Annotated in this window: 188 protein-coding genes, 1 tRNA gene and 3 pseudogenes (1 of these 192 cut by a window edge); 97 read left to right on the top strand and 95 right to left on the bottom strand. The window is 61.7% G+C overall.

Features of this window, described 5'->3' with window-relative positions; genetic code table 11:
- The 4 genes from YUO_RS0108540 to fhuB all read left to right on the top strand — a co-directional run.
- Positions 1-6,267, top strand: the 3' end of a protein-coding gene (locus YUO_RS0108540; protein WP_028346870.1) for a non-ribosomal peptide synthase/polyketide synthase. Its footprint begins 10,167 nt before the window's first position; 6,267 of the gene's 16,434 nt are visible here — the last part of the coding sequence; the start codon falls outside the window, past its left edge; its stop codon occupies positions 6,265-6,267.
- Between the two features lie 8 nt (positions 6,268-6,275).
- Positions 6,276-7,280: an alpha/beta hydrolase gene (locus tag YUO_RS0108535; RefSeq protein ID WP_028346869.1), complete on the top strand. Its 1,005-nt coding sequence runs from the start codon at positions 6,276-6,278 to the stop codon at positions 7,278-7,280.
- 76 nt (positions 7,281-7,356) lie between these two features.
- Positions 7,357-8,292, top strand: coding sequence for an ABC transporter substrate-binding protein (locus YUO_RS40235; RefSeq protein ID WP_051379329.1), 936 nt, complete (start codon positions 7,357-7,359; stop codon positions 8,290-8,292).
- Positions 8,279-10,285: a Fe(3+)-hydroxamate ABC transporter permease FhuB gene (gene fhuB / locus YUO_RS0108525; protein WP_051379328.1), complete on the top strand. Its 2,007-nt coding sequence runs from the start codon at positions 8,279-8,281 to the stop codon at positions 10,283-10,285. The genes YUO_RS40235 and fhuB overlap by 14 nt, the downstream gene beginning before the upstream one ends.
- A 7-nt stretch (positions 10,286-10,292) precedes the next feature.
- Here the strand turns inward: fhuB and YUO_RS0108520 are convergent, their stop codons facing one another.
- Entirely contained in the window at positions 10,293-11,117 is an 825-nt protein-coding gene (locus tag YUO_RS0108520) for an ATP-binding cassette domain-containing protein (protein ID WP_051379327.1), read from the bottom strand.
- Positions 11,118-11,187: 70 nt separating this feature from the next.
- A complete protein-coding gene (locus YUO_RS0108515) occupies positions 11,188-12,249 on the bottom strand; it encodes a siderophore-interacting protein (RefSeq protein ID WP_198028009.1) in 1,062 nt (353 codons plus the stop codon).
- A gap of 214 nt (positions 12,250-12,463) precedes the next feature.
- On the opposite strand from YUO_RS0108515, the gene YUO_RS0108510 reads away from it, so the two are divergent.
- From YUO_RS0108510 to YUO_RS40230, 3 genes are all read left to right on the top strand, one after another.
- Positions 12,464-14,269, top strand: coding sequence for a cyclic peptide export ABC transporter (locus YUO_RS0108510; protein ID WP_347335915.1), 1,806 nt, complete (start codon positions 12,464-12,466; stop codon positions 14,267-14,269).
- Between the two features lie 291 nt (positions 14,270-14,560).
- The gene (locus YUO_RS0108505) at positions 14,561-15,559 is read left to right on the top strand and encodes a GNAT family N-acetyltransferase (RefSeq protein ID WP_028346864.1); all 999 of its coding nucleotides are present in this window, start codon (positions 14,561-14,563) and stop codon (positions 15,557-15,559) included.
- 21 nt (positions 15,560-15,580) lie between these two features.
- The gene (locus YUO_RS40230) at positions 15,581-16,879 is read left to right on the top strand and encodes a lysine N(6)-hydroxylase/L-ornithine N(5)-oxygenase family protein (RefSeq protein ID WP_035726315.1); all 1,299 of its coding nucleotides are present in this window, start codon (positions 15,581-15,583) and stop codon (positions 16,877-16,879) included.
- A 4-nt stretch (positions 16,880-16,883) separates the two neighbouring features.
- On the opposite strand, the gene YUO_RS43725 is transcribed toward YUO_RS40230, so the two are convergent.
- The gene (locus YUO_RS43725) at positions 16,884-17,570 is read right to left on the bottom strand and encodes a 4'-phosphopantetheinyl transferase family protein (protein WP_198028008.1); all 687 of its coding nucleotides are present in this window, start codon (positions 17,568-17,570) and stop codon (positions 16,884-16,886) included.
- 300 nt (positions 17,571-17,870) lie between these two features.
- Here YUO_RS43725 and YUO_RS43720 point away from each other — a divergent pair, with 300 nt between their 5' ends.
- A complete protein-coding gene (locus tag YUO_RS43720; RefSeq protein ID WP_051379324.1) occupies positions 17,871-18,317 on the top strand; it encodes a hypothetical protein in 447 nt (148 codons plus the stop codon).
- A gap of 35 nt (positions 18,318-18,352) precedes the next feature.
- On the opposite strand, the gene YUO_RS0108485 is transcribed toward YUO_RS43720, so the two are convergent.
- Entirely contained in the window at positions 18,353-18,805 is a 453-nt protein-coding gene (locus YUO_RS0108485) for a VOC family protein (protein WP_028346863.1), read from the bottom strand.
- Positions 18,806-18,913: 108 nt separating this feature from the next.
- Entirely contained in the window at positions 18,914-19,852 is a 939-nt protein-coding gene (locus YUO_RS40215; RefSeq protein ID WP_083754527.1) for a LysR substrate-binding domain-containing protein, read from the bottom strand.
- Positions 19,853-20,035: 183 nt separating this feature from the next.
- Between YUO_RS40215 and YUO_RS0108475 the strand changes: the two genes are divergently transcribed.
- Positions 20,036-21,787, top strand: a complete 1,752-nt coding sequence (locus YUO_RS0108475; RefSeq protein WP_051379322.1) for an acyl-CoA dehydrogenase family protein — start codon at positions 20,036-20,038, stop codon at positions 21,785-21,787.
- 3 nt (positions 21,788-21,790) lie between these two features.
- On the top strand, positions 21,791-22,573 hold the full coding sequence (locus YUO_RS0108470; protein WP_028346861.1) for a 2-keto-4-pentenoate hydratase: 783 nt from the start codon (positions 21,791-21,793) through the stop codon (positions 22,571-22,573).
- Positions 22,574-22,594: 21 nt separating this feature from the next.
- Here the strand turns inward: YUO_RS0108470 and YUO_RS0108465 are convergent, their stop codons facing one another.
- The gene (locus YUO_RS0108465; protein ID WP_028346860.1) at positions 22,595-22,909 is read right to left on the bottom strand and encodes a hypothetical protein; all 315 of its coding nucleotides are present in this window, start codon (positions 22,907-22,909) and stop codon (positions 22,595-22,597) included.
- Positions 22,910-23,137: 228 nt separating this feature from the next.
- On the opposite strand from YUO_RS0108465, the gene YUO_RS40210 reads away from it, so the two are divergent.
- On the top strand, positions 23,138-23,338 hold the full coding sequence (locus tag YUO_RS40210; RefSeq protein WP_035726311.1) for a hypothetical protein: 201 nt from the start codon (positions 23,138-23,140) through the stop codon (positions 23,336-23,338).
- Between the two features lie 820 nt (positions 23,339-24,158).
- The gene (locus tag YUO_RS0108450) at positions 24,159-24,404 is read left to right on the top strand and encodes a hypothetical protein (protein ID WP_028346859.1); all 246 of its coding nucleotides are present in this window, start codon (positions 24,159-24,161) and stop codon (positions 24,402-24,404) included.
- Between the two features lie 147 nt (positions 24,405-24,551).
- Here the strand turns inward: YUO_RS0108450 and YUO_RS0108445 are convergent, their stop codons facing one another.
- The 7 genes from YUO_RS0108445 to YUO_RS0108415 form a co-directional block, all read right to left on the bottom strand.
- Entirely contained in the window at positions 24,552-25,520 is a 969-nt protein-coding gene (locus YUO_RS0108445) for an ABC transporter ATP-binding protein (protein WP_028346858.1), read from the bottom strand.
- Complete coding sequence (locus tag YUO_RS0108440; protein WP_028346857.1) at positions 25,517-26,509, bottom strand: ABC transporter ATP-binding protein; 993 nt, start codon at positions 26,507-26,509, stop codon at positions 25,517-25,519. The genes YUO_RS0108445 and YUO_RS0108440 overlap by 4 nt, the downstream gene beginning before the upstream one ends.
- Entirely contained in the window at positions 26,509-27,429 is a 921-nt protein-coding gene (locus YUO_RS0108435; RefSeq protein ID WP_028346856.1) for an ABC transporter permease, read from the bottom strand. Before YUO_RS0108435 ends, YUO_RS0108440 begins: the two co-directional genes overlap by 1 nt.
- Complete coding sequence (locus YUO_RS0108430) at positions 27,395-28,354, bottom strand: ABC transporter permease (RefSeq protein WP_028346855.1); 960 nt, start codon at positions 28,352-28,354, stop codon at positions 27,395-27,397. Before YUO_RS0108430 ends, YUO_RS0108435 begins: the two co-directional genes overlap by 35 nt.
- Positions 28,355-28,381: 27 nt before the next feature.
- Positions 28,382-30,172 carry a peptide ABC transporter substrate-binding protein gene (locus YUO_RS0108425; protein ID WP_028346854.1) on the bottom strand — a complete coding sequence of 597 codons (1,791 nt, stop codon included), beginning with the start codon at positions 30,170-30,172 and terminating at the stop codon, positions 28,382-28,384.
- Positions 30,173-30,442: 270 nt separating this feature from the next.
- Entirely contained in the window at positions 30,443-31,861 is a 1,419-nt protein-coding gene (locus YUO_RS0108420) for a M20 family metallopeptidase (RefSeq protein ID WP_028346853.1), read from the bottom strand.
- 90 nt (positions 31,862-31,951) lie between these two features.
- Positions 31,952-33,199 carry a multidrug effflux MFS transporter gene (locus YUO_RS0108415; protein WP_028346852.1) on the bottom strand — a complete coding sequence of 416 codons (1,248 nt, stop codon included), beginning with the start codon at positions 33,197-33,199 and terminating at the stop codon, positions 31,952-31,954.
- Positions 33,200-33,436: 237 nt separating this feature from the next.
- Here YUO_RS0108415 and hemC point away from each other — a divergent pair, with 237 nt between their 5' ends.
- Positions 33,437-34,423 carry a hydroxymethylbilane synthase gene (hemC, locus tag YUO_RS0108410; RefSeq protein WP_035726467.1) on the top strand — a complete coding sequence of 329 codons (987 nt, stop codon included), beginning with the start codon at positions 33,437-33,439 and terminating at the stop codon, positions 34,421-34,423.
- 154 nt (positions 34,424-34,577) lie between these two features.
- Here the strand turns inward: hemC and YUO_RS0108405 are convergent, their stop codons facing one another.
- The 4 genes from YUO_RS0108405 to YUO_RS0108390 all read right to left on the bottom strand — a co-directional run bounded on the left by YUO_RS0108405 (position 34,578) and on the right by YUO_RS0108390 (position 40,547).
- Positions 34,578-37,112 (bottom strand): branched-chain amino acid ABC transporter ATP-binding protein/permease, encoded by a 2,535-nt coding sequence (locus YUO_RS0108405; RefSeq protein WP_235782659.1) that lies wholly within the window; start codon positions 37,110-37,112, stop codon positions 34,578-34,580.
- Complete coding sequence (locus YUO_RS0108400; protein ID WP_028346849.1) at positions 37,109-37,984, bottom strand: branched-chain amino acid ABC transporter permease; 876 nt, start codon at positions 37,982-37,984, stop codon at positions 37,109-37,111. The genes YUO_RS0108405 and YUO_RS0108400 overlap by 4 nt, the downstream gene beginning before the upstream one ends.
- Before the next feature lie 247 nt (positions 37,985-38,231).
- Complete coding sequence (locus tag YUO_RS40205; RefSeq protein ID WP_035726307.1) at positions 38,232-39,476, bottom strand: ABC transporter substrate-binding protein; 1,245 nt, start codon at positions 39,474-39,476, stop codon at positions 38,232-38,234.
- Between the two features lie 177 nt (positions 39,477-39,653).
- On the bottom strand, positions 39,654-40,547 hold the full coding sequence (locus tag YUO_RS0108390; RefSeq protein WP_028346848.1) for an IclR family transcriptional regulator: 894 nt from the start codon (positions 40,545-40,547) through the stop codon (positions 39,654-39,656).
- A 186-nt stretch (positions 40,548-40,733) separates the two neighbouring features.
- Between YUO_RS0108390 and YUO_RS0108385 the strand changes: the two genes are divergently transcribed.
- The 3 genes from YUO_RS0108385 to YUO_RS0108375 are packed head-to-tail and all read left to right on the top strand — an operon-like array spanning position 40,734 to position 43,660.
- On the top strand, positions 40,734-42,533 hold the full coding sequence (locus tag YUO_RS0108385) for a thiamine pyrophosphate-binding protein (protein WP_028346847.1): 1,800 nt from the start codon (positions 40,734-40,736) through the stop codon (positions 42,531-42,533).
- Positions 42,534-42,553: 20 nt separating this feature from the next.
- Complete coding sequence (locus YUO_RS0108380; RefSeq protein WP_028346846.1) at positions 42,554-43,258, top strand: SDR family oxidoreductase; 705 nt, start codon at positions 42,554-42,556, stop codon at positions 43,256-43,258.
- Between the two features lie 18 nt (positions 43,259-43,276).
- Positions 43,277-43,660, top strand: a complete 384-nt coding sequence (locus YUO_RS0108375; RefSeq protein ID WP_051379321.1) for a cupin domain-containing protein — start codon at positions 43,277-43,279, stop codon at positions 43,658-43,660.
- A 227-nt stretch (positions 43,661-43,887) separates the two neighbouring features.
- Here YUO_RS0108375 and YUO_RS0108370 read toward each other — a convergent pair whose 3' ends face one another.
- The 3 genes from YUO_RS0108370 to YUO_RS0108360 form a co-directional block, all read right to left on the bottom strand.
- Entirely contained in the window at positions 43,888-44,112 is a 225-nt protein-coding gene (locus YUO_RS0108370; protein ID WP_028346844.1) for a hypothetical protein, read from the bottom strand.
- Between the two features lie 372 nt (positions 44,113-44,484).
- Complete coding sequence (locus tag YUO_RS0108365; RefSeq protein ID WP_028346843.1) at positions 44,485-45,285, bottom strand: SDR family NAD(P)-dependent oxidoreductase; 801 nt, start codon at positions 45,283-45,285, stop codon at positions 44,485-44,487.
- A gap of 74 nt (positions 45,286-45,359) precedes the next feature.
- The gene (locus tag YUO_RS0108360) at positions 45,360-46,301 is read right to left on the bottom strand and encodes a hypothetical protein (protein WP_028346842.1); all 942 of its coding nucleotides are present in this window, start codon (positions 46,299-46,301) and stop codon (positions 45,360-45,362) included.
- Between the two features lie 196 nt (positions 46,302-46,497).
- Between YUO_RS0108360 and YUO_RS0108355 the strand changes: the two genes are divergently transcribed.
- The 8 genes from YUO_RS0108355 (at position 46,498) to YUO_RS0108315 (ending at position 58,342) form a co-directional block, all read left to right on the top strand.
- Complete coding sequence (locus YUO_RS0108355) at positions 46,498-49,971, top strand: indolepyruvate ferredoxin oxidoreductase family protein (RefSeq protein WP_028346841.1); 3,474 nt, start codon at positions 46,498-46,500, stop codon at positions 49,969-49,971.
- A 144-nt stretch (positions 49,972-50,115) separates the two neighbouring features.
- Complete coding sequence (locus YUO_RS0108350; protein ID WP_028346840.1) at positions 50,116-50,589, top strand: hypothetical protein; 474 nt, start codon at positions 50,116-50,118, stop codon at positions 50,587-50,589.
- A gap of 264 nt (positions 50,590-50,853) precedes the next feature.
- Entirely contained in the window at positions 50,854-52,428 is a 1,575-nt protein-coding gene (locus YUO_RS0108345) for an alkaline phosphatase D family protein (protein WP_028346839.1), read from the top strand.
- 176 nt (positions 52,429-52,604) lie between these two features.
- The gene (locus YUO_RS0108340) at positions 52,605-53,045 is read left to right on the top strand and encodes a GlcG/HbpS family heme-binding protein (protein WP_028346838.1); all 441 of its coding nucleotides are present in this window, start codon (positions 52,605-52,607) and stop codon (positions 53,043-53,045) included.
- Positions 53,046-53,132: 87 nt separating this feature from the next.
- Positions 53,133-54,146: a Gfo/Idh/MocA family protein gene (locus YUO_RS43715; RefSeq protein ID WP_051379320.1), complete on the top strand. Its 1,014-nt coding sequence runs from the start codon at positions 53,133-53,135 to the stop codon at positions 54,144-54,146.
- Positions 54,147-54,178: 32 nt separating this feature from the next.
- On the top strand, positions 54,179-55,165 hold the full coding sequence (locus YUO_RS0108330; RefSeq protein ID WP_051379367.1) for a tripartite tricarboxylate transporter substrate-binding protein: 987 nt from the start codon (positions 54,179-54,181) through the stop codon (positions 55,163-55,165).
- 369 nt (positions 55,166-55,534) lie between these two features.
- Positions 55,535-56,707: a thiolase family protein gene (locus tag YUO_RS0108325; protein WP_028346836.1), complete on the top strand. Its 1,173-nt coding sequence runs from the start codon at positions 55,535-55,537 to the stop codon at positions 56,705-56,707.
- Between the two features lie 354 nt (positions 56,708-57,061).
- Positions 57,062-58,342, top strand: a complete 1,281-nt coding sequence (locus tag YUO_RS0108315; RefSeq protein WP_028346835.1) for an amidohydrolase family protein — start codon at positions 57,062-57,064, stop codon at positions 58,340-58,342.
- Positions 58,343-58,356: 14 nt separating this feature from the next.
- Here YUO_RS0108315 and YUO_RS47100 read toward each other — a convergent pair whose 3' ends face one another.
- Entirely contained in the window at positions 58,357-58,617 is a 261-nt protein-coding gene (locus tag YUO_RS47100; RefSeq protein ID WP_198028007.1) for a hypothetical protein, read from the bottom strand.
- A gap of 105 nt (positions 58,618-58,722) precedes the next feature.
- Between YUO_RS47100 and YUO_RS0108310 the strand changes: the two genes are divergently transcribed.
- The 3 genes from YUO_RS0108310 to YUO_RS0108295 all read left to right on the top strand — a co-directional run bounded on the left by YUO_RS0108310 (position 58,723) and on the right by YUO_RS0108295 (position 61,600).
- Entirely contained in the window at positions 58,723-59,499 is a 777-nt protein-coding gene (locus tag YUO_RS0108310; RefSeq protein WP_028346834.1) for a bestrophin-like domain, read from the top strand.
- Between the two features lie 500 nt (positions 59,500-59,999).
- On the top strand, positions 60,000-60,722 hold the full coding sequence (locus YUO_RS40195) for a mechanosensitive ion channel family protein (RefSeq protein ID WP_198028006.1): 723 nt from the start codon (positions 60,000-60,002) through the stop codon (positions 60,720-60,722).
- A gap of 602 nt (positions 60,723-61,324) precedes the next feature.
- Positions 61,325-61,600, top strand: coding sequence for a hypothetical protein (locus YUO_RS0108295; protein WP_156908546.1), 276 nt, complete (start codon positions 61,325-61,327; stop codon positions 61,598-61,600).
- Positions 61,601-61,802: 202 nt separating this feature from the next.
- On the opposite strand, the gene YUO_RS0108285 is transcribed toward YUO_RS0108295, so the two are convergent.
- Entirely contained in the window at positions 61,803-62,681 is an 879-nt protein-coding gene (locus tag YUO_RS0108285; protein ID WP_028346832.1) for a DMT family transporter, read from the bottom strand.
- Positions 62,682-62,688: 7 nt separating this feature from the next.
- Positions 62,689-64,386: an FAD-dependent oxidoreductase gene (locus YUO_RS0108280; RefSeq protein ID WP_051379318.1), complete on the bottom strand. Its 1,698-nt coding sequence runs from the start codon at positions 64,384-64,386 to the stop codon at positions 62,689-62,691.
- Between the two features lie 34 nt (positions 64,387-64,420).
- On the opposite strand from YUO_RS0108280, the gene YUO_RS0108275 reads away from it, so the two are divergent.
- Positions 64,421-65,407, top strand: coding sequence for a Bug family tripartite tricarboxylate transporter substrate binding protein (locus YUO_RS0108275; protein ID WP_028346830.1), 987 nt, complete (start codon positions 64,421-64,423; stop codon positions 65,405-65,407).
- A 23-nt stretch (positions 65,408-65,430) separates the two neighbouring features.
- Here the strand turns inward: YUO_RS0108275 and YUO_RS0108270 are convergent, their stop codons facing one another.
- Positions 65,431-66,672 carry an aminotransferase-like domain-containing protein gene (locus YUO_RS0108270; RefSeq protein WP_028346829.1) on the bottom strand — a complete coding sequence of 414 codons (1,242 nt, stop codon included), beginning with the start codon at positions 66,670-66,672 and terminating at the stop codon, positions 65,431-65,433.
- A 66-nt stretch (positions 66,673-66,738) separates the two neighbouring features.
- Positions 66,739-67,125 carry a DUF3124 domain-containing protein gene (locus YUO_RS40185; protein WP_063830280.1) on the bottom strand — a complete coding sequence of 129 codons (387 nt, stop codon included), beginning with the start codon at positions 67,123-67,125 and terminating at the stop codon, positions 66,739-66,741.
- Positions 67,126-67,201: 76 nt separating this feature from the next.
- On the opposite strand from YUO_RS40185, the gene YUO_RS0108260 reads away from it, so the two are divergent.
- The 4 genes from YUO_RS0108260 to YUO_RS0108245 all read left to right on the top strand — a co-directional run bounded on the left by YUO_RS0108260 (position 67,202) and on the right by YUO_RS0108245 (position 72,928).
- Positions 67,202-68,929 carry a cation:proton antiporter gene (locus YUO_RS0108260; RefSeq protein ID WP_028346827.1) on the top strand — a complete coding sequence of 576 codons (1,728 nt, stop codon included), beginning with the start codon at positions 67,202-67,204 and terminating at the stop codon, positions 68,927-68,929.
- A gap of 498 nt (positions 68,930-69,427) precedes the next feature.
- The gene (gene ribB / locus YUO_RS0108255; protein ID WP_028346826.1) at positions 69,428-70,501 is read left to right on the top strand and encodes a 3,4-dihydroxy-2-butanone-4-phosphate synthase; all 1,074 of its coding nucleotides are present in this window, start codon (positions 69,428-69,430) and stop codon (positions 70,499-70,501) included.
- A 164-nt stretch (positions 70,502-70,665) separates the two neighbouring features.
- Positions 70,666-71,880: an acyl-CoA dehydrogenase gene (locus YUO_RS0108250; RefSeq protein ID WP_028346825.1), complete on the top strand. Its 1,215-nt coding sequence runs from the start codon at positions 70,666-70,668 to the stop codon at positions 71,878-71,880.
- Positions 71,881-72,010: 130 nt separating this feature from the next.
- Positions 72,011-72,928 (top strand): MBL fold metallo-hydrolase, encoded by a 918-nt coding sequence (locus YUO_RS0108245; RefSeq protein ID WP_028346824.1) that lies wholly within the window; start codon positions 72,011-72,013, stop codon positions 72,926-72,928.
- Positions 72,929-72,998: 70 nt separating this feature from the next.
- Here the strand turns inward: YUO_RS0108245 and YUO_RS0108240 are convergent, their stop codons facing one another.
- Positions 72,999-73,850: a DUF1499 domain-containing protein gene (locus YUO_RS0108240; protein ID WP_028346823.1), complete on the bottom strand. Its 852-nt coding sequence runs from the start codon at positions 73,848-73,850 to the stop codon at positions 72,999-73,001.
- A gap of 659 nt (positions 73,851-74,509) precedes the next feature.
- On the opposite strand from YUO_RS0108240, the gene YUO_RS43710 reads away from it, so the two are divergent.
- A complete protein-coding gene (locus YUO_RS43710) occupies positions 74,510-75,535 on the top strand; it encodes an SEL1-like repeat protein (protein ID WP_235782658.1) in 1,026 nt (341 codons plus the stop codon).
- A 51-nt stretch (positions 75,536-75,586) separates the two neighbouring features.
- Here YUO_RS43710 and YUO_RS0108230 read toward each other — a convergent pair whose 3' ends face one another.
- Complete coding sequence (locus YUO_RS0108230) at positions 75,587-76,285, bottom strand: formylglycine-generating enzyme family protein (protein WP_051379316.1); 699 nt, start codon at positions 76,283-76,285, stop codon at positions 75,587-75,589.
- Between the two features lie 172 nt (positions 76,286-76,457).
- Positions 76,458-77,576: an aldo/keto reductase gene (locus tag YUO_RS0108225; protein ID WP_028346820.1), complete on the bottom strand. Its 1,119-nt coding sequence runs from the start codon at positions 77,574-77,576 to the stop codon at positions 76,458-76,460.
- A 206-nt stretch (positions 77,577-77,782) separates the two neighbouring features.
- Between YUO_RS0108225 and YUO_RS0108220 the strand changes: the two genes are divergently transcribed.
- Entirely contained in the window at positions 77,783-78,661 is an 879-nt protein-coding gene (locus YUO_RS0108220) for an AraC family transcriptional regulator (RefSeq protein ID WP_028346819.1), read from the top strand.
- A gap of 91 nt (positions 78,662-78,752) precedes the next feature.
- Here YUO_RS0108220 and YUO_RS0108215 read toward each other — a convergent pair whose 3' ends face one another.
- Positions 78,753-80,381 (bottom strand): fatty-acid--CoA ligase, encoded by a 1,629-nt coding sequence (locus tag YUO_RS0108215; protein ID WP_028346818.1) that lies wholly within the window; start codon positions 80,379-80,381, stop codon positions 78,753-78,755.
- Between the two features lie 84 nt (positions 80,382-80,465).
- On the opposite strand from YUO_RS0108215, the gene YUO_RS0108210 reads away from it, so the two are divergent.
- Entirely contained in the window at positions 80,466-81,620 is a 1,155-nt protein-coding gene (locus tag YUO_RS0108210; protein WP_028346817.1) for an extensin family protein, read from the top strand.
- Between the two features lie 27 nt (positions 81,621-81,647).
- Here YUO_RS0108210 and YUO_RS0108205 read toward each other — a convergent pair whose 3' ends face one another.
- Complete coding sequence (locus YUO_RS0108205) at positions 81,648-82,337, bottom strand: L,D-transpeptidase (protein WP_028346816.1); 690 nt, start codon at positions 82,335-82,337, stop codon at positions 81,648-81,650.
- Between the two features lie 340 nt (positions 82,338-82,677).
- Between YUO_RS0108205 and YUO_RS0108200 the strand changes: the two genes are divergently transcribed.
- Positions 82,678-83,655, top strand: a complete 978-nt coding sequence (locus tag YUO_RS0108200) for a magnesium transporter CorA family protein (RefSeq protein WP_028346815.1) — start codon at positions 82,678-82,680, stop codon at positions 83,653-83,655.
- A gap of 128 nt (positions 83,656-83,783) precedes the next feature.
- Positions 83,784-84,005 (top strand): hypothetical protein, encoded by a 222-nt coding sequence (locus YUO_RS0108195; protein WP_028346814.1) that lies wholly within the window; start codon positions 83,784-83,786, stop codon positions 84,003-84,005.
- Between the two features lie 143 nt (positions 84,006-84,148).
- On the opposite strand, the gene YUO_RS0108190 is transcribed toward YUO_RS0108195, so the two are convergent.
- On the bottom strand, positions 84,149-84,901 hold the full coding sequence (locus YUO_RS0108190) for an SDR family NAD(P)-dependent oxidoreductase (protein ID WP_028346813.1): 753 nt from the start codon (positions 84,899-84,901) through the stop codon (positions 84,149-84,151).
- A 174-nt stretch (positions 84,902-85,075) separates the two neighbouring features.
- Positions 85,076-85,717 carry a pyridoxamine 5'-phosphate oxidase gene (gene pdxH / locus YUO_RS0108185; protein WP_028346812.1) on the bottom strand — a complete coding sequence of 214 codons (642 nt, stop codon included), beginning with the start codon at positions 85,715-85,717 and terminating at the stop codon, positions 85,076-85,078.
- 122 nt (positions 85,718-85,839) lie between these two features.
- On the opposite strand from pdxH, the gene YUO_RS0108180 reads away from it, so the two are divergent.
- Entirely contained in the window at positions 85,840-86,247 is a 408-nt protein-coding gene (locus YUO_RS0108180) for an RT0821/Lpp0805 family surface protein (protein WP_028346811.1), read from the top strand.
- A 125-nt stretch (positions 86,248-86,372) separates the two neighbouring features.
- A complete protein-coding gene (locus tag YUO_RS0108175) occupies positions 86,373-87,341 on the top strand; it encodes a DnaJ C-terminal domain-containing protein (protein WP_028346810.1) in 969 nt (322 codons plus the stop codon).
- 403 nt (positions 87,342-87,744) lie between these two features.
- Here YUO_RS0108175 and YUO_RS0108170 read toward each other — a convergent pair whose 3' ends face one another.
- The gene (locus tag YUO_RS0108170) at positions 87,745-88,515 is read right to left on the bottom strand and encodes an anti-sigma factor family protein (protein WP_028346809.1); all 771 of its coding nucleotides are present in this window, start codon (positions 88,513-88,515) and stop codon (positions 87,745-87,747) included.
- A 52-nt stretch (positions 88,516-88,567) separates the two neighbouring features.
- The gene (locus YUO_RS0108165; protein ID WP_027537716.1) at positions 88,568-89,056 is read right to left on the bottom strand and encodes an RNA polymerase sigma factor; all 489 of its coding nucleotides are present in this window, start codon (positions 89,054-89,056) and stop codon (positions 88,568-88,570) included.
- A gap of 199 nt (positions 89,057-89,255) precedes the next feature.
- On the opposite strand from YUO_RS0108165, the gene fabI reads away from it, so the two are divergent.
- The 4 genes from fabI (at position 89,256) to YUO_RS0108145 (ending at position 93,234) form a co-directional block, all read left to right on the top strand.
- On the top strand, positions 89,256-90,086 hold the full coding sequence (gene fabI / locus YUO_RS0108160) for an enoyl-ACP reductase FabI (RefSeq protein WP_028346808.1): 831 nt from the start codon (positions 89,256-89,258) through the stop codon (positions 90,084-90,086).
- Between the two features lie 12 nt (positions 90,087-90,098).
- Complete coding sequence (locus YUO_RS0108155) at positions 90,099-90,698, top strand: histidine phosphatase family protein (RefSeq protein ID WP_028346807.1); 600 nt, start codon at positions 90,099-90,101, stop codon at positions 90,696-90,698.
- A 187-nt stretch (positions 90,699-90,885) separates the two neighbouring features.
- On the top strand, positions 90,886-91,971 hold the full coding sequence (aroC, locus tag YUO_RS0108150) for a chorismate synthase (protein WP_028346806.1): 1,086 nt from the start codon (positions 90,886-90,888) through the stop codon (positions 91,969-91,971).
- 75 nt (positions 91,972-92,046) lie between these two features.
- A complete protein-coding gene (locus tag YUO_RS0108145; RefSeq protein ID WP_028346805.1) occupies positions 92,047-93,234 on the top strand; it encodes an adenylate/guanylate cyclase domain-containing protein in 1,188 nt (395 codons plus the stop codon).
- Between the two features lie 557 nt (positions 93,235-93,791).
- On the opposite strand, the gene YUO_RS0108135 is transcribed toward YUO_RS0108145, so the two are convergent.
- From YUO_RS0108135 to YUO_RS0108125, 3 genes are all read right to left on the bottom strand, one after another.
- The gene (locus YUO_RS0108135; RefSeq protein ID WP_083754523.1) at positions 93,792-94,130 is read right to left on the bottom strand and encodes a c-type cytochrome; all 339 of its coding nucleotides are present in this window, start codon (positions 94,128-94,130) and stop codon (positions 93,792-93,794) included.
- 63 nt (positions 94,131-94,193) lie between these two features.
- Positions 94,194-95,858, bottom strand: coding sequence for a pyrroloquinoline quinone-dependent dehydrogenase (locus tag YUO_RS0108130; protein WP_028346803.1), 1,665 nt, complete (start codon positions 95,856-95,858; stop codon positions 94,194-94,196).
- A 92-nt stretch (positions 95,859-95,950) separates the two neighbouring features.
- Entirely contained in the window at positions 95,951-97,288 is a 1,338-nt protein-coding gene (locus YUO_RS0108125; RefSeq protein ID WP_028346802.1) for an adenylate/guanylate cyclase domain-containing protein, read from the bottom strand.
- A gap of 153 nt (positions 97,289-97,441) precedes the next feature.
- Here YUO_RS0108125 and YUO_RS46080 point away from each other — a divergent pair, with 153 nt between their 5' ends.
- Entirely contained in the window at positions 97,442-97,729 is a 288-nt protein-coding gene (locus YUO_RS46080) for a hypothetical protein (RefSeq protein WP_156908545.1), read from the top strand.
- Between the two features lie 67 nt (positions 97,730-97,796).
- Here the strand turns inward: YUO_RS46080 and clpS are convergent, their stop codons facing one another.
- Positions 97,797-98,102, bottom strand: a complete 306-nt coding sequence (gene clpS / locus YUO_RS0108120) for an ATP-dependent Clp protease adapter ClpS (RefSeq protein ID WP_028346801.1) — start codon at positions 98,100-98,102, stop codon at positions 97,797-97,799.
- A 342-nt stretch (positions 98,103-98,444) separates the two neighbouring features.
- Between clpS and YUO_RS0108115 the strand changes: the two genes are divergently transcribed.
- The gene (locus YUO_RS0108115) at positions 98,445-99,296 is read left to right on the top strand and encodes a DUF1194 domain-containing protein (protein WP_028346800.1); all 852 of its coding nucleotides are present in this window, start codon (positions 98,445-98,447) and stop codon (positions 99,294-99,296) included.
- Positions 99,297-99,481: 185 nt separating this feature from the next.
- Here the strand turns inward: YUO_RS0108115 and YUO_RS0108110 are convergent, their stop codons facing one another.
- From YUO_RS0108110 to YUO_RS0108075, 8 genes are all read right to left on the bottom strand, one after another.
- Positions 99,482-100,729, bottom strand: coding sequence for a class I SAM-dependent RNA methyltransferase (locus tag YUO_RS0108110; RefSeq protein ID WP_028346799.1), 1,248 nt, complete (start codon positions 100,727-100,729; stop codon positions 99,482-99,484).
- Positions 100,722-101,477 (bottom strand): TlyA family RNA methyltransferase, encoded by a 756-nt coding sequence (locus tag YUO_RS0108105; protein WP_028346798.1) that lies wholly within the window; start codon positions 101,475-101,477, stop codon positions 100,722-100,724. Before YUO_RS0108105 ends, YUO_RS0108110 begins: the two co-directional genes overlap by 8 nt.
- The gene (locus YUO_RS0108100) at positions 101,470-102,042 is read right to left on the bottom strand and encodes a nucleoside 2-deoxyribosyltransferase (RefSeq protein ID WP_028346797.1); all 573 of its coding nucleotides are present in this window, start codon (positions 102,040-102,042) and stop codon (positions 101,470-101,472) included. Before YUO_RS0108100 ends, YUO_RS0108105 begins: the two co-directional genes overlap by 8 nt.
- Positions 102,043-102,158: 116 nt before the next feature.
- Positions 102,159-104,105 carry a 1-deoxy-D-xylulose-5-phosphate synthase gene (gene dxs / locus YUO_RS0108095; protein WP_035726300.1) on the bottom strand — a complete coding sequence of 649 codons (1,947 nt, stop codon included), beginning with the start codon at positions 104,103-104,105 and terminating at the stop codon, positions 102,159-102,161.
- Between the two features lie 329 nt (positions 104,106-104,434).
- Positions 104,435-105,733 (bottom strand): hypothetical protein, encoded by a 1,299-nt coding sequence (locus tag YUO_RS0108090; protein WP_028346795.1) that lies wholly within the window; start codon positions 105,731-105,733, stop codon positions 104,435-104,437.
- Positions 105,734-105,880: 147 nt separating this feature from the next.
- Complete coding sequence (locus YUO_RS0108085; RefSeq protein WP_028346794.1) at positions 105,881-106,132, bottom strand: exodeoxyribonuclease VII small subunit; 252 nt, start codon at positions 106,130-106,132, stop codon at positions 105,881-105,883.
- A gap of 129 nt (positions 106,133-106,261) precedes the next feature.
- Positions 106,262-107,188, bottom strand: a complete 927-nt coding sequence (locus tag YUO_RS0108080; RefSeq protein ID WP_028346793.1) for a histone deacetylase family protein — start codon at positions 107,186-107,188, stop codon at positions 106,262-106,264.
- Positions 107,189-107,513: 325 nt separating this feature from the next.
- Positions 107,514-109,178, bottom strand: coding sequence for a bifunctional metallophosphatase/5'-nucleotidase (locus tag YUO_RS0108075; RefSeq protein WP_028346792.1), 1,665 nt, complete (start codon positions 109,176-109,178; stop codon positions 107,514-107,516).
- 158 nt (positions 109,179-109,336) lie between these two features.
- On the opposite strand from YUO_RS0108075, the gene YUO_RS0108070 reads away from it, so the two are divergent.
- Positions 109,337-110,278 carry a ring-cleaving dioxygenase gene (locus YUO_RS0108070; RefSeq protein WP_028346791.1) on the top strand — a complete coding sequence of 314 codons (942 nt, stop codon included), beginning with the start codon at positions 109,337-109,339 and terminating at the stop codon, positions 110,276-110,278.
- Between the two features lie 238 nt (positions 110,279-110,516).
- Here YUO_RS0108070 and YUO_RS43705 read toward each other — a convergent pair whose 3' ends face one another.
- From YUO_RS43705 to YUO_RS0108060, 3 genes are all read right to left on the bottom strand, one after another.
- The gene (locus YUO_RS43705) at positions 110,517-113,630 is read right to left on the bottom strand and encodes a hypothetical protein (protein WP_051379314.1); all 3,114 of its coding nucleotides are present in this window, start codon (positions 113,628-113,630) and stop codon (positions 110,517-110,519) included.
- Between the two features lie 22 nt (positions 113,631-113,652).
- Entirely contained in the window at positions 113,653-114,783 is a 1,131-nt protein-coding gene (locus YUO_RS40180) for an NACHT domain-containing protein (protein WP_051379313.1), read from the bottom strand.
- An 864-nt stretch (positions 114,784-115,647) separates the two neighbouring features.
- A complete protein-coding gene (locus YUO_RS0108060) occupies positions 115,648-115,863 on the bottom strand; it encodes a hypothetical protein (protein WP_028346790.1) in 216 nt (71 codons plus the stop codon).
- A 624-nt stretch (positions 115,864-116,487) separates the two neighbouring features.
- Here YUO_RS0108060 and YUO_RS43700 point away from each other — a divergent pair.
- Positions 116,488-117,624, top strand: a complete 1,137-nt coding sequence (locus tag YUO_RS43700) for a hypothetical protein (RefSeq protein ID WP_051379312.1) — start codon at positions 116,488-116,490, stop codon at positions 117,622-117,624.
- 53 nt (positions 117,625-117,677) lie between these two features.
- On the opposite strand, the gene YUO_RS40170 is transcribed toward YUO_RS43700, so the two are convergent.
- Both YUO_RS40170 and YUO_RS0108045 read right to left on the bottom strand, forming a co-directional pair.
- Positions 117,678-118,955 (bottom strand): D-alanyl-D-alanine carboxypeptidase family protein, encoded by a 1,278-nt coding sequence (locus YUO_RS40170; protein WP_051379311.1) that lies wholly within the window; start codon positions 118,953-118,955, stop codon positions 117,678-117,680.
- A 201-nt stretch (positions 118,956-119,156) separates the two neighbouring features.
- The gene (locus tag YUO_RS0108045) at positions 119,157-120,938 is read right to left on the bottom strand and encodes an acyl-CoA dehydrogenase family protein (protein WP_028346789.1); all 1,782 of its coding nucleotides are present in this window, start codon (positions 120,936-120,938) and stop codon (positions 119,157-119,159) included.
- Between the two features lie 287 nt (positions 120,939-121,225).
- On the opposite strand from YUO_RS0108045, the gene YUO_RS0108040 reads away from it, so the two are divergent.
- Positions 121,226-121,300, top strand: a tRNA-Gln gene (locus YUO_RS0108040).
- 284 nt (positions 121,301-121,584) lie between these two features.
- Here YUO_RS0108040 and YUO_RS0108035 read toward each other — a convergent pair.
- From YUO_RS0108035 to YUO_RS0108010, 4 genes are all read right to left on the bottom strand, one after another.
- Positions 121,585-122,385: a hypothetical protein gene (locus YUO_RS0108035; protein WP_028346788.1), complete on the bottom strand. Its 801-nt coding sequence runs from the start codon at positions 122,383-122,385 to the stop codon at positions 121,585-121,587.
- Between the two features lie 84 nt (positions 122,386-122,469).
- Positions 122,470-122,913 (bottom strand): hypothetical protein, encoded by a 444-nt coding sequence (locus YUO_RS0108030; protein ID WP_035726296.1) that lies wholly within the window; start codon positions 122,911-122,913, stop codon positions 122,470-122,472.
- A gap of 573 nt (positions 122,914-123,486) precedes the next feature.
- Entirely contained in the window at positions 123,487-124,956 is a 1,470-nt protein-coding gene (locus tag YUO_RS40160; RefSeq protein ID WP_235782657.1) for an MATE family efflux transporter, read from the bottom strand.
- Positions 124,953-127,268, bottom strand: a complete 2,316-nt coding sequence (locus tag YUO_RS0108010; protein ID WP_235782682.1) for a condensation domain-containing protein — start codon at positions 127,266-127,268, stop codon at positions 124,953-124,955. The genes YUO_RS40160 and YUO_RS0108010 overlap by 4 nt, the downstream gene beginning before the upstream one ends.
- Before the next feature lie 229 nt (positions 127,269-127,497).
- On the opposite strand from YUO_RS0108010, the gene YUO_RS40155 reads away from it, so the two are divergent.
- The 9 genes from YUO_RS40155 (at position 127,498) to YUO_RS48885 (ending at position 148,035) form a co-directional block, all read left to right on the top strand.
- A complete protein-coding gene (locus YUO_RS40155; protein ID WP_035726294.1) occupies positions 127,498-136,956 on the top strand; it encodes a choice-of-anchor I family protein in 9,459 nt (3,152 codons plus the stop codon).
- Between the two features lie 128 nt (positions 136,957-137,084).
- A complete protein-coding gene (locus YUO_RS0107995; protein ID WP_028346784.1) occupies positions 137,085-138,830 on the top strand; it encodes a type I secretion system permease/ATPase in 1,746 nt (581 codons plus the stop codon).
- 3 nt (positions 138,831-138,833) lie between these two features.
- Positions 138,834-140,144 carry an HlyD family type I secretion periplasmic adaptor subunit gene (locus YUO_RS0107990; protein ID WP_028346783.1) on the top strand — a complete coding sequence of 437 codons (1,311 nt, stop codon included), beginning with the start codon at positions 138,834-138,836 and terminating at the stop codon, positions 140,142-140,144.
- A gap of 435 nt (positions 140,145-140,579) precedes the next feature.
- A complete protein-coding gene (locus YUO_RS40150) occupies positions 140,580-142,256 on the top strand; it encodes an ATP-binding protein (RefSeq protein WP_051379310.1) in 1,677 nt (558 codons plus the stop codon).
- A gap of 227 nt (positions 142,257-142,483) precedes the next feature.
- A complete protein-coding gene (locus YUO_RS0107980) occupies positions 142,484-143,218 on the top strand; it encodes a response regulator transcription factor (RefSeq protein WP_028346782.1) in 735 nt (244 codons plus the stop codon).
- Positions 143,219-143,609: 391 nt separating this feature from the next.
- Complete coding sequence (locus YUO_RS40145; RefSeq protein WP_051379309.1) at positions 143,610-144,953, top strand: type II and III secretion system protein family protein; 1,344 nt, start codon at positions 143,610-143,612, stop codon at positions 144,951-144,953.
- Between the two features lie 14 nt (positions 144,954-144,967).
- The gene (locus tag YUO_RS43690) at positions 144,968-145,654 is read left to right on the top strand and encodes a CpaD family pilus assembly lipoprotein (RefSeq protein WP_051379308.1); all 687 of its coding nucleotides are present in this window, start codon (positions 144,968-144,970) and stop codon (positions 145,652-145,654) included.
- A 614-nt stretch (positions 145,655-146,268) separates the two neighbouring features.
- Positions 146,269-147,384, top strand: a complete 1,116-nt coding sequence (locus YUO_RS40135; protein ID WP_198028004.1) for a serine hydrolase domain-containing protein — start codon at positions 146,269-146,271, stop codon at positions 147,382-147,384.
- Positions 147,385-147,597: 213 nt separating this feature from the next.
- On the top strand, positions 147,598-148,035 hold the full coding sequence (locus YUO_RS48885; RefSeq protein WP_083754519.1) for an energy transducer TonB: 438 nt from the start codon (positions 147,598-147,600) through the stop codon (positions 148,033-148,035).
- 138 nt (positions 148,036-148,173) lie between these two features.
- Here the strand turns inward: YUO_RS48885 and YUO_RS0107960 are convergent, their stop codons facing one another.
- From YUO_RS0107960 to sctL, 8 genes are all read right to left on the bottom strand, one after another.
- On the bottom strand, positions 148,174-149,214 hold the full coding sequence (locus YUO_RS0107960) for an EscU/YscU/HrcU family type III secretion system export apparatus switch protein (protein ID WP_028346781.1): 1,041 nt from the start codon (positions 149,212-149,214) through the stop codon (positions 148,174-148,176).
- Positions 149,211-150,029 (bottom strand): type III secretion system export apparatus subunit SctT, encoded by an 819-nt coding sequence (gene sctT / locus YUO_RS0107955; RefSeq protein ID WP_028346780.1) that lies wholly within the window; start codon positions 150,027-150,029, stop codon positions 149,211-149,213. The genes YUO_RS0107960 and sctT overlap by 4 nt, the downstream gene beginning before the upstream one ends.
- A gap of 16 nt (positions 150,030-150,045) precedes the next feature.
- Positions 150,046-150,321 (bottom strand): EscS/YscS/HrcS family type III secretion system export apparatus protein, encoded by a 276-nt coding sequence (locus YUO_RS0107950; protein WP_028346779.1) that lies wholly within the window; start codon positions 150,319-150,321, stop codon positions 150,046-150,048.
- 12 nt (positions 150,322-150,333) lie between these two features.
- Positions 150,334-150,990, bottom strand: coding sequence for a type III secretion system export apparatus subunit SctR (gene sctR, locus YUO_RS0107945; protein ID WP_028346778.1), 657 nt, complete (start codon positions 150,988-150,990; stop codon positions 150,334-150,336).
- Complete coding sequence (gene sctQ / locus YUO_RS0107940; protein WP_198028003.1) at positions 150,983-152,014, bottom strand: type III secretion system cytoplasmic ring protein SctQ; 1,032 nt, start codon at positions 152,012-152,014, stop codon at positions 150,983-150,985. The genes sctR and sctQ overlap by 8 nt, the downstream gene beginning before the upstream one ends.
- 74 nt (positions 152,015-152,088) lie before the next feature.
- Positions 152,089-152,580: a hypothetical protein gene (locus YUO_RS0107935; RefSeq protein WP_028346776.1), complete on the bottom strand. Its 492-nt coding sequence runs from the start codon at positions 152,578-152,580 to the stop codon at positions 152,089-152,091.
- A 5-nt stretch (positions 152,581-152,585) separates the two neighbouring features.
- A complete protein-coding gene (gene sctN, locus YUO_RS0107930; protein WP_028346775.1) occupies positions 152,586-153,926 on the bottom strand; it encodes a type III secretion system ATPase SctN in 1,341 nt (446 codons plus the stop codon).
- On the bottom strand, positions 153,923-154,561 hold the full coding sequence (gene sctL / locus YUO_RS0107925) for a type III secretion system stator protein SctL (protein WP_083754518.1): 639 nt from the start codon (positions 154,559-154,561) through the stop codon (positions 153,923-153,925). Before sctL ends, sctN begins: the two co-directional genes overlap by 4 nt.
- Positions 154,562-154,676: 115 nt before the next feature.
- On the opposite strand from sctL, the gene YUO_RS46075 reads away from it, so the two are divergent.
- Complete coding sequence (locus tag YUO_RS46075) at positions 154,677-155,195, top strand: hypothetical protein (RefSeq protein WP_156908544.1); 519 nt, start codon at positions 154,677-154,679, stop codon at positions 155,193-155,195.
- Between the two features lie 44 nt (positions 155,196-155,239).
- Here YUO_RS46075 and sctJ read toward each other — a convergent pair whose 3' ends face one another.
- Both sctJ and YUO_RS0107910 read right to left on the bottom strand, forming a co-directional pair.
- On the bottom strand, positions 155,240-156,112 hold the full coding sequence (gene sctJ, locus YUO_RS40130) for a type III secretion system inner membrane ring lipoprotein SctJ (RefSeq protein ID WP_051379307.1): 873 nt from the start codon (positions 156,110-156,112) through the stop codon (positions 155,240-155,242).
- A 40-nt stretch (positions 156,113-156,152) separates the two neighbouring features.
- Positions 156,153-156,698, bottom strand: a complete 546-nt coding sequence (locus YUO_RS0107910) for a nodulation protein NolB (RefSeq protein WP_028346772.1) — start codon at positions 156,696-156,698, stop codon at positions 156,153-156,155.
- 164 nt (positions 156,699-156,862) lie between these two features.
- On the opposite strand from YUO_RS0107910, the gene YUO_RS40125 reads away from it, so the two are divergent.
- The 19 genes from YUO_RS40125 (at position 156,863) to YUO_RS43665 (ending at position 178,962) form a co-directional block, all read left to right on the top strand.
- On the top strand, positions 156,863-157,675 hold the full coding sequence (locus YUO_RS40125; RefSeq protein ID WP_198028002.1) for a secretin N-terminal domain-containing protein: 813 nt from the start codon (positions 156,863-156,865) through the stop codon (positions 157,673-157,675).
- A 240-nt stretch (positions 157,676-157,915) separates the two neighbouring features.
- Positions 157,916-158,143, top strand: coding sequence for a hypothetical protein (locus tag YUO_RS0107900; RefSeq protein ID WP_156908543.1), 228 nt, complete (start codon positions 157,916-157,918; stop codon positions 158,141-158,143).
- A 180-nt stretch (positions 158,144-158,323) separates the two neighbouring features.
- Positions 158,324-158,548: a hypothetical protein gene (locus tag YUO_RS40120; protein WP_035726292.1), complete on the top strand. Its 225-nt coding sequence runs from the start codon at positions 158,324-158,326 to the stop codon at positions 158,546-158,548.
- A gap of 126 nt (positions 158,549-158,674) precedes the next feature.
- A complete protein-coding gene (locus tag YUO_RS43685) occupies positions 158,675-159,661 on the top strand; it encodes a SctD/MshK family protein (protein ID WP_156908542.1) in 987 nt (328 codons plus the stop codon).
- 33 nt (positions 159,662-159,694) lie between these two features.
- Positions 159,695-160,081: a hypothetical protein gene (locus YUO_RS43680; protein ID WP_051379305.1), complete on the top strand. Its 387-nt coding sequence runs from the start codon at positions 159,695-159,697 to the stop codon at positions 160,079-160,081.
- A 6-nt stretch (positions 160,082-160,087) separates the two neighbouring features.
- The gene (gene sctY / locus YUO_RS0107880; RefSeq protein WP_063830278.1) at positions 160,088-160,495 is read left to right on the top strand and encodes a type III secretion apparatus assembly chaperone SctY; all 408 of its coding nucleotides are present in this window, start codon (positions 160,088-160,090) and stop codon (positions 160,493-160,495) included.
- The gene (gene sctV / locus YUO_RS0107875) at positions 160,492-162,654 is read left to right on the top strand and encodes a type III secretion system export apparatus subunit SctV (RefSeq protein WP_028346769.1); all 2,163 of its coding nucleotides are present in this window, start codon (positions 160,492-160,494) and stop codon (positions 162,652-162,654) included. Before sctY ends, sctV begins: the two co-directional genes overlap by 4 nt.
- Positions 162,655-162,732: 78 nt before the next feature.
- Positions 162,733-163,320: a tetratricopeptide repeat protein gene (locus YUO_RS43675; protein ID WP_051379304.1), complete on the top strand. Its 588-nt coding sequence runs from the start codon at positions 162,733-162,735 to the stop codon at positions 163,318-163,320.
- A gap of 145 nt (positions 163,321-163,465) precedes the next feature.
- The gene (locus YUO_RS43670; protein WP_051379303.1) at positions 163,466-166,657 is read left to right on the top strand and encodes a DUF4781 domain-containing protein; all 3,192 of its coding nucleotides are present in this window, start codon (positions 163,466-163,468) and stop codon (positions 166,655-166,657) included.
- Between the two features lie 29 nt (positions 166,658-166,686).
- A complete protein-coding gene (locus YUO_RS0107860) occupies positions 166,687-167,058 on the top strand; it encodes an immunity protein YezG family protein (RefSeq protein ID WP_028346768.1) in 372 nt (123 codons plus the stop codon).
- A gap of 363 nt (positions 167,059-167,421) precedes the next feature.
- Positions 167,422-168,705 carry a DUF1521 domain-containing protein gene (locus YUO_RS0107855; protein WP_083754516.1) on the top strand — a complete coding sequence of 428 codons (1,284 nt, stop codon included), beginning with the start codon at positions 167,422-167,424 and terminating at the stop codon, positions 168,703-168,705.
- Positions 168,674-169,360, top strand: a complete 687-nt coding sequence (locus YUO_RS0107850; protein ID WP_156908541.1) for a hypothetical protein — start codon at positions 168,674-168,676, stop codon at positions 169,358-169,360. Before YUO_RS0107855 ends, YUO_RS0107850 begins: the two co-directional genes overlap by 32 nt.
- 203 nt (positions 169,361-169,563) lie before the next feature.
- A complete protein-coding gene (locus tag YUO_RS0107845; RefSeq protein ID WP_083754515.1) occupies positions 169,564-173,088 on the top strand; it encodes a LysM peptidoglycan-binding domain-containing protein in 3,525 nt (1,174 codons plus the stop codon).
- A 190-nt stretch (positions 173,089-173,278) separates the two neighbouring features.
- The gene (locus YUO_RS0107840) at positions 173,279-174,883 is read left to right on the top strand and encodes a LysM peptidoglycan-binding domain-containing protein (RefSeq protein ID WP_028346764.1); all 1,605 of its coding nucleotides are present in this window, start codon (positions 173,279-173,281) and stop codon (positions 174,881-174,883) included.
- The gene (locus YUO_RS0107835; RefSeq protein WP_028346763.1) at positions 174,877-175,377 is read left to right on the top strand and encodes a THUMP domain-containing protein; all 501 of its coding nucleotides are present in this window, start codon (positions 174,877-174,879) and stop codon (positions 175,375-175,377) included. Before YUO_RS0107840 ends, YUO_RS0107835 begins: the two co-directional genes overlap by 7 nt.
- Before the next feature lie 18 nt (positions 175,378-175,395).
- The gene (locus tag YUO_RS0107830) at positions 175,396-177,117 is read left to right on the top strand and encodes a radical SAM/SPASM domain-containing protein (protein ID WP_028346762.1); all 1,722 of its coding nucleotides are present in this window, start codon (positions 175,396-175,398) and stop codon (positions 177,115-177,117) included.
- Positions 177,118-177,212: 95 nt separating this feature from the next.
- Entirely contained in the window at positions 177,213-178,025 is an 813-nt protein-coding gene (locus YUO_RS0107825; RefSeq protein WP_156908540.1) for a hypothetical protein, read from the top strand.
- Between the two features lie 17 nt (positions 178,026-178,042).
- The gene (locus YUO_RS0107820) at positions 178,043-178,396 is read left to right on the top strand and encodes a YybH family protein (protein ID WP_028346760.1); all 354 of its coding nucleotides are present in this window, start codon (positions 178,043-178,045) and stop codon (positions 178,394-178,396) included.
- A gap of 62 nt (positions 178,397-178,458) precedes the next feature.
- Positions 178,459-178,962 (top strand): zinc-ribbon domain-containing protein, encoded by a 504-nt coding sequence (locus tag YUO_RS43665; RefSeq protein ID WP_156908539.1) that lies wholly within the window; start codon positions 178,459-178,461, stop codon positions 178,960-178,962.
- A gap of 93 nt (positions 178,963-179,055) precedes the next feature.
- Here the strand turns inward: YUO_RS43665 and YUO_RS0107810 are convergent, their stop codons facing one another.
- The 11 genes from YUO_RS0107810 to YUO_RS0107760 form a co-directional block, all read right to left on the bottom strand.
- On the bottom strand, positions 179,056-180,033 hold the full coding sequence (locus YUO_RS0107810) for a tripartite tricarboxylate transporter substrate-binding protein (RefSeq protein WP_028346759.1): 978 nt from the start codon (positions 180,031-180,033) through the stop codon (positions 179,056-179,058).
- A gap of 51 nt (positions 180,034-180,084) precedes the next feature.
- Entirely contained in the window at positions 180,085-180,801 is a 717-nt protein-coding gene (locus YUO_RS0107805) for a GntR family transcriptional regulator (protein ID WP_028346758.1), read from the bottom strand.
- An 80-nt stretch (positions 180,802-180,881) separates the two neighbouring features.
- Positions 180,882-181,652: an SDR family oxidoreductase gene (locus tag YUO_RS0107800; protein WP_235782656.1), complete on the bottom strand. Its 771-nt coding sequence runs from the start codon at positions 181,650-181,652 to the stop codon at positions 180,882-180,884.
- Between the two features lie 17 nt (positions 181,653-181,669).
- Positions 181,670-182,053: a carboxymuconolactone decarboxylase family protein gene (locus YUO_RS0107795; RefSeq protein ID WP_028346756.1), complete on the bottom strand. Its 384-nt coding sequence runs from the start codon at positions 182,051-182,053 to the stop codon at positions 181,670-181,672.
- Positions 182,054-182,087: 34 nt separating this feature from the next.
- Entirely contained in the window at positions 182,088-183,308 is a 1,221-nt protein-coding gene (locus YUO_RS0107790) for an ABC transporter substrate-binding protein (protein ID WP_028346755.1), read from the bottom strand.
- A gap of 41 nt (positions 183,309-183,349) precedes the next feature.
- Positions 183,350-184,609, bottom strand: a complete 1,260-nt coding sequence (locus tag YUO_RS0107785) for an ABC transporter substrate-binding protein (protein WP_028346754.1) — start codon at positions 184,607-184,609, stop codon at positions 183,350-183,352.
- Between the two features lie 33 nt (positions 184,610-184,642).
- Positions 184,643-185,350 carry an ABC transporter ATP-binding protein gene (locus YUO_RS0107780; protein ID WP_028346753.1) on the bottom strand — a complete coding sequence of 236 codons (708 nt, stop codon included), beginning with the start codon at positions 185,348-185,350 and terminating at the stop codon, positions 184,643-184,645.
- Positions 185,337-187,109 (bottom strand): branched-chain amino acid ABC transporter ATP-binding protein/permease, encoded by a 1,773-nt coding sequence (locus YUO_RS0107775; RefSeq protein ID WP_028346752.1) that lies wholly within the window; start codon positions 187,107-187,109, stop codon positions 185,337-185,339. Before YUO_RS0107775 ends, YUO_RS0107780 begins: the two co-directional genes overlap by 14 nt.
- Before the next feature lie 2 nt (positions 187,110-187,111).
- A complete protein-coding gene (locus YUO_RS0107770) occupies positions 187,112-188,050 on the bottom strand; it encodes a branched-chain amino acid ABC transporter permease (protein ID WP_028346751.1) in 939 nt (312 codons plus the stop codon).
- A gap of 8 nt (positions 188,051-188,058) precedes the next feature.
- Positions 188,059-189,564: an MmgE/PrpD family protein gene (locus YUO_RS40090; protein ID WP_083754513.1), complete on the bottom strand. Its 1,506-nt coding sequence runs from the start codon at positions 189,562-189,564 to the stop codon at positions 188,059-188,061.
- 32 nt (positions 189,565-189,596) lie between these two features.
- Positions 189,597-190,490 carry an NAD(P)-dependent oxidoreductase gene (locus YUO_RS0107760; protein WP_028346750.1) on the bottom strand — a complete coding sequence of 298 codons (894 nt, stop codon included), beginning with the start codon at positions 190,488-190,490 and terminating at the stop codon, positions 189,597-189,599.
- A 183-nt stretch (positions 190,491-190,673) separates the two neighbouring features.
- Between YUO_RS0107760 and YUO_RS0107755 the strand changes: the two genes are divergently transcribed.
- Genes YUO_RS0107755 through YUO_RS0107745 form a run of 3 tightly spaced genes read left to right on the top strand, consistent with a single transcriptional unit; the run spans position 190,674 to position 193,281 of the window.
- Complete coding sequence (locus YUO_RS0107755) at positions 190,674-192,017, top strand: MmgE/PrpD family protein (RefSeq protein WP_028346749.1); 1,344 nt, start codon at positions 190,674-190,676, stop codon at positions 192,015-192,017.
- Positions 192,018-192,061: 44 nt separating this feature from the next.
- The gene (locus tag YUO_RS0107750) at positions 192,062-192,445 is read left to right on the top strand and encodes a carboxymuconolactone decarboxylase family protein (protein ID WP_028346748.1); all 384 of its coding nucleotides are present in this window, start codon (positions 192,062-192,064) and stop codon (positions 192,443-192,445) included.
- A gap of 2 nt (positions 192,446-192,447) precedes the next feature.
- Positions 192,448-193,281, top strand: a complete 834-nt coding sequence (locus YUO_RS0107745) for an N-acyl homoserine lactonase family protein (RefSeq protein WP_035726281.1) — start codon at positions 192,448-192,450, stop codon at positions 193,279-193,281.
- Positions 193,282-193,456: 175 nt separating this feature from the next.
- Here the strand turns inward: YUO_RS0107745 and YUO_RS0107740 are convergent, their stop codons facing one another.
- From YUO_RS0107740 to YUO_RS0107735, 3 genes and pseudogenes are all read right to left on the bottom strand, one after another.
- Positions 193,457-193,732: a hypothetical protein gene (locus YUO_RS0107740; RefSeq protein ID WP_028346746.1), complete on the bottom strand. Its 276-nt coding sequence runs from the start codon at positions 193,730-193,732 to the stop codon at positions 193,457-193,459.
- 175 nt (positions 193,733-193,907) lie between these two features.
- Positions 193,908-193,998, bottom strand: a pseudogene (locus YUO_RS46070) (transcription elongation factor GreA); the annotation flags it as partial.
- Positions 193,999-194,095: 97 nt separating this feature from the next.
- Positions 194,096-195,604 carry a helicase HerA domain-containing protein gene (locus YUO_RS0107735; protein WP_028346745.1) on the bottom strand — a complete coding sequence of 503 codons (1,509 nt, stop codon included), beginning with the start codon at positions 195,602-195,604 and terminating at the stop codon, positions 194,096-194,098.
- 549 nt (positions 195,605-196,153) lie between these two features.
- On the opposite strand from YUO_RS0107735, the pseudogene YUO_RS48635 reads away from it, so the two are divergent.
- Positions 196,154-196,309: pseudogene (locus tag YUO_RS48635) on the top strand (CbbQ/NirQ/NorQ domain-containing protein); the annotation flags it as partial.
- 401 nt (positions 196,310-196,710) lie between these two features.
- On the opposite strand, the gene YUO_RS46060 reads toward YUO_RS48635, so the two are convergent.
- The gene (locus tag YUO_RS46060; RefSeq protein WP_156908537.1) at positions 196,711-196,896 is read right to left on the bottom strand and encodes a hypothetical protein; all 186 of its coding nucleotides are present in this window, start codon (positions 196,894-196,896) and stop codon (positions 196,711-196,713) included.
- A 1,500-nt stretch (positions 196,897-198,396) separates the two neighbouring features.
- On the opposite strand from YUO_RS46060, the gene YUO_RS0107710 reads away from it, so the two are divergent.
- Positions 198,397-198,705, top strand: a complete 309-nt coding sequence (locus YUO_RS0107710) for an H-NS histone family protein (protein ID WP_051379364.1) — start codon at positions 198,397-198,399, stop codon at positions 198,703-198,705.
- Positions 198,706-198,867: 162 nt separating this feature from the next.
- On the opposite strand, the gene YUO_RS46055 is transcribed toward YUO_RS0107710, so the two are convergent.
- Positions 198,868-199,071 (bottom strand): hypothetical protein, encoded by a 204-nt coding sequence (locus YUO_RS46055; protein ID WP_156908536.1) that lies wholly within the window; start codon positions 199,069-199,071, stop codon positions 198,868-198,870.
- A 1,168-nt stretch (positions 199,072-200,239) separates the two neighbouring features.
- On the opposite strand from YUO_RS46055, the gene YUO_RS0107690 reads away from it, so the two are divergent.
- The 5 genes from YUO_RS0107690 to YUO_RS0107670 all read left to right on the top strand — a co-directional run bounded on the left by YUO_RS0107690 (position 200,240) and on the right by YUO_RS0107670 (position 204,328).
- Positions 200,240-200,509 carry a hypothetical protein gene (locus tag YUO_RS0107690; protein ID WP_028346742.1) on the top strand — a complete coding sequence of 90 codons (270 nt, stop codon included), beginning with the start codon at positions 200,240-200,242 and terminating at the stop codon, positions 200,507-200,509.
- Between the two features lie 41 nt (positions 200,510-200,550).
- Positions 200,551-200,979, top strand: a complete 429-nt coding sequence (locus YUO_RS0107685) for a hypothetical protein (protein WP_028346741.1) — start codon at positions 200,551-200,553, stop codon at positions 200,977-200,979.
- Entirely contained in the window at positions 200,979-201,131 is a 153-nt protein-coding gene (locus YUO_RS46050) for a DUF5989 family protein (RefSeq protein WP_156908535.1), read from the top strand. The genes YUO_RS0107685 and YUO_RS46050 overlap by 1 nt, the downstream gene beginning before the upstream one ends.
- A gap of 8 nt (positions 201,132-201,139) precedes the next feature.
- Positions 201,140-202,969: a carbamoyltransferase family protein gene (locus tag YUO_RS0107675; protein ID WP_028346740.1), complete on the top strand. Its 1,830-nt coding sequence runs from the start codon at positions 201,140-201,142 to the stop codon at positions 202,967-202,969.
- A 144-nt stretch (positions 202,970-203,113) separates the two neighbouring features.
- Positions 203,114-204,328, top strand: coding sequence for an SGNH/GDSL hydrolase family protein (locus tag YUO_RS0107670; protein WP_028346739.1), 1,215 nt, complete (start codon positions 203,114-203,116; stop codon positions 204,326-204,328).
- Between the two features lie 948 nt (positions 204,329-205,276).
- Here YUO_RS0107670 and YUO_RS0107660 read toward each other — a convergent pair.
- The 3 genes from YUO_RS0107660 to rfbA all read right to left on the bottom strand — a co-directional run bounded on the left by YUO_RS0107660 (position 205,277) and on the right by rfbA (position 208,537).
- On the bottom strand, positions 205,277-205,471 hold the full coding sequence (locus tag YUO_RS0107660) for a hypothetical protein (protein WP_028346738.1): 195 nt from the start codon (positions 205,469-205,471) through the stop codon (positions 205,277-205,279).
- 1,096 nt (positions 205,472-206,567) lie between these two features.
- Positions 206,568-207,635, bottom strand: coding sequence for a dTDP-glucose 4,6-dehydratase (gene rfbB, locus YUO_RS0107655; protein ID WP_028346737.1), 1,068 nt, complete (start codon positions 207,633-207,635; stop codon positions 206,568-206,570).
- 26 nt (positions 207,636-207,661) lie between these two features.
- A complete protein-coding gene (rfbA, locus tag YUO_RS0107650) occupies positions 207,662-208,537 on the bottom strand; it encodes a glucose-1-phosphate thymidylyltransferase RfbA (protein WP_028346736.1) in 876 nt (291 codons plus the stop codon).
- A 125-nt stretch (positions 208,538-208,662) separates the two neighbouring features.
- On the opposite strand from rfbA, the gene rfbC reads away from it, so the two are divergent.
- Together rfbC and rfbD are read left to right on the top strand one after the other, a co-directional pair.
- Entirely contained in the window at positions 208,663-209,217 is a 555-nt protein-coding gene (gene rfbC / locus YUO_RS0107645) for a dTDP-4-dehydrorhamnose 3,5-epimerase (protein WP_028346735.1), read from the top strand.
- Positions 209,217-210,131 (top strand): dTDP-4-dehydrorhamnose reductase, encoded by a 915-nt coding sequence (gene rfbD, locus YUO_RS0107640; protein WP_028346734.1) that lies wholly within the window; start codon positions 209,217-209,219, stop codon positions 210,129-210,131. The genes rfbC and rfbD overlap by 1 nt, the downstream gene beginning before the upstream one ends.
- Before the next feature lie 77 nt (positions 210,132-210,208).
- On the opposite strand, the gene YUO_RS40080 is transcribed toward rfbD, so the two are convergent.
- Complete coding sequence (locus YUO_RS40080; RefSeq protein WP_051379301.1) at positions 210,209-211,285, bottom strand: nucleotidyltransferase family protein; 1,077 nt, start codon at positions 211,283-211,285, stop codon at positions 210,209-210,211.
- A complete protein-coding gene (locus YUO_RS0107630; RefSeq protein ID WP_156908534.1) occupies positions 211,272-212,411 on the bottom strand; it encodes a PqqD family peptide modification chaperone in 1,140 nt (379 codons plus the stop codon). Before YUO_RS0107630 ends, YUO_RS40080 begins: the two co-directional genes overlap by 14 nt.
- Positions 212,412-212,549: 138 nt before the next feature.
- Between YUO_RS0107630 and YUO_RS47665 the strand changes: the two are divergent.
- The 3 genes and pseudogenes from YUO_RS47665 to YUO_RS43655 all read left to right on the top strand — a co-directional run.
- A pseudogene (locus YUO_RS47665) lies at positions 212,550-212,729 on the top strand (hypothetical protein); the annotation flags it as partial.
- Between the two features lie 1,624 nt (positions 212,730-214,353).
- Positions 214,354-214,776, top strand: a complete 423-nt coding sequence (locus tag YUO_RS0107620) for a hypothetical protein (RefSeq protein ID WP_028346731.1) — start codon at positions 214,354-214,356, stop codon at positions 214,774-214,776.
- A 338-nt stretch (positions 214,777-215,114) separates the two neighbouring features.
- Positions 215,115-215,546: an NUDIX domain-containing protein gene (locus YUO_RS43655; protein WP_051379299.1), complete on the top strand. Its 432-nt coding sequence runs from the start codon at positions 215,115-215,117 to the stop codon at positions 215,544-215,546.
- 1,028 nt (positions 215,547-216,574) lie between these two features.
- Here YUO_RS43655 and YUO_RS46045 read toward each other — a convergent pair.
- Positions 216,575-216,745 (bottom strand): hypothetical protein, encoded by a 171-nt coding sequence (locus tag YUO_RS46045; RefSeq protein WP_156908533.1) that lies wholly within the window; start codon positions 216,743-216,745, stop codon positions 216,575-216,577.
- A gap of 349 nt (positions 216,746-217,094) precedes the next feature.
- Between YUO_RS46045 and YUO_RS46040 the strand changes: the two genes are divergently transcribed.
- A complete protein-coding gene (locus YUO_RS46040; protein ID WP_156908532.1) occupies positions 217,095-217,295 on the top strand; it encodes a hypothetical protein in 201 nt (66 codons plus the stop codon).
- A 295-nt stretch (positions 217,296-217,590) separates the two neighbouring features.
- Entirely contained in the window at positions 217,591-217,983 is a 393-nt protein-coding gene (locus tag YUO_RS0107605) for a hypothetical protein (protein WP_028346730.1), read from the top strand.
- Positions 217,984-218,076: 93 nt separating this feature from the next.
- On the opposite strand, the gene YUO_RS46035 is transcribed toward YUO_RS0107605, so the two are convergent.
- The 6 genes from YUO_RS46035 to YUO_RS0107575 all read right to left on the bottom strand — a co-directional run bounded on the left by YUO_RS46035 (position 218,077) and on the right by YUO_RS0107575 (position 224,424).
- Positions 218,077-218,514, bottom strand: a complete 438-nt coding sequence (locus YUO_RS46035) for a hypothetical protein (protein ID WP_156908531.1) — start codon at positions 218,512-218,514, stop codon at positions 218,077-218,079.
- A 326-nt stretch (positions 218,515-218,840) separates the two neighbouring features.
- Positions 218,841-219,365: a DsrE family protein gene (locus YUO_RS0107595; protein WP_028346728.1), complete on the bottom strand. Its 525-nt coding sequence runs from the start codon at positions 219,363-219,365 to the stop codon at positions 218,841-218,843.
- 26 nt (positions 219,366-219,391) lie between these two features.
- On the bottom strand, positions 219,392-219,874 hold the full coding sequence (locus YUO_RS0107590) for a hypothetical protein (protein WP_235782653.1): 483 nt from the start codon (positions 219,872-219,874) through the stop codon (positions 219,392-219,394).
- A 140-nt stretch (positions 219,875-220,014) separates the two neighbouring features.
- The gene (locus YUO_RS0107585) at positions 220,015-221,043 is read right to left on the bottom strand and encodes a TAXI family TRAP transporter solute-binding subunit (protein WP_156908530.1); all 1,029 of its coding nucleotides are present in this window, start codon (positions 221,041-221,043) and stop codon (positions 220,015-220,017) included.
- 41 nt (positions 221,044-221,084) lie between these two features.
- Positions 221,085-223,922 carry a hypothetical protein gene (locus YUO_RS0107580; RefSeq protein ID WP_156908529.1) on the bottom strand — a complete coding sequence of 946 codons (2,838 nt, stop codon included), beginning with the start codon at positions 223,920-223,922 and terminating at the stop codon, positions 221,085-221,087.
- Between the two features lie 280 nt (positions 223,923-224,202).
- Entirely contained in the window at positions 224,203-224,424 is a 222-nt protein-coding gene (locus YUO_RS0107575; protein ID WP_156908528.1) for a PilZ domain-containing protein, read from the bottom strand.
- A 696-nt stretch (positions 224,425-225,120) separates the two neighbouring features.
- On the opposite strand from YUO_RS0107575, the gene YUO_RS0107570 reads away from it, so the two are divergent.
- A complete protein-coding gene (locus YUO_RS0107570) occupies positions 225,121-225,534 on the top strand; it encodes a hypothetical protein (protein WP_028346723.1) in 414 nt (137 codons plus the stop codon).
- 928 nt (positions 225,535-226,462) lie between these two features.
- Here the strand turns inward: YUO_RS0107570 and YUO_RS46030 are convergent.
- Positions 226,463-227,005, bottom strand: a complete 543-nt coding sequence (locus YUO_RS46030) for a hypothetical protein (RefSeq protein ID WP_156908527.1) — start codon at positions 227,003-227,005, stop codon at positions 226,463-226,465.
- A 228-nt stretch (positions 227,006-227,233) separates the two neighbouring features.
- Positions 227,234-228,841 (bottom strand): calcium-binding protein, encoded by a 1,608-nt coding sequence (locus tag YUO_RS0107555; RefSeq protein ID WP_198028000.1) that lies wholly within the window; start codon positions 228,839-228,841, stop codon positions 227,234-227,236.
- A 437-nt stretch (positions 228,842-229,278) separates the two neighbouring features.
- Between YUO_RS0107555 and YUO_RS46025 the strand changes: the two genes are divergently transcribed.
- Both YUO_RS46025 and YUO_RS40065 read left to right on the top strand, forming a co-directional pair.
- A complete protein-coding gene (locus tag YUO_RS46025; protein ID WP_156908526.1) occupies positions 229,279-229,494 on the top strand; it encodes a hypothetical protein in 216 nt (71 codons plus the stop codon).
- Positions 229,495-229,831: 337 nt separating this feature from the next.
- Positions 229,832-230,686, top strand: an 855-nt coding sequence (locus YUO_RS40065; RefSeq protein WP_035726276.1) for an Ig-like domain-containing protein, incomplete at its 3' end; no start/stop codon positions are given.

The raw sequence follows: 230,686 nt of genomic DNA, 5'->3' as shown, positions 1-230,686 counted from the left end.
TGGCTGCGTCACTTACAGGATCGCAATCTGACCTTGCGCGAATACGGCTGGACGCCGCTCTACGAGATCCAGCGCCTGGCGGGACGTCCTGGGCGGCCACTGTTCGACAGCATCCTGGTGTTTGAGAATTACCCGGTCGACCGCGCGCTGATGGGGAAGAATCGGCAGATCAGGATTGGCGAGACCAGGATCGTCGAAACCAGCAACTATCCGCTGTTCGCGAGCATCGGCCTCGATGAGCGGCTGCGGCTGGTCTTCAACTATCAGCGCAGGCATTTTGATGAGGCGCAGATCGCGCGGCTACAGCGCGCCTTTGTGCGGCTAATGGAGGCGTTGAGCGTCGATGCCGATCGACCCGTCGGCATGATCGCGGCCAGCGATCCCGCTGATGATGCGCTGCTTGCCCGGGCGAACGACACGCGCCGCGATGCGCCGCGTCGGGGAATTGTCGAGCAGTTCGAGGCGCAGGTCGATCAATCTCCGGACGCTGTTGCGCTGGTGTTTGGCGATAAGGGGCTGAGTTATCGCGCGTTGAACGCTCGCGCCAACCGGCTGGCGCGGCGGCTGCGCGATCGCGGTGTTGGAACGGACGTGGTGGTGGGGCTGGCGCTGGAGCGCGGCGTCGAGATGATGGTCGCGCTGCTGGCGGTGTTGAAGGCGGGCGGGGCCTATCTGCCGCTCGATCCGGATTACCCGGCGGAGCGGCTGGCGCACATGCTGCGCGACAGCGGCGCTGCGCTGGTGCTGACGCAACGGACGCTGCTGGAGCAGTTTGCGTCGGTGCTGAAGGAGACCGGCGCCGAGGCGTGGCTGCTCGACGGGAAGGAAGACGGCGAGGGCGGTGATGCGGCCAATCTCGACGTCGCCGTCCACCCCGAAAGCCTGGCCTATGTGATCTACACCTCCGGCTCGACCGGCCTGCCCAAGGGCGTGATGGTCCGCCACGATGCGGTGACGAACTTTCTGGCGACGATGGCGGAGCGGCCGGGCCTTACGCGCGAGGATCGCGTGCTCGGCCTGACCTCGCTGTCGTTCGACATCGCGGTGCTGGAACTGTGGCTGCCGCTCACGCGCGGGGCGTGCGTGGTGCTGGCGGATCGCGCCGCCGCGCATGATCCGTCGCGGCTCAAGGCGATAGTGGTGAAGCACGGCGTCACCATGATCCAGGCGACGCCCTCGACCTGGCGGATGCTGCTCGACCATGACGGCCCGTCGCTCCCCGCAAGCTGCCGCGTGCTGTGCGGCGGCGAGGCCTTGCCGCCGGACCTGGCGCGGCGGCTGGTGGCGCAGGCCGGCGAAGTCTGGAACCTGTACGGCCCGACCGAGACCACGGTGTGGTCGGCCCGCCACTGCCTGGATGCCGAGGACGACCGTCCGCTTCTGGGCGGCCCGATCGGCAACACCACGTTGCATATCCTCGACAACGACCTCAATCTCGCGCCGGTCGGCGTTGCGGGCGAGCTCTATATCGGCGGCGCAGGGCTTGCGCGCGGCTACTGGCGACGCGGCGCGCTGACGGCTGAACGCTTCATCCCCGATCCGTTTGGCCCGCCGGGATCACGGCTCTACCGCACCGGCGACGTGGCGCGGTGGCGCGCCGATGGCGTGATCGAATATATCGGCCGCGCCGATCACCAGGTGAAGATCCGCGGTTTTCGGATCGAGCTCGGCGAGATCGAGGCGCGGCTTCTCCAACAGGATGGTGTACGGTCGGCAGTGCTGATGGCGCGCGAGATTGGCGTTGCCTGTCAACTCGTCGGCTATGTCAACGGCGCGGCGTCGCTGGACGCGACGACGCTCAAGGCGGCGCTGTCGTCGGCGCTGCCGGACTACATGGTGCCGGCACGGATCGTGGTGCTGGACCGGCTGCCGCTGACGCCGAACGGCAAGATCGACCGCAAGGCGCTGCCGGCGCCGGACCAGCTCGCGACATCAGTCGAGCGCGTCGCACCGCGCACGCCGACCGAGGCGGCGCTGGCCGCGATCTGGGCCGACCTGCTGCGCCAGTCCAACATCAGCGTCACCGACAATTTCTTCGAGCTCGGCGGCGACTCGATCATCTCGCTGCAGATGGTGAGCCGCGCGCGCCGCGAAGGCGTATCTATCGAGCCGCGCGATGTCTTCCGGCACCAGACGATCGAAGCGCTGGCCGCGTTGTCCCGCGACGTCAGACCGAACAATGACACTCCGGCATCAGCGCGCGGCTCACTCTCAGGTTTGACCAGCGAACAGCTCGAACGGCTCGATCTGGACTGGAGCCGCATCGAGGACATCTACCCGCTGTCGCCGATGCAGCAGGGCATGCTGTTCCACAGCCTGCGCGATGCCGGCAGCGGCGTTTACGTCAACCAGGTCAGCGTCGAAATCCGCGGGCTTGATGCGGAGCGTCTCGGAAGGGCATGGCGCGAGGTGGCCGCACGCCATCAGATGCTTCGGACCGGATTCTTGTGGCGCGAGCTTGCCGGCTCTCCGCTGCAAGCCGTCTATCGCGACGCCGTCGCGCCGGTCGAACAGGAGGACTGGCGCGGGCAAACCATCGATGAGGATCGGATTGCGGCGGCGCTTGCTGACGAACGCGCCGCCGAGTTCGATCTCTCGACGCCGCCGCTGCAGCGGGTGCGGCTGCTGCGTCTCGAGGACGATCTCTATCGGCTGATTTGGACCTATCATCACATCCTGATGGATGGGTGGAGCTCGGCAAGGTTCGTCGGGGAAGTTCTGGAATGCTATTATGGCGGCGCGCCCGCGGCGAACCCGACGCGTTACCGCGACTACATCGCCTGGCTGCTGGCGCAGGACGCCAAGGCTGCCGAACGTTTCTGGCGCGAACAGCTCAAGAGCTTCGAAGAGCCGACGCAACTGGCGGACACTTTCGGCGCCCGCCGTCATCAGGCATCCGGCCACGAGCGCTGTTACACGCGGCTCGGAGAGACGGCGACCGCGGAGCTGAAAGCATTCGCGCGCCGTGAGCGGATCACGCTCAATACCGTCGTTCAAGGCGTATGGGCGTTGCTGCTGCAACGCTATACCGGCCAGCAGACCGTGACATTCGGCGTTACGGTTGCCGGCCGCCCGGCGAATCTCGACGGATCGCAGCAGATGCTCGGGCTCTTCATCAACACGCTGCCCGTGATCGAAACGCCGCCGTTCGCGAGCACGGTGGGAGAATGGTTGCGGGCGCTTCAGGATTGCAATTCGGCGATCCGCGATTACGAGCATACGCCGCTTTACGATATCCAGAGCTGGGCCGGCCGTGCCGGTCAGGCCATGTTCGACAGCATCATCGTGTTCGAAAACTATCCGATCGAGCGCAGCATGCACCGGGGCGATGGCTCGCTGCAGTTCGGCGGCCTCAGGAATGTCGACGTGACGAACTATCCGATGGACCTGTCGGTGCTCGTCGAGGACACGCTTCAGGTCGAGTACACCTATATGCCGAGCCATTTCACCGCGGCGCAGGCGGGGCAGATCAAGGCGCAGTTCGAGTGTCTGCTTGAAGTGCTGACGCGCGACGCGTCGGCGTTGCTCGGCAGTATCGATCCGGTCACGGCGTTTGACGCCGCGCTCGCCGAAAACTGCAATCGTCATGCGACGTCGGCGGCCGCATTGCCGCTGGTTCACGAGTCGATCGGCATCCACGCGCGGCGTCATCCGGAACGGACGGCGCTTACCATCGGCGGCAAAACGCTCTCGTTCGGTGCGCTCGACGCCAGGTCCAACCGCCTTGCCCATCACTTGATCGGCCGGGGGCTGAAGCCCGAGCAGCGCGTTGGCGTTGTGGTCGAGCGAACCGAAGCCACGATGGTCGCGCTGCTAGCCGTCCTGAAGGCCGGCGGTGCCTACGTTCCGCTCGATCCGGAGATTCCGGCCGAGCGGCGCGCCTTTGTCATGCGCGATGCCGGGATTTTGTTCCTGCTGACGGGACAGCTTGATGTCCAGGAAGGCATCGAGCGTGTCGAGAGAATCTCCCTTGCGACATTCGATTTCGATGCCGGGCCGGACTATGCGCCGCAACCGGAGCTGCATCCCGAGAATCTCGCTTATCTGATCTACACGTCCGGCTCGACGGGAACGCCAAAGGGCGTGGCCGTCGCCCATGGGCCGCTCGCGATGCACTGTCATGTCACGGGCCGGCTTTACGAGATCGACGAGAGCTCGTGCGAACTGCACTTCCTGTCGCTGGCCTTCGACGGTGCCCATGAACGCTGGCTGACGGTCTTGTCGCATGGCGCGCGTCTCTTGATGCGGGACGCCGAATTGTGGACGCCGGAGCAGACGGCTGAGAACCTGCACGCGCATCGTGTCAGCCATATCGGATTGCCGCCGGCCTATCTGCAGCAGGTCGCGGAGGCGGTCGAGCAGGCGGGCAATCCGCCGCCGGTCAAGCTCTACTCGTTCGGTGGCGAGGCGATGCCGAAGGCTGGCTTCGACAAGGTCAGGCGCGTGCTGAAGCCGCGGATACTGATCAACGGTTACGGTCCGACCGAAACCGTCGTCACGCCGCTGGTCTGGAAGGTCGATGGCACTGGCGAATGCGAGACACCTTATGCACCGATCGGTTTGCCGGTCGGTGACCGCCGCGCCTACATCCTCGATAGTTCGCTCAATATCATTCCCGCCGGTGTCGCCGGCGAGCTCTATCTTGGCGGCTTCGGACTGGCGCGCGGCTATCAGGGCAAGGCCAGCATGACTGCCGAGCGTTTCGTGCCCGATCCATTCTCGGCGGTGCCGGGCGGGCGGCTATACCGGACCGGCGACCTCGCGCGCTGGCGCGAGGACGGTACCGTCGAATATCTCAGCCGCAGCGACGACCAGGTCAAAGTCAACGGCTTCCGGATCGAGCTTGGAGAGATCCAGACCTCTCTGCTTCGTCACGAGGAGATCGAACAGGCCGCCGTAGTGGCGCTAGCGGGCGCAGCCGGAAACCAACTCGTGGCCTATGTCGCGCCGAAGGCGGCAAAGAACGCGGCGGGAGACGCTGCCGAGGCTCTGGTCGGCAGATTGACCTCCTTCCTGAAGCAGACCTTGCCTGCTTACATGGTGCCGGCGCGTATCATGGTGCTTGAGCGGCTGCCGGTGTTGTCCAGCGGCAAGGTTGACCGGCGCGCGCTGCCGGCCCCCGATTCGGCTGGGCGAAGTTTTGTGGCTCCGCAAGGGCCGGCGGAGACCGCGATGGCGCGGCTGTGGGCCGACATTCTCAAGCTGCCGCAGGTCGGCGTCACCGATAATTTCTTCGAGCTCGGCGGCAATTCGATTCTCAGCCTGAAGGTCGTGGCCCGGCTTCGGCAGGACAAGGCGTTTGGCATTGAGATCAAGCTGCGCGATCTCCTGCAGAAGCCCACGATCCGCGCGCTGCTCGCGGACAACGCTTCCCCGGCGCCTGCCGCTGCGCCGCCGACAGCGCTGCTGCCGCTGAATGCCGCGGTCCATGGCGCGCATCCGGTATTCTCTGTACACGGCGGCTTCGGCACTGTTTTCGATTATGGGCCGCTGGCGCGCCGCCTCGAAGGACGCCGGCAAGTGATCGGTCTGCAGTCCAGGATGCTGGTCGACAGCTCGTGGAGCGATCGGTCGCTCGAAGCGATGGCGGCGGACTATGCGAACGAGATCAGGCAGGTTCAGCCAAACGGTCCCTATAGTTTGATCGGCTGGTCGCTCGGAGGGCTACTCGTCACGCTTGTTGCAGCCGAACTCGAACGGTGCGGTGAACGCGTCGACTGTCTCCTGATGGTCGACAGTTTTGTGCTGCGGCAGCACGGCGGACCGGAGCGGCAGGAAACGGCCGCCCACTGGATCGATGATCTCGCGGGATTGCTGTCGGCCGTGCTTCCGCACGCGGCAGCCGTTCGTATCAGCTCGCATGTGGAGGAAGCGAAGGCCGCAGGCATGCCGGAGACATCCGAGAGCGTCCGGCATCTGGTCGCACAGATATTGGGGGAGGAAGCATCGACGGACGACACACTGCTTGGTGTCGACGACCTGTCAGCAGCCTTCGCAGTCGGCCGGCACCTGAAGTCCCTGACGCAGAATGCCGCGCCGCCGCGGCGTCTTGCGACAAAGCCATTGTGTTGGTGGACGTCGGGCCGCCTGACGCAGCGCGATCGGTTGGAGATGCAACTACCTGATGCCATTGACCGCGGCGTCGTCGGAGGCAGCCACTTCACGATCCTGAAGGATGCCGGCTTGCTCGATGAGATCTGTGGGCTGCTCGTGCCGGAGACGGCATCGGCGGCTTCGCAGGACACGGTGCCGGAACCGGCGGAGTGAACATTGGCATGAGCCTTGATCCCGATATCGCCGCACTGCTCGAGATGGTGCAGGCTGGCACCGAAAGCGGATCACGCATTCCGTTTCCGCAACTGACGGCCGCACAGGCGCGCGCTGATTTCGATGCATCCTCACCGTTGCTCGATGTCGATCCGCCGGCGCTCGGGTATGAGCGCCATCTCGCGCTGCCGACGCGCGATGGGGCCACGATCGACGCGCGGCTCTACGCCAAGCAGGAGCCGAGCCGTGGCAATCCGGCGCCGGTCTTCCTCTATATGCACGGCGGCGGCTTTGTTGTCGGAAGCCTGGACTCACATCAGCCATTGTGCCGTGGTCTTGCCGAAGACAGCGGCGCCGCCGTGGTGTCGGTTGGCTATCGGCTTGCTCCGGAGCACAAGTTTCCGACCGCGTTCGAGGATGCGGTCGATGCGCTGGCCTGGGTCGGCCGTGAGGGGCCGGCTGCGGGGTTGGATGCCCATCGCGTCGCCGTTGGCGGCGATAGCGCGGGCGGCACGCTCGCCGCGGCGCTCGCCATCGAAGCAAGGGCGAACCGAAACCTGCCGCAGCCTGTCCTTCAGGTGCTCGCATATCCCGGTCTGAGTTCTCGGCAAACGTCTAATTCCTACGAACGATATGGTTCCGGCTATCTCCTGGAGCGCAGCACCGTCGACTGGTTCTTCCGGCAATATCTCCGCGACGATTCAGACCGTGACGACTGGCGGTTTGCGCCGCTGGCCGCGGAAGATCTCTCAGGGCTGCCCCCGGCGCTCATCGTGCTTGCCGAATATGATCCCCTGGTGGACGAAGGGCGCGACTACGCAGCAAGGCTCCGCGCCGCCGGCGTTCCCGTCGACCTGCAGATCTATCCGGGCATGATCCACGAGTTTTTGCGGATGGGCAATGTCGTGGCCGATGCCCTGCAGGCGCGGGCGGCGATCGGGCAGGCGCTGGCCGGCGCCTTTCGCGCCGTAGACGAAAGGCGGCGGCCGGGCATCGAAAGACAGAGCATATGAAGGTATGGCATATGAAGGTATGTCATAACTCTCGTCTCTCGCAGCCTCGCCGCAAGCCGTTCCCGAGCCGCACCCCATGAGCAAGAATTCACTCTCCGATTACAGGCTGTCTCGCCGCGCGCTTCTCACTGTGGGCGCGGGCATCGGCGGAGGGGTGCTTGCAGGTGGCTGGCCGATGGCGCTTGCTCAAGCCGCCGCACCGCAAGGAGGCCCCCGCATCGCCGCGCTCGGCTGGGCCTGCGCGCAGACGATACTGGCACTCGGCGTCGTGCCGCTGGTTGTGCCGGAGATCGAGCGTTACAGCCGCCTCGTCGTCGAGCCGGCTGTCCCGTCAAGCGTTCAGGAGATCGGCCTGCGTTCGGAGCCAAATCTCGAACTGCTGCAGAGTTTTGCGCCTGACATTATCATCATCGATCCCAGCATCACGGCGGCAATACCCCGGCTCAGGCTGATTGCCCCGGTCGAAGTCTTCACGATTTTCAGGCCCGGCCGGCCTCCGCTTGAAACAGCACACAGTTCGACGATGGAGCTGGCGCAGCGTCTCGGTGTGCAGGCCGCATGCGAGGCCTATCTGGCACGCTTCGATGCCGCCATGACCGGCTACCGCGATCAGCTTCGCGGTCGCAACGACAAGCCGCTGTATCTCGTCAGCGAAATCGCGCGCAACCGCGCGCTCGTATTCGGGCCGAACAGCCTTTACCAGGAAGTCCTCAGTCAATTCGGATTGAAGAATGCCTGGACCGGACAGAGCGGTCCGTGGGGACATACCAGCGTTGGCCTTGAAGTGCTCGCTGCGGTTCCGGATGCGCGGCTGGTTCTGATGAGTTCGCGGGTTGCCGATATCGAAGCCCTGCTCAACGCAAGCCCGGTGCTGCGAACCTTGCCGTTCCTCCGCTCGGGGCGGCTGACCGTGCTGGGAAATCAATTCTTCTATGGCGGCGTGCCGGCGGCGGAACGCTTCGCACGCCTTCTCGCCGAACGTTTGCCGCAGGAAAACAATGAGCAAGGTTGACGCGCTGCCCGCCCGATCCGCGATCGAGATGCATCCTGCGATACTGATCGGCTTATTGTTTGCGGCGGCGGCTGCGCTGACCTTTCGGCATCTGTCGGGATACCTGCCTGTTAGCGCATGGTTGCCTGTGCTGTGGCGTCCTGAAATCAACGATCCGCAGCAGATGCTCGTGCATTATACCGTCTTTCCGCGAATTGCGGTGGCGCTGCTGGCCGGGGCAGCATTGGGCCTTGCCGGCGCCGTCTGTCAGCAGGTGCTGCGCAATCCGCTGGCCGAACCGACCACGCTCGGCGTCTCGAACGGCGCCTATCTCGCGCTGGCGGTGACGACGTTGTGGGCGCCGTCGCTGCTTGCTTTGGGCCGCGAGTGGATTGCGCTGGTCGGCGGATTCGCTGCGTTCCTGTGCGTGTTCGGCCTCACCTGGAAACGTGCGCTATCGCCGGTCGTGCTGGTGCTGGCCGGCTTGATCGTTGGCTACTACTGCGCCGTGACGACCCAGGCCCTGGTGTTGCTCAACCATGACTACCTGATCGGCCTGTTCATCTGGGGCGCGGGCTATCTCAATCAGCAGGACTGGAGCAATGCGGCGTTCCTGGCGCCGCGGTTTCTGATTTCGTTCGTGCTGATCGCGGCGATGGTCCGCCCGCTGACCTTGCTAGGATTCGACGACGAGACCGCGCGCAACCTCGGCCTCGGATTGACGGGCGCGCGGGTCTGCGCGCTTGGCGTTGCGATCGCTCTCAGCGCTTCGGTGGTCAGCGTGGTCGGCGTATTGGGCTTTGTCGGTTTGACCGGGCCGGCGCTCGCCATGCTTGCCGGTGCACGGCGTTTCCGCGATCGGCTGATTTGGGCGCCGCTCTGCGGCGCTGGCTTGCTGTGGCTGGCAGACGAACTTGTGCTGCTGATTCCGCCGGGCTATCGCGAGATGCCGGCCGGCGCAGCCACGGCATTGATCGGCGCGCCCATGTTGCTGGTGCTGTTGCCGCGGTTACGGTCCGCAGCTCCGGTCGGAAACCTCACACCATCCGTTCCACCACGTCTTGATCATCCCTGGCGGGTGATCCTGTTTGGTCTGGCCTTGCTGTTGTTCGTGGTCTGGGTCGCGCTCGCAGTCGGGGTCGGCGCCGAGGGCTGGAGCTGGAGTGGTCTCGCCGGCATCCAGGAATTCCTGCCGTGGCGCTGGCCGCGCGTGGTGTCGGCGTTGGCCGCGGGGGCCACGTTGGCGGTGGCGGGCACGCTGCTACAGCGCATGACCGGAAATCCAATGGCGGCTCCAGAGGTGATGGGGATCAGCTACGGCGCCGCGATGGGAGTGATCGTGCTTCTCTATCTCTTTCCCTCCCACACGCGGGTGGCGCAGATTGCAGGCGGCGGGATCGGAGCCTTTATCGTGCTCGGGCTGGTTCTGCTGTTCAGCCGGCGGTCCGAATTCAGTCCGGAGCGTGTGCTGCTGGCTGGTGTCGCCATGAGCGCGGCTTTTGCCGCGATCGTCGCCATGGCGCTGGCAACCGGCGATCCGCGCATCGGCATGCTGCTGTCGTTGCTGACCGGATCGCTCTATCAGATCAGTCCGACCGAGGCCTCGGTGTTTGCCGCGGCGGCGGCCCTTTTGTTGATCATGGTGCCGATGCTGTCTCGCTGGCTCGACATTCTGCCGCTAGGCTCGGCGGCGTCGCGTTCGGTAGGCGTATCGATGGCGAGAAGCCGCATCGTCATCATGCTGCTGACCGCATTGTTGACGGCGACCGCGACGCTGATGGTTGGGCTGCTGAGCCTGGTCGGTTTCATCGCGCCGCATATGGCGCGGATGATGGGGGCGCAGCGCGCGCTTCACCAGACGGCGCTGGCCGCGCTGATTGGAGCCATCCTGATGGTAACAGCCGATTGGGCCGGGCGAATGGTGATATTTCCGTTCCAGATGCCGGCCGGCATCTTCGCGATGATGCTCGCCGGGCCCTATCTGCTCTGGCTGTTGCGACCGCAGTGCGGATGACGCGAGCTCACCGTGCGAAGCTGATGAGATGGCTGTGATCCGGAGACGGCATCACCGCCATCGGAATGCCGTAGATGGTTTCGAGTTCGGTAGGCGTCATGATCTTGTCCGGCGCGCCGCGCGAAATCAGCTTGCCCGAATGCAGGGCGATGATCTCGTTGCAGAAGCGCGCCGCCATGTTGACGTCATGGAGCACGACGACCACGCCGAGATTGCGCTCCCGTGCGAGCCGTTTCACAAGCGACAGCACTTCGATCTGATGGGCAATGTCGAGCGCCGAAGTCGGCTCGTCGAGCAGCAGGCATTCGGCATCCTGCGCGACCAGCATGGCGATCCAGACCCGCTGGCGCTCGCCGCCTGATAATGTATCGACCAGCCGGTCCGCAAACGGCTCGATGTGGGTCAGTGCCATGGCTTCCGCGACCTTGTCGCGGTCAGTGTCGCCAAACCGGCCGAGCGCGCCATGCCAGGGATAGCGGCCGAGCGCCACCAGTTCCTTCACCAGCATGCCGGCGACGGGCGGCGTCTGCTGGGGCAGATAGGCGACCTTGCGGGCGTATTCCCGATCGCTCCATTCGCGTAAAGCGCGGTCCTCGAAACGGATCGTGCCGGATGAGCTTGGCTGTTGCCGCGCCAGCAATTTCAGCAACGTCGATTTGCCGGAGCCATTGTGCCCGATCAGGCCGACGACGCTGCGCGCAGGAAGCGACAGGGTGAGCGGTTCGAGCAGCGCGCGCCCCGCCACAGCGAACGCCACCTGGTCCAGCTCGAACAAGGGCGCGGCCGCATCGGGCGAGGCTAGCGCGATTTCGGTTGGCCGAACTACGTGCATAGGAAGTTACCTGCAGGGACAATGCGGTCCGAGGTGAAGGTCGTCCCGTCGGTCTGCGGATATGGGGACGTCATGGCTGCCGCAGGCTCCAATACGCGACCGCAAGATGCTGCTCGCGGGCGAGCTTCCGCTCGTCGCGCAGATGGTTTCGCAGCGCCTTCAGCGCCTGCGCTTCGCACGCGACCCACGCAAAGATCTCGCGATGATCCGGCCATCGCACGGCCTTGACGGCATCGACCAAAAGCTGCGTCGTCCCGGCCGGACGGTCGCCGCGATGCAGCCATTGGATCGATACGCCGGTTGGCGCGATCAGCGGAACCTCTTCAAGCCGGTCAGCGACTTCGATGAAGACTTCACCGGTTGCCGTCGCCGGCAGCGTTTCGAGAATTCGCGCAATGGCGGGAAGGGCGGTCTCGTCGCCCGCCAGCAGCAACCAGCGCGCCGGCCGAATGCCACGTCCGAGCGGACCGGCCATGCCGCAAATGGCACCGGTTTGCGCATTGAGAGCAAAGGCCGAGCCCGGTCCGGCGTGATCGTGGACCACGAAATCGATATCGATCTCGCAAGCCCGCAGATCGATGCGGCGGATCGTGTAGTAGCGGGTGATGGGCCTGCGGTCCGGTTCGGGCCACAGGATACGCCCGTCGAGGGCGGGCCACGGCCATTCAGGCTTGGCGAGCCCTTCCGGCGGAAAATACAGGCGGACATGCAGGTCATCGTCGTTCACGAAGCGGGCAATGTCGTCGCCGGTGAAAGTCAGCCGGCGCATGCGGGGCGTGAGGTCGATTGCTGCCTTCAGCCGCACCTCGCGGAAATTGGCCAGCGTGCCGCCGTTGGATTCGTGGCCGGACCAGACGATGGTCGGCGGCTCATCGCCGGCGAACTCGATGACGTGGGAAGCGACGACCGAGCGCAGCATTTCCAGATTGCCCTTGTCGTTGGCCTCGACGCGGATCTTGAGCGCCTCGGCCTCGACGGCGAGCGAGCTGGTTCCAAACGGCAGCTTCGCCACCATCAGGCCACCTTGGTCCTCGAAGGCGATATCATGCTCGGCAAGATGATCGATCATTCGGGCAGCAAGGCCGGCGGCATCAGCAATCGGGATGCGGGTTTCGGAAACAAGCGAATCCAAAGTCATTTCTCCAGTCGGGCCTGCCCGATGCTGGCCTGCGCACGCTTCGATTTCCGGATATCGCAGCCCGACACCGGATCCACGTCCACCTAATGGATCTTTGTCCTACTCGCTCGCCGGCTGCGACGCAAAGGTTCTACTACTCGCATTTTATTAAACGCGTTGCCGATCACAAATTAGAATCAATCGAAAGAGGCCGAAAAATAAGCTCTGGATGAGCGATGCTGCCATCATGTATTCGCATCACTCCCGCAAGGCTATTCGTACTACGACGGGCCGTGTAGGTTCGCTTCAGCTCTACTCCAGCGCGGCACTCATGATGAATCCACGAAGCGGCCTGACGGCGCAGATTCTGCATCTCCTGCGGCCCTACTGGCCGATCGTGCTGGGCGGCACCGGTCTCGGCGTTGTCGGCGGCGCCAGCGTTGCGGGGCTGCTCGCGGTCGTCAATCGCGGACTTTACGCGTCGCAAGACGACGTCGCGACGCTGCTGTTCGCGTTTGCGGGCCTGTGCCTCTTGATCCTGATCGGCTCGATCGGCGCCGATATCAGCGCCAACTATATTGGGCAGCGGATCATCGCCGAGCTGCGCAAGTCGCTCGCCGCGAAAATTTTGGCGGCCCCGATCGACCAGCTCGAAATCTACCGGACGCATCGATTGATTCCGGTCCTCACTCATGACGTCGACACCATCAGCGATTTCGCGTTCTTCTTTTCCTCCTTCTTCGTCTCCGTCGTCATCACGCTCGGCTGCATGGTTTATCTGGCGGTGCTGTCGTGGCCGCTTTTTCTGATCACGGGGCTGGTCATCGTTCTCGGCTCGCTCGCGCATGCCTATGCGCGAACGCGCGGCGTTCAGGGCTTCAACGTCGCCCGCGATTCCGAAGACCAATTGCAGAAGCACTACCGCGCGATCGCCGAGGGCGCGAAGGAGCTGCGCCTGAACCGCGCCCGCCGTCAGCGCGTCTATGTCGACCAGCTTCAGCGCACCGTCGACCGGATCAGCGCGGTGCAGATCAAATCGATCAACCTCTTTGTGACCGCGCGGGCGTTGGGTACGATGTTGTTCTTCGTCGTGATCGGCGTCGCGCTGACGTTGCGTCCGTTCCTCTGGCCCGACAGCCCGGCCGCCGTCTCCAGCGGCTTCGTCCTGGTGCTGCTCTATATGCGGGGACCCATCGATCAGGTGATCGGCATCCTGCCGGCATTGGGTCGCGCGCAGGTGGCGATGAAGCGGATCGCCGAGCTTTCCGAGCAGTTCGCGACGCCCGAGCAGGGCTTGCTGGCCGCGCCCTCGGCCGCGCCGGATGGATCAGGCAGGATCGAATCGATCGAACTCCGTGGCGTATCGTACGGCTTCCGCGCGGTGCCCGGCAGCAATCCCTTCGTGCTCGGACCGATTGACCTGCACGTCCGGCAAGGCGACATCGTTTTCATTGTCGGCGAAAACGGCAGCGGAAAAACCACGCTGATCAAGTTGCTGCTAGGTCTCTACGCACCACAGAGCGGTACGCTGCTTCGCGACGGTATGCCCGTCGTGACCGAAACGCGGGATGATTACCGGCAGCTCTTCACGACCATCTTTTCCGACTATTACCTGTTCGAAGATCTTCTGCAGGGAGCGGGAATGGTGCCCGACGTCGCGGAGCGCTATCTGAAGCGATTGGAGGTCGCGCATAAGGTCTCGGTCGAGAACGGCGTGTTTACGACGACGGACCTGTCGACCGGTCAACGCAAGCGGCTGGCATTGATGAATGCCTGGCTCGAGGAGAGGCCGGTACTCGTGTTCGACGAGTGGGCCGCGGATCAGGACCCTGCGTTCCGGCATATCTTTTACACGGAACTGCTGCCGGACCTGAAACGTATGGGCAAGACGATCATCGTGATCTCACATGATGACCGTTATTTCGGCGTGGCAGATCATCTAGTGCGACTGCGGCACGGCAAGATTGTCGCGGGCGATGCGAAGACCCATGACATCATCAAGTCGTCATCGGTTCCAACGGGTGCCTCTCTTTAGAGCTATTTTATTCTTTCGGAGATTTGCGTCGAAGTTCAGGCTGTTTCGAGACGCGCGCCGGGGAACGCGTGCGACGTCTTCGGTGACGCCGCTTTGTCAGATTTGTAAGAAATCTAAACTGCGTGTGTCTGCATTTCTTGTCATCCTGTACGCGAGTGCTTTACATCGCAGGCGCGCGTCAAGATCGCGTGCTGTTTCAAGCAACCACGTTTGCGATGCGAGGGCCGGATGAGCAAAGCTTCGAGCTCCGCGACAGGGCCTCGCGCATTCCCGATCGGACCGGATTTTTCCATGACCGTCGTTCAAGACGGTGGGGGAGATCTCCGCATCGCTGTAGGCATCACGACGGTGATGCGCCTGCGTCTCGATGAACAGCTCGATCATCTAAGAATATTGACCACTCCTGACGATTCGCAACTGGCGATCTCGGCTGTTTCGGCGGCGGCGGAAGCCATTTTTGGATGGCGGCCGACACTTGACCGGCTTGTGCTGGAGAGAGCCAGTGTGGAGCTTGCGCGCGAGTTGATGAACCACGGTCTCGCTCTCATGGCGGGGGCAGACCTCGTGTTGCTTCCCGAAGTGATCATGCAACGGCGGGACAATTGGCTGGTCAATGCCAAACGGCCACCATTGCCGCAACTCCACGTCATGACGGACGGCAAGCGCCATCCGCGACGCTCGCCAAAGCCGGCCGGAAAGGTCTATGCCCGCTTCATACCCTGGCTCGCCGAAGTGATCTCCTTTCGAGTCGCCAATTTGGATGGTGACCTGCATCTGCTGCACCGGTGGATGAACGATCCCCGCGTCGACGCGTTCTGGAACGAAGCGGGCGATCTCGAGAAGCATCGGCGTTATCTCTCCGGCATCCTGGCCGATCCGCACATGCTACCGCTCATCGGCTGCTTCGACGACGAGCCGTTTGGCTATTTCGAGCTCTACTGGGCCAAGGAGAATCGTATCGCGCCGTTCTACGATGCCGACGATTACGATCGCGGCTGGCATGTCGTCGTCGGCGAGGACGCCTATCGCGGGCGCCGCTATATCAGCGCCTGGCTGCCATCGCTGATGCACTACATGTTCCTGGACGACTGTCGAACACAACGGATCGTCGGCGAGCCGGCGGCGGCGCATGCGCAGCAGCTCCGCAATCTGGAAGTCTCGGGATTCGCAAAGATCAAGAACTTCGATTTTCCGCACAAGCGGGCCACGCTCGTGATGCTGTTGCGCGAACGCTTCTTTGGTGACCGGCTATGGCTGCCGGCAGCTACCAGCCCGGCGACCACGTCCTAACGCCCGAACGGAGCGCAGCTCATGTCTCACCAGTTTGCGATCGAGCACGACGTTATCGGCGTCGGATTCGGGCCGTCCAATCTTGCGCTTGCGATCGCATTGGATGAATGCGCCAGAAGATCACGTCTGAAATGCGCCGCTCTGTTCGTGGAGAAGCAGCCGCAATTCACCTGGCACGGCGGAATGCTGCTTCCAGGCAGCGACATGCAGATATCGTTTCTCAAGGACCTCGTTTCGTTGCGTGATCCGACCAGTCCGTTCACCTTCGTGAATTATCTGCACAAGTGCGGCCGTTTGCAGGATTTCATCAACTGCCGAACGTTCTATCCGAGCCGGATTGAATTCAACGACTATCTGCGGTGGGTAGCAGCCCAGTTCAAGTCTCAGGCGGCCTACGGCGAGACCATCGTCGCCATCGAGCCCGTGACCGTCGGCCAGTCGGTGACGTCCTTGCGCATTCATTCACGGACGCCGGCCGGCGGGGAAACGGTGCGGCTTGCAAGAAATCTGGTGGTCGCGATGGGAGGGCGACCGTATATCCCGCAGGTATTTGCCGAGATCGCCGATGATCCGAGATTATTGCATTCAAGCCGCTATCTCGACACGGTCGATGACATCGGCCTCGGAGGAAAGGCCGCGCGCGTGGCCGTCGTCGGAGGAGGGCAGAGCGCGACCGAGGTGACGGTCGACCTTCGCGGGCGATTTCCGGACGCGAGCATTGATCTGATCTTTCGCGGCCATGCCTTGAAGCCGTCCGACAGCAGCCCGTTCGTCAACGAGATTTTCAATCCTGATTACACCGATTTCATCTACGCGCAGCCTGCCGAGCGGCGAGACGCGATCGTTCGCAACTTCCGGAACACGAACTATGCGGTGGTCGATTCCGACCTCCTCGACCAGTTGTATCGATTGCTCTACCAGCAGCGCGTCAGCGGCACGACAGGGATCGCGTTGCACCCGCGTAGCGAAATAACGAGTATAGACGCCGCACCTGAAGGCATCGAGATCGGCACGGTTGACAAGTTTGGCGGTGCAAAGCGCCGATCCACCTACGATGCCGTCATCCTGGCGACGGGCTATGACAGGGAGACGCCGCACGCGTTTCTGGAGCCGATCCAGCGCTACATTCGCGACACCGTGTTGGACCGCAACTACAAGCTCGTCACCACCCCGGCATTTCGTCCGCAGATCCATCTCCAGGGATATTCGGAGGCCTCTCACGGCCTGAGCGACACGCTGCTGTCCGTTCTTGCCACGCGCTCGCAGGAAATCGCAGAATCGCTGCTTTCGACGATTTCGCGCCGCGAGCTTATTGCGTAGGCCATCAGATGGCGGGCGCGATGAGTAGCCACTCTTCGGCGGAGCCAAGTGCGGCTGGCGCCGACAGCACGGCAGGTGACGGGCCTGCGTCGACGATCACAGTGTTCGGAGCTATCGTGAATCCGAGTGCGGCCGCCTTCAGCAAGGCTTCCTTGATGGTCCAGTAGCGAAGAAAGAGCTGGGGCCGAAGCGCCGCGGGAGCGTTCCGTAGAACCTCCCGCTCTTCTGCCGCCAGAACGATTTCGGCGACCGAATCCATATCGGCGATTTCCCGCAGCGGTTCGATATCGACGCCGATCGGCATGCGGGCCGCTGCAACGGCGACAGAGCCCCTCGCGTGACTCAGGCTGAAGTCGATCTCGACTGGACCGGCAACGAGCATGGGCTTGCCATGCTCCGACGGTTGAAACCGCAGGGCTTCGGCCGGTTGACCGACAAGCCCGCCAAGCATGAGGCGAACGCCCGCATGCGCAGCCAGATAGCTCATTCGATCTTCTATGTGCAGAAATCGCCCCATGCGATCGGTCTCATCGGCATCGAGCACCTTCGCAGCTCGCTCGACGCTGAGCATGCCGGGTTCGCCGGCAGCGATCTCCCGCGATGGAGGTGTTGCTGCCAGCCAGAGAACGATCTCTTCCAGTTCCAGCCGTCCGACCGGCCTCGTGATATCCGCATCGCCCAACCATCGCATCCGCAATTGATCCTGCGGAGCCGCGCATTTAACGGCGATCGACCACGCGAGGGAGACGCTTGCATGCGCCATTGAAAGCGATGCGGCAAATGGTCCTTGTCGAGCCTTCAGGGAGTTGGCCATGGCACGGGCTTATCGACCAATGTGCAACCGTATGCAACCCCCGGATGTATAGCGGCCCGTGTCGAGGTGATCTGACTTAGAATCCATCTAACTGAGAGAAGCCCTGATCACGTGCGCTTGCGGTGCTGATAGATTCATTCTCAATCGCATCGGCAGATATTTAACGTGGAACCGGTCATGATAAAATCCGTCCCTCTCGAGCAGCATATCGATAGCTATCTGCCGGAGCGAATTGCAACCATACTGGTTCGCAGTCATCACGCGGGGCTCGTCAGCAAGGAGCCATCCACGCGCATCAACTACCTTCTCGAGATTGCGTCGCTCCATACCAGGGGCGAACTCCTTGGGCAGCCTGGCCTCGGACGCCTGAGTTTGCAGCGGATCGAGAAGTGGATGGATTTTCATGGCCGCCGCCTTCGGCGCAGCGATGAGAGTCTGGATAGCGTGATCTGCCGATTTGGCTTTCGGCACGCTTTGCTCGAGAAAAAGGCCAGCCGGTCGGCGCCCAGATCGGTCATCTCGTCCGAGGACAGAGACAAGATCTTGCGTGAGTTTGGTTCATACGGCGAACGTGAAAACATCCGGCGGCCGGAACGGCGGATCGCGGTGAGCCAAGATACTTGATGCGAGGGTGCTGCGCGTGCGCTACCGTCTACGTCTCATCCGCCAAAGCCGTAATACTCGCGAACCACGGGTTCGCGAAGCGGGCCCGGCTCGAATATTTCGACCACGACTCCGTCCGGAGCGCCGAGCATGAAATAGCCGCCTCCGCCGCCAAGTTTGCGGATCGGATTCGGAATGTGCAGGCCTGCGGCTTTCATTCGCTCGTATAGCTCCTCGATGCCGACGACCTGCATTCCCAAATGATGAACGGCGTTCTTGCCTTCGCCTCGCGGCTGCTGGTCGTAGAGATGCAGCGCACCGATGCCGACCTTCACGAAGACGTTGCGAGCGCCGGCGACGTCACCGTCCCACTTCACCTCCGCATCAAACCATTTTCGATAGAAGTCGATCGTCGCGTCGATGTTGGACGCGAACAGGTGGACGTGCTGCAGATGATAGCGCTGCCGGGTGCCGTAGGGATACTGCCAGTCGTCCTGGGGCGTCGTCATGCCTGCTCCTTTCGGCGCGAAGGGCTGCGCCTTGAACCGTCGGAGTGTCTGTGTCAGAGCAGCGCCAGGCTGGCAAACGAGCTTTTTTGAACGCGCCTTGAGTGAAACTCAACGCGCGTATTCTGAGCCTGCCTTCGCGGTTGTCTTCTTCGCGGCGGGCTTCTTCGGCGCCGGCTGGTCGCGTGCATTGTTCAGCCAGGCGACGAACGCCGTCAGCGCCGGTTCGTCAGCCATGCGCTGCTCGTATTCGAGCACGAACTGCCGGCGCGTCGGGCGAACGATTGGATGGGCCTTGACGAGATTGCCGCGTGCGAGATCCGGCGCGAGAAGGCCGTCGATGGCGATGGCGACGCCCATGCCGGCGGCGGCGGCTTCAATGGTCAGGCCGAGGCTTTCGAAGCTGCTGCCGCCCTGAACGGGCACGTCGGCGAATTGCGCGTGATCGAGCCACCGCCGCCAATCGTCCGGGCGCGGCCGCGCATGCAGGAGAGGAACGGTTGCGAAATCCACAGCGCCGTTTTTCATGAACTCCGGCGCGCAGACCGGCACGGTCGCAATCGGCATCAACGAATGGGTGACGAGCCCGGCGCGAGGCTGCCCGTCCGAGACGGCGATCACCGCATCGTAACGGCTGGCGAGCAAGTCGAGCGGATTCGAGCTCGTGTGCAGGTCGACTTCCAGATCGGGATAGGCCGCATTGAGCGTAGGCCAGATCGGCAGCAGGAAGCGCGAGACGAAGAAGCCGTAGACCCCGATCGAAAGCCGCCTGAAACGCCGCAACCGCAGCCCGTCGGCGGCATCTGCGATCCGGTCCAGTGCCTCGCGGGCGGAATCGGCGAAGGTCTTGCCCGCGGAGGTGAGAACCAGACCGCGCGAGCCGCGCAGAAAGAGCGCGGTCCCCATTCGCGCTTCCAGGGCGCGCACGTGCCGGCTCACGGCGCCGACGGTCACGTTCAGTTCGTCGGCCGCCCGGGTGATCGACAAGTGGCGTGCGGCGGCCTCGAACGCCCGCACCGCATGCAAGGGAGGAAGTCGTCGTGATGCCATCGCGGGAGCTTAGTTCAAAAGGACCGGCCGGCAAACGGGGGAACCGCAGCGTTGAGTCTGGCTCAAGCCCCCGACCCAAGAAGTCGTTTGCACGGACGCTCCCCGGCTCATACGCCGATATTATTCTCCGCAGATATCGTCCAGGCCGGTGCGCCCGGGCGGGCGGAGCCGAGGGAGATGTCCATGACCATTCATGTCGATCTGACCGGCCGCGAGGCGGCGGCGCGGCGCTCCAGGGCACTGGCGCCCACCTGTCGCGGGCTGAACTTTTACTCGCTCGACCAAAGCCTGCGCGACCTCTTGCCCCATTACATGGAGGCAGCACTGCTGGCGCATCTCGCGCCGCACCTTTCGGAACTCGGCGAACTCGCCGGAGGCCGGCTGCACGATTTGTCGGACCAAGCCGAGCGCCATCAACCGGTGCTGCATCCGCGCGACGGCTATGGCCGCGACGAGGAATGGGTCGAGTATCACCCTGCGTACCGCGAGATGGAAAGCATCGCGTTCGGAAAATTCGGTATGCACGCGATGTGCAACCGCGCCGGCGTCTTGGGCTGGCCGTCGCCGATGCCGCCGATCGCAAAATACGTTTTTCACTATCTGTTCGCGCAAGCCGAGTTCGGCCTGCTTTGCCCGGTCAACCTCACCGACAGCTCTTCGGAGCTTGTGCGCCGTTTCGGCACGGATGAGCTGCGCCAGCGATATCTCGAACGGATGTGGAGCCAGGATCCTGCCGCGCTGCTCAAGTGCGCGCAATTCATGACCGAGAAAACCGGCGGCTCCGATGTGGGCGCCGGTGAACTCGTTGCTGTCAGCGATGGCCAGGATTGGAAGCTGTGGGGCGAAAAGTGGTTCTGCTCTAACGTCGACGCCGAACTGGCGGTGCTGCTCGCCCGGCCCGAGGGCGCGGTGGCGGGCGGTCGCGGGCTCGGCCTGTTCCTGATGCCCAAAGTGCTTCCCGATGGACGGCGGAATTCGTACCGGATCCTGCGGTTGAAGGACAAGCTCGGCAGCCGCACCATGGCAAGCGGCGAGATCGTGTTCGAGGGCGCCACAGCCTACCAGCTCGGCGAGCTAGATCAGGGCCTCAAGCACATGCTGGTCATGGTGAATTCGAGCCGGGTGTCGCACCTCGCGCGCGCGGCCGGCATGATGCGGCGATGCCTCAATGAGGCGATGATCGCCACGCGTCATCGCAACGCGTTCGGGCGCGCCGTGATCAATCATCCGCTGATGCGCCGGCAGTTGCTCAAGCTGATGGTCCCGACCGAGCAGGCACTGTCGGCGCTACTGTACTCGGCGACCGCGTCCGACAAGGTGCTGCGGCTGCTGACGCCGATCGCAAAATATCGGGCGTGCCGGGACAATGTCACGGTCGCCACGGGTGCGATGGAGGCCCGCGGCGGCAATGGCTACATCGAGGACTGGCCGAACGCGCGGCTGGTTCGCGATGCCCATCTCGGCCTGTTGTGGGAAGGCACCAGCAACATCAACGCGCTCGATGCGGTCCAGCGCGCGGTCGGAAAAGCGCGGGGCCATGAGGCGTTGCGCGACGATCTCGGCCGCCGCCTGGAAGACACGGCCGGGATGCCGGGTCAGTTTCGGACGCGCCTTTCCGGCGCGCTGACGGATGCGATGCGGTTTGCGGAACAGGTTGCGGCGGATCCCGAGAACGAGCGCTTTTGCAGGATCGCCGCCGGAAAGCTCTACCACGCCACGACGGCCGCGCTGTTGGCGTCCGAGGGCACGCGCCTCGGCAATGCCGGCGGCGATGCACGCCGCCTGCTGCTTTCGCGTTTCGTGCTCGAGCATCGCTTGGCCGAACCTTCGTCTACCAATCTGCAGGCGCAGCATTGGGAGAACGCAGCGATCGATTTGCTGCTTGGCGAAGCGCCGGTCTCGATGCGCGAGGCTGCCGCGCTGGTGCAGGGGTAGGTCATGGACATCGCTCACCAACGTGAACTCGCCCGCCTGCTCGCGACGCTGCGCCGTGAGGGGCGGCCGCAGAGCGGCCTCGATCGACGGCTGGTGCCGCCCGACAAGGCGACAGCCTATCGTGTCGCCGGCATGGTCGCGGAGGAACTGGGCTGGGAGGTCGTCGGCTGGAAGATCGCCGGCATGAAGGAGGGGCTGCAGCGTCAGCTTCGCACGGACTCGCCGATCTATGGCCGGGTATTCGCACCGATCATGGAGTCGCCGGCCAGCGTCGAGCATGCCAAACTCTGCAGCCCGATTCCCGAAGTCGAATATCAGGCGCGCCTGGGCGTTGATCTGCCGCCGCGCGAAAAGCCCTACACGCTGGCGGAGGTCACCGAAGGGGTAGTGTCGCTGCATACGGGAATCGAACTCGCCGAATGCCGCTTCGTCCACGACGCCGCGTTTCCGCCGCTGCCCGCGATCCTCGCCGACGGCGCGGGAAGCGGCACCATCGTCTGCGGCGCCGCGATCCCTGATTGGAAGACATGCGACATCGCCGGGCAGGAAGTGTCGTTGACCTGCAACGGCACGCTGCGCCGAAAGGGCACGGCGGGGGAGGCGCTTGACCATCCGATGGTGCCGCTCACCTGGCTCGCCAACGAGCTCTCGCGCACCGGCATCGGGATGAAGGCGGGACAGACGGTCAGCACGGGAACGCTGACAGGCATGTTGCGGCCGAAGCCCGGTGAGACCTATGTCGCGGATTTCGGCCCGTTCGGGAGCGTTACGGCGACGTATGCGTGATGAGCCGGGGCAAGGCCGGTCTCACTTGCCTTGTTCGGGAAGGTCGCCAAGAAGGTTCGACAACCTGACCGCAAGCTTTCGCAGCCGGACATTCTCCTCGAGCAGCAGCCTGAGATTGGCGTTTTCCTGCTGCGGCGCGCCGTCTCTGCGAAGTCCGTCGGCTTCGTCGAGGAGGGGCGATAGCGCGGCAAGGAGGGCGTCGCCTCGAAGCGGCGCATCCCGCGCTTGAGGCTCGTACTTGCCCCGACGCAGCGGCACGACGTTGTCGCGATGTCCGGCGTCCCGAAATGCATCGACGCCGGCCTGTCTGGCACGCAGTGAATGTTCGGTACTCATGACAATTTCCTGATCACAAGGTGGCACAGTCGCCTTTTCAGCGACCAACTTTCCATTGAGTCCGGGGCAAATTTGCGTCGGAAAGGCAACGGCGAAAAGGCTCGCCAGATAGTTCGTGCGTCGTTCGAGTCACACGGCAGATCGGATTAGGCCTAATTTTTGACGTACCGCCGGACTTTCTGGCGTGTCGGGGTGGGCTGGGGAGCAAACCACCTTAGGGGCGTACCGATGACGGATTTCCTGACCAATGCGGAGCACTGGCGCAAGCGCGCGGAACGGACGAGGGAGCTAGCTGCGGTTGCTGTCAAAGATCAGGGGCGCCTGCTCAAGGTGGCGGAAGAATACGATCGCCTGGCGGCGCTCGCCGAGCGGCGGCGAAGCGCGCCGGTTCCGACCGGCTCCTACGTTCCGGCAAGCCGGCCCGAATAAGGCCCTTCAATCGAAAAACTGTCGTGAGAGGCGGGCATTTCCGTTTCCGCAGGCGCGTGGCTGCGTCATCGCGGCAAAATGCGCGGCCATACGCCAGATATGTGACCTCTAAAACACAACCGCCGAGCAACGTTCAAGCCATTGTGATCGCGCGATTGCGGTCGAATCAACGAATCGCCTAGACCGTTAGCGGGGCTGGGAAGCGGAGAGTTAGTATGAGAGTCGCTTCCTTAGAAAGTGTACTGACGGCGGCTACGCTGGTATTGGCCATCGTCATCGTGCTGTGGGGAATCAAGATTTTCCACGGCGTGTGAGCAGGCGAGCTGGCGTCGAACTAGAGACCTCCGGTCAAGAAGAGGCTCGCGACCAAGGCAGAGGCAAAGGCGTCACTTCCGCGGCGGCGGAGGCCTTTTTGTTCCTGGTTGCCAGACGCATGGTTCGCCGGAGGCTTGTCCCTTCCGACGCGTATCGAGTTTGATTTACGGCCTGGCGCGAGCCCGCACAGGCCGCGAGAGGCTTTGGTTTCAAATTCCGCATGCATTTTGGTTATTATCTGATGATCGCAGCCCTCGTTCTCATGGGGCTGGAAGTCCTTTACGCGCTCTATCAATTGTCGACGTTTCTCTAGATCGCACGCGCAGGCTGCAGGCTTGCCCGCGTGGGCCTTACGATTTGCCGCAATCACGCCGCTTTAGCGCCGGGGTCGTCTCCGCACGATTCCAATTTTAGTCGCAAATTTGCCTGCCGACTCACCTCATTCTCCGCGCGCGACAAGGTGACTGGGGGCACGTTCCGCTTTTTAAAAATTGGAGTATCAATCATGCGAGTAGACCATCCGCAGCTTAATAAGCGAGACCGCCGCGCTGAACCTTCATTTTGGGTTGAGGAACCGACCGACGACGCTCTTTCACTGCTTGAGAATGCCCTGCGCGGGGACGAGCCCGCACTTCGTCGAAACGAACAAGCCGACGAAGCCCATGCGCTGATCGAGGAGAATGCCAGGCTTCGGGAGCTTTTGTCCCAGCTTTCGGACCTGATCCGCAAGAACGGCATTCAGACGCGCTAGACTAGCGCCGCGATCTGATTTCGGCCCCGCCCCGGCACGAGTGGTTCGACCGCTGCCGGGGCGGGGCCGTATTGTTTTCAGGGATTGAATTCTTTGCCGCCGCCGCATGAGAAGCGGCGGATAGCCAGACGGAATAAGCCGCCGCTGTCAGGCCAGATGACACGCCACGAAATGCCCGTCGCTGCCCTGCTTCAGTTCGGGCGCGCTTTCCCGGCAGCGCGGCTCGGCGATCGGGCAGCGGGTGTGGAAATGGCAGCCGCGCGGCGGGTTCATCGGACTGGGTACATCGCCCTGCAGCCGGATCCGCTTGCGCTTCACCTTCGGGTCCGGCACCGGCACGGCGGAAAGCAGCGCCTGCGTGTAGGGATGTCGGGGATTGCGGTAGAGGTCGCTTGCGTCAGCGAGCTCGACGATGCGGCCGAGATACATCACCGCGACGCGGTCGGAAATATGCTCGACCACGGAGAGATCGTGGGCGACGAACAGATAGGTGAGCCCGAGCTCGGCCTGCAGGTCTTCCAACAGATTGATCACCTGCGCCTGAATGGAGACGTCGAGCGCGGAAACCGGCTCGTCGCAGACGATGAACTTGGGCTCCACCGCAAGTGCGCGCGCAATCACGATGCGCTGGCGCTGGCCGCCGGAAAATTCGTGCGGGTAGCGGCGCATATGATCGGCCTTCAGCCCGACCTTGACGAGCAGGCTCGCCACGCGGTCGTCCCGCTCGCTTGCCGAGGAAGCGAGCGCGTGGATGGTGAAGGCTTCGCCGAGAATCGCGCCGACCGTCATGCGCGGATTGAGCGAGGCAAAGGGGTCCTGGAAGACGATCTGCATGTTGCGCCGCATGGCGCGCAGGTCGCCGCCGGAAAGGCCCCGCACGTCGCGCCCATCGAAGACGATCTCGCCTTCGCTGGGTTCGACCAGGCGCAGCACGCAGCGCGCGGTGGTGGACTTGCCGCAGCCGGACTCGCCGACCAGCCCGAGCGTTTCGCCGCGATTGACTGCAAACGACACGCCGTCCACCGCATGCACGCGCCCGACCTCGCGCGAAAGGAGCCCGCCCTTGACGGGAAAGTGCTTTTTCAGATCGGTGACGCGCAGCAGGGGTTCGCTCATGGTGCCACTCCTTGCTTCTCTCCAAGGTGACACGCCATGCGATGGCCGGGCGCGACCTCGCGCAGAAGCGGTTCCTCTTCCGCGCAACGGCCAAAGGCGTAGCGGCAGCGCGGCGCGAAGCGGCAGCCGGGCGCCGGATTGATCAAGATCGGCACCGTGCCGCCGATCGCCTCCAGCCGGGTCTTGTGCTCACTGGCGAGATCGATGCGCGGGATCGAGCGGATCAGGCCCTGCGTGTAGGGATGGCGCGGGCTTTCGAACAAGCTGTCGACATCAGCCTCTTCGACCACCTTGCCGGCATACATGACGACGACCCGCTGCGCGGTTTCGGCCACCACGCCCATGGCGTGGGTGATCAGCATCACCGCCATGCCAAAGCGTTCCTTCATGTCCTGCAGAAGATCGAGGATTTGCGCCTGGATGGTCACGTCGAGCGCGGTGGTCGGCTCGTCGGCGATGACGAGCTTGGGCTTGCAAGCCAGCGCCATCGCGATCATGACGCGCTGGCGCATGCCGCCCGAGAACTGATGCGGGTAATCATGGACGCGGGCTTCCGCGTTGGGGATCTGCACCAGCTTGAACATCTCGACCGTGCGGGCGAGCGCGTCCTTGTTCGAGAGGCCCTCATGGCGGCGCAGGCTCTCGGCAACCTGCTCGCCGACCGTCAGCACCGGGTTGAGCGAGGTCATCGGCTCCTGGAAGATGAAGCCGATATCCTTGGCGCGGATGTCGTCGAGTTCGTGGCTCGAGAGCGGCACGAGATCGCGGCCTTCGAACAGGATCTGGCCTTGAACGATGCGGCCCGGCGGCATCGGAATGAGCTTCAGGACCGACATGGCTGTCACGGTCTTGCCGCAGCCGGACTCGCCGACCACGCAGAGCGTCTCGCCCTTGTTGAGCGTGATATCGACGCCGTCGACCGCCCTCAGCATGCCGTCGTCGGTGGCGAAGTGGGTTTTCAGGTCCTTGATTTCGAGCAATGGGGCCATCAGATCACCCGCCTCGCATCGAGCGCATCGCGCATGCCGTCGCCGATGAAATTGATGGCCACGACCGCGATGAAAATGGCGCCGCCTGGAAACAACGCCCAATGCGGACCGATGTCGAGATAATCCTTGGCGTCGAACAATAGCCGCCCCCAGGTCGGGGTATCCGGCGGAAAGCCGAGGCCGAGAAACGACAGCGTCGATTCGGCGATGATCGCGGCGGCGACGTCGATGGTGCCGGCGATGATCACGGGGCCGACTGCGTTAGGCAGGATGTGCCGCACCACCTGCCGCAACGGGCTGGCGCCGAGCGCGCGCGCGGCTTCGACGAATTCCTTCTCGCGCAAGGAGAGGAACTGAGCGCGCACCAGCCGCGCGACCGGCATCCAGCGCAGGCCGCCGATGACGAGCACGATCAGGATGAAGATGCCGCCCTCGGGCCCGAACACGGATTTGAGCCCGTCGCGGAACAGATAGATCAGAAGCAGCAGCAGCGGCAGTTGCGGTAGCGAGAGGAACAGGTCGGTCAGCCACATCAGCGCGTGCCCGAGCGCCCCGCGCGACATGCCGGCGAGCGCACCGATCAGCGTACCAACGAGGACGGCGACCGCCATGGCAGCAAGCCCAACCGCGAGCGAGATACGTCCACCATAGATCATGCGGGCGAGGATATCCTGTCCGAGATCATCGGTGCCGAAGGGGTGGGCGAGCGAGGGGCCCTCAAGGCGCGCAGTGAAATCGATGTCGTTGATGCTGACCCGCCAGACGAATGGGCCGAATACCACCGCTGCGATCAGGACAAGCAGCAGGAACGCGCTGACCACGGCGAGCTTATGGCGGCGATAGCGCCGCCACGTCTCGCGCCAGGGCGACCAGGCCGGCCGCCGCTCAGCGGAAGGAGATGCGAGGGTCAAGCCAGCCATAGAGGATATCCGCGATCAGGTTGAAGAGCACCACAAGACAGGCGAAGACGAAGGTCACGGCCATCACAACCGGCGTGTCGTTGGAGAGGATAGAGGAAATCAGCAGTGAGCCGATTCCCGGAATCCGGAATATCTGCTCGGTGACAATGGCGCCGCCGAACACGGCGGGCATCTGCAGCGCGACCAGGGTGACGACCGGGATCATCGCGTTGCGCATCGCGTGCTTGACGATCACCCGGGGTTGCCCGAGGCCCTTGGCGCGGGCGGTGGTGACGTAGTCAAGGCGGATCACGTCCAGCATGGCCGAACGCACGAAGCGCGTCATCGAAGCCGCCTGGAACAGGCCGAGCACCATCACCGGCATGATGGCCTGGCGGATATGCTCGAAAAGCCAGCGTATCCCGGTTGCCTTGATATCGCTGGAATAGACAAAGGGCAGCCAGTCCAGCGTGATCGAGAAGATCAGGATGAATAGCAGCCCGGTGAAGAAAGTCGGCAGCGAAAAGCCGATGAAGGCGAGCGTGTTGGCGATCTGGTCGAAGATCGAATAGGGCCTGGTCGCGGCATAGACGCCGACCGGTATGGCAATCAGAAGCGCAAGCAATTGCGCCGAACCGATCACATAGAGCGTGGTCGGCAGGCGCTGCAGGATGAGGGTGTCGACGTTCATCCGGCTGACGAAGGAAAAGCCCCAGTCGCCCTGCGTCATGGCAGCGAGCCAGCGCAGGTAGCGGACATAGACCGGATCATCGAGGCCGAACTTGGCCCGAAGCGCCATTGCCACTTCGGGCGGCACGTTGGGATTGGTCGCGAGCTCTGCGAACGGATCACCGGGCGCCAGCGCAAGCACCGTGAACAGAACGAGCGAAATGCCGAGCAGGCTCGGCACGGCAATCAGCAGGCGACGCAGGATATACTGCCGCATGAGAAACGATCCGCCTGTACCGGGCTATCAGGTCTCTCGGTACCAGTCTTGGATATTGTCGGTGTCGTTGGTCCAGCCGCTGAGCACCGGGCGCAGCGAGTTGGTTGCCGCGCCGACCTTCAGGCGGTGCATCACCGGGATGACCACCGTGTCCTGCCACATGATGTCGTTGGCCTTGATGTAGAACGCGGCCCGCTTGACCGGATCGACTTCGGCCTCAGCCGCGTCGATCGCAGCGTCAAACTCCTTGTTGACCCAGCGCGGGAAATTCCTGCCCTGCCACTTGTTTTCCTTGGTGGCCACGAAGCGCGAATGAAAGCGCCGCATATGCTGAGCCGGGTCGGGCTGAGTCATCGGAATCTGGAACATCTCGATGTCGGCATAGAACTTGGAATAAGTGTCGGGATTGGCGACATCCGAAGAGAAAAAGACCGAGGCCACGACCGATTTCAATTCGATGTCGATACCGGCCTTCTGGCAGGCCTGCTTGACGATCGCCTGGGTCTTCTGGCGCGGGCCGTTGATCGAGGTCTGGTACAGGAGTTTCAATTTCTTTCCGTCTTTCTCCCGGATGCCGTCGGCCCCGACTTTCCATCCGGCCTCCTCCAGCAGCTGGGTCGCCTTCTCGATGCTGAACTCCCATTTCGTGTTCTTGGAGACGAATTGGTCGGGACCGTTGAGGAAGCTGGCCGTGGTACGCCCGGCGCGACCGTAGATGTGCTTTTGAATGGCGCCGCGGTCGACGAGGAGTGCCAGCGCCTTGCGAACGGCCGGATCGGAGAGCAGGGGATGCTTGGTCTTCATCGAGGAACGTTCGCCGTCGACCTCGGTGTTGGGATCGGTGAAGTTCAGCGCAATGAATTCGATATCGCCGCCCGTCGAGTAGACGGTCTTGCCCTTGCCGCCCTTCTCCAGGCGCAGCAAGACGTCGTCTTCCACCTGCATGTTCCAGGCATAGTCATATTCGCCGGTCTGAATCACCGCGCGCGCCGCCGAGACGGCATCGCCGCCGCCCTTGATCTCGATCGTATCGAAGTAGGGGCGGTTCGGCATGTGGTAGTCAGGATTGATTTCCCCGCGCACGAGGTCGCCCGGCTTGAACTCGACGAACTTGTAGGGACCGGTGCCGACGGGCTTGAGATTGTTCGGAGCCTCGCGCGATTTGGCGCCTTTGTAATCCGCAAACAGATGCTTGGGCAGGATGCAGCCGACCACCGCGACAAAGGCATCGGCCCAGAACGGGGTGGGATTCTTGAACAGGATGCGTACGGTGAGATCGTCGACTTTTTCGACGGTGATGTCCTGGTAAACACCGATGGTCAGCGCTGCGGTGGCGGGATCGCGGGCGTATTCCCAGTTGAATACGACGTCGTCGGCAGTGAATGGCTTGCCGTCATGCCATTTGACGCCCGGCTTAAGCTTCCACGTAACCGACTTGCCATCGGCAGCGAGACCGCCGTTCTGGATCGACGGAATTTCAGCCGCAAGAATCGGACAGAGGTTGCCGGCGGCGTCCCAGCTCGCGAGCGGTTCGTAGAACAGGCGCGAACCGTCCTGGTCCTTGGTACCGGTGGCAAAATGCGGATTGAGCAGGGTCGGTCCCTGCCACCACAGCAGTTTAAGCGGCCCACCGCCGCCGCGCTTGGTCGGTTTGTAAGGAGCGGGACTCTGCGCCATCGCCACACCGCCCATGGCGAGTATCTGCGTGGCCATTGGCGCGGTGAGGCCGAAAGCAATCATGCGTTTAACGAAGCCGCGGCGATCCATGCGCCCGTTCTTCACCTCGTCGATCATGGTTCGCAGTTCGGTGTCCAGCATCGTTGTCCCCGTCTGGTTTTGGCGTTGTACGGCGCGCCGCCGGGCGGCAGCGTCAAATGTCCCCTGGTAAGTTGGCACATCAAATGCCCCAAAGGTCAACGTCTGCCTGTCAACAATTGGCAGCATGGAGGAGGCCGATGATTTCTGCTTGGGCAGAAACACGCTGCGGCGCACATCGCTTTGGCAATCGGGCGGCCCGGGCGCGTCAAAACCGGGCGGAATCGCGCTCTGCACTGCAAAAAATTTGTTCGCCGGATCGGCCGGAGCAGGTCAGATCAGCGACATGTCCAGCGGCGGGGCCACGCTGTCCGGCAGCGGGCTGACATAGGGGGTGCGGGCGGTGCGCTTGTTCAGGTCGGCCTTGGCGGCGGCGATCAGGCCCGGTTCCGTCAGCGCCTTGACGCCCAGCCCCGCCATGGCCTTGGCGGCCTGCACCATGGCCTTGTGGGCGTGCGGGCTCTTGCCCTGCGCCACCACCTGCCAGGTGTGCAAGGGGGTGCCGATGGCAATGGTCGGGGCGTGAACCTGGACGGTCGGCACCACCCAGCTCACGTCGCCGACGTCGGTGGAGCCGATCAGCGGGGTGCGCTTGGCGTCCAGCGGCACGATGAAATCGGCCAGCGGCCGGTCGGTCGGCTCCATGCCGATCGCATGGTAGACGGTGGCGATATCTTTCTCGGTCAGCGTCGAGCGGATTTTTTGCGCGAAATCCTTATCGGCTTCGTCGAAATGCGGCGGGCCGAGTTCCTCCATGATGCCGTGGAGGGCCTGTTCGAGCGGGGTGTTGGGCAGCAAATTGGAGACGGCGGAAATGATCCGCATCTCCACGCTCGTTTCGGTCATCAGCGCCGCGCCCTGCGCGATCTTGTGGACGCGTTCCACCAGTTCGTTCATGCCGGGCAGGTCGCGGGCGCGGATAGAATAGCGCACGCGCGCATGGGCCTGCACGACGTTGGGGGCGATGCCGCCGGTGTCGAGCAGGGCGTAATGGACGCGGGCGTCGCTCGGCATGTGCTCGCGCATATAGTTGACGCCGACATTCATCAGTTCGACCGCATCCAGCGCGCTGCGGCCGAGATGCGGCGAGGCCGCGGCGTGCGAGGTGCGCCCGGTGAAAATGAAATCGGCGCGGGTGTTGGCGAGCGAAGGCGTCACCACGACTTCCCAGAAGCTGGAAGGATGCCAGGTAATTGCGATATCTGCGTCGTCGAAGGCGCCCGATCGCACCATGAAGGCTTTCGCCGCTCCGCCTTCCTCCGCAGGGCAGCCGTAATAGCGCACGCGCCCCGGCACCTTGTGCTCGGCCAGCCAATCCTTCACGGCGGTGGCCGCGAGCAGGGCGGCGGAGCCGAGCAGATTGTGGCCGCAACCATGGCCATGGCCGCCGGTTTCCAGCGGCCGAGGTTCCGCGACGCCAGCCGCCTGGCTGAGGCCGGGCAGGGCGTCATATTCGCCAAGGAAGGCGATCACGGGTCCGCCTTCGCCCCATTCGCCCATCAGGGCGGTGGGAATGCCTGCGACCTGCTCCGTGATGCGGAAACCCTGATGACGCAGCTCGGCGAGATGTTCGGCGCAAGATCGCGCCTCGGTGTAGCAGATCTCGGGCATCGCCCAGACCCGGTCGCTCAAGTCTATGAAGCGCGGCTTGATGGTGTCGACGCCACGCCAGATGTTGCTGCGATTATCCATCTTCCAATTCCTGATCCCGAAGGCGATGTGAGCATTGTTATCAGCTTCGCGAGATAACGCCCAGCGCAGGGCAGGTATCCGCCATGGTCGTCACACCTTCAAGACGTGCGGCCTGAACAGCCGGCCCTTCTCCACCACCAGCACCACCGCGAGCGCTGCCAGCGTGCAGAGCAGAAAGCCGGTCGCGAACGGCACCAGCGTGCCGTCGTAATCCTGGCCGATGGTGGCGCCGATGCCGATGCCGAGCAGGGTGGTGATCGAGCCGTACAGCGACGCAGCGGTGCCAGCGATATGGCCCTGCGGCTCCATGGCGAGCGCGGTGAAATTGGCGATCATCAGCCCGAACGCAAACATCATGGATACCGAAAGCACCATGAACAGCGGCAACGGCAGCATCTGCAGCTTCGCCGCCACTAGCATGGTTGCGGCGATGACCACGAAGCCCAGCAGAGCAGCGTGGGAGATCACGCGCATGCCGAGGCGGCCGACGAGGCGGGAATTGACGAAGCCGGCGATGGCGGTTCCGACGGCGACGCCGGCAAACGCAAGCGGAAAATAATATCCGAGCTTGTAGATCTCGGTGAATACCTGCTGCGACGTAAACACGAACGCGAACAGCGAACCCAATACGCCGCCGGCGACCAGCGCATAACCCAGTGTCTGGCGATTGGTCAGTGTCTGGCGGAACGCATCGAACACCTCGCTGACGGCGAGCGACCTGCGCCTTTCGACCGGCAGCGTCTCCGGCATGCGCAGCGCGCTCCAGATCAACGCCACCACGCCATACAGCGTCAGTACGATAAAGATGCCGCGCCATTGCGTCAGCAGCAGCACGGCCTGGCCGAAGGCCGGGGCGACCACGGGCACCGCAATGAATATCATCATCGCCAGCGACATCACGCTCGCCATGCGCCGGCCGGCATAGCAGTCGCGCACGATTGAGGTTGCGATCACACGCGTGGCCGAGGTGCTGAGGCCCTGCAGTGCGCGTGCCAGCAGCAACGTCTCGAACGAGGGGGCTGCGATCGCGAGCAGGCCGGCAGCGCAGTAGACGACCATGCCGCCGAGCAGGACCGGCCGTCGCCCGAACCGGTCGGATAAGGGGCCCATGACGAACTGTCCGACGCCGAAGCCGACCAGGAAGATCGACAGCACCATCTGCGGCCGGTTGGCCGAGGTGATGTGGAAGGCGGACGCGATGTCCGGCAGCGCCGGCAGCATCATGTCCATCGCAAGCGGATTCAGCGCCATGATCGACGCGATCACGATCACAAATTCGGGGAAGCCCATCGGGCGGTGGCCTGAAGCGGCCAAGGCATCGGCACTGGTATCGGACAACGAAAAATCCTCTTGCGGAGCGCAATCTATTCATGGTGTTGCGGCGCACAATCTGCGTTTTGGTATAGCAGCCCGGCAGCATCGGAGCCGATAGGCACCCCCTGCCCACACAGGCGGCAACGCGTTCCGCTGCCGGCCAAGGTCATTGTTCTGATGGGCCGCTTGTTCTATCCCGTACCGGCTGGAAACGACAGCCGTGGATTACGTTCGAGCGGAGACCTCGTGTCAGGACAGACCTTGAAGATTGGCACGCGCAAGAGCGCGATGGCGCTGGCGCAGACCGAAGCGATCGCACGGTTGCTGCGCGCGGCCGATCCCGCGCTCGATGTCGAGATCGTCAAGTTCGAAACCCGCGGCGACCAGGACCAGACCAGCAAGCTGCTGCGCCACGGCGGCAAGGGCGGCGCCTTCGTCGCCGAAATTCGCGAGGCGATGCGCGGCGGAGAATTGCAGGCGGCGATGCACTCGCTGAAGGACGTTCCCGGCAACGAGGAGACGCCGGGCCTGATCATCGCGGCGACCCTGCCGCGCGATCCGGCCAACGACGCGCTGGTGCTGCGCGCGGGCCTTTCGCTGGATGCGTTTCGCGCATCGAAAGGTAAAGGCTTCAAGATCGGCACCAATGCGGTGCGCCGCGCCGCCTATCTGCGGCGGCTATTCCCCGAGGCCACCGTAATCCATTTCCGCGGCGCCGCCGATACCCGCGTCGCGAAGCTCGATCGCGGCGACAAGCAGCGGCTTCCCGATGGCGGCGAGGTGGGACCGGCGGATGCGCTGGTGATGGCAAGGTCAGGGCTCGAACGCATCGGAATGGCATCGCGTATCGTCCATGACTTTTCGGTTCGCGAAATGCTGCCCGCGGTAGGGCAGGGCATCGTCGCGGTGGAATGCGTCGAGAAGGACTGGGTCACGCGCGGCCGGCTCGCCAAGATCGAGGACGCCTCGTCGCGCCTCTGCGCCGACGCCGAGCGCGAAGTGCTGTGGGTTTTAAACGGCCACTGCAACTCGCCGATCGCCGGCCACGCGACGTTGGCGGGCAATGAGATGACGCTGACCGCCGCCGTGCTGGATGAAGCCGGCGACCGCTTCATCGAGGTGTCGCGGAGTGGCCGTGCGGATCGCCCCCGCGAACTCGGCCGCGCCGTCGGCCTCGACCTGCTCGACAAGGGCGCCGCCGAAATTATCGCGCGCACGCGGCCGGAGGAAGATTCGATGCTTGCGTGAGGGTGCCGGTTATCGCGCCCAGCGTCATTGCGAGCTCAGCGAAGCAATCCATCTATCCCCGAGCCGAAATGTGGATTGCTTCGCTGCGCTCGCAATGACGTGGATGCGCCGCGGCGTGCCTCTCATGCGCGGAGGTGCAATGACGCGGTGGGCGTTACAGCCACAAAATCTTCTTGCGATATTCGAGATCCGTCAGCAGCGGTTGCGCCGGTCCCTGATGGAACACCGCGCCGCGTTCCAGCGCGAAGACGCGGTCGGCGAGCGCCAGCACCAGGTCGAGATTGTGCTCGACGATCACGATGGAGATGTGTTGCCGCAGTTTGTCGAACACCTTGAACAGTTCGAGGATCACGGCCGGTGCCAGCCCCTCAAAGGGCTCGTCGAGCAGCAGGAGTTTGACGTTGCCCGACATCGCGCGCGCTACCGCCACCATCTGCTGCTCGCCGCCGGAAAGATAATCCGCCGCGACGTCCATGCGCTCGCGCAAACGCGGGAAATAGTTGAGGATCTGCGCTTCGTCCCACACCACGCCGTTGCTGCCGTCGGTCTTGCGTGCGAGACGCCCGAGCGAGAGATTTTCCCGCACCGTCATCCCGGCGAACAGGCCGCGGCCCTGCGGCACATAGCCAATGCCGGCGCGCGCTATCTCGGGCGCAGGCAGGCGGGAGATGTCCATGCCGGCATACTCAATCGTGCCCGACGATAGCGGCACGAGGCCCGCGAGCGTCTTCAGGAGTGTCGACTTGCCGGCGCCGTTGCGGCCGAGCAGGGCAACGATTTCGCCCTCGCGCACATCCAACGTAGCGTCGTGCAGGATATGGCTCTTGCCGTAGAAGGTGTTTACGCGCGTTAAGCGCAGGATCTGCGCGGCGCTCTCGCGGGCCTGCTCGCTGCTGATATGCTCGACCTCGGGAACGCCGGTGCCGGTATAGATCTCCTGCACCTTGCGGTCGGCGCGCACGGCCTCGGGCGTGCCGGTCATCAGCACTTCACCCTGGTTCATCACGGTGACGGTGCGGGAGAAGCCGAGCACGCGATCGATGTCGTGCTCAACGATCAGGACTGGAATGTTGGCGGCGATATTCTTGACCAGGTTTGCGACGCGCTCGCGCTCGGCGGCGGCTAGCCCGGCGAGCGGTTCATCCAGCAGCAGCACCTGTGGTTTGGAGCCAAGCGCAATCCCGAGATCGACCAGCCGTTGCCCGCCATAGGACAGTTCGCCGCCTTCGATTGTCTCGATGCCTTCGAGGCCGAGAAACTTGATCAGTTCCGTGGTCTCGGCGTGGATGTCCCTGTAATGATCGACGTCGCGCCACAGGTCGAAACGCCCCGGGCTTTGCGCCTGTAGCGACAGGCGGAGGTTTTCGTAGATCGACAGCCCCTTGAACAGGTTGGTGATCTGGAACGAGCGCGCCAGCCCTTGATGGCAGATCGCCTCCGACGGCACGCCCTGGATCTCGCGGCCGTTCAGCTTGATGGTGCCGCTGTCGGTCGGATAGAGGCCGGAAACCAGATTGAACAGCGTGGTTTTTCCCGCGCCGTTCGGCCCGATCAAGGCGTGGATTTCGCCCGCGCCGACCGTGAGGCTAGCATCGGTCACCGCGCGGATGCCGCCAAAGCTCTTTGAGACGCCTTGCACGTCGAGCACGGCGCCCTCGAGCGCTCTCGGCCGCAAGAAAGCGGGCAAAGGCAGGCCTTGGTAGATTTTTCGCCTGCTCATGGCGGCAGATTCCTCCGGCGGCGGCCACCAGCGCTTTGCGAGTGTCGCCCAGATGCCGACAAGGCCACCTGGCGAGTAGAGCACGAAGGCGACGAAGACGAGACCGAACCAGAGCAGCCAGTTCGGCGTCCAGATCGAAAACAACTCGCGGAACAGGATGAAGAACAGCGCGCCGATCGCCGGCCCCAGCATGCTGCGCATGCCGCCGATCACGACGATGGCGAGCAGTTCGCCTGAGAAGGGGACGGAGACCGCTTCGGCGGAGACGAGATAGTTCTGGAATCCGATCAGCCCGCCGGTAAAGCCGGTCACGACCGCCGAGATCACGAAGACGCCGAGCTTGTAGCGCTCGACCGGATAGCCCTGGAACGTGGCGCGCAACTGGTTCTCGCGGATCGCCATCAGCACATGGCCGAACGGCGAGCGCACGAGCCGCAGCAGGAGATAAAGCACGCCGAGGCAGAGTGCGGAGACGACGACGTAATAGTTGAGCGCGTTGTCGAGGCTGAAGGGGCCGATGCTGCCCCGCTTCAACCCGCCGAGGCCGTCCTCGCCGCCGGTCACCGCGGTCCAGCGAAAAGCGATGGTATAGGTTAGCGCCGACAGCGCCAGCGTCAGCAGCGAGAAATAGACGCCGCGCCGGCGCAAAATGACGAAGCCGACGAAGGTCGCAATAACGGCGACGACGATCGTCGCGAGCAGCAGCGGCAGGAAGATGTCGTTGTTGAACCAGTTGCGCTGGATCAGTCCCGCCGCATAGGCGCCAATGCCGAACCAGGCGCCGTGGCCGAACGAGACCAGCCCGGTATAGCCGATGCACAGGTTGAGCCCCATCGCGGCAATCGCGAGTGCCACCACCATGGTGCCGGTGTTGAGTGACAGGCCGAGCAGATAGAGGCCGAACGGCAGCACGATGACGGCAAGCGCGGCCAACAGCAGCGGACGATATTTGGCCGCGGGCGTCATCATTCGAACTTCTCGATACGTTCGCCGAGCAGCCCGCGCGGCCGCACCATGAGCACCAGGAACATCAGCACATAGATCGAGGCTTCACCGGCAGCCGGCGCGAAGTGGATGGTGATGCCCCTGACGACACCGACGAGCAGTGCCGCGATTACGACGCCCCAGAAGCTGCCGAGGCCGCCGATCACGACGACGACAAAGGCGACGGTGATGATCTCAGCACCCATCGCCGGATGCACGATCGTGATCGGTGCAAAGAAGGCGCCACCGAGCGCGGCCATGCCGACGCCCAGCATGACGATCGCGGTCATGTAGGGCTGCAAGCGAATGCCGAGTGCGGCGACCATGTCCGGCCGCTGGATGCCCGCGCGTACTACGCGGCCGAACGACGTCTTGTGCAGCAGCAGCCAGACACCGAGCAGGACTGCAGCGACGACGGCGAGGATAAGCAAGCGATAGCGTGAGAACAGGAAATCGCCGATGAACACCGAGCCGCGAAGCGCCTGCGGGATCGCGGCCGAGATCGGCGGCGCGCCCCAGATAATACGGATCGCCTGTTCGGTCACCATGGCGAGGGCGAACGTCACCAATAGGCTCAAGATCGGATCGGCGTCGTAGAACCTTCGCAGGATGAAACGCTCGAAGAGAATGCCGAGCAGCGCTACGGCGGCCGGCGACAGCACCACGGCCGAGCCGAAGCCGAGATACTTCGTGATTTCGACGGAGATGTAGGCGCCGAGTGCATAGAACGCGCCATGCGCGAGATTGACGATGCCGCCGACGCTGAAGATCAGCGACAGCCCAAGCGCAATCAGGAGGTAATAGCCTCCGAGCACCAGGCCATTCACCACCTGCTCCAGCAGAAAACCGAACTGCATCTGCGATCCGCGACCTTAAAACGCACCTCGAAAAAGAGACGGCGCCGGCTGTAGTCTGCCGGCGCCGTTAGCGCCAGTGTGCCTACCCGTATCGGGCTTCTATTGCGTCACAACTGCTCAAACCCCTCATCCTGAGGAGCCCGCGAGAAGCGGGCGTCTCGAAGGATGTAGGCCACAGACGGGGCCTCATGGTTCGAGACGCGCTTCGCGCTCCTCACCATGAGGGTTTATGACGTCGGATCATGCTCTATGCCTTCATGTTGCAGGGATTTTGCGTCTTCATCGGGTAGATCGTTTCAAGGTCGGCGCCCGCGGCCGGCACGGCTTCGCCGAGCACCAGCATGTCCCACTTGTCCTTCATCTCAGCCTTCGGCTTCACCGTGAACGGGTAGGCCTCCTGGACGAGCTGATGGTCCCAGGATCGGAAATACGCCTTGCGCGACTTCATGATGTCGAACTGCGTCTGCTTCTCGAAATAGCCGATCAGCGCGTCGCTCTCGGTCGACTTGGTCTCGGTGATCGCCTGCGCGATCATTTTCAGCGTGATGTATTCGATCCAGGCATGGTTCTCCGGCGGCTTGCCGTATTTCTTGCTGAAGGCCTCGACGAAGGTCTTGGACGCCGGATTGTCGAGCGTGTGATACCAGACTGTCGGCCAGGTGCCGGAAAGATTGCCTTCGCCCATCGCCCAGGCGTCGCCGGTGTTGAGGTTGAAGCCGACGAGGGGATAGGGGAAGCCGAACTCGGCATACTGCTTGACGAGGTTGGTGACCTGGTTGCCGGCGAGGTTGCAGCAGACGACATCGGGCTTGGCCTGCCGCACCTTCAGGAGATACGGGCTGAAATCGGTAACGTCGGTCGCGATCAGCTCGTCGCCGATCAGGGTAGCGTCGTTGGCGCTGAAGAAGGCCTTCGCCGCTTTCAAGAGGTCGTGGCCGAAAATGTAGTCCGCCGTCAGCGTGACGAACTTCTTGCCCTTCACCATGCCCTTCTGCTTGAGCGCGGTGCCGACGGCGTTGACCATCACCGTGTTGGGAATGTCGCAATGGAAGGAGTAGCGGTTGCAATCCTTGCCGCGCAGCGCGTCCGAGCGCGCGCCGGTCGAGAAGAACACCTTCTTGTTGCGTTCGGCGACCTGCATGATGGTCAGCGACGAGGCGGATGAGATTTCGCCGAACAAGAGCACGGCGCCGTCCTGCTCGATCATGCGCTGCGCCTTGGTCGAGGCGGTGGCGGGGTTGACGGAGTCTTCCGACATCAGGTCGATCTGTTTGCCCATGATGCCGCCGGACGCGTTGATCTCCTCCGCCGCCATCTTCACCCCTAGCTGGGCGTAGCTGCCGATCGCGCCGAGGAAACCGGTCAGCGGCACAAGATGGCCGATTTTGATCCGCGCGGCCTGTGCACGGACGATGGCAGGAGATCCGATAGCGGATACGCCGGCAAAAGCGGCGCCGGCCTTCAACAGCGCGCGTCGGCTAAAGCGGGTCATGACTGATCTCCTCCCGAGAGTTCGCCCTGACGTTCTCCCTCCGATTCCCGCTCATGCGACAATGTGAGAGACGTTCTTTTATTATTGTAGGATATTTCCGGACGCGGTGTCGGCTGTCAACGCCAAATGCGTCGCAGTCGCGTTCTGCCCGTTCGGAGAGGATTTAGATCGATCGGATCAGGAGGATTTCGCCACACCTCGTGCGCCGAATTCGATCGACAGTCGGCTGGCGGCCGATTGCACCAGCTTGGCGCGGCTCTGCACTACCTCGTCGGTCATGCGCCAGATCGGGCCGGAGATGCCGAGTGCGCCGATCACTTCGCCGGTGAAATGATACACCGGCACCGCAACGCAGCGGACTTCGGCGTTGTATTCGCCGTCATCGAAGGCGATCGCGCTGCGGCGGATTTCGGCGATCTCGCGCATCAGCACGGCGGGATCGGTGATCGATTTTTTCGTCGAGGGTTTCAGCTCGACGCGTTCGAGGAAGCGTTTCAACTGATCGGGGCGGAGCGAGGCCAGCATGATCTTGCCGAGCGCCGTGCAGTGCGCCGGCCGCACCACGCCGACGCGGTCGGCCAATTGAAACGCACCGGCCCCACTGGTGCGGGCAATTACGACCACGGCATCGCCCATTCGCACGGCAAAATGACCGCTTTCGCCGGTCTCCCGCGACAGCTCTTCCAAAATCGGCGTCGCCAGATTGACCATCTCGATTTCGTCGAGCGCGCTTGCCGCCAGCGCAAACAGCGGCCGGCCGACGCGGTAGCGCTTGGAATCGCGCTCCTGCCGGAGATAGCCGAGCGAGACCAGCGTCTTGGCGAGGTGGAAGGTGGTGGAGTTGTGCAGGCCCACCAGCTTGCTGAGATCAGCTAGTCCAATGCCTTCGCGGTGGCGCGCGACTTCTTCCAGGATCGAAAACGCGCGCCCGAGCGACTGCACGCCGCCGCGCGCGCGCTCCTCGGCTTCGTCGTCGATGTTGGGCTCGCTCGACGGCATCAGCCTTGCGATCGAGACCTTGCGAGGAGGTGCCTGCTTATCGCTCGTCTTCGGCTTGGTGCGCGGCTTCACAGAATCATTTCTCCAAGTGGGCGAGGCGAACTCTATTCAGGCCGTCCTCGCCCGGCAACTGCGTCGCGCCACTATACCACAATAGCAATTGACGTACAGTATTATGAGAAATAGGTTCTGCCCGGTCGCCAGCCGCGCATATCCAAGACGCAGAGGCCGCTGAGGGCGCAGGGAGAGAGTGAATCGATGTCGCGTAACATGCTCAACGGCGCCCAGGTCATCGTCGACTATCTGATCCAGGAAAAGGTGCCGCAGGTGTTCGGCCTGTGTGGCCACGGCAACATCCAGTTCATCGACGCGCTGTACGAGCGTTCCCACGATATCAAGACGATCTCGGTGCATCACGAGAGCGTCGCCGGCTTCATGGCCGACGTTTACTACCGCGTCTCGGGCCGGCCGACGGCGACGTTTACCTCCTGCGGGCCCGGTTCGGCGAACCTGCCGATCTCGCTGGCCAACGCCTTTCTCGATTCCGTGCCGTTCCTGGCGGTGACCGGCAACGTGCCGACCAGCCAGTTCAACCGCGGCGCCTTCCAGGAGATGTACCGGCATCATCAGGCCGATTTTCCGTCCACCGTGCGCACGATCTGCAAGAAGGTGTTCCAGCCGACGCGCGGCGAGATGGTGCCGCTGGCGGTCCGGCAGGCCTGGAAGACCATGACGACGGGCCGCCCCGGGCCTGTCGTGCTCGACGTGCCGTTCGACGTGTTCATGGAATCGGCGGCCGAGGAGGCGCCGAATGCGATCGAGTGGAATGCCAACATATCGAGCCGCTGCGGCGCCGATCCGGAGGGCGTGGTGAAAGCCGTCGACATGCTGCTCGGCGCCGAGCGGCCGACGATCATTGTTGGCCAGGGCGTGCGCTATGGCGGCGCGGCGGAGGAACTGCTGCGGCTCGCCGAGCGGCTGCAGATTCCGGTCGCGGCTTCCGCCAGCGGCCTCGGCGCGATCGACTGCAACCATCCGCTGGCGCTGGGCCTCGTTGCGCGCGCGGGGCACTACCAGGCCAACCATGCAACGCGTCAGGCCGACGTACTGCTGGCAATGGGCATGCGGTTCGACGATCGCACCTCGAGCTCATGGATCCCGGGCTATTCCTTCACGATCCCGCCGACGCGGCTGATCCATGTCGACATCGATCCCGAGGAGATCGGCCGCAACTATCCGGTCGCGCTCGGCCTGATGGCCGACGTGCGCACCTTCCTGCGGCAGGTTCATGCCGAACTCGATCGCCGCGCCGATCTCGCAAAGAAGCTGGACGCGCGCAAGAAGTGGCTTTCGCAGATCGATGGCTATCGGAAAGAGTGGGACAAGTTCGTCGCTCCCGGCTTTTCCGACGACACCACGCCGATCAATCCGCAGCGGGCCGCGCTAGAAATCGACAAGGCGCTGCCGGAGGATGCCGTCCTCGTCAGCGACATCGGCGTGCATCACAACTGGCTGCTCGGCTTCTGCAAGCCGCGTCGGCCGGATTCGCTGATCGGCTCGATGGGATTTGGCCCGATGGGCTTTGGCGTTGCCGGCGTGATGGGCGCGAAGTTTGCCGCTCCCGACCGTGCCTGCGTCTCGGTGTGCGGCGACGGCGCGTTCTTCATGCACGCCAATGTGCTGGGGACGGCGGTGGAATATAATCTGCCCGTGGTCTGGGTGGTCTGGAACAATTACGCCTACGCCTCGATCCGCGGGCTGCAGCGCGGCTATCTCGGCGGCCGCGAGCTTGCGACCGATTTCCACGATCCCAACACCGGCGAGCGCTACAATCCGGATTTCGCCGCGATGGCGCGTTCCTGCGGCGTCGAGGGCGTGCGGGTCGATCGCGCCGGCGATCTCGGCGAGGCCATCCGCAAAGGCATCGCCGCCAACAAGCCGTATCTGATCGACGTCGATATCGCCGCCGACATCAATCCGGTCGGTGCGGGCGTCTGGGAATTGCCTGGGCTCGGGCAGAGCAAGGCCGGCATCGGCACGCGCTATCAGCCCGCCTGATCTCACTTCGAGGAAATCACATGCTGCTGGCAGGCAAGAAAGTCGTCGTCGTCGGTGGTTCCTCCGGCATCGGCTTGTCGACCGCGGAGATGGCGAAGCGCGAGGGCGCCGACGTCATCATTGCGTCCCGCAATGTCAAAAAGCTCGACCAGGTGGCGGAGAAGCTGAACGCCATCGCGATTCCCGCCGACGTCACCAGCGACGACAGCGTGGCAAAGCTGTTTCGCCGTTGCGGCCCGGTCGATCACGTCGTGGTGACGGCGGCGCAGCTTCGCACCGGCCCGTTCAAGACGGTAGCGATGGAGGATGTTCGCGCCACGATGGAAGGCAAGTTCTGGGGTGCATGGCGGGTCGCGCGCGAGGCCGAAATCCGCGCCGGCGGCTCGCTGACCCTGGTCTCGGGTTTTCTCAGCGTCCGTCCGCGGCCGAACTCGGCAATCATCAGCGCCGCCAACGGCGCGCTGGAGTCACTGGCGAGGGCGCTGGCGCTGGAATTGGCGCCGGTGCGCGTCAATGCGGTCTCGCCGGGCGTGATCGACACCCCGATCCGCGCTGCGATGCCGGAAGAGGCGCGGCGCGACATGCTGGCGAAGACGGCGGCGGCGCTGCCGGTCGGGCGCGTTGGTGCGGCTGAGGACATCGCGCGGCAAATCCTGAGCTTCATGGCGAACGGTTTTGCGACGGGATCGATCGTCTATATCGATGGCGGGGCGCTAGTGATCTGACCGGCAAAGGAGGCAATCATGGCTCCAGAAAACAACGGCGCCTTCATCCGCAACATCGCCGAAGTGCCGTGGCGCGAATTCCCCAATCACTTTGGCGGCGCGCTGTCAAAACCGCTGGTGATGCCGGAGACCGCGGGCTCCCGCCACATCGACTATCGCATCTCGATGTACCAGCCGATGGCCCATGTCGCGCGCCACAAGCACCTTGTGCAGGAGCAGATCTATCACGTGCTCGAAGGCGAGGGGCTGATGGAGATTGCAGGAAAAAATCACGTGGTGCGCAAGCACGACGTCATCTTCCTACCGCCCGGCGTCGAACACGCGATCTCGAACTCGGGGCTGGTCGACTTGGTTTTTCTGGTGATCACCTCTCCGGTGACGGAGGAGAAGAGGCCGGCGTGAGGTCGTTAGATGACGTGTGGATGAATAAGCCACGCGGGGACTGCCACCTCTCCCGCTTGCGGGGGAGGTCGGATCACATCGTCAGATGTGATCCCGGTGGGGGCTCTCTCCACACGAACAGCGTGACTCGCGGCGACACCCCCACCCCAGCCCTCCCCCGCAAGCGGGAGAGGGAGCGCAGCTTCCGCGCGGCTGCAATTGTACCTGTTCTGATCACACTGCGGCAATCACGCCGCCAGATCCTGTAGCAGCAGCGACGAGCCGCGAATCAGCACCTTGCGTCCCTTTGCCGTGATGGCGGGTGCGTCGCCGTGCATCACGGCGAGTTCGAGCGCGATCAGGCCGTCGATCGTGGTGCGGCTCATGCGCGGCAGCCGTGATGCCGGGTTGCGCAATGCCTTCAACGTTTCCCACTGGGACGGCGTCAGGTCGTAGTCGAATTCTTCGTTCATGGTGCCTCGGCTTCCACAATTCTTGTGGCGCCTCATAGCGAGCGCACATGAAATTCGTGCGACCGCAACGAGACGGGATTTCGACAAGCGGCGATGCGCTGTCACATCATCGTGTCATTGGAACTGGTCGATGTTGTCGAATCACGCGCGTGGGCCAAAAACAAATGACGCTGGCGCAGGTCGCGTGAGCACGGGCGGTAAAAAGACCGCCCAATCGCCGGAAGCCTTAAGAGAAAGTTACTAACCAAAGGTAAACGTGCCGGCGATTGGCTGCGTAGGGTGGGCAAAGCGCAGCGTGCCCACCATCTTTTGTGCCGGGGGAATGGTGGGCATGTCGCTTACGCTCCTTTGCCCATCCTACGATTCACGCGATTATCCCCGCCTGACACTCGCGCCGCCGTCGACCGGCAATGTCACGCCGGTGACAAAACTCGCTTCATCCGACGCAAGAAACAGCGCGGCGTTGGCGACGTCCCAGCCGGTGCCCATTTTCTGGCGCAGCGGCACCTTGCTGTCGCGCTCCGCCTCAACCTCGGCACGGCTCTTCTTGAATTCGCGGGCGCGGGTGTCGACTGCCATCGGCGTGTTCATCAGCCCGGGCAGGATGACATTGGCGCGGATGCCGTATTGCGCGTTCTGGTAGGCGAGCTGTTCGGTGAAGGCGATCATCGCCGACTTGGTTGCCTTGTAGGCGACGTAAGGATAGGTCGTGATCGCGGCCATTGAGGAGATGTTGATGATGGCGCCGCTTCGTTGCGCTCGCATGATCGGGATGACGTGCTTGGCCGCCCACACGCAGCTCTTCAGGTTGATCGCGACGCAGCGGTCGAACGCTTCCTCGCTGATCTCAAGCAGTTCGGCATCGCCGCCGGCCAGGCTGACGCCGACATTATTGTGCAGCACGTCTATGCGGCCCCAGCGTGCTTGTGCGTCTGCTACCATCGCCTTGAGCTCGGCATTTTTGGTAACGTCGGCTTTGAAGGCCACCGCGGTGCCGCCGCTCGCGGCGATCATGTCGATGGTCTCCTGCGCCGATTGCAGATTGTGATCGACGCACAGCACCTTGGCGCCTTCGCGCGCAAAGGTCAGCGCGGTGGCGCGGCCGTTGCCGATGCCTTCGCCGGGGCTCTGGCCGGCGCCGACGACGATGGCGACACGATCTTTCAGGCGCATCTCGTTCCACTCCCGGGATCGGGTACTGTTCCAGTACCTCTTTGTAATAGGGCACGTTGTCGGCTTGGGTTCACCTACCCATAGAGCGCTTTATGCTCCCGCTCGTAGTTGGCGTAGGAATCCTTGATGCTCGCCATGTTCAAAAGCATGGTGGCGACAGGCGTATCGTCTTTTGCGAACACGGTCGTACGCATCCACACGCTTTCGGTGCGGCGGCTGCCGCTGAGCGCGACGACCTCGCGTTCGGTTGCATAGTTCTCGCCGACGAATAGCGGCCCGCGCAGCAGGCGGATCTCCTGATCCGCGAACAGCCCGATCGCGGGTCCGCGGACCGGCAGCCGGTCTTCGCGGGCGCGGTACTGAAACAGCACGCTCAGCATTTCGAACGGGATGATCGCGCGGCCCCATGGATTGAGCTCCTGGGAATAATACGCTGAAGGCTCGGTGATGACCTTCAGCTTCTCGGCAAGCGAAAATGGATAGAGATCGCCCATGTGCTGGTCGAAATCCATTCTGACGGTCTGTCGTCCGACCTTCATGCCGACCTTGACGTCGGCGAGGATGACAGGATCGGCGAGCGGCTTCAATTCGCCGAGCCGCCGGGAAAGCGCCGTTTCCATTACGTCGCCGACGGAAGCGGTGCCGCGCAAAATCTCGGTGCCGTCGTGCTTGGTCATGCCGATCGCGCAAGTCATTTGCCCCGGTTTCGGTTTCTCGATGTTGGCCTGCACTTCTTCACCTTCGAAGGCGGGATTGCGGTAGTGCGCGGACAGGCAGCCGGTTTCGAACCAGGTCTGGCCCCAGATCCGTTCGCACAAGGGTGCGAACTGGCTGAAGTGGGTCGGGCCCTCGATGGTGCCGCCCTGAAACCCGAGCTTCTGCGCGGTCGCATCGTCGTGAATCGAGGCGTGCGAATCATAGACCTGCGCGTGGAGCATCTGCCTCGGGCTCCGCCATGGCCCGACGAGCAGATTGCCGCTCTCCAATATCTCGGTCCTGAAGGCCGGTTCTGTCATCGCTGGCGTCTCCCTTTAATTTCCGAGCGTTTCAAAGAAGGCGGGCTCCCGCAAGAGGCTCGCCGATCCACAACACGGGCGAGATATGCCCTGCGGCCATGAATTCGCGCTGGGCACGCATAGCAAAATCGGTGCATGCTGTTCGCAATTAGACCGGTTCAAATAACCGGCGGAACGTGCGACAGGGAGCGGACGAATGGCGTTGATGGAAGTGGGACTGGACGACAAGTACCGTCTGGATGCGAAACGGATTTTTCTGTCCGGTACGCAGGCGCTGGTCCGCCTTCCCATGTTGCAGCGCGAACGCGACCGCGCACAGGGGCTCAATACCGCAGGCTTCATCTCCGGCTATCGCGGCTCGCCACTCGGCATGTACGATCACGCGCTGTGGCGCGCCAAAACTTTCCTCAAGCAGCATGACATCGAGTTCTCACCCGGTCTCAACGAGGACCTGGCGGCTACCGCTGTTTGGGGCAGCCAGCAGGTCGGCATGTTCCCGGGCGCCAAGGTCGATGGCGTATTCGGCATCTGGTATGGCAAGGGCCCCGGCGTCGACCGTTCCGTCGATGCGCTGAAGCATGCCAACTCCGCCGGCACCTCGCCGAATGGCGGCGTGATTGCGCTGGCCGGCGACGACCATGGCTGCCAGTCCTCGACGCTCGCCCATCAGAGCGAGCAGGTGTTCGCGGCAGCGCTGATGCCGGTGGTCAACCCGGCCACGCTGCAGGATTATCTCGATCTCGGCATTTTGGGCTTTGCGCTGTCGCGCTATTCAGGCTGCTGGGTCGGCTTCAAGGCGATTTCCGAGACGGTCGAAAGCTCGGCCTCGATCGTCAGCGATCCCGATCGCATCAAGATCATCACGCCCGACGATTTCGAGATGCCGCCGGGCGGGCTTTCGATCCGCTGGCCGGATGCACCGATGGAGCAGGAGCGGCGCTTGCACGGCCCGAAGATGCAGGCGGTCGCCGCGTTCGCGCGCGTCAATCGCTTCGACCGGATCGTGCTGGATTCAAAGCCGGCGCGGCTCGGCATCGTGGCGACCGGCAAGGCCTATCTTGATCTGCGGCAGGCGCTGGCCGATCTCGGCATCACCGATGCCGAAGCACAGGCGCTTGGTTTGCGCATCTACAAGGTGGCGCTGACCTGGCCGCTGGAGGAATCCGGCGCGCGGGCCTTTGCGGAAGGCCTGCAGGATGTGCTGGTGGTCGAGGAGAAGCGCGGCTTTATCGAGGACCAGCTTGTCCGCATTCTCTACAATATGGATGCCGCGAAGCGCCCTTCGGTGGTCGGCAAGCGTGACGAGAGCGGCGCGATGCTGTTGCCGAGCGAAGGCGAGTTGACGCCGACCATGGTGGCGGCGGCCGTCGTGGCGCGGTTGCGAAAACTCGGTCATCGCAGCCCGGCGCTGGAGCAGCGTCTGGCAAAACTCGAGGCGTTCGACCGTCCCGCGGACGGCGTCGGCGCCGCAAAGCTGCAGCGGACACCGTATTTTTGCTCGGGCTGTCCGCACAACACCTCGACCAAGATCCCCGAGGGCAGCCGCGCGATGGCCGGCATCGGCTGTCACGGCATGGCGCTGTCGGTGCCGAACCGCCGCACCCAGACGATCTCGCATATGGGCGCGGAAGGCGTCACCTGGATCGGGCAGGCGCCGTTCACCAGCGAAGCACATGTGTTCCAGAATTTGGGCGATGGCACCTACACCCATTCCGGCCTGCTCGCGATCCGTGCGGCGGCCGCCGCCGGCGTCAATATCACCTACAAGATCCTCTATAATGATGCGGTCGCGATGACCGGCGGCCAGCCGGCCGAAGGCGGGCTCTCGGTATCGCAGATCGCGCATCAGGTTTCGGCGGAGGGCGCCAAGCGGCTTGCCATCGTCTCCGACGATCCCGAGAAATATCCCAGCAACTATTTTCCCGCCGGCGCAACGATTCATCACCGCCGCGAGCTCGACGCCGTGCAGAAAGAGCTGCGCGAGGTCAAGGGTCTCACGGTCCTGATCTATGACCAGACCTGCGCGGCGGAAAAGCGTCGCCGCCGCAAGCGCGGGCTCTATCCGGATCCGCCGAAGCGCGTCTTCATCAACGAACGCGTCTGCGAAGGCTGCGGCGACTGCTCTTCCGTTTCGAACTGCGTCTCGGTGCAGCCGCTGGAAACCGAGTTCGGCCGCAAGCGGCGGATCGACCAGTCGAACTGCAACAAGGACTTTTCCTGCATCGAGGGCTTTTGCCCGAGCTTTGTCACGGTGCATGGCGGACGCTTGCGGAAAGCCGATCGCGCGGCGGCTGATCCCTCGGCGCTGTTTGCCGATCTGCCGACGCCGGCAGTCCCCGCGCTCGATGGCGCCTACAACATTCTCGTCACCGGCATCGGCGGTACCGGCGTCATCACCATCGGCGCGCTGCTCGGCATGGCCGCCCATGTCGAGGGCAGGGCGTGCTCGACGCTCGACTTCACAGGGCTATCGCAGAAGAACGGCGCTGTGATGAGCCATGTCCGCATCGCGCCGCAAGCTGACGATCTCTCGACCGTCCGCATCGCCCCCGGCGGCGCCAATCTCGTCCTCGGCTGCGACATCGTGGTCGCCACCAGCATCCCCGCGCTGAGCCGGGCCGAGCGCGGCGTGACGCGGGCGATCGTCAACGCCGACCTCTTGCCGACCGCGAGCTTCGTCATCAATCCCGACATCGATTTCGAGGCGGGAACGATGCGGGACGCGCTGAACGAGGCGGTCAGTGCCTCCCACCTCGACATTCTCGACGCCACCGGGCTTGCCACCGCGCTGATGGGCGACAGCATCGCCACCAACGCCTTCATACTCGGCTTTGCGTTCCAGCGCGGGGCAATCCCACTGTCGCTGGAAGCGATCATGAAGGCGATCGACCTCAATGGCGCGGCGATCGAGATGAACAAGCTCGCGTTCTCCTGGGGCCGGCTCGCGGCGCACGATCTGCCGCGCGTCGTCAGCGCCGCACGCTTCAAGAGTTCGGGCGCGGCGCCGGTCCGGCGCACGCTCGACGAAAGCATCGCGTTCCGCGCCAAGTTCCTGACGGACTACCAGAATGAGGCCTACTCGAAGCGCTATCTCGCCGAGGTCGAGCGCGTCCGCGCCGCGGAAGCCAAGGCCGCGCCGGGCTCGCATGAACTGACCGAGGCTTTTGCCAAGGGCCTGTTCAAGCTGATGGCCTACAAGGACGAATACGAGGTCGCTCGGCTTTATTCCGACGGCGAGTTTGCAAAAGCGCTGAAAGAGCAGTTCGACGGCGAGCCGGGGGTCAAGGTCAGCCTCGCGCCGCCGCTGCTGGCATCCCGCGACAAGCTGACCGGGCATTTGCGCAAGCGCGAATTCGGCTCCTGGATGTGCCGCGCCTTCGACATCCTGACCCGCTTCAAGTTCCTCCGCGGCACCGCGTTCGATCCGTTCGGCTATACAGCCGAGCGGCGGATGGAGCGGGCCTTGCCAGGCGAATATTCCGCGATGATCTTCCGCCATCTCGACAGGGCCAAGCCCCATGACTGGCCGCGTCTGGTGGCGTTGGCGAAATCAGCGGAACTCGTTCGCGGCTATGGCCACGTCAAGGAAGTCAATGTCGCGAAATACCGTGCGGAGTGCACGCGGCTGGAAGCGGCGATCGGTCAGCCGGTGGCGCAGGCCGCCGAGTAGGGGCTGTTCATCCGGCACGTGAAGTTTTTCACAGGCTGGCTCAGTCACCGGTAACCCTGAGGGTCGGAACGGCTGGAATTGTCCGGCCGGCGCCCTACATGTCGGCTGTTCTTAATTCTTTGGGTCGATTTCAGGAGGCCTGCGATGGTCCTGAAAAACGCTATTGCCGCGGCACTTTGCACGGGGCTCCTGATGTCGGGCAGCGCCGCGCTGGCAGACGAATATCGCGCGGGCGAGCTCTTCAGCCTCGATCCTTCCCAAGCCATGCTCTCACCGAAGCGACTCGGGCCGCCGACGCAATTTGCGCCGGTCCGGATCGAGGCCAGAACCGATCGCAAGCCGGTGAAGACGGAGCGCGTGGTGGTGCCCAAGGTTGCTGCGCCGAAGGTTGCTGCGCCCAAGGCTGCTTCATCCAAGACTGCTGCGCCCAAGACTGCTGCACCCAAGACCGCTGCACCCAGGACTCGTGTCGTACAGGAGCGCGTGCAGAAGCCGCGCGCTGCGGCCCCCACCAAGCAGGCGCGCCGCCATACCAATCCACTCGACGCCCAGGCCCGCGACACGCGGATCCAGACCTGGCCGTGCAAGTCCGGCGGCATCTGCGACTGGCAGCGGTGACGCGGAATTCGTGACAACATCAAACCCTCATGGTGAGGAGGCGCGTAGCGCCGTCTCGAACCACGAGGCCCCGCTCGTGCCCATTCATCCTTCGAGACGCCGCTGCGCAGCTCCTCAGGATGAGGTCTGACAGCAGGGATTGATGGGTTTCGCTTCGCTAACCCACCCTACAATTCTTCACCTTCATCCACCTGTCGCAAAACCTTCGGCCAGCATTCAAATTGCTCGGGCACACCTTCGTCGTGATTCGACGAGGGGTGTTCGATGCCGATTGCGATTCGCGCCAAGCCCGCCCTGACGCGGCGTCAATGGCTGGTACGCTCCGCCGCAACGTTCGCCGTCGCTGGTTTCGGCGGCCTCACCAGACCCTACCTCAGCCGCGCCGCGGATCGGCCACTCATCACCAGTGGAATTCAATCGGGCGACGTCTCGGCCAATTCCGCGGTGATCTGGGCGCGCGCCGACCGGGCCGCGCGGATGCAGGTCGAATGCTCGGCCAGCGAAGATTTCAAGACCATCATCGGCACGGCTTCCGCCGATGCGTTGCCGGATGCCGACTTCACTTCGAAAGTTCTGCTCGACGGACTGCCGCCGGGGCAGGATATTTTCTATCGCGTGCGGTTTGAAAGCGAGCCGGGAATCGCCGGCGAGGCGCAGGTCGGGCACCTTCGCACCGCGCCCACGGCACGAAGCAATGTATCGTTCGCCTGGTCGGGCGATACGACGGGGCAGGGCTGGGGCATCGACGAAAGCCGCGCTGGCATGCGGACTTACCGGACCATGCTCAACAACCGCCCGGACTTCTTCATCCATTGCGGCGACCACATCTATGCGGACTGCCCGGTGGAGCGGGAACTGACGCTGCCCGATGGCGGGGTCTGGCGAAACCTCGTTACCGAGGAAAAGTCTGTCGTCGCCCAAACCCTCGCGCAGTTCCGCGGCAACTACAAATACAACTGGCTCGATCCAAATTTTCGCGCCTTCCATGCCGCCGTCCCCTTGTTCGCGCAATGGGACGATCACGAGGTGACGAACGACTGGGCGCCGGTCGGCACGGCCGACGCGAGCGGCTATGCCGAGGACGGCACCTCGCATCTGGTGGCGCGGGCGCGCCGCGCGTTCCATGAATTCATGCCGATGCGCGCGACACCCGCACAGGAAGACGGCCGCATCTATCGCAAGATCGCCTACGGCCCGCTGCTCGATGTCTTCATGATCGACATGCGCAGCTACCGCGATTCCACCTTCAATAAGCGCGACGACCACAGCGACACCTGCATCCTCGGCGCGGCGCAACTAGCCTGGCTGAAGCGCGAACTGGTGGCTTCCGACGCCACCTGGAAGGTGATCGCGGCCGACATGCCGATCGGCCTGTTTAGCGAGGACGCGATTGCGCTCGGCGACGGCCCGCCGGAGCGGCGCGAGCATGAGATCGCCGATTTGCTGTCGTTCATGAAGCGCGCCGGCATCCGCAACATTGTCTGGCTGACCGCCGATATGCATTACACGGCCGCGCATCACTACGATCCGAACCGCGCGATCTATCAGGATTTCGAGCCGTTCTGGGAATTCGTCTCCGGCCCGCTGCATGCGGGCACCTGGGCGCCGGCCCCGCTCGACAATACGTTCGGCCCGAAAGCGATGTTCCAGAAGGGGTGCAGCGGCGAGAATCTCGCCCCCTGTTTCGGCCTACAGTTTTTCGGCCGCGTCGACATCGACGGCAAGACCGGAGTCATGACCGTGACATTGAAGGACGTCGACGACCGCGACCTGTGGTCGGTCGATATCGAGCCCCGCCCGGATGCGCGGCCCGGCCGGATCATGGCGCAGCATATCTGAGGCGTTCGGCCGGCGGGCCGTCGGCACAGAATTCCTGACGACCGTCCATGTTCGCGCCTCATAGTCTGGCTAGGCTTCATCGCGCGAGGCGTGTGTTGCCGGAACGGCAGCCGGAGATTGCATGCCGTTTCTTGATGGGGCACAATTCGCCTGTCCCTCCCGACCGGAGCGCTGCCATGTTTGTTGCCGATAGCAAGCGCCTGACGCATCAGGGCGCGAAAAGGATCATGGCGACGGCGCTGGAATTGGCCGGCCAGGCCGGCATCGCGATCTCCTGTGCCGTGGTGGATGCCGGTGGGCATGTGATCCTGATCGAACGAATGGACGGCGGCCGCTTCCATACTGTGCACTCCTGCACCACCAAGGCGGTCTGCGCCGCGTCGAACCGGCGTCCGACCACGGCGAAAGGCGCGGCCGGCCAGGACCTCGACGTCAGCCATGCGATCGGGCTCGCGCTCGCCGCCGGACCGGAGCGGTGGACGGCGATGGAAGGGGGCGTGCCGGTGCTGGTCGACCGCGAATGCATCGGCGGTGTCGGCGTCAGCGGCGGCGATTGGGAGACCGATTTGCGGATCGCCAGGTCGGCCGTCGAGTCGATCGGTGCGAGGTGGGAATGAAGTAGCAGGGACCGAAGCCGGCCGGACGAACGCGGCCTTTGAGAACGGCACGGTCTTTGAGAGCAAGGTCCTTGGGAGGGCAAAGTGATGGGTGCCGATCCGCTCCGCGTGGCCTGTATCGGGATGGGATGGTGGTCCGACGTGCTGGCGGATGCCATCCAGCGCTCGGGCAAGCTCGCGATCCGCGGCTGCTACACAAGGTCGGATGAGAAACGCAAAAATTTCGCGGCAAAATACCGCTGCCGGCCGGCCGCGAGCTATGAGGCGCTGCTGGCCGATGCCGAGATCGAGGCGATCATCAACACGACGCCGAACGATGTGCATCTGGCGACGACCTGCGCTGCCGCAGCCGCCGGCAAGCACGTTTTTCTGGACAAGCCGATCGCCAACACCATAGCGGACGGCCGCGCCATCACCGAGGCCTGTCGCAAGGCCGGGGTGGTGCTGGCGCTCGGCTATCAGCGGCGGCGCGAGAGCCATTTCCGCTACATCAGGCGAGAGATCGACGCCGGCCGGTTCGGCAGGCTCGTCAATGCCGAGGCGAACATCAGCCGCGATCGCCTCGGCAAGATCGATCTCGCCTCCTGGCGCTACCAGGCCGCAGGCATGCCGGGCGGCGTGATGCTGCAGATCGGGATCCACTATGTCGACGTGCTCGCCTACCTGATCGGGCCGATCCAAGCGGTACGCGCACAATCGGTGCAACTGGTGCTGCCCGGCGACAATCCGGATGTCGCGAGCCTGATCCTGCAGCATGAGAACGGCGCGCTTTCGACGCTGAACGCAAGCTACGCCTCGGCGTCCGAGTATTACCTGATGAACGTCTACGGCAAGGACATGACGGCGTTCTACGATTTGCACAACGGGCTGCGGTTGCTCAAGCGCGGTGAGAGCCAGCCGGTGGCGGTGCCATGTGCCAGCAACGATACCCTGGTCGAAGAGCTCGAGGAATTTGCCGAGGCGGCGCGCGGTCAGCGCCAGCACGAAGTCGGCGGCGAGGAGGCGACGCGATCGCTCGCGGTCGTGCGCGCCGGCATTCTTTCGGCGCGTGAGGGGCGTTCGGTCGAGGTCGCGGAAATATTGAACGACGGAAGCGTGTGACCGCGCAGCAGCAAGGGACAGGAGCGCGCGTTATGAAACCTTGCACGTGTCTCTGGGAAGCCTGCCTGGTTGCGATGCTGTTCGCTGGCATCGCAGGACCGGTGCGTGCGCAGGCTTACCCCTCCAGGGCGATTACGGTGATCGTGCCGTTCCCTCCCGGAGGCGCCAGCGACGTCGTGGCGCGGATCGTCACCAACCAGATGTCGAAGATCCTCGGGCAATCCATCGTCATCGAGAATGTCAGCGGCGCCGGCGGCACAGTCGGCAGCGGCCGCGCAGCGGCTGCCGCACCCGACGGCTATACCGTGCTTGCCGCCGCCATGGGCTCGCATGTCGCGGCTCCAGTGCTGACGCCGAACCTCAAATACGATCCCGTTGCCGACTTCGTGCCGATCGGCATCACCGCGCATTCCCCGGCGATCGTAATCGCGCGGAAGGATTTCCCGGCAAACGATCTGAAGGAGTTCGTCGCAGTGCTGCGGCAAAGGGGTGATGCGGTGAAGCAGGCTCATGGCGGCGTCGGCGCGTCCTCGCATATGGCATGCCTGCTGTTCACCGCGGGACTCGGCGCGAATCCGGCGCTCGTTGCCTATCGCGGATCAGGCCCGGCCCTGAATGATCTGGTCGGCGGTCACGTCGACTTCATGTGCGAGCAATCGGTCAGCGTGGCGGAGTCGGTTTTGGCAGGTTCGGTCAAGGCTTTCGCGGTCTCTGCCGCGAAACGCCTCGAAACGCTGCCGAATGTTCCGACCGCTGGGGAGGCCGGCATCAACTATGAGATGAGCGTCTGGGCGGGACTGTTTGCGCCGAAAGGCGTTTCGCGCGAAATCATCGCGAGGCTTTCCGATGCGCTCGACCGGGCGCTCGATGAGCCCGTCGTACGCGAGCGGATCGCCCAGCTCGGCGGCTCGATCCCGGCAAAGGACGAACGCAATCCGGCGGCATTCGACCGCTTCGTTCGGTCCGAGATCGCACGCTGGGCACCCATTCTTGCCGCGGCGGCCGGAACAGGGAAGTGAGGCGTCTCGTGTGTCACATGAACGGCTCATGGCGTCACCGCGAGATGGCCGCATACGGCCAGCGGCACGGAAAGCCCAATGTCCTTACCATCGCACCCCTGACCTGTCTCGGATCGCTTGCTCGCGGGCGATCTCAATAGGGGCCAATTTCGCTGAGTGAAACAGCCGGCGCATGCGTCCTTCGTCGCGCATCGGCCGCAAAAGACAGAACGCGTTAGCGTGGCCTTGCCCAAGAACAGGCGTTGTGCAAATCCCGGCTCCGAGCCGGCCTGCGGATCCATTCTGTTCCGCCCGCCGGAATTCGGGTTTTCGCTACACACGGGCGCGGCTCCAGTCCATACTGGATCGCATCAAAGGGAGGTCTTTCAAATGCGTGAAGCTGTCATCGTTTCCTATGCACGTACGGGGCTGGCGAAGTCCGGCCGCGGCGGATTCAACATTACCCCGCCGATGTCGATGGCGGCTCACGCCATCAAGCACGCCGTCGAGCGCGCCGGCGTCGACAAGGAATATGTCGAGGACTGCTATCTCGGCAATTGCGCGCATGGCGCGCCGAATATCGGCCGCCAGGCCGCGCTGCTCGCCGGATTGCCGAAATCGACCGCTGGCGTCTCGGTGAACCGCTTCTGCTCCTCCGGCCTGCAGACCATCGCGATGGCCGCCAACTCGATCCGCTCTGACGGAGCTGACTGCATCGTGGCCGGCGGCGTCGAGAGCATCTCGATCCCCGGCGGCGGCTCGCCCAAGGAATCGATCGATCCGGACCTGCTCAAGGTCGCGCCCGATATCTTCATGGCGATGATCGATACCGCCGATATCGTTGCCGAGCGCTACAAGCTCAGCCGCGAATATCAGGACGAGTATTCGCTGGAATCGCAGCGCCGCATGGCCGCCGCCCAGCAGGCCAACAAGTTCAAGGACGAAATCGTCCCGATGAAGACCAAGATGAAGGTGGTCGACAAGCAGACCAAGGCGGAGAGCATCGTCGACTACACCGTCGACCGCGACGAATGCAATCGTCCCGATACGACGATGGAAGGCCTTGGCAAGCTCGAGCCGGTCAAGGGCCCGGGCAAGTACGTCACCGCCGGCAACGCCAGCCAGCTCTCGGATGGCGCGGCGGCGGTCGTTCTGATGGAAGCCAAGGATGCCGAGAAGCGCGGTCTCAATCCGATGGGCCGCTTCGTCGCCTGGGCGGCGGCGGGCTGCGAGCCGGACGAGATGGGCATCGGCCCGATCTACGCCGTGCCAAAACTTCTGAAGCGCCATGGTCTGAAGATCGACGACATCGATCTCTGGGAGCTCAACGAAGCCTTTGCCAGCCAGTGTCTCTATTCCCGCGACAAGCTCGGCATCGATCCGGAGAAGTACAACGTCAACGGCGGCTCGATCGCGATCGGCCATCCCTTCGGCATGACCGGTGCGCGTCTCACCGGCCACATCCTGCAGGAAGGCCGGCGGCGCAAGGCCAAGTGGGGCGTCGTCACGATGTGCATCGGCGGCGGCCAGGGCGGCGCCGGCCTGTTCGAGATCTATAGCTGAGATTTTTCGAACGCAGCGACACGCAAAACAAAGAGAATGGCCCCGCGAGGGGCCATTTTTCGTTTGGGGACATCCGGACCGAACGCGCAACGCGATGCGATCCGAGGCGTCAATAACGATACTTCTTCTTGATGATCACTCGTCCGATCGCTTCGCTTGTTGTGGCCGTGTCGCGCATGCGTGCGCCGCGAGAGGCAAAGCTGCGAACGTCGATAAAGCAAGCGCCCACCGGAAACCGGCAGCGCCGCGCTTCAATCCAGCGTGGGACGAGAATGGGCAGGTTTTACTCTTGCTTGCGGAAGGCTGGGAGCGGGCGCATCATCGCGCCATAACAATCAAATTGGGGAGGCTGCCATGAGCGGGGTTTCACGCCGTCATTTCCTGAGCTTGGCCGGATCGGCCGCGGTCGCCGCGATGTCCGGAAGCGCCCATGCCGCGATGGGGCCGAATGACAAATTCGACCTCGTGATCAAGGGCGGCGACGTGCTCGATCCGAGTCAGTCACTCAAGGGCAAGCGCGATATCGGTATCCGCTGGGGTGTGATCGAGGCGGTCGAGAACGAGATTCCGGCCGCGCGCGCCGCCAAGACCATCGATGCCTCAGGCAAGCTGGTGACACCCGGCCTGATCGATCTGCATTCGCACGTCTACCCCTATGGTTCGGCGATCGGCATTCCCGCCGACGAGCTGGTGCAGGCCCAGGCCACCACCACGGTGGTGTCGGCAGGCGATGCCGGCGTCAACAATCTCGCGGCGCTGCGGCGTTACATCGTGGCGCAATCGCGGGCGCGAATTTACGCCTTCGTTCACATCGCCAACAACGGCCTGTCCGGTTTCCCGGTCGCCGAGCTCTACAACATCGACTACGCGCAAGTCGATGCCTGCGCGATGGCGCTGGCGGAAAATCCGGACTTCCTGCTCGGCGTGAAGGTCAGGATGTCGGAGAACGTGATCGCCAAGCACGGGCTGGAGCCGCTGAAGCGCGGCATCAAGGCCTGCGAGATGTGCGGCTGGCCGGCCAAGATGATGGTGCATATCGGCGGCGTCGAGACCAAGGAGCTGATGTCGCAGATTCTCGACCTGATGCGGCCGGGCGATGTGCTGACGCATGCCTATTCCGGCGCTCCGAACATCGCCGGCGCCTTCACTAACATCGTGCAGGATGGCAAGCTGCTGCCATCAGCGCTCGCCGCCAAGCAGCGCGGCGTGATGTTCGACGTCGGCCATGGCGGCGGCAGTTTTGATTTCACGGTGGCGGAGGTCGCGCTTCCGGGCGGCTGCACACCGGATACGATCTCCTCCGACATCCACGTCTTCTCCGGCAACTCGCCAGGCATGCCGTATTTGCCGAACGTCATGAGCAAGTTCTTCACGCTCGGCCTTACATTGGAGCAGGTGGTGGCGGCGGCGACATCGACGCCGGCGAAAATCATCAACCGCGCGCCCAAGATCGGCACGCTGCAGATCGGCGCACCCGGCGACGTCGCGATTATGGATCTGGTGGAGGCGCAGACCTCGTTCGTCGACACCCGCAACAACAAGCGCGAGGGCAAGCTGTTGCTCAAGCCCGTGCAGAACGTGATCAACGGCGTGCCGTTTGGCCGGCCCTACCAGGCGCCGTTCGCGGTGCGGTGAGGGGGGTGGACTCGTTAACGCGAAGCCACAGCCGTATTGATGCGAACTGGATGAAGGCGAGGTAGTTGGCTGCGGCTTGTCATCCCAGCATCAGGCCCGCTTTCGGGACGGCGCAGGCATGAACCGGCAAGCAGAACCGGTTGAATCGGTCGGAAATGACCCACTCTGGACATCGGGGGATCGAACTGCCGCAGCGCAGCAGTTAACGGCTTCGGCATCCGCCCATTGTCGGTGAAGCCATATTCCTGATCCCAGTCGGTGCCGTCCTTCGGCATCACGCGAATGCCCGCTGGCCTGCAGCACCCGAGCGGTGTGGCCTTCCGGTCAGAGGGCTCGGGGCGTATTCTAGAAAGATAGAAGTAGCCAGCTCAGGAGGACCAATGTTGCGTTGGGTTGAGTCCCAATCGATTCTCGGCATCACGCTTCTTGTATTCGGCTTCTGTTACGTGTTGACGATGGCGACTTTCGGCGCAGCGGCAATCCTGTCCCGGCGCGCAGTGGCGAGGGAGCTGAAGGCGGCCTCGCCTGTGACGTTGACGCCTCTAGCGGTTATCCTGGCCCTGCTCCTCGCCTTCCTGTCCTCGCGCGTATGGACAAATGTCGATCGCGCCGGGGAATATGTCGGTCAGGAAGCCAGTGCTCTCCGACAGGCCGTGCTCCTCGCGGATACTTTTCCACCGGATGTTCGGAACAATCTGCGCGATAGCATCAAGCGCCACTTCCATTTCATCGAAACGCAGGATTGGCCAGCGATGGGCAGGGGCGAAGCCAACTTGCAAGCAATCCCGACTGGATTGACTGACGCGGTGGCGGCGGTCCTTTCCTTTACGCCCGCACAAGCCGCTCAGCAGCTGGCCCAGGAGCGCGCTTTGGTGGCGATCGAACATGCATTTGAAGCCCGGCGAGATAGAATTCGGCTCAGCCAGCTTCAGATCGCGCCGATCCAGTGGGCAGTCATCGTTGTCCTGACGATGCTGATCCTCGTGACGATCGCAATGATACATATCGATAATCGAACAGCGATGGCGACGACCATGTTGATCTTTTCAACGGCAGTCGCCGTGTGCCTCGTCCTTCTCATGGTCTACGACCGGCCTTTTGCCTTTGGCGGCGTGACCATGGCACCGACAGCGTTTCGAGAGGTCGCTGTGGATTGACATCCTATACCCTCGGGAACGGAGGCCGCGACGGGACCAAGGGGCGCCGCAAGAAAAGATGACCACACGCAAAGGTGCACTCGCTTCGTCCCCTCCTGGCCCGAAGCGGGCAGGCTGGCAGGTGGCTTCGATGTCACCTTCCGGGGAGGCTGACCACGGCTTCGAGGCCGGTAATGCCGGCTCATGACCCCAACCGGACGCTGCGCGCCCCAAGGCCGGAACAGTGGTATCCTCCGTCAAACGCGATGGGACGGTTCAACGAAGCGGCGGACCCTCAAATGGCACCCTTCGCAGTGCAAAATCCGCGTCTCACCCCAAACATTCTGTCTTAGGACTGCAACCCCCTGAAACCTTTCAGGTCTTTGCGGTGTTGACTTTTGTGAGTTCTGCGCGCTGGACGCGGACGGAGCCGTCCGCGCCCTCACCGGGAGGAAGGCACCATGACGCTTACGAGCATTCGGGATTGGAGCGAGGCCATGCTCACATCCCTTGCGGCCGCGATGGCCGTATTCTTCGCCGCCATTCCCAAGATTCTTGGCTTTGCCGCGATCCTGATTATCGGCTGGATCGTCGCGGCCTTAGTGGCAAGCGCAATCGCGGCGGTGCTTCGGCGAGTCCGCTTCAACGAACTATCCACGCAATCGGGGTTCACCGGCTTCGTTCATAACATGGGGCTGGAGACGGATGCCTCGGGAGCGATTGCCCTCACGGCGAAATGGTTCATTAGGCTGATTGCGCTTGTGGTTGCGTTCGACGCTTTGGGTCTACCGGCTGTTTCGGACGTGTTGCGACAACTCCTCTTGTGGATTCCCAACCTTGTCGTCGGAATCGTCGTTCTCGTCATCGGTGGCTTGGCGGCGAATGCCCTGGGCAACTTAGTCCGAGGCGCCACGGCACAGGCCGACCTCGGCAATCCCGACCTCCTCGCCAAGATTGCAAAGGTCATGGTGTGGGCCTTCGCCATCGTCGTAGCCGTGAACCAGATCGGTGTTGCACAAACGTTGGTCAACGCGCTGTTCACGGCTGTCGTCGGCGCATTAGCTCTCGCGCTCGGTCTGGCCTTCGGGCTCGGTGGACGAGACACCGCAGCCGAGATAGTCCGTCGATGGTACGACTCGTCGCAAGATGTTGCGTCGAAGCTCGATGAAGCCGCTGAAGCCGGCCGTCGCTTGGGCGAACACACGGCAGGTACTTCCCAACCGCCGCGCCAGTCCAGCGGGTGAACATGATGATCCCGGAAGACGCCAAGGCGACGATTGAGCACGTTCCGCAGAACACTGGACGCAATGGTGCCGTCGATCTTGTTGCCAAGATGCACGAGTTCGGCGTCTTCTCGCATTCTGCCGCCGCCAGAGAGCTATACTGCAGCTCGAACGGGGACCGCTGGTACCTTGTCCGTGACGCTGACAGAGTTTCTGTTGTGCACGTGCCCAACGTCCCTTCCGGCGGACGCACAGAGAAGTTAGAGATCAGGGAATTCTTAGCGCGAGGCGGCGGAGGCGGACCGGAGGATCAAGAGTTGCTGCGTCTCATTGGGACGCTGGTGGAGGCTACTTAACCACCAGGGCGTCGCTGCTGCCTTCATTTCTCTGCTGCGCCACCGGCCTGGCCTCCAATTCCGCGGGACAATGGTGCGAGGGGGCCTTGCCGAACCTAGTCGGGGCTTCCAATTAGCGGGAGTGGCACTCTTTACAGGGGCAGCTACGCGCGCAGTCACGAGTATAAGCGAAGCGGACATTGTTTCGAGGTGCTGTCCTCAAAGGGACTCACATAGAGACAATGGCTCGGTGAGTTCGCGGCCATCATGGCGTACATCGGAGGTCTCATGCGATTCATTCTCCGTGTTCTCGCCGCAGCCGTGGTTCTCGTCTTCTATCTGCCCGTGATCTCGGGAATCACGCTTGCGATTGCTGATGCGACTGGCGGGTTGCCGGGCACTCTCAGCGGCTGGTGGAAGCATATCGGCGATGTGATCGCCGAAGGCGCTGGCTTTTCTGCAAGCTACAAAGAGACCATGTTCACTATATGGGGCATCGCCGCGCTGCTCAGTGTCATCGGTCACACACTGCTTTCGATTTCGAGGGCGTGGATGCATCGATGAGGAATTTCGGAAACCCGCTACTTGCCTTAACGGAAGCCGAAGGGAATGACTGCGCGGTCGTGCGCCAGATCGCTCGCGGCCTGCGAGGTTTTCCGCTTGTGGCCCATCGCGTCATTTCGCGGCGATGCAGCACTTCCGTCGCTTTCGGACCGAGGCGGACATTGAGCCACGCGTACGAAACCGGATCTGAGTATCCGTCCGTTCACCTTGACTGCCGCTGCGCGCGGATATCGCCGATTATGTCGGCAATGACGGCGCCCATCACCAGAGCGCCGCCGGCGCCGACCCGTAGTGTGGGCACCTCGCCGAATCCCGCCCATACCCAGAACGGCATCAGCGGCGTCTCCAGCGTGGAGATCAGGGCGGCCTGCCCGGAAGGCAGCAGCCGCGAACCGAGGAAAAACAGCGTGAGGCCGAGGGCGACCTGAAAGCATCCGAACATCGCGAGAACAAACAGGTCGAACCACGTTATTGCAGCTATTCCGTGGGCGAAGGGAATGCTGATAACGCTGCCCAGCATGTTCGACATCGCCGCCGCGGCGACCATCGATGTATTCCTGTGCCGCCGTACCATGACTGTCATCGCAGCGATCGCCAGCGCCATGAAGCAGGCGAGGCCGATCCCGAGAATGTCGGAACCGGCGCGTGCGTTACCGACGATGATCATGACGCCGCAGAGTGCCACGATACTTGCGAGCATGGTTCGCAGTTGCGGGATTTCCCGCAGCCATATCCAGGCCAGCCCCGCCGCGAGGAAGGGACCGGTCGCGATGATGATGGCTACATTGGATACATTCGTGAGCTGCAGTGAAGGGATGAAGGCGATCATCGCCAATGTCGAAAACGATGCGACAAGCCAGCCGTTCTTGTCCATCCTGGCCAAATCTCGCAGGCCGGCACGCCCTTGCAACAGCACCATCAACAACATGATCAGGCCGCCGCCGAATAATCCGCGCCAGAACAGGATAGTCCAGGAGTCGTAGGGAAGCAGCCTTGTAAAGAGCGGCGCCGTGCTCCAGGCGATGGCGGCGGCGGCGACCAGGGCAATGCCTAGGCGATGCTGGGAGCGCGTCTCCGTCATCAGGGAATCAATCCGGGCTGGGGGTGAGGCTTCGGCCGATCAGCTTGCCGACGAGCGGCGCGGGATCGTCCGGGATCGTGTCGCCCCGCCAGGCGACGTGCTGGTCGGTGCGCGCAAGGATGAGGTTGTGGCCGCCGGGCGGCGGCGCTTGGTCGCCGGATACATCGACGATTTCAAACGGGACGCCATTGGCGCGCATCGCATCGGCCAAGGGCGCAACCACAACACCCGGATCGTACCGCAAAAGCGTGTAGCCCGGACCCAACGCATCATAGACCGGCCGTCCGTCCGACAGTTTCGCGAACGGAAGCCGGCAGCCCGGAGTCGAAGACGGCGTGAAGTCCGCCATCGTAAAGCCCGGATGCTCGGCGCCGTCATAGGCGATGATCGGGGAGCGATCGTAGAAATAGCCGAAATTGAGGCCGGCGCAGCAATATTGCTGCACGTTCAAATCATAGGCCGCTTGCCCGACCTGCTTGCGGACGGCATCGCCTTCCGGCCCCGGCTGTTCGATTGCATCAGGAACGGTGCGGCGCTGGCTCAAGACCTTGCCCGCCATCTCCATCGCAAAGCGCGACACCTGTTCGGTGATGGGCAGGCGCTCGGCCTCATAGGCGTCGAGGATGGCGATGTCGGCCCATCCTTCCAGATAGGCCGCGAGCAGCCATGCGAGGTTGGTTGCGTCTGCGATCCCGGCGTTCATGCCGTAGCCGGCATAGGGCATCCACAGATGGGCGGCATCGCCGCAGATGAAGGCGCGTCCGTTGCGAAACCGGTCGGCGACGAGGCGGCGGCCGACCCAGTCCTCCTTGCTCAGAATCTCGTATTCGAAATCGGGGCCGACGCCGAGGATGGCGCGGATCGAGGCATCGCGATCGACGGATTCGAAAGTCTCATCCTCGCGATTGAGGTGATTGTGGATCAGCCACTGCTCGCGGCCGTCGATCGCGACCACCGTGCCGCAGCGCCGCGGATTGAGCGACAGCGTCATCCAGGCGGGCCGGTCCATCAGGCCGAGCAGGGCGGGCGCGCGGATGTAGGTCGACTGCACGCGCTGGATGATCGGCGTTCCCTGCAGATTGGCGTCGATCGCCTTGCGAACCAGCGACCGCGCCCCGTCGCAGCCAACGATAAAATCGGCGTGAATCTGAAAGGTGGCTCCGGTATCGAGGTTGCGGACGGTTGCAACGATGCCCTCATCGACTTCGCCGAACTCCTCGAATGCGGTGCGGTTCAGAATCTGCAGCCCGTCGATGGCGGCGGCGTGGGCGAACAGCACGGGTTCCATATAGATCTGATTGATGCGGTGCGGCGGCTCGGCCGTCGGCCAACCGGTGTCTGGCCCGCCGGTGGCGGTATAGCGATCGCGCCGGCAGGGAATGAGGATACGCGAGAGCTCGATACCCGTTGCCGTGGTGCGGTAAGAGCAGTCGTTCGGATAGTCGGCCGGCAATCCGGCGTCGCGCAGCTCCTGCGCCAGGCCGAGCCTGCGAAAAATCTCCATCGAGCGCGACGAGACGTGGTTGCATTTCACGCTCGGCGGCTCGCCGGCGGCGCGTGTTTCGACGACAGTGGCGGATATTCCCCGCGATGCGAGGTCCATTGCCAAAGTGAGACCAACCGGACCGCCGCCGACCACGAGAACACTGGTCTTCACCATGTCACCTGCCACCTTGTCGCTTGCTGCGTGGGGACGATCATGCATTACTGAGCCCCACAGAGATCATCGGGGGACCTCAATGTTTCCGTCGATCCGGCAAGGCATGATCCGCGCCCTTGTTGTTGTTTTGTCGCTGTCGTTGTCGGCGATTGAAGCAGCAAACGCATATCCCGATCAACCCATCAAGATCATCGTGACGTTTCCGCCCGGCGGCAGTGCCGACATCGTCATTCGCGCCCTGCAGCCGCTGCTTTCGGAAACGCTGCGTCAGCCTATTGTCATCGAGAACAGGGCGGGCGCGGGCGGCAATATTGGGATCGGCGCGGTGGCGCAGGCAGCGCCTGATGGCTACACGCTCGGCGTGGCCGCAGCCGGCGTGCTGACCGTCAATCCGCATCTCAACCGCGCGGCGATGGCGTTCGATCCGATCAAGGACCTGGCGCCGGTCACCCTGCTGGCGGAAATCTCGTTCGTGCTGGTGTCTTCGCGACAATCGGCCATTGCCTCTGTCGCCGATGTCGTTGCCAAGGCCAAGGCTCAAACGGCGGGTCTGTCGATCGGCCATGGCGGCAACGGCACGGCGATGCACCTGACGTCGGCCTTGTTCAACCAGAAGGCCGGCGTCGGAATTCAGTTGATCGCCTATCGTGGCACCGCGCCGGCGACGACGGATGTTCTTGCCGGCCACGTGCCGCTGGCCGTGCTGGATATTCCTGCATCCAAGCAGTTGATCGGCGACGGCAAGTTGAAGGCGCTCGGAGTCTCCGCCGCGAAACGCGTGGCCTTCCTGCCCGATGTTCCGACGCTGGCGGAGCAGGGCCTCTCTGGATTCGAATCCGTCGGCTGGTTCGGCATCGTCGCACCCGCCGGCACGCCGCCCGACATCGTCAAAACGCTGAATGCCGCCTTCGTGAAGGCGCTGAGCGATCCCGCGGCGATCGAGAAAATCCGCGTTCTCGGCGCCGAACCCGCGCCCACCTCGCCCGAGGCTTTTGCAAAATTTATCCAGAGCGAAAGCGTGAAATGGGGCAGGCTGATTACCGAGGCCGGGATCAAGGCTGAATAGGGCACCGGCCACGGCTTGCAGGCTCAACTCCGCGCCCGCTTCTCCACATTCGCGATCCGTGCTGGCACGCCGAACTCCTTGCGGCAGACTTCGGCGAGCACGGCGACGCCTTCGCGGATCTGTTCATGCGAGGGACTTGCGAAGCACAGCCGCAGTCGGCTGCCGGCATAGGCCTTGTCGGTCGACCATTCAGGCCCCGGATTGATGGCGACGCCGGCGACAAGCGCGGCCTGATAGAGTTTTAGCGTGTCGACATTGTCGGGCAGTTTCACCCACAGGAAGATGCCGCCCTCGGGCTCCTCGAATTCGGCCGAGGTGCCGAACTGCTCGCTGAGCGCTTCCATCAGCGTGTCGAGCTTGGCGCGCAGGCCGCGCGTCAGCTTCGGCACGTGGGTCGAAAAATGCGGCGCGCAATACTCGGCCAGCACCATCTGCTCCAGCGCGCCGCTTCCGGCGTCGGTCTTCAGCGCCAGCATCCGCGACATCATCTCCCAGGGTGCCACGATGAAGCCGACCCGCAGCGCCGGCGCGATCGACTTCGAGAACGAGCCGATGTGGATGACGCCGCCATGCTTGCTCATGGCGTAGATCGCGGGCGGACGTTTACCGGCCCAGACCAGGTCGGCGTAGCAATCGTCCTCGAAAATCGGCACGCCATATTGCTGCGACAGTTTCAGCATCTCGGCGCGCCGCGTCTCCGGCAGGATGCTGCCGGTCGGATTCTGCACGGTCGGGATGGTATAGATGTATTTCGGCGTGATGCCGCGGCTTTTGTGGTCGGCAAGGGCTGCCGCCAGCGCATCCATCCGCATGCCCTGCTCGTCGAGCGGGATGCCGATCGCCTTGACACCAAGCCGCGTCAGCCGGGTCAGCGCGCCCTGATAGGTCTCCTGCTCGACCAGCACGGTGTCGCCGCGCGCCAGCAGCGTCTGGTTGACGAGATCGAGCGCCTGCAGCGAACCGGAGACGATCATGATATCGTCGGCAATGCAGGCGATGCCGGCATCGCGCTTGAGTTTCGCACTGAGGAATTCGCGCAAGGGGCGATAGCCCTGCGGGCCGCTGGCGAGGCCGTAGGTCGCGAGCGTCTTGCCCTCGCGCCGGAGCACGGTATTGACGGCGTCGATCAGGCCATCGACCGGAACCTGCTCGGGATCATTGTTGCCGCCGACGAAGCTGTATCTGGCAAGGCCGGTCCACCGCGCTGACGGCGCCGGCAATCCGGCGGGCAGCAAGGGCGCAAAATCGAAGGAAGCGGTAGACATGAATGTTCACTCCATCTTGTTTCTTGTTGAGAGGGCCGACCGGGCGGCTCCCTGTCTCGTCGTCGTTCAGCCTGGTTCTCGCCGACGATCCTGATCGGCCTGGCTGATGAACGCATGATGAACGGCGCCGACGCCGCCGACCATCAGCGCCTCGATCGTGGGCTCGCTGATCTCGCCCGTGGCCGCCCATTCGCCCACGAAATTGGCTCCCGTTCCGCCGCGCACGTCGTTTGCGGCGATGAAGACCTCGACGGCCGCAAACGCTTTTAACGTAATCGGGGACTTGAGGTAGCTCCCCACCATCTTGCCTGATGTGTCGAAATAGGCGATCCGCTCGGGGATCAGGGGGCGGGAGTGTGCGAAATTCTGTTCGATTCCGTCTGCGGTCCGGGCGCTGGCAATGAGGGCGTACGGGATCGACAACGCGGCCAGAATCGCGAGAAAAGCCCCCATTCTATGGCTATGACACATTGAATGTTTGACCCTTGCGCCGGGGCCTCTAGGTTGCAAAAGGGGGAAATCCGGAACCATGCACGAGCTTATTCGCGATATCACCTTATGCATCCTGTTCGCCTGGGTGCTCGGCCTGTTGGCGCATTTTTCCCGGCAGCCGCTGATTTTGGCCTACCTTATCGCCGGGTTCTTCATTGGTCCATTCGGCATGAAGTGGGTCGAGTCCCAGGATTCGATCACCGTCATCTCCGAACTCGGCCTGATCTTCATGCTGTTCATGATCGGGCTGGAAATCGACCTGAAGAAGATCGTGCGCGCCGGAAAAGTGATCCTGTTTGCCGCGGGCGGGCAATTGGCCGGCGGCGTCCTGCTCGGAATATTGTTCTTTATCGGGATCGGCCTGTCGATGGGGAGCGGGCATTTCGACGCGCTCTATCTCTGCATCGCCTGCGCGCTGTCGAGCACGGTCATCATCGTCAAGGTACTGTACGAGAAGCGCGAGCTCGACACGCTGCCCGGGCGGATCACGCTCGGCGTGCTGGTGCTGCAGGACATCTTCGCGATCCTGTTCCTGGCGGTGCAGCCGAGCCTCGACAATCTGCAAGTGAGCGTGATCCTGTTGTCGATCGCCCGGGTCGGCGTGCTGGTGGCGACCGCGCTGGTGCTCAGCCGCTATGTGCTGCCGTGGCTATTCCACCAGATCGCGCGCCGGCCCGAGCTGATCCTGCTCGGCGCGCTGGCCTGGTGCTTCCTGATCGGCGAGATCGCGGAGAGGCTGCACCTGTCGCGCGAGATGGGCTCGCTGGTGGCTGGCGTATCGCTGTCGACATTCCCCTATGCGCTCGACGTCACCGCCAAGGTGACGACGCTGCGCGACTTCTTCATCACGCTGTTCTTCGTCTCGCTCGGCATGACCATTCCGATCCCCGGTGCGTCGGTGATCGGGCTGGCGCTCGCAATCGCGGCCTTCACCGTCGCCAGCCGCATGGTGACGACGTTCACGCCGCTTTATCTGATGAAGCAGGGCCTGCGCGCGAGCCTGTTGCCGGCGATCAACCTGGCGCAGATCTCGGAGTTTTCGCTGGTCGTGATCCAGACCGGCGTGCTGGCACACCATATCAGCCCGGAAACGTCGAGCGCGGCGTCGTTCGCCTTCGTGGTACTGGCGGTCCTGAGCACCTTCGTCATGGGCCGCAGCGACCAGGTCACGCGCGGCCTGATCGGTCCGCTGAAGCGGATCGGGCTCCGCGACCTCGATCACAAGCATGAGGCCGACGGAGGGCACGAGGGCGGGCACGGGGAGGCGTGCCGGATCGTCATTCTCGGGTTCTTCCGCGCCGCCAGCGCGCTGATTGCCGAGATCGAGCGCCTTACTCCGGCGGTGCTGGAGCAGATCACCGTGATCGACTTCAACCCGCTGGTATTTAGGACCTTAACGGACCGCGGCATGCACGTGGTCTATGGCGACATCAGCAACGTCGATACGCTGGTGCATGCCGGGGTTGGCAAGGCGGAGCTGATCATCCTCAGCATCCCGGATTCGCTGTTGAAGGGCGCCGACAACGAAAAGCTGGTCCGGCACGTCCGCTCGCTCAATCCGACCGCCAAGATCGTCGCCACCGCGGAGATCCTGGCCAACGTCAACGACCTCTACAAGGCCGGGGCCGACTACGTGACGGTGACGCGGCTCAGCGACGCCCACGAACTCTACAAGGTGATCGAAGCCGCCCAGGCCGGGCTCCTGGAGGACAAGCGCGCCGAGACCGACGCGCTGCTCAACGAGCGCCGCGAGGTGCTGCCGTAGAGCCTGACGAAATTAGGTTTGACTGCGACCACGAATAAGGTGCACTCCCTGTCCCGCTTGTGGGGGAGGATTGGGGTGGGGGTGCCCCGCGGGCGACACTGCCTGAGTGGAAAGAGCCCCCACCCGGCGCTTTGCCATAGCCGAGGCTTTGCCTCGGCGTCTCAGAGGACGGCCACCGAAGGTGGCCTACGCCTCCCCGCAAGCGGGAGAGGCTGCGGCCAAATCGATCTAAACAAAAATCAGCATGCTAGCGGCAAAAGACGGGCGCCGCGGGCTGACTTCTCCGGCAAGGCGGCATATCTACGTCAGATCGGGACGAAACCAGCCGATGCCGCCGGGCGGAAATCGTCGACAATTTATCCCGCTTCAGCACCGCCGCAGCATGGCCGCTTCGCGCCCACCGGCAGCGGCCTGCCCCGCGTATTGGCGCTGGCGCCGGCCATGGAGTCCGGCTAATGCACTGCCTGAACCGAGCGAGATTTGACGAGATTTTGAGAAATGGCCGATAGCATCCAGGAAGTTCTGCAAGCCTTTGCCAAAGGCGAACTCGTCGTCGTCACCGATGATGACGATCGCGAGGGCGAGGGCGATCTGATCGTTGCGGCTTCGCTCTGCACCGCGGAGAAGATGGCATTCATTATCCGCCACACCTCCGGCATCGTCTGCGCGCCGATCACCACCGACGACGCCAGGCGGCTGCGGCTCGATCCGATGGTGGCGCATAACGAGTCCAATCACACCACCGCCTTTACCGTCTCGATCGACTACAAGCCCGATGGCGGCACCGGCATTTCGGCGGAGGAGCGCGCCTCCTGTTGCCGCGCGCTCGCCAATCCCAATGCCGGCGCCAATGATTTTGCCCGGCCCGGTCATATCTTTCCGCTGATCGCCCGCGACGGTGGCGTGCTGCTGCGCTCCGGCCATACCGAAGCGGCGGTCGATCTCTGCAAGCTTTCCGGCCTGCCGCCGGTCGGCGTCATCTCTGAATTGATGAACGACGACGGCACTGTGATGAAGGGCGAGCAGGTGATGAAATTCGCCGCCGCCCACAAGCTCAAGCACGTCACAATCGCTGACATGATCGCCTACCGTCAGGCGCGCGAAAAGTTGATCGAGCGGGTCGCAACGTTTACCACCGACAGCCCGATCGGTCCGCTGCAGGGCTATGCCTATCGCTCGCCCTTCGACGAGATCGCGCATGCTGCCTTCGTCTATAACGGCATCGGCGACGGCAAGAACGTGCTGACGCGCTTGCACAAGCCCAATATCGTCAAGGATCTCTTCACCGGCCAGGCGCGGATGCAAATCGTGCTCGACCATTTCAAGAAGGCCGGCCGCGGCGTGCTGGTTTACTTGCGCGACGGCGCGGCCGGAGTTCCCGTCGAGCCGGTCGGCGAACAGAAAACGGCAGAGGCGGACAGGCACCGGCAATGGCGTGAAGTCGGCGTTGGTGCCCAGATCCTGCGCGATCTCGGCATCACCTCGATCGTCAATCTCACCTCGTCGGTGCACGACTATAAGGGATTATCCGGTTTCGGCATCGAGATCGTTTCCAACGAAAAGTTGGAGTAGTCGTCATTCCGGAATGGTGCGCGGGCACCATGTCCGGGATCTCGAGATTTCGGATTCATGCTTCGCATGCCCCGGAATGACGTGGTGAAACATTTGCGCTTCTGCCGATAGCGCATTAATTTGTCGACAATTTCCATGAGGACAGTGATGCGAAAGGGATTTTCATGAGCGTGCGCCCTCAAGCCAAGGACAAGCCGGCGGCGGCTTCCTTCCAGTGGGACGATCCGTTCCTGCTCGACGACCAGCTCACCGAAGACGAGCGCATGATCCGCGATACCGCGCGTGCCTATGCGCAGGACAAGCTGTTGCCGCGTGTCATCAATGCGTATCTGGAAGAGAGGACCGACCGCGAGATCTTCAACGAGATGGGCGAACTCGGCCTGATCGGTGTCACGCTGCCGGAAGAATATGGCTGCGCGAACGCGAGCTACGTCGCGTATGGCCTGGTGGCGCGCGAGATCGAGCGGGTTGATTCCGGCTATCGTTCGATGAACTCGGTGCAGTCGTCGCTGGTGATGTACCCGATCTACGCCTATGGCGACGAGAACCAGCGCAAGAAGTACCTGCCGAAGCTTGCCACCGGCGAGTGGGTCGGCTGCTTCGGCCTGACCGAGCCGGATGCCGGCTCCGATCCCGGCGGCATGAAGACCCGCGCCGAGAAGGTGTCGGACGGCTATCGCATCAGCGGCAGCAAGATGTGGATTTCCAACGCACCGATCGCCGACGTCTTCGTCGTCTGGGCCAAGTCGGCCGCGCATGACAACCAGATCCGCGGCTTCATTCTCGAGAAGGGGATGAAGGGCCTGTCGGCGCCGAAGGTCGGCGGCAAGCTGTCCTTGCGCGCTTCCATCACCGGCGAGATCGTGATGGACGGCGTGGTGGTGCCGGAGAGCGCGCTGCTGCCCAACGTATCAGGCCTGAAGGGACCGTTCGGCTGCCTCAACCGCGCCCGCTACGGCATCTCCTGGGGTGCAATGGGTGCGGCGGAAGACTGCATGCACCGCGCACGGCAATACACGCTTGACCGCAAGCAGTTCAACCGGCCGCTAGCGGCAACGCAGCTCGTGCAGAAGAAGCTCGCCGACATGGAAACCGAGATTGCGCTCGGCCTTCAGGCCTCATTGCGCGTCGGTCGCCTGATGGACGAGGGCAAGATGGCGCCGGAAATGATCTCGATCGTCAAGCGCAACAATTGCGGCAAGGCGCTCGACATCGCCCGCGTCTCGCGTGACATGCACGGCGGTAACGGCATCCAGATCGAGTACCACGTGATGCGCCATACCGCGAACCTGGAAACCGTGAACACCTATGAAGGCACCCACGACGTCCACGCCCTGATCCTGGGCCGGGCAATCACGGGGATACAGGCGTTTTCGTAAGCCACTTGCTCGTCATTCCGGGGCGATGCGAAGCATCGAACCCGGAATCTCGCGCCGTATTCTTTTCCCCACCTCGGGATTCCGGGTTCATCGCTGCGCGATGCCCCGGAATGACGCCAAGAAGAAAAACATGGCCGACAACGACGACATCCCGTTCAATCGCGATTTTCCGCTGAAGCCTGGCGTCGTCGATGAAGTGCGTCCGGACATCCGGCGTGTCCTCTGCAACAATCCGAGCCCGTTCACCTTCACCGGCACGGTCAGCTACATCGTAGGCAAGGGCAATGTCGCGATCATCGATCCCGGTCCCGATGATGATGCGCATGCCAAGGCGTTGCTCGACGCCGTGCGCGGCGAGACGGTGACGCATATTCTCGTCACCCACACCCACCGCGACCATTCGCCGAACACGGCGCGGATCAAGGCGGCCACCGGTGCGCCCGTTTATGCCGAGGGGCCGCACCGCGCCTCGCGGCCACGCTTCGAGAGTGAAAAGCACAATCCGGAATCTGGCGCTGACCGCGATTTCCGGCCCGATATCCAAGTCAAGGACGGCGACGTCGTCGAAGGGCGGGGCTGGGCGCTGGAGGCGGTTGCAACCCCCGGCCACACGGCCAATCACCTGGCGTTCGCCTGGCCCGAGCGAAAGATCAATTTCGTCGGCGACCACGTGATGGGCTGGTCGACCTCGATCGTCGCACCGCCGGATGGATCGATGAGTGACTACATGGCCTCGCTGGCGCGGCTGGAAGCCCGCGAGGAGGATCTGTATCTTTCAGGCCACGGGCCGGAAATTCCGGAAGGGCCGCGTTACGTCCGTTTCCTAACCCGGCACCGCCAGGCCCGCGAGGCCTCGATCCTGCATCGGCTCGCCAAGGGCGAGGCCGACATCCCGACCATGGTCCGCGCGATCTATATCGGCATCGACCCGCGGCTGACGAATGCCGCCGGCTATTCCGTGCTGGCGCATCTGGAAGACCTGGTCGCCCGCGGGATCGTGGCGACCGATGGCGATCCGGTGATCGGCGGGACGTACAGGATGGCGTAGGGGCGAATAGCGAATGGCGAGTAGCGAATAGGGAGGGGCCGCCTGGCTGCTATTCGCCACTCGCCATTCGCTATTTTTTCACGTTCTTCGCCTGACCCTTTGCCGGCGTCTGCGGCTTCTTCGGGGCCGCCGGCTTGGCGTTATCGACGGCGGCGTTGATGTCCTCGATCAGCTTTGAGACGCGCGCGGCGTTGCTGCCGAGGTCGCTTTCGAAATAGCGCGAGGAGGAGCGGATATCGACGCGTGAGTCGTCGCCGTCGGGCGTGATGCGGATCGAGATGTCCTCGCGGAATCCCATGATCGGCGTTCGCGCCACCGCCTCGATGCGGGCGATGCGGCGCGGCGGCTGCGGCGGCCGTTCGTCGATCACGAGCCATTTGCGCTTGTTCACCAGCGCCAGCGTCACCTCATAGGCCCGCTGCGGGGGCACTTCGAGTTCCACGGTCTCGATGTCGGGATAGGCGATCCGCTGCTGCTCGGCCGAATAGAGCCCGGCATAGACCGCGGAGTTGGCGCCTTCGCCGCTGCGCAGCCGCGCCAGCGCCTCGAAGCGCGGCGGATCGATCGGATCGGTGGTGATGTCGTGGATCGGTGGCAGCTTGCGGTATTGCAGAGCGAGGTAGGCCGGGTAGGCGAGCAGAAGGGCGCTGATCAGGAACGCCAGCACGATCCGGCCCATGCCGCGCGAGCCGTTCTGCCAGATCGCGGCAAAGGCGGCGAGGCCCACCAGGATGGAAAGCACAGCCAGACCGAGCGCGCCGAAGAACGTCGCCAGCGCGGGTTTTACCTCCAGGAAGCCGAAGCGGACGATGATGATCGACACCACCACCGCGACCACGGCGAAGATGGCGAGGTTGCGCGACCAGGTGGCGAGGCTGGACACGGGCTCCGACTGGTAAGGAGAGGAAAACCTTCGGGCCATCGGTGAATCTGCCGGGTTTCTGAAATCTGTGTGGCTGGCGGGGCCGGCTGCAAACTCGCAAGCTTGAGACCACGGCGTGGCGCGAATTTCAAGTTTGCAGGCGATACTAATCGGGCAAATGCGCTGCGTGCAGCAACCTCTTGGGTAACCATCCCTGTAAATTGATTATTAGTTGTACATTGAAGTTAGTCCAATTTTCGTCTACCTCTCGCCGCTGGGTTGTCGTATTTGCCGCAACACGGGACTGTCCTGCACGGGACACCGGCGAACGTCAGCCAAAGGGGGAACGGCGGGCGTCAGCCGGAAGCGCTGCAGGATGATCTCAACTCTTGGTCCTTGTTGCGGGCGGAGTCGCAAAAAAATTGCGGTTGCGCCCCCGGAGTTCTAGGATCGCATAGGGCGCAATCGGCATACGTCCGCGGGGCTGGCGGAAGGCCCCATGAGGGCGAGTGTTCAGTATGAGTGATGCAAAGCACGAACGATATGTCGGTCCGAACGATCCGGCATATTATGCGCCGCGTGAGCAGAGGGAACGGACGAGCAGCGATCAACCGGGCACGATGCTGATGCAGAACGACGACGGCTGGCGTCCGCGAATGCCAACTGAAGGACCGCCCTTGCAGCCCTTCAGCAAGCCCGCACGCCGCCAGGATTCCGAAATGTTCACCAAAGCCGTGGCCCAGGCCATGCAGGAGGCGAGGGAGACCGCGCCGGTCGAAGCGCCATCCGTGCTCCGCGACCTGTCGGGACGCCGCGCGCTGTTCCAGCAGGTCATCCGTTTTTCGATCGCCGTGGCGATCGCGGCGAGCATCGCGACGCTTCTGGTCATGGCCATTCCGTCGTCGCAGCGCCCGGCCAACCAGGATAATGCGTCGCTCTCGGCCGCCTGGCAGTCGGTGAAATCGTCGGTGCTTCCGGCGCCGCAGCCGCAGCCAGCGAGACGTACGGCGACCTTAGCCGTACAGGACGGCAGCGGGTTCACCAACGATCCCGTGCCGCTCGGGATCCACGTCGGCTCTCCGCCGCCCGACGCCTACGTATCCATCAATGGAGTTAATGCCGGCGCACGGCTCACATCCGGCAAGCGTGTCGGTCCGAGCGAATGGCGCGTGTCGGCGACGGAGATTTCCGGCGTTTCGGTCATTCCGCCGGATGGCTTCACCGGCCAAATGCTGGTGACGGCGGAACTGCGTGACGGCAATGGCGTGGCGCTCACCGGCACCTCCACGCGACTGACCTGGGCGCCTGTGCCAAGGGCCCCTGTCGCTGCGCCGCCGGTTGCCGCGCCAGCCCCGGTCGTTGCCGCAGCGCCGGTCGCCGCACCGCCGCCGCCGGTCGCCATGGCCGCGGCCGCGCCGCCGATGCCAGCCGTGCGGCAGCAGGCGGAAGTCGTGCGAAGCCTCGATCCGAAGGAAATCGCTGCCCTGATCAAACGCGGGCAGGACCTGCTCGCCGCCGGCGACGTGCAGTCGGCGCGGCTGGTGCTGATGCGTGGAGCGGAAGCACAGGATGCGCGCGCGGCGCTGCTCGTCGGCTCAACCTACGATCCGGCGCGGCTCAGGCAGATGGGCGCCGATGGCCCGCTGGCGGACGTCGCGCAGGCCCGCATCTGGTATCAGCGGGCAAAGGAATGGGGCGAACCCGACGCGCAGCGACGTCTCGACGCGCTGGCGCTCTCGCGCTGATCTTGGGCGGGCGTGTTGCACGCCGCTTGACTAAGTTTTTGAGGCCGCTGCTTAAGGGGGGTATACGCAGCGAAACCCGATATAGACAGCGTAGAAATCGGCTGATTTCCACTGCACGGCTGTCGATTGCGTGTTGTCCGCACCGTACCACCACGAGCCGCCGGCGGTCAGAGCGTCGTCGCCCCGGCGATCCGCAAGCCATTCCCAGACATTGCCACCCATATCGTAGAGTCCGTTCACACCCTGCTTGGTGGTGCCGACCGCCGCATGGCGCGGCCAGCGATCCCTGCCGGATGTGTTCATACCGTCAGGGCTGTCGCCGACAGGATAAGGATAGGTACGCCCCCTTACGAAACCATCGGCAGGATTGGCGCGCGTTTCAGTGTAGGCGGCACCCGCCCACTCCTCCAGTGTGGGCAGGCGTCCGCCAACAGCAGCGCAGAAATCGCGCGCTTCGCCCCACGACACATGTACGGCGGGCTCATCCTCGGCGCCCGGTTGTCCAAATGGCGCTGACCACGTCCAGCCGGTGCGACGGGTCCAGCCATCCGCGAATTCGTATCCGCCCCCGGCCCGTTCGGCCGCGGTCGTTAGAGCCCTGTCGGAGGTGAATTTGCGAAACTGGCCGATCGTGACTTCGGTTCGGTCGATGGCAAATTTGCCAAGATTCGCGCGACCGCCGGATTCGGCGAGTGCAATGCTGGCCACCGCCGTCAATCCACATCGAAAAGCAATCCAATGCCATTTCATGTGCGAACTCGCTGCTAGAGCGTTTTCCAGCGAAGTGGACACCGGTTCGCGTCAAGAAAACGCGTCAAAACAAGAATCTAGAGCCTAGTTCTGATTCAATCAGAACCGAAAAGGCTCTGGCTTTCCGCATCAAGTGAGGAGTGGCAGACGCACCGCGCCTGCCACTCCTCGGTTAGCTCATCCGCTGGCGCACTGCCGCCTGCGAACGACGAATGACGCCCTGATACATGCCCTGCTTGTCCGGATACCATTGCATCGCCGCAAGGTTGGTGAAGCCAGCAATGCTTTCCATGTGCCGCGCCATCCGCTGCCGCATGGATTGATCCGGTTGGGGCCCGCGCAGCGCGCCGACATTCTCGGCCGCGTGATCCGGGTTCGAGGTCGCGGCAAGAACCGTCGTCACCGCTGGATGGCCCATCGCCCATTTGATAAAGAACTGGGCCCAGTTCTCCGCAGCTATGTCGCGGGCAAATTCGGGCAGCGGCCGGCCATCGACGATCTTGTGCAAGCGGCCCTTTTCCAGCGGCATATTTGTCAACACGCCGACGCCCTTGTCCATCGCCGCGCGAAGGATGCGCTCCTCGGCGTTGCGGTTGAAGATCGAGTAGTTGACCTGGATGAAATCGACCAGATCCTTGTCGATCAAGCCCGCAAGCATGGGATGATAGTCATTCTCGTGGACCGAGGCGCCGACGTAGCGAATCCTGCCCTCTTTCTTCCACGCGCGCAGCAGGGGCACGATCGCGTCGACGTTGACCAGGCTATGGCAGTGGAATAGGTCGATCTTGTCGCGCCACAGCCGAAGCCTCGATTGCTCCATACTGGCCAGCGCGTGGCTTTCGTCGGCGAGGTAGTCGCCGGTCGACCAGATCTTGTTGCTGATGAACATACGGTCGGCCATGCTCATTGCGTTGAGAAATGCGCCGACGCTGACCTCGCTCGTACCGTACAGCGGCGACGTGTCGATCACCCGAACCCCCGCATCGACATACGTTCTGGTGACTTCGCGCAGCGCGTCGCGATTGCGGCCCGGCAGCAGGTCGAACGTCAGAAACGTTCCCAGCCCGAGCGCAGGAAGACTTTCGTTGGTGCGGCCAATCGTTCGCGTCAGCACCGGCCCGGTTGCGGTGGTACGCGCCGCGCCGCCTGCGGGCGCCTGGGCATTGGCGACTGAAACGCCAATGGCCGTTCCATGCCCGGTCGTTGCAGCGATAGCGCCCATCGCTGTGGCCGCGCCGAGAAAACGGCGGCGGTCGGTCATGAGCGCGGAATCCCGAGGTGTCTTATCCATGGGCCATCTCCCTTGATGCGCCCTGCGGCAAACGGCAGGGTCGCTTGCCGATAGAAATGACTGTCTTCTTGATTTGTCGTGCGGGTTCCTGACCCGATCTGTCCGATCCTGACGCGACCGCCAGTTCCAATTGCGCGACCGGCTTGTAACAAATCGCCGGTTCCGGGATTTTTGTCGTGTAGCCAGGAAGTCATCAGGAGATCACCATGCAAGGTCATCCTGTGGAAGACACTTCGACGATCGAGAGATTGAGTTCCCGGCCGGTGGGCTGGCGGCGCGCGCAGTGGGCGAGCGGCGCATTTGAAACGGCGCATCGCCCGATGACGTCCATCGTCGAAGGTCGCATCCTGTCGCCCAATCATCTCATCATGGCGACACTATCAGGTGGCGCCGACAGGCATGAGATTTCGGCCGATGGCGGGCATCGCTATGACGGCCCTGATCTTCCGTCGACCATTTCATTTCTGCCAGCGGGTTGCGAGCGGCGGCTTCGGCTGCACAATGTGGAATGGCGATGGGCAGCCATCGCACTCGATCCGGCAAAGCTTTCGACGACGGCCCGCCCATCGATCGAGGCGCTGGGCCCGCTGTCGGGTTCGGAAGACAGCTTCGTCTGGAACATGTTGGCGGAGTTCGAGCGGCTTGATGCGCTGGAAGGCGGCCTCGACGCCACCTACTGCGACACGATGACTTTGGCTCTTGTTCTCTACCTCGCCCGACGCTACGGCGGCGCGAGGGTGAAAGATCCGTCGATCAGGCTGCCTGCGTGGCGGCTGCGGCGGGTCACCGAGTACATCGACGCGCATTTGGGCGCGCCAATACGAGTTGCCGAGCTTGCCGATCTTGCACAGCTCTCCGAAGGCCATTTCCATCGCGCGTTTCGCGAAACGACAGGACGGACGCCGCTGGAATTCGTCAATGCAAGGCGCGTCGCGATGGCCAAGCAACTGCTCGCGAGGACGGAGCTTTCAATCGCGCAGATGGCGCTACGCGCAGGCTTTCTCAGTCCCGCACATTTTGCCCGCATCTTTCGTTCCATGACCGGCCAAAGCCCGTCCCAATATCGACGCTCATTCCATCTCTGACACAAATCTTTCGAAGACCGGCCAGGTCCGACGGCAAGCATTTCGGCTCGGCTGGACCGTCCCTCCCGAATGGGAGGGACGGAATTTTCCCTTACGCAGCCGCGTTCGGGAAGCTGTAGCTCTTGAACTGCTCGCGCAGCGCGGTCTTCAGGATCTTGCCGGTTGCGGTGTGCGGGATGCCGTCGACAAAGACGACGTCGTCGGGCATCCACCATTTCGCGATCTTGCCATCCATGAATTTCAGGATGTCCTCGCGGCTTGCCTGCTGGCCGGCCTTGAGTTGCACGATCAGCAGCGGACGTTCGTCCCATTTGGGATGGTAGACGCCGATGACAGCGGCCTCCGCGACCGCGGGATGGCCGACCGCGAGGTTTTCGAGGTCGATCGACGAGATCCATTCGCCGCCGGACTTGATGACGTCCTTGGAGCGGTCGGTGATCCGCATGTAGCCGTGCTGGTCGATGGTCGAGACGTCGCCGGTGTCGAAGAAGCCTTCGTCATCGAGGATGTTGGTGTCGACCCGGTAATACCCCTTGGCGACCGCAGGGCCCGCCACCTTGAGGCGGCCGAAGGTCTTGCCGTCCCACGGCAGCTCCTTGCCGGCATCGTCGGTGATCTTCATCTGGACGCCGAACGGCGGGTAGCCCTGGGTCTGCAGGATGTCGAGCCGTTCCTCGCCGGTGAGTTCGGCGAATGGCGGCTTCAGCGCGGCGACTGTGCCTATCGGGCTCATCTCGGTCATGCCCCAGGCGTGGCGCACACGCACGCCCATGTCGACGAACGCCTTGATCATCGTGCGCGGCATCGCCGAGCCGCCGCACACCACGCTCTTCAGGTGAGGCAGCTTCAGATTGTTGGCCGACATGTGGTTCAGCAGCATCAGCCACACCGTCGGCACGCCGGCGGTATGGGTGACTTTCTCGGTGTCCAGCAGTTCATAGACCGAAGCACCGTCGAGCTTGGCGCCGGGCATCACGAGCTTGGTGCCCATCGAAGGCGCGGAGAATGCGATGCCCCAGCTATTGGCATGGAACAACGGCACCACCGGCAGCATGGTCTCGGCGGCACTGGTGCCGAGCGCGTCGACGTTGTTGGCCATCAGCCCGTGCAGCACGTTGGAGCGATGCGAATACAATACGCCTTTGGGGTCGCCGGTGGTGCCCGAGGTGTAGCACATCGCGGCCGCGGTATTCTCGTCAAAGTCCTTCCACGTGAACTTGCCGTCCGCTTCCGCGATCCAATCCTCATAGGCGACCGCGTTCTTCAGCGTAGTCTGCGGCATATGCGCCTTGTCGGTCAGTACGATGTAGCGCTCGACGCTCGGCAGGTTGGCCGCGATCTTTTCCAGGATCGGCACGAAGGTGGTATCAGTGATCACCACGCGGTCCTGCGCGTGGTTGATGATCCAGGCGATCTGGTCGGGGAACAGCCGCGGGTTGACGGTGTGACAAATCGCGCCGATTCCCATGATGCCGTACCAGCATTCGAGATGGCGCCAGGTGTTCCAGGCGATGGTGGCGACACGGTCACCGAGCTTGATGCCGTCGCGGTCGAGCCGCTGCGATACTTTCAGCGCGCGTGCATGAATTTCGGCGTAATTGGTGCGATGAATGGGACCTTCGACCGACCGCGTGACGACCTCTTGCGTGCCGTGATACTTCGCCGCGTGTTCGATAATCCGATGGCAAAGCAAAGGCCAGTCTTGCATCAATCCGAGCATACGCACTTTCCTCCGATGGTTTGTTTATTGCCGCACGACCCGCGAACGTTATTGGCGGATCGGGGTTAAGTTCATGGAATTGAAATGAACTTTACCGCGCAGAAAGCAAGCCGAAAATGGGCTAATGGTGCCTTTGGCCGCATTGCAGCGGCAATGGTTACCGCTGCGGCCGCGGCGCTGTTGATTGGCATGCCAGTCGAGCCGGCCTGGGCGGCGAAAACCTCGCGCGCCGCGCCGTGGGACGACCTGTTCAGGGATTTACAGCCGCGTGCGCGAGGAAAGGCGCGCCGTGTGGCTGTGCCGCTGCCGAGGCCGCGTCCCGTTGAGGCGCCGTCTGCCGAGCCTGAGAAGCCGGCCGAGAAGGAGCAGGCGTCGCCTGAGAAAGACAAGGCCAAGGAGCAGGCGGTGCCTGCACCGCAGCCCACGCCACAACCTTCCGCGTGCCGCCTGGCGCTGACGGACGAAGTCGCCATTGCGCCCAGCATCCCGGACATCCGCGGCGCCAACGGCTGCGGCGGCGAGGATCTGGTGCGGCTCGAGGCGATCGTGCTGCCGGACAAGCGGCGGGTGTCGGTGAAGCCGGCGGCAATACTGCGCTGTACCATGGCGTCAGCGCTGGCCGCCTGGATCCGCAACGACATCGCGCCGCTGGCGGAGCGCCTCGGCAGCGCCGTCTCCGATCTCGACAATTTCGACTCGTTCGAGTGCCGCGGCCGTAACCGCATCGTCGGCGCCAGGCTCTCCGAGCACGGCCGCGCCAACGCGCTCGACGTGCGCGCCTTCAAGCTCGCCAACGGCCGCCTGATCTCGTTGACCGACCGCACGGTGCCGCGGGAATTGCGCGAGACCGTGCTGCATTCAGTCTGCGCCCGGTTCTCGACGGTGCTGGGCCCGGGCTCGGATTGGTACCATGAGGACCACATCCATCTCGATCTGATGGAACGACGCGGCAATTACCGGATCTGCCAATGGGATGTCTGGGACCCGCTGCCGCAGAGAGCGCCGCTATTGCCGGCCGAACGGCCCGAGGAAGCGCCGCCGCGCGAGGTCGCCGCCAAACCCGACGACGCCAAGTCCGACGCGAACAGGTCTGACAAGCCTGATGCGAACAAGTCTGGTGCGAATCCCGCTGCGGCCAGGCCGGACGCTGAATCGAATGGCGAGAAATCGGAAAAGGCCGATCCGGCGCGCGAGCAGAAGCCCGCAACGAAGAAGCGCCGGAAAAACCGGCGCTCTTAGTACGCGACTCCGCTGTAACGCTTCAGGCTACTGCGCCATCGAGCTGCTGTTGCCGCCGCCCTGCAGCGCCATCTTGGAATTGAACGGCGAGTCGCCCTGCTTGGGTTCGAGCACGACGACCACGGTGCCCGTCTTCACCCGGCTGTAGAGGTCGATGACGTCCTCGTTGGTCATGCGGATGCAGCCCGACGAGATCGAGGCGCCGATATATTCCGGCTGGTTGGTGCCGTGGATGCGGAACAGCGTGTCGCGGTTGCCCTGGTACAGGTAGAGCGCGCGGGCGCCGAGCGGATTGTCGACGCCGCCGGGCACCGAGGCCGGCAGGCCCTCGATACGCTTGTGAATGTCGGCGGTCGGCGTCCATTTCGGCCATTCCGCCATGTTGCCGACGCGCGCGATGCCGGAGAATGCGAGGGCTTCCTCGCCGACGGTGACGCCGTAGCGGATCGCTTTGCCGCCGTCCTGGACCAGATAGAGGTAATGGTTGTCGGAATCGACAACGATGGTACCGGGCAGTTCCTTGCGGTGATAGTCGACGATGGCGCGGCGGAACGGTTCCGGGGGCTTGACGGCCGCGTAGCGCGCCTTGGCAAGCTGGGCCTTGTCGTTCGGCTTGAGGGTGGCTTCAGGGGCGGCTTGATAGGTGGTTGCCGGCATGCAGCCGGACAACGCAAGGCCGGCGGCGAGCAGCCCCGCAAATACTTTCAGCGACGACATGGTACACTTCCAATCGAAAGTCAGGCGTTCGCAAGCCACAATCTTGCGCCTCAAACGCGACGATTCCATTAATCTCATTATCCGCAAAAGCCGGCTGACATGCCAGCATTTGCACGTCCATTCTGCGCTGCGGAAGGCTGGCTGTGGCTTTTATGCCGCAAATTTTGCGACTTCCGGTTGATTTCCGGGCAGGGATGGCGCGGAACCAAATCGCGGCCGCGCCGCCGCCACCTCGCTGCCATAAATATCGACTGTCGGTTAATGCGCGGGTCATGAAGCGCTTGCCAGAATCGGGTTTAGTGCCGCTGGGTGAGATTTCCCACCGGTTCCGGAGTTGCCCATGTTTTCGGTGTTTGTTCCCTTCGAATCTACCCTGAAGAAGCTCCCGGACGTGGACCCGGCGGCATTGCCGGACAATGCGGTCTGGATCGACCTGTTGAACCCGACGGGGCAGGAGGACCGCGCGGTCGAGCGGCTGGCCGGGATCGCGGTGCCGACCCGGGAAGACATGCAGGAGATCGAGATTTCCAGCCGGCTCTACATTGAGAACAGCGCCCGCTACATGACCGCGACGCTGATGTGCCAATCCGACACCGACATGCCGAAGACCACGGCCGTCACGTTCATCCTCGCCGGTCACCGTCTGGTGACCGTGCGCTACGACGAGCCGAAGCCGTTTGCGCTCGTTGAGCACAAGCTGGCGCGCTCATGCATGCCGGGGATATCGGGCGAGATGGTGCTGATGGAACTGCTCGACGCGGTGATCGACCGCTGCGCCGACATTCTGGAGCGCGCCGGCGCCGAGGTCGACCAGGTCTCGCACGACATCTTCGAGCCCGAAAGCGCACGACATGGTCAGGCCAAGCGATACTCGCAGATCCTGATCGCGATCGGGCGCAAGGGAGATCTGGTCTCCAAGATCCGCGAGAGCCTGGTCTCGATCGGCCGCGTCGTCACCTTCCTGTCGGCGGTGGTGGAGGGTGTCAAATGGTCCAAGGATATGCGCGAGCAGCTCAAGACCATGCAGCGCGACGTCGGTTCCCTGACCGACCACGCCTCCTACCTCTCCAACAAGATCACCTTCACGCTCGACGCCATGCTCGGCGTCGTCAATCTCGAGCAGAACAACATCATCAAGTTGTTCTCGGTGATGGCGGTGGTCTTGATGCCGCCGACGCTGATCGCCTCGATCTACGGCATGAACTTCAAGGTGATGCCGGAACTTGAATGGGTGCACGGCTATCCGATGGCGCTATCCATGATGCTCATGGCAGCAGTGCTGCCGTACTTTCTTTTCAAGTGGAAGAAGTGGCTGTAGATCACAGTTCCGTGCGGTTCCCGATGTGCGAAAGATCGGCTCAAGCCACCGCTAAAATTTGAGCGGTGGACTGAACGAATGGTCGAAACTTGTCTGCGATAACGTGTCTCTCAGGCCGCGAGGACCCCATGGTTGAGAAACTCATAATGTCGCCACGCAACGTCATCGATCTGGCCCGCTATCAGCAGGGCCGCAGCGTTGGCAAGGCGCAGGCGTTCTCGACGCGGCTTTGCCGGCACTGCGGTGCTGTGCTGGCGGACGGCGAGAACGAGGACGAGTGTTCGAGCACATTCAACGTCGCTGCGACCACTGCTCTGCGCACTGCGCAGCGGAAGTTTTGCGCGGAGTGAATATCGTATCCGCAAACGTCGACCTCATCCTGAGGAGCGCGCTCTTGCGCGCGTCTCGAAGGATGGGCCACGGGCCTCGTGGTTCGAGACGGCGCTAGCGCGCCTCCTCACCATGAGGGTTTAAGAGTTGCGACATCCAAGCACTAAACGTGCTGGCCGCCGTTGATGTGAATCTCGGCGCCGTTCACATACGAACTGGTTTCCGTGCACAACACGTAGATGATCTTGGCGACCTCGTCCGGCGTGCCGAGGCGATGCATCGGAATCTGCTGCTCGACGATCTTCTCGGTGCCCGGCGACAGGATCGAGGTGTCGATCTCGCCGGGCGCGATCGCGTTGACGCGGACGCCGACGCGGCCGAAATCGAACGCCATCTCGCGCGTCAGCGCGGCAAGCGCCGCCTTCGAGGTCGCATAGGCCGCGCCCGCGAACGGGTGCACACGCGAGCCCGCGATCGAGGTGACGTTCACCACCGCGCCCCTGGCGTGTTTCAACTCCTCGAGCAGTCCGCGCGCGATCATGATCGGCGCGAAGAAGTTGACGTGAAAGACGTGGTTCCAGGTTTCGACATCGGTGTCCATGGTGCCGAGCCGTTCGCCGCCCGGCGCCTTCGGCGAGATCGCCGCGTTGTTGACCAGCGCGTGCAGCTCGTCGTTCTCCAGCCGCCTGCGAATCTCGGAAATCGCGCGCACGGTGTCGTCATGGCTGCCGAGGTCGACCTCGATGTGATCCTCCGGGCCGGCGCCCCACGGGCAGACTTCCGGGAAGGCATGCCGCGAACAGGTGATGACGCGCCAGCCGGCCGAGGAAAACCGGATAGCGGTGGCATGGCCGATGCCGCGGCTGGCACCGGTCAGGAGCAACGTGCGCCGCGGCGCGTTGGATGAAGAGGGCATTTAGGTTCTCTCGTTGTGCCGGGGCATAGTAGTCTGCTTTGCGCAGACTACGTAGACTTGTCTGCGCTCCCGGGCGTCCACGTCTTGCTTGATCACATCGACGGACGTGGATGGTCGGGACATCCTACACCAAGACGGGTTTCGCGCCTTGGTCCGGCCATGACGCTTTTGAGTTTAGGGATAGAGCCGCACCTTGCTCCAGGCTTGTGACGGCGCATCGCGGCGGAATTCTATGCGGTCGTGCAGGCGGTACGGCCGGTCGTGCCAGAATTCGAAACGCTGGGGCGCAATGCGCCAACCGCTCCAGCCGGATGGGCGCGGCACTTCGCCGATGATGTATTTGGCCGCGACCTTGGCGATTGCCTGCTCGAAGGCGAAGCGGCTCTCCAGCGGCTGCGACTGCTTGCTGGCCCAGGCGCCGATCTGTGCCTGCTTCGGACGCGTCGCGAAATAGGCATCGGCTTCCTCGTCCGTTACCGGCGTCACGCTGCCGCGGATGCGCACCTGACGGCGCAGCGACTTCCAGTGAAATAGTAAAGCGGCCTTAGGATTTGTGGCGAGTTCGCGGCCCTTCTGGCTGGCGATGTGGCTGTAGAACACGAAACCATCCGCATCATACCCCTTCATCAGCACCATCCGGACATCGGGTAGCCCGTCGGCATCGACGGTCGCCAGCGCCATCGCGTTGGGATCGTTCGGCTCGGACTTCACGGCTTCTGCAAACCACTCGGCGAACAGCGCAAACGGTTCCTCGGCCGCGGTAAAATCACCCGATGTTAACGGTGTCGGGTGTTTGATGGAGGTCGTGTCCGTCATCTCAGGAGTCCCAGTTGCGTACCCTCGCGTCCGAGAACGCGTTGCAGCCCCGATACGGGCACGCCCTATATAGGGCATGGGGACGCATTGGCCTATCGGCGATCGGGCCGAGGGGCGCTGCGATGACGTTGATTTTGATCGGTCTCGGCTCGGGCGGCTGCAGCCTGTCGTGCCCGGATGCCTACGCCAAGATGCACGCTGCCGACGTCACGGGGACATTGGGCAAGCAGCCGGCCGCCCCGCCGGTGCCGACCGAGAGCGATCTCGCCTTTGCCCGTACCGCCGCTTCCGACGTGCTGACCAAGGGCGACAAGGACTCCAGCCAGCCCTGGGAAAATCCGGAAACCGGCGCGCGCGGCTCGGTGACGCCGCTGTCCCAGGCCTATTCTGCGGAAGATGGGCGCACCTGCCGGGATTTCCTGGCGAGCTACGTCAACGGCCGCTCGGAAAGCTGGCTGCAGGGCGCCGCCTGCAAGGCAGGCCATGGTCGATGGGAAATCCATACAATTAAGCCGTGGACGAGGGGATAACGTCTCAAATCGCCCTTCAAGCGACGTGGTAGTTGCAAAAATGCAACTGGCTCCCCAGATGAAGCCAAAGCGGGCGAATTGCCCTAAGCTTCAAAAACCGAATTTCCGTGAAGGAGACGTGACGGATGCGCGACCCCTATGAGGTCTTGGGGGTGCCGCGAGGCGCCAGCGCTACGGCGATCAAGAGTGCCTACCGCAAGCTCGCCAAGAAGCATCACCCCGACAACAACAATAACGATCCGAAGGCTGCGGCGCGATTTTCTGAGATCAACGCGGCCAACGAGATCATCGGCGACGAGGACAAGCGCAAGCAGTTCGATCGCGGCGAGATCGATGCCGAGGGCAAGCCGCGCTTCCAAGGCTTTCCTGGTGGAGGTTTTTCCAGCGATCCGCGTGGCCGAGCCGGTGGAGGCGGTTTCGAATCCTACACTTTCCGCAGCGGCGGCGGTCCCGGCGGCATGGGTGGCGCGGGCTTCGAGGACATCCTCAACAGTATGTTCGGCGGCGCAGCCAGGAGCGGACGTGCCGGCAGCAGCCGGACCTTTGAATTCGACACCGGCGGAGTCGGCCTCGATCTCGATCTGAACGTCACCATGACGGTGTCGCTGCAAGAGTCGGTAAAGGGCGGGGAAAAGCGCGTCCGTTTGCCGACCGGCAAGGAGCTCAACGTCAAGATCCCCGCAGGCGTCACCGCCGGTCAGCAGATCCGGCTAAAGGGGCAGGGCGAAACCGCGCCGGGCCACCCGCCGGGTGATCTCCTGATTACGGTCAGCATCGCCCCGCATCCCTTCTTCAAGGTCGATGGCAGCGATTTGCGCCTGGATCTGCCCATCACGCTCTATGAGGCGGTGTTGGGCGGCAAGGTCCGCGTGCCCACCCTGGGTGGCGCGGTCGAGCTCTCGATCCCGAAAAATACCTCGAGCGGCCGCACCTTCCGTCTCAAGGGCAAGGGCCTGCCCAAGCCCGGGGAAACTGGGGACCTGCTCGTCACCACCCGAATTATTTTGCCCGACGGGAACGATAGCGAGCTCGAGGCATTGATGCACAAGTGGCGCGATGGCCACCCGTACAATCCGCGCAGTGATTTCGACTGATTCGGCCGGGTTCGCGGCGCAGAATTTGCGTGGAATTGGATAGTGGGGTTCCGAGCAGGAGTTTCCCAAAAAAGCGCACTTCTTCCTGGAAACAAAGGGTTTCCCGGAAAAAGGGGCGGCCTCGAAAGGGGGACCAGCGCGGTACCAAACCCCGATCGAGGCCGCTTGCGCCGATCGGCGGATCGAACGCTGCTCATTTTCGCGTGATCACCCGGTGCATTAATGAGACGCACCGGTGTTTTGATTCCAGATTTTCGGTGTCAGAATTTGGACAAGCGGCGCGGGTGTTGCCGATTCGCCGCTTTTCGCCGCCGTCACCCGGATGAATCGAAGCGCAATCCGGGAACACGTGATCCGGTCGCAACGATCTCCGGGTTTCACTGAGTTCCACCAGAGCTACGGGTCAGCTCTTCTTTTCCAGCTGATCGTAGACAGCTTGGGCGATCTGGGTCAGCCGCCCCCGGTCGGCGCCGGTCGACACCACTGCATAGACGACGCCGTCGTCGGCCCAGAACAGGGTGCTCTCCTTGCCTTCCGCCGCGTACCGCATTTGGGTCGTCTCGGCGTCCGATTTTGCAGTGTAGATCGTGAAACGTTCGCCTGAGGCGCTCTCATACATCATAAAGGATGCCGGGCCCCCGGAACCCGGCAATAGCCGTCCGCCGACGAGTTTCAACCCAGCCCCCGCCAGTTCCGGGGCGCGGACGACCCAGCCGCAGCGCTTGGTCAGCCACTGCTGCAGATGATGGCGTTCGCTGCCCGGCACCTCGACGGGATGCCGCACTTCCACCACGTAAAGCCGGTGCGCTTCGATCGCATGCACCGTCAAATTTTGGAAAGCCGAGGGTGCAGTCGCCGCGCCGCGCGCGAACCAGCCGATGCCGCCGCCGACGATGAACGCCGCCAGCGTCGCCGCCACCGTGCCGTACACCCATCTGCGCGGCTGTCGCACCAGCCGTTCGATATCGAGCCGTCTCGGCACCGCCTCGTCGACAACCGAATCGTACCTGGTATGCAGCGCTTCCGCCATCGCGCGCCACGACCGCACCCGCGCGGCATCGTCGGGATGCGAGGCGAGCCACGCTTCGACGTCGCCGCGGCGTTCTGCCGGCAGCTCGTCGTCGACGTAAGCATGCAGCTCGTCTTCGGTGACGGGAATGTTGCGATCGGTCATTGTCGTCTCTGTCTATCCTGATCTGCTGCGTAACGCGTTTCGTGCGCCTTCGTCATTTCACCCGCCTGAGCGCCGCGCGTTCGCCCTCGAGCGAAGCTTTGACATGCGCGCGTGCGCGGGCAAGCCGGGACATTACGGTGCCGATCGGCACGCCCTGGATGTCGGCGACCTCGCGGTAGCTCAGCCCTTCCAGCATCACCAGGAGCAGCACCGAGCGCTGTTCTTCCACCAGCGTTGCCAGCGCACGCGCAATATCGCGGCCTTCCGCCTCGGTGCCGCTGGCGTCCGGGTTGTTGTCGAGCAGCGGCATGAACTGCGGCCGCCGCGCCAGCGATCGCCGCCGGTTCTTGTTCAAATTGGTCAGGATCGTATAGAGCCAGCTCCTGACGTCGCCGCCGAGAAACAGCCGCTCGGAACGCAACGCACGCACCAGCGTATCCTGCACCAGGTCGTCGGCGATGTCGGCATCGCGCGCGAGTGCGCGTGCATAGCGGCGGAGCGCCGGAATCATGGCTTCGACACTTTGACGAAACGCGCTCATCAGCACCAGATTGCAAGAGTTATGAGGCGCGAACGCCTTACCTAACATAACACCCAATTGACGCGTCTATTCCAGCCATTGAGCCGCACGCGAAACAGCGTTAATCCGAACGGCGGATTTGGGCTCGACCGTGCCGGAGTGCTGGTGTACCTCCAAGCCTGGATGGAAAGCCCTGGATGGAAGCGCGATTGGAAAGCAGATGTCGCAAAAATCAGGTCTGATGCAAGGCAAGCGCGGGGTGATCCTCGGCGTTGCCAACAACCGCTCGATTGCCTGGGGCATCGCCAAGGCATGCCACGACGCGGGCGCGGAAATCGCGCTCACCTGGCAGGGCGATGCGCTGAAGAAACGGGTCGAACCTCTGGCCAAGGAGCTGAACGGCCTTTTGCTGGGCCATTGCGACGTCACCGATGCCGCGACGATCGATGCGGTGTTCGATGTGCTCCGCGAAAAGTGGGGCAAGATCGATTTCGTGGTCCACGCCATCGCGTTCGCCGACAAGGACCAACTCGAGGGCCGCTATCTGGAGACGACGCAGGATAATTTCTCCAGGAGCATGCTGATCTCCTGCTATTCGCTGACTGCGATCACGCAGCGCGCCGAGAAGCTGATGACCGACGGCGGCTCGATCCTGACGCTGACCTATTACGGCGCCGAGAAATGGATGCCGCATTACAACGTGATGGGGGTTGCGAAGGCAGCCCTGGAGGCCAGCGTGCGCTATCTCGCCGCTGACCTTGGTGAAAAGAACATCCGAGTCAACGCGATCTCGGCGGGGCCGATCAAGACGCTGGCGGCGTCCGGCATCGGCGATTTCCGCTACATTCTGAAGTGGAATGAATACAACGCGCCGCTGCGCCGCACGGTGAGCATCGAGGAAGTCGGCGGCAGCGCGCTGTATCTGTTGTCGGACCTGTCGCGCGGCGTCACCGGCGAGGTTCATCACGTCGATTCCGGCTATCACGTCGTCGGCATGAAGCGCCCCGACGCGCCAGACATCTCGCTCTCCAATTCGGTAGCCAAGGAATAGCCGTAAAGTCCGATGCCTGCGCCCGTGATCTACTACATCCGCCATGGCGAGACGTCGTGGAACGCGGAAGGCAGGCTGCAGGGCGCGCAGGACATTCCACTGAACGATCTCGGCCGCAAGCAGGCGGCCCACGCCGGCAATGTCCTTGCCGATCTCCTGAAGCGGGACGGCCGCGACAAGTTCGCGCTGCCGTTTGTCGCCAGCCCGCTCGGCCGCGCCCGGGTGACGATGGAATTGGTGCGTGGCGCCCTAGAACTTCCGCCGGAAGACTACGCGCTCGACGACCGCCTGCGTGAGATCCGCTACGGCGTCTGGGAGGGCTCGACTCTGGCCGAGATGCAGGCCGCCGACCCCGTGCTCTACGCCAAGCGGCTGACAGCGAAGTGGACGATGGCGCCGGAAGGCGGCGAGACCTATGCCGAGGTGCAGCACCGGATGCGCGACTGGTACGATTCCGTGCGTGCGGACACTGTCGCCGTGGCCCATGGCGGCACCGCGCGGGCGCTGATGGTGGCGCTCGGTATCGAGACGCCGGCCAGCGCCGCCGACCTCGTGATCGAGCAGGGCGCGGTCTACGTGTTCCGCGACGGAGCCTTGCGGAAATATAGTTAAGCGCGGTGTTTAAGGCCGTCATTCCGGGGCGATGCGAAGCATCGAACCCGGAATCTCGAGATTCTCAGGGGCGCAAGGGGCGCCCCATAGTTCGCCCTTCGGGCGCCCCGGAATGACACCGCAGTTTGACCGCCGTGGCCCCCCGCGTTACGACACGGTCAGTAGTGACTTACGAGCCAAGCACGCCATGTCCCACAACACCTACGGCCATCTGTTCCGGGTCACGACCTTCGGCGAAAGCCATGGGGTCGCGATCGGCTGTGTGGTCGACGGCTGTCCGCCGCTGATCCCGCTGACATCAGAGGACATCCAGCACGATCTCGACCGCCGCCGTCCGGGCCAGTCGCGCTTCACCACCCAGCGCCAGGAGCCGGATGCGGTCAAGATCCTGTCCGGCGTGATGGCGCATCCGGAAACCGGCGTGCAGGTGACGACGGGAACGCCGATCGCGCTGTTGATCGAAAACACCGACCAGCGCTCCAAGGACTATTCCGAGATCAAGGACAAGTTTCGCCCGGGGCATGCCGACTTCACCTATGAGGCCAAATATGGCCTGCGCGATTATCGCGGCGGTGGACGCTCGTCGGCGCGCGAGACCGCAACCCGCGTCGCGGCCGGCGCCATCGCGCGCAAAATTCTGCCCGAGGTGAAGGTGCGCGGCGCGCTGGTGCAGATGGGCCCGCACAAGATCGATCGCGACAAGTGGGACTGGGACGAGATCGCGCGCAATCCATTCTTTTGTCCCGACAAGGACAAGGCCGCCTTCTTCGAGCAGTATCTGGACGGCATCCGCAAGAGCGGCTCCTCGATCGGCGCGGTTATCGAAGTGGTCGCCGAAGGCGTGCCGGCGGGATGGGGCGCGCCGATCTACGCCAAGCTGGACGCCGACTTGGCGGCCGCCATGATGAGCATCAATGCGGTGAAAGGCGTCGAGATCGGCGCGGGCTTTGCTGCTGCCGAATTGTCGGGCGAGGAAAACGCCGATGAAATGCGCACCGGCAACAACGGCACGCGCTTCCTGTCCAACAATGCCGGCGGCGTGCTCGGCGGCATTTCGACCGGTCAGCCGGTGGTGGTGCGCTTTGCGGTGAAGCCGACCTCGTCGATCCTGTCGCCGCGCAAGACGGTGGATCGCGCCGGCGCCGACACCGACATCATGACAAAAGGCCGCCACGACCCCTGCGTCGGTATCCGCGCGGTTCCGGTCGGCGAGGCGATGATGGCCTGCGTGCTGGCGGATCATTTCCTGCGCCATCGCGGGCAGGTCGGCTGACGCCGGACCTCTCTCAACGTCAAGCGTTCCTGTCGCCTTGACGCGCGCCGAACTTGCGCGGCAAATACCGGCGTGATGGATATCTCCGAACTACAGAAGCTGACCGACTGGCTGATCGACGGCGGGCGAACCGCGACCAGCCCGACCCGGTTCATGGCCGAGTGCGCCGAGCGAATGGTCGCGGCCGGCTTGCCGCTGTGGCGCGTCGGCGTCTTCGTTCGTACCCTGCACCCCGAAATCTATGGGCGCAGCTTTATCTGGAAGCCAGGCGCCGAGGTCGAGGTCGGTTCGGTCGATTACAATATCCTGCAGTCACCGGATTTTCACAGCAGCCCGCTGATCATCGTGTTCCAACAGGGGCTGGAAGTTCGAGCCCGGCCCGATGATCCCCAGAGCAGCCGTTTTCCAATCATCGACGACCTTCGCGCCGAAGGCGTCACGGATTATGTCGCCCTGCCGCTGCCCTTCATTGGCGGCACGGTGAACGCATCGAGCTGGACCACCAAGCAGCCGGGCGGGTTTACGGATGAACAGTTGGCGGCGCTGCGGAGTCTTGCCAAGCCGCTAGCGCGCGTGGTCGAGATCCTCAGTTTGAACCGCATGGCTGCCAGCCTGCTCGATACCTATGTCGGCAACCGCGCCGGCGAGCGGATCATGGGCGGGCAAATTCGCCGCGGCCACACCGAGACGATGAATGCCGCGATCTGGCTGTCCGATCTGCGTGGCTTCACGGCGTTGTCGGACCGGCTGCCGGCCGAGGCCGTCGTGGACATTCTGAACCGCTATTTCGATTGCCAGGTCACAGCGATCAAGAAGCACGGCGGCGACGTGCTGAAATATATGGGCGACGGGCTGCTCGCGGTGTTCCCGATCGATGAATATGTCGGCGACGAGCGGCAAGTCTGCTCGCATGTGCTGGAGGCCGCCCACGAATCCCGCGCCAGCATCGCCGAGCTGAATTACCCGATTGGAGACGCGGTCGAACGTTTTCGTTTCGGCCTCGCCCTGCATGTCGGGCGAATTCTCTACGGCAATATCGGCGGCGGCAACCGGCTCGACTTCACCTGCATCGGTCCGGCGGTCAATCTCGCGGCGCGGCTGGAAAAGATCGCCAGCCAGCTCGGCCGCACCGTCGTCGCCTCCGAAGGCTTTGCCGGAATTTGTCGCGGCGGTTGGAGCGAGCTTGGCGAGTTTCCTGTCGCCGGTTTTGCAAAGGCCGCGCGCGTCTATGGCCTCGCCGATGAGACCTCGGCGGCGGCTTAGAGAGTCTGATGAGATCGGGTTCAGTCGATCGCCTGGAATCCCCCTCTCCCAGGCGCGGAGAGGACGGATTGCGCCGGGGAATGCGAAGCATGGTCCAGTGCAATCCGGGTGAGGGTCGCGGCGCTCAGTGAGACTGTAACCCAGTTCTCTGAGTCAAGTTCTGGGCCGTGTACTGAGCGGCTGGCCGTCTGATGTCAGCTCTACCTCCAACAGCAGCGGAAAAGCCGACATCTCCTGAGGTCGCAAAAGGGCCATCAACGGGCATGAATCATAAGCAGAACGCGCTCAGGCGGTAGTTGGTCTCGTTATTGTATGATCGCATTTGGCGAAGGGCCGCGAAGAAACGGCGAGAAGGACCTCGCCGGCCGAGCGACAATAAGCGGCGCGGCCCGCTCGGTTGATCGGCACCGCAGTGTGTATCTGCACATCGGTTTGAGTGAGACGCAAGGCCGGCAGGCAAAGTGACCGACGGGCCCTCCCGCAAAGACGCCCGAAATCAAAGCTCCGAGGGCCAGCCACGACTATTACACTGGCGACTTCCTCCATCCGGGTTAAAACTACTTCGGCTGCTGGCTGATCGACATGACGTAGGCGGTGGCCTTCCAAATCTCTTCATCGGTCAGCACATCGCGCGACGCTGGCATCCGGAGACCGCTCCCCATTCGGCCGTCGGCGATCGCTTGGAACACACTTCTGGGGTCAAGGGCGCGGCGGGTGAGATTGATCCCGCCTTTGCCGCCCTCCCCATGGCAACGTGAACACTGTTTTTGCAAAAACAGATCATGGCCCGCCGCAATCATTGTGGGGTCTTTCAGGTTCGGAACGTCTTCTTGCGGATAGGCGGCGTCGCCAACGAAAATGCAGGCAATCGTCATCAGCACCAGTTTGTACATCATGGAACTAGTCCGCGACTAAAGCGCGATAGGGGCGGCTGCTCCCGGCCGCCCCTGTTTAGTTCGCTATTTCGGCAGCTTAAACGCGATAAGGGTCGAAGCCGCAGGCATCTTCTCAAGTTGAGGGAACAATGCGGGAAGCAAGATTGCAGCGTAGGAGCCCCACCCGCTTGGGACCAAAATGTACTGCTCGCCAGCGACGGCGTAGCTGATGATACCGCTGCGCATTCCCGATCCGGTATTGAAGCTCCACAGCACCTTTCCGGTATCGGCATCGAAGGCCCGCAGAATGCCGGTCGGGTCGCCGTTGAACACGAGCCCGCCGCCGGTGGTCAGGACGCTGGCGAAGCCGGGGACATCCATCTCATGCGTCCATTTGCGCTCGCCAGTAAATGGATCGCGTGCATCGAGCCGGCCGGGCTTGCGCCCATCGGGTGCCATCACCAGCCGTCCAAAATCACTGGCGCCGATATGGCCGGTGCCATAGTCCTTGGGATCGTCCTTCTGCGCCACTGGTTTGAGGTAGCCGCAGAAATCCAGCACGTTGTTGTACCAAAGTCCGGTGTTGGGGTTGTAGGCGCCGGCATTCCAGCTACGTCCACCGAAGGTGGACGGACAGATCAGCGTCTCCTGATTCATCGGCAGTTCGACGCGGCCGATCAACTCGCCGGTCCTCTTGTCGATGTCTTTGACAAAATTCTTGAGATCGCTGACTGGCCAAATGTTCTCGATGCTGCCATCATTCTTGTCCAGCACGAAAACGTAGCCGCTCTTGTTCATGTGGACGATCAAGTCCTTGCCGTCCTTCTTGAACAGGAGCACCTCATACGCCGAATCGTAGTCCCATACGTCTTGCTTAATTTCCTGCCGATACCATTTCAGATTGCCGGTCTTGGGATCGAGAGCGACAATCGAATCGGTGTAGAGGTTGTCACCCTGCCGGTCCTCATTGATGAAATCCTTCCCCGGATTGCCAGTGCCGTAGAAGACCGTGTTTGTCTCCGCATCGTAGGTACCCGGCATCCAGGCACCGCCACCGCCGTATTTGCCGCTCGTGCCAGGCCAACTCTTCGGGTCGTCCTTGATGGTGTTGAACTCCCAGACCTTCTTGCCGCTTTTGGCTTCGACACCGAAGATTTTCCCTTGCGTCGCCAATTCGCCTGCAGTCGATCCGAAAGTCAGCATATCGCCAGCAACGACGGGCGGCGAGGTGAAATTGCAACCGTGGCAGTTCGCAAAATCGGTCAACTGGACTTGCCATATCTCCTTGCCCGTTTTTTGATCGAGGGCGATGCCGCGCCCATCCACTGTTCCGATGAAGACCTTGCCGTCGCCGACCGCGACGCCACGGCTATACGGTGAGAACAACACCTTCTTGGTGAGCGGATCGAGCTTCGGCTGATAGTTCCAGACCTCCTGCCCGGTCTTCGCGTCCAGAGCCGCCACCCGGTTCCCAGAGGTTATCGAATAGATCACGCCGTCTATCGCCAAAGGCGTCTCTTGGATGCCCATGGTGATATCGCCGCCCTGGGCGATCCATGCCACAGAAAGCTTGCTGACGTTGTCCTTGTTGATTTGATCGAGCGGGCTGTAACGCCACGCGTTGCTGGTCCGATTGTATTGCGGCCAATTGTTCGGGTCTTCAGTGCCCGGGGCCTCAGCGAGGGCAACTGTTGCGGTGCTGAGCAAGCAAGTCAGACCCAAACTTGCCGCTAAAATCAATTTACCCATTATCATTCCTCCCTCTGATGGTTTCGGTGCCTCCCTCTGATGGTTTCGATGTTCTACTTAAGCCGCGGCTCCCGCCGGATGCCGTAAATCTTTCAGTTTGCTGCACGGAATAGGCGCCACTCATTGGGCACACCTTTAAGCGTATAAGTGCCGTATTCTTCCAGGACCAGGCCGGAGCCAGCCACTAGATCGCGCACTGTCTGCGAGACCAGCACTTCGCTTGGAGGCGCGATGGAGGCAACGCGCGCGCCGGTATGCACTGCGATACCAGCAATGTCGTTACCTACGAGCTCGCATTCACCAGTATGAACGCCGCACCGTACTTCAAGATGGAGCGAGCGCACCGTATCGCGGATGGCACCAGCACAGCGCACCGCTCGCGCCGGCCCGTCGAAGGTGGCGAGCAAGCCGTCACCTGATGTGTTAATCTCCCGCCCGCGGTACTGATGCAAGACCTCACGCACCCTGGCATAAAACGTCTCAAGCAACTCCCGCCAGGAATTGTCGCCAAGTGTCGCCGCCCGTGCTGTCGAACCTGCGATATCTACAAACAGCACGGTTGCGAGCACCCGCTCTGGCTCGTGAGCATGGCGTCTGCCTGTCAAAAACTGTTCGACCTCATCAAGAATCGAATCTTGATCGCCAAACCAAGCCATGTGATCCTCGCCTGGAAGCTCGACTAGCTTTGCACCGGGGATATGCTGAGCCATGTAGCGTGCATGCTCCACGTCGATCACGCGTTCTGCGGTACGGTGTAGAATGAGCGTCGGCACGCGGGTCGCGGGCAAGATATGGCGCACGTCGATCTCGCGGTTCATTTTCATGATTGCCGCCGCCGCGCCAGGACTTGCCGATGCCCTGAAATATGAAGCCAAGCCCTCCGCGGCACGAGGGTCACTGGCGATGCTGGGCGCCCACATCGTGGCGCTTATTCCTTGCGGGGTTCCCCAGTAGTGTTCGATATTGTCAAGTACATTGTTCCACTTTGCGTCGTTCCAGCCAAACGGATAATCGGTCGACCAGGAACGCTTGGCGTAAGCGCCGTACAGAACGAGAGCCGAGGTTCGTTCCGGATAGGTGGCGGCATACAGCAAGGACATCGGGCCGCCCTCGGAAATGCCAAACAGCGCCGCACGCTCGGACCCGACTTCGTTCAAGATGCTCTGCACATCGTGCATACGTTGTTCGAGCGTAAAAATCTGAGAGCTTCGATCGGACATTCCAGTGCCGCGTTTGTCGAAAATGATGACGCGACAGAACGAGGCGAGACGCCGAAAGAATCTGCTTCGATTCGGCGACTGCCATATGGCCTCGATGTTCGACACGAAGCCCGGCACGAAAATTAGATCAAGCGAGCCCTCGCCGAACACTTGATAGGCGATGTATACGTCATCGCTCTTGACGTAGTGGGTTGAGGGAACCTCAGCCATCGCTCCTGTCCTTGACAGGCTACGCCGTGCTCGTCTCTCCGATACAATGCTATCACATACAGCATGGCAGAGAGTGAGACACAGGGGCGCATCCCTTTGGAGCCGGATGGTCGGTCTCCTTGGTCTATCGAGCATGTCTGGTACGAGTCAAACTTGACAAAATTCAAAGTGAGCATAATGCGTCCGCTTTCGGGCGCATCGCGAGCCGTCAACCACCTCGCGTTTGTCCAACTTGCATCAATCAGGCTGTGGCTGCGCGCTAATGAGTTCACGTCTGAGCCAACCCGCCGCGGCAATGATGCCATTGTGCCGATGATTTGCCCGACGCGCCAAATGGTTTCGGAAAATCGGCGGGCTACGCCGGCCGTTGCCGGCTACTTTGCATGGGGTTGTTTTCGATATTTTGTTTGGGCGGTCAACGAAGCATCAGGCCGGACCTGATCTCATCATGCTCTACTAGCCTAGTAGATCCGCGTTCGGATTGAACCAGAGGCGAGCACTGGAAAAATCATTCCTCCGGCTCGGTCGTGAACAACAGCGGATAGCCCTTGGCGCGGCCAGCGTCGGTGGCGCGGGTGGCCTTGGTCTCGGCAACGTCCTTGGTGAACACGGCGACGACGCAGACGCCGCGGCGGTGCGCGGTGATCATGACCTTGTGGGCCTGATCCTCGGTCATGCGGAACTCGGCCTTCAGCACCGTGACGACGAATTCGCGCGGTGTGTAATCGTCGTTGATCAGGATGACCTTATGCAGGCGCGGCCGTTCGACCTTGGTTTTGACCTTGGTTTTTGGCGTGACGACGGTATCTGCCATTTGTAGCCCTGAAGCGAAGGAAATCCGACGAGCCCGCCGCGTTCAGTTGGCGCAGCAGTCCGCCAGGCGCTGCGCCATGGTCTGATCGCCGCGGCTGACGGCCGTCTCGATCAGTTTACAGGCTCCGGGCCGGTCCTGAAACCGGGGGGTGCCGAGGGTTTCAGCTCGATCAGGGCGGTCATCGCGCCGGCTCGGACGGGCAATCGCCTGCGCGGAACCGGCCGAGCGGCCGGCTGTGTACGAAGCCTGATCCTAACCCGAATGTGAAGGACAAATGATTTCAGTGCTTTGCGTCAGCCCTTTTGCATGTCACCATCACTGACGTTCGACGGGAGGGCCGCAATGCGCTGGTATGTCTCGATCGGGGTCGTGCTTGTAGCCGGCATGCTCGCTGGCGGCGACGTGGCAGGTGTTGCCGCGCCGAACCCAACGAACCGGCCGAGCCACCAAGCCGCCGAAAAGGACGCCAATCCGACCGTCGACCTCGAACTCGTCCTTGCCGTTGACGTCTCTTATTCAATGGACATGGATGAACTGGCGCTGCAGCGGGAAGGCTACGCGCAGGCGATCGTCTCCAAGGAGTTTTTGCAGGCGCTCAAGAGTGGGCCGAACGGCAGGATCGCGATCACCTATTTCGAGTGGGCGGCATCGACCGACCAGAAGATCATCATCCCCTGGCGTGTGATCGACGGACCCGAGACGGCCGATGCCGTTGCCAACGAGATCGTCAAGACCCCGATCCGCCGGGCATCGCGCACTTCGATTTCGGGCGCGATCAACTTCGCCCTGCCGCTGTTCGACGAGAGCCCGCACCGCGGTTTGCGGCGGGTGATCGATATCTCGGGCGATGGCCCGAACAACAACGGCGCGCCGGTCCTCATCGCGCGCGATGCCGCGTTGGAAAAGGGCATCGTCATCAATGGCCTGCCAATCATGGTGAAGGAACCGTCTTACTCCACCATGGATATCGACAATCTCGATTTGTATTACGAGGATTGCGTCATTGGCGGCCCAGGCTCGTTCGTGGTGACCATCAAGGACCGCGACAAATTCAAGGAAGCGATCCGCACCAAGCTGCTGCTCGAGATCGCCGGCCGCACGCCCGAACGCCCGGTAGTGCCCGCAGCGGCCAGGGAGCCGCGCGTCAATTGCATGATAGGCGAGAAGATCTGGCAGGACAGGTGGGGGAGGTGAATCCGAAATTCGGACCGTGCTTCACCCTTCCCTGGAGGGGGGAGGGTCGACGCGAAGCGGCGGGGTGGGGTGACGGTCCATCCTCTCGATCAGTGCCCGAGTTGAGAGATCACCCCACCCCGTCTCGCATTTCGCTACGCTCATGCGAGCCGACCCTCCCCCTCCAGGGGTAAGCAAGAAGCGCCTTACCGCCTAAACCGCGCCACTAATTCCACATGGGGCGTGTGGCGGAACTGGTCGACGGGTGTGACGCCTTCGATTTTAAAACCGCCGTCGATCAAGATCTTTGCATCGCGCGCGAAGGTCGTGGCGTTGCACGAGACCGCAACCACCGTCGGCACCTTGCTCGCTGCAATCTGGGTCACCTGCGCTTGCGCGCCCTGCCGCGGAGGGTCAAACACCACCGTGTCGTAGTCGCGCAGTTCCTGCGGCATCAGCGGGCGACGGAACAAGTCGCGCGCCTCGGCCTTGACCGGCTTCAGCCCCGAGGTGGAGGTCGCGGCCTTCTGCAAGGCTGCTACCGCGCCGGCGTCGCTGTCGAAAGCGGTGACACGCGACTTTGCCGCAAGCCGCAGTGCGAACGGGCCGACACCGCAGAACAGGTCGGCAATATGTTTGGCCCGCTTGCAATGATCCGATACCAGCGCAGCGAGCCGCTCGTCGCCCGCCACCGTGGCCTGCAGGAACGAGCCGGGCGGCAGCGTGACCTGCGCCGAGCCAATCGAGATTGCGGGCGGCGTTCGCATCAGCACCAGTTCGCCATGGCGCGTCAGCCGTGCCAGCCGGTGTTGTTCGGCGATGCGCGACAGCCGCGCGATCATGGCTGAAGATACTGGCCCGGAGCCACGCACATCGACGTCGAGGCCGCTATTGGTCGCGGTGATCTGAATGTCGAGCGGCTTGCCCATCGCGATCAACGGCTCGGCGATGGCCCAGGCGGCCTCGATCGCGCCACTCAATTGCGGATCGAGGATCGGGCAGCGGTCGATCGGAATGATGTCGTGCGAACCGGCCGCTGCATAGCCGACCTTGAGCACGCCATGCGTTCCGATTCGGCCGTGCAGGGTGATGCGCCGGCGGCCCGCGCCATGGGCATCGATGAGGGCTGCGACGTCGCAATCGATTCCTGCCTGCGAAAGCGTCGTCACCACGAACTCGCGCTTCCAGGCGCGATAGGGCTCGGCGTCCCAGTGCTGGATCGCACAGCCGCCGCAGACGCCGAAATGCGGACAGAACGGGGCGACGCGCTCGACGCTTGCTGTCTCGACCTTGAGCAATCGCCGGCGGTCGGGATGGTGGCCGGGAACCGGACCGGCCTCTATTGTTTCGCCGCCGAGCGCGTACGGCACATAGATGTTGCCGCCGCCTGATATGGCGACGCCGTCGCCGTGATGGCCGACATGGTCGATGACGAGGCGTTCGCTCTCAGCCACGGCGCGCGCCCATGAAGAACTCGATATTGCCGTCGCCGCCTTTGATCGACGACGGAAACACCTGGATATCGGTGCAGCCGAGCGAGGCGGCGAACGCCGAGATGTCGTCGCAGATCGCCTGATGCACCATCGCGTTGCGGATGATGCCGTGCTTGGAGTGCTTTCGTTCCGCCTCGAATTGCGGCTTGATCAACGCCAGGAGCTGCGTTGGCGCTGCAGCAAGCTCCAGCGCCACCGGCAGCACCGCCTTCAAGGAAATGAAGCTGACGTCGATCACGACGACATCCGGCCGGGCGGGCAGGCGCTTGCCCTCGAACTGGCGGATGTCGGTTTCTTCCATCGACACGACTTTGGGATGGTTCTGCAACGAGGGATGCAACTGGCCGCGCCCGACATCGATGGCGAAGACAAGGCTCGCGCCGTTCGCCAGCAGCACCTCGGTAAAGCCGCCGGTGGAGGCGCCGACGTCGAGGCAGACATGGTCCTCGATCTCGATCGGATACTGCTCCAGCGCGCCGGCGAGCTTGACGCCGCCGCGCGAGACGTAGGGGTGCGCGGGCTGGGCGGACAATTCGGCATTGGCGGCGATCATCTCCGACGCCTTCAACACGGGCCTGCCGTCGGCCGTCACGCCACCGGCGTCGATCGCAGCGCGTGCGCGGGCGCGGCTTTCGAACAGGCCGCGCTCGACCAGCAGCACGTCCACGCGCGTGCGGGGAGAGGTTTTGCTGTCGCTCTTGTCAGCCAAGTTCAGTCCGATTTGCCGTAGCGCGATCCGCCGCCACAGCGACGCAGGCCTCGAACGAGGTGAGATCGTGCCAGATATCCTGCGGCCGCTGCCGCGGCGTCACCAGTCTAGCACCATGCAGATCGAGCGTGTGGATCATCATGAGATTGTCGGGCAGGCCGAAATCTTCCACCGCCAGCCCGTCGCCGTCGATCAGATGGCCGGTGGCGGATTTGGTCACATCGTAGTTCCGCTTTACCCGCTCAACATAAACCGCGGGGTCGTTGCTATAGGCCAGGCACAGCTTGCCGCGACCGGCCATGTAGCCGAGTTCATAGACCGTGCCGGCGTCGGCACTGGGGCCGCGAAACGGCGTAAGATTGGCAATGATCGCGTCTGCCGCATCCATCATTGCTTCATTGCCCTTGAAGATCGAAAGCGACGCGTCGGCGGCGGCAAGGTTAACCGCGTTATCGAGCGGGTAGAGGCCGGTCAGCCCATAGTGGGCGCAGATCGCAGCTTTCCGGCGCCCGATCTCGATGGCGTCCGGCAGGAACACATCGGGACCTGCCAGATAGATCTTCATGGGGCTACCGGCGAAAGAGCCAAGGCTTCGAGACAGTCAAGGCTTCGAGACAGTTAAGCCTTCGAGACAGTCAAGCCTTCGGTTCTGATCGGGTCAGAACCGAAGGGGGCTGTGCCTCAGGCAAGCTTGACGGTTTCCGTCTTATAGTCCTTGCCGAGCGCATCGAACACCTTGGCGACGATGCCCTTGGCGTCGAGGCCGGCGTGGGCGTACATCGCGGTCGGCGAGTCGTGGTCGATGAACTCGTCGGGCAGGATCATCGCACGCATCCTTAAACCGCCGTCGAGCATGCCGTGGTCGGACAGCGTCTGCATGACATGCGAGCCGAAGCCGCCGATCGCGCCTTCCTCGATGGTAAGGAGAACCTCGTGGTCGCGCGCCAGTTTCAGTACCAGATCGACGTCGAGCGGCTTCATGAAGCGGGCGTCGGCGATGGTGGTGGACAGGCCGTGGGCAGCGAGTTCGTCAGCAGCCTTCTCGCATTCGGCCATTCGCGTGCCGAACGAGAGCAGGGCAACCTTGCTGCCCTGGCGGACGATGCGGCCCTTGCCGATCTCGAGCGGGATGCCGACCTCGGGCATTTCGACGCCGCGGCCTTCGCCGCGCGGATAACGCACCGCGCTCGGGCGGTCGTTGATCGCGACTTGCGTGGCGACCATGTGCACCAGTTCGGCTTCGTCGGACGCGGCCATGATGACGAAGTTCGGCAGGCAGCCGAGATAGGCGTTGTCGAACGAACCGGCATGGGTGGCGCCGTCGGCGCCGACGAGGCCGGCGCGGTCGATCGCGAAGCGGACCGGCAGGCTCTGGATCGCAACGTCATGGACCACCTGGTCATAGCCGCGCTGCAGGAAGGTCGAGTAGATCGCGCAGAACGGCTTGTAGCCTTCGGTGGCAAGCCCCGCCGCAAACGTCACCGCATGCTGCTCGGCAATGCCGACGTCGAAGGTGCGCTGCGGGAATGACTTATTGAAGATGTCGACGCCGGTACCCGACGGCATCGCGGCGGTGATGGCGACGATCTTGTCGTCCTTCTCGGCTTCCTTGACCAGGCTCTGGCCGAACACGTTCTGGTAGGCCGGCGCATTCGGCTTGGCCTTGGCCTGCGCGCCGGTGGCGACGTCGAACTTGACCACGGCGTGATACTTGTCGGCGGAGGCTTCCGCGGGGGCGTAGCCCTTGCCCTTTTGCGTCACGACGTGAACCAGGATCGGGCCGGTTTCCATGTCGCGGACGTTCTTCAAAACGGGCAGCAGATGGTCTAGGTTATGGCCGTCGATCGGGCCGACGTAATAGAAGCCGAGCTCCTCGAACAGCGTGCCGCCGTCCATCATGAAGCCGCGGGAATACTCCTCGACGCGGTTGGCGCGGTTGGCGAGGATCTTCGGCAGACGCTTGTTGATCTGCTTGGCCGCCTCGCGCAGCGAGCGGTAGGTCTTGCCGGAATAGAGCCGCGACAGGTACGCGCTCATCGCGCCGACCGGCGGCGCAATCGACATGTCGTTGTCGTTGAGGATGACGATCAGCCGCGAATTCACTGCGCCCGCATTGTTCATGGCTTCATAGGCCATGCCGGCCGACATCGCACCGTCGCCGATCACGGCAATGACGTTGTTCTTGCCGCCGGAGAGGTCGCGCGCCACGGCCATGCCGAGGCCAGCGGAGATCGAGGTCGAGGAGTGCGCGGCGCCGAACGGGTCGTAGTCGCTCTCGCTGCGCTTGGTGAAGCCGGAGAGGCCGCCGCCGGTGCGCAGCGTGCGGATGCGATCGCGGCGGCCGGTCAGGATCTTGTGCGGGTAGGCCTGGTGGCCGACGTCCCAGATCAGGCGGTCGCGCGGCGTGTCGAAGATGTAGTGGATCGCGGTGGTCAGTTCCACGACGCCGAGGCCGGCGCCGAAGTGGCCGCCGGTCACCGAAACGGCGTCGATGGTTTCCTGGCGGAGTTCGTCCGCGACCTGCCGCACCTGCTCGATCTTGAGCTTGCGAAGATCGTCGGGCGTTCGGATGGTATCGAGAAGCGGCGTTTTACTATATGTGGTCACTGCGATATTCCAATTTTGCATGTCGGGATAAAGGCCCGACGCGAGACGGGAAGCGCGTTAACCGCGCCGCGAAAAATCCGGACCCACCTGCCTGTCCGGCAGGCCGGTACCTGATTTGAAAGCCTAGATGCACTCCGGTTTAAACCATGTGATATGCATCACTTAGTCGCTTCTAACCCTTCCCGGTTCAGTTTCTTTAGCTATTTGAGGTGCTTGCAGCCGTGGAAAGTTGCCCGGCAGGCTGCTTTCCCCAGCGCATAGAACCGCAAGCTTTACACCAAAGCTGCTGCCAAAGCCAACCCGGAGAGCCGATTCGGTTCCGGAGCGCGGCGCCGAAAAAAGTCGATTTTTCAACCGCTGCGGCGGGCGGATGGTTCCGGTTTGCTCAAATCGGCGGCACTTGTGGCCGCGGCGGTGGCCGCTTCGATCCTCTTCCAGGCCCGATCGCGCGCTCCGGAGTCGCCGGTGGCGACATCAAGCGCAGCGTCGGGGACGGCCATGCGCGCGCTGAGCGGGACCGGGCCGCAGACGATCATGAAGAAGTCGTAGGCGTTCGGCCGTTCGTTGGCCATCACGAACTGGAAATGCACGCGGAAGAACTGCCAGCGGAATTTCTTGTAGTGCTCGGGCCGGATGATGTCACGGAAGCGAACCGGCACGATCTTCGGGTTGCGCCGCGCCGACCCGACGTCGATGCCGTGGCTCGTGATCGGATCGAACTGGTAGAAATTCATCACGTCCTTGCGGGCCTGACAGTCGATCCAGTCGATCGACGGCTCGACTGCCAGCATCCGCAGATGCTCGCGAAATTCTTTCGATACGGCGTGATAGCCGACGATCGGGAAATTGCCGCCGATCGTCAGCAGCATGATCCGCGGCCCGTGACGGCCGAGCGCGGGATCGAGCTTGAGCGCACGCGCCAGCATTTCCGTCGACAGGAACGACCCGGAACTATGGCCGACGATGACGATCTCGTCGGCGTCGGTGCTCTTGGCGACATTGACCAGATGCTGCGCAAAGCGATCGATGCGCTGGTCCCATTCCGGGCGCTCGCGGTGCGAGAACTCCCAGGTCCAGATCGTGTCGCACAGGAGATAAAGCACGTAAGTGGCATTCTCCGTGTATTTCAGCACGGCCCCGAGCAGCGCCACGAAGATGGCGGCGGCGGTAGCGATGCTGAATGCGTCGGGAATGCCGATGGCGTTCAGGCCTTTCTCGAACACGAAGGCGATGGCCGCGGCACACGCGGCTTCCAGCAACAGCACCAGGTGCGGATAGGTGATGAAAGTCGCAAAACGCCAGTTCGCCTTGCCGAAGCGGGCGATGGTGCCGGCGAAGAGGAGACGCCAGTAGATCCAGACCGCGCTGAACACCGTGCGCCAGATCGGCGACGCCAGGTCTTGCTGGATGAAGTCCTCGAACCGAAGGAAGTCGTAGGACGTGCGTGTCTGCCAGTCGGAGGCTGTCGTATCGATAGTCCAGGACGCGATCTCGTCGTCGGACACCACCTTTGGCCGGCTGATGGTGGCCTGGAACTGATAAAGCCGGCCGAACTTGCGCAGCTCGGTCCGGAACATGCGGTAATATTGCGCCAGCCCGCGCGGATCGTAGCCCTGAATATAGATGATATGGCGGTGCTCGACGCGCACGTACTGTCCCCAGATGTCGGCGGACTATATCAGGCTGTGCGGGGGGCAAAGAACTAATTCGGCTGGTCCGCCTCCCACGGCCGGGAGGGCGGAATTCGCCTAATATTCCCGATTGTTGCGCGAACCCCGAAAGGCCAGACGGCAGGTTTACTGCACGTCGAGCGGCTCGGTCCCCGTGACCTGGCCGTTCGCATCGGTCGTGATCTTGTCGACGCGGGCCTCCGCCTGCCGCAGCAATTCTTCGCAGCGGCGCTTGAGCGCCTCGCCACGTTCGTAGATCGCGACCGATTCCTCCAGCGGCACCTTGCCGTCCTCGAGCCGTTTCACGATCGATTCAAGCTCCTCGATCGCCCGCTCGAAGGAGAGTTTTTTGACGTCCATCTGGTTATTTTCGGCCATATCTAGTTCCCGAATGCGCACCATTGAGGCGCGGAATCAAACTATAGCGTTTCAAGCGACGTGGGTACCGGTTCGCGTGAAGAAAACGCGTCGAAACAAGGGCTTTTGAGGGCCTATTGTGGCGGGGATTTACGCGCCCATCAGCGCGGTGACATGCGCCGCCACCGACTCTTTCAGCCCCTGCAGGTCGTAGCCGCCCTCCAGCACCGAGACAACCCGCCCGCCGGCGCTATGGTCCGCCACATCCATCAGCTTGCGGGTGACCCAGCCGAAATCGTCCGCCTTCAGGTTGATCGAGGCCAGCGGGTCGCGGTAGTGCGCGTCGAAGCCGGCGGAGATGATGATCAGTTCCGGCGAGAACTTCTGTAGTTGCGGCAGGATCAGGTTTTCGAACGCAGCGCGGAATTTTGCGCTGCCGTCCTCGGAAGCCAGCGGGGCATTGACGATGGTGTCATGCTCGCCGCGCTCGCCGCTGGCGCCGGTGCCGGGAAACAGCGGCATCTGGTGCGTCGAGCAATACATCACGGTCGGATCATGCCAGAAGATGTCCTGCGTGCCGTTGCCGTGATGGACGTCGAAATCGACGATCGCGGCGTGGCCAATGCCGTATTTGCGCTGGGCGTGACGTGCGGCGATGGCGACATTGTCGAAGAAGCAGAAGCCCATCGGCTTCGAGACCTCGGCATGATGGCCGGGCGGGCGCACCGCCACGAAGGCGTTCTGGTGGGTTCCGGACATCACCGCATCCGTTGCAGCCACCGCGCCGCCGACGCCGCGCATCACCGCTTCCCAGGTGCCCGGCGACATCGAGGTGTCGCCATCGATATAGATCATCCCGCTCTGAGGGGCGATGTGGCGGAGTTCGCCGATATAATGTTCGCCATGGCACAGCGTGACGGAATCCAGATCGCCTTCCGGTGCGTCGCCACGTGAGAGCGGCTTGAAACGCTCTTCCCCCAGCACCTCGGCGACCGCGCGCAGCCGGTCGGGACGCTCGGGGTGCCCCGGAGGCGTGACATGGTCGAGACAGGCGGTATGTGTCAGAAGCAGCGTCATGCAAAAATCCTGGCGTATAAGGAACGCGCCGGTAAGGAAGGGGCTAATCTAGGTGGTTAGAGGCCGCTCGGAAAGGCCCGGGGCATTGCCCAAGACGATGATGGCTTTTCTTGCAGTTTCTGTGTCCCTGACGCGGCGCGGCGTCTCCCCGGCGATGCGAAGCATCGTCCGGTGACGATGCGCCGCAGAGCCGGGATCCACGGCAGCAGCGCATGGACCCCCGGATCGGCAGCGCACCACCCGCGAAGGCATAGCGCGTCAAAGACGCGCGTAAACGCGCTGTTGGCGCTGCGCAGCACCCAGGGAACGGGCCTTCGCGTCGCAGCTAATTTATCCTGGTGATGCGATCGGCGGCGGTCGGGCTGACCGGGCTGTTTGCAGCAAAATAGGCGTGCAGCGCGTCGACGTCGTAGATGCCGACCTGCGGTGCGGTTCCTTGTGTGAGCACGGTGAAACCGTCGCCGCCGACGAAAAGGAAATTGTTGACGGTGACGCGATAGCTCGCGGCTGGATCGATCGGTTGCCCGTTCAGCAGCATCCGCTCCGGCAGCACGCGCTCGCCGTCAGGCCTTGTGGCGTCCCACGCATAGGCAAATCCCTTCGACACCTGCAGGATCCGCGGCCGCTTCGGATCGAGCCATTGCTGCTCCAGCATGTCCTTGATCTGCTTGCCCGTGAGCGTCAGCGTCACCAGTTGATTGCGGAACGGCTGGCTGGCGAACAGGTCGCCATAGGTCACCGCGCCATCTTCCTTCCGCGTTACGTCGGCGCGCACGCCGCCGGGATTGGTGAACGCGATGAGCGCGCCGCCTTTCGTCTCGCTGCTGGTCGCGGCGAGTTGCGCATCGGCGATGATGTCGCCGAGCGGGCTCTCGCCGGCGGCATTGGGCGCGCGCGACAGCGTTGCGGTCACCGAACCCGCCGGGCGGTTGGCGATCGGCGCGGCCAGCCGGTCATAGGATTCGATCAGCGCGGTCTGCTGGGCGTCCTTCGCCAGCGTTGCGGTGCGGACGATGGTGTTGTCGGCCTTGGCGCTGATGACGTCGCGCGTGACGGGATCGAGCTTGAGATCGATCGCAGTGACGAGCGTGCCGTATTTGTCGCCGGAGGTAACGAGCCGTCCATCGATCTCGCAGACATAGGCGCGATGAGTATGGCCGGAGACCACGACATCCACCGCCTTGTCGAATTTTTTCACGATATCGACGATCGGCCCCGAAATGCCAGGGCATTCGTCGTAATCGCCGGTCGGCAATCCGCCTTCGTGGATCAGGACGACGATCGCCTCGGCGCCGCGCGCCTTCAGTTCCGGGATCAGCGCGTTCACCGTATCAGCCTCGTCGCGGAATTCGAGATCGGCAACGCCGACAGGTGCAACGAGGCTAGGGGTGCCCTTCAAGGTCAGGCCGATGAAGGCGACCGGGATGCCGTCGAACGCGCGGATTTCGTATGGAGGAAACACCGTCTTGCCGCTGCTCTTCTCGATCGTGCTGGCAGCGAGATAGCGGAATTTCGCGCCGGTAAACGGGTGCGGCCCCTGGCATTTGTCGACCGGATGGCAGCCGCCATTTTGCATGCGCAAGAGTTCGTCCTTGCCCTCGTCGAACTCATGATTGCCGACGGAGGAAAGCGCTAGCCCCATCATCGACAGCGCTTCGATCGTCGGCTCATCATGGAACATCGCCGACAGGAATGGGCTGGCGCCGATCAAGTCGCCGGCCGCGACGAAGATCGAGTTCTTGTGCCCGTCGCGAAGCTGGCGCACCAGCGTCGCCATATGCTCGGCGCCGCCGGCGGCGACGGTGATCTTCTTCGTCTTATCTTCGGGATCGGCGATCGTGATTCCGCCCGGCGGCGGACGGAGGTAGCCGTGAAAATCGTTGATCGCGAGGATGCGCAGGTCCACCGGCGCGGTGGTTTGCGCGCCTGATGGCGTCGCAGGCGCAAACAAGATCAACAATGCAAGGATGGGACGGAGAAGCGAATTCATGGCACTGATCAAGTAGCTTGTTGTTATGTACGTCATTACTGCAAACGGGGCGCGCATTCGCGCGCCCCGTCAGCTCGCAATGACGGTGGCCACATCCTACATGATCCAGCAAGAGGCCAAACTGTCCCGCCCACCGAAGTGACTACAAGGATAACGCAATGCAGCTAGGCGGAATTCATCACCTGACCGCGATCTCGGCGAAGCCGCGGGAGAATTTGGCGTTTTACACCGGCCTGCTCGGCATGCGGCTGGTCAAGAAAACCGTCAACCAGGACGACGTCAGCGCCTATCACCTGTTCTATGCGGACGGTAAAGCCAATCCCGGCACCGATCTCACCTTCTTCGATTTTCCCGCCGCGCCCGAGCGGCGCGGAACCAACTCGATCTCGCGCACCGGGCTGCGCATCGCCGGCGAGAAGACCCTCGGCTACTGGCGGGATCGCCTCAAGAAGGCGGGCGCAGCGACCCGCGATATCATCGAAGTCGACGGCCGGCTGACCTTGCCGTTCGAGGACGGCGAGGGGCAGCGGCTGGTGCTGGTCGACGATGGCGGCGTGGGCCCGGCCTCGCCATGGGAGCGCAGCCCGGTGCCGGTCGAGCACCAGATCCGCGGTCTCGGTCCGATCGTGCTGACCGTGCAGGAATTGTCGCGCATCGCCTTCGTGCTGACCGAGGTCATGAACATGCGCCGCGTGCGCGAGTATGCCGCCCACGGCGCGGAGATTCATGTCTTCGCGATGGGCGAGGGCGGCCCCGCCGCGGAGCTGCATGTGCTCGAAGACAAGGCCTCGCCAATCGCCCGCCAGGGCGCCGGCGGTGTGCACCATGTCGCGTTCCGTACCCCCGACGAGACGCAGTACCACGCCTGGACGCAGCGGCTGAACGAGCTCCGCGTCCCCAACAGCGGCGAGATCGACCGCTTCTATTTCCGCAGCCTCTATTTCCGCGAGCCCAACGGCATCCTGTTCGAGATCGCCACCGACGGCCCGGGCTTTGCGACCGACGAGCCGATGGAAGCGCTGGGCGAAAAACTGGCGCTGCCGCCGTTCCTGGAGCCGCGGCGCGCGGCGATCGAGGCAGGGCTGAAGCCGATTGGGTAGATTTCGCAGGATGGGTAGAGCGCAGCGAAACCCATCACTGTTTTGCGTCGCAATTGATGGGAATCGCTTCGCTCCACCCATCCTGCGGGCTTTGTCACTCCTTGCTGCCCGCGATGCGCTCTGATCCGGCCCGATCGTCCCGAAATGAGCTAGGAGACCCTTGGCCGCTTTCGCTAAGGCGAACATGTCGAGGCAGATGACTACGCGAAAGCGGACCCTTGTGAGTAAAAGCGCGCAGCTAGCGACCCGACTTTCTCGTTTTGCTCACCTTCCTAGCTTTCGTTCGTTTGACGATAGTTCTTTTCGCTCGCTCGACGCTCGTCTTTGAGCGCTTGACGGCGATCTTCTTGGTGCGTTTGACATCAGTATTCGTTCCCTTCTTAGCCGCCGTTTTATTTACAGCTTTGGAGATTGCCTTCTTCGCGCGGCGCGCAGAAGGCTTCGCTGTACCTTTCTTCGCGGCCTTAGTGCGGGTCTTTGTGGCCGCTGCCGACTTTGCGCGAGTTATTTTCTTCGTTGCTTTTTTCTTCTTAGCGCGCTTGGCAGTCTTCGCACGCGATACATCGAGCACATAGACGTCTATTCTGCCGGCCAGCTCCGCGGGCATTCTCCCAATAATTTCCTCGCGCAGCAGGGCGGGGGAAGTTATCGAGGGGTCTTTCCGGCCCGCGATTTTTTCATCGCTGCCGAACCAGAGGACCAGGTACACGCCCTGATTTGCAGCGCCCGGATATATGCTGTAACGCCCCGCCAGCTGAACCGAGGCAGCAGTGTAGAGTTCGGGATTCCATTGGCCCTTAAGTTCGGTCACGAGAATGACTTGAGATTTGTCGATTACGGCCGAGGCTGTGAAATCACAGCGCTTCTCGTTGGCCATCTGGTGCTCGACGACAACGCCAAAGTTGAGCGCGCGGAAAAGATCTTGAAGCCTGTCGACGATCCGGTCTCGCGCTTTATTTTCGTTGATGCGCTTGTCGCCTGAATAAAACACCTCGACAGGATTTGTTGCATCTCCCCTTAGCCGGTGCTGAAATTCATCCAGAAGCTCGATCAGGAGAGCCCGCATGTCCTCTACGGACGCAATCTTGCTGTCGTCGAGAAGTTGTGAGACGTCGGCTGGCGTTGGAGCGCGAAAACCGGATAGCGCTTGCTCCCTGACCGCTTCTGCGCGTTGGCTTTTAACCGAGTTCCAGAAGTCAGAAAACCTGGAGTCTGACAATATCCGATCAAACACCGGGATAGAGTTCGAAGGATCGTCTCTTCCGATGGTGAAAACTACGTCGGTCAGAAATCTGTAAGCGGTTTCTCCGGGCGCATCGCCGGTGCCCCAGGTATTCGGCAAGTGTACCTTCGGCCACGCTGAAACGAATGCGTCTAGGACGTGATGAACCTGTTCCGCATTGAGTTGCGGCCAACCCTGTGAGTCATGCTGGCCAAGCCGGCCCGAATGATGCTCGATATCAAGTATCGCTCTTGGATCGGCGCTGAACTCTGCCCATCTTGTGTCGGAAGTGGGTAGTATGAAAAAGAAATGGCGCAGCAGCCAGAAATTCCGGCGGATTACACCACTATCGGAGGGGTCTACGGGATCGCTGCAGCGCGTCTCTATCAGAGCATTGAGCTGAGCTCTGTCCGCGTGTGTTGCGGCGATGCCGAATAATGTTTCCCGCGAATGCCGGGGCATAGCCGGATAGCGTGTGAGCCAATCAATAGCGAGCGCGCCTTTCACGTTCGCGAAGGTTTCATGGCGATCGAGCATGTAGACAGCGGTAGCGGTATCTCTCGTGCGAGTCAGTTGAGGCTCGATAAGACGAGCTAAGAACTCGATCTTGTCGGCGTCGGACGAGAAAACCAAGCCGTCAATGCTTAGTTCGAAGCGTGCAGCTTCGCCTTCCTGATATGCTGATCCTCCGATGCCTCCAGCTTTTACGGCACGAAGCATATCGAGGGGAATGCCTGCTAGCGTTCCAGTCTTACGAAAGGTCGCAAGGCAAGCTGCTTCAAGGACCATTAAAACGTTGGTGCTGCCTCGCTTTGCTATAAGCTCGATTGAGGGAATTTCGGGAGCAATGAAGCTAAAGCAGTTAAGCAGGGCGGTTTCGATGAGCTGTTCGTCGTTTATAACCAGATCATCCTCGTGTACGCCGTGAAGATAGCGGCGAGCTAAATCAATCAGCCAGCCCCAGTGTTGTCCCGCCTCGATCAGGGCGCGGTTAGCCTCAAAATTGGCGAGCAGGCCAGCTTTGCGCTCAGCCTCCATACGTTCGTAATGCCTGCGCGAGCGCCCAAATCTGACATGATTTCTTCGAATGAGCTCGCGATTAGCTCGATTGACCTTGGTCCAGATACGCAACAGGTCGGGTGACGAACGTGCCTGAGCTCTCATTCGAGCTCTGGTTGGATTGGGGCCTCTTGCTGAACTATCGTAAGGGCTGTGAGAGACGATCAGATGCTGCCAAAGCACTTGATTTCCAACGGCAAGCGCATGGTCCACGAGCGCGTCATGATCGCCTCCACGAAAGCTCAATCCGGAATGGGTTGAGCTCATAAAAAAATTGACGCGAGTGTCGAGGATATGGTCCGGATCGGATAATCCGCCTATCATCGAGATCTGGATTGCCCGGCGAAGGCCGGCGTTCTGCGACATCACGTCGACAGATTTGCTTTGGTCACCGTTTTTATGGTTTTCAAACACAAGACGTTCAGTCCACCGCCTAATTTGACGTGGATCGTGAGGGCCGATCATAAGCTCGAAGTAATGATCAAGAAGGTAGCCGGCAATCTTGCTGCTTCCTCTACGGCAAGTACAACGATGCGGTTTGGTTTTGCCACATATGCACGCGAGGTTGCTTGTGATGCCGTCAAGCAGGTATCGTGTGTCATTGAGGCTGAAGGTCAATATGACCTGACCGATGAAATATCTCGATCCTAACTTGTGCTCGCGTAATCGGCTTTCGGGATAGAGCGTCGCAAGTGCTCTGACGAACGCGAGGGCGCGAGATTGCCCCATACGCGATATTCCCTCGTCTCGGAGAATCTGCGATGCAATGTCAAGCGAGTCGCGCGTTGCTTGTGTGACCAGTGTGTTGAAGTCGTTGACCAGGCCACTTTTCGAGATCGCTACGATGTTTTGATATGCCCGGTCTCGGTCATGCTCTTGGGCCTGGGGGTCTAAAAGGATGGTTCGAAACTCCGGCTCAAGGCCTCTTCCAGCTTCTGTGTCGTAAAGGAGCTCCAACATCAATCCGCGCAAATGCGTCTTGGAACTGGCGCCAGAAAGGAGAGGGCGGACGTGCGCAATCATGTCCGCCGTAAAGAAACCTGCAACATTGAACTTCCTCCATGAATCCATGCGCCGGAAAAATGGATCGTTTTCAGCTAGCGACTTTTAGTCCGTTAAGCAGCATCGGTTTGACCAATGAATCGAGCTGCGATGCATCGCCGTTAGCAAACACAGCATACGGGTCAAGCTTGCCAATTGTCTCCTGCGTATCGCGCTTGCCTAGCGAGGCCATCCATCCCAAAAGGCCGCGCAGTTCGTTGCGAACCGTGGAATTCGGGGCGACAACCGCAAGGCATCGCCTTAGAGAAAAGGTATTGGTAGGGTCTAGGTAATTGGCCGCACAATATTCGGCGACGATCCGATGGACGGGATCGTGCCGATTGACCGTGTCGGTCGGTTTAAAAAGGCGGGTGTTCAGAGCAAAGTCAGCGATTTCGGCATTCGACGCGATGCTACGGAGATAGGGATAGGCGTCGCCCTCAATTTCTTCGTTGGCTGAAACGCCCAAAGCGCCAGAGAGAAGCAGTTTGGCGAAGATTTCGCTGGCTGCGGCGACGATAGCGTCGATCTCCGGACGAGCCGTCGCTCCCGGAGCGTTCCTTCGCTCGCTTGCGAGCCTGCGGACCGCATCTGCGTAAATCTGTTTCTTTGACGAGAAACGCCGGCCACCCTGCACGTAAGCGTCGGCGAATAGCTTGAGAAACTGCGGATTGCCTAGGATGGGTGTGAGCTCGAAGCGGGTCGCCTCGGTTCGGAACGCCTCGAAGTCTTCGGAAGGTAGATAGTCTGCGAACAACTGGCGCTGTTCGTCGTCATCGAACGGTTCGAGACGCAAAATCGTTGGTTCGGCGCCGAAACAATCGCGAACCGCCGTCGTGCGCGCCTGATCCCAAACGTATGAACGGCTTGCAAGAATGACAGTTGTCGCCGTCGATGCACGCGCTTTTACAATGATCTCGTTAATTTTCTCCTCGCCGATCCGCGCCACTTCGTCGAGCGCATCGATCACCAGCACGCTCTTCGTAGCGGGAGCTTCATGAACAAACTGACTTGCGGGCTGACGGGGAACCTCATAGCTCTTGCTCAGAAAGTCGAGCAAGTCCGACTTTCCAGCGCCAGGCTCAGCAAGAACGACGAATATCCCGCTCTGTCCGACCAGTTCGCTGTCTATTAAGAGCTTATCGCCGCGGTGCAGCTTTCTTTGAATGTAGAATTCCGGCATCGAGAAACTATAAGACAAAGAAAGGTAGCCAGCTAGAAACTATGCTCGCAAAGCGCGATTACCCTGGTGACAAAATGCGCGGCGCACAATGGACTGCATGCGGCCGGCATTTGATGACGAGCAGTCGCAGCGGGCCTCGCGCTCTTGGTGTTTAGACCTTCATGGCCCCCCAAAAAGCGCAGATGTTCCATAACACCCGCACCCCGACTTACGCCGAGCGACTGGCGGTGCTCACTCCCAGGTCTTGCGCGCAAATACTAATTTCATCAGCCAAATCAACGCGATTTGCCCCGTCCAGTCCCTGCGGAAAAAACAATTCCCTTCTCAACTACCCCAAATCAGCACTAAAAATTCCGCCGTCTCATCCCTCACGAGGGGCGGATCGCGATCGTCACGGACGCGGGGTGGGATGCGGTGGACGCAGCAGCGTCGGGCGCGTGAAGGTGTTCGCAGGGCGGTTTCGGCCGTGAGCGAATACGGCGCGCAGGACGTACGGCGCTGAAGCGTACGGCAAAACCGTGTGGTCCTGACACCCGTGGCTGGTGCCAAGCTGTCGGTGGCGAATTTGATCCAACCGGATCGATCTCGCCATCAAGCCGGCAGTGATGGAGGCAAGAGGAATTCGTCTCCAGGGAGAGCACGGCATAAGCCGTCAAACCATTGCGCAGGGAATGCCGGAGTGCTCCGGCTGTACCTGTATGCTCGTGTGCGCATCTCACTCCACTCTTGCACACGAGACCGCGGGTGCAGCAAGCACCCGGCATTCCCTGCTCCCTCTGTTCTGAGGGAAAAGGTTCATGCAAACCTCGGGCGCATCGCGCCGCGAGAAGGTGAGGCCATGTCTACGAACGTTGACGCGGCGCCTCACGCCTCGTTTTTCGGCGTGTATTTGCCGAGGACGCATTTGTAGCCCTGCAATCGCCATGCGTGATACGGCCCCTTGGCGAGCCAATCGGCAATTCCGATTTGCGCGTTGACCGCGCAGGCGCCCATCGTGATGCCGGACTGCTCGCTGGTGGTAACGACCTTTTCGAGACAGAGTTGGCTGTTACAGAGAACGGCGATAAGAGTGACGAGCATGGGTGACCTTCGTTGCTGAATACCCGGTTCGCTCACGCCATGCAGGGTTCGTGCCAGCAGGGTGCGCGCCCGGCCTTTAAGGAAATCGGCCCGTAAAACTACGCACTGCAAAGCCGCGCCGTTCTCGGCGCGGGACGATCTAGTCGAACGCTCAAGGGAAACAATTGCGGTGAAAGTAGAATTCGGGCGTGGGCGATTCGCAAAGCGTAGAACTACGGTCTCGGCGGCGGATTAGGCTGACTGTCATTATGCAGCAACAGTTATGCATGGCGTTGTTCGGAACGTAATGACGCTCAGCCGCATAGAAGATTTGGATTGTCCGACTGATTTTCTTCTCGACAACATTTCGGACTCAATCCTGACATCGCGCCATGTTCGCCTCGCGCGCACAACGTGTGAAGCGGTTTCGCACGACGAGCAGGATGAGACATTCGTGCAACAACCGGCGTCCTAAATTCCGGGAGGGCGAATCGTTGAGCAGCTACGGCCCGCTCGTGGAGATATAATCGCATCGACGAATCCAAAGGAGTTTTCGATGTCGAAGTTTGCGATCGGCGAGCAAGTCGAAAACGTTGCCAACGATCACGAGTCAGGGACAGTTGTCGCCGTGGTTCCGAGGGCTCCATGACAGGCCGTGCAACCACGCGAGCGATCTCCGCGACCGAACTGACGGACGGCGACAACGATGCTGCGCGCATCAGGCATCAGCTTGATGCCTGGGCCAATGCCTCACCTCGCGCCCCCAGATTGGTGGCAACACCGGCGGAAGAGTTCAGCACTGAACCGTCCGGCAAGACGCCCCCAGCAGCAAAGAAACGTGGCCGCTCCGCTTCAGCGGCGGGGCGTGCCAAGGCCGGCAGGGCGACTAAGGCCAAGGCAACGGAAGTCAAAGCAACGGAAGGCCAGGCAACGGAAGTCAAGGCTGCTGAGATCAGTGGCGAGCCGGAGGTGCCCAGCGCGCCGCTTGAGCCACCGCCGGTTTCCGCCGCGCCTGCTGTGCCTGAGATCGTTTCTCCCGTTCCCGCCCCACCAAGGAGCGAGCGCACCAGCCGGACCTTTGCCATTGCCGCGGCTCTCGCGCTGGCAACGGTTGCGGCCTATTTTTCAGTCGCTGGCATGGCCGAAATATTTCCCGGTGATCCGGTTGCCGTGATGGTGCTTGCCGCCACGATGGAGGCCGGCAAGCTGGTGATCGCCGGATGGCTGGCGGCGCATTGGCGCCGGACCAACTGGAAAATGCGTTTCGTCATGGTCGCGCTTGTTGCCGGCCTTGCGCTGATCAACGCAGCCGGCGTGTTCGGCAAGCTGGTCGAGGCGCATGTCAGCGTCGCGGCCACGGCGCGCTCCGGCGTCACCGAGCGCATCGAATCGCTGGACGCGCGCGTCTCGGCGCAATCGACTGTCGTTGCCGATTTGACCAACCGCATCGCGCAAATCGACCGCGCCGTGGATGAATCGACGCGGCGCGGCCGGGTGACGCGGGCCATCAACATCGCAACGCAGGAGCGCGCGACGCGGGATGGGCTGGATACGCAGCGCCAGGCGGCCACCGCAACGCTGGTCGGACTGCAGGCGCAACGCGCGGCGCTGGCCGGCGAACGTTCGCGCATCGAAGCATCCGCAGGGCCGATCCAGTATCTCGCGATGATGGTCGGTGCCGCACCCGAAGCCGCAGTGCGCTGGCTGATATTGTTGATGGTGCTCTGCTGCGATCCCGCAGCGATCGCCTTGACGGTCGCTGCGGCCAGTTCGCGACGCTAGCTAAGTTAGAGAGGTCGCCGATCCAAGCGTAACCCGTCATCGGCGGGGACCGGTTACATGGTCCTGCCTTTCGACAATTTCGCGGTTTTCGCCGGTTTTGCTGCCTTGTGATCGTGCCGCTTGTGATCGTGCCGCGCGGTCACACGGACGCGCTTCTTTGCACTCGCTTGCGCGTCTTGCGTCTTCGTTCCGCCGCGGCGAGAGGCGTACTCCTTGCCGTCGATCGGCCCGACGTGCGGCGGATCCCTCTCGAGGTAGGGACGTCCGATTCCAAATTCCTTGCCGTGCTCGTCGATCCATTTCCAGAACTTTTCCGTGGAGACCCATCGCTGCGCCCGGCTTGCGCCCTTGACGCTCACCAGGTCAGCCGCGAGTCCGCGGCCGTAGCCGCCACGCAAACTCCCGCCATGGTAAGACCGATCGCTCGCCGCCTTCAGGCCGCTGGCGATTGCTTGACGGTAGTCATCGCGAAATGCGCTGGTGATGCCGGGCGAGAGCCCGGCCTGCTCGGCCGCGTGGAGCATATGAAAGAGCTTTAGCTTGAAGCTCTTGTCCATGCCGCCGATCACGTAGTCCATCATGGTCATGCCGGCTCTTTCCGCGGCCTTCGGGTCCTTCCACGTAAAATCCTCGTCGACACGCCTGGTAAAGGTTTTGGTGACGGTCACCGTCTTGCCCTTTCTCTTGACTGTCACTTTCCTCCGCTCATGCACCTTGATGGCGTCGATCTTGGGGGCGCGCTCATAGAGAGCCCACAGATAGCGATCGATGCAGGGCTCCGCGACCAGACATTCCTCGTTGATCTCGATGGTGCGCACAGTCTGCGCGGCGTTGTCGGGTGTGGAATCGGGCGTGATCGTCGTCGCAACCTCAGCTGAAGAAACTTCCGGCGGCAGTATCTCCGCCGGATCGGTCAGTGCGGCCACAACGACAGGTTTCGGCTCATCCGAGCCTGCGGTCGTGTCAGGAGCTTTCGTCGTATCAGGAGCTTTCGTCGTGTCAGGCGCCTTCTCGATCACGGATGCGGCAGGGATTGGCACATCCATGTGATCGATGGCGGCGCTTGCCAGGGCGATTGCAGGCGGCGTGCGCGTAGGCTCGGCAGTTGCGGTGAGAGATGGCTCTTGACGTTCCACAATTGAAGGCGCGTCGGCACTCTCGACGAAAGCAACAGCATCCTTGATGGAAGCGCTGACGACAGAAGCGCTGACGCGTTCGGTGGAAGCCGAATCGAAGCCAGCGAGACAAACGAGAATCCAACTCACGAGAGCCAGGGCCGCGAGAACGTTGATGCGGCGCTGCGCCGTCGTCGCCAATTGCCAGGGGTCCATGATCCGGCCTCCCAAGGCTCCGCATGAGCCTGATTACACAAGCACGCGACAGGGTTCATTCTTCGGATTGCGAAATGAATCCGCAACGGCCGAAGACTACGGGATTATCCGTTTTTTTAAGGGTGTTGCCCCAAAACCACGAGTGGCACAATGGAACTTGTTGTGTATTTTTGGGATTCTGGTGCGGTACCCGACAAAGGCTTACCCCAGCAATGCCGCATCCGCGCCGTTCACCGCATCGGCACTGTCGGTCACCGTCTTCTCCAGCGAGCCCGCCTGCACGGTAATATTCTCCGCAAAGAACCGCGCGACCGTCACGTAGCGCTGCGGATCGCCGGCGTCGCCATGGCTCTTCGCGGCCAGCGCTTCGCCGGCCAGCATGCAGCCGCCGAGCGTCGAGCCGAACAGGCGCAGATAAGGCGTGGCGCCGGCGAGCGCGTCGTTCGGCGCAGACGCCACGCGCTCCAAGAGCCACTTGCTGGCGCGCTCGAGCGAGCCGAGCGCCTCGCGCAGTTTCGCGCCGGTCGTGCCGAAGGCCGGATCGTTCGAGGCTTCGACCTGCTTGACGATGCCGCCGAGTTCGTCGAGCAGCGCCCACACCGATGCGCCGCCATTCGCGGTGAGTTTTCGCGTCACGAGGTCGATCGACTGGATGCCGTTGGTGCCCTCGTAGATCGAGGTGATACGCGCGTCGCGATAATGCTGCGCGGCGCCGGTTTCCTCGATGAAGCCCATGCCGCCATGAACTTGCACGCCGAGATACGCCACCTCGTTGCCGATATCGGTGGAGAATGCCTTTGCGATCGGCGTAAGCAGCGCGCCGCGCGCGGCCGCATCGGCGCGCACCTTCGGGTCCTTGGCGCGCGCGGAGATATCGAGCGCCACCGCCGTCGCGTAACAGATCGAGCGCGCCGCGGCCGTCATGCTGCGCATCTGCAACAGCATGCGCTTGACGTCGGGATGCACGATGATCGGATCAAGCCCGTCGCCCTTCTTGCCGACGGCGCGGCCCTGTTTGCGTTCTTGCGCAAAGGCCAGCGCCTGCTGATAGGCGCGGTCGGCAATGCCGACGCCTTCGAGGCCGACGCCGAGGCGGGCCTGGTTCATCATCGTGAACATGCATTGCATGCCCTTGTTTTCCTCGCCGATCAGGTAGCCGATGGCGCCGCCATGATCGCCCATCGTCATGGTGCAGGTGGGGGAGGCATGCATGCCGAGCTTGTGCTCGACGCCGGACGGATAGATGTCGTTGCGCTCACCGAGCGAGCCGTCGGCATTGACGAGGAATTTTGGAATCAAAAACAGCGAAATCCCCTTGGCGCCCGCCGGCGCATCGGGCAGGCGCGCCAGCACGAAATGCACGATGTTGTCGGTCATGTCGTGGTCGCCATAGGTGATGAAGATTTTGCTGCCCTTGATGCGGTAGGTGCCGTCGCCAGCGCGTTCGGCACGGGTGCGCAGTGCGCCGACATCGGAGCCGGCCTGCGGCTCGGTAAGCTGCATGGTGCCGGTCCATTCACCGGAGACGAGTTTTTGCAGATAGATCTTTTTCAGTTCCTCGCTGCCATGGGCGTCGAGTGCCTCGATCGCCGAGAGCGTGAGCAGCGGGCAGAGGCCGAAGGCGATGTTCGACGCGCTCCAGATTTCGGTGCAGGCGGCGTTGATGGCGAGCGGCAGGCCCTGGCCGCCAAACGCTTCCGGGCCCGATACTGCGTTCCACCCGGCGGCGGCCCAGCGCTGATAGGCATCGGGCCAGCCCGGCGCTGTCGTCACCTTGTTGTCGGCAAGCGTGATGCCGTGTTCGTCGCCCACCCGGTTCAGCGGCGCCAGCACGTCGCCGGCGAATTTGCCGGCTTCGTCCAGCACGGCGGCGGCGATCTCGGCGTCGAAATCGCCGTAATGGCCGGCCTTCACGGCCGCCTGCAGGCCGGCGCCGTGGTTGAGCGCGAGCAGGATATCGGAGATCGGCGCGCGGTAGGTCATGACGATAATCTCGCTTTTTGGGTAGTGAGCTGCCGCCGTCTTCCCACGAAACCGGGGTTCTCTCAACTCTCCGGTGGGCGGTATCGGTCCCGCCCGGGCGCCAAAACCGGCCCGCGAGACCGGAAGCAGTGACCCTTTGATAGTGACCCTTTATAAAGGGTCCGATCGAGGGAGCTGATTTGGGGGTGAAATTCGCCCCGCTGCCTGTTGAAATGGCGGGGCTCCCTCTATAGACCGGCGGTGCCGGATACGGATCGCGTCGGACCCCGCGTCCCAGCCCGGCCTTTTGGGGCGTAGCCAAGCGGTAAGGCAGCGGATTTTGATTCCGCCATTCGGAGGTTCGATCCCTCCCGCCCCAGCCACAGATAATGCATTGAATTTGTTCAGCAAATTGCTTTATTCGAATTGGAATTTCGAGCTCATTTGGAAATTCATTTGCCCCTGCATTTGGAAATTCTGTGCTGGTTTCGTTTTCAGCGCAGCCTACGGGAAGCCGTCGCGGATATTGAAAGGCGCTCAATTTATCAAGAAGCGAACTGAGGCCCGCGCGCGATCCGACCGGCGACAAGCCTTCGATCGTCGCCGCGCTTGACGTTGCGCGGTGAAATGCCGTCGATTGGTTCCTGCGTTGAACGAAGCGCGAAGTCTATCTTTGCGATCCGACACTACTCTTCGTAGTTGGAAAGGTGTGCTGCTTTTCGTCTCGAGGTGATGCTGCTCCATCAGCGTTCTGCTGATCGAGCTCCTTCTGCGCCAAGAGATGTGCATGCCGCTTACGGGTAGCAGCCAACGCTCGCATCATCGTTTCCTTGGCATAGCCGCGATAGGCCTGTGCGGTCTTGTGGCCCGAGAGCGCACGACCCTGGCCGTCCGTCAGCTCGGCTTCCTCAAGCTCGGTCATGCCGCCGTGTCGACAGGCATCAAGCGTGAATAGCTTTGACACGCCATCGATCTTCTTGCGCATCTGCTGCACCACCTTTTCCATGCCAGGGTATGACCACACTTTGGCGTGGCCCTTGCGCTCCCCCTTTTCAATCCGGCGCATGATCATCGGGACACCAAGCTTGGGCAGATGGCTCAAGACGTCCTCTGCTTCAGCATAAAACTTGACGGTCTCGCCATCGAGAGTCTCCTCGAACGGGTGCCAAACCAACGCCTTGTTCTTGTGATGCTCGATGCGTATGGCGTGTGGCCAACTTTTGCTGCGATAGTCGGGCCAAGTCAGAAACCCGGCCACCACATTTTCGGGCCGCTGCAGCCACTCAAAGCAGATCACTGCGACCGCGGCGGGTTCAGGCCGGCCCTCCTTGATGCAGCCCCACGCAAATTTATAGACTTCCTCGCGACTCACCGCGTGCTTCTTGGTTTTTGTGCGGCTCTTGAGGGTGAAGTCTTCCCATGGGTTCGGGTGCTTCTTGTCGAACAGCTCCGGGTGCAGCCGACGCATGATGCGCCAGACCTTGCGACAGAGGCCGACTACTTTCTCGCCTTGCCGCAGCCTAAGTCCGTTCGGCCCGTTGATGATCTTGTCCTAGATCTTGTCAGCGGCTCGTGGCGTCACTTCTATGATCTGCCACTCGCCGATCCGTCGTCCGCTCTTGCCGACAGTATCGCAGATCACCTGCATGATCCGCTCGTAGTCGGGCCGTGACCGAGGCGAGACTTTCTCGGTATACGCCTTCTCCGTCTTGTATTGCCGGAACAGCCAATCGATCGTGCCATAGCGTGCAATCTTTCCTTGCTCGCCCGGTTCACCTCGGCGCTGGTCGTTCCATTCGTCGAACAAGCCATTGAGCGTGGCGGCGCGGCCGCCTTTGCCGTCACCACCGCATGTGGCATCGTAGCTCGTCCCAAGTGGCTCATTCGCCATCTCGCAGCCAAGCTTGCGGTAATAGGTCGGGATCCGGAAGTAAAACGCGGCCGAACCGCGGGCAAGCCGACGCACCTCCACGAAGCGCGGAAGCGGGCGCTCCAACGTCACAAATCCTCGGCGAGGTCGGCCGGCACGATGTCCGGGGCAATAGCTCGGTCCAGATCGTCTCTCAACCACAGCTGACGCATCCCTTCTTTCACACGTGGCTGAGGATACTCCTTACCGACTCGTTTGAGAAAGGCTTCTACAGTTGGTTCGCCGCAATATCCGGCTGCGATTGCGGCTGGCATGCGGCGCGGCCAAGAGCCTGCAGGAATTGTGGCAGAACGTGGCATTGCGATCAGTCTGAGCGCGAGCTGGTGGAGGCGGCTTCAGCAGTGTGGTGTGCTGGGGCATCATGCAGACAGCCGCCGACGCTTGAAACCGCGACAGCAGCGAGATCGCGCGAGAAGGTAGAAGATCGTACGAAAGGGATGCGTTGACGGAAGTCGCAGGTGGCGAAGAGGCTGAACGCTCATGGCCGAGGCATTCCGCCCCAGTTCGGTTGTAAGCTAGTTCTCGATTTGCTGACTCTTAATCAGCGGGTCCCAGGTTCGAGCCCTGGTGCGCCCACCAAGCCTTTCAAAGGCCTGGGGACCTCTCGCGACGGCCATTCAAGACCCTGCTGATGTGCGCTCATTGGTGGGGCCGATGCCGCCAAACCAAGCCATAGTAGATCACTAGAGCATGCAACGCGGCAATGAAGCCGGCCGGGTAGCCGATCCAGATGCCGTCCAGCCCGATCCAGCGGGAGGCCAGGTACGCGATGGGCAACTGGACCAGCCAGATCGCGGCAATCGTAATGCCCGCCGGCCACACCACCACGCCGGTCGATCGCATGACGCCCGCGAGGACGTTGCCGATTCCGAACAACAGATAGCTCCAGAGCGCGATCAGCAGGGCGCGGCTGGCGATCGACAGCGTATCGGGATCGGTTATGAACCACGAAAGGACAATCTGCGGGAACAGGCAGATGACGCAGATCACCGGCGCTCCAATCAGAACGTTCAGCACCGTCGCGATCCGCGTGATCGCTCCGAGCCGATCGGCTCGTCGCGCACCGATCGCCTGCGCCGCAAATACCGTGGCGGCAAGCGCGACACCCTGCATCGGCGCAAGCAGATATCCGACCACCTGGTTGACGGCCCCGTAAGCGGCCGTCGCGCTCGATCCGAAACCGTTGACGAGAAAGACCACTGCCACTTCGGACAGCGAGGCCATCGCCATCTGGACACCGGCGGGAACGCCGATGGCCAAGAACGATCGGGCGATCGCCGGGTCGATCCGAACTCGGCGCAACAGCTCGCGGTCGAACGCCATCGGATGTCGCCGGACCGTAAGGTAGGCCATGAGGGCCGGAAGCGATATCGCGCAGGCTACGAGATTGGCCCACGGGGCGCTCGTCACCGCAAGCTTCGGCAGCCCGGACCACCCTTCGATCAGGGCCGGCGTCAGTAGCAGGCTGATGGCGATGCACAAGGCCGTCGCCAGGAACGGCGTCCGCGCATCGCCGGTGCCGCGTAGAAGATAGGTGTAGGCGAAAAATAATGTCATGATTGGCAACGAGACAAACGTCACGCGCGCGTAGGCAACGGCAGGCGATAGAATATCCGGCGGCGTTGCCATGGCGGCCAGCAGTTCCGGAGTGAAGCGATAGCCTATGGCCGCGATGGCAATGCTGACCAAGGCGCAGACGCACAGCGTGGTTCCGGTCACGCTCTTGATCTGCTGCGTATCGCCTGCGCCATAGGCGCGACCGACGAGAACGATGCCGCCGGTGATGACGCCGATCAAAAACGAGACCAGCAGAAGGAAGATCGGAAAGAATACCGAGGCGACGGCCAGTGCCCATGGGCCGAGAAGCTGTCCGAAATAAATCGCCGTGATGGTGCCGGAGAACAATTGAAGCACGGCATTTGCCGTCTGGGGCACGACGAACCACGCCATTGCCTGCCACAACTGCTTTTCGTCGAATTGATGAAGTTGCGGCGGGGATGCCGGCTTCCGGGTTGACGCCGGCGCGACCGGCGCCTCATCGGTGGTGCTGTGGGAATCGGCGGGAACGCGATGCCGGCGCACGCGCGATGGCGGGTTTTGCAGGTTCACGGCGGGCTCACCGGGTTCGGCGGATCGATCATGTCGATCGGTGCTGTCCGATGGGGTGGCTCAGCGCCTGCGGCGCCCGACCATAGCCCGGCTAACCGCTGCCCGGGATCGGTGGCGACCGCCGTGAGCAGGCTCACGAGGTCATCTGCGAGTTGACTGATCGCGGCTGCATCGAAGCGTCGACGGCCGAAGATAAGCCGCAGCATTATCCGCGCGCCGGGCGCTGCGACCAGGCATAGCGGAAAGTGAACGCCCTCCTCGAAGCTCGCTATGGCACCGACTCGCAATTCGGTCGCCGATAAAACCGCCTGGTCCGCAAGCGTTGGCCCAACCGGATAATTCTCGAAGACAATCACCGACTCGAACAGCGCCTCGTCGGCCGGAGCGCCGCTCCAGCGTCGGATGTCGATCAACGAGCAGCCGTCATGGCTCTGCTCCTCGGCTTGTTGGGCCTGCATATCGGCGAGCCAATCCGTCACCCGTGCCGTCGGGTCCAGTCGTACGCGGCGCGGCAGCGTGTTGATGCACAACCCGACCATCCATTCGACGCCTGGGAGCTCGCCGGGGCGGCCGGCGGTGGTCAAGATCACGTCGCCATCCGCTGTGTGGCGCCCTAGTGCCAAGGCCCATGCCCCCTGAATGAGCGTGTTCATTGTCAGCCGTTGTGCCTGCGCCAGCGCCTGCAGTTGCGCAGTTAGCTGCTCCGAGAGAGACGCACGATGCTCGCCCGCCGCATCGGGCGATGACTCGGATTCTCCCGCCGGCAGATCGAGCCGGTGCGGCGCGCCCAGGCTCGCCAGGCGGTTGCGCCAGAACGCTTCGCTGGCAGTTCGATCCGCCGCAGCAAGCCATGCCAGGTAATCGCGATAAGGCCGCGCCGGCGGCAAGGCCACCGGTCGACGCTGCCGCGCAGACTGATAGAACGCCAAGAGCTCGCGCAGCATAATCGGGATCGACCACCCATCCAATAGCAGGTGGTGAAAGCTCAGGATCATACTGTGGCGCACACGCGAGTGACGCCGCAGATAGACCCGCAGCAGCATGCCAGAGGCAAGATCGAAACCCTGCGCCCGGTCCTCCGCGAGCAGGTTCTGCAGGCGATGCTCGGCGACCTGCATATCGAGCCCCGACCAGTCGTCGGCGCGCCACGGCAGCTTGGCATCCCGTCGCACCACCTGCAGCGGTGCTTCCTCGACGTCGTCAGCGATGGCGACGCGCATCGCGGCATGCCGGATCGTCAATTCGCGCCACGCCGCTTCCAGCGCCGCTCGGTCCAGATTCCCCTCAAGCGTCAGGCACAATTGCTCATGGTAGGCGACACTGTTCGGTGATCGGCGCGCGTGCGACAGCATGACGTGCTGCATGGGAGCCAGCGGCCAGATGTCTTCGAGATCCGGATAGCGCTGCTGCAACGCGTTGAGACGGGTCTCGTCAAGCTGAGCCAAAGCAAAGTCGGAAGGCGTATAGCCGCTGATACCGCGGGTCGTGCAGTGACGAATCAGGCCGCGCAGCACTGCTGCGAAGCATTCCGCCAGGTTGACGATCGAAGCTCGATCGTGCGCGGCAGGCCACCACCGCCACTGGATCTGCAGCGTGCCGTCCTTTACCAGCGCCACCACCTCGATCAGATGATCCCTGCCGCGATTCGGCGCGATCGCCAGCCCGGAACTTTCAGCCGCCAAGCGCCATCCGGAATCGGGCCCCTCATCAAAACGGCCAAGATAATTGAAGCTGATCTTGGCGCGTGGCAGCAACCGCAATGCTTCGGCTGTCTGCTCATTGAGATAGCGCAACAGACCCCAGCCGATGCCGCCGTGCGGCACTGCGCGCAGATGCTCCTTGATGCGCCGGAGGGCGGCGCCGGCCGCGGGGCCGCCGGCCTTGACCTGTTCGAGGTCCAGCCGCCCGGCATCGAGTCTGACAGGGAACATGGTGGTGAACCAGCCGACGGTCCGCGACAGGTCGACTGCGGCGAACAGATCCTCGCAACCGTGACCCTCGAGATCGACGAGCGTAGCCGTTTCGGTCTCTCCGCGCGCAGCGCGCCAGCCGGCCAGGGCGACGGACAACGCGGTGAGGTGCGTATCGTTGATCCGGCTGTGATAGGCCTGCAGCACGGCGGTCAGCAGCGCCTGCGTCTCCTCGGCCGAGAGCAGAAGCGTAAGCCCTTCCGTTTGACCGCAGGTGGCGTGGCCGAGATCAACGGCGTGGCCGATCGGCAGGTCAGGCGCCTCGTGGCAAGCGGCGCTCCAGAAATCAAGTTCGTTCGAGACTGCAACGTCCTCGGCATGGTTTTGGAGTCTTTCGCCCAGCTCTTGAATGACGTGGTCTGCCTGGAATCTCGACGGTCTCGCTGCGTTCGAGCTGGCGATAGCCAGCGATCAAGCTGGAGTGGGACAATGAAGAATGGTTAATAAACCGTCACCGCGCTGTAATTAACGCCAGCCTATATTCCCGCCGCTGTCACACAGCCCCTCTTTCAGTGCTGCGCGAGCATCCTCGTGCGGCCGCGGTCGGCTTTTGCCTTTTTGGAGATTGTCAATGGCTCTTGGTCCCGGTTCGATTGCTTTCGTTGGTTTCAATGCGGACGGAAATGACGGCCTCGCCTTTATTGTGATCGATCCGATCGTTGCTGGATCAGTCATCCGTTTCAGCGACAACGAGTGGAATGGTTTGGCAATCGAATCTGGCGGCGCTTTCAATACGGGTGAGGGTGGTCTGACCTGGACCAATGGCGATAGCGATCTGGCCGCAGGGACGATTGTCGAACTTCTCAATACCTCCTCCGCCGCTACCCGCAGCGCCAATATTGGCACAATCTCCGGCGGAACGATCGCGCTCGGTAATTCCGACGAGTCGATCTATGCTTTCGTCGGCACCTCCGAGAGTGTCCCGACCGCATTCCTGAGCGCGGTAACGAACGCGAACGGCGGCTTCAATTCCGCTGCCAGTGGCTCGCTCGGCGGTACCGGGCTCGCCGCAGGCTCGACGGCCCTGGTGCTGCCCCGGACTGACGGGGCCGATGTCGCAGTTTACGACCCGACACTCGGCGGAACATCTTTCGCGTCACGTGCCGACGCCCTCGCAGCTTTCAATACGACCGCCAATTTCGTCGCGCAAAGCGGCAGCGGCGATCAGAGCGCTGACAGCGTCGCGCCTGACGCGCCATTCCTAACGGCTCCGCAGTCTCCAATCTCGGGTGTGCCCTTTACCATCCAGCCAGGCACGCCGTCGCAAACGGTGGCTTTCGCCGCCGGTTCGGTCTCCGTTGCCCACGCTGAAGGCAGCGCCGGAACGACGACCTTCACCTTCACAGTAGAGCGCACCGGCGGCACCACCGGTGACGTCAACTTTAGCGGCCAACTGACCTCGGCAGCGGCCGATGCCACCGACTTCAATGGCGCTGCTGCAGTGCCCTTCGTCTTCAGCGGGACAATACCGGCCGGACAGGCTTCGGTGCTCGTCACCGTCGAGGTCAACGGCGACGTGACGGTCGAGCCGGACGAAACTTTCACGCTGACGCTGCAGGCCGCGACCAACAACGACGCGGCGGTTTCGACCTCGCTCGGCGCACAGACCACCGCGACTGGAACGATCCAGAACGACGATGCACCCGCGGGCAACGTGATCGGCGGCATCACGATCCTCGACCAGGCGCAGTCATTGGAAGGGTCGGCGACGACCCCGAATGCGACCAATGCAGTGCAGCTCGTTCGGCTTGACAATTATGCGCCGGCCGCAGGCACCAATGCCGAAGTCGTCTCGTTCGATCCGTCAACCGGTCGCGCCTATGTGCTCAACACCGTAGGCAACACGATCGACATTGTGGCCATCAGCGCAAACGGCACCGTGAGCCTCGTTTCCTCGATCGATTTGGCCGCCCTTGATGGTTACGGCGGGGCGAACTCGGTTGCGATCAAGAACGGCGTTCTCGCCGTGGCTTACGCCAGTGACCTGCCCGGCGCGAACGGATTCGTCGCCCTTTTCGATCCGAACGGCACTCTGATCAAGACCGTCGAAGTTGGCGCCGGCCCCGACCAGCTCGTATTTACTGCGGATGGATCGAAACTGTTGGTCGCGGACGAAGGCGAGCCGGCCTCGATATCGCTCCCCGATGGTAGCTCGCAGATGGTAAACCCGGAGGGTGGCGTTTCCATCATCAGCCTTTCGGGCGGCGCCGCCAACGCAGCGGTAGCCAACACGATATCGTTCGAGGGCCTCGACGGTTTCGAGGCGGTCCTGAAGCAGGCAGGTGTCGCGCTCCTCAATGGCCAACCGGCGTCCGCCGACATCGAGCCGGAATACATCTCGGTTTCGCCGGACGGAAGCCGCGCCTATGTGACGTTGCAGGAAGTCAACGCGGTCGCGGTGATTGACCTCACTGATGCCGCCGCAACCAAACCGCTTGCGATCCTGCCGCTTGGCGGCGTCGATCGCAACCTGGCCGGCAACGCCTTTGACGGCGCCGATCGTGGTGGAATCAATCTTCAGAACGCCGATGTGATCGGTCTGCTTCAGCCGGATGCGATCGCGAGCTTTGAGGTCGGCGGCGTGACATACTTCGTCACTGCCAACGAGGGCGATGCGCGAGTAGAACTCGACGACGAGTCGAACCTTGCGAACGTGACGCTTGATCAGGTCGCCTATCCGAATGCGGCGGCACTCCAGGACAACACCACCGGCCTTGGCCGGCTTCGGGTCCGTTCGGACCTCGGCGATACTGACGGTGATGGCGACATCGACCAGGTGTACGCTTATGGCGGCCGTGGCATTTCGATCTTCAAGCAGAATGCCGACGGTACGATCACAAAGGTCCGCGAAACCGGAGGCGAGTTCGAGGCGATCATTGCGCGCGACTTTGCCACACGCTTCAACGTCGATACGGCCGAAGGTGGTGGAAGTGGAGCCACCGACAATCGTTCCGACAACAAGGGTCCCGAGCCGGAAGGCGTCGATGTCGGCGTCATCAATGGGCGTACCTACGCCTTCGTTGGCCTCGAGCGGGTCGGCGGCGTCATGGTCTATGACATCACCGATCCGGCCAACGCCTCGTATGTCGGCTACCAACCGCCGCTTGCCGGCGAGGGCAATGCGCCCGAACTGACGAAGTTTATCAGCGCCGCAGATAGCCCGACCGGTACGGCGCTCGTGCTTACCGCCAACGAAGGCAACTCAAGCGCCGGATATGTGGGCGCGGGGCTGACCGTCTACGCGGCCTTGCCGCAGAACTACACCCAGGAAATCCGGGTCGCGTCGTCCTCGACCAGCGTATCGCACGCGGAAGGAGACACTGGCACCACTGCCTTCACCTTCACCATCGAGCGCACCAATGGCACTATCGGTTCGGTCGATGTGACGCTGCAATTGGCGGCGGGCGCGAGCAACGGCGCCAACGCGCAGGACTTCGCGGGCGTCATGAACCTGCCGAGCAACGTCACGGTCACCATCCCGGCCGGCCAGACGTCGGCTACCGTGACGATTAACGTAGCTGGCGATTCCGCGTTTGAAGCCAACGAGAGCTTCACGGCTACCATCACCAATGCGACGACGACGCAGCAGGGCGTCACCGCTACGGTCAGCACCACGCAAGCGGTCGCGACCGGCACGATCCAGAACGACGATGCGATGCATATTTACGAAGTTCAGGGCGCGGGACATCGCTCGGAGCATGTCGGCCAGCAGGTAACCGTGCGCGGCATCGTCACTGCCATTGACGCGTCCGGCACCGAAAATGGCGGCAACAATCCGGTCGGCTACTACATTCAGGACGCCGTCGGCGATGGCGACTACCGGACCTCGGATGCCGTCTTCGTTTTCTTAGGCACGGGCGCCAACGTCACGATCCCAAGCGGCATCGTCGTCGGCGCGGAAGTGCAATTGACCGCAACCGTCAATGAGTTCGCCAGCACGAACCAACTGTCGGTTACGCAGCTCAATCCAGTGGCAGGAACTACTAGCGTGCTCTCGACCGGCAATGCTCTGCCGACGGCTGTGCGGATCGGCGATGTCGACAACCTCGCGACCGGTCTTGAGCGCAAGCCGGCCATGGTGTCGCTCGGCGACGATGATGTCGATACCGCTCCCCCGACCGGCACCTACGATCCGGTAAATCAGGGATCGGATTTCTGGGAATCGCTGGAAGGCATGCGCGTCACGCTTGAAGATGTGCGTGTTACCAGTCCCTTCCACTCGAATTTTGACGAGCAGTTCGTAACGCCGAACGTTGGCGCCAACCCCTCGGAGAATTCGCGTGGCGGCCTGACGATCAGCGACACGACGCCGGGAACCACTCAGCCTGCCGACAAGGTGTTCGACTTCAATCCGGAGCGCATTCAGCTCGACGACGAGGCGGGCGTGGCGCTACCGACCAATCTTCAGACCGGAGATCGCCTGGGCGATGTAACAGGCGTCGTGAACTATGCGAATGGTCAGTATGAGGTGAACACGACCGAGGCCTATGGCCCGGTTACGGCCGCGAACCTGCAGAAGGAAACCACGACCATCGTAGAGAACCTGGACCGGATCCGCGTTGCGACCTTCAACGTCGAGAACCTGGCGCCGATTGGCCAACCGGTGGATGGCGTACCGACGCCGGCAAGCAAGTTCGCCGGCCTCGCGGACGCCGTCGTCAACAATCTCAAGGCACCCGAGATCATTGCGCTTCAGGAGGTGCTGGACAATGACGGTGCCACAAGCTCAAGCGTCACGAGCGCTTCGCTGACCTTGTCGCAGCTCATCGACGCGATTGTTGCGGCCGGCGGACCGCGCTATGTGGCTATCGACTCGCCGCCGATCGACAACATTGGCGGCATCCCGAACGGAAATCAGCGTGTCGCCTATCTGTACAATCCGGAAGCAGTTTCGCCGACCGGGCGTAATGGCCTGACCGACATTGTCAGTGACGCCTATGGGGTGAAGGTGCAGCAGTTCGCGAGCGCCAACCAGATCGGGCAGGGCAATACTGACTTCACCGCCACGCGCAAGTCGCTGCCGATGGAATGGTCGCCCGTGGGTTATACCGACGAGCAGGGCGGCACGTTCTGGACGGTCAACAACCATCTCTCCTCGAAGGGCGGTTCGGCTCCGCTTTACACGACCTTGCTGGACTTGCCGCTCTATGCCGACCCGATCAACGGGTCTTCGCAACAAACCGGCACGTCGAGCGAGCGTGAAGGGCAGGCTGAAACGATCAACGCGTTCGTCGATGGCCTGCTGGCCAACGGGTCGGCGACCGATGACCGTATCGTGGTGCTAGGCGATCTGAACGATTTTCAGTTCTTCCCGGTGGTTGATCTCATCACGGGTCAGTTGACCCGCACCACCGCCAGCCCGGATGGGACCCCCAGCATCTTTACGCCCGGTACCGCTGTGCTTTCGGAATTGATCAGCAAGCTCCCTGTAAACGAGCGCTATTCCTACAATTTCGATGGCAATGCGCAGGCGCTGGATCACATCCTGGTGTCGAACAACATGTTCGACAGCGCTCAGTTCGATATAGTGCACATCAATTCGGAGTTCATCGACCAGATCTCCGATCACGATCCATCGGTATCATCGCTCGTGATGTCCCGTTCGGCTGCGATCGCCACCGCAGGCAACGACGTGTTCGACCAGGCCGCGTACACCGCGAAGTTTGGCGCGCGAGGCAGTCTCGCCGGCGATGACACGATCAACGGCCTCGGCGGCGATGACCGCATCGCCGGTGGCGCGGGCAATGACGTCATTGATGGCGGCACCAGCGGCGTCGCCGGCGACGTTGCGGTGTTCACCGGCGCACGCAGCAATTACACGGTCACCGTGCAGGGCGGTTCGTTCGTCATTTCCGACAACCGCACCGGCTCTTCGGACGGCAATGACACCGTCACAAACGTCGAGAGGTTCGAGTTTGCGGACCGGACGCTCACGGCCGCCGAGTTGACCGATGCAACGGGCCCCACGCTTACCGCTGCGACGCCGGCGGACAATGCGACCGCGGTCGTGGCTGGAAACAACATTGTCCTGACCTTCGACGAAGCAGTCATGGCGGGTACCGGAAATATCGTCATCAGCAGCGGAGCGGGCGACACGCGGACGATCGCGATCAACGATGCCTCGCAGGTCACGATCTCCGGCAACACCGTCACGATCAATCCGACCGCTGATCTGGCAGCCGGATCCACCTACGACGTCACGCTGGCGTCGGGCGTGATCACCGACGTTGCCGGCAACGCGTTCGGCGGCATCGCACAGGATGCTCTCGACTTCACCGTCGCGGCACCGCAGACCTACAAGCTGCAGATCCTGCATGCGTCCGACTTCGAGGCAGGTCTGAAGGCGATCGACGACGCGCCACGCTTCGCGGCCATCGTAGACCGGCTCGAGGATACGTTCGCCAACTCGATCACGCTGGCATCGGGCGACAACTACATTCCGAGCCCGTTCTTCAATGCCGCCAGCGATCCGGCATTGGCCTCGTTCTTCCCGCCGAGCATCGGCCGCGCCGATATCCGCATCCTGAACTCGATCGGCATCGAGGCGTCCGTCATCGGCAACCACGAGTTCGATCCGGGCCCGCGCGATGTGCAGAACCTCATCCGTCCCGTGAACGACCCCGATGGGGCCGGCCCGCTTAGCGGCTACGAAGGCACACAATTTGCCTATCTCGCCGCCAACCTGAATTTCGCCGGCGAGCCGGACTTGGCGCCCAACGCCCAGACCACGCCGCTGACCGAGGCGACGTTCGGCGTCGGTGCAAGCGGCGGGCGCCGGATCGCGCCGTCCACCATTCTCGAGGAGAACGGCGAGAAGATCGGCGTGGTCGGTGTCACCACTCCGGTGTTCGAAGACATCACGACACCGGGTGGCGTCCGGATCATCGGCCCGCGTACGCTGGAAACTGATGCCGACTTCATCGCGCTTGCCGCGGTCATCCAGCCGGCGATCGATGCCGTTATCGCCCAGGGCGTGAACAAGGTCATCATCGTTTCGCAATTGCAGGAGCTGGAGAACGAGCAGAAGCTCATCACCTTCCTGAAGGGCGTCGACGTAGTAATCGGCGGCGGCTCGAATACGCTTCTCTCCGATAGCAACGACGTTCTCCGTCCCGGCGATGTCAGCGAGGGTGAATACGCGCAGATCATCACCAACGCCGAAGGCAAGAACACGGTTCTCGTCAACACCGACGGCAACTATAAGTACGTCGGCCGGCTGGTGCTCGAGTTCGATGCCAACGGTGATATCATTCCGGCCAGCCTCGATCCGAGCATTAATGGTGCCTATGCCACTGACGATGCGGGTCTGGCCCGAGTCTATGAAGGCTCCGGCATCGATCCCTTCGCCGAGGGGTCGCGCGGCGACGCTGTGCGCGATATCACCACCGTGATTGACGGCATCATCACGCAGAAGGATGCTGTCACCTTTGGCCGTACCGACGTCTACCTTGAGGGTCGACGTGGCGAGGTGCGCGCTCAGGAAACCAATCTCGGTAACCTCTCCGCCGATGCCAACCTGTGGTACGCCAAGTCGGGCTACGATAGCACCGTTCAAATCTCGATCAAGAACGGCGGTGGCATCCGTGACTCGATCGGCTCGATCAGCTCCGAGGGCGACGGCGCGGAACTGCCGCCCGCTGCGAATCCGGAAGTTGGCAAGGAAGCCGGCGAGGTCAGCCAGCTCGACATCGAGAACTCGCTGCGCTTCAACAACGCGCTCAGCCTCGTCACGTTGACGCCGCAGCAACTGCTTGAAGCGCTTGAAAACGGTGTTTCCAACCCGGGCGGCATCTTCGCCCAGGTCGGCGGCCTCCGGTTCAGCTACGACCTGACCCGCCCTGTGGGGGACCGGGTTCGCTCGGTCACGCTGGTCGATGAAAATGAGCATGTGATCGCGGTCGTTGTTGCCGACGGCGAGGTGGTTGCGGATGCGCCGGCGGCGATCCGCATGGTGACGCTGAGCTTCCTGATCGGTGGGGCTAACCCCAACGCTCCGGGCGGGTTCAACCGGCCTGACGGCTTCCGGTTCGCCGAGTACATCGCGGCCAACCCGGCGTTTGCCAATCGTGTCGACCTGTCTCCGGACAATTTGCCGGCAGACGACGTGGCAGCCCGCACCGGCGATGCCAAGTTCACCGATGACGGCTTCGAGCAGGATGCGCTGGCCGAATATCTCGCGGCGAACTTCTCGATTACTCCGTACGCACAGGCGGATACGGCTCCGGCCCAGGACCAGCGTATCCAGAATCTGGTTGCAAACGGCGGTAACGACACCGTTCTGCCGATCATGGGAACCGACGGCGAGGATGACCTCTCCGGTACCGCCGCAAAAGACTCGATCTTCGCCAAGGATGGCGACGACCGCGTCCGCAGCCTCGGCGGCGACGATCTCGTGCTCGGCGGCGGCGGTGATGACGTCATCGAAGGCGGCGACGGCAACGACCGTGTCCAGGGCGGCGAGGGCAACGACTTCGTCTTCGGCGACGCAGGCAACGATACCGTGGTGGGCGATGCCGGCGACGACCGTCTGCGCGGCAATGACGGTAACGACATGCTGGTCGGCGGCGTGGGCAACGACAACCTCAACGGCGGAGCGGGTTCGGATGCCTATGCCTACAAGCTGGGCGACGGCTCTGACGTCATTACCGAAGCGGCCAACACGCCGGCCGATACCGATACACTGGCGCTGGTCGATCTCAATGCTGCGAACGTCACGTTCCGCCGGTTTGGCAACGACACCCTGATCGAGCTGTCCAACGGCAGCGTGATCACCTTGAAGGATCAGCGGATTGGCGGTGGCGTCGAAAAGGTGACCTTCGCCAACGGCCAGGAGCTCGATCGCAGCGGCATCAACGGCGCGATCGTCAATCGCGGCCCGGTGGCCGTCGACGACACGGCAGCGGCGGTAGCGGAAGATGCTGCGGCGTTCGTCATCCCGTTTGCCGACATTCTCGGCAACGATAACGATGCCGATCTTGACGCGCTCTCGATCACGGCGCTCGCCAACATCGTGGGCGGCACGGCTGAGATCGTGGCCGGTGGCATCCGGTTCACGCCGGCCGCCAACTTCAACGGACCCGCCTCGTTCGAGTATACCCTTAGCGACGGCAACGGCGGGTCGGATATTGGCAAGGTCAGCTTCACGGTAACCGCGGTGAACGATGCGCCGGTCACGGTGGCGGACGCTGGCACTGCGGGTGAGAACGAAGCCAAATCGTTTGATCTTCTGGCCAACGACACCGACGTCGAAGGCAACCTGCCGCTCAGCCTAGCGGCTTTCGAGGTCACTGGCGTTGACGGCATCAACCTGACCAACGCACAGGCGCAGTCGGCGTTTTCGATTGCTCCGGACGGCCGACTGCAGTTCACCCCGGGCAGTCTGTTCGATGGCCTGAACGACGGACAGAACGCCACGATCTCGATCCGCTATACGGCCGCCGACAATCTGAACGCCCAGTCGACTGGTACGTTCACGTTGACCGTCACGGGCGAAACCGATGCCAACGTGATCAATGGAACCAACGGCACGAACCTTCTGCTCGGAACCGACGGCGTCGATTTGATCAATGCACGCGGCGGCGTCGACTTTGTTCTCGCCCAGGGCGGCAATGACATCGTGCATGGGGGCGAGGGCAAGGACTACGTGTTCGGCGGTGCCGGCAACGACACCCTCAACGGCAATGGCGGCCGCGACAACCTGCTCGGCGAAGACGGCGATGACATTCTGAACGGCGGAGGAGGCAACGATCTGCTTAACGGTGGTTCGGGTCGCGATACCTTCGTGTTCCAGTTCAGCAGTGACGGGGCCGGGCGCGACACCGTGTTCGACTTCCGTGCGGGCTCTGGTCCGGACCATGACGTCGTTCAGCTCGATCAGTCGAAGTTTGCCTACTTCAACGCGCTGATGGCTTCCAGTGCGTTGCACGACACGCAGATCGGCGTCGAGATCAGTTACGATGACGGCTCGAGCATCACTCTGGTCGGCGTCAACAAGGCAAGCCTGACGGTGGACGATTTCAAGTTCGCCTGATGACAATCTCGGATTGTTCATCGGATTGTTCATGTGAAAGGGGGGGGCGCATGCGCCCCCCATTTCTGTTGTCAGATATCTGTAACAATTCTCGGATACCGCCAAAGTCGGATGAGTGAGTGTAGCCATTGACAACCGGTCGACAGAAATCCGGAGGAGCCCGCGGGGAGCTGGATTCTGCGCTCGCGCAGTGTCGCTCGGCCTTCCTTGCCATCGCCGGCTTCAGCGCAATCCTCAATATTCTGGCGCTGACCGGCTCACTGTTCATGATGGAGGTCTATGACCGGGTTCTGCCGAGCCGGAGCGTGCCGACGCTGGTTGGCCTGCTTGTGCTGGCGCTGACTCTCTACGTCTTCCAGGGACTGATGGATGCTCTGCGCGGCAGGCTGCTGGTTCGGATCGGCATCCGGCTCGATCAGGAAATGTCGGATCGGGTCTATGCAACGGTAATGCGTTTGCCGATCCAGGCGCCGAAGCGTGGCGAGTCGATCCAGCCGCTGCGCGATCTGGACACGGTGCGCGCCTATCTGTCGGGCCCCGGACCAACGGCATTCTTCGATTTGCCCTGGGTGCCGCTCTATCTCGCGGTGTGCTTTGCCTTTCATTTCTGGATTGGCGTCACGGTGCTGGCGGGCGCGCTGATACTGGTTTCGTTGACGCTGCTGTCGGAGCTGCTGGCAAAGCAGTCGACGCTCGATGCCAATCGCATCGGTAACGAACGCGCGCGACTGGCGGAAACAAGCCGTCGAAATGCCGAAGCCTTGACCGCGCTCGGCATGGGCAGGTGGATCTCTGGTCGCTGGCAGTCATTGAACCGAAAATTCCTGTCCGGGCATGCCAAATCAAGCGATCTCGCTGCGGGCCTTGGCGCTACGGGGCGGTCGTTCCGGATGATGCTGCAGTCGGGCGTGCTTGCGGTCGGCGCCTACCTTGTGATCAATCAAGAGGCCACCGCCGGCGTCATCATTGCGTCCTCGATCCTTTCGGCGCGGGCGCTCGCACCGGTCGACCTCGCGATTGCTCACTGGCGCAGCTTCGTCGGCGCCAGGCAGGCCCGCGAGCGCCTGAACAAGCTGCTGGTACTGTTGCCGGAGCTGAGAACGCCGACGTCGCTGCCCAGACCGCAACGCGGGCTAACAGTCGACAATATCAGTGCGGCGCCGCCGGACGTTCAGCGGGCGGTCGTGCACGAGGTGACCTTTTCCCTTAAGGCCGGCAACGGGCTCGGAATCATCGGTCCCAGCGCCTCGGGAAAATCCTCGCTCGCCCGGGTTCTGGTCGGTCTGTGGACGCCGGCGCGCGGTACTGTCCGTCTCGACGGCGCGACGCTGGACCAATGGGTTCCGGATGATCTCGGACGGCACATTGGCTATCTGCCGCAGGACGTAGAGCTCATTGCGGGAACGGTTGCAGAGAACATTTCGCGGTTTGACCCCGGCGCCACGTCGGAGGCCATCATCGCTGCTGCGAAGGCTGCAGGGGTCCATGAACTCGTGCTTGCGCTGCCGCTGGGTTATGACACCGAAATGGGCGAGCAGGGCTCCGCGCTGTCGGCCGGGCAGCAACAGCGCATCGCGCTGGCGCGAGCGCTTTATGGCGATCCATTCCTGGTCGTCCTCGACGAGCCGAATTCCAATCTGGACGTGGAAGGGGACGAGGCGTTGACGCAGGCGATCCTCGGTGCCCGGGCACGGGGAGCGATCGTTGTCGTGGTGGCGCATCGGCCCAGCGCGCTGTCCGGAGTCGATCATGTGCTCGCGCTGAACGGTGGACGCCAGCAAGCATTTGGCCCCAAAGACGAGGTGCTTGCCAAGGTGCTGCGGCGCGATGCCGTTGTCAGCACGCCCAAGGTCGTCCAAGCCGTTCAAGGATGAACAATGTCCGACACGGAATTAATTGACGCGCGTCCGTCGATCAGACGGCATATCGTCTTTGGCCTGGCTGCGGTCATGCTCGTTGCCGGGGGCATTGGCGGATGGGCGGCGACCACGGAAATCGCAGGCGCCTTGATCGCGCCCGGAAGTGTTGTCGTGGAGTCCAACGCAAAGAAGGTTCAACACCCAACCGGCGGCGTCGTTGGCGAAATCGCAGTGACCAACGGGATGAGCGTAACGGCCGGCGATATCCTGGTCCGCCTCGATGAAACCATGACGCGGGCAAATCTGCAGATCGTGTCGAGGGCGCTGGATGAGATGACGTCGCGGCGCGCGCGATTGCGGGCCGAACGTGATGGTGCATCGGAAGTATCATGGCCGTCTGCGTTCAAAAGCCGTCGGCAGGATGAAAATATCATCGAATTGATGGCCGATGAGCAGCGTCTGTTCGAATTGCGCAGCAGCACCAGGCACGGTCAAAAACGCCAGCTCCGCGAGCGCATCGCTCAGCTTGACGAGGAAGCCAACGGAATTATCGCTCAGCAGGCGGCGAAATCGCAGGAACTGGCTTTGGTGAGCCAGGAACTGGAGGGGGTGCGGCAACTCTGGTCAAAGAATCTGATCCAGATCAATCGGCTGACGGCGCTCGAGCGCGATGCGGCGAGGCTCGAAGGCGAGCGCGCGCAATTGATCGCTGCAGCGGCGCAGGGACGAGGGAAGATGGCCGAGATCGAACTTCAGATCACCCAGATCGACCGCGAACTGGCGAGCGAGGTTGGCCGCGAACTGCGAGAGATCGATGGAAAGGCCAATGAGTACATGGAACGAAAGGTCGCCGCTGAAGATCAGTTGCGGCGGATCGACATCCGCGCCCCGATCTCGGGCACGGTTCACGAATTGAACGTTCACACCGTCGGCGGCGTCATCAGCGCAGGCGAACAACTGATGCTGATTGTGCCGGCGACCGATCGTTTGACGGTAGAGGCGAGGATCGCGCCACAAGATATCGACCAGGTGCGTGTCGGCCAGCTCGCATTTCTTCGGTTCTCTGCATTCAGCCAGCGCACCACGCCGGAAATAAATGGCACCGTCAGCCGCGTATCTGCCGATGTCACGACCGAACCCCGCACGGGTGCCACGTACTATACGGCGAGAATTGCAATCGAGCCGGCGGAAATTAGCCGGCTGGGCGATGTCAAGATGGTGCCGGGAATGCCGGTTGAGGCGTTCATCAAAACGAACGATCGAACCGTTGGATCCTATCTTACAAAACCGCTCTATGACCAGGTTGCGCGTGCATTTCGCGAACGTTAGAGACACGTCAACGCCTGTGCCGGGGCGATCGAAGCCGCGGCATGCTGCGAGAGCCCTACCAAATACATTGCCGACTTTCCTGACGCGAAGCTGACCAACCTCGTCAACGAGGTGCGTGCTCGCGAAAAAATCTGTCACAAATTTCAAAATGCGTTTTTCGCGCTCCGCTCGTTAAGCGCCGGAACCAAAGGTGCGCGTCGCGATTACTCCAAGCGCAAGCAACCCCGGGTTTGAGCAGTTCGAAAATACTCTCTGCTAACGAATGATCTTATTCTCTCCACGATTGATGGACAGAGTTATTGAGCGACGATGTCGCTTTCTGAAATCGGCCGTCATCGTGATCGTTCGCAACTCCGCACTGCCATTCGATCCAGTCTTCGCGGTTCGGTGTTCGGTCGAGTTATCCTGCATTGTTTCCGGTTGGGGCTGCGAAGAATGCTGATCGAAGCCCTGGCACCACGGACGTCGCATCAAGCAAATGGTCCGGTCGCGAGACCAAAGATTCTGATTGCCGACGAAGACCCGCGGACTTTGATCGCGCTGGAGGCGATCCTGGCGGCTCCCGATCGTGAGATCGTCCAGGCGCAATCCGGGTCGGAAGTGCTGAGCTGCGTCCACCAGAACGACGTTGCGGTTGTTGTTCTCGATGTTCGCATGCCTGACCTTGACGGGCTTCGATTGGCCGCGCGCATAAAGGCGGACCATTGCCCGTCGCGGGCTTCCATCGTTTTTGTCGCGGCTTGCGGTGACGACGAACTGAAGATCGCAAGTGACTATGCTGCCGGCGGGGTCGACTACGTCTTCAGACCGATCAATCCAACAGTTCTCCGCTCGAAGGTCGACATCCTCATCGATCTATATCGAAAGACCGAGCAGGTACGCTGGCTTGCCGAGCAGGAGAAGCGGTTGCTGCTGGAGAACCTGCGTATTCAGAAGGAAAAGATCGTTGCCGAACAGCGATTGCGTGATCGCGAGGAACACCAATCACTCGTACTGAAGTCGCTGCCGATTGCGTTATACACGGCAACCAGCGGGCCCGGTTTGCGACGTTTGCGGTTCACCCACGACAGCATCCGGCGTCTGTCGGGCTTTTCGAGTTCGGATTTCGTGAAGCAGCCGAATCTGTGGGAGGCCAGGCTCAACCCCGAAGAGCACGGCCGGGTAATTCAAGCGTTCGCGGGCATCGAAAAGGCCGGCTCCGTGAGCGTCGAGTACCGCTGGCGTTGCGCGGACGGGACTGAAAAGTACTTTTTTGATCATGCCGTCCTGAGCGAGGTTCGCAAGGACGGCAGCCGCGAGCTCTTTGGCTTCTGGCTCGACGTCAGCGACAGAAGATCCCTCGAGACGGATCTTCTGCACGCGAGCAAGCTGGAGGCAGTCGGCCGCCTAACCGGAGGGATCGTTCACGACTTCAGGAATATGCTGAGCGTGGTGATCAGCAACCTCGATCTGCTGCATCTACTCATTCGCGACAACGGAAGCGCCTGTCGCCGCCTCCGCTCGGCGCTCGAAGGGGCGCAGACTTGCGCCGAGTTGACGGGCCGCCTGCTCGCCTTCGTGCGTCGCCGCTCGATCGAGACCGATGTTGTCGACGTGATCGAAACCGTCGAGTCGATCAGGGATCTGCTGGTGTGCGCGCTTGGCGCCAACATTCAGATCCGCACGAGCTACGACAAGGACTGCTGGCCCGTTTACGTCGATCGGCCGCAGCTCGAAGCTGCCATCGTCAATCTGGCGATTAATGCGCGCGATGCGATGCCCGATGGCGGCCAACTGAACCTTTGCGTGGAGAATATTTGTCGTGCGGATGACCGAGATCGCGAGGATCCGGCGACGCGGGAATATGTCCGCATTGTCGTGAGCGATACCGGTGTCGGCATGTTGGCCGAGGTTGCGGAGCAAATCTTCGAGCCATTCTTCACCACAAAGAACGGTGGAAAGGGTAGTGGCCTCGGGCTCAGTATGGTCAGGCATTTCGCTAGGCAGTCGAACGGTAACGTAACGGTTCGAAGCGCTCCCGGCAGTGGAACTCAAGTCTGTCTCGATCTTCCACGGGCGCGATTGGAGGCTCCACCTCAAATCGAATCGGCGTTGTTTGATCTGTCCGCATGACAGGTACCCGCTACAAGCATGCGAACGGATTTCGCCGCGGTGTCTTCATTAGGACGTCATTCAAAAGAGGTTCAACGCACCTGAAATGCTGAATGCGCACGTTCGCGAAGCGGCCTCACAAGCAACAGCCGCATCGCCTTCCAAACGATGCCCGTTCGGTTACGGCTGCGTGCTCGCTTGTCGAAACGGTTGAGGCCGGCGCGGCGGTCGCCTTGGGAGGGCAATGGATGCGGGTGCTCCTGGTCGAGGACGAGCCGAAGGTCGCCGCTGTCATCTCCGATATCCTGAAACTGCACGGCTTCACTGCGGATTCGGTCGGCACTTTGGAGGACGCGTCGGAATCCGTCGCAGTGGTGACCTATGACGCGATCCTTCTGGATCGCAAACTGCCGGACGGCGATGGACTCCATTGGCTTCGCCACCGGCGGCGGTCGGGATGGCCGGTGCCTGCGCTGATCTTGACGGCGGAAATGGACAGCGTCGACGATCGTGTCGAAGGCCTGAACGGGGGCGCCGACGACTACATCCTCAAGCCGGTCAACATGGATGAGCTGATCGCGCGGTTGCGCGCCGTGTTGCGGCGACCCTCCACCGCGTTTGGACCAGTGATGCGCGCGGGCAATGTCGAATTCGATCCTGCCGGACGGCAAGTGTGGATCAACGGCGTCTCGGTCAAGGTGCCGCGGCGCGAGATCTGCCTGCTTGAGGTGTTGATGCGCAGGTTCGGACGCGTGGTTCCAAAGGCCGCTCTGGAAGAGAGCCTGTTCAGCTATGACAATGAGGTTTCTTCCAATGCGCTGGAAGTCGGCATCTACCGGCTGAGGACGCACCTTTCGAAATCGGGAGCAACGGTTTCGATCAGAACGGACCGCGGCATCGGTTACATTCTCGAACTCTCACGGCCCGCCGTTTCCGACGCGACGCATGCAGGCGGCAAGAGCTCGGAAGTTTCCCGAGCCTGATGTGATGGTAACGATTCACTTCGATGACACGAGCGTGGCATCAAAGAGGCGGCTTGATGTAAGTGTGTCGTACCGACCACATGTTGTTTCATTTGCAACGTCTGATGCGCGTCGTGTGCTGACCGCGCTGCAGCAGGTGAATAGAATAAGCCAGGCAATCCGAAGCTCCACGCACTTCACTCAGTCGGGATCTTGGAGAGTGCGCCTGAAGCTCAACCGAGCACCAGGATTCAAAGTCGACCTCACGATGCCCTGTACTGCGTAATTCCGAAAAGGCCGGCGACAAGTGCCGTTGAAGCTTCAACCAACAAGACCCTGGATATTGTTGCTGTGCGTTCTCGTTGGCGCTTCCGGCAGTAACGTGTTGGCGGCTGAACAGCCGTCCGTGCGTATGGTTCCTTTGCGCAAGGCGGCGATGCAGGATACGACGACCGGTGCGGCCGATCGTGGCCAAATTCGTCTGGATGTGGCGCGCGGCCAGACCATACGGCTATCGCAGCCGGCGAAGACGATCTTTGTCGCCGATCCCGCCATTGCCGATATCCAGACACCTTCCAACGACGCGGCCTTTATCTTCGGGAAGAAGCCCGGTCGAACGAGCTTCTTCGCGCTCGACGACAACCAGCAGGCGATCGCCGAGTACGAAGTTGTCGTTACCCAGCCGATCAAGGACCTGCGCGAAATGCTCCGCAACGAGGTCGGCGATTATGCGATCCAGGTGTCCTACACGCCGAACGGTGCGGTGTTGAGCGGCACCGTGCCCAGTGCCGATGTTGCGGAAAGCGCAAAATCGATCACAGCGCAATTCCTGGGACAGGGGGCCATCATCACCAACAAGCTGCGTGTGGCTGGCGCTTTGCAGGTTAATCTCCAGGTACGGGTCGCGGAAGTGGCCAGAAACGCCGCCAAGGAGTTCGGTTTCAATCTCAACGCGACGGCCGAGACGGGAGGTTTCCGCTTCGGTCTCGTGAATGGCCGAACTGCCGTTGGTCCGACGGGACAACTTGTCCGATCGCCAACGGGAGCCGGCTCTGCCTTTGTCGGATTTAGCGCTGGAGGTACGAACATCTCCGCTGTGCTTGACGCGCTCGCAGCCGAGGGTCTGGTCTCCATTCTGGCGGAACCGAACCTCACCGCGGTCTCCGGCGAGCCTGCAAGCTTTCTAGCGGGCGGCGAGTTTCCGATACCGGTCGCCCAGGGGCTGGATCGCTTCAGCGTCGAATTCAAGCGTTTCGGCGTCAGCCTTGAATTCATCCCAACCGTCCTTGCCGGCGAAATGATCAGCGTTCGAGTCAAGCCCGAAGTCAGTGACATTTCGAGTCACGGTCAGGTTCAGATCAATGGCTTTACCATTCCAGCCCTTGCGACGCGGCGTGCCGATACGGTCGTTGAACTCGCGAGCGGACAAAGCTTTGCGATCGGCGGCCTAATCCGCAAGGGCTTCAGCACCAACATCTCGGCGTTTCCCTGGCTAGGCGATATCCCGGTGCTCGGCGCGCTATTCCGCTCGAGCAACTTCCAGAAGGACGAAACCGAACTCGTCATCATCGTCACGCCTTACATCGTGCGGCCCGCTATCAGTGCGACACGCGTCCAGGCGCCGACCGACCGTGTCGCGCCACCCTCCGACGTCGATCGCGTTTTGCTGAACAGGGTTGGGTCACCGCCGCCGGGACGTCAGGCGCCGAAGGCGAAAGTTACGCGACCGCTCCAAGATGGCTTTATTCTCGAATGACGAGGGGAATCCGGATGCGCACGACCATGATGTTCCTGGCCGTCGGCCTGTTCGCGCCGCTGCTTTCGGCCTGTCATGCCTATGTCGAGACGCCGCCAGCCGCCCTGGTCGAGCCCGCGCCGCATATCCTTCTGCTCTCCAGCGGCTCACGTGGTGCGCTGACATCGGCAGACCAGCGCCGTCTGGAAGACTTCATATACACTGCCAGCTCTGGCCGGCTCGATGCCATCCATGTGCACGTCATCGGGATCGATCCGCGCGCACGCTACGCGGTTAGGCGAAGCACCATCCGCATGGGCGTCACGCCCTTCAAGGTAAAGGAAGTCAACGAGCCGGCCGACGAGCGCTTTCGCTTCGCGATCCGCGTCGTTGCCGTGCGCTACACAGCACTTGCGCCGGTATGTCCATCGCTGGAGATCACGGCGTCGCCGAATGAAAATCATTTCGAGCCGACGCTCGGCTGCTCGAATCTTTCGAATCTCGCCGCCACGGTCAACGACCCGAAGGATCTGCTGGAGAGTTCCGCGGTGCCTCCGTCCGATGGCGAGCGCGCGGCTATTCCGGTGACGCGCCATCGCACGTTTAGCGGCAATTCAGTTCTCACCCCACAGACAGCCGGACGTGGTGCCGTTCTCGTCAACGTTCCCCCTTCCAACCCGGCGACGCCTGCCGGTGGCGCAGGCGGCGCGCCCGCCCAGTAGCGTAGTCTACGGCCGAGCAGTTGTGCCGCGGATCTGATATCCTGCGCCGCGAGTGCTGGTCTATACTCTCACTCGGATGCGCGTTAGGGCATCTTGATGTGTTACGTGCGCAGCAATGAACCAAACGATTATTGTTCGTTTTCGCGGGAGCGATCATGAATAAGGGTCTTCTGGTGACGATTCTTGTGACTCTCACCGGTACGGCGGCGGCTGCGCAGGCTCCCACCAAAGACGCGCTCATCGCCCGCGCGAAATCATTCGAACTCGATACGCCCTATGTGCCGCCGCCAGGCGACCCCTTGACGCATCATGCCGCCGGATATGTGAAGGTCATGTGCTCCGCTGTATTCATGACCGGCCTAGCGCCCGATTTCGCGGCCGGCAATGTTGGGTTTTTCACGGCGCCCTACGGACAGCGCGCGAAGCTCGGCAAGCCGGTCATCGATCGCGCCAACAAGGCGGTCCACGTCACGCTCCCTAGCGGCGTGACGCGGACGGCCAAACATCTCGGGAGCCAGGGTTGCGTCACGTTCCCGATCGGCGAGAGCGCCATCAATTTCAAGCCGGTCGCCGTCAAGAGCCGATTGCCCGATCCTGCGACCCAAATGTGGCCCATGGGCGACATGCTGCCGCAGGAGCCGCTGCCGACAGAGATCGACGCCGACAAACTCAAAGCTGCCGTGAATGCCGCGTTCCAGCCGGCCGAAGGGTTGACCGCAGCGTTCGTTGTGACGTGGAAAGGCCGCCTCATTGCCGAGCGCTACGCGCAAGGTGTTACGGCGCAGACACCGCTCGAAAGCTGGTCCATGGGCAAGAGCGTCACGGCAGCGCTCTTTGGCATTCTGGTCAAAGACGGCGTCTATGATTTGGACCAGCCGGCACCGATTCCCGAATGGCAAACACCAGGCGACCCGCGCGCCAAAATACGCATTGCGGATCTCCTTCACATGTCGAGCGGGCTTCGGATCAGGGCGCCCCTAGACCCGGATTATAACCCAACGGGGCCTTACCCGGATCACGTCTATCTTTATACCGGCGGCATCGATTCCTTTCACTACGCGGCGACACGGCCATTGCAATGGCCTCCCAACACGGTCGGACGCTATCGCAACACCGATCCGGTCCTGATCAACTATCTGATCCGGCTCGCTGTCGAAAAACGCGGCGACGAATATCTCTCATTTCCTCAGCGGGCGCTGTTCGACAAGCTCGGCATCCGTACCATGGTGATCGAAACTGATCCGTTCGGAAATTTTCTAGGGCAAGGTTATGGGGTTGGCTCCGGGCGCGATTGGGCGCGGCTTGGCAATCTCTATCTTCAGGAGGGCGTTTGGAACGGTGAGCGCATTCTCCCAGAGGGCTACACCACATTCGTCAGCACGCCTGCGCCCGCCTGGGCCGCAGACAATCGGCCGATCTATGGAGCTTTTTTCTGGCTCAACGGCGATGGGCAATATCCAGTCCCGCGCGATGCCTACTACATGGCGGGCGCTGGCGGGCAAACCACGCTGATCATTCCCTCGCACGATCTCGTCGTCGTGCGTCTCGGGCACTATCGGGGCCAATCTTACGCCGCTTCAGGCTTCAGCAAAGCGCTCGCGCTGTTGATCGAGGCGGTGCCAAAAGCACAAAAGGCCCGGGCCCCTGAGCTTGGCAACAGAGGGCACGACGGGCCAAGCGAGAAGGGCAAAAATATTGAAAATCGTGTCAACGAGGCTATCGGGAAATGAGACGTGCCAATCATGCTGACCAGTCCGCTCTCGATGAAATAGGAGACATTTGATCAGCCGGACAGGATTTCGCCTCTTCAAAGCAGACCTCTCGTGCCGACAATTGTCCAGCGTCAACCCTCTCGATCTGAGTAAAGTCGATAGGCCGTACTTGTTCTCTTGCCTCTCTCGGCAATCTCTGATTGTATGTACCAGGGACTAAGGGCTTGATTGATGCGCATTATCGGTACTGTTTTGGCGATTGCTTTTGTTTGGCTTCAATGTACTGACGTGGTTGCAGCGAGAAAACAAACTCTGCCTGCTGATTACGTGGCGGAGCTTGTGCGAAGGTTGGACATAAGCAAAGTCTACCCATACCGGGCAGACACTGATTGCCGGGTACGAACGGCTTTAGTCAGATTCAATTTTGATAAGGATGGGGCATTGACTTTCGTTCGCGTCGTCAAGAGCAGCGGATTGCCCGATTTTGACAGAGCGGCAGTCATGACTGTTCAACGCGCCCAGCCATTTCCTCCTCGCCCCGCAGGAGTTTCAAAGAGCAGCTTCGGCCTACCGCTCGTGTTGAATCCCCTTCATCGTAGGGATGGGATTCCAAGCGCTTGCCAGTTGCGCCAAGCTCAATCCGCGCAATTAGGGCGCGGTGCGAACTGAGTAAGGCGCGCCCCGCATGATTGAGCGTTGTCCGCTAGTGGTCCTTTTCGGACCAGGCGCGATGTCCGACTTGAGTCCGTAGTGCGCACCAAGGCGGACGTCCGCCAACGTCTATGAATTTGTGAGTTCGTTCACGCCTTAGACAAGGCCGGCGGCCAGCATCACGCGGGCCACGCGTTCGAACTGCTGATTTGCGATGGCGCTGCCAAGCCGCGGCTTGCGCCGCAGGCTGCGCGCGAGTGCCGCTTCCGGGACCACGGGAATGTTGGCAGAGGTCGCAATATCCAGAAGCGATCGAACGGCAGCGCCTCTCGCGCGGCAAACCACGATAGGCACCGATGTTTCGCCCCTGATATAGCGAAGGCCGATCACCACGCCATCGCCGCGCACGAACAGCGTGGCATGACGCGGACCGATCGCGGGTTCCTGGGCCTGCTGCTCGCGTTGGCGCCGGCGCGCACTGCGCACCAGCGGATTGCCCTCCTGATCCTGCAGCTCGCGCTTGCTTTCCGTGATCGTCATGCGCATCTCGCGCAGGAACAGCCAGCGCTGAAGCAGAATGTCAATCAAGCCGGTTGTCAGGAGGAAGGCAATGCCGATGCCGAGCAGCAACTGCGCCATGCTGCCGAAAACGAAGCCGATGCAGCCTTCGCCGCAGATCGGCAGCCGGACTAGCGTGTTCAGCGTGCCTGCCAACACGATGACGAAGGTGGATCCGAGCAGAACGCCCTTAACGACGGTCTTGGCAAGCTCAATCCAGTTCCTGAGAGCGAAGATGCGTTTGAATCCGGTGAACGGATTGATGTGTTCCAGATCCGGGGTCATCGGCGTCAGCGAGAACAGAAGGCCGCGATTAATGATGAGGTTGGCAAGTATTGCAGCCGCGACAGCGACCGTCAGCAGCGGCACAACCGTTCGCCAGCACAAAGCGATCAGCGCCGCGCCCAGTTGCGGCAGGGCTACCTGAAACGGTTCGTTTTGCATACCAACGGCGAGCAGCAGGGCGTCCCGCCAAAGGCCAACGATACTCGCCGAGAACGCCCACAGATACGCGATCGCCGCCACCGCGCCGACCGCGCTGACAAAATCGTGGCTGTGAGATATCTGTCCCTTCTTGCGCGCGTCCTGAAGCTTCTTCGTCGAAGGCGGGAGCGATTTTTGCTCACTGGCATCGCTCATTGCAGGAACCGCTCGAGTTGACTCTTGACGCCGTGCGTGCCTGCCAGCTCGTCCCGCATATAGTTCATGAGATATGTCGCGTAGATGCCGATGAAGACCACGAACACCACGTTCTTCAGGGTTGGCGGTAGGTCGTATGCGTTCAGTTGTGGGGCGGAGCGGCCGATCAGCATCACCGACAGATCGAGCAGCAGGAACAGTGCGATGACCGGGCCGCCGACCAGCAGCGCGTAGCCGAGGATGTGATCGAGGGCCTTGGCAATCGAAAGGGCGTTGTCGAGCGTGAGCCTGGGCGTAAAGCTCGTCACTGGCCAGATCGCGTAGCTGTCGTAGAGAGTGCCGGCCACAATGCGCAGGCCATCCGCGGCGACGAAGACGGCGATCGCGCTGATGCCGAGAAACAGGCTCAGCGACGACGCTTGCGACCGCGTTGCAGGATCGAACGCCTCCTCGTTGGTCACACCACGCTGCTCGTCGACCAACTCGCCCACCGCCTGGACGGCCCAGAACGGCACGCCGAACATGAAGCCGATGAGCCCGCCCACCATCAATTCCTTCATCGCGATCAAAACAAGTTGGGCGTTCTGGTGCGGCCCCAGCGCGCCGATGCTGTCGGTCACGTGCCACATTACGGGAAGGCCCAGGGCGAGCGCAAAGCCCGACCGGATGACGCCGCCGAGCTCGGCCCTGGTGAACACCGGGAATACCAGGGCGATTCCCAAGGTCCGCATCGCGGCGATGCCCAGGCCGAGCAAAGCCATCAACGCGCCGTCAATGAACTGCTGAAAATCCGCCGATGAGAGCAGTGACGTCATCGCGGTCGACTATCCCTCACAGACGCGTGGTGAGCGCAGGAAATTCCGTGAACAGGCGCCGGGCATGATCGATCAGGGGGCCGGCAAGCAGCGGAGAAAGCAGGCCGAGTACGGCGACGACAACAAGCAGCTTGACGGTCTGCGGCAGCGTCTGGTCCTGGACCTGCGTGGCGGCCTGCAGGATGCCGACGATCAGCCCGGCCACCAGCGCTGCCAGCAATGGCGGCAACGTCAGCACGAGAAACAGGCTGAGCGATGTGCTCATGTGCGTCAGAATGCTGGCTTCTTCCATGAGCGTCCTCCGCTATTGCGCATAACTCAGGACGAGCCCGTGCATCAGCCGCGACCAGCCGTCGATCGCAATGAACAGGAACAGCTTGAACGGAACTGAAATCACCGTCGGCGATACCAGCGACATGCCCATTGCCATCAGGATGGTCGTGACCACGAGATCGATGGTGATGAATGGAAGATAGAGCAGAAATCCGATCTCGAAGGCGCGCTTGAGTTCGGCGAGCAGAAAGGAAGGCGCAAGAATTGAAATGTCGTCCTCGCTCGCGCGATTACGCATGTCGGCCGGCCATACGCGTTCGGTGGCGGTAAGAAAGAATTGCCGCTCTTCCGGTCTGGTAAAGCGCTTTAGATAGTCACGCACCGGCTCCTGGGCGCGCTTCACCGCGACGCCCCAATCATCGAACGTCCTGTACTGCAGGGTAGGATCGTTCAATTGCCCGTAGACCTGCTCGATGATGGGGGAGCTGATATAGACGGTGAGGATCAGCGCGGCGCCATACAGGACGATGTTCGGAGGCACTTGCTGGGCGCCGAGCGCGTTGCGGACGAGGAACAGCACGACCGAGATCTTCAGGAATGAGGTCGTCGTCACGACGACGAAGACCAGCAATCCCAGGCCGAAGGTGATCGCGATAAGCGCAAGTATGCCGGGCTGTATGTCAGCCATGGTCGAACAGGCGAATAAGGCGAACGCCGAGACCATCACCCACACGCACGATCTCGCCGCGGCCGATGCGCCGTCCGTTGGCGACGATGTCGACGGGGTCATCCGGCGAACGTGCGAGCGGAAATACATAGCCGGGCGTTATCGTGCGGAGTTGCTCCAGTTCGACGGTCTGTCGACCCAGCTCGAACGTCAACTGAACTTCGAGATCGCCGAGATCATCCATCTCGACGACGCCGGATGTGCCTTTGCCATCCATCGCATTGATCTCCTGAATCGACTTGCTGTGCTGAAGCACGGATTGAACACGCGCTCCGTTTTGTTCCAGGCGCGCGATCGCCTGATATCGATGCCCAAACGTGAGAGCAACTTCGCCGCGCTCGAATGGAAGTTCGTCCGGTATCAGCACGTCGCCATGGTGCAGGTCTTGCAGCATGCGCACCGGCAGCCGTACGGCGCCTGCGCCCAAGATAGTGATGATGGGCACGAACGTCTGTGCCAACGGTAATCTTGCCGGCGCAACATGCTGGAACAGCTTGACGAAGTTCTCGATGACGTGACCGTCGAACTCAAGCGCAAGCTCGAGGGGATCGCCATCCATCGTGCCGCGGAAGGCAAGCCAGCGCGACTGCCGACCAGGCCTTGGGAGGTCGCCGGCCGCGCGGCGGCACGATGACCGAAGCGCGAGCGGCGTGCCGGTGGACATCTCGATTTTCGCGAACAGCGGAGCCAGCGCAAGCTCCATAAGCAGCGACAGAGCCGGATCGCTCGGCGGATCGTCGGAAAGCTCCGGCTGAATTCGCTCCAGCAGGTGGCGCACGGGTGCGAAGGCAAGCGTAGCGATTGCTTGAGCGTCTCCCCAGCTCAGGATCGCTTCGAAACGATCGTCTGCCGTGGCGGCAGGCGCGGACGCATAGGTGGGCGACAGGTCAAATTCGATCGACAGGCCTTCGATGGAGCCCCTGAACGGCGCGCGTCGGACGGAACAAGCGTTCAGGACGGGTAAATCCGGCAGTTCGCACAGCATCCGCGGTTGCCATGGCGTGACGCCGGTCTTCTGCGGCTGCTCTCGGTGGGTCGCAAGCGCTCCGTGGGCACTCATCACGGCCATTCACTCCGGCCGCCGGGTCTATTCACATGCCGAATGCTGCTCTGTTCTTCCGTATCCAGTTCGTCGATCAGTTCCATGTGAGAACGGAAGGCATCCTCAAGCTTGCTCTGCAGCAGGCGCGCTTTCTTGACTTCGCGAAACCGCGCGCGGTACTCAGCCGTGGACCGCAGCAACTCGCTCTCGCAGCGCGCGAGCGCCGCGCTCGCCGTCTCCGCGAGACGGCTTGCGCCTTCCACCGCTGCGCCCAATCGGGTCAGCTCGTCATGCCGCCGATACAGCATGTCGATCGTAACGCGCGCGGTGGATGCGAGATCGCGGTAGTAACGCTGTTCACCAAGGCACCGGTCGTTCTCAGCGGAAGCAAGCGCGGTCGCCGCCGCCTCGTTAGCCGAGCGTGCCCCGTCGCGCGCCGCGGCATCCGCCTGCATGAGGCGGCAAGCCTGCTGCTCGCGCAGCATGCGATAATGCGACAGCGCGCGCATATGGCTCAAGAGGCGAGGCGTGCCATCCATCGTCTGGTTTCCTCGAAGGTTGTCCGCTCGTCGGCCGGCTGCCTCAGGAACGATCGAATGTTGTCGATCTTCGCGACGGCCTCGTCGGCCACTTTGTCGGCTCCTTGCTTGTACTCGCCGACCTGGATCAGGAACTCGATTTCCGCGTAGCGGGCGAGCAGGGCGCGCAGCTTGCCGGCCTCTATGCCATGTTCGCGGGAAACCACCGCCTCCATCAGCCGGCTGCGGCTTGCGAGGATGTCGATGGCCGGGAAGTGGCCCGAGCTCGCGAGCGTGCGCGATAGAACAATGTGGCCGTCGAGGATGCCCCGCGTCTCTTCGGCGATCGGATCGCCGGTGCCGTCGCCTTCGACCAGAACGGTGTAGAAGGCGGTCACCGAGCCGCGCTCACCCATGCCTGCGCGCTCGATCAATTGCGGCAGGGTCGCGAAGATGGATGGCGGGAAGCCGCGGCGGGTGGGTGGTTCACCTGCGGCCAGGCCAATTTCGCGTGCCGCGCGAGCAAAGCGGGTGATGCTGTCGATCAAGAGCAGGACGCGGCGCCCGCTGTCGCGGAAATGTTCGGCGATCGCCGTTGCCGCATAGGCCGCCTTGAGCCGTTCGATCGGCGACCTGTCCGATGTGGCGACGACGAGGACGGCCCGCTTCAACCCCGCTTCGCCAAGCTGCCGTGTGATGAACTCCCGCACCTCGCGTCCGCGTTCGCCGATCAAGCCGATCACTGCGACATCGGCGTCCGCATTCTTGACGATTTGAGCGAGCAGCCAGGATTTGCCGCTTCCCGGCTCTCCGTAGATGCCGACGCGCTGGCCTTCGCCGCAACTGAGCAGCCCATCAATCGCACGCAATCCGACGCTGAATGAACGATCAATCATCTGCCGCGTGAGCGGATTGGGGGCCGGACCATGCAGGGAACGGACGTTCTCGCGGCGGTTGATCGGCGCACCGCCGTCAAGGGCACGCCCGAGGCTGTCGATGACGCGTCCGAGAAGGGCCTCGCCAACCGGTGTCGTCATGGTCTGGCCGGTCGGTATCACCTCGCTGCGCATCGACAGCCCATGCAGTCCGCCGATCGGCGTGAGCAGCACGCCCTTGCTGGTGAAGCCCACGACCTCGGCATTGATCGAGTGTCCGGCCTGGGCGTCCGCTATCGTGCACAGTTCGCCGATGCGGACATTGGGCACGACGGCGTGAACGAGCGTGCCGACTGCCTTGGTGACGCGGCCCCGGACCGGCCGGGTGTCAATCTGTTTGACGGCGTCATGCAGCCGCGGCAGGTGCGACGCAAAGCGAATGGATAACCGTTCCTCTGTCATGAGGCGTGCTGTCCATTGCTGCCGGCGATCTCGATCGCACTCAGCCGCTGCTGCAGGTCGTTCCGCAGCGCCCGGCTCTGCGCGGCCAGACCGATCTCGATGTTGCCGGCCTGCGTCACGATCAGACAGTCGCCGCGTTCGATGCCGGCGTCAGCCTCGACGCGCAGCAAGCGCGCGTCGCAGCAGCCGTCCTCGTCAAGCGAGCGGCGCAGCGGCTCGACCATCTCGGGCGCAACACGCAGGCATATCTCCGACCCTGCCAGCGTCGTCACTGCCTGATGGACGGCCCGCGTCACGAACTCGACCTCGTCGAATGTGCCGAGAATGTGCTCGACGATGACCATGATCATGGACGGAACAGCACGCTCGATTTCACTGAGATAGCGCGTGGCTTCTCCGGCCAGGTTGGCAGCGAGTTGCGCGGCCTCACGGCTCCCCGCCTCGCGACCCTCAAGAAACCCCCGCCGTCTTTCCTGCTCGTAGGCAGCCTGAGCCAGCTCCTGCATCGATTTCAGATATTGGTGGGCTGCATCGACCGCGCGCGCCGCCTCGCGCCAATGGTTGAACTCCTCAGCTCGCACGACGGGGCCGCATGGCTTCAATCTGGGACGTGCCGGCGGCTCAGTCGGAGGCATGCATCGACTCGTCGAGTTCTGACAGCACAGGATCAATCAGGCCGAGCGCCAGTCTCCGCTGCGCATCGCTCCATTCGGAAGACTCAGCGCTTTCAGGCGGCAGCCGGACACACAGTTGCTGTCGCATTGGCTGCGGAAAGGACGAAAACCAGACGCCGAGGCACGCATATCCAGCGTGCGCGATTCTTTCAGCCAAAGTAGCGGGCGCAACGGAACGCAGTGCGGGCGCGACGCCCTCGCGGTGCAAACCGAATGCATGGGCGCGCTGCCCGATTTGAGCGACCAGATCGGCGACGTCGCGGCCGCGGATCATTTGCCGAAGCGACCGGGCGTGCCAGGCAGCGCCGGCCAGCGACGACGCCTGCTTCAGATCGACCTGGAAGAGACGTTCGAATGTCGTTCGCCGGTTCGTCAACGCAATCGCATCGTCTGCGGGCATATCGCCCGGACCGTCGACCTCCGGCTGGATCAGCAATGGCGCAATTCGGGCATGCAGACGAGGACAGCCCTGCAGGCGGCCGATAACAGCGTCGGAGAGCCGGCCGTCGAGCGTATCAGCCAGTCTTCGCGGATGAGCGGCGAGAACGAGCCGCGTGGCATCAAGCGGAGCCATTTCCTTCCATTCGGAACGTAGGGTCGATTCGGTTGACATGAAGTCCTTTGCCGGAAGCGCCAACCTCAGGCAGCGCGCTGCGCGACCGCCTGATCGACGCCACGATCATTCGAGGAGAGACTCTTGATTCTTGGTGGATCATCGCGGGCGGTGCCGGACGCTGGCGACGAACCACCGCGCTGTCGTTCCTGGCGGCGACCGAGCCAGAAGGCCAGCGCCCCGGTCAGGAGCAGCGCAACCACGCCTGCGAGGGAAAGGTAGAGCGCTTGAGACGAACCAGCCGGCCGGGCTGCCATCAGTCCGGCTTGAGTTGCTGCGCCGACCGTGGTTGGCGCCGCGACGTCAATGGAAGGACGTTCCACCGGAACGAGCACAACCGACACCTTCTCATAGGACAGCCCCTCGATGCTGTTCGCCACCAGCATCTTGACGTGGGGCAGCAACGATTTCAGCGGTGCGCGCGCATCGTGACGAATGAACACCGACGCGGAGGACGGCGTCGTATCCTGACGCAACAGGTCGTTCTTTGGAAGAACAACGTGAATTCTGGCGGAAAGAACGCCATCGATATCGGAGATCGTGCGCGACAGCTCTTCGCTCAGCGCGTAGATAAAGCGCGCGCGCTCCTCCGTCGGTGACGAGATCAAGCCGCTGCTCTTGAAGACCTCGCCCATGTTGGTGAACGTCCTGCGCGGCAAGCCGTTTGCCTTGAGAAGCTCGATCGCTTGCGGGAGCTGGTTCTCTGCGACGCTGATCTGACTGGTGCCGTCCTTGGCGAACGAGCGCTCGGCGGAAATGCCGTATTTGTGCAGGAGCGCGATCATGTTGTTGGCTTCGCGCTCGTCCAGCTTGGAATAAAGCTCCGTCTGGCATCCTGCCAGAGTACAAAACACGACCGCGAGCACGACCAGTTTCACCACGGCACGGACGGCGATCATATGGGTCTCCGCTTGAGGTAGGGAATATCCAAGCCGCTGCTCACGCCGAGGACATCAGTTTGTTCATCGAAGTGGTGAAGGCGCCGGTGCTCTTCGTCATCAAGCCGACCTGAATGGATTGCTGATAGACCTGTTCGAAGTTGCGAAGCATGACGTTGAAGGCGTCATCCGACCTGATCGCACCGTTCAGCGGCGCAGCGGCGGGCCCGCGCGGAAGTCCAGCGCCCGCGAGTGCGACCGGCGAAGCATCGGTTGCGGAATGGGTATTCGCCGTGCGCAGCCGCTGATCGCCGCGATGGAGTGTTTCCAGCCGATCCAGCACGTGGTGTCCCAGTCCGTCCTGTGGATTTCTCGGCAATGACGTCAACGGATACTCTCGCACGGCCGCCACACGTGTGGCCTCGTGCCTGCTTTCCTGCGCGCGCGCCGCTGCATGGGATGTGGCCACATTGCTCGGTTCCGACGAAGTGTTTGCGACCACCCGCGAAAATGTACCCGCTGCATCGCCAGCCGGCGCGGCGCTTCCAGACAGGGGCGCCGTGGTGGAAACCGCACCATTGATAGCCGCCAGCGGATCGAAGGACATGTTTTCGCCTCGGCTTGATGTTCGAGAAGCTGCTCTTGCATTTGCATGCGGTGAGGGAAGGCTATTGAGGCTAGCTGACCGGAAAGTGACGAGATCGTCGCCGCTGTTCCGAACCTAGTGTCATCGATTCGATATGTGTGTCGGATAACGATCGAGGAGACGGCTTGCAGAACGACGGATATATGACGCCAAGAACGGTGCCCGAGCAGAGTTCCAGCGCCGCGCGCGACAAGGGGCGTGGTTTTGTTGCACGCCTCGTTGCGGCGAGCTTTGTTATTGCGGGCTTGAGCGTCTCGGCGTCGCTGCTGTTGTCTTCGAGAGCGCTTGCCGCGCACCTCAAACTGCCGGACACGACCTATACGTACACGGTTATCAACCAGGATCTGTCGGCGGCGCTTCTGGAGTTTGGCAGCAACCTCAATATCAAGGTCAATGTGAGCCAGGAGATCCGCGGCCGTATTCAAGGCCGACTCCCTGACCTTGCGCCGCTAGCCTTCCTGAACAGGCTGGCCTCACTCTATAATCTTGAGTGGTACTTTGACGGACAGGTGCTGCATGTCACCTCGGCCCGCGAATCGCAAAGCAGGTTGCTTGTTCCCGGTCCGGTATCCTTTGAACAGCTTGCGTCGACGCTTGCGGCGTTCGAAGTCGCCGACGAGCGCTATGCGGTGAGGCCGGCCCCTAATACGCAGCTTGTTTTGGTGACGGGGCCGCCGCGATTCGTGGCATTGGTCGAGCAGACCCTCAATGGGTTGATCGCCGAGGAGCAAGCCCGCCCGAAGCCCGCGGGCGTGCGAGTGGAATCGTCGCCTCCGCAGGATACGTTCCTGACCGTTTTTCGCGGTTCTCAGACCACTATCCTTCGTAACGGACGATTGGAGGCGACCTTCGGCCCGAACGAATCCTCAGGCACGTCGGCCGGACGCGAGCAGCCTGGTGGACGTGACGGCGATCCCGGCAGCCCCAACCGCCGCTAAAGTCCGCGCTGAGCGGTTGTCCACATCCTCTATTTCTCCTCCTCAAAAAGCCGACCTCTCGTCAGCTTCCCGAAAGCTGACGCTCATAGCGTGTGCGCCATGAGGTCTGTTGCGAAAAGAAAATCGCAAGACGCCTCATCGGTCGGCTGCGGTGACCCATAGCCCGATCGCATTCAACTCCGCGTATCGCGCCGGCCAAACCGGTTGTCGCGCCACGAGATGAACGAAGGAGAATTCGTCATGGGTGTACTCGGAGCGATTGGTCAGATCGCGGGAGGCATTTTCGGCGGTCCTGTCGGCAGCATGGTCGGCGGAGCCGTTGGCGGCGCGATCGAAGGCAATGGCGGCGGAGAGTCGCAAGCCTTCGAGGCGGAACTGCAGAAGGCCATCGGCATGATGTCGGTGCAGCCGCTCATGGACATCATGGATATGGGCCGGGAAGCGCTTGAGGAAGAAGAGGATTCTTAAGGTTGGAGCGTCGTTCGTGAAGAACATGCGCTCGATGAGGTGCGATTCGAACACAAGGCTTCAGGTTGCCGCCTCTGCGGCAGCCTGATGGACGTCGCGTCGTGGCTCGACAGCAATCGGAGGCTATGGCGTGACGAAGACGGCAAAAACATCCAGGACATCAACGACAGGAGATGAACAATGGGCGGAGTACTTGGTGGTGTCGGCAACGTCGTGAACGCGGCGGCGGGTGCCGTCGCTGGCGGCGGTAATGGCGGCGGCGGCGCGGCCGGCGGCGATTTCCAGGCCATGATGGACCAGCTCAAGCAGACGTATCAGGAATCCATGCAGAAGAGCATGGAGCTGCGTCGCCTGCAGGTCGACCAGAACACGCAGAAGAAAGTGGCCGACGAGCGCGTTCAGTAATCGTCTGCTCAGACATCGCGGTGCGCGCTCCATGGCGCGCACCGCGCACTCGTTTTTAATCCGAGCCCGCCTCGGAACCGCCTTGCAGAACGCGGGGCGTCCAGCCATGAAGAATCGGAGCGAGCCATGTCGTTACCGCCCAATTGTCTGACAATGTCAATTGAGTCCGGGCTGTATGCCGGTTCGTCACATGCCTTCGTGCCTGGGCGTTACACGATCGGCAGCTCGATGGATGCCGACATCGTGCTGATGGATGCGGATGTCGAGCCTCTTCATGCCATGATCGATACCTCCGGAGCTGAGCTTCAGGTCGAGGCGTTGGCGGGCAGGATTTCGGTCGGCCCGCAGAAGTATCTTGCAGCCGGCGCACGACAGGCGGTTGCAACGCCTTTGCGAATGAACATTGGCGCCGCGCAGTTGCATTTCAGCCGCGCCGACGATCCGGCCCCGCCATCGCGCGGCGGCCTGTTCGGCGTTTCAATGTCTCGGTCGCGCTTGTTGATGGGGATGGGACTGGTCAGCATCGTCTTGATCGCATTGATGATGCATTCGCTGGCGGACGCGCCGATTTCGCAGACGGCCGGAGCGATTCACGCGGATCTGCGGCAGACTTGGCGCGCTTCAGCCGCGAACCCGACTGACGTCCCGGTGACCGGGATCGTCAGGCAGGCGGTGCAGCGCGAGCGCGAAGGTGGCCTTAGCATTCCCGATCCCGGATCCGACGCGGTCAAGGCTGCGGCCGATGCCATGCGGGCGGAAGTCGAGCGCATGGGCATCCTGAATGTTCTGGTCGAGCCTGGGGTCGGAATCGTCGCCGCGACCGGGACCATCGATCCGAAGGCCGCGGCGCAATGGCAGACCGTCCAAAGATGGTTCGACGAGCGCTTTGAAGGCGACATCACGCTTGTGAACGGCGTCAGCGTCAGGGCGGAAAAGGTGCCGCTGTCGTTGTCCATCGAAGGCGTGTGGCGCGGAGCCCATCCCCACCTTCTCATCAGAGGTCAGAAATACCTCGAGGGCGCCATGCTCGATGGCGGATGGGCGATCGAGCGCATCGAGGCCGAGAAAGTCCTGCTGCGGCGCGAGGGGAAGCTTGTCGCAGTTCGTTACTGATGCGTTCACCTTGACCGGAGCGGGGTGCGGACGATGCCGAAGCTGACCAGCCTGCCGCCCGGCGTGCGCCTCGACGCCGCGATCGAACGAACGCTCGCCACACCGGGCCTTGACGGCGTCACCCGCAGGCATCTGGACGAGGCGCAAACCATCATTTCGCGGGCCGATCGGCCCGACGCCGCTTCGGGCTTTGCAGGCCGAAATCTGGTCGACGCGCTGATGACATTCGTGATGCCGCGGCTGCGCAATCCGCACGTCCTGCAGGCAGAGCGCCATCGCGCGCTGCTCGAGCAATTGCAGTCGGACTTGGCCGGCAGCGCGGACGAGCGACTCGTTCGCGAGGGGGTGTTGACCATCCGGCGCGAACTCAAGCGGCTATCGCAATTGCGCCAGAACAGCAACAGCCTGGTCGAAGGTTAGTGTGCCATGCGTGGCGTGATGCGGAAGTCCGACCCGTCCGACGATCCGCAGCAGCATCGTTCAGGCGCGATGGTCGGCTCCGATCAGCGCGATCTGCTCTGCGCGCTCGCTTATGTCTACGTGGCCTGCGGACAGTGCCGCCGCGCGCTCGCGCTGCTGCGCCTCGTCGTGCGGGCGCGGCCCGACGATGTCGAAGCAATCAGGATGATGGCGTACGCGCACCTCGCGAACAAGGACGGGGCGGCCGCGCTTGCCGCGATCGATCGCCTGGACGATCTGGATACCAATCCGGCATCGGAGGCACCGCTTCTGTTGCTGCGAAGCCATGCGCTGCGGCTCGAGGGGCACTTGGCCGACGCACGCCGGCGGTTTGATCAGTTTGTGGTTGCCCGGTCGCATGGAGGGCGCGAATGATGGAACGACTGAAGACGCTGGTTGCCCGGGCGCCCGGCAGTCCGGATCTGATGATCGCGCTGGTGCTCGTGCTCACCGTCGCGATGATGATCCTTCCCATGCCATTGCTGCTGGTCGACCTGCTGATCGGCTTCAATCTCGGATTTGCAGTTCTGTTGCTGATGGTGTCGCTCTATGTGTTGAGCCCGCTCGAATTCTCTACATTGCCGGGTATCATATTGCTGTCGACGGTCTTCCGGCTGGCACTCACCATCAGCACGACCCGCCTCATTCTCACCCAGGCCAACGCAGGCGACATCGTCCGGACATTCGGCGAATTTGTCATCGCCGGCAGCGTTCTGGTCGGCCTGGTGGTCTTCCTCATCATCACGGTGGTGCAGTTCATCGTCATCGCGAAGGGTGCGGAGCGCGTCGCCGAGGTGGGTGCGCGCTTCATTCTCGATGCGCTGCCGGGCAAGCAGATGGCGATCGACGCCGAATTGCGAAACGGCGACATCGATCAGGTCGAGGCAAGGCGCCGGCGCGGTCGCCTCGAGCAGGAAAGCCAGCTCTACGGGGCGATGGACGGCGCCATGAAGTTCGTCAAGGGCGACGCCATCGCCGGGTTGGTCGTCATTGTCGTGAACCTGATCGGCGGTATCGCGGTCGGCACGTTAAGCCGCGGCATGCCATTGGTGCAGGCTGTGCGCGAGTACACGCTGCTGACGATCGGCGATGCGCTGATTTCGCAGATTCCGGCCTTGATGCTTTCGATTACCGCGGCGACGGTCGTCACGCGGGTAACCGGCGACAGCAGGCTAGACCTTGGACGCGATATCGCCGGCCAGCTATCCGCAGATCGGCGCGCGCTGCGGCTGGCCGCGATCGTCCTGCTTGCCATGGGCTTGATCCCCGGCTTTCCGACAGCGGTATTCCTGGTGCTTGCACTCGCGTTCGGCGCAGGAAGTCTGGTCGCAGGAACGAGATCGAATGCGGGCGACGAGGATGGGGGGATCGCCAAGGAAGACATGGCGAGAGCAGGCGACGCGCGCGCGAACGCCCCGTCGCGCGCGCGAGAGATGCGCCAGGCGGCGCCTGCAGAAGCGCCGCCGGTCATCGTTCTGCTGGCGGACCATCTGCGTTCCACCGCAGAGATGCAGAATCTGCGATCGAAGCTTGATGCATCGCGTGCCAGTTTGGCCGATACGCTGGGCATTCTGATACCGGAGGTTGGCGTCGTTTTCGATTCGACGCTTGGCACGTCACGATTTCGGATCGAGGTGGAAGGCGTACCGGTAGAGGAGGGTTACGTTGATCCGCAGCGGCTACTGCTGTGTGACGATCCCGTGAATTTGGAACTCGCCGGAATCTCGGCGCACACCGATGGCGATGCCAGATCGTCCGATCAGGTCTGGATCGATGCAGCACACGAGAGTTCGCTGTCGGCGGCCGGCATCGGCTACCGCGACTGCACGGATGTCATTGCTGCCCGTGCGCAAGAGGTGCTCGCGCGCAATGCTGCACGATTTATCGGCATTCAGGAAACCAGGGCGCTGCTCACGCGGCTGGAAGGCCGGTATGGTGAACTTGTGAAAGAAGTGACGCGTACCATCCCGGTGCAGAGGATAGCCGATGTGCTGCGGCGCCTGGTCGATGAGGGCGTCTCGGTTCGCAATCCCCGGCTGGTTCTTGAAGCGCTCGCCGAATGGGGCGAAAAGGAGCCGAATGTCGTGCTTCTGACCGAGTACGTCCGCGCCGCACTGAAGCGGCAAATCTGTCATAAACATGCGAACGCCCACAGGATTGTGCCTGCCTACATGATCGAGCGTGCGGCAGAAGACACGATCCGCAGCGCAGTCCGCGATACCGCGGTCGGTCCCTATCTCGTTCTGGAGGACAAGGTTTCGGAAGGGCTCTTGCAACGGGTTCGCCGCATCGGAGCAAATGCGCATTCGGATCGCAATCGGCCGGTGATTTTGACGTCGATGGACATCCGCCGCTTTGTGCGTGGCTTCCTCGTGCGCAACGGTCTGGACATTCCCGTTCTTTCGTATCAAGAGTTGGCAAGCGACTTTACCATTCAACCGGTCGGTACGATTGGACTCGCCGGGAGCTTTGGCTCCGATACGGCTCCGCGATCTGGATCGTTTCCACAGGGTGTCGTACCGGCCGTCGGATGACCGCACGGCTGGATAGCCGTGAGGTGCGTGTTGAGTCAGGGTCCGCGGCCGTCGGGATCGTGCGTAGGATCGAAGTGGTTGCGCTCGCTCGCGCTACCGTTGCTTGCCCTTGGCGTCAGCGCCTGCGCCGGAGCCGGAGCACAACTCGGCACCGTCGCCGGATCATCCGAGCCTCCGGCGAGCAGCGCCAACCTCGACACCGCGGCGCTGACGCGGCTGGCCCAGGCCGCCGAGAGCAGCGGAAACGCGCTAAACGCAGCAAATATCTATCGGCGGATCGCGGAACGTCAGCCGTCCGCAGCGCAGCCCAAGATCGATCTCGGGCGCGCGCTCATGCGCAACGGCGACTTCGACGGAGCAGAGGCCGCGTTTCGCGAGGCGCTTGCGGTAGCGCCCGGCAATGTCGATGGTGAGGTTGGCCTCGCGCAGGTCATGCTCGGGCGACAGCAGCATGCAGAAGCCCTCGTAGCGTTCGGCGCCATCCTCGAACGGCATCCGCAAAACGTCAAAGCGCTCAATGGCGCCGGAATAGCACTCGATGCAGTCGGTCGGCATCAGGAGGCGCAGCGCCACTATGACCGCGCTCTTGCAGTTGCGCCCGACGATCGCGCGGCGCGCAACAACCTCGCGCTCTCGAAGACGCTGGGAACCGCCAACGTTCGATAGCACGTCCGGCCCTGTGGCGTCAGCTTCGCATCAGCTTTGAACGCTAGGTTGGCAGCGACTGCCACGCTCGCCGATGCATGCATGATGCCGTCGAGGCCGGCCGTGGCGAAAGTTGATCGACGCTCCGCATGTCAACGGAGGCAACATGTCGCCACGAGCCAGTGCTGTCGCTGCCGAGCGACGCGACACTCCACGGAACGAAAACCGATCGGAAGCGCCGGATACGGGGTTTCAGGACGCTATCGACGCGGCACGGGCATCAGAGCAAGCGGCGAGATCGCCCGTCAATGCGGGCGATACCTCAGTCCGGAGCGCCAACGATAATTCGGTCGATATCGCGGCGACGGCGACGCAGGAAGTCTCGCCGCAGCGCCGGCAACAAGTTTCAGATTGGGTCGAGCGGCGGTCGGACCCCAGCGGAGGTTTCCTCGGTATCGGTCAGACTTCGACGACCGAGAAGGTCATCGGCGCGCTGCGTGGACAGTCTGAGCTCGGAGAACTCGACCAGCAACAGCAGCTGTTATTGATGGATCGGATGCTCGATCGCTGGACCGCGGGCCGCGGCGAGGGGTCGGGCGGCGTCGCCCGTCTTGCGCGATCGCTGGGCGACGCGCCTGAACTACGCGCCGTCGTCGCCGAGCGCACGGCGCTGGAGGCGGCCGAGCTTGCGCGCGATCCCGCGATCGCCGCTGCGCAATCCGGCGAGCAGTGGCAACGCCGGATGACGGCTGCCTCCTATGCCGTCACCGCCATCACGGCCGTATCAGGTCCGGCGGGAAGCGCGCCCGCAAATCTCGAGCCGCTACGGAATATGCTGACCGCGCTGCGGCCCGAAGACGCGGCGGGCTTTGCCCGTGCGCTCTCAACTGATGCGTCGGCGGCTTTCGCCGGACAGACGACCGCATCGATGCGCGAGCGCGCATTGTCGGCGCTCAATCAGAGACCCCATTCGGAAGCTGCGAGTGCGTTCGTGCAGAACGCATTCGCCGGAACATCGGCGATCGACTACAGCACCGTGCCGACGCTGCGCCAGACGATGGCGCATGCGCTCGCACGCGAATGGCATCCCGATGATTCTGCGCAGCAGCGCGCGGAGGCCGAACGGCTTGGCGGCATCCTCGAAACCCGGCAGGGACGAGAACTGCTGGGCTCGCAGGGCGCGGACAAGGCGCCGCTTGCGGCGCGCATAGATGCGCTTGCGACCATTCGCATGAATCCGGCGATCACCGCCGATACGCTGCGGCAAGCGGACGATCCCTGGACCAATCGTGCGATTGTCGAGCCGCAGGCACAGGCGGCCGCCCAACGCTTTCTGTCCGCGCGGGGCGACGCGCCGCAGCATCTGCGCGGAACGGATCTGGACAATACCATCGGCTTTGCGATGGGCATGCCGCCGGCGCTGCCACCCGGCACAAGCTTTGCGCAAGTTCAGGCGGCCGTCTCGCGTGGCGAACTCTCACTCTATGGCAGCGGCGAACACGCTGCGGCGGTTCGCGCCATCACCGACCAAATTCGCGCAGTGGCGGGCGGCGACGCCGCGCAGGTGACGGTTCTGCCGGTTGCCCATTCGGGCGCGAACACCGGCCCGGTCCAGCTACCGCTCTTTCGCGTCACCGGCGCCGATGGGTGCGAGCACTTCGTCGATAATATCGGGCGCGCGTACGACAACTTCGATGACTGGCGGGAAAACAATCAGCTTCCGCCGGGGTCGATGACCTATCCATCCGGCGGACATCTGACCACCCGTCCTGACGGAGCCGTCGCGCTCGAGCACGGCAACACGCCGAAGACAGTCGATACTTTCGGCGAGCACTTTACCCAGGCGCTCGACAAGGCTGCGCTGGTTGGCGGTATCGTCGCCGGCGGCGTTCTGATCGTCGGCACCGGGGGTCTCGCAACGCCGGTCGTGATCGGAGCCGGAGCGGTCGCCGTTGGCGCCGGCGCGTGGGGTGCATACCGCAGCGGCAGTGAACTTGCAGACCGTGCCGATCATGGTCAGTCGATCGATCCCTTCAGCGACGAAACCGCGCGCGGGCTGTGGCTGAATGTCGGGGCGAGTGCGTTGTCGATCGGCGCATTTGGCAGCGCCGCCCGGCTCGCCCAGCTCGGGCGTGCCGGCCGCGCGATCGCGCCGGTCGAAGCATCGATCCATGGCTACGTGCAGGCAGGCGCGGCAATTGTCGATACGGCGGCAATCGCCAACGAGAGCATCTATCTGTCGCGCCACTGGACAGAGATGTCGGGCGAACAGCGCGCGCAATCGCTGTTGTCCATGGGGTTCTGGGCCGCCGGCACCGGCGCTGCGATGCGCGCCGGCGGCTTACGGCCGGGCGACATGTTCAACCCCATTGCCGTGCGCGACGGGCTCTTGCGCAACTTCGCGCCGCAAGTCATCCCCGACGGCTCGTTGCAGGGTAACGCGGTTCGGATTGACTACGATCCGGCGACGGGCGCAGTCCGGGGTATCAGGCATGGTCCGCAGGCAACAGCGGCCGATATCGACCTGCATGTCGCGACCGCACAAAATATGCAGCGAAGCCTCACGCTCGAGGGCCAGATCCGAAGCTTCTTTGCCGCGCATGGCGAGCCCCAAGCCGGCACGGTCGGCTGGGCAGCGCGGATCGATATCAGCAAGGTCCGCGAGCGAATCGAGATGCGATCGCGCGAATTGGCCGACCCAGGCCTCACCGCGCAGCGGCGGGCCGACATCGTCAGGGAGAATGCGCTCGATCAGCAGCACCTGGATCAATTGGCCGAAGATGTCGGCTCGTTCGTGCGCGACCCGTCCCGCGCGGCGATCGAAGCCCGAAACACACGCGGCCAGCCCGGTGAGCGCGCGCGCATCGTGCTCGAACCGGGGAACAAGGCCGACGGCTGGAACCAGGCACTGAACGGCGAACTGGCGCCCAACACCGATTACGTCGTGGGACGCTATACCTATACGACGGATGAGACCGGCCGCGTTGTGGAAGCCAGGGGACGGGTCTACCTGAACCGCCACGACCGCAATACGCACCAGCAGGGCAGGGCCGCGGAGGTCGGCGGAATCAAGGACGCCATCGAGGGCGATCAGGGCGGACACCTGTTCGCGGCGATGTTCGACGGCCCCGGCGAGCAGATCAATTATCACCCGATGACGCGTGAGTTGAACGGGAGCGGCGGCGACTGGTATAACATGGAGCAGGAGTGGCGGACCGCGCTTCAGCAGAACAGGACGGTCGATGCGCGAATCCGTGCCGAATTCGATGGCGATTCGAGACGGCCGGTGGCGTTTCGGGTGACGTTCTGGATCGACGGCAAGAAGCATACGCGCTTCTTCGAGAATACGACCGAGTAGGCTGCGCGACGCCGACGGGGAGCAGATGCATGGCTGAATTGAATACCGTCGAGGAAATCTACGATTTCGTGGCGAACGCGCTCGTGGCCGCGGTCGACGAACCGTGGCAGGAAATCCGGCTTGAGACCGAGATCTGGAAGACGTCGACCGGATTTACCGGAGACTATACGCGCGACCCCGCGGAGCGAGGCGTTGCCGATTTGGATGTCGATCGTCTCGATTACGCGGTCGCCAAAGCCATCAAGAAGCTGCAGACGATCATGACCTCGAGCGCGCACGAGCCTTGGAACAAGGCGACGTTTCGGGTGACGCCGGACGGCGAATTCTTCGCGAACTTCGTCTACGACGCCGACCTCTCGGCGCGCCTGGATGCGGCGGCCGCACGCGCACGCCAGCAATGACCACTTGAGTCCTTCGCAGTGGCGGGACCACAAGGACATTGGCGTTCGCGGATCGCAATCATCCTTTCAAGACGATCAATCGGGTTGTGACGGAAGTCTCGTCGGCGCGAGATTTCATAGCGATTCTATTGACGACTGGCGACGCCGCAAAATCCGCATCCCCGTCAGGTTCTCGAAAGCTTGCATGCCTATCGTACGACCATGAGCCGGCGTGCGGTACGCTAGCGGTGCCCACGCCTTCAAGGTTCATCGATCAAAATTGACCCAAGCCGGCACGGAACGAGCGCCGTTGCAGGCCGGGTAGGAACATAGTTCGGTCGTTTCTGCGACTGACCAATCACGGGATGCGAAGGAGCAAGCAGCATGATTTCAGATGTCGCACAGCGCATAATGGGCAATGCCGATCGCCTCGGGCAACTTGCAGGCGGCGGCGTACAGCAGAACGAGCAGCAGGACGTGGCGTCGATCTTCGCGAATATCCTGAAAAGCGCAGGCCAGTCCGGCGATCAATGGAGCGACGGCGAACGTGTCAGGTTGATCACGGGAGCGCTGAACTTCGTTTCGGCCGGCCAGGATCCGAATGCGCAGGGTTCGGCGCTTCAGTCCTTCTCCGGGCTCGTGCGCCAGCTTGCCAGCGATGATGTTCTGGGTCGTGGCGGGCGTCGGCCAGGTGGCCAGTGCGGCTGCAACGGCAGCGGTGGGACCGAGCCGACTGAGCCGACCACACCTCCGAGCTCCGGCGGCTCGTCCTGCGGCGGGTCGGGCGAACCGTTCAAGGTCAACGGCAACACGGTCGACACCGGCCGCTACTGCATCACCGCCAGCACTGAACACAAGGGCCAGTTGGAAGTCACCGACAAGCAGACCGGCAAGAAGTTCAAGGTCTGGGGCGACCCTCATATCGAGACCGGCGACGGTGACAAGACCGACTTCCATCGCAAGCCCGCGACCTTCGAACTTCCCGACGGCACCAAGATCACGATCGATCCGACCAATGGCGAAGGCAAGACCTACATCGAAAAGGTCGCCATTACGCGTGGCGATCAGGCTGCCGAAATGACCGGCTTCCAAGGCAATCTGAAGACCGAGCTGAAGTCCGGACAAGGGCAGGCGCTCGATCAGCAGTATGAAGACGGCACCGTCATGAAGACGAAGAACGGCGAGATCGATGATCTTGTGCTGCCGAACGGCCAGGAAATCACCGGAAACAATATCAAGGATATTGACGGTTATGCAGGAACTGGGCCGACCCAGGGTACTGGTGGTACCGACGATCAGATCATGCAGAATCTCAACGGTGTGATCGACGGGCTGAACCTCTCGCCGCAGGAGAAGGACGCGCTCAAGACAGTGGTGTCGCTGCTCGGTCGCGTGATGAACGGCGCCGGCAGCGTTGGCGGTGGCCAGCAGCCTCAGCCCGTTGCGGCTCCGCGGGCCAGTGAGGGCGGTGACGTTGCTCCGGCCCATCAGCAGGACGGAGCCAGCGGGGGTCCGTTCGATCAGATCCTGAGCACGCTCTCGTCGCTGGTCGATCGCCTCAACCTGCCGCAGAACGAAAAGGATGCCCTGAAGACGGTCGTGTCACTGCTCGGACGCCTGCTCGGCGGAGCGGACGGTGGACAGCAGGACCTTTCACAGGCGGCCTGATTTCCGCCTGACTAACGTGAAGTGTTTGGCCCTGACGGTCGGTTCCGTCAGGGCCAACGCCGTTTCTCTCAATGCCGCTCAGGGGAGCGTGATGGTGCTGAAGCGCTCGGTGCGTATGTGTCTTGATGTGTGCCTTGCGCTGGCGCTGATTACGTCCGCGACGGCGGAGCCATTGCGCGATGCAAGCACCGGGCTGGCGATCGATCCTCCCGAGGGTTACATCGCCCGGGCGCTGGGTCCGACGCCGACCTTTGTGGTGCGGTTCGAGGTCAAGAAGCCATCCGACAGCGATACGGGTTGTCAGGTTGCGTTCACGCCGCTGCCGCAGAACGCCGAGCTCAAGCAAAGCGACATCAACGACATCGTCGAAGGGCAGCGCTGGCTCGATCTTGCGCGGGCAACCATTGCCATCAACTACGATGTGTCCGCGACCGAGCATTTCAACGTCAACGGAATTGGCGGCGTCGCGATGATCGGCGAATTCAAGTCGCGGCCGGGCCTGCCCGCGCGGGCGCAGGACGTTCGAACTCTCTTCATGCTGATCGAGACGCCGAAGGGGCGAACCACCACGGTCTGCGTCGGCGAGAAGCAGAATTTCAGCACGCGCCGTGCGGAGTTTGAACTGGTGGCGCGCTCGGTCTCGGCGCCGCGCTGACGCGAGCATCTTCCCACGTCAGCTTGTCATCAGCTTCGTCGGCCAGAAATTCTGCTGACCGATCGGCGTCGGCCGTATGTCTATCCCGTGCGGCGCAAATCACCGAATTGAAGCCGTAAGGCGTCGCGCGGATCAAGGACGCGCATGCGGGCAGATGCCGCCATTTCTGATGCCTAATCTTGTTGAGGACCGGAGCTGAATCGATGTCTGGTGCAAGCCCTGCGCGGAGTGTCACGGAGAAGCAGCGAACGGCTCCCGAGCAAGCTGCCGCGGACGATCGAAGGACGTCCCGGGCAAATGCTAACCAGGTGCAGCCGGGCGTCGCCCGGAACGAGCGCGGCGCTGCTACCGGGCAAACTGATCCGGAGTTCGATGCCGCCCTGCAGAAAACACAGCGCGAGCGCAGCCGCATCGACGGAAATCCGCAAGCTGTGCGCGGAAACGAGATCCCGCACGATGTAAAGCCCGGCGACACACTTTACGGGATTTCGCGGGAATACCGCGCGCCGTTCTCCGATGTTCTGAGGGCCAACAAGCAGTTTCGCGATCCCGACGTCATCAAGCCCGGCGATGTCGCGTTCGTGCCGAACGCCGATCCGCGCGTCGTGCGCGCGCGAGAGCAGGTCGGCGGTGCCCATCGCGCGGAAGAAAACGTAGCGTCGCTGGAACGATTGGCGCGCGATCCAAACTCCACGCCGTCAGCACGCAAACTCGCGAGCATCGAATTGGAGGGTGCGCGCGGCGAGGTGTCGAAGCGCTGGGGCGACATTCAGCGTTCCGTGGAAAACGAGCTGCGCGAAGCAGGGCACAACGCGGCGCTTCCGGACGTGGCGACGGGTCCCGCGCTGGATGAAATCCGCGGTCGGGTTCCCGACGATCCGAAGTATCAGGAGACGGTGGAGAATGCGCGGGCGGCGGTCGACAGGGAATGGCGTCAGGCCGGGACGACCCAGGCCGAGCTGAACGGGTTGGTAAGCGACGCGCAGGCGGCCGACCGTTCGCTCGCGTCGCTCGAAGCTATGGCGCATGATCCGAATGCGACGGCGGGCGATCGACGGCTTGCCAACGCGGAGCTGCAGGAGGCGCGAAACGCCGCAGGCACGGCGTGGGGCAACGTGAGAACGGCGGTCGAGGGGCAACTGCGGCTGATCGGGACCGGAAAGCCTTATCCCGAGGAAGCCGTCCTCCCGCAGATCGGCGAGCTCAGGCGAAGTCTTCCCAACGATCCCAAGGTCGGGGTTACGATTGACACCGCCTATCGCAACGTGACCGACGAATGGCGTCGCCAAGGCTGGACGCGCGACACGCTCGGCACCGTCGTCGACAAGTATGGCGCGGTGGCGCAGGCGCAACGCGACGTCGATGCGGCGCGCAACGCCAGCCCTGCCGAGCAGGCGCGGCTGGCCGGCCTTGAGCAGAATCTCGAAACGCAGCGGACGGCACTGCGCGAGGAAATCGAGCGGCAGCTCGACAGCGTGGCCGGGCGGGTGCCGCCTGAGCAGCGTGAGATGGCAATCGGTGCGCGCGCGGCCTTAATGCAGCAGCACGGACCGGACGACGCCGGGTTCAACGAGATCGTCGATCAGGCGACGTATAACAAGACCGTCCAGCCCGGTGTCGACGCCGTGCGCAACGCCTACCGAATGGGCGACGCCAAGGCCGCGGCCGAGGCGCTGCGTCAGCAGACGGAAAACGTCTCACCGGAGACGGCGGAGCGGATCGTCGCGGCAAGTCTGCCGACGATCGACAGCATTGCCGCCGACATGAAGCGCAGCCTCACCGAAGGCGGGCCGATCGAATATCAGGACGTCGCCGGCGTCTACAAGAATATCGCGACCGCGACGGACTACGCCGCACGCGGCAATGATGGTGCAGAGGTGACGAGGCAGGTCGCCGACATCATGGTGCGGCACCTGCCAAGCGAGAAATTCCAGCCGCACGCACAGAACAGCCCGGCTTATCCGCTGCCCGCCTACCAGGAAGCCGTGATGCAATCGGTTAGCGACGGCACCGGTGCGACGCTGGCGCTGGAGATGGCGACGCAACTCAAGGACACTGGCCGGACCGGCGAGGCCGACAGCCTGCTTAGCGCAACCCGGGTCGGGGTCGAGGTCCTGCATGGCAGGATCAAGGATGATGTAAAGGCGTTCGGCGATGCGACTGCCGAGGTGAGCCGCCTGCGCGCCGACTGGTCGGGCACGATGTCGCCAGAGCAGCTCGATCGCGCCACCATCGAATACGTCGCCAACCGGCCGGATCTGCTGCCGAACTTCGATCGCGCATACAACGCGGTCGATGGGTTGGGTTATAGCGCGGTGCGCACCAGCATGGCGCTGAACAATGCGTTGCCGCGGCTGCAGAGCCTGCCGACGACGGAGCGGCTGACCGAGACGCGTAACGAGTTCGTCGGCAGCAAGGAAGTGCAGTTCGCGATGGGACTGAGCGACAAGGGCAGCAACGAGGTGTTGCGCATTGTGCTCGGCCAGGAGGCGGGGACGTTGTCGCCGTCAGCGACGCCGAATTCATCGGTCAGCAGCACGCGCGGTTTTGTCAAGGAACTCGGCAACGCATTGATGACGTCGCAGCCGTCCTCTTCAAGCGCGGTCGTCGATCTCGGCGCCGGCACAACCGCCGCCATTCCCTCGGCGGGAGCGACCGCCTCGAACACCGTCCGCGATATTTTCGGAACCGGCCAGGACGTCAAGCTCGATCCGAAGAAGGCGTCCGCTTTTCTTGGCAGCATGAACGGCCTCGGCGCTGCCTTCAACGGCTATCAGGCGGCGCTGGCATGGGACAAGTTCGCAAAGGATCCAGGCCATCTGCTCAACATGACCAAGGCGGTCTACTACTCGATCGGCACGGGCAAAGAAACGGCCGAACTGCTTGCCGTCGGCGCGCAGCGCGGCTGGCTCGGTCTGGGCGCCATGCCGGGCGCCGAGCGTCTTTCGACATCCATTCTCGCAAAAGCGAACCGCACCGGGCTTGCGCTCGAACCGGGCTGGGTCAAGTTCAGCACCTACTTCAAGATAGGAGGCGGATTGATCGACAGTGCATTCGCCGTCGATGCGGCCGCCCGCGGCGACTGGATTGCCTCGGGCCTCTATACGACGAGCGCCGGCGGCGGCTTCCTGATGGCGGCCGGCTCGGTCGCCTCGAGCGGAGGCTGGGTGGCAACGTGGGGCGGTCCGGTGGGCGCGGGCCTGGTGCTCGCCTCCGCAATCGGTCTCTATTTCTATAACGACGCAAAGGACAAGGCTCGATTCGAGGGGCCGAGCCGCGAATTCCTCGAGGCGGCCGGCTATCGCCCGGAGATCGCCGCGGCGCTGTCCGACTACAGCAACAATGATGGCGGCAGTGCCGGGCCCGCACTTGCGGCGACCGCCAACCAGTTCGGCGTGACGCCCGAGCAGTTGATGGAGCGGCTCAATCGCATGGATCCCGACAAGGTGCGCGATCTCGTCGATCAGGCACACACAGTCGATCAGGATGATTCGGGGCGCTTCCCGCTTACGGCATCCAACGATCGCAACGTGTGGGCACCTCCTGGCAAAGATCCGGAGTTCGGCGGAAGCTACCTTTATGACCCGCAGGATCACCGTTTTCGCGGTGAGTATCGTGCCGTGCCGGGAAGCTGGTACCCGGCACGAATCGAAGATCCCAATCCACGAAGCATGACGGCTCTCCGCGACTATGCACGAGTGCTGTTCGGCGAGGCAATTCTCGGCTGAGCACGTTTCGATATGTGAGCCACGCCTCGCTGCTTGCGGGCCTGCGCAACAACCACCGCACCCTTAACTGTAGTCATAGCCTCGTCAGGTCGATGTCAGGTCTGCGCGCTATCCAATGTGTAGGAAGCGGTGGCCGCAACCATCAGGGTGCTTCAGCGGCGAACCTTGTTAGCAACTGGCGGATTGGACAATGGCGAAGGTCATCGACAGGCCACTCGCCGCCCGCTCACAGCGGCCGGCCAAGAAAGAGGAAAGCAGCAGCGACGCTCAGGCGTGGTCTGAGAGCTTGCAACGCGCGAGCCGGCCTGACGCCGCCCCTCGTGACGCCTCCCGCGCCGACCGTGCGTCGGCGGTCCAAGACGGACGGGCAGGGCCCAATGCCGCCGCCAACGACAACGTCATCGACCACCGCGTCAAGGAAGGCGAGTCGCTCTGGAGCATTTCGCGCCAGTACGACCGTCCCTATCCGGACGTGGTCAAGGCCAATCCACAGTTCCGCGATCCCGACCGGATTCATCCAGGCGAGACCGTGCATGTGCCGCTGGGCTCGCCGCCGCAGCCGAGTGCTCCGCCTCCCACCGGCACGCCGAGCGTGCCGCCTCCCACCGGAACGCCAAGTGCACCGTCCCCGACCGCCGCACCGAATGCTACGCCTCCAACAGGAACGCCGGCTGCACAGCCCGCGTCCGGTCCGACCGTGCCGTGCGGCATCGACGCGAGCGCCGGCGCAGCCTGTGCAGCAAATGCAATCACGCCCTGCGGCTTCGATGTGGGTATCGGCACGGCCTGCGGAGCGAACGCATCGCCCTGCGTGGGCAAGCTCAGCGAAGGCACGGTGTGCGGAGCAAAGGGAACCGGCTGCGCCGCCGTTGCAGGAGTGGGCACGGTTTGCGCCGCTGACATCGGTGCGTGTGGCGCCGCCGCGGGCGCGGGTGCCGGGTGCGTCGCCAAGGCAAGTGCCTGTGCGGCGAACGCCAGGGCCGGGGCGGTCTGCGCCGTCAACTATGCGACCTGCGGCGCCAAGTTTACGGAAGGAAAGGCCTGCGGCGTCGACGGAAGCTATTGTGGCTCGAAGTACAGCGGGCCGAAGCTCTGTGGGGTCGACGGCAATCTCGCCTGCGGCGCCAAGGGTAGCGCCGGCGCATGCGGGACGGATGGGAACGTCTGCGGGACCGATGGCACTATCCAGGCCTGCGCCGCAGACGGAGATGTCTGCGGAACCAACGTCGGGGCGGACGCTTGCGGCGTCGACGGCAACGCTTGCGCCGCGGACGGCACCATCGAAGCCTGTGTGGCTGATGGCAACGCCTGCGGCGTCGACGGAGGCGCGGAGGCCTGCGTAGCGGACGGCAACGTCTGCGGCGCGGATGCCACGGTCGAAGCGTGCGGGGCCGACGGCAATGTGTGCGGCGCCGATGCAGGCGCTGAAGCCTGTGCGGCGGACAGCAACGCTTGCGGTGCCGACGCGTCCGTCGAAGCTTGCGCCGCTGACGCCGCTGCCTGCGCGGCCGATGCGGTTGCGGAGGCCTGCGCGGCCGATGCCGATGCGTGCGCCGCTAATGCGTCGGCGGATGCCTGCGCGGCCGATGCCGACGCTTGCGCGGCCAACGCTTCGCTCGATGCCTGTGCGGCCGATGCAGATGCCTGCGCCGCCAAAGCGGGTGCCGATGCCTGCGGCGTCGATACCGGTGTCTGTGCCGCCAATCTCGGTGGCGTCTGCGGCGTCGACGCGCCGGTGCTTGATCCAATTTCGTTCTGCGCGGTGAACGTCATCCCGGTGCTACCATCATGCTGATGGTCGACATGCGCAACCACACCGCGCGCATCACCATGCGCGAGATCGCGGCGGCGGGCCGCCGCTACGTGTCGAATCCGATCGCGCTCGCGAGCTTCATGTCAGGCGTGCGGCTCACGCCGGAGGTGCTGCTGGAGGGCGCGTGGCGTAGCCCGGCCGGAGCGGCGGGAAACTTCGCGTTCTTCCGCCATCTGATGCTCGGATTGCTACCACAGCTCTACGACGTTCGCCATCTGGAGACGCTGGGCGGCCGCTTCGCTGTGCGTGTCACCGGAATCGGCCGCCATGGAGATTTCACCATTATGGCCGTCAACCGGCGGGTGGTCTCGCTGACCGGGCTGCCGCTCGACGAGGCCTCCGGCACTGCCATCGCCGATGCCTCGATCCGGGCCGACGCGTTCCTCGCCTTGTGGAACGACATGCTTGCCAACCTGGCGGAAACAACACTGGCGCAGATCGCGGCGGCACGATCCGCCCCGTCGCAGACGCGCTAACCAGCACGGGACCGAGCTATGCCAGATTTCGAATGCCAGGTTTCCCAGGACGGCGAGCCGCAGGCCGCCGAGATCGCATTGCTGGCGCAAAACTCCGCGCGAGCCGATGCGCTGGAGGCGGCGGCCCGGCAGACGCTGGCGACCGTTCATGGCCGCCAGCGGGAGCCGGGCGCGAGCCGCTACAAAGTCTCGCGCTACGACATTCCGGTCAGGCTTGCCGATGGCGCCGCGCTGCTTTTCAATTCGCGGACACGGTCGCTCATCCTGCTGTCCGATGGCGAGGCCGGGATCTATCGCGGGTTGGCCGAACGACCGGCGTTTTCAGGCAGCGAGGTGAACGACCGCCTGTTGCTCGAAGCGCTCGTCGGCGGCGGCCACGTGGTCGGCGCGATGGTCGACGAGCTTGCCGTCGTGCGCGACAGTTACGAAGCGACACGGAGCGCTAAAGGCAGCCTCACGCTTACGATCGCGCCGACCATGGCCTGCAACTTTGCCTGCGGATATTGTTTCCAGGGCCTGAACAAGCCGACGACGAAGATGAAGCCCGACGTGCAGAATGCCATCGTCGATTTCGTCAAGGCAAAGAAGGATCTCAAATCGCTGAGTGTCGTCTGGTACGGCGGCGAGCCCCTGATGGGCAAGGATTCGATCTTTCGCCTGTCAGACCTGCTGATCTCCTATTGCGACAAGCACAAAATCGCCTACAGCGCCGGAATCGTCTCCAACGCCTGGTTCCTGAACGGCGAAATGGCCGCCCAGCTCTACACGCGTCGCGTCCGCTGGGTGCAGGTGACCATCGATGGCGATCGCGGAACCCACGACAAGATGCGGCCCCTGACGTCAGGACACGGAACCTTCGACCGCATCCTCGACAATATCGCCGAAGCGTTGGACCAGACTGCAATCTCGATCAATGCGCGCGTCAATGTCGGCCAGACCAATGTCGACAATGTCAATGCGATGCTCGACTGTTTCGTCGAGCGCGATTTCGCCAAGCGCGGTAACTTCAGCGTCTACTTTGCGCCGATTGAGGCTTCAACGCCGGAGAGCGGCAGCGCCTTCGAAGAGCGACTCTCGCGCGCGGAATTCAATCGCAAGGTGCTCGCTCTGGAGGAGCGCGCGCGCCGTCTTGGCTTCGCATCCATCCAGACGCCGTCAAGCGGATTCGCCGGAATGTGCGTAGCGGCCTCGCACGGCGGCTACGTCGTATCGGGCGAGGGAGACGTGCACAAGTGCTGGGAGACGGCGCACGATCCCAGCAAGCGGACGGGCAGCATCTTCGAGCCGGACAAGCTCCACAACAGCGTCAACGCCAGCCTGTGGTCGCAATGGACGCCATTCGACAATCCGGTTTGCGCTTCGTGCAAGATCTTGCCGATGTGCGGCGGCTTCTGTGCACATCGCTTCATCTACAGCAATCCGGCAGAGGCGGCGCTGCCCTGTCCGAGCTGGAAATGGAATACGGCTGAATACATCTTCAGCCGTGCGAAGGATCTCGGCGTGGTCTCGGCCGAGCAATGGGTCCCTGAGGAAGCAACCGTCGAAGCCAGGCAATCCGGCGAGCGTCATTCGCTGGATACGCTGCAGGCCGCCCAGGGGCGCGTGCTGGAAAAGGTGAGCGTGTTGCACGGACGGCAGATCGACAGCGCGATGCTCTTTGCCGGTGAACCGGCGCTGGAGGCTGCGCCTTCGCACCGGCCGACCGGGGCGGATCCGGTGCTGGAGAGCTCAGAGCCGTGAACGCGATTACGCCGGCTGGCACCTTCGATCTGACTGCCGACAGGTTCGACACCTTTGTCGCCAACGCCTTTGCCGCCAGCAGGGCGAGCCGCCACGTGCGCGACCGCCTGATCGCGCAGGTCGACGGGAGTCGCCTCGAACACATGCTCCTGCGCGCACGCAGCGGCGTCATGAGCCTGCCTGATGCAGTCAATCGGAAGGCCGCGCTGAACATCATCGATTTTGCCTTTGAGCCGCTCGTCATGCAGAACATGTCGACGGATCAGGTGACGAGATACCTCGGCGCAGTGGAGCATACGCTCCACGTTGGCGAGGCGCGCGGGCTCGACGGTTTCGGTCCACTCTGGGTCGATACGATCCACCATGTCTGCGTCTTCTCCGTGCTGTTTCGGCTTGCGGCGTTCCTTGGCAAGAACCGGAGGGTCAGCCAGGTGGTCCTGTTGCATCAGGGTCAGCGGCCCGAGCCGCGGCTGCGCATCGTCGCCGACTTGTTGCGCCGGGCGCACGGCATCGCTCTGGTGTTGCTCCCGCTCCAAGGGCACTGGTTTCCGCGCCTCGCGCGCCTCACGACGCCAGACACAGTCATCTACTATCTGACCGATATGCCGCCGGAGGCGTTCGCCCAAGCGGTCAGGAAAGAGCGCGGCCGATCGCGCCTCCTGCTCACCCATGGGCCGCGAGCGGCGCTTCAGGTCGAAACGATCTCCGGCTCGCAGAGCTTTGCCCGTCGGCTCGGAGCGACGCGCATTGTGCTCGACTATCCGTCGACGGATAGCGTGCGCATCCGACCAGCCGGCGTGGACGAGGCCATCACGCCCCTCTGTCCGCTTGAGGACTGGGTATTCTGGCCTCTGCTTGGCGTAACACGACAGCAGGCCGTCGTGCCCGATGATTTCGCACACAGATGAGGGAGAAATCGTCAATCATGCAGCAACAGACGCAAGCCCTCGTCGATGAGTGGGCTCACACATTCAACTCAGGCAAGGTCGCCGATCTGGCCCGCTTCTACACCCCGGACGCCCGGATCGTGCCGCCCGGACGATCGACCGTCGTCGGCGCGGAAGCGATCTGCACATTCTTCGCCGATGTCCGCGCGCAAGGCTTTCGCGACTATGTCGTCGATCTCGGTGACGTGTTCGCGAAGGATGCCTCTCTGGTCGCGTCGGGCCGCTGGGCACTTCGGGGACTCGGCGGCGGCGGTCCTTACAAGGGCAACTGGCTGAACATATTCGCGCGCGAACGCACGGGCTGGCTCATCGCCGTTCATATGTGGAACTGATTTCAGCTCCGATTTGAGAAATGGGGGCAAACCTGCACATCGGGACAGCGGGAGATGCCAAGATGACTTTGGTGCGGTGCGCGGATTGTGGTCGGGAGATCAGCGAACAGGCGACGGCCTGCCCCGAATGCGGCAGGCCTTTTCAGAAACGAAGTTCCGCAGCAGCGGCGAGCGGTGCGTGGGCAGCGCCGTACTATGAATACAAGTCACAGACAATTTTGTTCGGTCTGCCGCTCATCCACGTCATGCTTGGCCCGACGTGGCTTGTCGGCTTCAGACCTGCCTGCGGCATCATTGCGGTGGGCAATATCGCCATCGGCTTCGCCGCATTTGGTGGAGTTGCGATGGGCTTGGTGGCGTTCGGCGGCATCAGCCTCGGCATCGTATGCGTTGGTGGAATGGCGTTGGCGCTGGGACTTGGGGCCGGCGGAATCGCCACGGGATATTGGGCCGTCGGCGGGATTGCGATCGGCGTCTACGCGCTCGGCGGCCTTGGGATTGGCACTCACACGCTGCAGAATGATCCCAATCTGCTCCGCATCCTCACGCCCAGTAGTTCTCGATGACGCGCGATAGGGCGCCAAGGTCTTTGCGATGCAGCCTAGCCGTTTGCACGGTGAGCCGACCTGCTCCCCGACCGAACGGTGAAGGGAGTTGAGTCATTGAGGCTCGATACCTGCTTGCTTGATGATGCGTGACCATTTGGCCGTTTCGGCCCGAAGGAAGGCATCGAGCGCGGCGGGCGTAGCCTGCTCCTGCTCGACCGGCGTCATGCTCAGCTCGGCGAAGCGGTTGACCAGCGGCGGATCTTTGAGCGCGTTTTGCAGGGCAGCGGCCAGCGCGTCCACAATTGGCTTGGGCGTGTTGCGCGGCGCATACATTCCGTACCAGGTGGTGACGTCGAACGCCGGTACGCCAGCCTCTGCCGAGGTCGGCACGTTCGGCAGGGTCGCCGCCCGTTTCTTGCTGGTAATCGCGTAGCCCGGAATGGTACCGGCCTGGATATGGGGCGTCGGCCCGGTTGCAGGATCGCAATAGACGTCGATGTGACCGGCGATGATGTCGTTGAGCGCCGGTCCGCCGCCCTTGTAATAGATCGGAGTGAGCTTTGCGTCGATCGCGTTCATGAACATCAGCCCGCAAAGATGCGAGGCGGAGCCGAGGCCCACATTGCCGTAGGTGACTTTGTCGCCTTGGGCACGCACATAGGCGACAAGTTCCTTCAGGTCCTTTGCTGGAAAATTCGCTCGCGCCACCAGAAGCATCGGAACATCAGTGACGAGACCGATCGGCGCGAAATCGCCAATCGGATCGAACGGCAGCTTGGCATAGAGCGCCGGTGCGGTCGCTTGGCCGACATGCATCAGCAGCAGCGTGTATCCGTCCGGCGCTGCCTTGGCCACGCGATTGGTGCCGAGCGTGCCGCCGGCGCCAACGACGTTCTCGATGACAATCGACTGCTTCAGCGTCGCGCTCATCGATGTTCCAAGCAGCCGCGCGATCACGTCGCCGGGGCCGCCGGCCGAGAACGGAACGACGAGGGTGATCGGCCGGCTCAGGTATTCCTGTGCGAAAGCCGGTGGCGCCTGCAACGACAACATTAACGGCAATAGCAAAATCGTTTTGAAGAACTTCATTGCAATTCCCTATCTGCCGTCCGTCTTTCGAGAAGCGTTGGCCGGGTCCGGCTATTCCTCCGCCACTGCTTTTTCCTTTGGAGCGGATGATTGCTCGATCATGCTGAGCGCGGCCACCGCAGCCGCCTTGACGTGGTCGACGCAACACTGCTCGGCGAGATCCGGATCGCCATTCTGGATCGCGCGCCAGATCGCGGTGACCTCGCGCAAGCTCTTGTTGATACGTTTCGGATGCGACATCGAAGTAATTCGCAGCAGCGTAATGCGGTCGTGCAGCGGTCTGAGCATTCGCTCGATGAAGGCGTTCTGGCAGCCGCCAATCATTGCCGCATAAAAATCCGTCTTGGCTTCCAGGGCGGCGGTCAAGTCGCCCTCGGCGAATGCCGCTTTCAGCCGCGCCAGCGCTTCCCCAATTCTGCGTACCACGTCCGGATCGCGGAGACGGGCGCATTCACGGCCGGCAAATCCTTCGAGCACGGCGCGCGCCGCGTACAACTGCTTTGCTTCCTCGAGACTGATGGTGCTGACCACCGGACCACGGTGAGGAACCGTCTTGACGAGACCATCCGCCTCCAACACCCGGAGCGCCTCGCGGATGGACGGCCGGCTCACGCCCATCATCTCACAAAGCTCCCGTTCGACCAGCCGCTGGCCCGGCTTCAGCCTTCCCGACATGATCGCTCCGCGCAGCTTTTGCGCGACCATCGAGCGAACGGTCGGAACGTCCTCGATTCGAAGCGTGAATTGCAATTCACCGCGTTTGTTCATCGTCTACCGCCCTGGTACCGGCATTGGTTCAATAGCGATTTACGGGCAGAATCATCATCTCTGCAATCGGACATTCGTGCTCATGCGGCGGCCCAGCCTCCATCGATCGGCAGGGTCGCGCCGGTGATGTCCTGTCCAGCCGGGCTGGAGAGGAAAACAACCATCGCTCCGACGCTTTCCATGCCGATGAACCGTCCGCTCGGCTGGCGCGCCGCCAGATAGTCGCGCGTCGTCTCGTCAACGGCCCGGCCTTCGTCGGCTGCAATCGATGCAATCTTTCGCTGGATGGCCGGCGACGGCAGGGTGCCCGGGCTGATCGCGTTGCAGGTGATTCCGCTCGTTGCCGTCTCGATCGCGACGGCCCGGGTCATGCCGAGGATGGCGGTCTTGGTCGTCACGTAGTCGATGCGCTCGGCCACCGCGCGGGTCGAGTAGATCGAGGCCATATTGATGATGCGGCCCCAATTGCGTGCCTTCATCGCAGGTAATGCCAGGCGGATCAGGTGGAACGGCGCCGATAGATTGACGGCCAGCGCTTCGTCCCATCGCTCCGGTGCAAAATCCTCGACCGGCGCGAAATGCCGGACCACCGCGTTGTTCACCAGGATGTCGATTGCGCCCAGCCCGAGCAAATCGGCCATCATGGCTTCGATGGATGCGCGCTGCGACAGGTCCGCGGCAACGCTCGTCACCTCGACATCAAAGCGAGACTGAAGCTGGTCTGCCGTCGCTTTGGGTTCGACGAGATCATGAAGGATGATGTTGGCGCCCGCACCGGCAAGGCTTTCCGCCACGGCAAGTCCCAGTCCTGCCGTCGCGCCGGTCACGAGTGCCCGCTTTCCCTTCAGCATCGCGGTTGCGGCTCCGGTTACTTCTTCTGATCCAGCTCGGCGAAGACTTCCCGCGCATTGCGAAAGGCGTCGACGCCAGCCGGCACGCCGCAATAGATTGCGACCTGCATGAACACTTCGCGTATTTCCTCGCGGGTGGCGCCGTTGGTCAGCGCGCCCCGAACGTGAGTCTTGAGCTCGTGCGGGCGATTGAGCGCGCACAGCTTTGCGAGGTTGAGGAAACTGCGGGTCTTGTGCGAAAGGCCGTCACGCCCCCACACGTAGCCCCAGCAATATTCCGTCGTGAGGTCCTGCATTGGACGATTGAAGTCATCGGCGGTCGCAATGGCTTTGTCGACGAATTCCTCGCCGAGAACGCTTTTGCGAATTTTGAGTCCGCGGTCGTAGGTTGCCTTGTCCATAACGATTTCCTTGCGGGTTTGCCGTTAGCCCTAGTTAGTTCTTGGGCAAGAACGGCTGGGCCAAGGCCAGTTGCGGCGGAAAGACGGTGACGGGTACGCCGGATTGCCACTGCACGATGGTCATGCCGGCGCCGACACGGCGGCCCTTTTCGTCGAACTTGATCTCGCCGAGCGGATAATATTTCGAGGGGCCGCCGTCCATGGAGCGTAACGCGTCGGCGACCGCGACCCGGTCGGCCTTGCCGGCCTTCTCGAGCGCGTCCTTGATGATCCACATGTCGCCGTAGGTGGAGATCGCGTTCTGCGTCATCCATGGTTCCTTGTAGCGGGATTTGAGCTCGGCGATCAACGTCTCGTGCCCCTTGGCGCCCCAGCTAGCGACGCAGGTGAGCACGCCCTGCAGCAGTTCCGGGCTGACGGTCTGCAGCATGTCGGGCTCGGCGATGGCGATGCCGAACGAAATGGTCGGGATCTTACCTTGTCCCAGGCCAAACTCGTTCATCTTCTCGAGTAGCAGTTTTGCGTCGGAAATCACGGTCGGCAGGAAGAAGAGCAGGTCGGGCCTTGCCGCTCGGACCTTTTGAACCAGCGAGGTGGCGTCGGCGAGCGGCGGGGTGAAGGTTTCGTCGACGATCAGTTGCAGCCCGTTTTCGGCGAGCAGACCTTCCCGCATCGACTTCGCCGAGGCGACCGATGCACCGGTGTTGTCGGTGACGATCGCAACCGTCTTGGGCTTCTTGCCGGACGCGGATTCCGCAAGCTTCACGATTTGCGGCAGGGCCTGCTTGGCCTGGGAGCCGGCGGTCGCAGATGTCTGGAAGACGTATTTGAAGCCGCGATCGGTGATCAGATCGGAGTAGGAGAGGGTAAGAACGGGCAGATTGGCGCGCTCCGTCACCTCGGTGACCGCGAGCGTAAACGAACTCAGATAAGCGCCGCTCGCCGCCACCAGATCTGGCTCCTGCGCCACCATGCGCTGCGCCGCGTTCTTCGCCTTTTCTGTAGTGTCGCCGGAATCGAGGACGACCAGCTTGAGCTTGGCGCCGCCGAGCGACTTCACGCCGCCCTGCGTGTTGATGTGATCCACGGCCATCTCGGCCCCATGGCGCATCACGAGTCCAGGCCGGGCATAAAGACCGGAGACCGGCACCAGCAATCCAACTTTCACTTCAGATGGTGCTTGCGCCCACGCACGGGGCGCCATTAGTCCGACCGAGGCGCCGGCAAGCAGCGTTCGTCGCGTAATCTTGCTCATGACAATGACTCCTTGAAAATCTCGAAAGAGGCTTGTTCAGATCAGGAAGACTTCTTCGGCCAGAAAGGCGCCGCCTGCGCGAGATCGGGCGGATAGACGGTGACGGGCACACCCGACTGCCACTGCACGACCACCACGCCGGCGCCGACCCGACGGCCCTTTTCATCGAACTTCAACTGGCCGCCGGGATAGTGTTTCGAGGGGCCGCCATCCATTGTCCGGAACGCTTCCGCAACCGCGCGCCGATCGGCCTTGGCGGCCTTCTCGAGCGCCAGCTTCATCAGCCACATGTCGCCATAGGTCGAGATGACGTTCTGCGTCATCCAGGGCTCCTTGTACTTGGCCTTGAGCTCGGCGATCAGCTCCTCATGGCCCTTCGAACCCCAGTTCGCGACGACCGTCATGATGCCCTGGACAACTTCGGGGCTGACGCTTTGCAGCATGTCGGGTTCGGCAATCGTGATCGAGAACGAGACGGTGGGAATCTTGCCCTGGCCCAGCCCGAACTCGTTGATCTTCTCAAGGCCGAGTTTGGCGTCGGATACCGCATTGGGCATGAAGAGCAGCAGGTCGGGACGGGCAGACCTAACCTTCTGGATCAGCGGCGTGGCGTCGGAAAGCGGCGGCGTCCAGACTTCCTCCAGGATCAACTGAAGGCCTTGCTGCGCGAAGATCTTTTCCTTCAGCGCCTTCGCGGTTGCAACCGACGTCGCGGTATTGTCCATCAGCATCGCCACCGTCTTCGGACGCTTGCCCGATGCGTTCTCGGCGAGCTTCATCAACTCGGGCAGGCCGAGTTCTGACTGCCGGCTTGCAGGTGCCGCGGTCTGGAAGATGTATTTGAAGCCACGCTCGGTGAGCAGATCCGAATAAGACAGGGTGAGCATCGGCAGTTCGGCGCGCTCCGTGACCTCGGTCACCGCCAGCGTGAAGGAACTGAGATACGATCCGGTCGCGGCGACCAGATCGGTCTCCTGCGCCACCATGCGCTGTGCGGCGTTCTTGGCTTTTTCCGTGGTATCGCCGCAATCGATCACGACCAGCTTGAGCTTGGCGCCGCCGAGCGACTTGATGCCGCCCTGCGCATTGATGTGCTCGATGCCCATCTCCGCGCCCATGCGCATCACTTGGCCGGGGCGGGTATAGATGCCGGAAAGCGGCACGATCAGGCCGACCTTGACCTCGGCCGGCGCTTGCGCCCGCGCGATCGTCGAAAGGCCCATGGCGGCCGCGCCGGAAAGTACGGTCCGGCGCGTGAGCGACGTTTTGGACGCCTTGTTGGCTTCTCTTTGCTGGCTCATTTTTCCTCCCAATGGCTTGTTGATCGTTTGTTGTCACATGCCGAGATAGGCCTTGCGCACGCGGTCATCCGCGCGCAGGGTTTCGTTGTTGCCTTCGAGTGCGACGCGGCCGGCTTCGAGGACGTAGCCGTGATCGGCGGATTCCAGTGCTTCCGCCACGCGCTGTTCGACTAGTAGAATTGTCAGCTTCGACTGCCGGCGAATCTCGATCAGCCGTTCGAAGATGAAATCGGCTACCGTGGGCGCGAGCCCCATCGAAGGTTCATCCAGCATCAGAAGTTTGGGCGAAGACGCCAATCCCCGGCCGATCGCCAGCATCTGCTGCTGTCCGCCTGACAACGTTCCCGCGAACTGGTCGCGGCGTTCGGCGAGCACGGGCAGCCATTCGAAGATGCGCTCGATGTTGCGCTTCCAGTCGCGGTGGCCAGCTTCGGTCATCGCGCCCATTTCCAGATTTTCCGTCACGGTGAGCGAGGGAAAAACCTGGCGGCCTTCGGGAACATGGGCGATGCCGAGATGGGGCCGTCGCGCGGGATGGACTGACAACAGGTCGGACCCCTCGAAGGTGATCGTACCAGCGCTCGGCCGCACGATTCCGGAGATCGTCTTGAACAGCGTGGTCTTGCCGGCGCCGTTCGGGCCGACGATCGCGACGAACTGGCCCTGCTCGACCTTGATCGAGACGCCATTCAGAACCGGAATTGCCGAATAGCCGGCGGTCAGCCGTTCAATGTGGAGCATGGGCCACCCACTTCTTGCCGAGATAGGCCTCGATGACGCGGCTGTCGCGCGTGACGGCTTCCGGCTCGCCCTCCACAATGACCGCGCCATGGTCGAGAACGAGGAAACTGTCGACCAGGCGAACCATGGCCTGCATGGTGTGCTCGATGATAGCGATCGTCATGCCGTCGCGGGCGAGACGCTGGATCACCGCCACGACCTCGTTGGCTTCGTCATGCCCAAGGCCCGCCAGCGTTTCGTCAAGTAGCAGGATTCGAGGCTGCCCGGCGAGCGCGCGGGCCAATTCCATCAGCCGCAGCTCCTTGGTCGTGAGCTCGCCGGCGATGCGGTCGGCAATATCGGACAGGCCGACGCGCGCGATCGCCTCGGTCGCCAGCCGCCTCGCTTCGGCGTCCGTCCTGGCGCGGACGTACGCGCCCACCACGACATTGTCCGAGATCGACATACGCAAGAACGGACGCATGATCTGGAAGGTCCGGCCGATACCGGCCTCGCAGAGCTCGTGCGGCTTGCGGCCTGACATGTCGCGCCCGTCGAGGAGAATCTCGCCGGTGCCGGGTCGCAGGAATCCGTTCAGCAGGTTGAACAGCGTGGTCTTTCCGGCGCCGTTCGGACCGATGATTCCAAGGATCTCGTTGCGCCGCAGTTTGAAACTGACGTTCTGGACGGCTTTCAGCCCGCCAAAGGAGCGCGACAGGTTGCGGACTTCGAGCACCACTTCGCCCACGCCCCTGGATCGTTCCGGACGGGACGGATTGGCGATGGCGGCAGCAGGCTGAACGGGCGCGCTCGGCGTCGCCACAGCGGGTGAGGTTACTCGTTTCCGCAAGAAATCGCGCAGTTTCCAGAACAGTCCCTCAGGCGCAACCAGGATGACCGATATGATCGCGAGACCGAAGATCACGCCTTGAATGCCTGGAAAGCGCGAGCCCGCCTCGGCGTTGAGCGTTTCGGCAAGCGGGATCAGGATCACGGAGCCGATCACCGGTCCCCAGACCGTTCCGACCCCACCGAACATGGCGACCGTCAGCGCCTGCGCGGAAACCAGCATGCCGAACACCGATTGCGGGGTCACCATCAGCAGCACGACGGCATAGAAGGCGCCGATCGCCCCGGCAATCGCTCCGCTCAGGGTGATGGCGCGCAGCTTCCAGGCCAGCGTGTTGATGCCGGCTGCTTCGGCCGCGGCTTCGTTCTGCTTGATCGCCAGCAGCGCCATGCCGAACCGCGATTTTTCGATCAGCCGGGTGAGCAGGATCGTCGCCAGCATCATGGCTAGCGCCAGCAATGTGTAGAGACGGGGATCTGCAAATTGCATGTAGGCGATCGGATTGTCGCGCTTGATCGGCAACGTGACTTCCTGAAAGCCGAGCCATTCGAACACGTAGAGAATGGCGAGCGGATAGGCGAGCATCGCCAGCGCGAAGTAGTGTCCCGACAGCCGGAATGTCGGAAATCCGATCAGGAACCCGGCGATGCCGCCAAGCATGGCCGCAATCGGGATCAGCATCCACGGCGAAAGATCGAAATAGATCTGACCGAGCGCAGTGGTGTAGGCGCCAATTCCGAAGAACGCGGCGTGGCCGAACGAGATCAGGCCGGTGTAGCCGCTGAGCAGATTCCAGGACAGGCCGAACACCGCCCACACCGGCACCAATGTCATCACCAGTTGGTAGTACGAATTGGTGACGCTCAGCGACAGCACGGCATAGAGCGCGGTGAAGGCCAGAATGGGGAGGAGCGATCGCAGGTTCTGCATCGTCACGTCCTCTCGACCATGCGTCCGAAGAAGCCTTGCGGACGGAAGAAGATGATCAGGAGGAAGACGACGAAGATCGCGGCGTTCTGCAGTTGCGTCGGCAGCACCAGCGTCGACATCTGCTGCACCAGGCCGATGGTCATGCCGCCCCAGAAGGCGCCGATGATGCTGCCCATGCCGCCTAGCACGACACCGGCATACATGACGATGACGTACTCGACGCCGACAAAGGGATGAAATGGATAGTTGGTGGCGAGCAGGCCGCCGGCAATCGCTGTTATGCCGGTGCCGAGCGCGAAGGCAACGCGGTGCGCGCGATCGACGTCGATCCCCATATAGGTTGCCGCCGTCGGATTATCGGCTGCGGCCCGCAGCGACTTTCCGAGCCGTGATCGCGTGATCAATAGGGTCAGCAGTATCATCGTTACCAGCGAGACCACGGCATCGATGCCGCGCGCTTTGTTGACGAAGACACTGATGTCATTGAACAGCGGCCCGAGCTCCCAGGCCGAGCTCGATAGCGGTGTGCGGATCGACGCCAGCACCGAGCCGAATACGATCAGGCCGCCGTTCTGCAGGATCAGCGCGATCCCAAGCGTCAGAATGAGCTGGGCGTAGTGACCTTCACCCTCGAGGGAGGTGGTGCGCGTGCCCGATACGCGCGAGATCAGGACGAGATGAATCGCGTAACCGAACACCGCGAGGATTGGACCGGCGAGAAGAATCGCCACGAACGGCCCAAAGGCGTTGCCGAAAGTGGCCTGCACGCCAAGCGCGGTGAAGAAATAGAACGCCGCATACATGCCGAGCATCATGAAATCGCCCTGGGCGAAGTTGATGACCCGCATGACGCCGAAAATCAGGCCGAGCCCAACACACATCAAGCCATAGACCGCACCGATCAGAAGTCCGGCGGTCAAGGCCTGCAGAAAGCCCTCCAGCGCTGCTGTCACCGCTCACCTCGCATCGCGCGGGAGGATGTGGATCGTGGGCTTGCTGCCGGCACCATCGGCTCTGGTTTGTCCATCGCATCCCCCATTTTCTTGTTCTCAATCATCATTGATGCTGGCCGGAGCAGCCGCTCCGCTGGTTCAAGCCGGCACTGCTTGGCGATGACGCCGCTGTCTGGGAGCCGTTCGCAACCGTCGACAAGCTCCTCCAGACGGTGCGCGCGATTGCCGCCGATGGCGTCCGTGGCGGCCTGCCGAAAGCGGGTGCGGATTTCCTGCGGCGTGGCCGCTATGACATTGTCGAGGCGTTGCCGGATCGTCGTTCCATTGCGCAGGCCGACCGAGACTTCGGCGCCCTGCTGCGCCGGAAAGGCGGCGGTGAAACTGGAATCGCTCTGGAGCTCGGTCCGCTCGACCAGACGCAGGATTTTGGGGTCATTGATCGCTGCGTCATTGGTCTCTTCGATGGCACCGCGGGCAAGCACCGCAGCGACGCTGAAGGGAATGCTCATCTTGGCTTGCAGCGTGTTCCGGTAAGGCCCCCGGGGATCGCAGCCGGGATAGCGCGCCGCCGCATCGGGGACGAGGATCGAAACCGCCTCGATCTCTTCCGGATTCTTAAGCTCACGAGCCGCCCGCAGCGCGGCCTGCGCGGCGGTTTGCGCAAAATTGCAGGCAGGCACCGGTTTGTTGTAGACCGCCATGATTTCCGGCTCCGAGCCTGCAAACAACCGAATGCCGGCAGGCGCAGCCTGGCGTCGGTAGGCCGCAAACAATCCAGCTTCGCCTTCGAGGATGGTTTCCGAGGCGGCGGCGCCAGCTTCCGCCAGTTCAATCGCCGCGATGGCGTTGCGGGCGGCAAAGCCCGGATGGAAATACATCTCCGAGCCGCCGGCATGCGGCCACTCGTTCAGGCCCGACGATGTATTGGCGGCAATCGAAACCGCGCTCGTCGCAGCATCTTCGGTAAGACCAAGCGCACGGCTCCCCGCGAGGGCTGCTCCCAACGGTGCGACCAGGCCGGTCGGCCGATAGAGGCGCGCCAGATGGGCGTTGAAGAGGGCTCGCCCGATCTGCGCGCCGGCCTCATAGCCGACGATCGCAGCGGCGAGCAGGGTGGCGCCAGACAGCGGCGTTCGCTCCGACAGAGCGAGCAGCGTCGGCCAGATCACGACTCCATGATGGCAGATGCTTGCAGAGTGCATGTCTTCACGCACCAAGCCATGGCCGAGCGTCGCGTTGGCAAAGGCCGCGTCGCCTGGCGTCGCAAGCTTGCTTGTCCCGATGATGGTTGCGCCGTTCTCGGTGTGGCGTGCGATGCCGATCGCCTGCCGGCTCCACGGATGATGACGCGCCTCGAATGCGCAGGAAAGAAAGTCCAGAAGGCAAATCTTGGCCTTGGCAACGACGCTTTCCTCCAATCGGACGAGATCGACCGCAAGCGAAGCGCGGGCCAGTTGCCGCGCCAGAGGCGTCTCGTTCGATCCGCTCGACCCGATTGTCATTGCAATCGTTCCTTGCTCGACTTTCCCAAATCTTAGCCGCGCATTTCCACACCGGCCCACTCTTCAAGGACCTTCGCGATCGACGTGAAATCGGATGACGCGCCATGTTTGGCGTTGGTGATGGCAAGCATCTGCCGAACCACGGATCCGCACACCATCGGCACACCCATAGCCTCGGCTTCATCGATGCAGAGCCGAACGTCTTTGTAAGAAAGGCCGGTGGTGAAGCCGAAATCGAACGTGCCGGGAAGCACCGCGCGCGGGAACTTGTCTTCGGACGCGCTGTTGCGGCCGCTGCTGGCATTGATGATGTCGATCAGCACCTTGGCGTTGACACCGCCCTTGACGCCCATCGCAACCGCTTCCGACGTGATCACCAGGGCGGCCGCCGCCATCAGATTGTTGGCGAGCTTTGCGGTCTGCGCCGTGCCCGGTTTGTCGCCGGTATAAAACAGCTTTCCGAAGTGTTTTAAGATCGGCTGCACCGTCTCGTAGGTGTCCTTGGGGCATGACACCATGACCGCAAGTGTGCCGTTCACCGCGCCCTTGATGCCGCCGCTGACCGGAGCATCCACCAAAGTCAGGTTTCTGGGTTTGAATCCTTCTGCGATCAGTTTGGCCGCACCAGGGCCGCTGGTGGACAGGTCGATCACGATGCGGGCGCGGTTTCCCGCAATGATTCCGTCAGGCCCTAGTGCGACGGCTTTGACGATGTCAGGGGTCGGCAGGCTCGCCAGCACGATATCCGCCGACGAGGCAACCTCGGCAGGCGATTTTGCAAGGCGTGCACCGCGCGCGACGAGCGGCTTGGTGGCCTCGCACTGCGTGTCGTAGACGCACAGGGTGTAGCCGGCTTCTATCAGTCGCCCGGCCATCGGCCCGCCCATGCGGCCCGTTCCCACGAAGCCGATCGTCTCTCCCGCCATCGTCTCGCTCCCTGTCGCACCGCCTTAAGGCGGGTGTTCATTGTTCTTGCTGCGGCAGGGCTCCCGGCCGCGTTTCATCGAATGTCCGGATTGTCAGTCAATCTGTCAAGCATAAGATTCTTGTCGACACGCCACGGTGCGCCGGAATAGGGTCGGAAAAACGAGGTCCGAGGAATTCGCTCCGTGCGACAAGATGAAGCGCAAGGCGCCAGCACAACGCTCGCCGATTTCGTTGCCGGCATCGCGTGGACGGATGTCGCGGCGCAAAGTCACGAGGCGAAACGCTCGATCCTGAATTTCTTCGCGACAGCGCTTGCGTCGGCGAATGATCCCGCCGTTACCGGCGCGGTGCGGACGCTATTGCCATTTAGCGGCGCTGCGACATCCACGATCATCGGTCGTCCGGAACGGCTCGATGCGATGGGCGCGGCGTTCGTCAACGCCATTTCGGCCAACCTGCTCGATTTCGACGATACCCATCTCGATACGATCATTCATCCAGCGGCGCCGGTCGCAGCGCCCGTGCTGGCGTTGGCGCAAGCGCGAGGGTTTTCGGGGCAAGCCGTTCTCACCGCATTCATTCTCGGCGTGGAAGTCGAATGCCGCGTCGGCAGCGCAGTATCGCCGGGACATTATGCGCGTGGCTGGCATATCACATCGACCTGCGGGGTGTTTGGCGCCGCCGCAGCCTGTGCCTGGTTGCTCGGGCTCTCGGCAGGCAAGATCGCAGATGCGATCGGAATTGCGGCCAGTCAGTCCGCGGGGATCGTCGAAAGTCTCCCGACCGCAGCCAAGAATGTCAGTGTCGGCAATGCGGCGCGCAATGGCCTGTTCGCGGCGTTGCTCGCAGCCGAGGGATATTCCGCTTCGCCGCGGGCCATTGAAGGGCAGCTCGGCTGGGCTCGCGCCATGGGAGACGAACCCGATGTTGGGCGTCTGACGGGCCGTCTCGGCAAGACTTGGGAGATCGCGAAGAATACGTACAAGCCCTATCCGGCGGGCATCGTGTTCCACGCCGTAATCGACGCCTGCTTCAAGTTGCGGGCAGAATTGCACGGGCGTCTCGATGATATCGGCTTCATCACGGTGCAGGGCTCTGCGCTCCTGCTGGCCCGCGGCGACCGTCCGGTTCGCAACGAACGTGACGCGCGGGTCAGCATTCATCATTGTGCCGCCTGCGCGCTGTTGCTGGGTGCTGCCGGTGTCGCCGAATTCTCGGACGCGATCGTGTTTCGACCCGACATCGCGGCCTTGCGTCAGAAGGTAACAGCGGTGCTTGACGCCTCGCTTGCAGATGGCGCCGCGCGCGTCACGATCCAACTGACGTCCGGAGAGACGTTCAGCGAGGTCGTGATGGCTGCAAAGGGCAGTCTTGCCGATCCGTTATCGGATGGCGATATCGAAGCGAAGTTGCGCGATTGCGCGCGACTGGGTGGAAGCGATTGGGATATCGATCGCATCATCGACGACGTTTGGCGTCTCGACACGCTTGCTGATGTCTCGAGCCTGATGAGGACGCGTGGCTGAGCCGCGCTGCTTGAAAGACCGTACTCCGACAATGGAAGGAACCGATGATGACTGAGTTGTTCGACAAGGGGTTGAAGGTCCGCAAGGAAGTTCTTGGCGAAGAGTACGTCAACAAATCCATCGCAGGCGCCGACGATTTCACCCGGACGATGGCGGAGTGGTCGACCGAGTTTTGCTGGGGGGCGTTGTGGACGCGGCCCGGACTCGACCGCCGCACCCGCAGCATCGTCAATCTTGCGATGCTGGGAGCGCTAAACCGGCCCCACGAACTGAAGCTGCACGTCAAGGGAGCGCTGAAGAACGGCCTCACCAAGGACGAGATCAAGGAGATTTTGCTTCAGGTCGCCGTGTATTGCGGCATTCCCTCAGGGATAGACGCGTTCCGAAACGCGCGGGAGGCATTCAACGAAGTTGAAACGAAATCCTGACCATGGCCGAGCAGGAATACGAACTCTTTGCCATCCGCTATGCTACTCGCGATGCGCGGCGGAGCGAGCATTTCATCGGTGGCGATCCGCATGATGGGCCAATGCCAATGGACTATTTCATGTGGGTGGCGAGGGGCGGAGGTCGTACCTTCGTCATCGATACCGGGTTCAACGCGGAAGTATCGAACAAACGAAAGAGGACGTTCTTGCGTTGCCCGGTGGAGACGCTCGGCGCGTTCGGCATCAATGCGACCGAAGTCGAGGATGTCATCCTGACACATTTGCACTACGACCATGTCGGCAATTTCGACCGCTTCCCCAACGCGCGATTCCATCTGCAGGAGCGCGAACTGACGTACGCCACGGGGCGCTTTATGCGATATCCGAGGTTATCGCATTCCTTCGAGGTCGATGATATCTGCGGGATTGTACGGCTGAACTATGCGCGACGCATCTTGTTCTATGACGGCGATGCCGAGCTCGCTCCCGGGCTTACGGTACACGCGGCCGGCGGCCATTCCGCCGGGCTTCAGTTCGTTCGGGTCGGGACCCGCCGAGGATTTGTCGTACTCGCCTCCGATGTCAGCCATTTTTACGAGAACATGGCTGCTGAACGTCCGTTTGCGACCGCGCTCCACATCGGCGAAATGCTTGAGGGCTTCGACCGCCTGCTGGCACTTGCGCCGGACGAAAGCCATATCGTTCCAGGGCACGATCCGCTGGTGATGAAGCTTTATCCGTCCCCGAGCCCGCAGCTTGAGGGCGTCGCCGTGCGGCTTGATGTGCCGCCATCAGCCGCCGCGCCCGTTCGCGCCGACTATCTTTCGCGGCACTAGCCTGACTTCTGGAGAACGGCGTCCACGACGTTGTGCGCGAACGCGATAGCGATCGCAGTGTCGCGGAATGGAATTCGCCGATCGGGGAACAGGGTGATGGCGACGCAAGCGTCATCACTCGGTGCCCGCTCCGAGTTGAGCTATGGTTAGAGGCCGGCCGTCAGCTCCGCCGCTCTTAGTCGCAGCGGCGCTCCTTGCGCCTGATCATGCGGCCATCGTCCCGTTCAACCGTGGTGGTCACGGTACGACAACGTTGTCCTGGACCGATGGTAACACCGCCTGGGCCGACGCCTACTGTGGTGCCGGACCGTCGGCGATGGTCCCTATCGTAATCGTAGTCGCGGTCCCGCCCGACCTGAACGTCGACGCCTTGGGCCTTAACCGGAGTGACAAGCGGAGCAGTCGTCAGCACCGTTGCGGCAGCCGCCACCGTAATAGCGATTTTCATCATGTGACAGTTCCTTCCTCTTTGTGATTGAAGAGAACGGGCCGGGGCGCGGAGTGTTCCACCGAGGCAGCCGGGTGCGAGTTGGCAATGGCGCGGGGGAAGCTGCCCCCGCTGTTGCGGCGCTAGACCTCTTGGAGGGCGTCGAACTCGTTGCCCCTGGGTGCGCTGGCTCTCAATCAAGGTTCGGATGAGGTGAAACCGGGCGGTCGGGAAGCACAGTCTCCGACGCAAGTTTCGGCACTGTCTTCCTTGGTGAAGGCAACGCTCAAGCTCAGAACTCTTTTTGAGGGAGACATGCGGCAGTCTGCTGCGGACAGCCACGGCTTGATGCGTGGTATTTATCTGAGTGCGCGCTCCGCGCTCGCATCATGGAGTCGAGCCGCTGCAGCCTTGCTCCGCCGGCAGGTCCTCGGCATTGGGGTCGCCCGGTGCCGTCGCCCAGGCCAGTTCGACGAGCGTCACGATCCGTCGACCGGCACCGTCGAGCTGGCAAACGATGAGACCCTGCTCCTCGATGTAGGTCAGCAAACGCCGCGCACGGCGCAACGAATGTGACCCATAGGCGCGGGCAATCGCTGCATCGCTTGGGCAGGGCCAACCTTCCTTCGCGGCGCGGGCGATCATCATGAAGACGCCCTGCATATCCTCCGGCAGAAGTGAGGCGCGGACCGAGACATCCTGCCACCCGTCATCCTCTACCATATCGGAGCCGAGCCCGGCGCGGGCGCGTGTCAGCATGCGACGGAAGTCACCTAGATCCGGCACGGCCGAACCGAGGCCCTCTATTCGGCAGCGCACCACGAACTCCTGATAGAGGACGCCGATGGCGCGGAATCCAGCCTCGGGTTCCGCCATGACGGCGCACAGAATACGGTCCACGCGCTCGCGCCGCTCCGCCAGTTCCTCAGCGCCGAGCGGCTGCTCCATCGCTTCGGTACGGATCTCCAGCGCCGCGGCCTTCGCCGCCATGAGCTGGCCGAGGAGGTCTGGCGGCGAGCGGCGCTGGGGTCGATTATTCTCCGGCGGTGGCGCTGCCAGGATGATGGCGCGTGCATCCGGTGTCGCTTCCGGCAGAGGCATCAGGCGCGGGGTCGCGTTGCGCGGCGCAGTGTCCGTTGGACCAATGCGCAGCCCCAGCGGACGACGGGAGAGGGCCGGTCCCAGCGCCATAAATTGTCCACGCTCCAGATCCCGGAAGGCCTCTGCCTGTCGCCGTTCCATGCCCAGAAGGTCGGCGGCGCGCGCCATGTCGATATCCAGAAATGTTCGGCCCATGAGGAAATTGGACGCCTCAGCCGCGACGTTCTTGGCGAGCTTCGCCAGTCGCTGGGTGGCGATGACTCCCGCAAGCCCGCGTTTGCGGCCACGGCACATCAGATTCGTCATGGCGCCGAGCGAGAGTTTGCGCGCCTCGTCCGAAACCTCGCCGGCGACGGCCGGCGCGAAGAGCTGGGCCTCATCCACCACCACCAGCATCGGGTACCAGTGGTCGCGGGCGACCTCGAATAGTCCGCCGAGGAAGGCAGCGGCGCGCCGCATCTGGTTCTCGGCATCGAGCCCCTCGAGATTGAGCACGGTGGAGACGCGATGGATGCGCGCTCGCTCGCCGGCGACCTGCAGACCCCGCTCGGTATGGTCCTCGGCATCGATCAGGAGGTGGCCGAAACGCTCGGAAAGCGCCACGAAGTCGCCTTCGGGGTCGATGATGGTCTGCTGCACCCAGGGGGCACTCTGTTCCAGCAGCCGACGCAGCAGATGGGATTTGCCTGAGCCCGAATTGCCCTGCACCAGCAGGCGAGTCGCCAACAGTTCTTCAAGGTCCAGAGTCGCCGGGACGCCTGCCGGCGTGTGTCCCATCTCGATCGCAACGGTCATGTCTCGACTCAAAATCTTCCTAGGCGGGCGGGCTTAACAACCCGATCGCAGCCCGTCGAGCGCCGAGGGCCGACCACTCGGTGTTCTCCACGGCTGGTCGAGCGCCATCAGCCCAGATGGATGCCGACCTAGCACGCTTCACGCAGGCGGCTGCCGAAGTTGTGGACGAAGGATTTACGGCGAGCGCGTGAGCGCGGCGAGATCGACATGGTTCGGTCTGCGACCTGTATCGACAACGACGACAAGCGCATGGCATTCGTCGAACGGCCGATTTTGGCCCAAAGCTGCCCGACTCGACGGGACGGAGTTTGCCTCGCTTCGCCTCGAAGGGAGCGTGCGGCGCTTGCTCAGCGCCGTTTGATACCGATTAGCAATGGACTGATAGACAGCAGGGCGTCCTCATAGAGGCATCCTCCGCCAAGTGTTCGATGCGTTTATCGCATCCTGTTCTGATCGTTTATGGCGCGAGAACGGTACGATGCTTCGGATATATCGGCGCGGGCTCCGCGGCTGGGAACGGTTCGCGCTATTTTCTTTCGACGTGGGCACGCGACGCTGATTTCTGTCAACATCCCGCTCCTGGATGCCGTGCTTGCCGGCATGATCGAGCCACTCACGGAATATGCCGACGTCAAGGCCGCGCTGCTCGATGTGGCCCGCGCCGTGACCGCTTGGAGAAGATACTCGCAATGGCGGAGATGGTGAACGTCGACCGCCGGTCCGACGACAGCGAGGACGGGGACGCCAGCAAGGCAGCCGACGACTTCGACGACTCATTCTGGCAGCATCGCTATGGAACGTTACCGAGCTTGAGGAGATGGAGTAGCGAGTAATCTACCATTCCGCATGTCACCCTCTATGGACGTCGAAATTCCAGATCAGATCTCGAATCGATCCTACTCATGATCGTGAGAGCCGCATCATGAGTGATTGGAGGTCTCAATAGGAATCTATGACGATCGATGAACTGTTTGCGCCCCGCGAACTGATGCAAGACGTCCTCCGCGCGAAGCTGAAGGCCAAAAGAGCCGAGCTCAAGCGTAGATTCTCAATCAGCCGTCGAGCGATGTAGGGCCGCCGAAGTTTCGCAATCCTTAGTCACTTATTCAGACGCGCAGCTCATTGCTGACGGGAGGCGGGGCGGCTGCTGGATGGACCGGCTCTTGGCCGCGCTTTGCCGCCTCCGCTGATCGCACCATTTCTCTGAGTTTCTGAACTTCAGCCATTCGGTCGTGAAGATCGGTCGAGATTTGCAAAAGACGATGTGTCCGTACTTCAACCGGCTGTTTCATGTTCTACCCCTACGCCCGCACACACCTGACAATATCAGGCTATTCTTTCTTGGTCGTGACAGTCTGTATTCAGGTTCACATAAGGCGGATAATACCTCGGAGAACGTTTCTCGTCGCCTCCGGACAAGAATGCGCCCGCTGCTCTCTCTTAAAAAAAGCCGCCGGTATCAAAATACTCGTCCAGCGGCATCTTCGTCCTAAACTGAACCGCTTAAATCACCAGCGGCACCTAACAGCAGAAACCGTGCCAGTCGCCGGTGTTCACAGTACAACTACTGAGCCCGATACTGATGCCGCTTTGACACATCTCGCCAGCAAGGCTTCGCGCTCGGACCGGCGCGAAAGAGAGGACCCAGCCCTGCTGAGGCCGTCTTTTCCAGACAGCAGGCGAAGGCTAACTGGCTGGCCCGAGTAGCGCGTCAACACGACCACGACTGTCGCGATCGCAAACGCCCCAAGGCACCGGCACGGCCGCGATCTTGATCTTATTCGCATCGGAGGCAGCGCATGACGCATGCTGATGCCTAGCTCTTGGATCTGGCTGAGCGCTATCTGTCGCGCACAGGCTACGCCGTGTCGCCGCCAGGCATGGGGTTCTCTGCGAGCGATCGAAGCACGCTTGGATATTGGCGCATCAGTTCCGTCCGCGGACTTTAAGGCCTTCCTCTAAGCGGTCTATGCAGCCCCTACGGCGATTTTCTCCAAGCCCAGGTGTTCGCATGGTAGCGCGGAGGGGGCAGATCCGCCGACGCCGTTTCGTTCCGGGCCGATGCCGACCAACAAAATGGAATTCAGCAGATTTCGAGAGACGAGATGAAACTGAGGTCGGCAAGCCTGGCAACAATAACGCCTTGGTTATAGCTCTCGCCGGCCTGAACGGCACGCAGCGCGAATGGCGGAGGCTGAATTAGGCGTCCGCCCGAAGCCGAATAGGCGGCTTAGTTAGGCGGACTATGGGACCGCATGTGGCGCAATAGCAGCCGATCGGGTGCCGGCCTTCACGAATGACCATGGCATAGTGCGGTCTATACAGCATTACGCCCCGGCATTAGTAGCAGGATGGGTGCGCAGGACGCTGGCCGCTTGCTTGGCCGTACCGCTCGTGCTGCCGACCGATTGCTGCGCCTAATCCTAAGTTTGCGAGGCGGCGATCTTTTCAAAGGAAAGAGCAAGCCGGTGACTTCCGCTCGCAAGCGAATTAGCTCTTTATATTGTATCCTTAGATCATTATTTTGACAAGGTAATTCTATGTCGCGGTTGCGCTTTGGCATAACTCAACCCCTACATAACTAAAAACAAAATGCACAAATACCTAAACAAAATTCTGGCTAGTTCCGCAACGGGAACCAGTTGTGAGCCTTTTTGGCCGCGATTTTACTTTACAAAAAACTCACTGTGCTTTTTACCTCACTTTAATCTGAAAGCAAGCGTTGGTTTATTATTCAGATAACGGAGAAATAACGGAAGACTGTGCATGAGAAAACGATGATGGAGTTGGTCATGAAACGAATCGATCTCGATCGGATGAGTACCGACGACTTATGGACCCTGCATGTTGAGGTCTCTCAATTGTTGCAGCAAAGAATCCAGGCGGAAAAACTGCAGTTAGAAGAGCGTCTGAAGCTGCTGGAAGCCCCAGTATCAGGGCGCCGGGCCTACCCCGCGGTACCCCCGAAATATCGCAATCCTGATCAGCCGTCCGAAACTTGGGCCGGACGTGGCAAGCAGCCGCTTTGGCTGGTAGCGCAGTTGCGCTCGGGTAGGCATATCGAGGATTTCAGAATTAAGAAGGCGGTCAATAGACGATAGGCCGCCGTCCGATAAGGCTAGCTCTAAAACCTGGTGCAAACGCAACGCCTTCTGAGTTGTACCGTTCGAACCACGCTTTCGCTACCTCCGCGTTTGCGAACATGTTGAGATATACCTTGTCCCCCGCCAGTGGCTTGCGAGTGTCGACGTAGATCCACACTGTCATTGGATTATCTCCAGTTCGCGTTTGAAGCTGCGACAGATCACAAACAACACGGGATTCAGACCGCCGGTTGCTGGCTGCAAAAACCTGTCGGAGCCGCCGATCAGTTGTGCTTGCATGGGCGACGCATGGATGGTCAGGCGTCGCATAAAAAAACTTTGAGGCTCATCCGCTGGCGGGTGACCAGCCAATATGTTCAGCATATGATCGCAGCGGAAGTTCGCTCATCTGCAGATCGCAGCGCCTGCGCGACTTGCGAACGACGCATCTCGCCAACGTGATTTTCCGTTCGCGCTGCATCGCACACACGGTCACGAGGAAAGTCGCACCAAGCGGCCAACTGTTTGCACCGCATAAATGCCTTGATATCGGCATCTGCACGTCAAGATTTGAGCTGCAATTTAAATACGGGCAGTTAGGTTCGTGAGTGGGGAATTGGGAGCGATCCATGACCACTTTGCAAGCCGTAGCATTTGGAGCCACGCTCGCGTGGATGCCATCTCTTATCATCCTGGCAGTTTCGCTATGGAATGTTCGCGAGCTCGATGGAATGGAATAGCCGGGCAGTTGCCGAATACCGTACATTGGCCCTCTATCGAATCATAGAACTCCTCATTACAATTGATAGTCGTTTCGACTCATGATTGTGGGGGCGCGTCATGAACAGCGAATGGGAATCTATGACGATCGATGAGCTGTTTAGGCTCCGCGAGCAGATGCAAGACGTCCTCAGCTTGAAGCTGAAGGCCAAAAAGGCCGAGCTCGAGCGTAGATTGCAGATTCTCAACCAGCCGTCGAGCGATGTAGGGCCGACGAAGTCTCACAGTCCTTAGTCGCTTATTCAGACGCGCAGCTCATTGCTGACGGACTGCAGGCCCGCTGCTGGATGGACCGGCTCTTGGCCGCGCTTTGTCGCCTCCGTTGATCGCGCCATTTCTCTGAGTTTCTGAACTTCAGCCATTCGGTTGTGAAGATCGGGGTCTGGGCGCACGGGCGATTTTGCTCTACCGAGCGATACCATCACAAGGGACACGAACGCGGAATATCCGCCACCTTGCCTGTATCATCTTTCCAATGGCGACGAGATGCCCGGCGGCCAAAGAGCGAACAGTTCCGTTTCGGCCTTCGCAATCGTCATTTGGCAGGTCGGCGGCAGCATTTTTGTAGCGCTCAGACGCCACTCGACTAGCACTAATTGCCCTGCCGTCGATTGTCGCAACGACCTAAGTTCGTATCCGCTAATGCGCTTAAATTCCCTCCTGTCAGCGGTTGGGACATTCCAGGATCCAACGCCATTGGGAGAGACCAGTCGAGCATTCGAGAGGGGTCAAAGTCGACAGGATTTGGTTTGGTTGCGAGCGGACCAAATCCTTGTCTTTCGGCTACGGCCTCCTCGGGCGCTATCTCGCCGATGCGCACCTTGTGGATTACGGGGTCTCGCGGACGCGGTTCGACATGTTCCCTTGTCATCTGACACTCGCGAAGAAGCAAACAAAAGAACGCGCCGTTGTAACCATAGCCGATTCGCGTTATCGCGGACCCATGTCAGCTTGTGCGGCTGATTCGAAGAAGGTCGCGCCGATGCTGTTGCGGATGCTCCTGCGACGGGATAAAGGATACCGACCCTTCATGCGGATCTAATTTAAAACGCTCGATATCGACAAAGCATTTTCACCATTGCAATGCAGCAGTCATCCCACGAAAGTTTCATCCGGGACGAGGCGTTGGCGCCCGGTTCCGACCGCGCATTTGGCCTTGTCATGTCCGGGGCGCTCGCGCTTTTCAGCCTGTTGAACTACTGGCACCTCGGTCGCTGGTGGCCGTGGACGTCAGCGGCGGCAGGCCTGTTTCTTACGACGGCAGTCCTGAGACCATCGTCTCTTCATTTGCTCAATCGTCTGTGGATGAAATTCGGACTGCTGCTGCACCGAATCGTTAATCCGATCGTTATGGGCCTTCTCTTTTACGGGACGATTTTCCCCACGGGTTTCGTGATGCGGATGCGGGGTCGTGATTTGCTGCGGCTGAAACGTGAGCCCGCTGCGGATAGCTACTGGATCGTGCGTCATCCCCCCGGACCGGCGCCCGAAACCATGAAAGATCAGTTCTGATGTTGGATTTTCTCGCCGAATTGTGGCGCTTCATGCGCGTTCGCAAGAAATTCTGGCTGTTGCCAATCCTGATCATGATGGTGGTGTTCGGCGGGCTCGTCGTGCTGACAAAGGGCTCCGCGATCGCGCCGTTCATCTACACGTTGTTCTAGACGACGCAATGCGCATTCTCGGCATTTCTGCGTTCTATCATGACAGCGCGGCGGCGCTGATCGAGGACGGCCGAATCACCGCCGCGGCGCAGGAGGAGCGTTTTACCCGAAAAAAGCATGACTCCGCGTTTCCGCACAACGCCATCACCTATTGCCTTGCAGAAGCGGGCATCACCGCCGATGGCCTCGATCATGTGGTGTTCTATGACAAGCCGTTTCTCAAATTCGAGCGGCTATTGGAAACCTATATCGCGCTGGCGCCGCGCGGCTTCGGCTCGTTCAAGATGTCGATCCCGTTATGGTTGCGCGAAAAGCTGTTCCAGAAGAGCCTGTTGCGCGATGAGCTGAAAAGCTTTGCGGAGGATTTCGACTCCAGCCGGCTGTTGTTTTGCGAGCATCATTTGAGCCACGCCGCGTCCGCCTTCTACCCCTCGCCGTTCGAGAGCGCGGCGGTGCTGACTATGGACGGCGTCGGCGAGTGGGCGACGACCTCGGCGGCGATGGGTGACGGCAATCGCCTGGAAATCTTCCAGGAGATCCATTTTCCGCATTCGCTTGGCTTACTCTATTCGGCGGCTACCTATTACACCGGCTTCAAGGTCAACTCCGGCGAATACAAGGTGATGGGGCTCGCGCCTTACGGTGAACCGAAATACGCCAAACTCATTCTCGATCATTTGATCGATCTGAAGTCGGACGGCTCGTTCCGGCTCGACATGTCTTATTTTGACTACTGCACCGGCTTTACCATGACCAACGATCGTTTTGCCGAATTGTTCGGCCAGCCGGTGCGAAGCCCGGATCAGTTGCTGACGCAGTTTCATATGGATGTCGCGGCCTCGATCCAGTCGGTGCTGGACGAGGCCGTGCTGCGGCTGACGCGCAGTCTCGCCAGGCAAACCGGTTCGCGAAACCTGTGCCTCGCGGGCGGGGTGGCGCTCAACTGCGTCGCCAACGGCAAAGTGTTGCGTGACGGCAGCTTTGACAACATCTGGATTCAACCGGCGGCGGGCGACGCCGGCGGCGCTGTGGGAGCTTCCCTTGCGGCTTATCACATTTTCAAAGGCCAGCCGCGAAAACCTAATGGCGCCGACGGAATGTCCGGCTCGTATTTGGGGCCCGGCTTCGCTCAAGCCGAGATCGAGCGGAGACTGGCTGCAGTGGGGGCAAGATTCGCCGTACTTGGTGAGGCCGCGATGATAGACGCCACGGCGCAGGCGCTGGCCAATGAGAAGGCCGTCGGCTGGTTTCAGGGCCGCATGGAATTCGGCCCGCGTTCGCTCGGGGCACGTTCAATCCTGGGCGATCCACGTTCGCCCGGCATGCAAAAGAACCTCAACCTCAAGGTCAAATTCCGCGAGAGTTTTCGACCGTTCGCGCCGGCGGTGTTGCGCGAAGACATCTCGGACTGGTTCGATCTTGGTTCCGACAGCCCGTACATGCTGATCGTTGGCGACGTCCGACAGGACAAGCATCGCCAGATGAGTCCCGACGAACAGGCCTTGTTCGGAATCGACAAGCTCAATGTTGCGCGTTCGGAAATCCCGGCCGTGACGCATGTCGACTATTCCGCGCGCATCCAGACCGTCCACCGCGAGACCAACCCGCGGTTCCACCAACTGCTCAGTCGGTTCAAGGAACTGACCGGCTGCCCGGTCCTGGTGAATACCTCCTTCAACGTTCGCGGCGAGCCGATCGTGTGCACGCCGGAAGATGCATTCCGCTGCTTCATGGGCAACGAGCTCGATCTGCTGGTCGTTGGCAACTGCGTGCTCTGGAAATCCGAGCAGGACGCGGCGCTAAAGCAGGAATACAGCTCTGCGTTTGAGCTGGACTAGCGGCGCGCCCGGAGTGGCGTGCCTGCTACCACCGTCTCCGGGGGCAGTACGCCGCCGTGAGTTCTTCGCCAAAAACTACGGCTTACGTGGAGAAGGCTTGATCCCAGTTCTTCTCCCTCTGCAATAAACTTAGGAATCGAAACGATGAAGGATAGATACGGGAGAAAAGAACTCGTATTTTCGATGATCGTCGGAATAATGCTGGTGTGTCTATTAGAAGCATTATCGTTTCTCACGTTGACGTTTTCGGTAACGCCACTTCAGCCGAACATGGGACTGCCACCCGGAGCCGCGAGTGGCGGTCAACTCGCCCATCCTTACAAGAGCTATGTGTATTGGCCGGCGGATGGCTATTGGGGCAAAGGAATGCCACCATATGTATTGGCGGGTAATTCTTATGACTACGCCTTATTTGATCAAGGGATTTCCTTTAACGAATTTGGGCACGGCGTGTTGCCCATTGACCGCGACATATCGCGTAGAAAGAAGGGGCAAGGCGAATATCGTATTCTCTTCTTGGGCGGTTCGACAACTTTTCAGCCCTGGCCGTTTCTGACGGCAGAGCTTCTTAGTCGCACACTTAGTCGAGATATTCATGCGATCAGCGCTGCAACCGGAGGATATACCTCACAAGAAAACGTAGCTGACCTAGTTACAAGTGGGTCTGCCTACAACGCGGATATGATTGTGGCATATCTACCGGTGAACGACATTTGGCATGCGGCTCGCTGGCCAAAATTCAAGCGCGACTATACTCATTTTCGAACTGCAGTTCGCCGGGAATTCAAGGCTCCAAATATCAAACAGCCCGATTCTCGGGACATATTTATTTGGCCGTTTACGGTTCGTCTTGTACAAGCTCTTCTCTTCAATAAGCGGATGGAGGCGTTTTTATCCGCTGCTTCCATAAATGAAATCGTTTTTGTAAAGCCAACTCCTGATGAGTTGGGGATTTGGATCGACAAGAATAGCTACGAAGGTACAGTTGACGCGGTAATTGATAATATCTTGACGATGAAAGCCTACGCAGAGGCCAGGGGCATTACCTTCATTTTGGTTACACAGAAGGTTTTTAAAACGAGCGTGGAGGCGGACTCCTTCATCAGCAAATATGTCTTGGACTCGATCGACCGGATTAAGGCTTCGCCTCGGATTATGGGCATTCCAATTATCGAGATGAATGTTCTGTTTCCAGAGCCTCTAACCGAAGCGGCAATCAATCAGGTGAAGCAGGAGTTCCCGGGAAGGAGAATGGATTTCAGTCAGCCTGAAGCATACGACAGTATGCATTTTAGCCCAGCCTCACTCTACATCTTCGCTTCAATTCTTGCAGCAGACCTCAAGAAGAGAATTCATTGAGCGGCCCGGGCCGGCAAGGGCGTTGTGCCGTTACGTTGGTGCCACGCACGGCCAAACCGTTTCGGAAGTAGCCGGCAGGCCCGATTCAGTAGACGTTCTAAAGGGTCTTTCGCTTACCAATATGAAAGACGTTGCTAGACACTTTTGGCTCGCAGTACGCCGCCAAGCTTCCATAAGCTCGCGGTGCTTATCAAATGCGTCGCTAGGCCTGTACGCTTGTTCCGCCTTGTCGCCGATAACGTGTGAGCCAGTACCGTCTCAGTTACTTCGCGAGGAAGTTGGACACGCTCTCGCCCAATGCCGGAAGCTCGACCGGAAGCCGTGAACCGTCGAAATCCCGGGCTTTCAGCTTCGCCAATTGCTTGAGGATCGACATAGCGCGGCTGGATACCGGTATCCGATGTTCGCGGCCCCCATAGTCGAAAGCACAAGAAAGAACTCCCGCAAAACAAGACCTTCGAGCCGCCGACGTTAGTCTAGCACCGATGAATCTTCTCCGAAGGAGTGGACACCTGTAGTAGACTCAGAGAGCCCGGAGGTGTTGCATCGAAGAACATCGAGGTCGATCATTCACGGATGGCTATAAGCGCCAAGCCGCTGAGCTGGTGGTGTCGGCCGACGAAGTCTCGCAGTCCCCAGTCCTCCTAGTCAGACGCGCAGCTCATTGGATGCGATGAGGCATAGCCTCTAATTTTCGAAAGCGATGCCGAGCAATTCGCCATCCCGCCAAACCAGGCGGCACCTTCGGATAGTCTCAAAATTGTCGAAGGTCAGCTCGAAGGTGCTCGGCAGTACCGATAGATTGTGTGTCCGAAGTTTTGCGCCACAGTCCGAGATGTCAATGACCTTGCAGCCGCGTGCGCCGGGCTGCCCCTTTGAAGAACAGCAGCGCGCCTCTCCCGACACCTGCCCTGCAAACTGCTCGTCGATCGCTGCGAGGACTCGGCATCATTCTCCATCCTCATCGTACTCGATGAATTTCTTGTATTGCCAATGGCGGCCGTCATGTCGGCGCCACACGCGTCCGCGTACGAGACGGCCGGTGATGGATCGCCTGGGAAAGATCACGGTCCAAAGATGCCAGAATTCCGCGCCTGCTGGCTTTAAGCTTTGCGCTTCAGGAGGGTCAATTGCGGTGAACATGGAGCCGTCTCCGCGCAGTTTCGTTAGCGGCCCCATACGCTAACGAAGTCACCGAGCGGCGGACGAAACTGACTGTAAGCCGCCCGACGGCTTCGTCACATTGAGCCGGACGGGGCAGTTGTCCGGCGTCGTGTACGCTATCCGCACGAAGATCGAGAGCAACAGAATTCGCTCGTTAAGCTTGATATGGGCGGTAAGAGTTAAATCGGGAACAGCGGCGAGTGGGGATCTGGATCATTTGCGCAGCTTTCGTTCGCCATCGCTTTCGTAATGTTCATTCTGGGCTGAAGCAGACCTCTTTTCGAGAACGCTCGCAAAATCGCTTCAGTTGCAAACAACACGCGATTCGTATTGTCTGGTTGCGGGATTCAAGACCTGACGCTGCGAGCATTGGGAGCGGCCAACGGGTGGCACCTGCATCGGCGGCGAAATGGATGGCGGCGTCATTTCACAGACCGACAAGGGGCAGGCGGGCGGAATATCGGTGCTGGTTGTGCATCGCGGTAGCAAGCGACCCTCAACACATTGGCAAACGCATCTGGCCTGAGCGGCGAGGGTGAAAAAAGAGCTCGCGACAACGAGCAAAGTTAGCCGGATTCCTGTCATTGATCCCTCTTCAGCTTTCTTCGCGTTTATCCATCTTTCGCGCATGCCGGCGGCTCAGCGTACGCAAGACACTAACGCGAGCCAGCAGCGTGGGGTCCGTCTACTTCGACCACCGGCATTGTGGAGCCTCCATTGAGGCCCGATAAGATCTCCTTCCGGCCCTGCGATCAGGAGAGTCAACGAGCCGATGCAGGCTCTCTGATCACAAAAGCGACCTCCCCAAAAGTTGAAAGGGCCACTGCCGAACGCGCGCTGAAAGAATGTCTAATGCATCAAATCTAACGTGGTTCGAGGGCGGGTTCTATGTCTAGTCGAATTGGACCGAAAACTGGTGGCATTCCAAGGGGGAGGCGGATTTGTTAGCGTCGAGCCCTGCCAACTCAGACGACTTTACTCTCCTCTCGAGCCACTTGCGTCGTCGTTAGTTGGATGACCGAGGCATCTTACGTTCTAGTGCGAGCGGATGTTGTCGCCCGCTGGTGTACTCTGCTCACCTATTCAATCCGATCCGCTTCGCCGTGTATCCCCGGTTCGCAATCGCTCGCCACCATGGTTGGTGATCGACGTACCAGCGCACTGTCTTGTAGATTCCAGTTTCGAAATCCTCTTCCGCACGCCATCCCAGCTCTCGCTCGAGCTTGGAGGCATCAATTGCATAACGGTGATCGTGCCCAGGACGGTCGGGAACAAAATTTATAAGACTTCGGTGGGAGCCGCTCGGGTTCGGGCTGATCTCGTCGAGCAGGTCGCAGATTCGTTCGACCACGTACAGATTGGTGCGCTCGTTACGGCCACCGACGTTGTAGGTCTCGCCTATACTTCCCCGCTCTAGGACCAGACTTAACGCCTTGGCGTGATCCTCGACATAGAGCCAATCGCGGATGTTCTTTCCGTCGCCGTATACGGGCAGGGACTCGCCCGCCAACCCCCTGATGATCATGTGCGGGATTAGTTTTTCCGGGAAATGGTAGGGTCCATAGTTGTTCGAGCAGTTTGTGACCAGCGTCGGAAGTTCGTACGTGTGATGCCACGCGCGTACCAGATGGTCGGAGGATGCCTTGCTGGCGGAGTAAGGAGAGTTCGGCGCGTAGGCCGTTGTCTCCATGAAGAACCCCTCGTTCCCAAGTGAGCCGAACACCTCATCCGTAGAAATGTGCAAAAAGCGGAATCGTTTGCGCTTCTCGCCCGAGAGCGAGCGCCAGTGGCGCAAAGCTTCCTGCAAGATTGTGAAAGTACCGACTACGTTGGTCTGAATGAATTCGGCAGGCCCATCGATCGATCGGTCAACATGACTCTCGGCGGCGAGATTCATCACTGCATCTGGCTGATACTTCTCGAACAGGCGACGGAGGCCAAGCCCATCGCAAATGCACTGTTTCTCAAAGAAGTAATTCATGTTTCCGGCCGTGCCGGGTAGCGATTCAAGGTTCGCCGCGTAAGTCAGCTTATCAATATTAACGACCTTTGCGTGGGTGCCTTGCAGCAGATGCCGTACGACTGCGGATCCGATGAACCCTGCGCCTCCCGTAACGAAGATTGTCCAGCCTCCAAACCGCATGATCAGTTTGCCCCTATGTCCCGCATCTACCGTTTGAAGGAAGCGGCTACAGATTTCAGATATTCGCCATAGCTGCTTTTGGCGGTCCTCTCGGCCAAAGCCTCAAAAGCTTCGAGCGAGATGTAGCCCTGCCGCAGCGCGATTTCTTCCGGGCATGCAATGCGCAGGCCCTGGCGTTGCTCGAGGACCTGGACGAAGTTGCTGGCCTCTACGAGAGAGGAATGCGTCCCGGTGTCGAGCCACGCAAAGCCACGACCTAGCGCCTGCACATAGAGATCGCCGCGTTCCATATAAGTCTTGTTGACGTCGGTGATCTCGAGCTCGCCGCGCGCCGATGGCTCGAGCTCGGCAGCAATCTTCAGAACGTCATTGTCGTAAAAATATAGTCCTGTGACGGCCAAGTTTGACTTTGGCTGCTTCGGCTTTTCCTCGATAGAGAGCGCGCGGCCGCTGCCATCGAGTTCAATGACGCCATATTGCTCGGGTGTCTTGACGACATAACCGAAGACGGTCGCGCCCTTCCTACGGGCAGTCGCATTCAAGAGCAGCTCAGCCAGGCCGTTGCCATAGAAGATGTTGTCGCCAAGCACCAGCGCAACCGGATCATTGCCGACGAAATCGCGACCGACGATAAAGGCATCCGCTATCCCTCGCGGAGACGCCTGTGTAAGGTAGGAAAAACGCACCCCGATCTGTGAGCCGTCACCCAAAAGGCGCTCGAATAGCGGCTTGTCCTGGGGGGTAGAGATGATCAGGATGTCCTGGATTCCGCCCAGCATGAGGGTCGAGAGAGGATAGTAGATCATCGGCTTGTCGAAGACCGGAAGCAGTTGTTTCGAAACAACTGTCGTCACCGGATAGAGGCGTGAACCCGTGCCTCCGGCGAGAATAATGCCCTTCATAGGCCCTCTCACATTCAATTAACTGAATCATATTAAATATGACGCATTTAATATAGCATATTAAATGGTGCTTGTTAGATAAATTTGGTATTTGGCTAACGTGAAATGTTGCTCGGTCGGACAAGATGAACGTTATTGCGACAGCGCTTCCCGAGGTCCTAATCCTGGAGCCGAGGCTGTTTGGCGACCAACGCGGTTTCTTCCTGGAAACCTACCAATTGCCGCGCTATGCAGAGCACGGCATTAGCCTTCCATTTGTGCAGGACAACATGTCCCGCTCCAGCCATGGAGTGTTGCGTGGGCTACACCTGCAAAACCCCTTCACCCAAGGTAAGCTCGTTACTGCATTGCGCGGCCGGGTTCTGGATGTGGCGGTGGATGTGCGGGTGGGGAGCCCGCGCTTCGGACGCCATGTTGCCGTAGAATTGAGCGAGGAGAACCGACGGCAATTGTGGGTTCCTCGTGGCTTCGCACATGGCTTTGTCGTCCTATCTGAGACCGCAGACTTCTTCTACAAGTGTGACGATCTTTACAGCCCCAAGGATGAAGTCTCCATCCGCTGGAACGACCCCGCGATCGGTATAAATTGGGGCATTGAAGCTCCCTCGCTTTCAGCCAAAGATGCCGATGCCCCGCTACTGAAAGACGTCAAGAATCTGCCGATGTATGGGCAAACCTGATGCGGATCTTGTTGACGGGAGTGAGCGGCCAGGTCGGCGGCGCATTGCGCCCCTTGTTAACTGGCCAAGGCACAATTATAGCGCCTTCGTCTTCCGAATTTGATCTGTCGAAACCGGAAACGTTAACGGACCGGCTCGAGCATTTCAGACCCGATCTCATCGTAAATCCGGCCGCCTATACCGCCGTTGATCGCGCCGAGGAGCAGCGCGAGCTTGCGTTCCTCGTTAATGCCAAAGGGCCCGAGGTCATCGCGCAATGGGCGGCCAAGCACCGCGTGCCGCTCGTTCACTTCTCAACAGACTACGTTTTTGACGGCTCCGGTGATGCGCCGCGTCGCGAGGACAGCCCCACGGGCCCAATCTCGGTCTATGGCGCGAGCAAGCTTGCAGGGGACATGGCAATCATGGCGGCCGGTGGACCGCATCTGATCGCGCGCACGTCTTGGGTATACGCCGCCAAGGGTACCAATTTCCTCCGCACCATCGCGCGCCTGGCCTGCGAGCGCAAGGAGCTGCGCATCGTCGCAGATCAAATCGGAGCGCCAACGACGGCTCGAGCGATTGGTAATGCGGTTGCCGACATCGTGCTGCCGAACCTCGCGAACCTGAATGATCTGCTCGCGCGGAAAGGTGGCGTGGTAAATCTCGTTTGTGCTGGGGAAACTAGCTGGCACGAATTTGCAAGCGCCATTGTCGAAGGTCTGCGATACCGCGGCGTTAAACTCGAAGTCGAAACCGTTGTTCCAATCGCAACTGCCGATTTTCCGACGAAGGCCAAACGGCCAAGCAATTCGCGCCTCGACCTGTCTCGCCTCAAGGACGAGTTTGGTGTGGTAATGCCGAATTGGCGAGATGCATTGGCGCCGGAACTTGACGGTTTCGTTGCAGCAGATGACGTTTCAACCCCTCGATAAACGGCGCGTCAGGCCCGGCCTGCCTTTCTGGGTCGCCCAGGCAGTTCGAATACGAGGCCAAGGCGAGCGTCCCGCCATTACACTTTCCCGATGCGGTGATTGCCAACGAGTCCGAAGAAATGCCGCAGCGTATCGGCTCGCGGTAAGGTCAACGTTACGTTTCTTCGGCTATCAGTCTGATATTCTGCTCCAAGCTCCTTCCTGTAATTTCCGTAGTCAAGAATCGCAATCGCGAGGAGTGGCCAACGTGCAAGAGGGAAACGGGACTGCAGCAATAGCCTTCTAAACTGAAGCTGTGGAATGAACCGTTTGCGAAGTTCAACAGGGACGTCAACGTCAAAAAATTCTGCCAGGGCGATTAGCTGTTTTGCGATGGCGTTTCGTGCCAAGCGGCCCGGAGCAAACGACATCAGGCGGTTCCAGTCTATTCCTTGTGCCGCGTTAGCCAAGTCTCTCAACTCGACCAGATGTCGCACATCTACTTCGCCGACCCAGTAATCATGATCCTGAAATTGGTCGTGAATGATCAGCATGAAAGCTTGAAAGGTCGGTGTCGGAAGATAAGCGGCCCCGCGGCCAACCGATACGGGCATGCAATGTTCAAGCAATTGTCCAGAAGAACGATAGAAATAATCTGGACCTGGCGCTGCTTGATGTAGGTCTATCATACCGACGTCGCGCGGTCGCTTTAGGTCCGTGTATTGCTTTCTGCTCTCCGGCGGGGTTCGAAAATGGCACTGATAATCGAGGTCGGAGAGCGCGCACAGGGCCGTCTCCATCTGATCGGGCTCGACCAATATGTCGAGATCAGCCATGATTCGCGTTGCGCGACGTTCAGGAGCAGCTGTTGCGAGGATTGCTGAGCCCTTTAGCAGCACCGGTATTACATTCCGTTCATTAAGCGCCGCGACCGCCTCTTCCAATTGAGCACTTAGGAACTCGTTTCGAAGCGCGTTTCGCCGGTAGATCTCTCGAACGAAAGCCTTTACATCCTCGGGAACTGATTGATCAGGTTGATGAACCAGATCGATCAAAAGCGGGGTTGTTAGCGTATTGTTGGCCAGTTCCAACACAGCCATCCAATCCAGGTTGCTGGGCGCGTTGCCTCCGAGACATTGGCAGAGCCTGACCAGAGTGCTGCTAGGAAAAGCCATTACAGAGACCTCTCAGCTTACGTCCTGCGTCAGCAGCCTCCGCATAGGTCAGCTCAAATAATCCGGCCCCACCGATTATTTTCTTCAGCGCTGCAAACCCCGCCAGAGATAGTTTGCCGTTGGCAGCGAAAGACCCGTTGATCACTCGCTGCATGGATTCGATTTGTCCAAGGGGCGTCAGTTCTGCCGACGTCCCGTCAACTCTCTTGAGAAAGATAATCCACTCGACCTGGAAGCTTCCCTTATGCACATCTGCTACAGGTAGATACCGGACGCGTATGCCGTCTGTGCGGTCATGGGCAGTGGCATGACTTAAATCGTCGCGAGCTTTCGAAATCGCCTCCCAGGTGCCCGGCTTGATGGTGGGCGCGAAGAGAAGCCCTTGCGCAAGACCGTTTGGAGAAATCATAACGACGTCATCACCGCAATATCGGTACTCGTTACTGACTAACTGAAGCGCAAGGGTCGATTTACCGGTGCCCGGCTGCCCGCATAAGAGCAGTCCTTTATCGCCAAACACCAGCGAAGCAGCATGCAGAGCGAAATCAGGCTGATCCTGTAGAATGATGCGCTCAGTGAGGTCGGCCTTGATCGCAGGAGCCAAACTCGTGATGGGACATCGAGTGATACTCTTTCTGCAGTTGCGGAAGAGAACCTCGTCGCCGACTTCTACAACTTCGATCGTGATATCCGCTTGATCGGGTCCCGGGTTCAAGTCGCAAAAGAGCGGCTCAAGAGACTTGATCAATGCTTCGTTAGAGGCTCTGATGCTGATTGCTCGCTGCGCTAATCGGGTCTGGAGCGCGCTGGCAAATGGAAGCCTCCATTCCATTTCTACAAGTTCCAAATCAAGCCATTGTTGCAGGGCTTGACTCAGAACACTACGCGCCTGCTCGCGGCCGAGCCCAAGTTCGCTTAGTTCATCAGCAATCGTTTCGAGTTTATTCTGGTCAAGAAGTTTGCACCACAGGTAAGCGCTGATCTGATTTAGCTCATAGATCTGCTGGCTTTTCTCGCTGAACAGGACCGGTCGATCATCAATCAACGCGAACGACGCATCTGCGGCTGGACGCAGTAGAATCGGGCTGCCAGGCCCGGATTCCATCAGATCTGGTCTGAATGTCACGCAGGACTCCACAAGGGTGCGTCAAAATAATCTTCGCGATGAAGTTGACATTATTTAAGCCGAAAATTTAAATCGAGTAAATTGGAAGTAGAGCGGGAACTTGACACGGTCCGCTCAAATTAAGATGGAGCCCAAGCCATGAACAAAAATACTGATGGGCCGGTCCTCAACGCGGAGCTAGATCTCGATGCTGACAGGCGGAAGTTTCTGGCGGCATGCGGCAGATTTGCCGTCGTTACGCCTCCCGCTGTGACCCTGTTACTGTCAACTTCACTGAATTCCGATGCGATTGCACGCTCCGGCAGCGGTGGGGGAGGTGGAAGACCCCATCAGCGGCCCGATCTGCCTAACTGGCTTGAGCGGTTCCTTGACTGGTTGTTCTAGGCACTCCTGTCGATCCAGACCAAGCTGCTGAACGCACGCTTCTCGACAACCCGCGAGTTGAGGTAGCCGCAATATACTGATGACGTTCCGCGGCCCGCCAGCGCTTGCTTAAACTCGTAACAGCCACTTCAGTCAGGAGGCCGCCAAACGTGTGTACACCGTTCACCAACTTCTGGTGTAATGGCAACGTACGGCGGCAGTGGCATTCGAAATAAAACCAACCCTCGGACTGGAAGAAACGGATCTTGCGCCGAGCGCAAGGCTTAAGCAGTCTCTTATCTGATGATTGTTACACTTTGGGCGGTGATCATCGCCGGCGCTGCGGGCAGCAACCGTCTTCCTGAGTGCGCAATTGCATCTGGTGTCAGCGATTCAAGGGGCGCAGCGCAATTGCTAGTTGCGTCTGACCTTTGTTTTCATGTCCCCGACAGGACTTCCATAGTCGGCACTATGCTTGAGCGAGCCTGCTGGAAGGAAACGCTGTTGCCCGCAACGAGGACGGCGCCCAACACCTCCACCTATCGGGGCCTGCTGCCTCTCCGCCATCTATCGTCTTCACCGCCACCATAGAGTGCGCTTGAGCCGCCACCGCCGCGAGAGCCGCCCGAACTTCCGCCTCGCGAGGCATTCGCTCCTGAACCACCAGCGCCACCGCCACCGCCACCGCCACCGCCGCCACCACCACCGCCGAGGGAGGCGTGATTGCCGTCTCCGTGCCTTGCTTGTTCCTCACGCGGGCTCTTGTCGTCGGAGACTTTCTTGTCGCCGGGGGGATCGGGATCATTGTCGAAAAAGGAATGTTCCGGCCGGCCGTGATTGCCAGAATGGCCAGACCGGGCAATCGCCGTTGACGTCAATGAAGTGGACAGAAGTAAAGTCATAGCCGGCGGAGTTACAGCGGCGAACCTTCCGCAAGAAATCAGAAATTTGCGGCGATCTTCGATCTCGATGTCGTTCGGCATGGCGCAATTCCCACTCAATTAATTCAGAGCATATTAAATCATAATCATAAAGCAGACAATTTAAATGTGCAGTACCGATTTGCCACTCGCGGATCGAACAGCGCACGCTAGTTGCAGGCGGAGGTATTTATATACCTAAAAAGTTGGGCGGAAAACGCTGCTTGATTACAAGAACTTCCGTCCATGGCCCTTCAATGGGATTAATTGCGGGCAGGGAAGCGGTACTGCTGAATTAACGTTCAGCGGTAGGGTTAAACGTGAGCGCTGATCGACACGTAATTCGCGATTCGGTAAGGCTCACACTTCCTTAAGGAGTTTGCTCGTGACAGTAGAATCTCGTCCATCGTTAGAAAAACTGAGGGCGGCAGCTATTATTACGCACGCGCTCGCCGTTCAGATGTCCGAATTGCTGAAGTTGCGAGAAGCGGTGCAAAGGGCCGAACAGGCAGCGGCGGTCAAGAGGCCCGCGCGAAGTCAGCGCGGAGATCAGCTTTTTTCCAGATCGGTACCATGGCGGTCCGATTCAATTTCACTAGAAGCGGCACAAAGAAAACAAAAGCTCTTCCTGGCAGATTATTCATGCAATCGCAGTGGCGATGAAAAAAGATCGCGGCCGCTTTCTGGCGGCCGGGCTGTTCTCAAATGATCGCAAATACCGCCCAAGCTTGTGGAGGCGCGCCAAAGCCAATAAAAATGTGGGGTTTTTGGGTAATTTTATTGGGGTGAGGATGCGTATTGCTGGAGCAACTCTTCTTATCCTCGGTTTCGTACTATGTTTTGCGATAGACGACTGGGAGTTCATCGGCCTATTTCCTATGGTTATCGGCCTCATACTCCTTGCCATCGCAGAGAGGAAGGCATCAGCTCTCGCGTTGGCGCAAGCCGCATCGCGCGCGCAGATGGAAAAGCAGGCGCCGCGTCCCTCCCAGAAGCAATTGCCGACAGCAGACACAATTGAGGTGAGCTCAGAGGTGCTGCAGCTGCTCGAAAAATTAAATCGAAGCTCAAAGCCTCGATGAATGCGCTGTCGAACGGGGGAGCGTGCGTGTCTGTCCATCTGATAGAGCGAAGTGAGTAGGCGAGATCACGCCTGCGGCATCAATTGATGCTCATCCTTGATGGTCACATCATCGCGGAAATCGCTATCGGCCTATGCGAAGCGGGTCTTGTTTGCTAAGGGGGCCGTCGCAAGGCATGGGTCGCTGCGAGGCCATGACGATTTTCGGTCACGACAAACTGCGATGCATGGGCTGGGCAGGCGACATCGAGCAGAATAATTTGATCCCCCGGGAAGTGCCGCATGACGCAGAGCGCAAATCGGAGAGGATCGAAGAGCGTGGTGGCAAGGGATTGCGAAATGAAGGACAAGCAGCTGCGGTATCGCGAAACTACCGGTGCGATCGTTATTGATACTTTTGGGCGTTACCTGTTTCAATTGCGCGACAATGTTGTCGGCATCACCAACCCGGGTAAGATTGGTCTATTTGGTGGTCACCGCGAGGGCAACGAAACTTTCTTGGAATGCATGGTTCGCGAGCTACACGAGGAGATCGGATATTTTGTCCCAGCGGATCGCTTTGAGCATCTTGGAAGCTTTGAGGGTGAGGACATCGACAGCGAGGGAGGAACGATCCACGGATATCTTTTCGTCGTGCGCGATATTCCAGTGGATGCGCTGGCCATCACCGAAGGATCTCTCCTTATCGTAGAACCGGTGGAGCTTGCCGAAATTGAGCCCAGGCTTGTACCGACTACACGTCTTGCATTGAGAGCTTACCTGAATACTTGACGGAACACTTTGTGGTTTTTGAGCCGCCTCCCTAACCATGGCGACCGGCAGCGACCAACAAAATTGCGGAAAGCGGGAAGCATCCTCTTCGCGCCACGGTAGCCCGAATTTGGTCGGCTTCATTGTGGCCTTGATGCACCAGTCAGGCAAAACCTTCCCTTTATGAAGTCGAATCTTTTTGACTGATCAGCAGAAGCGGCCTTCGCTTATCGCCATGTTTGATGCCGTAATCGCATTTCTGTTGGTTCTAGGTCTCGGAATTTTCGTGGCCCACGGCATCGACTCATTACGGTCGTAACTCTCCTAAGTCCGTTCGGTCTAACTGAAATCCCGCGCCGCAATCAGGAGCGTATAAATAGCTTGAGTACGAAGCTTCGACTTTCTTTGTAGGAGTATTGGAAATGGAGACATTCTTCAAAGTCGTTGGCTGGACTACTGCCGCAATTCTGGGGGCTGCGGTTTGGAACGTATTTCCTGAATACCGAACAATCATAAGTAGCATTTTAGTCGCACTATTTATCTGCTACGTGTTCTCTGTGCTTGTGGGGGAACGGTTAGGCGGCTCATCGGGGATGAGTTGCTGGAGCTTCGTCTTCAAACCAATGCAACTGCCGACCGCCTCGAGCTCATAGACCGTAAGGTAACCGCAGTTTTGAGGGATGCACTTGAGCAGCGCCAAGCGCGAACTCAAACACTGCCTTTCCGCCCGATTGTGTCAGCGCGTACTCCTGAGGCGGTCCGGTCGCGGGATCCAATTGGCTCAGTTGGCAATTAGATCACGGAAACGGTCAATCAATGAGTGTATCGCGAGCCGCTTGGTCAGCACTGACGCCGGGTTCGAATTGGGACCATTCTCGGCAAACTAACGGCACGCCGTCTGCTATGACTACGGGTGTCGTCGGTTGCGTTGGATCACAGCAAGATCGGCGAAAGAGAGAAATTCCGTGATCTCGCTGGTCTGCAAAATACCCGCGAGCTGGCACCTGACGGCGTGGAGCGTGCTGCAATGACCCGGCACAAATGCCTGCTTAGCTGGTCATCATAAGTACCTCGAGCCTTTGAATGCGGGCCGCGAGGTCCGCCGCTCTCACCTCAATCAGCTTCATCTCTCGGTAGTGCTGTATGATTGAAACGGCAATCCCGACGGTCACATAAATAGCGATAGGGTCTTCAAGTAACCAATTAATACCTTGCAACATCTCGTCTCCCCCAAAACCGTCAAAGCTAGGAGCTTAACTTTTGGGTACCGAGACGCAAGAGTCTGGACGATACGAGCAATCTGAAGGCGGGTATCATAAATTGCGGGCTTGGCGGAGGGGCGGGCGGGTCCGTTGGATAGGCGCCCTGCAGCCGGCGGACGGTGGGCCCAGCTAGCAAGTGTCAGAAGTCAAATGCTAGACCATCGCCAGGACGCCTCCGCTTAACCCACCGCTCCATTTATTATTGACAGCTTACTCGCCGGCGATAAGCTCAGGCGGGCAAGTCCTTTTTTTAAGCCAAATACATTGAAATATCTTTTAATGATGCATCGGTTGAGAGTAACGACCCATGATTGAAGAGAGTTTTGTTCGATTACGAACGCATCGCAATAACGTACAACGCTACCGGCAATTGCTGAAGACGATGCTGACGGACGCTGAGCGCCAGTATATTGAACGTCGTCTTTTGGAAGAAGAGTCGGCCATCGAGTCCTTGGCCACTCCTCAAGAAAGACCCGGTGTGCGGGGCTGGGAATTGCCTAAGCACTGAGGCCAGCTCTCAATCAATGTTTTGAGGTTGGTTCGTCGAGTTGGAACGCCGCTTATTGGTGGTTTAAGACAAGTGTACCGCGATAGCTTCGCGTAGACGGCCTGTATTGCTGAGCGCTCCAACGCGGCAATTCCGATTCAGGGGGAAGGGCAGTTCATCGTCGGGTGCCTGCCAGCTTTTGCCGCGCGAGACCAGGGCAATTCCCCCGGGGCGATCCCGAGGTTCCGCCGCACGGCTGCCGCATTTTCCGCGTTTCTAATTGGTTATCAATCAGGGAAGCTGGTCAGGAGGGGGAATGAAATTTCTGAACCTCTGGCACGAAGCGCGAGCCAATGTCCTCCGCAAGCGATACGAGGACTTGAAGCCGCGGATTGATGCTGCAGATCCTGCTGCAAAATCGGCGTGCTTTGGTGTTGTGAAGTCGAGTTTCGAGTTTTTACGTAGGCGTTACGCGAGCGCCTCCAGCGCAGAACGAAAGGAAGTTTTGAAGCACGCTTCGAAAACTATACATCAATTGTCGGATGCAGGTGATTGGCCGCGCGCGCTGGGACTAACCATTATCGTGTTCAATCTAGAAGCGTGCTACTTGCCGGGCAATGACGCGGCTGTCTTGAAGGAAGCCACCGATGCCTTGTTAAAAGAGGCCTGCGCATATCCTGAACCCCGGCCCTTAAGAGAGGCGGGTTGAAAGATTTTCGAGTTGCAGACGTTGAATACTGCCGGGTAGGGCCTCGGCGGCCCGTCTGCATCTCCCCTAGGGTGATTTCTATTGACGCTGCATTCAGTTGGCGATCAAGATCGACCATTCGTGATCGCGACGCAAAATTCTCCGCTTTTTAAATAGATTGTATCTAAGGGCATAGGAAAATTGGAGCAACCGGAACGCAAGATCTTCACGCTCGATATCAACGGAACGCCGACGCTTGCTCTTCAGGCGCAAGACATCGAGTTTGCACGCGGTATGTGCGCGGTGCCAGAGTTCCGTTTGGATTTGCATGAGATAAGCTCGAACGGCGTCCCCGTTTGCCCAGTGGATTCTGTGTTCGGGCTTCGGCCGGCTACAGAGAAAGAAATAGCCGCCTTCGAGCGTGCTGTTGGATTGGCGCCGGCTGCAGATGATTTTACGTTTGTTATGCTGATTGAGGTAGACAGAGTGGAGGTTGTGGCAATTACCCGCCAGGCTAACGACGCTGCTTAGACTTCCTGCCTCGTCGGTCATGGGGATGCTCTTGTCTTGAGTGAAGGTTGCGAACCCCTCATCTCAAGACAGGGCGCCCTGCTGCGCTATCCTCTTGGCTGTGTCGCCGGCCGCAGCGTCCTACCGCGCGAGCGGATTAATCCTTTGATTCGGCGGCGACACCGTGGGGCACGGCAGGCGGCCGAATCCTGCTGCCAGACCCGTTTAGTACAGGCTATGAACCAAACTGGCACCTTGGCAGCATCAACTGGACCGCACCGCCAGGATTGCCGCATCCGCTGGGCTTAGTCCGGCGCAACGATTGGTTGGACCAGATTCCTTGCCCATGGCAGCAGTGGGCGGGCGCGTCACGGCTTGACGTAGGTCCAGCCCTGCTCCTGCAGTTCCATCACACGTACCACGCCCGACTTCACGACCTTTGCTTCCGAGACCAGCGGAATCTCCTTGCCCTCGTTCCTGCCCATGTTTTCGCGGGTATTGCTGCAGGCCTCGAAGGAAATCGAAGGCTGGCTTTCCGAGAGCGCCTTGATCCTCGCTTTGACCGGCGAAGTGTCGTCACGCAGCATATGCAGGCCGGGACCGAAGGTGACGATGTCGATATTCACCTTCTCGCCGAGGTCCTGATAATACTGAGCTACGTTGCTCGCGTTGTTAAGCGCCAGATTCATCATCGCCGGCTCGTTGCTGTTTACCTGCAGAATAAGGCGGTGCGGCTTCGTGGCATCCTGAGTGGGCGTGATTTTGGTAACGGCCGGGAGCTTGGTCGCCTGCGTGGACTGCTTCTTGTTCACCTGCGCTTCCGACGGCGGTGCGACCAAGAGCAGTGCCGCAATTGCCGCGGTGGCTCCAGCCATTTTTCCAAATGTTGTCATGTGAGCTCCCTCCTGTCCGATGACCATTAGTTGCGTGGCCTGGCAACGGCATGTGGCCATTTGCATGCCGTCGCCAGCTTCTCGCGGACAGTCTTCAGGCCGCCAAGCAAGAAATGTCCCTCGGACGCCACACCTGTTCGCGAGGAAAGGCGCACAGCGAATTCTCCCTCATCGGGCAGCGACTGCAACAGTCGCACCACGTCGCCCCTGAGCGCAGCGCCGGCTCCGAATGATGGGCGGGCAGCGGGAAGCTGCACTGGGAGATTGTCGTTAACGCGGTAGGAGATCAGGTACTCCTCGGCGCTGCGCGAGACCGCAGGCCCCGTGACCACGAGTTCGGTACGGCCGCCGCGGCAGTGGATCGAGAGCTGCATCGTGGCGCTATCGGAGCCGCCGCGAGACAACATAGTCGCCACAACAACCGGCGAATAGTCCACGGGCGAGGTGGTCTCGCTGACCAGCCAGTTGTCACTACCTGCCGCGGCCGCTTGCGCGATACTGCGCGGCATGGTTTCCAAGCATTCCGTCCTCACAGCAAGCTCCATATTAGAGCATGCGCGAAGATGCGCCATTACCTCGCTGGCGCCTTGCGCGAAAGCCATGCTGTAAGCTGCATCCAACAGCACAGCGAGCGGGAGCGCTGCTTTTTTCATGGCCGTGCCTGTGCGCTGCGCGCCTTGCGATCCAGCCATTCCTGCGCCGCCGAGAAGCGGTCGAGCCCGGGGACGGTCGCAGCGAGATTGATCGACTTCCATTTTGGATCGAATCCCGGGGCCTGCAGCCGGTCGATCCGCGAGAACAGATAATCCACGAAACGAGCAACGGGCGGGTAACGTTTCGATCGCGGTGACCAGTTGAACGCAACCAAAGCGGTTGGCACCGCGATCGTTGAGATGCGTTCGCCCTGCTTGATTAAGTTGGGATACTCCTTCGCCTCAAGCGTTGCCGGCAGGTAGTAATCCTCGAACTTGCTGTCGAAATTAACGGACAGGAACTTGTAGCCTTCGTCCCAGCGCCCGCGCACGAAAGCGTCAACGGGTTTCGAGGTGATGAACAGGACCGCCGCAATCTCCCCTTTGCGCATCTGCTCCAGAGCGACCTGATGTGGAATGAAAGTCTTTTCGACATTGATACCTAGGCGGCTGAAGATCAGCGGTCCTGAGTAGGCGGCGGCCGTGCCCTGGGTGTTGAAATTCACTTTCTTGCCGGCGAGGTCTTGCAAAGTCTCGATTTCGGGTCGTACGAAGATATGGAGCTCCGACGGGAATAGATTGAGAAGATAGGTTATGCGGCTCCGGATCTCCGGTATCTGAATCTTGTACTCTTCGAGCGCGTCGGAATTGATGATCGCGGTATCGACGCCACGCAGGTAGAGCAGCGAATTCACGTTCTCGGTAGCTCCTCGAGTGACGATCGGCAGGACATGTAGATTCGGACCGTCATCGACGATGCGGGCCATCTCTGCCGCCAGGCGAATAGGTGCGCCCTCCAGCAAACCGCCGGCGAGGCCGACAGTCCAGGCGTTGATCTTCTCTCTTTGGTCATGCGCTGAGGCGCGGCTGATGGCCCGCTCGCTCTTGGCGGGCTGCGCGCATACGTCCGCCGAGTGAAGCATCAAGGTAACAGGCGCCATCGCCGCGAGCAGCAAAAATGACCATAGTTTCGGCAGCGTGTTCATCTCCGTCTCCAACTGTCCGTCGTGAATGCGGTCCTGATCCCTCACTCACGCAATGCGTCGATCCGGTCCTTTGCCTCCGGAATGCCGCCGCTGTGCGCCGTTGCGTAAAGTTCACGTGCTTTCGCCGACTCGCCACGCGTTCCATAGGTGCCCCATGCGGACAGAATGACGGGGTCATACGTCTCTGCGAGCATGAAACTTGCACGGGGGTCGCCGCCCTCGACGGCGCGCTCGAGTACAATTCGCGCCGCACCGATATTGCCTTGACTGAGCAGCGCGCCAGCGCGCGCGATCAATCGTGATGCCTCTGTCTTACTCTGTGTGTCAGAGGCCATCGGCTGTTTCGTTGCGCCCGCGCCTGCGGCCAGCGTCGTCTGGACGATCGGACTGATCGGTTTGTCCTGCGCGCGCCCGAAGGACTCGCGCTGGTCCGCAGGGCGCCGCCGTGCGGGCGCAAAATCGCGTGCCATTGCTCCGATCTTGTCGCGCTCCTTGCGCAGCGATTGCCGCAGTTCCGCGATGGTGCGCTCCGCGGCTTGCTTTTGTTGTATGGCCGCATCGTCCGCTGTTTTCGACCGCGCAGACTGCGCTTTTATCTCGCGGCGGACTCCAGCAAGCTCGCTCGCGAGTGTTGCGGCACGCTCCTCAGCCTCGTTCAGCGCACGACGTTGCTGCTCGGCGCTCGCCGCCATCGCCTGTCGCACCGCGTCGACCTCAGCGAGGGCGGGGATCTTCTTTTGCTCCTGCTGCAGCGAGTCTTGCAATTTGGCAGTGGCAGCCTCCGCCCTCTGCTTCTGCTGCAAGATTTCATCGATCGCTCTTTGTGATTGCGCGGCCTGCATCTCGATCTCGCGACGCGTTCCAGCAAGTTCGCTCGTGAGCGCTGCGGCACGCGCCTGTGTCTCCTCGAGCGCGCGGCGTTGTTGTTCGGCGGCTGCCGTCATCGCCTGGCGCGCAGCGTCGGACTCCTGGGTAAGCACCGCAGTCTTCTCTTGCTCCCGCCGTAGGGATTCTCTCAGTTCGGCGATAGTTGTTTCCGCCATCTGTCTTTGTTGCGTGTCATCACCCTCTGCCACTTGCGACTGCACGACCCGCGCCTCGATCTCGCGACGCGTGTCAGCGAGCTCGTTCACGAGTGCTGCGGCACGCGCCTGAGTTTCCTCGAGCGCGCGGCGTTGTTGTTCGGCGGCTGCCGTCATCGCCTGGCGCGCAGCGTCGGACTCCTGAGTAAGCGCAGCAGTCTTCTCTTGCTCCCGCCGTAGAGATTCCCTCAGTTCGGTGATAGTTGTTTCCGCCGTCTGTCTTTGTTGCGTGTCCTCACCCTCTGCCACTTGCGACTGCACGACCCGTGTCTCGATCTCGCGACGCGTTTCAGCGAGTTCGCTCACGAGTGTCGCAGCGCGCGCCTGAGTTTCCTCGAGCGTGCCGCGTTGTTGCTCGGCGGCTGCTGTCAATGCCTGGCGCGCAGCTTCGATCTCCTGGGTGAGAGCGGCAGTTCTCCGTTGTTCCTTCTGCAAGGATTCTCGCAATTCGGCGGCGCTAGCATCCGCCGTCTGCTTCTGCTGCACGGCTTCATCAATAGCCTTTTGCGACTGTGCGGCCTGCGTTTCGATATCGCGCTGCGCTCCGGCAAGCTCGCTCCAGAGCGTTGCGGCACGCGCCTGTGCCTCGTCGAGCGCGCGGCGTTGTTGTTCGGCGGTTGCCTTCATCGCCTGCCGCGCTGCGTGGAGCTCCTGGGTGAGAGCGGCAGTTTTCCGTTGCTCCTGCTGCAGAGATTCTCGCAATTCGGCGGCGCTAGCGTCTGCCGTCTGCTTCTGATGCACGGCTTCATCAATGAGCTTTCGCGACTGTGCGGCTTGCGTTTCGATATCGCGCTGCGCTCCGGCAAGCTCGCTCCAGAGCGTTGCGGCACGCACCTGTGCCTCGTCGAGCGCGCGGCGTTGTTGTTCGGAGGTTGCCTTCATCGCCTGCGCAGCGTCGACCTCCTGGATGAGAGTGGCAGTTTTCCGTTGCTCCTGCCGCAGCGTTTCGCGCAGTTCGGCATTGATGGCCTCCGCCGCCTGCGTCCGCAATATGGCGTCATCAACGGCCTTTTGCGACTGTGCGGCCTGCGTTTCGATCTCGCGCCGCATTCCGGCAAGCTCACTCGCAAGTGTCGCGGCGCGCGCCTGTGCGCCTTCGAGCGCGTGGCGTTGCTGCTCTGCGCCTGCCGTCATCGCCTGGCGCATTATGCCGATCTCCTGGGTGAGGGCGGCGGTCTTCTTTTGCTCCTGCCGCAGGGATTCTTGTAATTGGGAAGCGGCTGCCTCTGCCGTCTGTTTCTGCTGCCGAGCTTCATCGACGGCCTTCTGCAATTGCATGGCTTGCGTTTCGATTTCGCGGCGAACTTCCAAAAGCTCGTCTGCGAGTGCGTTGGCGCCGGCCTGTTCCTGTTGAAGGGTCCGCCGCAGTTCCTCCACCATGATGTCCGCTTGGCGGAGCCGCGCAGTTTCGTCGTACGGCTTGCTCGACAACTCCACCTTGCTATCGAGATCGGCAATGTCTGGCAGATCAAAGTATCGCGTCGCAAAAGCGACCAGCTCGGTGCGGAAATGCACGCCGAGCAACGCAGCCATAACCAGACTTGCAGCGATAAAGGAAGCGATAAACCATCGGCGCACGCGATCGTTCCAAAGGGGGCCGCTCGACTGATCGTCTTCCTGATACTGAGGCTCGGCTATTGGAGACCAATGTGTCGGCGTGATCCTGATTGGTCTGCCGTTCTTCCAGACCCATTCTTTTGTCTCAGATGACCAATGCGCGACATCGTAAGCCGATCGATCATCCTCGACCCAAATTTCCTTTCCGTCCCTCGGAGCAGTTTCAATGGGCTGGCGCAAACGTGACGCCTTTTTAAACAGGTCTATGGGTCACTTCACAATTCAGTTCGCAAGTACGGTCTAAGCTCAATGCGCATTTATATTATTAAATCAAAATTAAATCAAATTAATAATGACCGGTCCTTTACCTGCCGTCCGGTCGCTCTCATCGCGTGTGGCGTTTTCAAGGGTCACTCACAGGCTGAGTTTTCAAGGATCATCCACAGGATGACAAGACAATACCAGGCGGCGGCGCATCGCTCCCGGAGGACGTCCTGCAGAATTTCCTTTCGTGGGCAAGTCAATAGAACGCGACAGCGATGCGTTTCTCTTTGCGCCAAACGACCGCGCAGCGCCGCGGGTCACCGTCGGGGATGACGGTCAGCGCAAACTCATCGGGGACTTGCTCATCTGCAGCGACATCAAGCGCGGCGCCGTAAGCAGAAATACTACGAATTGTGCAAATAGTTTTCGAACGGCCGAAACTGATTGAGCCTAGCCTTACGGGGTGCACTTCAACCATGATTTCCTCCACGCAATCAGTTCGAGGCGCGCAAATCCTCCTCGCTATTTCCGATGGCGACAGATGCGCGGTTCGGGCCAAACGCGATCCATGATCGAATTAGACTGGATGCCCTCCGGCCATTACCTTCAATGGCGACTATGAAATGAGCCTTTGCCTCAGGTCGGCGTACCTCCTCCCAAGACGATTTTTAAATTATCAGGGGTTATCTTGTTAGTACAATTAAATAGTATCACCCATTTATTGGCGACCGTCAACTTGGGGCGGACATGCCCAGAAACCTGCAAGCAGCGGAAAGCCAGGTGTCGCGGGTCGCATCGAGTCGATTGTGTTGAGAGGGCCCCAATGCAGATTGCTTGGAGGATGACTTACGGCGCGAAGCTTTGCGCGCGGCCTTTCAGGTTTCATTCCGGCGAGCACAACTCGTTTTCACGGTCTGATCTCGTTCGGGTGGTTTCGGAGTTTGCTGATCAGAGATCGGCATCGGTGCGGCATCAACACAGTTCCAATCGACAGCGATGGGCTGCCCATGCGCGGGCGATTGCTTGGATGATCAACTGGGGAGCCTCGATCCGCCCATAGACCGGCATCACTCGCACGAAAGCGATCTTGCGCCGAACGTTCGCATTTCGTGATAACTTGGCTGTGACGACTCAGCATCTATCTCGACCCAACCCATCCTGGAGAAGCTCGAAGATGTTTCAGCGATTTCTAAAGGTGCGCACCGCCGTCAATTTCAAGGCGCGATCGGCCAGCCGGGATACCGAAACTGACCGTGCCCGCGCTACTTCCATTTTTCGGTCGATAGAAGATGCGCTGGAGGGCGCGAGAACTGAGCAGGCTGGCCTGAAAGCACGTATCGATGACGCGCTAGCGCGATCGGCAGTAACCTTGGGCAATGATTCCGATGAGTATCTGACGCGAGATCCGGAGGATAGCCATTATCAGAATTTGCTCGGCCGCGAGATAGCAGAAGGGCAGAGGCGCTTGAACGAACTGGAAGCGACTATAAGGCATATCCAGTTTTTGAAGACCGCGCTAGTCACAAGGTTTCCCGATTTCGAGTTTGGGCACCACACTTCCCACACGAAGGATAGTGGATTGACCTAGGAATGGTTCGACGACAACGACGCCGGTTCGGAAAGCGTACGACGTACGCGTCCCCGCCCAGCGCAGAATACTCACGCAGGGGCGAGCAGGGTCTCTGCACAAAATCCAGGTGCTCGATCCCGTTCTAACTTTCCGCTCACTTGAGTCGATCTGGAGTTGCCTCAGGTTACTGAGCAAGATTTTGACGGCCACCAACGAGCAACGCAAAAGAATGCAATGGCTAAGAAGCCGTGAACATCCTCCGAATGAGTGGACACTCGTAGTAGGCCCATTGAGCCCGGAGTGTTCAAGCAAAGGATAATTCGAGGCTCGGTCCCCGTCAGCCAGGAAAGCCGATGCGGAATACGGTAATATTCATCGCATATATCGGCTATAGACGGCGCTAGCTTTGATGAAAGCTGGCTTACTTTAAGATTTGCGAGAGTGCTCGACCAGCAAGCCAGCCAACTGCAAACAAAATGCCTGCTGGCGGCACGCTTGCTGCGACTATCGCAAGTGGATAGGCAACGTCCCACTCCTTCATCCCGATTTCAAATGTATCTTGCCTGTCGATGAGGATAGGTAACTGCTGCTACCACTCCCAGCAACAAGGCTGTCCAAACCGGATAGTCGTGAAAGCCGAAACAGAAGCAGGTTACAATCAGCAGCCAGTACGACAAGTTTGCCATGTGCCCCTGCCATATCAAGAACTGCCGGTAAGTCGCCGTCGCGGACCGCATTCGCGGTGCCGTCGGGTAATCAAACTAGGCGCCAATTTAACGGAGCCTGGCGTAAAGGTTCGCAAATCCGCGCGACTTGAACCATACTATTATCTAGCAAATCTGCCGCGACGGAATTCGCTTGCTAAGCTTGATGTCTGTCACTGAGGTTAACCCTGAAGTACAGTTCACCGTCTCTTTACAGGGCTCTTACACATAATAGACGCGTACTAATTTAATGACAAACGCCGAACTGCACCGACAGCCTGCGCCGAGGCGATGCCCCGCCGCGAAGCGAAATCAATTTCAGGTGCCACAGGATGAGACGTCCGTCGCCATACGGCATTGGCATCGCCAAACGTGCGTTGGAAATATATTGGGGCCGAGATCGAGCGTTCCGGATCGCCAGCAAAGATCACACGCAACAGTTTGAAGCCAAAGGCGTCAGTGGAGCCAGCACCATCGTCGCATTTCGCGAACCGGTCGCGCTGGGCTTCATCAGCATGACCGCCGGTGCCCGCAGGGCCAATTGCTTCGGCGGCCGCTTCGCTGGTTGAGATCATGTGGACATTTAACGAAGTCAGAGCAATTGCGGCCGCACCGCGTTTTCGCGGCCCGGTTCCCGGCCAGTGCCCGCCGGCGCACAAGTGGGCAATGCCGCGCGGGAAGCTGAAGTCGATATCCGATCTGGTCGCGGACACGCTGGTCAGGCCGATCACGTTGACATGCTGCCGTGGGCAAACGATTGGCGAATGAACCTGAACGTTGGCCAATGACCTCCGCGACCACGCCGAATCGACGCCGCCGCTCCGGTGAGAGGTCGCGGCCAGCGGCGATGATCAACAAAGGCGGCCTCGCAGCGAGAAATGCGCGGCGAGACTCGCCGGCCCGGTTCTAGTCGCTCCCACCACTGCGCCTTAGACAGGCTGGAGACGATTGTGAGCGCGTCGCGTGTCGCCGAAGCGACTGATGGCCTACTAATCAATATGCCTACCGGCCGGCTACGCGAACAAAAAGTCACCTGCGCTGAGGTTCACGACGCCGGCGATGGTGAGGTCATTATCTGTATCAAAGTGAACTATGGTGTTCCCACCGGTCGCCTCGATGTTCAAATCGCCAAAGTCGTGGATGCCATTCGCTGCCAAAGCTGTGAGGTCGATCTTGTCCTGCCCCTTTTCGAAATCGGCCGTGTCATGCGCGTTCTCAGCGGCAAAGACAAACGTATCCTCGCCGGATCCGCTAAACATAGCGTCGTTTCCGATGCCGCTCGTGAGCGTGTCGTTGCCATCGCCCCCATCGAGAACATTTTGTGACCCACCAAAGACGGTGAGTTGATCATTGCCCGCACCACCGCTGAGGAAGCTCGATCCTATCGAACCTGACTCAACTGTTGCCGCAAGGACATCGTTTCCAGCGCCGCCATCCAGACGATTCTCGGCAACAGAATTGTCTGTAACCCCAGAAACGGGAGTTGCCGACAGAAACGCGGTGAGCTGGTCATCTCCGGAACCGCCATTCAGGACATTCGCGACATTGTAGAGATCCAGCCCGAGATCCGGCCCGCCGTGAGCTACAGCGTCGAGACGCGCCGTGAGGCTGTCTCTTCCATCGCCGCCCTCGAGTTGATTGAGTGCGCGAACAAAGCCACCAAGCGCGGTGGAGTTCGCAGTCAGGTTATCATTGTCTTTCCCGCCATCCAGGTAGTTCGTGACATCCGTGACGGTGTTCTCCCCATCGGTGGAATGAGTCGCCTCGAGGGTGTCGCTGCCATCATCGCCCCACAGCTGGTTGATCCCAACTGGCCTGCCGCTATTGGAGTCTGTCAGGTTGAAAGCATGCAGTACGTCGTTGCCCTGACCACCGTGAAGCTCATTTGTAACCGACTCGGTGAAATTGGATCGCCCCTCAGCAGACGCATCCAGGACATCATTGCCGTCGCCACCGAACAATACGTTGCTGGCTATGCCGCGCAACGCAAAGAATTCCGTTTCGGCATGCGCTGTGATGTGATCGTCGCCCGAGCCGCCCTCGACGCTATTCATCGCGATGCTGGTTCCGATAATGTTACGGCCATCAGCATGGGCTTGAATGGTATCATCGCCGCTTCCGCCGATTACATCGGTTCTGACGGTCACTGTTCCAAAAGCAGGAAGCGTCACATTTGCCGTGGCGTTGATCCTGTCATTCCCGCTGCCGCCATGGAGTAGCACATCTGCGGTTGCCTCCGTACTCTGAGGCGTGCTCCCACCCTGAAGGGTGACGGTCGCATCGAGATCATCGTTGCCTCTTCCGCCGAACTGAATGGCGAGACCGTGCACAGGCGCATCGCCCTGGAGCGGGACAACAACTGTGGTGGTCAGCGTGTCGTTGCCGCTACCGCCGAACAATGCTGTCCGGTTGAATGCACTGCTTAAAAGGTCATTGCCTGCAAGGCCCAAGACAACATCGCCGTCAGCTTGGGCGCTGAGGACGTCGTCATGTCTGGTGCCAACGATCAAACTGTTGAGGGGATAAATAAGGGAGAGCCAGTCAAAGGCAGAATCCGCAAAAGACTCAGTTACCATCAACTGCTGAACGGCTTGGCTTTTTGTTTGATAGGCTTTTGCCATCTTTTCCTCCATTGCAACCCGGGCAACGACATCAACCAAAACCCAGCGCCGAAATCGTATTAAAGGCGCGGTGAAACATATGAGGTCAAATTAATTTGGTGACAGCGAGATAATTAAATTAAAAGTTGCATCGTGTCCAATCACATTTAATTTGTGAGCGCGAGGACAGCCGGGCGGCAATGAACGCGGATCCGATTACGATTGCGGCGGGCGTTCACCGCCGGCCGCGCGCTTCGCCATGGAAACGTGTTCCTTGTTCTCGGTGGGAACCCTACATGCTGGGTGGGATGACACCTTAGATTTCAATGGGCTGTCGTGCAGGAACATGACGACGCCCCACCGCTATGCGTTTCTCATGCGTTCGACGGAGACGGTTTGCGCAACTTCAGCTCCAGCTTCGCGTGTCTGCGGTCCGCCCAGGGCAAGTGCAGGTGGAAATGATCGGTGCCAAAATCAAAGGCTGCTTTTCCAACAGACAAATCGACCGGGCGTGCCTGCGTGTCATTGAACATTGCCACTCGCTGATCGCTCCTGCTGAAATTGAAGAACAGCCGACGATCTTGTTGCCGAACTCAGGGCTCTCAGAAGACCGCGCGCAGCATCTGCCGTGCTGCATCGCATTGCATAGCGCGCAAGTTCCCAAGCTTCGATAAGCTTTGAAGACAAGCTGGCGGACGATATGCCAGTGGCGAGCGTGAGGAACGACCCCTCGACGAACTTGGCAGCGAAACTGAAGAAGAATCTGAACCTGGAAGCTAAGTCGACGAACTGCTGCACTAAATTCCGGCGCGGGAACTTTGGCGGAGTAATTGAGAAATCACCTTGGGTGGGCCGACATGTCGTCCCAAAAAAGCCTCCGCCGACGGCGACCTCGTCCGTCGGAATGTATGGTTGGCGACGACGGGACCACAACACGGTAACGTTGGTCGCTACAACTGTTGCTCAACAGAAAACCGCTGCGTGCACGGATGCGGCGCTTAAGGAAACACGATGGCCACCTACGACAACATCCCTCTGAACTGGAACGACCCGTTGTTGAGCGGGGTTACGAGTTCGAGTTCGGTCACGCTTAGAGATGGCGGGACGCTTTCCTACAAGAGTATTACCGACACTGGCTCCACGGCGTCCGTTGTCGGCCTTGGCTCGTTCAGCCTCGACCATATGCGTATTAGCTCCAGGGAAGGTGTGCGCATTGGGGGTGACGGAGACGTCACCATCAGCAATTCGTATCTCGAGTCGACGGGACAAGGGAGCGATCACGCCGATACTATTCAGATCTATGCCCCCGGCAGCACCGGGAATGTGACGATCACGAATACGACGATCGTCGCCCACACCACCGCTGCAACTGCTGGTATGTTTGTTGCGGATGATTGGAGTGGCACGCTCACGTTCGATAACGTGGTGTTCCAAGGTGGTCCGTTTGGCTTGCGTATTGCCGCGGATGCAAACGATATCTCGGTATCCCTCAAGGACGTGTATTTTGTCGGACCGTTTGGCTACGACGACATTCTCTTTCAGGAAGTCAATGCGGACATAAACATTACTCAGTGGGAAAATGTCCGCTCCGCAACGATCGTAAATGGTGAACTCGTTCCAGGTCCACTTATCCCACCGCCTTTCCCAGTGGAAGGCGGCGGCGGCGGGATGACAACGATCGACCACTTTTCGAACGACAGCGGCGCATCCGGTGATGGCATCACCAACGACAACACGCTGACTGTGAGCGGCAGCGCGGCCGCGAACAGCACCGTGAAGGTGTTCGACGGTGCGACCCAGATCGGGACCGCCACGGCCAACAGCAGTGGCGCCTGGACCTACACGACCGCTGCGCTGACGGACGGC

Origin of the sequence: Bradyrhizobium murdochi (assembly GCF_000472965.1) — a bacterium.
Lineage (GTDB): Bacteria > Pseudomonadota > Alphaproteobacteria > Rhizobiales > Xanthobacteraceae > Bradyrhizobium > Bradyrhizobium murdochi.
This window is presented reverse-complemented; position numbering and strand designations above follow the sequence as displayed.

Bases quoted from the DNA above. Each gene is read 5' to 3' on its own strand.
- YUO_RS40145 (WP_051379309.1), top strand. From the start codon at position 143,610: ATGGTTCCTTTGCGCAAGGCGGCGATGCAGGATACGACGACCGGTGCG.
- YUO_RS0107585 (WP_156908530.1), bottom strand. From the start codon at position 221,043: ATGAACACGCTGCCGAAACTATGGTCATTTTTGCTGCTCGCGGCGATG.
- sctR (WP_028346778.1), bottom strand. From the start codon at position 150,990: ATGGCTGACATACAGCCCGGCATACTTGCGCTTATCGCGATCACCTTC.
- YUO_RS40170 (WP_051379311.1), bottom strand. From the start codon at position 118,955: ATGGACCCCTGGCAATTGGCGACGACGGCGCAGCGCCGCATCAACGTT.
- YUO_RS0107860 (WP_028346768.1), top strand. From the start codon at position 166,687: ATGGCTGAATTGAATACCGTCGAGGAAATCTACGATTTCGTGGCGAAC.
- YUO_RS0108190 (WP_028346813.1), bottom strand. From the start codon at position 84,901: ATGCCCTCTTCATCCAACGCGCCGCGGCGCACGTTGCTCCTGACCGGT.
- YUO_RS46025 (WP_156908526.1), top strand. From the start codon at position 229,279: ATGATCGGTGCCAAAATCAAAGGCTGCTTTTCCAACAGACAAATCGAC.
- YUO_RS0108250 (WP_028346825.1), top strand. From the start codon at position 70,666: ATGAGCGTGCGCCCTCAAGCCAAGGACAAGCCGGCGGCGGCTTCCTTC.
- YUO_RS0107780 (WP_028346753.1), bottom strand. From the start codon at position 185,350: ATGCTCCACATTGAACGGCTGACCGCCGGCTATTCGGCAATTCCGGTT.
- YUO_RS0108100 (WP_028346797.1), bottom strand. From the start codon at position 102,042: ATGAAGATCTATCTGGCAGGTCCCGATGTGTTCCTGCCGGACGCCATC.
- YUO_RS0108195 (WP_028346814.1), top strand. From the start codon at position 83,784: ATGGTTGAGAAACTCATAATGTCGCCACGCAACGTCATCGATCTGGCC.
- YUO_RS0108340 (WP_028346838.1), top strand. From the start codon at position 52,605: ATGTTTGTTGCCGATAGCAAGCGCCTGACGCATCAGGGCGCGAAAAGG.
- YUO_RS43665 (WP_156908539.1), top strand. From the start codon at position 178,459: ATGACTTTGGTGCGGTGCGCGGATTGTGGTCGGGAGATCAGCGAACAG.
- YUO_RS0107990 (WP_028346783.1), top strand. From the start codon at position 138,834: ATGTCCGACACGGAATTAATTGACGCGCGTCCGTCGATCAGACGGCAT.
- fabI (WP_028346808.1), top strand. From the start codon at position 89,256: ATGTCGCAAAAATCAGGTCTGATGCAAGGCAAGCGCGGGGTGATCCTC.
- YUO_RS0107710 (WP_051379364.1), top strand. From the start codon at position 198,397: ATGAAACGAATCGATCTCGATCGGATGAGTACCGACGACTTATGGACC.
- YUO_RS0107735 (WP_028346745.1), bottom strand. From the start codon at position 195,604: ATGACCGTTGCGATCGAGATGGGACACACGCCGGCAGGCGTCCCGGCG.
- YUO_RS0108080 (WP_028346793.1), bottom strand. From the start codon at position 107,188: ATGACGCTGCTTCTGACACATACCGCCTGTCTCGACCATGTCACGCCT.
- YUO_RS46045 (WP_156908533.1), bottom strand. From the start codon at position 216,745: ATGTTGCAAGGTATTAATTGGTTACTTGAAGACCCTATCGCTATTTAT.
- YUO_RS0108485 (WP_028346863.1), bottom strand. From the start codon at position 18,805: ATGACGACGCCCCAGGACGACTGGCAGTATCCCTACGGCACCCGGCAG.
- YUO_RS0108435 (WP_028346856.1), bottom strand. From the start codon at position 27,429: ATGGCTGGCTTGACCCTCGCATCTCCTTCCGCTGAGCGGCGGCCGGCC.
- YUO_RS0107950 (WP_028346779.1), bottom strand. From the start codon at position 150,321: ATGGAAGAAGCCAGCATTCTGACGCACATGAGCACATCGCTCAGCCTG.
- YUO_RS0108370 (WP_028346844.1), bottom strand. From the start codon at position 44,112: ATGAACGAAGAATTCGACTACGACCTGACGCCGTCCCAGTGGGAAACG.
- YUO_RS0107840 (WP_028346764.1), top strand. From the start codon at position 173,279: ATGGCGAAGGTCATCGACAGGCCACTCGCCGCCCGCTCACAGCGGCCG.
- YUO_RS43705 (WP_051379314.1), bottom strand. From the start codon at position 113,630: ATGGATTCATGGAGGAAGTTCAATGTTGCAGGTTTCTTTACGGCGGAC.
- sctQ (WP_198028003.1), bottom strand. From the start codon at position 152,014: ATGCTGTGCGAACTGCCGGATTTACCCGTCCTGAACGCTTGTTCCGTC.
- YUO_RS0108225 (WP_028346820.1), bottom strand. From the start codon at position 77,576: ATGGATAAGACACCTCGGGATTCCGCGCTCATGACCGACCGCCGCCGT.
- YUO_RS0108210 (WP_028346817.1), top strand. From the start codon at position 80,466: ATGAACTTTACCGCGCAGAAAGCAAGCCGAAAATGGGCTAATGGTGCC.
- YUO_RS0107760 (WP_028346750.1), bottom strand. From the start codon at position 190,490: ATGGCGGGAGAGACGATCGGCTTCGTGGGAACGGGCCGCATGGGCGGG.
- YUO_RS40120 (WP_035726292.1), top strand. From the start codon at position 158,324: ATGGGCGGAGTACTTGGTGGTGTCGGCAACGTCGTGAACGCGGCGGCG.
- YUO_RS40230 (WP_035726315.1), top strand. From the start codon at position 15,581: ATGTCTCACCAGTTTGCGATCGAGCACGACGTTATCGGCGTCGGATTC.
- YUO_RS0108115 (WP_028346800.1), top strand. From the start codon at position 98,445: ATGCGCTGGTATGTCTCGATCGGGGTCGTGCTTGTAGCCGGCATGCTC.
- YUO_RS40235 (WP_051379329.1), top strand. From the start codon at position 7,357: ATGAGCAAGAATTCACTCTCCGATTACAGGCTGTCTCGCCGCGCGCTT.
- YUO_RS0108425 (WP_028346854.1), bottom strand. From the start codon at position 30,172: ATGCTGGACACCGAACTGCGAACCATGATCGACGAGGTGAAGAACGGG.
- YUO_RS0108420 (WP_028346853.1), bottom strand. From the start codon at position 31,861: ATGGATAATCGCAGCAACATCTGGCGTGGCGTCGACACCATCAAGCCG.
- YUO_RS0107805 (WP_028346758.1), bottom strand. From the start codon at position 180,801: ATGAACAAACGCGGTGAATTGCAATTCACGCTTCGAATCGAGGACGTT.
- YUO_RS0107555 (WP_198028000.1), bottom strand. From the start codon at position 228,841: ATGGCAAAAGCCTATCAAACAAAAAGCCAAGCCGTTCAGCAGTTGATG.
- YUO_RS43685 (WP_156908542.1), top strand. From the start codon at position 158,675: ATGTCGTTACCGCCCAATTGTCTGACAATGTCAATTGAGTCCGGGCTG.
- YUO_RS0108450 (WP_028346859.1), top strand. From the start codon at position 24,159: ATGCGAGTAGACCATCCGCAGCTTAATAAGCGAGACCGCCGCGCTGAA.
- YUO_RS0107660 (WP_028346738.1), bottom strand. From the start codon at position 205,471: ATGTTCACCGCAATTGACCCTCCTGAAGCGCAAAGCTTAAAGCCAGCA.
- YUO_RS0108075 (WP_028346792.1), bottom strand. From the start codon at position 109,178: ATGAATTCGCTTCTCCGTCCCATCCTTGCATTGTTGATCTTGTTTGCG.
- YUO_RS43690 (WP_051379308.1), top strand. From the start codon at position 144,968: ATGCGCACGACCATGATGTTCCTGGCCGTCGGCCTGTTCGCGCCGCTG.
- YUO_RS40155 (WP_035726294.1), top strand. From the start codon at position 127,498: ATGGCTCTTGGTCCCGGTTCGATTGCTTTCGTTGGTTTCAATGCGGAC.
- YUO_RS46040 (WP_156908532.1), top strand. From the start codon at position 217,095: ATGATTGAAGAGAGTTTTGTTCGATTACGAACGCATCGCAATAACGTA.
- YUO_RS40135 (WP_198028004.1), top strand. From the start codon at position 146,269: ATGGGCGACATGCTGCCGCAGGAGCCGCTGCCGACAGAGATCGACGCC.
- YUO_RS0108215 (WP_028346818.1), bottom strand. From the start codon at position 80,381: ATGCTCGGATTGATGCAAGACTGGCCTTTGCTTTGCCATCGGATTATC.
- YUO_RS0107910 (WP_028346772.1), bottom strand. From the start codon at position 156,698: ATGTCCTTCGATCCGCTGGCGGCTATCAATGGTGCGGTTTCCACCACG.
- YUO_RS0108445 (WP_028346858.1), bottom strand. From the start codon at position 25,520: ATGAGCGAACCCCTGCTGCGCGTCACCGATCTGAAAAAGCACTTTCCC.
- YUO_RS0108405 (WP_235782659.1), bottom strand. From the start codon at position 37,112: ATGATGACGCCCGCGGCCAAATATCGTCCGCTGCTGTTGGCCGCGCTT.
- YUO_RS0108070 (WP_028346791.1), top strand. From the start codon at position 109,337: ATGCAGCTAGGCGGAATTCATCACCTGACCGCGATCTCGGCGAAGCCG.
- YUO_RS47100 (WP_198028007.1), bottom strand. From the start codon at position 58,617: ATGCCGAAGGACGGCACCGACTGGGATCAGGAATATGGCTTCACCGAC.
- YUO_RS0108440 (WP_028346857.1), bottom strand. From the start codon at position 26,509: ATGGCCCCATTGCTCGAAATCAAGGACCTGAAAACCCACTTCGCCACC.
- YUO_RS0108230 (WP_051379316.1), bottom strand. From the start codon at position 76,285: ATGAAATGGCATTGGATTGCTTTTCGATGTGGATTGACGGCGGTGGCC.
- pdxH (WP_028346812.1), bottom strand. From the start codon at position 85,717: ATGACGGACACGACCTCCATCAAACACCCGACACCGTTAACATCGGGT.
- YUO_RS0107575 (WP_156908528.1), bottom strand. From the start codon at position 224,424: ATGGTTGAAGTGCACCCCGTAAGGCTAGGCTCAATCAGTTTCGGCCGT.
- sctY (WP_063830278.1), top strand. From the start codon at position 160,088: ATGCGTGGCGTGATGCGGAAGTCCGACCCGTCCGACGATCCGCAGCAG.
- YUO_RS40080 (WP_051379301.1), bottom strand. From the start codon at position 211,285: ATGGCTTTTCCTAGCAGCACTCTGGTCAGGCTCTGCCAATGTCTCGGA.
- YUO_RS0108245 (WP_028346824.1), top strand. From the start codon at position 72,011: ATGGCCGACAACGACGACATCCCGTTCAATCGCGATTTTCCGCTGAAG.
- YUO_RS0108145 (WP_028346805.1), top strand. From the start codon at position 92,047: ATGGATATCTCCGAACTACAGAAGCTGACCGACTGGCTGATCGACGGC.
- YUO_RS0107830 (WP_028346762.1), top strand. From the start codon at position 175,396: ATGCCAGATTTCGAATGCCAGGTTTCCCAGGACGGCGAGCCGCAGGCC.
- YUO_RS40205 (WP_035726307.1), bottom strand. From the start codon at position 39,476: ATGACCCGCTTTAGCCGACGCGCGCTGTTGAAGGCCGGCGCCGCTTTT.
- YUO_RS0107960 (WP_028346781.1), bottom strand. From the start codon at position 149,214: ATGAGCGATGCCAGTGAGCAAAAATCGCTCCCGCCTTCGACGAAGAAG.
- YUO_RS0108330 (WP_051379367.1), top strand. From the start codon at position 54,179: ATGAAACCTTGCACGTGTCTCTGGGAAGCCTGCCTGGTTGCGATGCTG.
- YUO_RS0108060 (WP_028346790.1), bottom strand. From the start codon at position 115,863: ATGCTCGTCACTCTTATCGCCGTTCTCTGTAACAGCCAACTCTGTCTC.
- YUO_RS0108430 (WP_028346855.1), bottom strand. From the start codon at position 28,354: ATGCGGCAGTATATCCTGCGTCGCCTGCTGATTGCCGTGCCGAGCCTG.
- YUO_RS0107675 (WP_028346740.1), top strand. From the start codon at position 201,140: ATGCGCATTCTCGGCATTTCTGCGTTCTATCATGACAGCGCGGCGGCG.
- YUO_RS43680 (WP_051379305.1), top strand. From the start codon at position 159,695: ATGCCGAAGCTGACCAGCCTGCCGCCCGGCGTGCGCCTCGACGCCGCG.
- YUO_RS0107785 (WP_028346754.1), bottom strand. From the start codon at position 184,609: ATGAGCCAGCAAAGAGAAGCCAACAAGGCGTCCAAAACGTCGCTCACG.
- YUO_RS0108135 (WP_083754523.1), bottom strand. From the start codon at position 94,130: ATGATGTACAAACTGGTGCTGATGACGATTGCCTGCATTTTCGTTGGC.
- YUO_RS48885 (WP_083754519.1), top strand. From the start codon at position 147,598: ATGCGCATTATCGGTACTGTTTTGGCGATTGCTTTTGTTTGGCTTCAA.
- YUO_RS40150 (WP_051379310.1), top strand. From the start codon at position 140,580: ATGCTGATCGAAGCCCTGGCACCACGGACGTCGCATCAAGCAAATGGT.
- YUO_RS0108505 (WP_028346864.1), top strand. From the start codon at position 14,561: ATGACCGTCGTTCAAGACGGTGGGGGAGATCTCCGCATCGCTGTAGGC.
- YUO_RS0108240 (WP_028346823.1), bottom strand. From the start codon at position 73,850: ATGGCCCGAAGGTTTTCCTCTCCTTACCAGTCGGAGCCCGTGTCCAGC.
- YUO_RS0107790 (WP_028346755.1), bottom strand. From the start codon at position 183,308: ATGAGCAAGATTACGCGACGAACGCTGCTTGCCGGCGCCTCGGTCGGA.
- YUO_RS0107685 (WP_028346741.1), top strand. From the start codon at position 200,551: ATGCAGCAGTCATCCCACGAAAGTTTCATCCGGGACGAGGCGTTGGCG.
- YUO_RS0108270 (WP_028346829.1), bottom strand. From the start codon at position 66,672: ATGTCTACCGCTTCCTTCGATTTTGCGCCCTTGCTGCCCGCCGGATTG.
- YUO_RS0107980 (WP_028346782.1), top strand. From the start codon at position 142,484: ATGCGGGTGCTCCTGGTCGAGGACGAGCCGAAGGTCGCCGCTGTCATC.
- YUO_RS0108280 (WP_051379318.1), bottom strand. From the start codon at position 64,386: ATGCATGATCGTCCCCACGCAGCAAGCGACAAGGTGGCAGGTGACATG.
- YUO_RS40210 (WP_035726311.1), top strand. From the start codon at position 23,138: ATGACGGATTTCCTGACCAATGCGGAGCACTGGCGCAAGCGCGCGGAA.
- YUO_RS0108155 (WP_028346807.1), top strand. From the start codon at position 90,099: ATGCCTGCGCCCGTGATCTACTACATCCGCCATGGCGAGACGTCGTGG.
- YUO_RS46055 (WP_156908536.1), bottom strand. From the start codon at position 199,071: ATGCTGAACATATTGGCTGGTCACCCGCCAGCGGATGAGCCTCAAAGT.
- YUO_RS0108310 (WP_028346834.1), top strand. From the start codon at position 58,723: ATGTTGCGTTGGGTTGAGTCCCAATCGATTCTCGGCATCACGCTTCTT.
- YUO_RS0107670 (WP_028346739.1), top strand. From the start codon at position 203,114: ATGAAGGATAGATACGGGAGAAAAGAACTCGTATTTTCGATGATCGTC.
- YUO_RS0108085 (WP_028346794.1), bottom strand. From the start codon at position 106,132: ATGGCCGAAAATAACCAGATGGACGTCAAAAAACTCTCCTTCGAGCGG.
- YUO_RS0107900 (WP_156908543.1), top strand. From the start codon at position 157,916: ATGGGTGTACTCGGAGCGATTGGTCAGATCGCGGGAGGCATTTTCGGC.
- rfbD (WP_028346734.1), top strand. From the start codon at position 209,217: ATGCGGATCTTGTTGACGGGAGTGAGCGGCCAGGTCGGCGGCGCATTG.
- YUO_RS0108360 (WP_028346842.1), bottom strand. From the start codon at position 46,301: ATGACAGAACCGGCCTTCAGGACCGAGATATTGGAGAGCGGCAATCTG.
- rfbC (WP_028346735.1), top strand. From the start codon at position 208,663: ATGAACGTTATTGCGACAGCGCTTCCCGAGGTCCTAATCCTGGAGCCG.
- YUO_RS43720 (WP_051379324.1), top strand. From the start codon at position 17,871: ATGATAAAATCCGTCCCTCTCGAGCAGCATATCGATAGCTATCTGCCG.
- YUO_RS0107855 (WP_083754516.1), top strand. From the start codon at position 167,422: ATGATTTCAGATGTCGCACAGCGCATAATGGGCAATGCCGATCGCCTC.
- YUO_RS0108400 (WP_028346849.1), bottom strand. From the start codon at position 37,984: ATGCAGTTCGGTTTTCTGCTGGAGCAGGTGGTGAATGGCCTGGTGCTC.
- YUO_RS0108165 (WP_027537716.1), bottom strand. From the start codon at position 89,056: ATGAGCGCGTTTCGTCAAAGTGTCGAAGCCATGATTCCGGCGCTCCGC.
- YUO_RS0108180 (WP_028346811.1), top strand. From the start codon at position 85,840: ATGACGTTGATTTTGATCGGTCTCGGCTCGGGCGGCTGCAGCCTGTCG.
- sctJ (WP_051379307.1), bottom strand. From the start codon at position 156,112: ATGATCGCCGTCCGTGCCGTGGTGAAACTGGTCGTGCTCGCGGTCGTG.
- YUO_RS40195 (WP_198028006.1), top strand. From the start codon at position 60,000: ATGGCCGTATTCTTCGCCGCCATTCCCAAGATTCTTGGCTTTGCCGCG.
- YUO_RS43700 (WP_051379312.1), top strand. From the start codon at position 116,488: ATGACAGGCCGTGCAACCACGCGAGCGATCTCCGCGACCGAACTGACG.
- sctV (WP_028346769.1), top strand. From the start codon at position 160,492: ATGATGGAACGACTGAAGACGCTGGTTGCCCGGGCGCCCGGCAGTCCG.
- YUO_RS40180 (WP_051379313.1), bottom strand. From the start codon at position 114,783: ATGCCGGAATTCTACATTCAAAGAAAGCTGCACCGCGGCGATAAGCTC.
- YUO_RS40090 (WP_083754513.1), bottom strand. From the start codon at position 189,564: ATGACAATCGGGTCGAGCGGATCGAACGAGACGCCTCTGGCGCGGCAA.
- YUO_RS0108035 (WP_028346788.1), bottom strand. From the start codon at position 122,385: ATGCGTCGGCTGCACCCGGAGCTGTTCGACAAGAAGCACCCGAACCCA.
- YUO_RS0108045 (WP_028346789.1), bottom strand. From the start codon at position 120,938: ATGACCTACCGCGCGCCGATCTCCGATATCCTGCTCGCGCTCAACCAC.
- YUO_RS0108295 (WP_156908546.1), top strand. From the start codon at position 61,325: ATGCGATTCATTCTCCGTGTTCTCGCCGCAGCCGTGGTTCTCGTCTTC.
- YUO_RS43655 (WP_051379299.1), top strand. From the start codon at position 215,115: ATGAAGGACAAGCAGCTGCGGTATCGCGAAACTACCGGTGCGATCGTT.
- YUO_RS0108175 (WP_028346810.1), top strand. From the start codon at position 86,373: ATGCGCGACCCCTATGAGGTCTTGGGGGTGCCGCGAGGCGCCAGCGCT.
- YUO_RS0107795 (WP_028346756.1), bottom strand. From the start codon at position 182,053: ATGGACAAGGCAACCTACGACCGCGGACTCAAAATTCGCAAAAGCGTT.
- aroC (WP_028346806.1), top strand. From the start codon at position 90,886: ATGTCCCACAACACCTACGGCCATCTGTTCCGGGTCACGACCTTCGGC.
- YUO_RS43710 (WP_235782658.1), top strand. From the start codon at position 74,510: ATGTTCACCAAAGCCGTGGCCCAGGCCATGCAGGAGGCGAGGGAGACC.
- YUO_RS0107820 (WP_028346760.1), top strand. From the start codon at position 178,043: ATGCAGCAACAGACGCAAGCCCTCGTCGATGAGTGGGCTCACACATTC.
- YUO_RS0107605 (WP_028346730.1), top strand. From the start codon at position 217,591: ATGAAATTTCTGAACCTCTGGCACGAAGCGCGAGCCAATGTCCTCCGC.
- YUO_RS0108260 (WP_028346827.1), top strand. From the start codon at position 67,202: ATGCACGAGCTTATTCGCGATATCACCTTATGCATCCTGTTCGCCTGG.
- YUO_RS0107800 (WP_235782656.1), bottom strand. From the start codon at position 181,652: ATGCTGAAGGGAAAGCGGGCACTCGTGACCGGCGCGACGGCAGGACTG.
- YUO_RS0108325 (WP_028346836.1), top strand. From the start codon at position 55,535: ATGCGTGAAGCTGTCATCGTTTCCTATGCACGTACGGGGCTGGCGAAG.
- YUO_RS0108350 (WP_028346840.1), top strand. From the start codon at position 50,116: ATGGTCCTGAAAAACGCTATTGCCGCGGCACTTTGCACGGGGCTCCTG.
- sctL (WP_083754518.1), bottom strand. From the start codon at position 154,561: ATGCCTCCGACTGAGCCGCCGGCACGTCCCAGATTGAAGCCATGCGGC.
- YUO_RS43715 (WP_051379320.1), top strand. From the start codon at position 53,133: ATGGGTGCCGATCCGCTCCGCGTGGCCTGTATCGGGATGGGATGGTGG.
- YUO_RS40185 (WP_063830280.1), bottom strand. From the start codon at position 67,125: ATGGGGGCTTTTCTCGCGATTCTGGCCGCGTTGTCGATCCCGTACGCC.
- YUO_RS0107745 (WP_035726281.1), top strand. From the start codon at position 192,448: ATGGCCGAGCAGGAATACGAACTCTTTGCCATCCGCTATGCTACTCGC.
- YUO_RS0108220 (WP_028346819.1), top strand. From the start codon at position 77,783: ATGCAAGGTCATCCTGTGGAAGACACTTCGACGATCGAGAGATTGAGT.
- YUO_RS0108315 (WP_028346835.1), top strand. From the start codon at position 57,062: ATGAGCGGGGTTTCACGCCGTCATTTCCTGAGCTTGGCCGGATCGGCC.
- fhuB (WP_051379328.1), top strand. From the start codon at position 8,279: ATGAGCAAGGTTGACGCGCTGCCCGCCCGATCCGCGATCGAGATGCAT.
- YUO_RS0108365 (WP_028346843.1), bottom strand. From the start codon at position 45,285: ATGCGCCTGAAAGATCGTGTCGCCATCGTCGTCGGCGCCGGCCAGAGC.
- YUO_RS0107845 (WP_083754515.1), top strand. From the start codon at position 169,564: ATGTCTGGTGCAAGCCCTGCGCGGAGTGTCACGGAGAAGCAGCGAACG.
- YUO_RS46060 (WP_156908537.1), bottom strand. From the start codon at position 196,896: ATGAAACAGCCGGTTGAAGTACGGACACATCGTCTTTTGCAAATCTCG.
- YUO_RS0108475 (WP_051379322.1), top strand. From the start codon at position 20,036: ATGACCATTCATGTCGATCTGACCGGCCGCGAGGCGGCGGCGCGGCGC.
- dxs (WP_035726300.1), bottom strand. From the start codon at position 104,105: ATGCAAAATTGGAATATCGCAGTGACCACATATAGTAAAACGCCGCTT.
- YUO_RS0107835 (WP_028346763.1), top strand. From the start codon at position 174,877: ATGCTGATGGTCGACATGCGCAACCACACCGCGCGCATCACCATGCGC.
- YUO_RS0108275 (WP_028346830.1), top strand. From the start codon at position 64,421: ATGTTTCCGTCGATCCGGCAAGGCATGATCCGCGCCCTTGTTGTTGTT.
- YUO_RS0108470 (WP_028346861.1), top strand. From the start codon at position 21,791: ATGGACATCGCTCACCAACGTGAACTCGCCCGCCTGCTCGCGACGCTG.
- YUO_RS0108205 (WP_028346816.1), bottom strand. From the start codon at position 82,337: ATGTCGTCGCTGAAAGTATTTGCGGGGCTGCTCGCCGCCGGCCTTGCG.
- YUO_RS0107750 (WP_028346748.1), top strand. From the start codon at position 192,062: ATGATGACTGAGTTGTTCGACAAGGGGTTGAAGGTCCGCAAGGAAGTT.
- rfbB (WP_028346737.1), bottom strand. From the start codon at position 207,635: ATGCGGTTTGGAGGCTGGACAATCTTCGTTACGGGAGGCGCAGGGTTC.
- YUO_RS0107810 (WP_028346759.1), bottom strand. From the start codon at position 180,033: ATGAAGTTCTTCAAAACGATTTTGCTATTGCCGTTAATGTTGTCGTTG.
- YUO_RS0107775 (WP_028346752.1), bottom strand. From the start codon at position 187,109: ATGCAGAACCTGCGATCGCTCCTCCCCATTCTGGCCTTCACCGCGCTC.
- YUO_RS0108130 (WP_028346803.1), bottom strand. From the start codon at position 95,858: ATGGGTAAATTGATTTTAGCGGCAAGTTTGGGTCTGACTTGCTTGCTC.
- YUO_RS0107570 (WP_028346723.1), top strand. From the start codon at position 225,121: ATGTTTCAGCGATTTCTAAAGGTGCGCACCGCCGTCAATTTCAAGGCG.
- rfbA (WP_028346736.1), bottom strand. From the start codon at position 208,537: ATGAAGGGCATTATTCTCGCCGGAGGCACGGGTTCACGCCTCTATCCG.
- YUO_RS0108200 (WP_028346815.1), top strand. From the start codon at position 82,678: ATGTTTTCGGTGTTTGTTCCCTTCGAATCTACCCTGAAGAAGCTCCCG.
- YUO_RS0108510 (WP_347335915.1), top strand. From the start codon at position 12,464: ATGAGCGATGCTGCCATCATGTATTCGCATCACTCCCGCAAGGCTATT.
- YUO_RS0108465 (WP_028346860.1), bottom strand. From the start codon at position 22,909: ATGAGTACCGAACATTCACTGCGTGCCAGACAGGCCGGCGTCGATGCA.
- YUO_RS0108355 (WP_028346841.1), top strand. From the start codon at position 46,498: ATGGCGTTGATGGAAGTGGGACTGGACGACAAGTACCGTCTGGATGCG.
- YUO_RS0107620 (WP_028346731.1), top strand. From the start codon at position 214,354: ATGAAAAAAGATCGCGGCCGCTTTCTGGCGGCCGGGCTGTTCTCAAAT.
- YUO_RS0108125 (WP_028346802.1), bottom strand. From the start codon at position 97,288: ATGGCTGAGGTTCCCTCAACCCACTACGTCAAGAGCGATGACGTATAC.
- YUO_RS0107590 (WP_235782653.1), bottom strand. From the start codon at position 219,874: ATGCCGCGCAGTATCGCGCAAGCGGCCGCGGCAGGTAGTGACAACTGG.
- YUO_RS0107595 (WP_028346728.1), bottom strand. From the start codon at position 219,365: ATGACAACATTTGGAAAAATGGCTGGAGCCACCGCGGCAATTGCGGCA.
- YUO_RS46050 (WP_156908535.1), top strand. From the start codon at position 200,979: ATGTTGGATTTTCTCGCCGAATTGTGGCGCTTCATGCGCGTTCGCAAG.
- YUO_RS0108285 (WP_028346832.1), bottom strand. From the start codon at position 62,681: ATGACGGAGACGCGCTCCCAGCATCGCCTAGGCATTGCCCTGGTCGCC.
- YUO_RS0108520 (WP_051379327.1), bottom strand. From the start codon at position 11,117: ATGCACGTAGTTCGGCCAACCGAAATCGCGCTAGCCTCGCCCGATGCG.
- sctT (WP_028346780.1), bottom strand. From the start codon at position 150,029: ATGACGTCACTGCTCTCATCGGCGGATTTTCAGCAGTTCATTGACGGC.
- YUO_RS43670 (WP_051379303.1), top strand. From the start codon at position 163,466: ATGTCGCCACGAGCCAGTGCTGTCGCTGCCGAGCGACGCGACACTCCA.
- YUO_RS0108170 (WP_028346809.1), bottom strand. From the start codon at position 88,515: ATGACCGATCGCAACATTCCCGTCACCGAAGACGAGCTGCATGCTTAC.
- YUO_RS0108345 (WP_028346839.1), top strand. From the start codon at position 50,854: ATGCCGATTGCGATTCGCGCCAAGCCCGCCCTGACGCGGCGTCAATGG.
- clpS (WP_028346801.1), bottom strand. From the start codon at position 98,102: ATGGCAGATACCGTCGTCACGCCAAAAACCAAGGTCAAAACCAAGGTC.
- YUO_RS0108535 (WP_028346869.1), top strand. From the start codon at position 6,276: ATGAGCCTTGATCCCGATATCGCCGCACTGCTCGAGATGGTGCAGGCT.
- sctN (WP_028346775.1), bottom strand. From the start codon at position 153,926: ATGACAGAGGAACGGTTATCCATTCGCTTTGCGTCGCACCTGCCGCGG.
- YUO_RS0107740 (WP_028346746.1), bottom strand. From the start codon at position 193,732: ATGATGAAAATCGCTATTACGGTGGCGGCTGCCGCAACGGTGCTGACG.
- ribB (WP_028346826.1), top strand. From the start codon at position 69,428: ATGGCCGATAGCATCCAGGAAGTTCTGCAAGCCTTTGCCAAAGGCGAA.
- YUO_RS40215 (WP_083754527.1), bottom strand. From the start codon at position 19,852: ATGGCATCACGACGACTTCCTCCCTTGCATGCGGTGCGGGCGTTCGAG.
- YUO_RS46035 (WP_156908531.1), bottom strand. From the start codon at position 218,514: ATGACCGACGAGGCAGGAAGTCTAAGCAGCGTCGTTAGCCTGGCGGGT.
- YUO_RS0108380 (WP_028346846.1), top strand. From the start codon at position 42,554: ATGCTGCTGGCAGGCAAGAAAGTCGTCGTCGTCGGTGGTTCCTCCGGC.
- YUO_RS0107935 (WP_028346776.1), bottom strand. From the start codon at position 152,580: ATGCGCGCGCTGTCGCATTATCGCATGCTGCGCGAGCAGCAGGCTTGC.
- YUO_RS0108375 (WP_051379321.1), top strand. From the start codon at position 43,277: ATGGCTCCAGAAAACAACGGCGCCTTCATCCGCAACATCGCCGAAGTG.
- YUO_RS43725 (WP_198028008.1), bottom strand. From the start codon at position 17,570: ATGCGATGGTTGGGCGATGCGGATATCACGAGGCCGGTCGGACGGCTG.
- YUO_RS0108385 (WP_028346847.1), top strand. From the start codon at position 40,734: ATGTCGCGTAACATGCTCAACGGCGCCCAGGTCATCGTCGACTATCTG.